This window comes from Bradyrhizobium sp. CCBAU 21365 (genome assembly GCF_015291305.1).
GTDB classification, from domain to species: domain Bacteria; phylum Pseudomonadota; class Alphaproteobacteria; order Rhizobiales; family Xanthobacteraceae; genus Bradyrhizobium; species Bradyrhizobium elkanii.
Genome location: NZ_CP030036.1, coordinates 2,961,159 through 3,191,844, shown reverse-complemented (window position 1 = coordinate 3,191,844; position 230,686 = coordinate 2,961,159). Strand labels below are relative to the sequence as shown.

The 230,686-nt window shown below is 63.8% G+C and carries 190 protein-coding genes and 1 pseudogene (2 of these 191 only partly in view); 105 read left to right on the top strand and 86 right to left on the bottom strand.

The window, feature by feature from the left end:
- The 4 genes from XI02_RS14600 to XI02_RS14585 all read right to left on the bottom strand — a co-directional run.
- Positions 1-708, bottom strand: partial view of an ABC transporter permease gene (locus XI02_RS14600; RefSeq protein WP_172648271.1) — the 5' portion only. Its footprint begins 165 nt before the window's first position; only the first 708 of its 873 coding nucleotides appear in the window; its start codon is at positions 706-708; the stop codon falls past the left edge of the window.
- On the bottom strand, positions 695-1,645 hold the full coding sequence (locus tag XI02_RS14595) for an ABC transporter permease (RefSeq protein WP_016846520.1): 951 nt from the start codon (positions 1,643-1,645) through the stop codon (positions 695-697). Before XI02_RS14595 ends, XI02_RS14600 begins: the two co-directional genes overlap by 14 nt.
- A 6-nt stretch (positions 1,646-1,651) precedes the next feature.
- Positions 1,652-3,127, bottom strand: coding sequence for an ABC transporter substrate-binding protein (locus XI02_RS14590; RefSeq protein WP_240537041.1), 1,476 nt, complete (start codon positions 3,125-3,127; stop codon positions 1,652-1,654).
- A 296-nt stretch (positions 3,128-3,423) separates the two neighbouring features.
- On the bottom strand, positions 3,424-4,656 hold the full coding sequence (locus XI02_RS14585; protein WP_069276971.1) for a CaiB/BaiF CoA-transferase family protein: 1,233 nt from the start codon (positions 4,654-4,656) through the stop codon (positions 3,424-3,426).
- A 153-nt stretch (positions 4,657-4,809) separates the two neighbouring features.
- Between XI02_RS14585 and glgA the strand changes: the two genes are divergently transcribed.
- The gene (glgA, locus tag XI02_RS14580) at positions 4,810-6,237 is read left to right on the top strand and encodes a glycogen synthase GlgA (RefSeq protein ID WP_069276985.1); all 1,428 of its coding nucleotides are present in this window, start codon (positions 4,810-4,812) and stop codon (positions 6,235-6,237) included.
- Between the two features lie 180 nt (positions 6,238-6,417).
- On the top strand, positions 6,418-7,476 hold the full coding sequence (locus XI02_RS14575; RefSeq protein WP_016846516.1) for a class I SAM-dependent methyltransferase: 1,059 nt from the start codon (positions 6,418-6,420) through the stop codon (positions 7,474-7,476).
- Between the two features lie 91 nt (positions 7,477-7,567).
- Here XI02_RS14575 and XI02_RS14570 read toward each other — a convergent pair whose 3' ends face one another.
- The 5 genes from XI02_RS14570 to XI02_RS14550 form a co-directional block, all read right to left on the bottom strand.
- Positions 7,568-9,106 (bottom strand): L,D-transpeptidase, encoded by a 1,539-nt coding sequence (locus tag XI02_RS14570; RefSeq protein ID WP_370143914.1) that lies wholly within the window; start codon positions 9,104-9,106, stop codon positions 7,568-7,570.
- Positions 9,107-9,450: 344 nt separating this feature from the next.
- On the bottom strand, positions 9,451-10,689 hold the full coding sequence (locus tag XI02_RS14565) for an MFS transporter (RefSeq protein ID WP_172648273.1): 1,239 nt from the start codon (positions 10,687-10,689) through the stop codon (positions 9,451-9,453).
- 88 nt (positions 10,690-10,777) lie between these two features.
- On the bottom strand, positions 10,778-11,347 hold the full coding sequence (locus XI02_RS14560; protein ID WP_172649204.1) for a PRC-barrel domain-containing protein: 570 nt from the start codon (positions 11,345-11,347) through the stop codon (positions 10,778-10,780).
- A 60-nt stretch (positions 11,348-11,407) separates the two neighbouring features.
- Positions 11,408-13,609: an amylo-alpha-1,6-glucosidase gene (locus XI02_RS14555; protein WP_172648274.1), complete on the bottom strand. Its 2,202-nt coding sequence runs from the start codon at positions 13,607-13,609 to the stop codon at positions 11,408-11,410.
- 83 nt (positions 13,610-13,692) lie between these two features.
- The gene (locus XI02_RS14550; RefSeq protein ID WP_016846512.1) at positions 13,693-15,456 is read right to left on the bottom strand and encodes an ABC transporter ATP-binding protein; all 1,764 of its coding nucleotides are present in this window, start codon (positions 15,454-15,456) and stop codon (positions 13,693-13,695) included.
- 313 nt (positions 15,457-15,769) lie between these two features.
- On the opposite strand from XI02_RS14550, the gene XI02_RS14545 reads away from it, so the two are divergent.
- The 6 genes from XI02_RS14545 to XI02_RS14520 all read left to right on the top strand — a co-directional run bounded on the left by XI02_RS14545 (position 15,770) and on the right by XI02_RS14520 (position 21,722).
- On the top strand, positions 15,770-16,837 hold the full coding sequence (locus XI02_RS14545; protein ID WP_016846511.1) for a glycosyltransferase family 4 protein: 1,068 nt from the start codon (positions 15,770-15,772) through the stop codon (positions 16,835-16,837).
- A gap of 302 nt (positions 16,838-17,139) precedes the next feature.
- Positions 17,140-18,393 (top strand): ABC transporter substrate-binding protein, encoded by a 1,254-nt coding sequence (locus tag XI02_RS14540; RefSeq protein ID WP_016846510.1) that lies wholly within the window; start codon positions 17,140-17,142, stop codon positions 18,391-18,393.
- Positions 18,394-18,409: 16 nt separating this feature from the next.
- Positions 18,410-19,279: a branched-chain amino acid ABC transporter permease gene (locus tag XI02_RS14535; protein WP_018270455.1), complete on the top strand. Its 870-nt coding sequence runs from the start codon at positions 18,410-18,412 to the stop codon at positions 19,277-19,279.
- Entirely contained in the window at positions 19,279-20,265 is a 987-nt protein-coding gene (locus XI02_RS14530) for a branched-chain amino acid ABC transporter permease (RefSeq protein WP_172648275.1), read from the top strand. Before XI02_RS14535 ends, XI02_RS14530 begins: the two co-directional genes overlap by 1 nt.
- Before the next feature lie 10 nt (positions 20,266-20,275).
- Positions 20,276-21,025: an ABC transporter ATP-binding protein gene (locus XI02_RS14525; protein ID WP_197971320.1), complete on the top strand. Its 750-nt coding sequence runs from the start codon at positions 20,276-20,278 to the stop codon at positions 21,023-21,025.
- Positions 21,018-21,722, top strand: coding sequence for an ABC transporter ATP-binding protein (locus XI02_RS14520; protein ID WP_172648277.1), 705 nt, complete (start codon positions 21,018-21,020; stop codon positions 21,720-21,722). Before XI02_RS14525 ends, XI02_RS14520 begins: the two co-directional genes overlap by 8 nt.
- Before the next feature lie 139 nt (positions 21,723-21,861).
- On the opposite strand, the gene XI02_RS14515 is transcribed toward XI02_RS14520, so the two are convergent.
- Both XI02_RS14515 and XI02_RS14510 read right to left on the bottom strand, forming a co-directional pair.
- Positions 21,862-23,805: an alkyl/aryl-sulfatase gene (locus XI02_RS14515; protein WP_172648278.1), complete on the bottom strand. Its 1,944-nt coding sequence runs from the start codon at positions 23,803-23,805 to the stop codon at positions 21,862-21,864.
- A gap of 49 nt (positions 23,806-23,854) precedes the next feature.
- Positions 23,855-25,675, bottom strand: a complete 1,821-nt coding sequence (locus tag XI02_RS14510; protein ID WP_081334530.1) for an NAD(P)/FAD-dependent oxidoreductase — start codon at positions 25,673-25,675, stop codon at positions 23,855-23,857.
- Positions 25,676-25,798: 123 nt separating this feature from the next.
- Here XI02_RS14510 and XI02_RS14505 point away from each other — a divergent pair, with 123 nt between their 5' ends.
- Positions 25,799-26,587, top strand: coding sequence for an IclR family transcriptional regulator (locus tag XI02_RS14505; RefSeq protein ID WP_172648279.1), 789 nt, complete (start codon positions 25,799-25,801; stop codon positions 26,585-26,587).
- A 62-nt stretch (positions 26,588-26,649) separates the two neighbouring features.
- Here XI02_RS14505 and XI02_RS14500 read toward each other — a convergent pair whose 3' ends face one another.
- The 4 genes from XI02_RS14500 to XI02_RS14485 form a co-directional block, all read right to left on the bottom strand.
- Positions 26,650-27,753: an ABC transporter ATP-binding protein gene (locus tag XI02_RS14500; RefSeq protein ID WP_172648280.1), complete on the bottom strand. Its 1,104-nt coding sequence runs from the start codon at positions 27,751-27,753 to the stop codon at positions 26,650-26,652.
- A gap of 15 nt (positions 27,754-27,768) precedes the next feature.
- On the bottom strand, positions 27,769-28,794 hold the full coding sequence (locus tag XI02_RS14495; protein ID WP_244980718.1) for an ABC transporter substrate-binding protein: 1,026 nt from the start codon (positions 28,792-28,794) through the stop codon (positions 27,769-27,771).
- Positions 28,795-28,817: 23 nt separating this feature from the next.
- Positions 28,818-30,560 (bottom strand): iron ABC transporter permease, encoded by a 1,743-nt coding sequence (locus tag XI02_RS14490; protein ID WP_172648281.1) that lies wholly within the window; start codon positions 30,558-30,560, stop codon positions 28,818-28,820.
- A gap of 555 nt (positions 30,561-31,115) precedes the next feature.
- Entirely contained in the window at positions 31,116-31,478 is a 363-nt protein-coding gene (locus XI02_RS14485; protein ID WP_016846500.1) for a darcynin family protein, read from the bottom strand.
- 76 nt (positions 31,479-31,554) lie between these two features.
- On the opposite strand from XI02_RS14485, the gene XI02_RS14480 reads away from it, so the two are divergent.
- From XI02_RS14480 to soxA, 9 genes are all read left to right on the top strand, one after another.
- A complete protein-coding gene (locus tag XI02_RS14480) occupies positions 31,555-32,178 on the top strand; it encodes a TetR/AcrR family transcriptional regulator (protein WP_016846499.1) in 624 nt (207 codons plus the stop codon).
- Between the two features lie 100 nt (positions 32,179-32,278).
- Positions 32,279-33,682: an MFS transporter gene (locus XI02_RS14475; protein WP_172648282.1), complete on the top strand. Its 1,404-nt coding sequence runs from the start codon at positions 32,279-32,281 to the stop codon at positions 33,680-33,682.
- A gap of 153 nt (positions 33,683-33,835) precedes the next feature.
- Complete coding sequence (locus tag XI02_RS14470) at positions 33,836-34,285, top strand: (2Fe-2S)-binding protein (protein WP_016846497.1); 450 nt, start codon at positions 33,836-33,838, stop codon at positions 34,283-34,285.
- Positions 34,286-34,295: 10 nt separating this feature from the next.
- A complete protein-coding gene (locus XI02_RS14465; RefSeq protein ID WP_172648283.1) occupies positions 34,296-36,482 on the top strand; it encodes a xanthine dehydrogenase family protein molybdopterin-binding subunit in 2,187 nt (728 codons plus the stop codon).
- A 58-nt stretch (positions 36,483-36,540) separates the two neighbouring features.
- Positions 36,541-37,812 carry an NAD(P)/FAD-dependent oxidoreductase gene (locus XI02_RS14460; protein ID WP_172648284.1) on the top strand — a complete coding sequence of 424 codons (1,272 nt, stop codon included), beginning with the start codon at positions 36,541-36,543 and terminating at the stop codon, positions 37,810-37,812.
- Between the two features lie 13 nt (positions 37,813-37,825).
- A complete protein-coding gene (soxX, locus tag XI02_RS14455; protein ID WP_172649206.1) occupies positions 37,826-38,254 on the top strand; it encodes a sulfur oxidation c-type cytochrome SoxX in 429 nt (142 codons plus the stop codon).
- 8 nt (positions 38,255-38,262) lie between these two features.
- Positions 38,263-38,727, top strand: coding sequence for a SoxY-related AACIE arm protein (locus tag XI02_RS14450; RefSeq protein ID WP_016842441.1), 465 nt, complete (start codon positions 38,263-38,265; stop codon positions 38,725-38,727).
- A complete protein-coding gene (soxZ, locus tag XI02_RS14445; protein ID WP_172648285.1) occupies positions 38,727-39,047 on the top strand; it encodes a thiosulfate oxidation carrier complex protein SoxZ in 321 nt (106 codons plus the stop codon). The genes XI02_RS14450 and soxZ overlap by 1 nt, the downstream gene beginning before the upstream one ends.
- Positions 39,044-39,817 carry a sulfur oxidation c-type cytochrome SoxA gene (soxA, locus tag XI02_RS14440; RefSeq protein ID WP_172648286.1) on the top strand — a complete coding sequence of 258 codons (774 nt, stop codon included), beginning with the start codon at positions 39,044-39,046 and terminating at the stop codon, positions 39,815-39,817. Before soxZ ends, soxA begins: the two co-directional genes overlap by 4 nt.
- A gap of 127 nt (positions 39,818-39,944) precedes the next feature.
- On the opposite strand, the gene XI02_RS14435 is transcribed toward soxA, so the two are convergent.
- Positions 39,945-40,718, bottom strand: coding sequence for a ferredoxin--NADP reductase (locus tag XI02_RS14435; protein WP_018270450.1), 774 nt, complete (start codon positions 40,716-40,718; stop codon positions 39,945-39,947).
- Positions 40,719-40,864: 146 nt separating this feature from the next.
- On the opposite strand from XI02_RS14435, the gene XI02_RS14430 reads away from it, so the two are divergent.
- The 3 genes from XI02_RS14430 to XI02_RS14420 all read left to right on the top strand — a co-directional run bounded on the left by XI02_RS14430 (position 40,865) and on the right by XI02_RS14420 (position 44,708).
- Positions 40,865-42,061, top strand: a complete 1,197-nt coding sequence (locus tag XI02_RS14430) for an amidohydrolase family protein (RefSeq protein WP_172648287.1) — start codon at positions 40,865-40,867, stop codon at positions 42,059-42,061.
- A 475-nt stretch (positions 42,062-42,536) separates the two neighbouring features.
- A complete protein-coding gene (locus XI02_RS14425) occupies positions 42,537-43,937 on the top strand; it encodes a selenium-binding protein SBP56-related protein (protein ID WP_172648288.1) in 1,401 nt (466 codons plus the stop codon).
- A 102-nt stretch (positions 43,938-44,039) separates the two neighbouring features.
- Positions 44,040-44,708 (top strand): hypothetical protein, encoded by a 669-nt coding sequence (locus tag XI02_RS14420; protein WP_172648289.1) that lies wholly within the window; start codon positions 44,040-44,042, stop codon positions 44,706-44,708.
- Positions 44,709-44,905: 197 nt separating this feature from the next.
- Here the strand turns inward: XI02_RS14420 and XI02_RS14415 are convergent, their stop codons facing one another.
- From XI02_RS14415 to XI02_RS14380, 8 genes are all read right to left on the bottom strand, one after another.
- The gene (locus XI02_RS14415) at positions 44,906-45,361 is read right to left on the bottom strand and encodes a MarR family winged helix-turn-helix transcriptional regulator (protein WP_016842448.1); all 456 of its coding nucleotides are present in this window, start codon (positions 45,359-45,361) and stop codon (positions 44,906-44,908) included.
- A gap of 15 nt (positions 45,362-45,376) precedes the next feature.
- Positions 45,377-46,081, bottom strand: coding sequence for an ABC transporter ATP-binding protein (locus tag XI02_RS14410; protein WP_172648290.1), 705 nt, complete (start codon positions 46,079-46,081; stop codon positions 45,377-45,379).
- Entirely contained in the window at positions 46,078-46,869 is a 792-nt protein-coding gene (locus XI02_RS14405; protein WP_016842451.1) for an ABC transporter ATP-binding protein, read from the bottom strand. Before XI02_RS14405 ends, XI02_RS14410 begins: the two co-directional genes overlap by 4 nt.
- Positions 46,866-48,755 (bottom strand): ABC transporter permease, encoded by a 1,890-nt coding sequence (locus XI02_RS14400; protein WP_018270448.1) that lies wholly within the window; start codon positions 48,753-48,755, stop codon positions 46,866-46,868. Before XI02_RS14400 ends, XI02_RS14405 begins: the two co-directional genes overlap by 4 nt.
- A 151-nt stretch (positions 48,756-48,906) precedes the next feature.
- Positions 48,907-50,121: an ABC transporter substrate-binding protein gene (locus tag XI02_RS14395; protein ID WP_172648291.1), complete on the bottom strand. Its 1,215-nt coding sequence runs from the start codon at positions 50,119-50,121 to the stop codon at positions 48,907-48,909.
- A gap of 28 nt (positions 50,122-50,149) precedes the next feature.
- On the bottom strand, positions 50,150-50,734 hold the full coding sequence (locus XI02_RS14390) for an amino acid synthesis family protein (protein WP_016842455.1): 585 nt from the start codon (positions 50,732-50,734) through the stop codon (positions 50,150-50,152).
- A gap of 16 nt (positions 50,735-50,750) precedes the next feature.
- Complete coding sequence (locus XI02_RS14385) at positions 50,751-51,761, bottom strand: UPF0280 family protein (RefSeq protein WP_172648292.1); 1,011 nt, start codon at positions 51,759-51,761, stop codon at positions 50,751-50,753.
- Positions 51,758-53,206, bottom strand: a complete 1,449-nt coding sequence (locus XI02_RS14380) for a 6-hydroxynicotinate reductase (protein WP_172648293.1) — start codon at positions 53,204-53,206, stop codon at positions 51,758-51,760. Before XI02_RS14380 ends, XI02_RS14385 begins: the two co-directional genes overlap by 4 nt.
- Positions 53,207-53,481: 275 nt before the next feature.
- On the opposite strand from XI02_RS14380, the gene XI02_RS14375 reads away from it, so the two are divergent.
- The 5 genes from XI02_RS14375 (at position 53,482) to XI02_RS14355 (ending at position 60,982) form a co-directional block, all read left to right on the top strand.
- The gene (locus XI02_RS14375) at positions 53,482-53,949 is read left to right on the top strand and encodes a (2Fe-2S)-binding protein (protein ID WP_016842458.1); all 468 of its coding nucleotides are present in this window, start codon (positions 53,482-53,484) and stop codon (positions 53,947-53,949) included.
- Positions 53,949-57,491 (top strand): molybdopterin cofactor-binding domain-containing protein, encoded by a 3,543-nt coding sequence (locus XI02_RS14370; protein WP_172648294.1) that lies wholly within the window; start codon positions 53,949-53,951, stop codon positions 57,489-57,491. The genes XI02_RS14375 and XI02_RS14370 overlap by 1 nt, the downstream gene beginning before the upstream one ends.
- A gap of 61 nt (positions 57,492-57,552) precedes the next feature.
- Positions 57,553-58,857 (top strand): nicotinate phosphoribosyltransferase, encoded by a 1,305-nt coding sequence (pncB, locus tag XI02_RS14365; RefSeq protein WP_016842460.1) that lies wholly within the window; start codon positions 57,553-57,555, stop codon positions 58,855-58,857.
- 45 nt (positions 58,858-58,902) lie between these two features.
- Positions 58,903-60,198: an O-acetylhomoserine aminocarboxypropyltransferase gene (locus XI02_RS14360; RefSeq protein WP_172648295.1), complete on the top strand. Its 1,296-nt coding sequence runs from the start codon at positions 58,903-58,905 to the stop codon at positions 60,196-60,198.
- Positions 60,199-60,202: 4 nt separating this feature from the next.
- On the top strand, positions 60,203-60,982 hold the full coding sequence (locus XI02_RS14355; RefSeq protein ID WP_172648296.1) for an alpha/beta fold hydrolase: 780 nt from the start codon (positions 60,203-60,205) through the stop codon (positions 60,980-60,982).
- Positions 60,983-61,835: 853 nt separating this feature from the next.
- Here the strand turns inward: XI02_RS14355 and XI02_RS14350 are convergent.
- Together XI02_RS14350 and XI02_RS14345 are read right to left on the bottom strand one after the other, a co-directional pair.
- Positions 61,836-61,997 carry a hypothetical protein gene (locus tag XI02_RS14350; RefSeq protein ID WP_016842468.1) on the bottom strand — a complete coding sequence of 54 codons (162 nt, stop codon included), beginning with the start codon at positions 61,995-61,997 and terminating at the stop codon, positions 61,836-61,838.
- Between the two features lie 1,098 nt (positions 61,998-63,095).
- On the bottom strand, positions 63,096-63,380 hold the full coding sequence (locus XI02_RS14345; RefSeq protein ID WP_069280623.1) for a hypothetical protein: 285 nt from the start codon (positions 63,378-63,380) through the stop codon (positions 63,096-63,098).
- A gap of 308 nt (positions 63,381-63,688) precedes the next feature.
- Between XI02_RS14345 and XI02_RS14340 the strand changes: the two genes are divergently transcribed.
- Positions 63,689-64,060 carry a hypothetical protein gene (locus XI02_RS14340; protein ID WP_016842472.1) on the top strand — a complete coding sequence of 124 codons (372 nt, stop codon included), beginning with the start codon at positions 63,689-63,691 and terminating at the stop codon, positions 64,058-64,060.
- A 925-nt stretch (positions 64,061-64,985) separates the two neighbouring features.
- Here XI02_RS14340 and XI02_RS14335 read toward each other — a convergent pair.
- The 6 genes from XI02_RS14335 to XI02_RS14310 all read right to left on the bottom strand — a co-directional run bounded on the left by XI02_RS14335 (position 64,986) and on the right by XI02_RS14310 (position 72,582).
- Entirely contained in the window at positions 64,986-65,198 is a 213-nt protein-coding gene (locus XI02_RS14335) for a hypothetical protein (protein ID WP_016842474.1), read from the bottom strand.
- Positions 65,199-65,943: 745 nt separating this feature from the next.
- Positions 65,944-67,452, bottom strand: coding sequence for a tetratricopeptide repeat protein (locus XI02_RS14330; RefSeq protein WP_069277741.1), 1,509 nt, complete (start codon positions 67,450-67,452; stop codon positions 65,944-65,946).
- A gap of 657 nt (positions 67,453-68,109) precedes the next feature.
- Entirely contained in the window at positions 68,110-69,132 is a 1,023-nt protein-coding gene (locus XI02_RS14325; RefSeq protein ID WP_069277702.1) for a S1C family serine protease, read from the bottom strand.
- Positions 69,133-69,223: 91 nt separating this feature from the next.
- Positions 69,224-69,673 (bottom strand): hypothetical protein, encoded by a 450-nt coding sequence (locus XI02_RS14320; protein ID WP_038379408.1) that lies wholly within the window; start codon positions 69,671-69,673, stop codon positions 69,224-69,226.
- Positions 69,674-69,690: 17 nt separating this feature from the next.
- Complete coding sequence (locus XI02_RS14315) at positions 69,691-71,292, bottom strand: GMC family oxidoreductase (protein ID WP_172648298.1); 1,602 nt, start codon at positions 71,290-71,292, stop codon at positions 69,691-69,693.
- A gap of 66 nt (positions 71,293-71,358) precedes the next feature.
- Positions 71,359-72,582, bottom strand: a complete 1,224-nt coding sequence (locus tag XI02_RS14310; RefSeq protein WP_018270433.1) for a cytochrome P450 — start codon at positions 72,580-72,582, stop codon at positions 71,359-71,361.
- A gap of 235 nt (positions 72,583-72,817) precedes the next feature.
- Between XI02_RS14310 and XI02_RS14305 the strand changes: the two genes are divergently transcribed.
- Positions 72,818-74,452: an NAD(P)/FAD-dependent oxidoreductase gene (locus tag XI02_RS14305; RefSeq protein WP_172648299.1), complete on the top strand. Its 1,635-nt coding sequence runs from the start codon at positions 72,818-72,820 to the stop codon at positions 74,450-74,452.
- Positions 74,453-74,540: 88 nt separating this feature from the next.
- On the opposite strand, the gene XI02_RS14300 is transcribed toward XI02_RS14305, so the two are convergent.
- The 11 genes from XI02_RS14300 to XI02_RS14250 all read right to left on the bottom strand — a co-directional run bounded on the left by XI02_RS14300 (position 74,541) and on the right by XI02_RS14250 (position 90,472).
- Positions 74,541-77,843 (bottom strand): carboxyl transferase domain-containing protein, encoded by a 3,303-nt coding sequence (locus tag XI02_RS14300; RefSeq protein ID WP_172648300.1) that lies wholly within the window; start codon positions 77,841-77,843, stop codon positions 74,541-74,543.
- Between the two features lie 101 nt (positions 77,844-77,944).
- Complete coding sequence (locus XI02_RS14295; protein WP_018270430.1) at positions 77,945-78,829, bottom strand: ABC transporter permease; 885 nt, start codon at positions 78,827-78,829, stop codon at positions 77,945-77,947.
- Entirely contained in the window at positions 78,826-79,782 is a 957-nt protein-coding gene (locus tag XI02_RS14290) for an ABC transporter permease (protein ID WP_018270429.1), read from the bottom strand. The genes XI02_RS14295 and XI02_RS14290 overlap by 4 nt, the downstream gene beginning before the upstream one ends.
- A 3-nt stretch (positions 79,783-79,785) precedes the next feature.
- A complete protein-coding gene (locus XI02_RS14285) occupies positions 79,786-81,333 on the bottom strand; it encodes an ABC transporter substrate-binding protein (protein WP_016842483.1) in 1,548 nt (515 codons plus the stop codon).
- Positions 81,334-81,463: 130 nt separating this feature from the next.
- Positions 81,464-82,468, bottom strand: coding sequence for an ABC transporter ATP-binding protein (locus XI02_RS14280; RefSeq protein ID WP_172648301.1), 1,005 nt, complete (start codon positions 82,466-82,468; stop codon positions 81,464-81,466).
- Complete coding sequence (locus XI02_RS14275; protein WP_172648302.1) at positions 82,465-83,541, bottom strand: ABC transporter ATP-binding protein; 1,077 nt, start codon at positions 83,539-83,541, stop codon at positions 82,465-82,467. Before XI02_RS14275 ends, XI02_RS14280 begins: the two co-directional genes overlap by 4 nt.
- Positions 83,541-85,964 carry a CaiB/BaiF CoA-transferase family protein gene (locus tag XI02_RS14270; RefSeq protein ID WP_172648303.1) on the bottom strand — a complete coding sequence of 808 codons (2,424 nt, stop codon included), beginning with the start codon at positions 85,962-85,964 and terminating at the stop codon, positions 83,541-83,543. Before XI02_RS14270 ends, XI02_RS14275 begins: the two co-directional genes overlap by 1 nt.
- Positions 85,965-86,137: 173 nt before the next feature.
- Positions 86,138-87,580: an amidohydrolase family protein gene (locus XI02_RS14265; protein ID WP_172648304.1), complete on the bottom strand. Its 1,443-nt coding sequence runs from the start codon at positions 87,578-87,580 to the stop codon at positions 86,138-86,140.
- A gap of 188 nt (positions 87,581-87,768) precedes the next feature.
- A complete protein-coding gene (locus XI02_RS14260) occupies positions 87,769-88,794 on the bottom strand; it encodes an ABC transporter substrate-binding protein (protein WP_026192455.1) in 1,026 nt (341 codons plus the stop codon).
- Between the two features lie 44 nt (positions 88,795-88,838).
- Positions 88,839-89,615 carry an ABC transporter permease gene (locus XI02_RS14255; protein ID WP_050425957.1) on the bottom strand — a complete coding sequence of 259 codons (777 nt, stop codon included), beginning with the start codon at positions 89,613-89,615 and terminating at the stop codon, positions 88,839-88,841.
- Positions 89,616-89,617: 2 nt separating this feature from the next.
- A complete protein-coding gene (locus tag XI02_RS14250; RefSeq protein WP_244980720.1) occupies positions 89,618-90,472 on the bottom strand; it encodes an ABC transporter ATP-binding protein in 855 nt (284 codons plus the stop codon).
- Positions 90,473-90,673: 201 nt separating this feature from the next.
- Between XI02_RS14250 and XI02_RS14245 the strand changes: the two genes are divergently transcribed.
- A complete protein-coding gene (locus XI02_RS14245; protein WP_172648306.1) occupies positions 90,674-91,432 on the top strand; it encodes a GntR family transcriptional regulator in 759 nt (252 codons plus the stop codon).
- 133 nt (positions 91,433-91,565) lie between these two features.
- On the opposite strand, the gene XI02_RS14240 is transcribed toward XI02_RS14245, so the two are convergent.
- Entirely contained in the window at positions 91,566-91,985 is a 420-nt protein-coding gene (locus tag XI02_RS14240) for a membrane protein (RefSeq protein ID WP_018270419.1), read from the bottom strand.
- Between the two features lie 152 nt (positions 91,986-92,137).
- On the opposite strand from XI02_RS14240, the gene XI02_RS14235 reads away from it, so the two are divergent.
- Positions 92,138-93,373 carry an amidohydrolase family protein gene (locus tag XI02_RS14235; RefSeq protein ID WP_172648307.1) on the top strand — a complete coding sequence of 412 codons (1,236 nt, stop codon included), beginning with the start codon at positions 92,138-92,140 and terminating at the stop codon, positions 93,371-93,373.
- 272 nt (positions 93,374-93,645) lie between these two features.
- Positions 93,646-94,860 (top strand): mandelate racemase/muconate lactonizing enzyme family protein, encoded by a 1,215-nt coding sequence (locus XI02_RS14230; RefSeq protein ID WP_038379391.1) that lies wholly within the window; start codon positions 93,646-93,648, stop codon positions 94,858-94,860.
- 144 nt (positions 94,861-95,004) lie between these two features.
- Here the strand turns inward: XI02_RS14230 and XI02_RS14225 are convergent, their stop codons facing one another.
- From XI02_RS14225 to XI02_RS14215, 3 genes are all read right to left on the bottom strand, one after another.
- Positions 95,005-96,237, bottom strand: a complete 1,233-nt coding sequence (locus XI02_RS14225) for an ABC transporter substrate-binding protein (protein ID WP_026192454.1) — start codon at positions 96,235-96,237, stop codon at positions 95,005-95,007.
- Positions 96,238-96,555: 318 nt separating this feature from the next.
- The gene (locus XI02_RS14220) at positions 96,556-98,595 is read right to left on the bottom strand and encodes a hydantoinase/oxoprolinase family protein (RefSeq protein ID WP_172648308.1); all 2,040 of its coding nucleotides are present in this window, start codon (positions 98,593-98,595) and stop codon (positions 96,556-96,558) included.
- Positions 98,596-98,602: 7 nt separating this feature from the next.
- Positions 98,603-100,255, bottom strand: coding sequence for a hydantoinase B/oxoprolinase family protein (locus tag XI02_RS14215; protein ID WP_172648309.1), 1,653 nt, complete (start codon positions 100,253-100,255; stop codon positions 98,603-98,605).
- Between the two features lie 277 nt (positions 100,256-100,532).
- Between XI02_RS14215 and XI02_RS14210 the strand changes: the two genes are divergently transcribed.
- The 4 genes from XI02_RS14210 to XI02_RS14195 are packed head-to-tail and all read left to right on the top strand — an operon-like array spanning position 100,533 to position 103,755.
- Positions 100,533-101,000 (top strand): DUF305 domain-containing protein, encoded by a 468-nt coding sequence (locus XI02_RS14210; RefSeq protein WP_018270414.1) that lies wholly within the window; start codon positions 100,533-100,535, stop codon positions 100,998-101,000.
- A gap of 12 nt (positions 101,001-101,012) precedes the next feature.
- Entirely contained in the window at positions 101,013-102,470 is a 1,458-nt protein-coding gene (locus tag XI02_RS14205) for a YncE family protein (RefSeq protein WP_172648310.1), read from the top strand.
- On the top strand, positions 102,467-102,994 hold the full coding sequence (locus tag XI02_RS14200; RefSeq protein WP_172648311.1) for an RNA polymerase sigma factor: 528 nt from the start codon (positions 102,467-102,469) through the stop codon (positions 102,992-102,994). Before XI02_RS14205 ends, XI02_RS14200 begins: the two co-directional genes overlap by 4 nt.
- A complete protein-coding gene (locus tag XI02_RS14195) occupies positions 102,991-103,755 on the top strand; it encodes an anti-sigma factor (RefSeq protein ID WP_172648312.1) in 765 nt (254 codons plus the stop codon). Before XI02_RS14200 ends, XI02_RS14195 begins: the two co-directional genes overlap by 4 nt.
- A gap of 114 nt (positions 103,756-103,869) precedes the next feature.
- Here XI02_RS14195 and XI02_RS14190 read toward each other — a convergent pair whose 3' ends face one another.
- The 8 genes from XI02_RS14190 to XI02_RS14155 form a co-directional block, all read right to left on the bottom strand.
- On the bottom strand, positions 103,870-105,105 hold the full coding sequence (locus XI02_RS14190; RefSeq protein WP_172649207.1) for an MFS transporter: 1,236 nt from the start codon (positions 105,103-105,105) through the stop codon (positions 103,870-103,872).
- 264 nt (positions 105,106-105,369) lie between these two features.
- Entirely contained in the window at positions 105,370-106,215 is an 846-nt protein-coding gene (locus XI02_RS14185) for a CmcJ/NvfI family oxidoreductase (RefSeq protein ID WP_016843130.1), read from the bottom strand.
- 378 nt (positions 106,216-106,593) lie between these two features.
- Positions 106,594-107,535 carry an ABC transporter substrate-binding protein gene (locus tag XI02_RS14180; RefSeq protein WP_172648313.1) on the bottom strand — a complete coding sequence of 314 codons (942 nt, stop codon included), beginning with the start codon at positions 107,533-107,535 and terminating at the stop codon, positions 106,594-106,596.
- Positions 107,532-108,626 carry an LLM class flavin-dependent oxidoreductase gene (locus XI02_RS14175; protein ID WP_172648314.1) on the bottom strand — a complete coding sequence of 365 codons (1,095 nt, stop codon included), beginning with the start codon at positions 108,624-108,626 and terminating at the stop codon, positions 107,532-107,534. The genes XI02_RS14180 and XI02_RS14175 overlap by 4 nt, the downstream gene beginning before the upstream one ends.
- Before the next feature lie 33 nt (positions 108,627-108,659).
- A complete protein-coding gene (locus XI02_RS14170) occupies positions 108,660-109,832 on the bottom strand; it encodes an acyl-CoA dehydrogenase family protein (RefSeq protein WP_172648315.1) in 1,173 nt (390 codons plus the stop codon).
- Positions 109,826-110,623 (bottom strand): ABC transporter ATP-binding protein, encoded by a 798-nt coding sequence (locus XI02_RS14165; protein WP_172648316.1) that lies wholly within the window; start codon positions 110,621-110,623, stop codon positions 109,826-109,828. Before XI02_RS14165 ends, XI02_RS14170 begins: the two co-directional genes overlap by 7 nt.
- Entirely contained in the window at positions 110,617-111,633 is a 1,017-nt protein-coding gene (locus tag XI02_RS14160; protein WP_069277727.1) for an ABC transporter permease, read from the bottom strand. Before XI02_RS14160 ends, XI02_RS14165 begins: the two co-directional genes overlap by 7 nt.
- A complete protein-coding gene (locus XI02_RS14155) occupies positions 111,611-112,705 on the bottom strand; it encodes an ABC transporter substrate-binding protein (RefSeq protein WP_172649208.1) in 1,095 nt (364 codons plus the stop codon). Before XI02_RS14155 ends, XI02_RS14160 begins: the two co-directional genes overlap by 23 nt.
- Before the next feature lie 471 nt (positions 112,706-113,176).
- On the opposite strand from XI02_RS14155, the gene XI02_RS14150 reads away from it, so the two are divergent.
- From XI02_RS14150 to XI02_RS14140, 3 genes are all read left to right on the top strand, one after another.
- Positions 113,177-114,163, top strand: a complete 987-nt coding sequence (locus XI02_RS14150) for an ABC transporter substrate-binding protein (protein ID WP_172648317.1) — start codon at positions 113,177-113,179, stop codon at positions 114,161-114,163.
- A 202-nt stretch (positions 114,164-114,365) separates the two neighbouring features.
- Positions 114,366-115,532 carry an integrase core domain-containing protein gene (locus tag XI02_RS14145; RefSeq protein ID WP_244620959.1) on the top strand — a complete coding sequence of 389 codons (1,167 nt, stop codon included), beginning with the start codon at positions 114,366-114,368 and terminating at the stop codon, positions 115,530-115,532.
- A gap of 286 nt (positions 115,533-115,818) precedes the next feature.
- Positions 115,819-116,088, top strand: a complete 270-nt coding sequence (locus tag XI02_RS14140; RefSeq protein WP_172648318.1) for a hypothetical protein — start codon at positions 115,819-115,821, stop codon at positions 116,086-116,088.
- Between the two features lie 53 nt (positions 116,089-116,141).
- Here the strand turns inward: XI02_RS14140 and XI02_RS14135 are convergent, their stop codons facing one another.
- On the bottom strand, positions 116,142-117,095 hold the full coding sequence (locus XI02_RS14135) for a sulfonate ABC transporter substrate-binding protein (RefSeq protein ID WP_244980721.1): 954 nt from the start codon (positions 117,093-117,095) through the stop codon (positions 116,142-116,144).
- A gap of 165 nt (positions 117,096-117,260) precedes the next feature.
- Here XI02_RS14135 and XI02_RS14130 point away from each other — a divergent pair, with 165 nt between their 5' ends.
- Positions 117,261-118,040 carry an SDR family oxidoreductase gene (locus tag XI02_RS14130; RefSeq protein ID WP_172648319.1) on the top strand — a complete coding sequence of 260 codons (780 nt, stop codon included), beginning with the start codon at positions 117,261-117,263 and terminating at the stop codon, positions 118,038-118,040.
- 165 nt (positions 118,041-118,205) lie between these two features.
- Here the strand turns inward: XI02_RS14130 and XI02_RS14125 are convergent, their stop codons facing one another.
- Positions 118,206-118,505, bottom strand: coding sequence for an HU family DNA-binding protein (locus XI02_RS14125; RefSeq protein WP_016843119.1), 300 nt, complete (start codon positions 118,503-118,505; stop codon positions 118,206-118,208).
- Between the two features lie 434 nt (positions 118,506-118,939).
- Here XI02_RS14125 and XI02_RS14120 point away from each other — a divergent pair, with 434 nt between their 5' ends.
- The 4 genes from XI02_RS14120 to XI02_RS14105 all read left to right on the top strand — a co-directional run bounded on the left by XI02_RS14120 (position 118,940) and on the right by XI02_RS14105 (position 124,204).
- Positions 118,940-120,553: an ABC transporter substrate-binding protein gene (locus tag XI02_RS14120; RefSeq protein WP_172648320.1), complete on the top strand. Its 1,614-nt coding sequence runs from the start codon at positions 118,940-118,942 to the stop codon at positions 120,551-120,553.
- 218 nt (positions 120,554-120,771) lie between these two features.
- Positions 120,772-121,749: an ABC transporter permease gene (locus XI02_RS14115; protein WP_038383993.1), complete on the top strand. Its 978-nt coding sequence runs from the start codon at positions 120,772-120,774 to the stop codon at positions 121,747-121,749.
- A 2-nt stretch (positions 121,750-121,751) separates the two neighbouring features.
- On the top strand, positions 121,752-122,582 hold the full coding sequence (locus XI02_RS14110) for an ABC transporter permease (protein WP_016843116.1): 831 nt from the start codon (positions 121,752-121,754) through the stop codon (positions 122,580-122,582).
- The gene (locus XI02_RS14105) at positions 122,579-124,204 is read left to right on the top strand and encodes an ABC transporter ATP-binding protein (protein WP_172648321.1); all 1,626 of its coding nucleotides are present in this window, start codon (positions 122,579-122,581) and stop codon (positions 124,202-124,204) included. Before XI02_RS14110 ends, XI02_RS14105 begins: the two co-directional genes overlap by 4 nt.
- A gap of 15 nt (positions 124,205-124,219) precedes the next feature.
- Here XI02_RS14105 and XI02_RS14100 read toward each other — a convergent pair whose 3' ends face one another.
- The 3 genes from XI02_RS14100 to XI02_RS14090 all read right to left on the bottom strand — a co-directional run bounded on the left by XI02_RS14100 (position 124,220) and on the right by XI02_RS14090 (position 128,354).
- A complete protein-coding gene (locus tag XI02_RS14100) occupies positions 124,220-125,365 on the bottom strand; it encodes a fructose-1,6-bisphosphatase (RefSeq protein WP_172648322.1) in 1,146 nt (381 codons plus the stop codon).
- A gap of 214 nt (positions 125,366-125,579) precedes the next feature.
- Positions 125,580-126,767 carry a 6-phosphofructokinase gene (locus tag XI02_RS14095; RefSeq protein ID WP_172648323.1) on the bottom strand — a complete coding sequence of 396 codons (1,188 nt, stop codon included), beginning with the start codon at positions 126,765-126,767 and terminating at the stop codon, positions 125,580-125,582.
- 219 nt (positions 126,768-126,986) lie between these two features.
- On the bottom strand, positions 126,987-128,354 hold the full coding sequence (locus XI02_RS14090; RefSeq protein ID WP_018270398.1) for an FAD-binding oxidoreductase: 1,368 nt from the start codon (positions 128,352-128,354) through the stop codon (positions 126,987-126,989).
- A gap of 77 nt (positions 128,355-128,431) precedes the next feature.
- On the opposite strand from XI02_RS14090, the gene XI02_RS14085 reads away from it, so the two are divergent.
- The 6 genes and pseudogenes from XI02_RS14085 to XI02_RS14060 all read left to right on the top strand — a co-directional run.
- The gene (locus XI02_RS14085) at positions 128,432-129,283 is read left to right on the top strand and encodes a VOC family protein (RefSeq protein ID WP_172648324.1); all 852 of its coding nucleotides are present in this window, start codon (positions 128,432-128,434) and stop codon (positions 129,281-129,283) included.
- A 115-nt stretch (positions 129,284-129,398) separates the two neighbouring features.
- Positions 129,399-130,721, top strand: coding sequence for a sugar ABC transporter substrate-binding protein (locus XI02_RS14080; protein WP_172648325.1), 1,323 nt, complete (start codon positions 129,399-129,401; stop codon positions 130,719-130,721).
- A 164-nt stretch (positions 130,722-130,885) separates the two neighbouring features.
- Complete coding sequence (locus XI02_RS14075) at positions 130,886-131,737, top strand: carbohydrate ABC transporter permease (RefSeq protein WP_240537034.1); 852 nt, start codon at positions 130,886-130,888, stop codon at positions 131,735-131,737.
- Positions 131,734-132,558 carry a carbohydrate ABC transporter permease gene (locus XI02_RS14070; RefSeq protein ID WP_069277735.1) on the top strand — a complete coding sequence of 275 codons (825 nt, stop codon included), beginning with the start codon at positions 131,734-131,736 and terminating at the stop codon, positions 132,556-132,558. The genes XI02_RS14075 and XI02_RS14070 overlap by 4 nt, the downstream gene beginning before the upstream one ends.
- Positions 132,559-133,089: 531 nt before the next feature.
- The gene (locus XI02_RS14065; RefSeq protein ID WP_240537032.1) at positions 133,090-134,598 is read left to right on the top strand and encodes a multicopper oxidase family protein; all 1,509 of its coding nucleotides are present in this window, start codon (positions 133,090-133,092) and stop codon (positions 134,596-134,598) included.
- A 106-nt stretch (positions 134,599-134,704) separates the two neighbouring features.
- Positions 134,705-134,977, top strand: a pseudogene (locus tag XI02_RS14060) (hypothetical protein); the annotation flags it as partial.
- A gap of 59 nt (positions 134,978-135,036) precedes the next feature.
- Here the strand turns inward: XI02_RS14060 and XI02_RS14055 are convergent.
- Positions 135,037-135,714: a cysteine hydrolase family protein gene (locus XI02_RS14055; protein ID WP_172648327.1), complete on the bottom strand. Its 678-nt coding sequence runs from the start codon at positions 135,712-135,714 to the stop codon at positions 135,037-135,039.
- Between the two features lie 236 nt (positions 135,715-135,950).
- Here XI02_RS14055 and XI02_RS14050 point away from each other — a divergent pair, with 236 nt between their 5' ends.
- Positions 135,951-136,964, top strand: coding sequence for a formamidase (locus tag XI02_RS14050; protein ID WP_172648328.1), 1,014 nt, complete (start codon positions 135,951-135,953; stop codon positions 136,962-136,964).
- Between the two features lie 63 nt (positions 136,965-137,027).
- On the opposite strand, the gene XI02_RS14045 is transcribed toward XI02_RS14050, so the two are convergent.
- Entirely contained in the window at positions 137,028-138,098 is a 1,071-nt protein-coding gene (locus XI02_RS14045; protein ID WP_172648329.1) for a YeiH family protein, read from the bottom strand.
- 86 nt (positions 138,099-138,184) lie between these two features.
- On the opposite strand from XI02_RS14045, the gene XI02_RS14040 reads away from it, so the two are divergent.
- Entirely contained in the window at positions 138,185-139,156 is a 972-nt protein-coding gene (locus XI02_RS14040) for a LysR family transcriptional regulator (RefSeq protein WP_069277740.1), read from the top strand.
- On the opposite strand, the gene XI02_RS14035 is transcribed toward XI02_RS14040, so the two are convergent.
- From XI02_RS14035 to XI02_RS14025, 3 genes are all read right to left on the bottom strand, one after another.
- Positions 139,104-139,325: a hypothetical protein gene (locus XI02_RS14035; RefSeq protein WP_038377517.1), complete on the bottom strand. Its 222-nt coding sequence runs from the start codon at positions 139,323-139,325 to the stop codon at positions 139,104-139,106. The genes XI02_RS14040 and XI02_RS14035 overlap by 53 nt on opposite strands.
- Before the next feature lie 449 nt (positions 139,326-139,774).
- Entirely contained in the window at positions 139,775-141,013 is a 1,239-nt protein-coding gene (locus XI02_RS14030) for an ATP-binding protein (protein WP_172648330.1), read from the bottom strand.
- A gap of 200 nt (positions 141,014-141,213) precedes the next feature.
- Complete coding sequence (locus XI02_RS14025) at positions 141,214-142,473, bottom strand: allantoate amidohydrolase (protein ID WP_172648331.1); 1,260 nt, start codon at positions 142,471-142,473, stop codon at positions 141,214-141,216.
- 373 nt (positions 142,474-142,846) lie between these two features.
- On the opposite strand from XI02_RS14025, the gene XI02_RS14020 reads away from it, so the two are divergent.
- Genes XI02_RS14020 through XI02_RS14000 form a run of 5 tightly spaced genes read left to right on the top strand, consistent with a single transcriptional unit; the run spans position 142,847 to position 148,222 of the window.
- On the top strand, positions 142,847-143,956 hold the full coding sequence (locus tag XI02_RS14020) for a BMP family ABC transporter substrate-binding protein (protein WP_137477186.1): 1,110 nt from the start codon (positions 142,847-142,849) through the stop codon (positions 143,954-143,956).
- Entirely contained in the window at positions 143,953-145,062 is a 1,110-nt protein-coding gene (locus XI02_RS14015; RefSeq protein ID WP_194483455.1) for an ABC transporter permease, read from the top strand. Before XI02_RS14020 ends, XI02_RS14015 begins: the two co-directional genes overlap by 4 nt.
- A gap of 1 nt (position 145,063) precedes the next feature.
- Positions 145,064-145,990 carry an ABC transporter permease gene (locus tag XI02_RS14010; protein WP_018270387.1) on the top strand — a complete coding sequence of 309 codons (927 nt, stop codon included), beginning with the start codon at positions 145,064-145,066 and terminating at the stop codon, positions 145,988-145,990.
- 19 nt (positions 145,991-146,009) lie between these two features.
- Positions 146,010-146,693: a cysteine hydrolase family protein gene (locus XI02_RS14005; RefSeq protein ID WP_172648332.1), complete on the top strand. Its 684-nt coding sequence runs from the start codon at positions 146,010-146,012 to the stop codon at positions 146,691-146,693.
- Entirely contained in the window at positions 146,690-148,222 is a 1,533-nt protein-coding gene (locus XI02_RS14000; protein ID WP_172648333.1) for an ABC transporter ATP-binding protein, read from the top strand. Before XI02_RS14005 ends, XI02_RS14000 begins: the two co-directional genes overlap by 4 nt.
- A gap of 182 nt (positions 148,223-148,404) precedes the next feature.
- Here XI02_RS14000 and puuE read toward each other — a convergent pair whose 3' ends face one another.
- Positions 148,405-149,343, bottom strand: coding sequence for an allantoinase PuuE (puuE, locus tag XI02_RS13995; RefSeq protein ID WP_018270385.1), 939 nt, complete (start codon positions 149,341-149,343; stop codon positions 148,405-148,407).
- Position 149,344: 1 nt separating this feature from the next.
- On the bottom strand, positions 149,345-149,758 hold the full coding sequence (locus tag XI02_RS13990) for a DUF3830 family protein (protein WP_016843084.1): 414 nt from the start codon (positions 149,756-149,758) through the stop codon (positions 149,345-149,347).
- A 205-nt stretch (positions 149,759-149,963) separates the two neighbouring features.
- Between XI02_RS13990 and XI02_RS13985 the strand changes: the two genes are divergently transcribed.
- The 4 genes from XI02_RS13985 to XI02_RS13970 all read left to right on the top strand — a co-directional run bounded on the left by XI02_RS13985 (position 149,964) and on the right by XI02_RS13970 (position 153,197).
- Complete coding sequence (locus tag XI02_RS13985) at positions 149,964-150,698, top strand: SDR family NAD(P)-dependent oxidoreductase (RefSeq protein ID WP_172648334.1); 735 nt, start codon at positions 149,964-149,966, stop codon at positions 150,696-150,698.
- Positions 150,699-150,763: 65 nt separating this feature from the next.
- Positions 150,764-151,078, top strand: coding sequence for a hypothetical protein (locus tag XI02_RS13980; protein WP_194483454.1), 315 nt, complete (start codon positions 150,764-150,766; stop codon positions 151,076-151,078).
- Positions 151,079-151,255: 177 nt separating this feature from the next.
- Positions 151,256-152,068, top strand: coding sequence for an aminoglycoside phosphotransferase family protein (locus XI02_RS13975; RefSeq protein WP_172648335.1), 813 nt, complete (start codon positions 151,256-151,258; stop codon positions 152,066-152,068).
- Between the two features lie 523 nt (positions 152,069-152,591).
- Complete coding sequence (locus tag XI02_RS13970) at positions 152,592-153,197, top strand: CarD family transcriptional regulator (RefSeq protein WP_172648336.1); 606 nt, start codon at positions 152,592-152,594, stop codon at positions 153,195-153,197.
- 180 nt (positions 153,198-153,377) lie between these two features.
- On the opposite strand, the gene XI02_RS13965 is transcribed toward XI02_RS13970, so the two are convergent.
- On the bottom strand, positions 153,378-154,064 hold the full coding sequence (locus XI02_RS13965; RefSeq protein ID WP_016843078.1) for a hypothetical protein: 687 nt from the start codon (positions 154,062-154,064) through the stop codon (positions 153,378-153,380).
- A 1,183-nt stretch (positions 154,065-155,247) separates the two neighbouring features.
- Between XI02_RS13965 and ftsZ the strand changes: the two genes are divergently transcribed.
- From ftsZ to XI02_RS13950, 3 genes are all read left to right on the top strand, one after another.
- The gene (gene ftsZ / locus XI02_RS13960) at positions 155,248-156,303 is read left to right on the top strand and encodes a cell division protein FtsZ (protein WP_016843076.1); all 1,056 of its coding nucleotides are present in this window, start codon (positions 155,248-155,250) and stop codon (positions 156,301-156,303) included.
- Between the two features lie 429 nt (positions 156,304-156,732).
- Entirely contained in the window at positions 156,733-157,734 is a 1,002-nt protein-coding gene (gene trpS, locus XI02_RS13955) for a tryptophan--tRNA ligase (RefSeq protein WP_172648337.1), read from the top strand.
- 83 nt (positions 157,735-157,817) lie between these two features.
- Positions 157,818-158,018 (top strand): hypothetical protein, encoded by a 201-nt coding sequence (locus tag XI02_RS13950; RefSeq protein ID WP_016843073.1) that lies wholly within the window; start codon positions 157,818-157,820, stop codon positions 158,016-158,018.
- Between the two features lie 11 nt (positions 158,019-158,029).
- Here the strand turns inward: XI02_RS13950 and XI02_RS13945 are convergent, their stop codons facing one another.
- The 3 genes from XI02_RS13945 to XI02_RS13935 form a co-directional block, all read right to left on the bottom strand.
- Complete coding sequence (locus XI02_RS13945; RefSeq protein ID WP_172648338.1) at positions 158,030-158,899, bottom strand: aldose 1-epimerase family protein; 870 nt, start codon at positions 158,897-158,899, stop codon at positions 158,030-158,032.
- A 111-nt stretch (positions 158,900-159,010) separates the two neighbouring features.
- Complete coding sequence (locus XI02_RS13940) at positions 159,011-159,778, bottom strand: enoyl-CoA hydratase-related protein (protein ID WP_018270381.1); 768 nt, start codon at positions 159,776-159,778, stop codon at positions 159,011-159,013.
- A 77-nt stretch (positions 159,779-159,855) separates the two neighbouring features.
- Complete coding sequence (locus tag XI02_RS13935; RefSeq protein ID WP_172648339.1) at positions 159,856-160,290, bottom strand: MarR family winged helix-turn-helix transcriptional regulator; 435 nt, start codon at positions 160,288-160,290, stop codon at positions 159,856-159,858.
- A 294-nt stretch (positions 160,291-160,584) separates the two neighbouring features.
- Between XI02_RS13935 and XI02_RS13930 the strand changes: the two genes are divergently transcribed.
- The 8 genes from XI02_RS13930 to XI02_RS13895 all read left to right on the top strand — a co-directional run bounded on the left by XI02_RS13930 (position 160,585) and on the right by XI02_RS13895 (position 169,066).
- Entirely contained in the window at positions 160,585-161,484 is a 900-nt protein-coding gene (locus XI02_RS13930) for a CHAD domain-containing protein (RefSeq protein ID WP_240537027.1), read from the top strand.
- Positions 161,485-161,651: 167 nt separating this feature from the next.
- Positions 161,652-161,924, top strand: a complete 273-nt coding sequence (locus tag XI02_RS13925; RefSeq protein ID WP_172648340.1) for a helix-turn-helix transcriptional regulator — start codon at positions 161,652-161,654, stop codon at positions 161,922-161,924.
- Positions 161,921-163,936, top strand: a complete 2,016-nt coding sequence (gene hyfB, locus XI02_RS13920) for a hydrogenase 4 subunit B (RefSeq protein WP_172648341.1) — start codon at positions 161,921-161,923, stop codon at positions 163,934-163,936. The genes XI02_RS13925 and hyfB overlap by 4 nt, the downstream gene beginning before the upstream one ends.
- Entirely contained in the window at positions 163,927-164,883 is a 957-nt protein-coding gene (locus XI02_RS13915) for a respiratory chain complex I subunit 1 family protein (protein WP_069278661.1), read from the top strand. The genes hyfB and XI02_RS13915 overlap by 10 nt, the downstream gene beginning before the upstream one ends.
- Positions 164,883-165,545 carry a hydrogenase-4 component E gene (locus XI02_RS13910; protein ID WP_016843065.1) on the top strand — a complete coding sequence of 221 codons (663 nt, stop codon included), beginning with the start codon at positions 164,883-164,885 and terminating at the stop codon, positions 165,543-165,545. Before XI02_RS13915 ends, XI02_RS13910 begins: the two co-directional genes overlap by 1 nt.
- A complete protein-coding gene (locus tag XI02_RS13905) occupies positions 165,542-166,990 on the top strand; it encodes a hydrogenase 4 subunit F (protein ID WP_069278660.1) in 1,449 nt (482 codons plus the stop codon). Before XI02_RS13910 ends, XI02_RS13905 begins: the two co-directional genes overlap by 4 nt.
- Before the next feature lie 18 nt (positions 166,991-167,008).
- Complete coding sequence (locus XI02_RS13900) at positions 167,009-168,520, top strand: NADH-quinone oxidoreductase subunit C (RefSeq protein WP_172648342.1); 1,512 nt, start codon at positions 167,009-167,011, stop codon at positions 168,518-168,520.
- 12 nt (positions 168,521-168,532) lie between these two features.
- Positions 168,533-169,066, top strand: a complete 534-nt coding sequence (locus XI02_RS13895) for an NADH-quinone oxidoreductase subunit B family protein (protein WP_069278658.1) — start codon at positions 168,533-168,535, stop codon at positions 169,064-169,066.
- A gap of 49 nt (positions 169,067-169,115) precedes the next feature.
- On the opposite strand, the gene XI02_RS13890 is transcribed toward XI02_RS13895, so the two are convergent.
- Entirely contained in the window at positions 169,116-170,126 is a 1,011-nt protein-coding gene (locus XI02_RS13890) for a LacI family DNA-binding transcriptional regulator (RefSeq protein WP_172648343.1), read from the bottom strand.
- Between the two features lie 98 nt (positions 170,127-170,224).
- On the opposite strand from XI02_RS13890, the gene XI02_RS13885 reads away from it, so the two are divergent.
- The 4 genes from XI02_RS13885 to XI02_RS13870 all read left to right on the top strand — a co-directional run bounded on the left by XI02_RS13885 (position 170,225) and on the right by XI02_RS13870 (position 174,995).
- Positions 170,225-171,097, top strand: a complete 873-nt coding sequence (locus XI02_RS13885) for a phytanoyl-CoA dioxygenase family protein (protein ID WP_069278656.1) — start codon at positions 170,225-170,227, stop codon at positions 171,095-171,097.
- Between the two features lie 124 nt (positions 171,098-171,221).
- Positions 171,222-172,568, top strand: a complete 1,347-nt coding sequence (locus XI02_RS13880) for an MFS transporter (protein WP_172648344.1) — start codon at positions 171,222-171,224, stop codon at positions 172,566-172,568.
- 3 nt (positions 172,569-172,571) lie between these two features.
- The gene (locus XI02_RS13875; protein WP_172648345.1) at positions 172,572-173,432 is read left to right on the top strand and encodes a sugar phosphate isomerase/epimerase; all 861 of its coding nucleotides are present in this window, start codon (positions 172,572-172,574) and stop codon (positions 173,430-173,432) included.
- A gap of 108 nt (positions 173,433-173,540) precedes the next feature.
- A complete protein-coding gene (locus XI02_RS13870) occupies positions 173,541-174,995 on the top strand; it encodes a hypothetical protein (protein ID WP_172648346.1) in 1,455 nt (484 codons plus the stop codon).
- Between the two features lie 15 nt (positions 174,996-175,010).
- Here XI02_RS13870 and XI02_RS13865 read toward each other — a convergent pair whose 3' ends face one another.
- Positions 175,011-175,796, bottom strand: a complete 786-nt coding sequence (locus tag XI02_RS13865; RefSeq protein ID WP_245164042.1) for a division plane positioning ATPase MipZ — start codon at positions 175,794-175,796, stop codon at positions 175,011-175,013.
- Here XI02_RS13865 and XI02_RS13860 point away from each other — a divergent pair.
- On the top strand, positions 175,795-176,034 hold the full coding sequence (locus XI02_RS13860) for a hypothetical protein (RefSeq protein ID WP_172645840.1): 240 nt from the start codon (positions 175,795-175,797) through the stop codon (positions 176,032-176,034). The two genes, XI02_RS13865 and XI02_RS13860, sit on opposite strands and share 2 nt — an antisense overlap.
- Before the next feature lie 6 nt (positions 176,035-176,040).
- Here XI02_RS13860 and XI02_RS45990 read toward each other — a convergent pair whose 3' ends face one another.
- Positions 176,041-176,550, bottom strand: a complete 510-nt coding sequence (locus tag XI02_RS45990; RefSeq protein WP_253601033.1) for an enoyl-CoA hydratase-related protein — start codon at positions 176,548-176,550, stop codon at positions 176,041-176,043.
- A complete protein-coding gene (locus XI02_RS45985) occupies positions 176,478-176,897 on the bottom strand; it encodes an enoyl-CoA hydratase-related protein (protein WP_256438836.1) in 420 nt (139 codons plus the stop codon). Before XI02_RS45985 ends, XI02_RS45990 begins: the two co-directional genes overlap by 73 nt.
- 35 nt (positions 176,898-176,932) lie before the next feature.
- Here XI02_RS45985 and XI02_RS13850 point away from each other — a divergent pair, with 35 nt between their 5' ends.
- The 4 genes from XI02_RS13850 to XI02_RS13835 all read left to right on the top strand — a co-directional run bounded on the left by XI02_RS13850 (position 176,933) and on the right by XI02_RS13835 (position 180,583).
- Positions 176,933-177,502, top strand: a complete 570-nt coding sequence (locus XI02_RS13850) for a TetR/AcrR family transcriptional regulator (protein ID WP_172648348.1) — start codon at positions 176,933-176,935, stop codon at positions 177,500-177,502.
- Between the two features lie 37 nt (positions 177,503-177,539).
- On the top strand, positions 177,540-178,298 hold the full coding sequence (locus XI02_RS13845) for an SDR family NAD(P)-dependent oxidoreductase (RefSeq protein ID WP_016844526.1): 759 nt from the start codon (positions 177,540-177,542) through the stop codon (positions 178,296-178,298).
- Positions 178,299-178,411: 113 nt separating this feature from the next.
- Positions 178,412-179,335 (top strand): glutathione S-transferase family protein, encoded by a 924-nt coding sequence (locus tag XI02_RS13840; RefSeq protein ID WP_172648349.1) that lies wholly within the window; start codon positions 178,412-178,414, stop codon positions 179,333-179,335.
- A 213-nt stretch (positions 179,336-179,548) separates the two neighbouring features.
- On the top strand, positions 179,549-180,583 hold the full coding sequence (locus tag XI02_RS13835; RefSeq protein ID WP_172648350.1) for an LLM class flavin-dependent oxidoreductase: 1,035 nt from the start codon (positions 179,549-179,551) through the stop codon (positions 180,581-180,583).
- Positions 180,584-180,667: 84 nt separating this feature from the next.
- Here the strand turns inward: XI02_RS13835 and XI02_RS13830 are convergent, their stop codons facing one another.
- Together XI02_RS13830 and XI02_RS13825 are read right to left on the bottom strand one after the other, a co-directional pair.
- Positions 180,668-182,239: a porin gene (locus XI02_RS13830; protein WP_172648351.1), complete on the bottom strand. Its 1,572-nt coding sequence runs from the start codon at positions 182,237-182,239 to the stop codon at positions 180,668-180,670.
- Positions 182,240-182,978: 739 nt separating this feature from the next.
- Entirely contained in the window at positions 182,979-186,083 is a 3,105-nt protein-coding gene (locus tag XI02_RS13825) for a helicase-related protein (protein ID WP_172649211.1), read from the bottom strand.
- Positions 186,084-187,360: 1,277 nt separating this feature from the next.
- Here XI02_RS13825 and XI02_RS13820 point away from each other — a divergent pair.
- Together XI02_RS13820 and XI02_RS13815 are read left to right on the top strand one after the other, a co-directional pair.
- Positions 187,361-188,377 (top strand): transporter, encoded by a 1,017-nt coding sequence (locus tag XI02_RS13820; RefSeq protein WP_172649212.1) that lies wholly within the window; start codon positions 187,361-187,363, stop codon positions 188,375-188,377.
- Positions 188,378-189,283: 906 nt separating this feature from the next.
- Entirely contained in the window at positions 189,284-190,090 is an 807-nt protein-coding gene (locus tag XI02_RS13815; protein ID WP_172648352.1) for an LssY C-terminal domain-containing protein, read from the top strand.
- A 547-nt stretch (positions 190,091-190,637) separates the two neighbouring features.
- Here XI02_RS13815 and XI02_RS13810 read toward each other — a convergent pair.
- From XI02_RS13810 to XI02_RS13790, 5 genes are all read right to left on the bottom strand, one after another.
- Positions 190,638-191,024 (bottom strand): response regulator transcription factor, encoded by a 387-nt coding sequence (locus XI02_RS13810; protein WP_028343994.1) that lies wholly within the window; start codon positions 191,022-191,024, stop codon positions 190,638-190,640.
- A gap of 65 nt (positions 191,025-191,089) precedes the next feature.
- Positions 191,090-191,701, bottom strand: a complete 612-nt coding sequence (locus tag XI02_RS13805) for a response regulator transcription factor (protein WP_172648353.1) — start codon at positions 191,699-191,701, stop codon at positions 191,090-191,092.
- A gap of 4 nt (positions 191,702-191,705) precedes the next feature.
- A complete protein-coding gene (locus XI02_RS13800) occupies positions 191,706-193,901 on the bottom strand; it encodes an ABC transporter substrate binding protein (protein ID WP_210339757.1) in 2,196 nt (731 codons plus the stop codon).
- Positions 193,902-194,206: 305 nt separating this feature from the next.
- Positions 194,207-194,635 carry a hypothetical protein gene (locus XI02_RS13795; RefSeq protein ID WP_197971321.1) on the bottom strand — a complete coding sequence of 143 codons (429 nt, stop codon included), beginning with the start codon at positions 194,633-194,635 and terminating at the stop codon, positions 194,207-194,209.
- Positions 194,636-194,836: 201 nt separating this feature from the next.
- Complete coding sequence (locus XI02_RS13790) at positions 194,837-195,322, bottom strand: hypothetical protein (RefSeq protein ID WP_172648355.1); 486 nt, start codon at positions 195,320-195,322, stop codon at positions 194,837-194,839.
- Positions 195,323-195,706: 384 nt separating this feature from the next.
- Between XI02_RS13790 and XI02_RS13785 the strand changes: the two genes are divergently transcribed.
- The 12 genes from XI02_RS13785 to terL all read left to right on the top strand — a co-directional run bounded on the left by XI02_RS13785 (position 195,707) and on the right by terL (position 211,844).
- Positions 195,707-196,633 carry a formylglycine-generating enzyme family protein gene (locus tag XI02_RS13785; protein WP_172649214.1) on the top strand — a complete coding sequence of 309 codons (927 nt, stop codon included), beginning with the start codon at positions 195,707-195,709 and terminating at the stop codon, positions 196,631-196,633.
- A gap of 124 nt (positions 196,634-196,757) precedes the next feature.
- Entirely contained in the window at positions 196,758-198,434 is a 1,677-nt protein-coding gene (locus tag XI02_RS13780) for an arylsulfatase (RefSeq protein ID WP_370143915.1), read from the top strand.
- A 157-nt stretch (positions 198,435-198,591) separates the two neighbouring features.
- A complete protein-coding gene (locus XI02_RS13775) occupies positions 198,592-199,362 on the top strand; it encodes a hypothetical protein (RefSeq protein ID WP_028343989.1) in 771 nt (256 codons plus the stop codon).
- A gap of 68 nt (positions 199,363-199,430) precedes the next feature.
- Complete coding sequence (locus XI02_RS13770) at positions 199,431-201,029, top strand: arylsulfatase (protein ID WP_172648356.1); 1,599 nt, start codon at positions 199,431-199,433, stop codon at positions 201,027-201,029.
- A gap of 90 nt (positions 201,030-201,119) precedes the next feature.
- Entirely contained in the window at positions 201,120-202,097 is a 978-nt protein-coding gene (locus XI02_RS13765; protein ID WP_370143916.1) for an HAD family hydrolase, read from the top strand.
- Between the two features lie 76 nt (positions 202,098-202,173).
- Positions 202,174-203,646 carry an arylsulfatase gene (locus XI02_RS13760; protein ID WP_244980725.1) on the top strand — a complete coding sequence of 491 codons (1,473 nt, stop codon included), beginning with the start codon at positions 202,174-202,176 and terminating at the stop codon, positions 203,644-203,646.
- A gap of 179 nt (positions 203,647-203,825) precedes the next feature.
- The gene (locus tag XI02_RS13755) at positions 203,826-207,056 is read left to right on the top strand and encodes an ABC transporter substrate-binding protein (RefSeq protein ID WP_172648357.1); all 3,231 of its coding nucleotides are present in this window, start codon (positions 203,826-203,828) and stop codon (positions 207,054-207,056) included.
- Positions 207,057-207,553: 497 nt separating this feature from the next.
- Complete coding sequence (locus XI02_RS46155) at positions 207,554-207,697, top strand: hypothetical protein (RefSeq protein ID WP_276513725.1); 144 nt, start codon at positions 207,554-207,556, stop codon at positions 207,695-207,697.
- A gap of 138 nt (positions 207,698-207,835) precedes the next feature.
- Positions 207,836-208,567: a hypothetical protein gene (locus XI02_RS13745; protein WP_194483500.1), complete on the top strand. Its 732-nt coding sequence runs from the start codon at positions 207,836-207,838 to the stop codon at positions 208,565-208,567.
- Positions 208,568-208,580: 13 nt separating this feature from the next.
- A complete protein-coding gene (locus XI02_RS13740; RefSeq protein WP_172648358.1) occupies positions 208,581-209,987 on the top strand; it encodes a DNA methyltransferase in 1,407 nt (468 codons plus the stop codon).
- A complete protein-coding gene (locus XI02_RS13735; protein ID WP_172648359.1) occupies positions 209,984-210,442 on the top strand; it encodes a DUF5681 domain-containing protein in 459 nt (152 codons plus the stop codon). Before XI02_RS13740 ends, XI02_RS13735 begins: the two co-directional genes overlap by 4 nt.
- The gene (gene terL, locus XI02_RS13730) at positions 210,435-211,844 is read left to right on the top strand and encodes a phage terminase large subunit (RefSeq protein ID WP_244980726.1); all 1,410 of its coding nucleotides are present in this window, start codon (positions 210,435-210,437) and stop codon (positions 211,842-211,844) included. Before XI02_RS13735 ends, terL begins: the two co-directional genes overlap by 8 nt.
- Positions 211,845-211,847: 3 nt before the next feature.
- Here terL and XI02_RS13725 read toward each other — a convergent pair whose 3' ends face one another.
- Both XI02_RS13725 and XI02_RS13720 read right to left on the bottom strand, forming a co-directional pair.
- A complete protein-coding gene (locus XI02_RS13725) occupies positions 211,848-212,432 on the bottom strand; it encodes a hypothetical protein (protein ID WP_172648361.1) in 585 nt (194 codons plus the stop codon).
- A complete protein-coding gene (locus XI02_RS13720) occupies positions 212,419-213,501 on the bottom strand; it encodes a nuclease (protein WP_172648362.1) in 1,083 nt (360 codons plus the stop codon). Before XI02_RS13720 ends, XI02_RS13725 begins: the two co-directional genes overlap by 14 nt.
- A 185-nt stretch (positions 213,502-213,686) precedes the next feature.
- Here XI02_RS13720 and XI02_RS13715 point away from each other — a divergent pair, with 185 nt between their 5' ends.
- The 6 genes from XI02_RS13715 (at position 213,687) to XI02_RS13690 (ending at position 218,066) form a co-directional block, all read left to right on the top strand.
- The gene (locus tag XI02_RS13715) at positions 213,687-213,980 is read left to right on the top strand and encodes a helix-turn-helix transcriptional regulator (protein WP_172648363.1); all 294 of its coding nucleotides are present in this window, start codon (positions 213,687-213,689) and stop codon (positions 213,978-213,980) included.
- Between the two features lie 160 nt (positions 213,981-214,140).
- Positions 214,141-214,362, top strand: a complete 222-nt coding sequence (locus XI02_RS13710; protein ID WP_172648364.1) for a hypothetical protein — start codon at positions 214,141-214,143, stop codon at positions 214,360-214,362.
- 88 nt (positions 214,363-214,450) lie between these two features.
- Complete coding sequence (locus XI02_RS13705) at positions 214,451-214,789, top strand: DUF3489 domain-containing protein (protein ID WP_172648365.1); 339 nt, start codon at positions 214,451-214,453, stop codon at positions 214,787-214,789.
- Positions 214,786-215,295: a DUF2924 domain-containing protein gene (locus XI02_RS13700; protein WP_244980727.1), complete on the top strand. Its 510-nt coding sequence runs from the start codon at positions 214,786-214,788 to the stop codon at positions 215,293-215,295. The genes XI02_RS13705 and XI02_RS13700 overlap by 4 nt, the downstream gene beginning before the upstream one ends.
- Entirely contained in the window at positions 215,285-216,832 is a 1,548-nt protein-coding gene (locus tag XI02_RS13695) for a recombinase family protein (protein ID WP_172648366.1), read from the top strand. Before XI02_RS13700 ends, XI02_RS13695 begins: the two co-directional genes overlap by 11 nt.
- A 685-nt stretch (positions 216,833-217,517) precedes the next feature.
- Positions 217,518-218,066: a thermonuclease family protein gene (locus XI02_RS13690; protein ID WP_172648367.1), complete on the top strand. Its 549-nt coding sequence runs from the start codon at positions 217,518-217,520 to the stop codon at positions 218,064-218,066.
- Positions 218,067-218,336: 270 nt separating this feature from the next.
- On the opposite strand, the gene XI02_RS13685 is transcribed toward XI02_RS13690, so the two are convergent.
- Both XI02_RS13685 and XI02_RS13680 read right to left on the bottom strand, forming a co-directional pair.
- A complete protein-coding gene (locus XI02_RS13685) occupies positions 218,337-219,281 on the bottom strand; it encodes a hypothetical protein (protein ID WP_172645841.1) in 945 nt (314 codons plus the stop codon).
- A gap of 847 nt (positions 219,282-220,128) precedes the next feature.
- A complete protein-coding gene (locus XI02_RS13680; protein WP_172648368.1) occupies positions 220,129-221,952 on the bottom strand; it encodes a DUF262 domain-containing protein in 1,824 nt (607 codons plus the stop codon).
- A 1,089-nt stretch (positions 221,953-223,041) separates the two neighbouring features.
- Here XI02_RS13680 and XI02_RS45365 point away from each other — a divergent pair.
- From XI02_RS45365 to XI02_RS13655, 5 genes are all read left to right on the top strand, one after another.
- Positions 223,042-223,266, top strand: a complete 225-nt coding sequence (locus XI02_RS45365) for a hypothetical protein (protein ID WP_244980728.1) — start codon at positions 223,042-223,044, stop codon at positions 223,264-223,266.
- Positions 223,267-223,711: 445 nt separating this feature from the next.
- Positions 223,712-225,511: a DEAD/DEAH box helicase gene (locus XI02_RS13670; RefSeq protein WP_172648369.1), complete on the top strand. Its 1,800-nt coding sequence runs from the start codon at positions 223,712-223,714 to the stop codon at positions 225,509-225,511.
- A 567-nt stretch (positions 225,512-226,078) separates the two neighbouring features.
- Positions 226,079-228,523 (top strand): EcoAI/FtnUII family type I restriction enzme subunit R, encoded by a 2,445-nt coding sequence (gene hsdR, locus XI02_RS13665; RefSeq protein WP_194483452.1) that lies wholly within the window; start codon positions 226,079-226,081, stop codon positions 228,521-228,523.
- Complete coding sequence (locus XI02_RS13660; RefSeq protein WP_172648370.1) at positions 228,523-229,386, top strand: DUF5677 domain-containing protein; 864 nt, start codon at positions 228,523-228,525, stop codon at positions 229,384-229,386. The genes hsdR and XI02_RS13660 overlap by 1 nt, the downstream gene beginning before the upstream one ends.
- On the top strand, positions 229,383-230,686 hold the 5' portion of the coding sequence (locus XI02_RS13655; RefSeq protein WP_172648371.1) for a class I SAM-dependent DNA methyltransferase. It continues 151 nt past the right edge of the window; the window shows 1,304 of its 1,455 coding nt (coding positions 1-1,304); the start codon lies at positions 229,383-229,385; the stop codon falls past the right edge of the window. Before XI02_RS13660 ends, XI02_RS13655 begins: the two co-directional genes overlap by 4 nt.

The following is a 230,686-nucleotide window of genomic DNA, read 5'->3' as shown; positions in this document are numbered from 1 at the left end:
CGGCGGCGGCACGCCGAGGCCGAGGAACGACAGCGACCCCTCGACCACGATGGTGACGGCGACGCCGAGCAGGAAGAAAGCGAGCAGCGGCAGCATCACATTGGGCAGCAGCTCGCGCAGCAGGATGCGCGCATGCGTGGCGCCGAGCGCCTGCGCCGCGATGACGAACTCGCGCCGCGCCAGCGACAAGGTCGCCGCCCGCGCCACCCGCATGAAGGCGGGAATGCCGAGCACGCCGAGGATGCAGGTCAGATTGAAGATCGACTGGCCGAGATAGGCGGTGACCGCAAGCGCCAGGATCAGCGGGGGGAACGCCAGCAGCACGTCCATGCTGCCGACCACGAAGGATTCGAACCGGCCGCGGAAATAGCCCGCGAGCATGCCGAGCGCGCCGCCGATGGTGACACCGATCATCGGTGCGCAGAGGCCGACGATCAGCGAGATGCGCGCGCCATAGATCAGCCGCGACAGCTCGTCACGGCCGAGACCGTCGGTGCCGAGCCAATGCTCGGCCGAAATCGGCGCCCGCCGCTCCAGCATGTCCATGTCGGTCGGGCTTGGCAGCGGCAGCAGGTCGGCAAAGATCGCGACCGCGAACACCAGCGCCATCCAGCCGACCGCGATCCAGAACAGCATGCCGAGCCCGCGGCGGCGCCGGACCGGCGTCGCACCGGCCTCTTCATCGAGGCTGAGCTCAAGCGTGGCCATGGCGGATCCTCGGATCGAGAAGGGCGTAGAGCATGTCGACGACGAAGTTCATGATCACGAAGCCCGCGGCAACCAGCAGCACCACGCCCTGCAGGATGATCAGATCGCGGGTATAGATCGCGCCGACCAGGAGGCGGCCGATCCCCGGCAAAGCGAAAATCGACTCGACGATGACGGCGCCGCCGATCAGGCGGCCGATATTGATGCCGGTGATGGTGACGAGCGTCAGCGACGACGGCTTCAGCGCGTGCACGAACAGGATGCGCGACGGCTTGAGGCCCTTCGCCTTGGCGAGCGCGATATAGTCCTCCTGCAGCGCCGCGATCATGTCTGAGCGCAGCACGCGCATGATGCCCGGCCATTCCGCAAGTCCGAGGGTCAGCGCCGGCAGCACCATGAAACGCAGATTGGCGACCGGGTCCTCGGTGAACGGCACATAGCCGGTCGCCGGCAGCAGGCGCAGCTCGACCGCAAACAGGTAGATCAGCAGGATCGCGGACAGGAAGGTCGGCACCGACAGCATACCGAACGCCGAGCCGGTCATGAAGCGGTCGAACGCGCTGCCGGCCTTGGCCGCGCAGGCGATCGCGAGCGGCACGCCGATCGCAAGCCCGATCAGCTCGGCCAGGATCATCAGCTCGAACGAGATCGGGACGCGTTCGCTGACCGCCTGCAACACGGTCTGCCCGGTGCGGAAGGACCGTCCGAAATCACCCTGCAAGATGTGCCACAGCCAGCCGAGATAGCGCAGCCAAATCGGCTGATCGAGCCCCATGTCGTGACGCAGCGCCGCGACGTTCTCGGGCGTCGCCTGGTCGCCGAGGATCACGTAGGCCAGATCGCCGGGCAACAGCGAGGCGATCACGAAGGTCAGCACCGAGACCGCGATCAGCACCGGTACAAGGTACAGGAGCCTGCGCGCGACGAAAAACAGCATGAAAGGCTATTCCTTCCAGGCGTAGGAGACGTCGAGCACCCCGTTGAACATCTTCGGCACGCCCTTCACCTTCGCGCTCGAGATCGCGTAGTAGGTATTCTGGAAGGTCCAGAACCAGATCGCCTCCTTGTTGATCAGTCGGCTGATCGCGCAGTAATCCTCGGTACGCTGGGCAACGTCGGCGGTGGTCCGCGCATGCTCCAGCAGCCGGTCCAGCTCCGGATTGGAGTAGTTCGCCAGCGCCACCGGGCTGCCGGTGTGGAAATTGGCGTACATCTGCGGATCCGGATCGGCGAGATCGACGATGCGCCAGGGCGTCAGCTGGAACTGGCGCATGAAGGCGCGCGGCGGAATGGTCGCCTGATCGACCTGCTCGATCTCCATATTGGCGCCGATGCGCTTCCAGAATTGCTGCAACACCTGACCACCGGTGCGGCCGCGCGGCGTCGCCGTGACCAGCATCTTGAACTCGACCGGCTTGCCGTAATCCTTGATCAACGCCTTGGCCTTTTCGACGTCGTAAGGCAACGCGCCGTCATCCTTGCACTTGACCCAGGACCCGTCGCCATAGGGATTGCTGGCCGGTCGCGCCAGGCCATTGGTGATCGCTTGCGACATCTTCGTGCGATCGAGCGCCATCACCAGTGCCTGGCGCACGCGCACGTCGTCGAACGGCGGGACCTTGGTGTTGAAGGCGGCAACTGCAGCCCCCGAGCCTTGATAGGTATGCACGGTTAGACTGGTGTCCTTGCGCGCCTTGATAATGTTGTCGGCGTCGGCCTCGTCGTCCCAGATGATGTCGGCCTCGCCCGATTGCAGCGAGGCAAAGCGCGACTGCGCATCCGGCAGCGGCTTTAAGATGATGCGATCGAGATAGGGCTTGCCCTTGTCCCAGTAGTCCGGATTCTTCTCCAGCAGCATGCGGTCGCCGGCGGTCCAGGATTTCAGGATGTAGGGTCCGGTGCCGACCGGGTTGCGGTTGTAGTCGTCGCCTTTGGTCTTCCATGCGGTCGGCGACTGCATGACGTTGTTGGAGCTCTGGATCGACTGGGTCGCCGGGAAGTTCACCGACGGGTCGCTGAAATTATAGCGCACCGTGAGGTCATCGATGACGTCCACGCTCTTGATGCTGGTGATGTAGAACGCGCATCGGCACTTGTTGGCCGGATCCTTCTGACGGTCGAAATTCTCCTTCACCGCCTGCGCATTGAACGGCGTGCCGTCGTGGAATTTGACGCCCGGCCGCAGCTTGATGGTCCAGGTCTTGAAGTCCTCGGCATGCTCCCAGGACAGCGCGAGCTTCGGTGCCGGCTCGCCCTTGTCGTCGAGCGTCATCAGCGTGTCGAAGATCGCGGCCGCGGCGGTGTTGGCCGACGTGTCGTAGACGCCGACCTTGAGCGGGTCGAAGCCCGGAATGTCCAGTTCCTGGCCGACGGTGAGCGTGCCGCCCTGCTTCTGCGCATGGGCCGGTGCAGCTGACATTGCCGCACCGAATCCCGCCACAAGAAATATGCACGCAACTGCGCGCGCGCGCCCGACCAGCTTCATCGATGCTCCCTCCCAGGTGGGCGACGTCCGGTGTTCCGGATCGTCGTCTGTTGGGCGGCAGATTGTCCGGAATCGCCGCGCGCGACAAGACCGTAATACGGATGAAAAGCCGCAGGGCGATCACGATGCGATCTCGTGAGCTCGCATCGTGATCTGGTCTACGTGTTTGAGCATGATCTTTTGGAAAACCGGCACCCACTTTGCGCGAACGTGGCCCTCCGGGTCCGGCTCTAACTACGCGCCGTCTTCGCCGGTTGCGCTGCGAAGCCTGCGATCTGATCCTCGGAGAGGCCGATCTCCTTCAGATAGGACAGCGTGTGCTCGCCGAGCGTCGACATCCGCTTGCGTGCGCCGACCGCAGCGCCGGACATGCGGAACGGCAGATTGAGCACCTTGAAGCTGCCGCCGCCGTCCGCAACCTCGGCCAGCGCGCCGCGATGGGCGATTTGCGGATCGGCAAGCGCCTCGCGTACGGTGCGATAGGCCGACGACGGCACGCCATATTCATTGAGCGCGGCAAGGCAGGCCTGCGTGCTGACCGAGCGCGACCACGCCTCCACGCCCTCCATCAGGCCCGCCCAGTTGTCCCGTCGATCGGAATATTTGGCGAAGCGCGGATCGGACACCCAATCGGGACGGCCGATCACCTGCATCAGGTTCTGGAACGTCTTCTCGCTGGCGATCGCCACCATCACGTAGCCGTCGGTGGTTTCGATCGGGCCGAACATCGGGCGCTGGGTTTGCTTCACCTCGAATTGCGACCATTGCAACTCGTTCAGAGTCAGGCTCAGCATCGATTCCAGCATCGAGACGTCGATGTGCTGGCCCTTGCCGCTGGCGGCGCGCTGGTAGAGCGCAGCCGAGATCGCACCGAAGGCGTAGACGCCGGTCAGCACGTCGGCGTGGTAGATGCCGCAATAGTCCGGCCGGCTGCGGCCCGGCTGATAGGCGAGATGCGCCATCTCGTAGCCTGAGGCGGCATGGATCACCGGCGCATAGGCCGGCAATTCCGCCGACGGGCCGGTCTGGCCGTAGCCGGAGATCGAGCAAAAGATCAGCTTCGGATTGATGTCGCGGACCGAGGCGTAATCGAGCTTCAGCCGCCGCATCACGCCGGGACGGAAATTCTCCACGAGCACGTCGGCGGTGGCGATCAGCCGGCGCACGGCTTCGACGCCGGCCGGCGACTTCAGGTCGAGCACCAGGCTGTTCTTGCCGATATTGAGCTGGCCGAACGCCGTCGAGCAATTGTTGCGCACCGGCGGCCGCGTCCGCATCGTCTCGCCTTCGGCGGGCTCGATCTTGATCACCTCGGCGCCCATGTCGGCGAGCATCCGCGTGCAATGAGGTCCGGCGATCGTGGTCGAAAAATCGAGCACGCGAAGGCCGTCGAAGCTCGGTGTCAAATTCCCCTCATCGTCAGCGGCTATGGTCGTCGGCAAGGCTTCCTCCACCTTCGTCATTGGTTGTTCGGCGTCGCGTGACCCTAAAGTGAGCCGCCCTGGCAGGAAAGCGTCTCGTCCAGACCGGGAGCGCGGGCCGTCTTGCATTTTACTCAAAGGCAGATTGGACCCGATCTTGCATAGCCATGTCACGGGCTGGAACGAGGGCGCTTGTTGAAGGTCTTATTCGTCACGACGGAGATGGACGATTTCGTCCGCGTGGGCGGGCTCGCCGCCGTTTCCGCTGCCCTTCCGCGGGCGCTCCGCCCGTGGAGCGACGTCAGGATCATGCTTCCCGGCTACCGGGATGTGGTCGAACAGTTCACGCATATTGAAATCGTTGGGCAATGCCGAGCGCTCGCCGAGATGCCGGCCTGCACGCTCGGGCGTGCGTCGACCCGGGACGGACTTCCGGTCTACGTGCTGCTGTGCCCGCAACTCTACGAGAGGCCGGGCAATCCCTATGGCGATGAGTCCGGCCGCGACTGGCCCGACAACGACGTCCGCTTCGGCCGCTTTGCCTCGGCCGCTGCCGAACTTGCAGCCGGGATGCTGGACAAGAATTGGGCAGCGGACCTCGTACACGCCAACGATTGGCAGGCCGCGCTCACACCGGCCTACCTCGCCTGGCGCGGCGCGCGGATTCCATCGATCCTGACCATCCACAATCTCGCCTATCAGGGCCTGTTTCCGAAGGACTCGCTGCGGCGGATCGGCGCACCGGAAAGCTCGTTCCACATCGACGGGCTGGAGTTCTACGACAAGCTCTCCTTCCTCAAGGGCGGCCTCGTCTACGCCTCGCATCTGACCACGGTCAGCGCGACCTATGCCAGGGAGATCACGACCGCGGAGCTCGGCTGCGGTCTGGAAGGCCTGCTCCGCGTGCGCTCCGATGCCGACCAGCTGACCGGCATCCTGAACGGCATCGACGAGAGTTGGGACCCGCGCCACTGCGCGCAGCTCGCGCAGCCGTTCGGCTCCGGCGACTGGAAGGGCAAGCAGGCCAACGCCGACTATGTCCGCCGTCAGTTCGGCCTTGCGGTCTCGCGCGGGCCGATCTTTGGCCTCGTCGCACGCCTCGTGCATCAGAAGGGCGTCGACCTCGTGCTGTCCGCCGCCGACGAGATCGTCAGGGACGGCGGACAGATCGTCGTCACCGGCAGCGGCGAGCCCGCCATCGAGGATGCGCTGGTGGCCGCGCATCGCCGCCGGCCCGATGCGATCGGCGTGATCATCGGCTTCAACGATGGGCAGGCGCGGCGGATCTTCGCCGGCAGCGATTTCACCCTGATGCCATCGCGCTTCGAGCCCTGCGGCCTCAGCCAGATGTATGCGCAGCGCTTCGGCTCGCTGCCGATCGGCCACCAGACCGGCGGGCTCGCGGAAACCATCGCCGACGGCGAGACCGGCTTCCTGTTTGCGCAGCCGTCGGCGGAATCCTTCCTTGGCGGCGTCAGGCGCGCCTTCGACGCCTACCGCGCCAAGGACCGGCTCAACGCCATGCGCTCCAGCGCGATGGCCAAGTCCTACAGCTGGGACCTGTCGGCCGCCTGCTATGGCGCGCTCTACAAAAGGCTGGTCATGCCGCGCGTGATGGCTTAGGCGGCCCGCCTCGCGGGCTTGTGAAGCCCGGCGGCTGTGGGATCCCACTGGCCCAGTAACAATCGGGTCATTGCACCGAACCTTTCAGGCGATCACGTCGCCCCACGGCTGGACGACGACGCATGCGTGAAATTGCGAATGATGACTTTTGGCCAAACGCGATTGCGATGGAGGAACATCATGGACGTCAACGAAGAGCGCCTCAATTCATTCATGGGAAAGATGATCGGCGATGTCGGCGCGGCGATGAATGCCTCGCTGATGCTGCTGGGCGACAAGCTCGGGCTCTACAGGGCTCTCGCGCAGGGCGGGCCGATGAATGCCGCAGCCCTGGCCAAGGCGACGGGAACGGCCGAGCGCTACATCCAGGAGTGGCTGTCGGCGCAGGCGGCTTCCGGCTACATCGAGTACGACAAGGCAACCGGAAAATTCTCGATGCTGCCCGAGCAGGCGCTCGCGCTTGCCGACGAGGACAGCCCGGTCTTCCTCGGCGCCGTCGGAAGCCTTGTCGGCGCGACCTTTCTCGATGAGCCAAAGATTACCGACGCGTTCAAGACCGGCAAGGGCGTCGGCTGGAACAGGCGCAGCGAGTGCCTGTTCTGCGGCACCGCCCGCTTCTTCCGCACCAGCTACAAGCACTATCTGGTCCAGGAATGGCTGCCGGCGCTCGAGGGCGTCGTCGACAGGCTGAAGAAAGGCGCTGTCGTCGCCGACGTCGGCTGCGGGCACGGCGTCTCGACGCGACTGATGGCGGAGGCGTTCCCGAAATCAACGTTCTACGGCTTCGACTATCACGACGGCTCGATCGAGGCGGCGCGGAAGTCCGCGCGGGAGGCGGGATTGTCGGACCGCGTTCATTTCGAAACGCACTCCGCCAAGACATTCCCGGCCAAGGGCTATGACCTCGTGTGCTTCTTCGACTGCCTGCACGACATGGGCGATCCGGTCGGTGCCCTCAAGCACACCCGCTCCACCCTCGCCGACGACGGCACCTGTATGCTGATCGAGCCGTTCGCGGGCGACCGGCTGGAGGACAACCTCAATCCGATCGGGCGCGTCTACTACGCGGCGTCGACGATGATCTGCACGCCGGCGTCGCTGGACCAGGAGGTAGGGCTCGCACTCGGCGCGCAGGCCGGAGAGGCAAGACTGCGCGAGGTGGCACGCCAAGGCGGCTTCTCGCGGTTCCGCCGCGCCGCGGAAACGCCGTTCAACCTGATCCTGGAAGCTCGCCCGTAAGGCAGTCCATAGCGCAGTGCGTTTCGACGGCGGCATCATGCCGCCGTCGGAGGCTCACCGTGATGGGCGGCCTGCCCCTGGCAGCGCCCCACTACCAGTCCTGTTGCGATTGCCAGTAGTACTGGCCGCCGCGCCGGCGCGGGTTGGCGGCTTGAGGATTGCCATAAATCTGAGGGCTACCGAACTGGGGAGCGCCGTATTGGGGGCTACCATAATTGGTCGGCGCCTGGGGATTCCAGCTGCGCTGATAGAAGAAGCCGAAACCGTCCTCATCCCTGCTCGCAACCATGTCGTCCGTCATCATGGGCCGGGTCGGCTTGCGCGTGATGAAACCGCCCTGGGGCTGGTTGCTCAGCACGGCCACGAACTCGGTGCGATAGTTGGTCTCGGCGCTCAGCGGCTCGTCCGAGATGATGATCGAGGAGCGCGCAACGGCGGTCGGCGCGATGCGGTCCAGCACATCCTGCGGGATGGTGATGCGGTCGAGCGCGTCCTTGGCGTTGTCTCCGTCGTCGATCGTCACCTGGGTCCAGCGCAGGCCGCCCGCGTCGTTGCGCGCCATCGCCGTGTAGATATGCGTGCCGATCGGCTTGTCCGGATCGCGGATCGTGACGGGGACCTCGATGCTTGAATCGAACACCTCGCCGCCGTCAGCCCATGGCTTGTGGGTGTTGCGCCGAACGTAAAGCTTCTGCGTCGCGCGGCTGATGTAGACGGACACCGGCTCGAGCGCGAGCTTCGCCTCGGTTGCCGCCTTCTGGGTATCCCCCTTCTTGGCCTCGGCCGCCTTGGCGGCATCCTTGGCGGCGGCCGCGGCGTCGAGCTTCGGCCTGGCGTCACCCTGGGCAGCCTCGAACTGCGTGGTCGCTTCCGCGGCCTTGGCCACGGCCTTCTGCTTCAAATCCTCGGCGCGCGCCTTGGCCTGATCGGTCTTGGCAGCGGCGAGCGTCTTGTCGGCCAACGCAACCGCAGCGTCGGCACGGGTCTTCATCTGTTGCAATTTGCGCAGCGACGCCGGCGTGAACAATGCAGCTTCCTTGGACGCTGCTATCGAAGCCTTCTTCGCCTCGTCGGCCGCCTTGGCGGCATCCGCGGCCTCGCGGGTAAGCTTTTCGGCACGCGCCGGCGCAGCCGCGATGGCTTGCGCGTTCGGCACGAACAGCGCCGGATGCGTAAAATCGACCGGCGCCGGATCGTTCGGCGCAATGATCACCCGCATCCCGATCCGGGTCTTGTCGAACAGCTTCTCGGCAAAATCGTAGGGCATCCGCACGCAGCCATGCGAAGCAGCATATCCCGGCAGCGGTCCGCCATGCAGCGCGATGCCGTTCCAGGTGATGCGCTGCATGTTGGGCATCCAGGCATCGTCATAGAGGGTCGAGTGGTGATCCTTGTCCTTCTCGATCAGCGCAAAGACGCCGGCCGGCGTCTCGCGTCCCTTGACGCCGCTCGACACCGGCGCGCGGTAGATCCAGCCCTCGGCGTCGTAGAAAGTGACCTTCTGGGCCTTGATCGACACGATCGCCATGATCGGCTCGCCAGCGGTGCGCGGCGCAGTCGCCTCGACGGCTGCCGAGGGACGCTGCTCTTTCGCCGCGACGCCACCGGTCAGTGACGCAACTGTGACCATCGCCGCGAAAGTCACAAAGGCGGGACGTCCCCAACGCCGCATCGCTCCGGTGATCTGCGCCGTCGTCGTTCGATTTACCATGCCGTTCCTCGGTCGAAATGCCTGCCCGCGCTGCGTCGATCCGTACCAGACCGCGATTTTGGATTGATTAATCGCCGCCACGGTTCAACGCGCGAACTCGCTCCTGGGGACCATCGGACTCGTTCCAGCAGCAAATCACTTATATATTCACTCATATATGACGGCACATGCAGGAGGAAGGGTGCCGCGCAGCAAAACGGACCCGTAGCCGCATCCCTGGTCCGGTCGGTGGCGGCCAATGATGCCGCGGTTGCGCCCTGCCATCATGCCGTCCGCCGCGTCTCCGGCATCACCAGCCAGACCACGAGCAGTCCGAACGCGGCGATCCCGGCGAGGCCCATAAAGGCGGTGCTGCTGCCGAGCTTGTCGCTGACATAGCCGGCCAGCACCGTGCTGAGCGACGCGCCAATGCCGACCGCGGTGCCGACAATGCCCTGCGCCAGGTTGAAATGGCCGCTGCCGAAGGCGACGTCGGCCACGATCAGCGGCACCATCACGCTGAAGATCGCCGCGGTAATGCCGTCGAAAATCTGCACCACGACCAGCACATAGGGGTCGCGCACCGTCGCGAACAACAGGCCGCGGATCGCCAGCGCGGCGAACGCGATCAACAGCAGCGGCCGCCGCCCCCAGGCCTGCGCCTTGCGACCGACCGACGGCGAGCACAGCGCGACGATCGCCTGCGGCACAATGATGCAGGCCGCGATCAGGACCGGCGCCCATTGGCTCGACCGTGTCGTCACCACGCCCGCCATCAAGGGCAGCATCGCGGCATTGGCGAGCTGGAACAGCATCATCGCGCCGGCGAAGATCAAGAGCGGCCGCTGCCGTACCAGGCCGACGACGCTGGTGGCGCGCTTGTCGGGGACCTCGCGTTTCACCTCGCCATGGGCCTGGGCGATGTCGATCTCGCGCTCGCGGATCCGCGCCAGCGACAACAGTGTCGGGATCGCCAGGATGAAGGTGACGAGGAACACCGAGCGGCTCGACAGCAGATAGCCGCAGGCGCCCATCAGTGCCGCGGCCGAGCCGCTGCCGAGCGAGGCGAAGCGCGCGTTGCGGCCGAGCCGCTCGCCGATCGCAAGCGGCCCGACCAGGCCGAGGCTGATCGCGGCGATCGCCGGACCGAGCACGCAGCTCGCGAGCGCGTGCAGCGTCGCGGCAAGCGTCACCACGGGAAAGATCGGCCAGAGCGCGTAGGCCAGCGCGCTGGCGCCGATCGCGGCCACCGCACAGCCCGCAACGACCCGCTCCGAGCGCGCCGCATCGACGATCGCCCCGCCGGGCATCTGGCCCAAGAGGCCGATGATGCCGCCGATCGAGAGCACGAAGCCGATCTCGACCTGGGTCCATTTCTGCGTCGTCAGATAGACCGCGACGAACGGGCCGAAGCCGGTCTGCACGTCGGCCAGGAAGAAGATGAACCAGTCGAGGCCGCGCTGGCTTTCCCGCGACGGCGTGCGCGGTTCCTCGGGACTGCGTTGATCGGGGGCAATTGACACAACGTTAGTGCTGCCGGCTGATCGCTTGCCACGACCGTCGCCAACCGTCTCTAAAGAAGAGTTCGGACGCGCGACCAGCTCTACCCCCCTAATGTTCGTAATCCCATGGATGCAGGCTTCCCGCCGCGCCCAGCACGATCAGCGGCGTATCTTCCTTGTACTCTGGCGCAGCGCTCACCTGCTGCTTGTTGAGGTCCAGCGTGATGCTGTCGCTCTTGCTGGAAACACCGGCGAAACGCAGCGCGTTCCAATCGACCACGATCTTGCGGCTGCCGACGCCGAGGAAGCCGCCGAAATCGATCACCGCGGCGCGGACCTTGCCGTCGCGGTCGACGATGACGTCGACGATACGGCCCATGTTCTCATTGGCGGAACTGCGAACGTCGCGCCCGAGAATGCCGTGCGCATCGCGCGCGCCGATCACGGTCACCGACGGCGGCGGCGACGGCTCCTTGGACGATTCCTTTGAGGGCTCCTTGGCCTGCTCCTTTGGTGCCGCAGAGGCTGCCGGTGGCGCGGAAGTTGCCGGCGGCGTGGAAGTTGCCGGCGGCGCCTGGGCGGCCGGCGGCGGCGATGGTGTCGGCGCCGGCGCTTCGTCGTCGGCGGCACGGACACCCGCGCATGTCAGCAGCGCCGCTGCGACCAGCATCGTCATCATCCTCGGACGCATGTTGCTCTCCCCGCGATTTCCCGGCGCACGCATGCCGCGCGACGACGCTCAATGCGTCAGCACGATCGACACCTGGATCTGGCCGCGCGTGCGCAACACTTCGAGCGACACCTCGTCGCCATGGCGGCGCAGCCTCAAATCGACGCTGGAGGCGCCGAGCCTGAGGTCGCGCAACACCACGTCGTTGAGGAATTCCGGCAGCCGCGGATCGCGCAAGCGAATCTCGCCGCGCGCGGTGTCGAACTCGAGGCCGAGCGCCGCCTCCAGCAGCGTGAACGGCGTCGCGCTCGCCCAGGCCTGCGGTGCACAGGCGACGGGATAGAGCACCGGGCCGCGCCGGCGTTCGCGGCGGAAGCCGCAGAACAGCTCCGGCAGTCGCCGCAGTTCCATATAGCTCGCGGCATCGAACAGCCCCTTGAACAGATGCGCGACCGAATGCTTGAGGCCGTAGCGGGCAAATCCGAGCGCGATCAGCGCATTGTCATGCGGCCAGATCGAGCCATCGTGATAGGACATCGGGTTGTAGCGCGCCTCGCCCGCAGCGACGGTGCGGATGCCCCAGCCCGAGAAGAACTTCTGGCTCATCAGATCGGCGGCGACCCGTCGCGCGCGGTCTTCCCGCACCATGCCGGAAAACAACGTCTGGCCGGCATTCGACGTGCGCACCTTGCACGGCTGCTTGGCGCCGTCGAGCGCGACCGCATAGGTGCCGAGCTCCTCGCACCAGAATGCTGCCTCGAACCGCTCGCGCAGCCGCTCGGCCTCGGCTTCCAGCTTCGCAGCCTTGTCGGCAAAGCCGAGTTTGCGCGCCGCGCGCGCGGCAAGCTGCTTGCCGGCAAACACATAGCCCTGCACTTCCGCCAGCGCGATATTGCCCTCGGCAAGCGTTCCGTCGGCGTGGAAGATGGCGTCGAACGAATCCTTCCAGCCTTGATTGCGCAGCCCCTGCTCGGTGGCGCGCTGGTATTCGACGAAGCCGTCGCGATCCGGATCGCCCGGGCCGTCGATCCATTGCAAGCCGGCCTCGACCGCGGGCCACAGCTCGCGCAGCGTCTCCAAATCGCCGGTGCGCTCCAGATAGAGCCCGGCGAGCAGCACGAACAGCGGAGTCGAATCGACGCTGCCGTAGTAATGCGCGAACGGCACTTCGCGCAGCGCGGCCATCTCGCCGCCGCGCATCTCGTGCAGGATCTTGCCCGGCGCGGCATCGGCCAGCGGATCGACCGCCTTGGCCTGGAACAGCGCGAGCCGCTTCAGCACGCCCTTGGCGATCCGCGGATCGACCCACAGCATCTGCAGCGCGGTGATCAGCCCGTCGCGGCCGAACGTCGTCGAATACCAGGGAATGCCGGCATAGGGATAACGGCCCTGCGGCGTCTCGGTCATCAGCATGTTGAGGTCGGCCATCGCCTGGCACAGCACCTCGTTGAAGATGTTGTTCGAGGTCTCGATGCTGGCCGCGCCGGCCGACGAGGTCCGCATCTCGCGGCGATGCGCCAGCAGGCCACGGAAGAACGGCACCGGCTTCTGCATGATCGGCTTGTTGCAGGAGACCGCGACGAACAGCGACGTGACCTGCCCGGGCTCGAGATCGAAATGATAGGTCGCCGCGTTGACCGACAGCCGCGTCGGCCGTGGATCGAAATGCAGCGCGGTGATCCGCGTCTGCTCGTCGAGGCCGCAATATTCCAGCACCACGTCGGTCGGGCCGAGCAGCTTGCTCGAGCCGATGCCACGCCGCGGCCGGCGCTCGCCGCGCACCTCGAACAGATCGGCAAAGTCGTTGTCGAACAGCAGCGTGAGATCGAAGCTCGCGGCATGATCGCCGTGATTCTGCAGGCCGATGCGCTGATAGGCCGTGCCGCGCCACAGGAAGATCGAGCGCACGATGTGCAGCGTGTCCTTCGGCAGGGTCAGACGGTCGTCGCGATAGACGTCGGAATTGGTGAGGTCGACCGTCAGCGCCGAATTGTCGTCGCGCATGTTGGAGCCGAGCAGGAGCGGCTGCACGTTCTCCAGCACCATTTCCAGCCGCGCCAGGTAGCGGGTGTCGGCGTTGAACAGGCCGTCCGGCCCGCCGGCCGAGGCGCCGATGTCGCCGTGGCTGTCGAGCACGATGAAGGTGTCGTCATGCTTGAGCGAGCGCCGCGGCCGTGCCGCGGGCCCGGTCATCGGAATGTAGAACGGCGATTCGGCGACGTGCTCAGTGATGCGAGCGGTGATGATCTGCGTAACGACGTCAGCTGCCATCTGAACCTCTGGCGACTTTGCTTGGCTCCACTTCGGCTCGAACGAACGCACCGGAACGCAAGAACACGCTTGAGAACGCGGGGTCAGGCCGCGCTGGTGGAGAGGCGGCCCATCTCGCGCGCGACCAGGTCGCGGTAGGGGCCCCTTCCCTTCACGAGAATATCGGGCGGACCGTCCTCGACGATGCGGCCGCCCTGCAGCACGATCACGCGGTCGAAGCTGCGCAGCGTCGCGAGTCGGTGCGCGATCGCGACCACGGTACGCCCGCGCATCAGCCGCGACAACGCCTCGCGGATCGCCTCCTCGGATTCCGCATCGAGCGCCGCGGTGGCCTCGTCGAGCAGCAGGATCGGCGCGTCCTTCAGGAAGGCGCGCGCGATCGCGATCCGCTGGCGCTGGCCGCCGGAGACCTTGACGCCGCGGTCGCCGACGATGGTGTTCATGCCCTCGGGCAAGGATTCGATGAAGTCGCATCGCGCTGCGATCGCCGCCCGCAGCACCTCGTCGTCGGTGGCGTCCGGCCGGCCGTAGCGGATGTTCTCCAGGATCGAACGGTGGAACAGCGAGATATCCTGCGGCACCACCGAGATTGCCGCGCGCAGGCTCTGCTGGGTGACGCGCGAGATGTCCTGGCCGTCGACGGTGATGTTGCCCTGCTCGACGTCGTAGAAGCGCTGCAGAAGGGTAAACAATGTTGACTTGCCGCCGCCGGACTGGCCGACCAGGCCGACCCGCTGGCCGGGTTGGATGCGCAGGCTGAAGCGCTCGAACACCTGCAGGCCGCCGGGATAGCGGAACGCGACATTGTTGAAGGCGATCGCGGCGCCGCTCTTCACCAGCGCCTCGGCCTCCGGATGGTCCTTCAGCTCGTGCGGCTGCAGCAGCGTCGCCAGCGCCTCGGTCAGCCGGGCGACATGCTGGGTGACGTCGACCAGCGCGACCGCGAGATCGCGGGTGGCGCTGAGGATCGAGATGCCGAGCGTGCACACCAGCACCACGTCGCCGGTGGTCGCCGCGCCCTGCTGCCAGAGACTGAGCGCCCAGGCCAGCATCGCGATCGTCAGAATGACGGTCACGCCGGCGTGAATGAGACGAAGCTTCTCGAGGTAGCGCAGGGAACGGCCGCGCGCGACGAGTTCCCGATTGACGGTCGCATCGAAGCGTTCGTGCTCATAGCCGAGGCCGCAGAACGCGCGCACCAGCGGGAGGTTGTTGATGACGTCGACCATTTCGCCGTCCACGGCGGCAGCCCTGTTGGCGAAATCGTCGTGCAGCGGCCGGCCGGCGGCGGCGATGCGGAACATGGCTACAACCATGGTTCCCGCGATCAGGATCAGCACTGCTGACATTGTCACGCTGACGGTTCCAACCAGGGTGATTGCCGCGAAGGTCGCGATGCAGGGCGGCAACACATTCCATACGAACATGTTCTCGACGGTGAACACGGCGTTCGACGTCGCCGTGATCCGGCTGGTCAGCATGCCCGGCAGCCGGTCCGTGAAATAGCTCGGCGCGTGGCCGGTGAGATGGCGGAACATGTCGCGGCGAAGATCGCCGGTGACGCTGACAAAGGTGTAGCTCGCGGTCCAGCTCGCGATCCGCCACAGGAAGTTGTCGGCTGCAATCAGCGACATGAGCAGAGCGAATGCCAGCCATACGCCGTTTGCGGCCGACGGCCCCGCCGACAACGCATCGACCAGATTCTTGACGCCGTATTGCGTGCCTACCGAACAGGCAACCGCCGCAACAACGGCTGACAGAATTACAACATGCGACGGCAGACGCCGGCGCAGATAGCGCAGCACAAAGGGAAACGGGCGATGCGCATATCCTGACAGATGGTCCATGACGTCCTGCAAAGCTGTTGAAGGTGAACGAGAAAATTTTAGTCGAAGCTCTCGCGCACGATGACGTGAAGGGCGGCGGTGGGATTCCTTGATGCAGCCATCACTGCGCAACAATTTTGCAACGCTGGCATAGGCAAAACCGTGTTGGAGCGTGATGGCATCAGCAAGACCACAGTGTGATGGAAGAAAGAAGCGGCAGATCTCCCACATCTAAGGAACCTCGCACGTGCGAGAACGTTCCCGTCTTTGGCATGTCGGTGCCATCTGAGGGCTGAGGGTAGTTCATTCCACATTACAAACAGGAGACGGAGAGATGCGCATCGCGCAGGTTGCCCCGCTGACGGAGGCTGTTCCCCCCAAGCTCTACGGCGGCACCGAACGGGTCGTGCACTGGCTGACCGAAGAACTTGTAACACTTGGACATGACGTGACGTTGTTCGCCAGTGGCGATTCTCAAACCTCCGCGAAGCTCGATGCGACCTGGCCGAAGGCACTGCGGCTCGACGGCTCGGTCCGCGATCCCAATGCGCTCCACATGGTGATGCTGGAACGCGTGCGGCAGAAGGCCGACGACGAGGAGTTCGACTTCCTGCACTGCCATCTCGACTATTATCCGTGGTCGCTGTTCGCGCGGCAGCCGACGCCGTTCGTCACCACGTTGCACGGACGGCTCGACCTGCCGGAGCATCAGCCGGTCTTCAACACCTTCTCCAAGATTCCGGTGATCTCGATCTCCAACGCGCAGCGGCGGCCGGTGCCGCAGGCGCATTGGGTGCGCACAATCCATCACGGCCTGCCGGAGAATCTGCTGATGCCGCAACCGGCGAAGCCGTCCTACCTCGCGGTGCTCGGCCGCATCGCGCCGGAGAAAGGCGTCGATCGCGCGATCAAGATCGCCACCCGCTGCGGCATTCCGCTGAAGATCGCGGCCAAGGTCGATCGTGCCGACCAGGAATATTACGATGAGTTGATCAAGCCGCTGATCACCAGCAATCCGCTGGTCGAGTTCATCGGCGAGATCAGCGACCGCGAGAAGCCGGATTTTCTCAGCGGCGCGATCGGGCTCCTGGTTCCGATCGACTGGCCGGAGCCGTTCGGCCTCGTGATGATCGAAGCGATGGCCTGCGGCACGCCCGTCATCGCCTATAACCGCGGCTCGGTGCCGGAGATCATCGAGGATGGCCTGACCGGCTTCATCGTCGAGGACGAGATCAGTGCGATCTCTTCCGTCGGCCGCCTCGGAACGCTCAATCGCGACGCGATCCGCAAGCAGTTCGAGACCCGCTTCACCGCGCGGCGCATGGCGCTCGACTATCTCGCCGCCTTCCGCAGCCTGATGGAAGCCGAGCCGCGCTTCAAGCTGGTGGCCAGCGCGGAGTAGCAGTTGCAGCGGCCGATCGAATGATCCGGCGGGCCGGCCGGCACCATCCGTGCCGGTCCGTCGGGTCATTCGATTGTCAATAATACCGCCGTGTGCGGCGGCAACTCTCAGACAGCCAAACAATCCGCATGCGCGCGTCGCGCGATTGCTGCGACGCACCAGCGATGACGCGTTTCCCCATGAGTTCGGCTGATATCGCCTTTGCGAATGCCGAATTACGTGCTCTTATGCGCCCCGCTTGAGCAAAAAATAATAAGCGAGCGGACGGAGCAACCGTGCCGTGATCGCGCAGGGGGAACGCCATGACAGGGGACCGCAAGCCGTCGGCCATTAATAATGCCGCAGCGACCAAAGCCTCACCAAAGAAGCTGAACCGCCGCAAATTCCTCGCCAAAACCGGCGGCGTGCTGGCGGCAGGCGCGTTCGGCGCCGTTCCGCTGCGCGGCTGGGCGGCCGATCCGATCAACATCGGCGCGCTCTATCCGACCACCGGCAGCATGGCGCAGATCGGCGTCGGCTGCGTGGCTGCGGCCAAGCTCGCGGTCGACATGGTCAACGAGGCCGGCGGCATCAAGTCGCTCGGCGGCGCCAAGCTCAACCTCATCGTCTCGGACGTGCAGAGCGACACCACGGTGACGCGCACCGAAACCGACCGCCTGATCACCGGCAACAAGCTGTCGGCGATCCATGGCTGCTATGCCAGCGCGCTGACCTTGATCGCGAGCGAAGTCTGCGAACGGGCAAAGGTTCCGATCATCACCGGATCGAGCTCAGATCAGCTCAACAAGGGGCGCACCTACACCTTCACGCCGTTCGCGCGCGCTTCGCAATTCGCCAAGGCACAGCTGCAGATGGCCAAGCTGGTCAGCGAGCAGGCCAAGGTCGCCGTGATTTTCGAGAACACCGCGTTCGGCACCTCGACCTCGAACGGGCTGAAGGAGCTCGCGTCGGGCGAAGGCGTCGAGATCGTGATGTTCGAGCCCTACTCGGCCGGCTTCACCGACGCGAGCCCGCTGATCAACAAGGTCAAGGCCTCCGGCGCCAACACGCTGTTCTCACTGTCCTATCTCAACGACCTCATCCTGATCGTGCGCACCGTGAAGCAGGTCGGACTCAACATCGCGATCAACGGCGGCTCCGGCGGCTTCGTGATGCCGGACTTCTACAAGAATGTCGGCAATGCCGCCGAGGGCCTGCAGGGTGTCGCGCACTGGAACCACGACGTCAGCGAAGACGCGCAGAAGGTGAATGTCGAATTCAAGAAACGCACCGGCGAGTTCGCGTTCGAATATGCCGGCGGCCTGGTCGCGCAGACCTTCATGCTGGCCGACGCGCTGGAGCGCGCCGCCTCCGCCGATCCCAAGAAGGTGCGCGAGGCGCTCTCGACGCTCGACGTCTCCTCGGGGTTTGCCGCGATGGCGCCGGGCGGCAAGGTGAAGTTCGGGCCGGACGGCAAGAACGTCTACGGCCGCCCGGTCGGCGTGCAGTGGCAGAACACCGATCTCGTCAGCGTCTTCCCGAAGGAAGACGCCCGCGCCCCGCTGATGAAGACCTGAGCCGCGGTCGCATCGCATGTGGGAGACACTGGCCCAGGCCGTGATCAACGGCCTGCTCATCGGCGGCATCTACGCGCTTGTCAGCATCGGCGTCACGCTGATCTTCGGCGTGGTCAAGATCGTCAACTTCGCCCAGGGCGAGTTCGTGATGATCGGGATGTATATCTCGTTCTTCCTCGCCACCCAGTTCGGCATCGATCCGCTGGTCTCGCTCGTGGTGTCGATGCCGGTGCTGTTCCTCGCCGGCGTCCTGATCCAGCATTTTCTGATCCGCAGGGTGCTGGGGCCGAACGACATGCCGCAAATCTTCCTGACCTTCGCGCTGTCGCTGTTGCTGCTCAATCTCTCGCTGATGTTGTTCAGCGCCAACTACCGCACCGTCCACACGTCCTATTCGGATGCGGCGTGGCACATCGGCGGGCTGTACATACCGGTGGCGAAACTGATCGCCTTCGCGGTCGCGATGGCGCTGAGCGGGCTGCTGTGGGTATTCCTGCACACCACCGATCTCGGCCGCGCCATGCGCGCCGCATCGCAGAACCGCGACGTCGCGATGCTGATGGGGATCAATCCGAACCGCGTGTTCGCGGTGGCGTTCGGCACTGCGCTGGCGCTCGCGGGCGCCGCCGGCTCGCTGCTGATGCCGTTCTATTCGGCCTATCCATTCGTCGGCCAGGTGTTCGTGCTGATGGCGTTCGTCGCCGTCGTGATGGGCACGCTCGGCAATGTGATGGGCGCGCTGATCGCAAGTCTGATGATGGGCGTCGCGGAATCGCTCGGCATCCAGTTCGTCGGCGCCGATTCCGGCCTGATCGTGGTGTTCGCGATGCTGCTGCTGACGCTTGCCTTCAGGCCGAGCGGGCTCGGCGCCAGGAGGGGCCGGTGATGCAGGCGTCCAGCAACATGAAATGGCTGTGGCTCGCGATCGGGGCCGTCGTCATGCTCGCCTTGCCGCAGCTCGTCACCTCGTCGTTCGCGATCGACATCTTCATCCGCATCCTGCTGTTCTCCTTCATCGGCGTCGCCTGGAACCTGATGGGCGGCTACGCCAAGCAGCTGTCGCTCGGGCACGCCGCCTATTTCGGGCTCGGCGCCTACACCTCGACCATCATGCAGGTGAACTACGGCATCTCGCCCTGGATCGGGATGATCGCGGGCGGCGTGGTCGCGATGCTCGCAAGCCTGCCGATCGGCTGGCTCTGCTTCCGCCTGCGCGGCCCCTACTTCACCATCGCCACCATCGCGACCGCCCAGGTGCTGATGCTGATCTTCCTCAAGTTCCGCGACTTTGCCTGGGGCGCCGAGGGCACCACGATCCCGAACCTCGGCAGCGCGCCGTTGATGATGCAGTTCGAGGAGAAGTCGTCTTACTATTACGTCGTGCTCGGCCTGCTCGTGGTCGGGCTGTGGATCACCCACAGAATCGAGAAATCCTGGATCGGGTACTATCTCGTCGCGATCGGCGAGGATGAGGACGCGGCCGAAGCGGTCGGAGTCAACGCGCCGAAGGTCAAGCGCGACATCTACATGATCAGCGCGTTCCTGACCGCACTCGCGGGGACGTTCTACACGCAGTACATCTACTTCATCGATCCGGCGACCGCGTTCAGCTTCAATGTCTCGATCGAGGCGGCGCTGGTGTCGATTGTCGGCGGCATCGGCACGCTGTGGGGACCGGTGATCGGCACCGTGCTGCTGGAGACCACGTCGGCGCTGCTGCAGAGCTGGCTCGGAAGCTCGGTGGGCGGCATCCAGCTCACGGTCTACAGCCTGATCCTGATGGCTGTGATCCTGTGGCGGCCGACCGGGCTGATCGGGTTCGCGACCGATATCTATCACCGCACCGCCCGGCGCAAGCCGGCGCGTGCCTGAGGTCGTCGCGATGGCAGAAGCACTGGTCATCAAGGGTCTCAGCAAGCGCTTCGGCGGCCTGCGCGCCGTGCAGGACGTCAGCTTCACAGTGCAGGAGAACGAGACGGTCGCGCTGATCGGGCCGAACGGCGCCGGCAAGACCACGAGCTTTCACCTGATCACCGGATTTCACCGGCCGGATTCCGGCTCGGTGGTCGCCTTCGGCCACGAGGTCGTGGGGCTCAGGCCGCACGATGTCTGCGCGCTCGGCCTTGCCCGCACCTTCCAGGTGGCCAAGCCGTTCGGCGCGATGACCGTGCTCGCCAATGTGATGACCGGCGCGTTCCTGCGCGACCGCCATATCGCGGCCGCGCGCAACAAGGCGCGCGAGGCGATCGAGTTTGTCGGCCTCGGCGCCAAAGAGCAGACGCCGGCCAAGGACCTCACCACCATCGACCAGCGCCGGCTGGAAATGGCCCGCGCGCTGGCAACGCAGCCCAGGATTCTGCTGCTCGATGAGGTGATGGCCGGACTCAACCCGGCCGAGATCGACCAGGCGGTCGCGCTGGTGAAGAAGCTCTCCGCCAGCGGCCTGACCATCGTGATCGTCGAGCATGTGATGCGCGCGATCATGGCGGTGGCCCGCCACATCGTGGTGCTCGACCACGGCCAGAAGATCGCCGAGGGCGCGCCGAAGGAGATCGTGGAGAATCCGGAAGTGATCCGCGCCTATCTCGGCTCCTACGTGCATCCGCCGGCGCCAGGAGACGCCCATGCTTGAGCTCTCCCGTATCAGCGCCAGCTACGGCTCGGTCCCCGCCATCACCGATGTCAGCATCTCCATTGGCGAAGGCGAGGCCGTCGGCCTGCTCGGGGCCAACGGCGCCGGCAAGAGCACGACGCTGCGCGCCGTCTCCGGCCTCGTCAAACTGTTCGCCGGCAAGGTCACCTTCGACGGCGTCGACCTCGCGACGCTGCCGCCCTACCGGATTCCCGAGCTCGGCATCGCACACGTCCCGGAGGGCCGTCAGGTGTTCCCGGAGATGACGGTGCAGGAGAATCTCGAGATCGGCGCCTATACGCCGAAAGCCAAGGCCGATCGCGCCCGCACGATGGAGCTCGTCTACAGCATCTTCCCACGGCTCGCCGACCGCAGGAAGCAGCTCGCCGGCACCATGAGCGGCGGCGAGCAGCAGATGGTCGCGGTCGGCCGCGGGCTGATGTTGAAGCCGCGCCTCTTGATGCTCGACGAGCCGTCGCTCGGCCTCGCCCCCGTGATGACCGACGTCACCTTCGAGAAGATCGGTGAAATCCACAAGATGGGCACCGCGATCCTGCTGGTCGAGCAGAATGTCAGCCGCGCGCTGTCGCTGGTGCAGCGCGCCTATGTGCTGGAGAGCGGCAACGTGATCATGCAGGGCTCGAGCGCGGAGCTCGCGGGCAACAAGCAGGTGCAGGCGGCATATCTCGGGATTTGAGGCATCGTCCGCCAACCCGTCATCCTGGGGAGCGCGAAGCGCGTCTCGAAGGATGCACGGCCACCAGCCGGGCCGTCGACCCTTCGAGACGCCGCTACGCGGCTCCTCAGGGTGACGGTTATCCGTTCTTCGTGTTTTGCTAGGTCACCACCGTCCGCTTCGGCTCGACGATCTCGAACATCCGCGGGAATTCGTCCATCAGCGCCATCAATTCGCCGAGCCGCAGCGGATCGCCCGACACCTTGATCTTGCCGGCGCCGACCGCGTCCGGGAACGTGGTCAGCTTGGCAATGACCTCGTCCAGCACACTGCGCGCCAGCGTGAAGCTGGCATGGGCATCGGTGGCCTGCGCGCCCTTGACATAGGTCAGCGCCGAATTCTCGAGGTTGAGCACGAAGGTCTCGTCCGTATCGGTAAAACTCCAGTTCAGCACGATGCGCTTGCCTTCGGCTTTCGGACCGTTGAGGCGGATGCCGAGCACATCCCAGAGCTGCTCGGTACGCAGCGCAGCCAGCGTCTCGCGCGGCATCGGCGAGCGCGGCGGCGTCTTCGGCATGCCCTGCCGCAGCTCCTGGGCGCCGAACAGATAGGCGTTGCGCCAGGTCGAGCTCTCGGCGGCATAGCCGAGCTGCTCGAACGTGTCGGCCAGCAATGCACGCGCCGCCTGGTTGTCGGGCTCGGCGAACACGAGATGGCTGACGGCCTGCGCCACGAAGCGGAATTCGCCCTTGGCGAAATCCGCCGCAGCGCGCTTCAGGATCGCATCGGCACCGCCCATATATTCGACATACTTCTTGCCGGCCGCAACCGGAGGCAAAGCATCGAGATTGACCGGATTGGCGTCGTACCAGCCGAGATACTTCTGGTAGATCGCTTTCACATTGTGCCTGATATGGCCGTAATAGCCGCGGCCGTGCCAGGCGCCCTCCAGACTCTGCGGCAGCCGGATCGTCTCGGCGATCTCGGCCGCGTTGAGCCCGTGGTTCATCAGACGGATGGTCTGGTCATGGGCGTATTTGTAGAGGTCGCGCTGCTCGCGGATCATGCTGTCGATCCGCGCCTGCCCCCACACCGGCCAGTGGTGCTGGCCGCACATCGCTTCCGCCTTGCCGCCCCACATCTGCAGCGCCTCGCCGAGATATTTCGACCACGCCAGCGCATCGCGCACATCGGCGCCGCGGAACGGCAGCAGATTGTGGAAATTATGCGTGCAGTTCTCCGCGAGATTCAACAGCTTGTAGCGCGGAATGAAGAAATGCATCTCCGCCGGCGCTTCGCTGTTCGGCGCCATCTGGAATTCGAACTCGACGCCGTCGATCACGCGCCTGTCGCCGGTCGCGATGATCAGATCGGTCGGCCGCAGCAGCGCGACGCCGCCCGCCGCCATGGTCTTGCCGAGGCCGCAATCAACGTGGCCGCGCACGCCCTTGGCGAGGAACGGCCCGAACTGGTATTGCGCACGGCGCAGCATCGCCGGCCCCGCGATGATGTTCTCGGAGACCGCGTGCTCCATGAAGAAGTTCGGCGCGAGGATCGGCACGCCCGCCGCCAGCATGGCGTCGTCGAGCACACCGCGCGCACCGCCCCAATGGTCGGTGTGGGTATGCGTGAAGATCACGGCGGCGACCGGCCGCTTGCCGCGATGCCGGAAGTACAATTCCATCGCGGCGCGCGCGCCCTCGATCGAGGTCAGCGTGTCGACCACGATGATGCCCTTGTCGCCCTCGATCAGCGTCATGTTGGCGATGTCCAGGCCGCGCACCTGGTAGACGCCTGGCACCACCTCGAACAGGCCGTGATGCATATTGAGCCGCGACTGCCGCCACAGGCTTGGATCGACGGTCGCGGGCGCCTTCTCCTCCGACAGGAATCCGTAAGGCTCCAGACTCCAGACCACCCTGCCCTGGGCCGAGGTGACGCGTGCGTTCTCGATGGTGCCGAGAAAGCCGCGCGCGGCGTCGTCGAAGTCCCTGGTGTCGGCGAAGGGCAGCGCCTTCAGCGTCGCCGCGTGCTGGGCGATGACCGGCGCGGACGCCGCCTTCGGTGCTTCGTGCGACGCTTCACCTGCGGTTGGCTGGGTCATTACTCAAGCACTCCTCGTTTGGCGAACATCAGTTTCGATCGCGCTTCCGTCAGCGGAATTGCACGCCCTCGAACTGGCCGCTGCGGCGCCAGCCGTCGATATATTTGAAGTAGGCCAGCGCGCCCGAGGGATGCCCGACATTGAGCTTGGCCGCGGGACCGGGCTCACGGCCCTCATTGTTGTAGTAGCCGGGCGTGCAATCCGGCCCGCCGATCATCCGGCCGACGCCGGTCAACAGCAGTTCGACCCAGCGATCCTCGGCTTCCTTGCTGACTTCGATTTCCTTGAAGCCGTTGTCCTGCGCATGGCCGACCATCAGCGCGATGGTGCGCGCCGCTTCGGTCAGGTTGTGCGGCACATTGGAGATCAGATTGGCGCCCTGGGTCGGCTGCACGAAGAACACGTTGGGGAAGCCGTGCACGTGGATGCCGTGCTTGGTGCGCATGCCCTCGGCCCAATGCTCCGACAGCTTGACGCCATCGCGGCCGGTGAGATCGAAGCCCGCGCGCCGCTTGTACTCGGTACCGACCTCGAATCCCGACGCATAGATGATGCAATCGAGCTGATATTCCTTGCCCGCGACGACGATCCCGTTCTCGGTGATCTCCTCGACGCCCTTGCCGTCGGTATCGACCAGATGGGTGCCAGGGGCGTTGAACGCCTGAAGATAGGCGTCGTGGAAGCACGGCCGCTTGCAGAGCTGGCCGTACCAGGCCTTGAGGTTCTTGGCGGTGTCGGCATCGCGGACGATGGTGTCGATCCGGTTGCGGATTTCCTCCATCTTCTCGAAGTCGGAATCCTCGAACGCCGCCCGCATGTTTTCCACGCTTCGCTGCTCGCGCGGCAGCAGCATGATCTTGGCGCGGATCCGCTTCGACAGGTCGGTCCAGCCGTCCTGCACCAGATCCTCCTCGGCCGATCCGCCGGCCTGGTTGGCAGTGAAATTCTCCAGCCAGCGCTGTTGCCAGCCCGGGGTCGCGATCTCGGCGAACCAGTCCGGATCGATCGGCCCGTTGCCGCGCACGTCGACCGACGACGGCGTGCGCTGGAATACGTAGAGCTCCTTGCAGGCGCGCGCGAGGTGCGGAATGCATTGCACCGAGGTCGCGCCGGTGCCGATGATGCCGACGCGCTTGTCGGCAAGCCTCTCCATCAGCACGCCCTTGGGATCGCCGCCGGTATAGTCGTAATCCCAGCGGCTGGTGTGGAACGAGTGGCCCTTGAAGCGCTCGATGCCGGGAATGCCGGGCAGCTTCGGCACGTGCAGCGGGCCAGTGCCGATGCCGACATATTGCGCGGTGAAGGCGTCGCCGCGCGTGGTGCGGATGATCCAGCGCGATCGCGCGGCGTCCCAATCGAGGCTCGTCACCTCGGTGTGGAACAGTGCGTTGTCGTAGAGATTGAACTGCCGGCCGATCCGCTGGCAATGCGCGAGGATCTCGGGCGCATGCGCGTATTTCTCGGACGGCATGTGGCCGGTCTCTTCGAGCAGCGGCATGTAGACCATCGACGCCGTGTCGCATTGCGCGCCGGGATATCGGTTCCAGTACCAGGTGCCGCCGAAATCGCCGCCCTTCTCGACAATGCGGACGTCCTTGATGCCGACCTCGGTCAGCCGCGCCGCGGTGGCGAGCCCGGCGAAGCCGCCGCCGATAAAGGCGAAGGTGACGTGATCGGTCTTCGGCGCGCGCTCAGCGACCGGCGTGTAGGGATCGTCGAGATAATGCGCGAGCTGGCCCTTGATCTGGAGATACTGGTCATTGCCATCGGGACGCAGCCGCTTGTTGCGCTCCTCCTGATACTTCAGGCGCAGCCGCTCCTTGTCGATCGCGGATGGTTTTGCGTCTCGGGCTTGCTCGGTCATCGTCATCGGAAGGCGCCTCGCTCCACCGGTTCCTTGTCCTTATTCCTTGCAGATAAACCGATATCGACACGATTTGCAAATTCATTCCGATATATTGACAAATCCGGCCACCTGAGACCAATATTCCGTATGACAGCATCTTCCCCTGCCGAGGTTCAGGCAGATCCGTCCTTCGCCACCACCCTGGCGCATGGGCTCGACGTGCTGACGGCGTTCCGCCGTCATCCCGGCTCGCTGTCGAATGCCGAACTCGCGTTGCATACCGGCCTGTCGCGGCCGACGGTGTCGCGGCTGACCTACACGCTCGAGCAGCTCGGCTATCTCAGGCGCGACACCAAGGGTCGCTTCGTGCTCGGGCTGGGCGCGCTCGCCGCCGCCTATCCTGTGTTGTCCGCGCTGAAGGTGCGTCAGCTGGCACGTCCGCTGATGCGCGACTTCGCGACCTATGCCGGCGGCACGGTGTCGATCGCGATGCCGTTCGGGATCGACTTCATCTATGTCGAGACGCTGCGCACGACGGATACGGCGCCGCATGTGCCCGACGTCGGCTTTGTCAGCACGCTGGCGCCGACCGCGGTCGGGCGCGCGCTGCTGTCGCTGTTCACCGAGGACGAGCTCGGCGCCTATGTCGCGCGCGTCAAGGCCGAGCGCCCCGACGAGTTCGATTACGTGCAGAAGCGCACCTTGCCCGATGTGGAATTGTGCCGCGAGCGCGGCTTTGCCGTCTCGCTCGGCGAATGGCGGCGCGAGATCTTCGGCGTCGCCGCCCCGCTCTATCGCACACCGAGCGGCGAATGCCTGTCGGTCAATTGCGGCGTCCCCTCCTTCCGCTTCAGCGCCGAGCAGATCGAGCGCGAATGCGGTCCGCGCATCCTCGGACTCGCCCGCAGCATCCGCGCGCTGGTGGAGGAAGGCTAACGGGCGAACCGGCGGCACGGGCTGCATCACCTCATTGCGAACCGACGACGGCCGCGGTCGTACTAGTCATGCGATGCCGGCCCGCTGTCGCGGTAGGCCCACAGGCATTCGCGCGGCAACGCGACCTGTGCCTCGACGCCGACCTGATGGCGCGCGGCGGTGCCGAGCTCGATCGCTTCCAGCCGTTTGCCGAACAGCTCGATGCCGTAGGCGGTCTGGGTGCCCTGATATCTGCGGTCGAGCACCTTTGCCGCGAACGTGTTGGCGCCGTCGGGGCGGCCGATCGCGATGTTCTCGGGCCGCAGCGCGATCCGCACTTTCTCGTCGGGATTAAGCGTCTGGCACAGCGTGACCTCGCCTTGCCGGCCGTCACCGAAATCGACCACGCCATAGCGGCCGTCGCATGTGACGAGCCTGCCCGCGAGCTCGTTGGTGGCGCCGGTGAAATTGGCGACGAACAGATCGGCCGGACGATTGTAGATCATGTCGGGCGTGTCCATCTGCAACAGCTTGCCGTCGCGCATCACGCCGATCCGGTCGCCAAGCACGACCGCCTCGGCCTGGTCATGGGTGACGTAGAGCGCGGTCATGCCGGTCTGCTTGAGGATGACGCGAAGGTCGTCCCGCAGCCGCAGGCGCAGTTTGGCATCGAGGTTCGACAACGGCTCGTCGAGCAGCAACAGTTGCGGCCGGTATACCATGCTGCGCGCCAGCGCGACGCGCTGCATCTGGCCGCCCGACAATGCCACCACCGGCCGGTCGGCATAGTCGGACAGTCCGACCAGCGCCAGCGCCTCCTCGACCATGCGGGCGGCATCGGTGCGCCCGATCTTGCGGTGCTTCAGCGGATAGATCACGTTCTGGCGCACCGTCATATGCGGCCACACCGCATAGGACTGGAACACCATGCCGAGATCGCGCGAACGCGGCGGCACGAGGATGCCGCTTGCCGGCGACGAGACCACCCGCCCGGAAATGCTGATCTCGCCACCGGTCGGATGCTCGAGCCCGGCGACGCAGCGCAGCGTCGTGGTCTTGCCGCAGCCGGACGGCCCCAGCAGCACCACGATCTCGCCGGCCGGCACGCCAAAGCTGACGCCGTCGATGGCCGGACGGCCGATCGAAAACTGCTTCCTGAGATCGGTGACTTCGAGCGTCGCCGTCATCGCCGCACCATCAGCCTATTGCCGGTAGCCAAACGTCTTGTCCCAGTCCGCGACCCACGCCGCATGCAGCTTCACATACTCGTCGAACTTCGGATACCAGAGCTTGACCACCTTTGGATCGAACCCCTCCGGATATGCCGGCGGCGCCTTCAGGGATGTGAGGTTGCCGAGCTCCTTGATCATGAAGGTCTGTCCTTCCTTGGACAGGCACCAGTTCAGGAACAGCTTTGCTGCGTTGGGGCGAGCCGCCGTCTTCGGAATCCCGGTCGCGTAGGGGTTGACCGGAGCACCTTCAGGCGGAAAGAAGATCTCGATCGGCGCGCCGTCCTTCTTCTTTTGGTAGATCACGTTGTAGAGCAGCGGCGCGATCGCGATCTCGCCGCGCACCAGCGCATCGGCCGTCGGCGCGCCGGAGGGATACAGCACCGGATGGGTCGCCGCCTGCCTGGCCCAGTAGTCCTCGCCGAGCACCTGGCGCTCGAACATGATCCGCGTCCAGGTGGTGCCGCCGGACTGCGCGAACACCTGCCCGATCAACTTGTCATATTGCGGCTTGGTCAGGTCCATCCAGGATTTCGGCGGGTCCTTCACCAGCTCGGTGTTGTAGGCGATCGACCAGGCGATCGTCGCGCGCGGCCAGTATTTCGGCGAGATCAGCGCGTGCGGATCGTAATCGGCCGCGTTCGGCGGCGCGTAATCCTGGAACAGGTCTTCCAGCGGCTGCATCAGCGCGCGGTCGGAATGGTCGACGACATCGGCGATCAGCTTGCCGGCCGCGGCCTCCGTCTTGACGCGGGTGATCAACTGGCCGCCGGGCGCGCGGACCATCTCGACCTTGATCTCGGGAAAGCGCTTGTTGAAGGCCTTGATCACCTGCTGCTCGATCTCGGCGAAGTTCGCGGTGTAAAAGACGAGCTTGCCTTCGGACTTGGCCGCCGCGATCAACTCCGCCGAGCCGAACTCCTGCGCCTGTGCAGCAGGCACCAATGCAAGCGCCGCCACGCTTGCCAAGGCCAGTGTGGTGAAGGTTCGTCTATCCATCGCAATCCTCCCCTTATTCGTTGTTATCCGGTCCGCGCCACGTTGCCCTGCGCCGATCCGCGCGACAGCCAGTTGGCGCCGCCGATCAGGACACCGAGCAGCACCGTCTGCACCAGGCTGAAGGCCGCGGTCTTGCCGATATTGCCGCCCTCGTAATAGTCGAGCAGCAGCACCGACATCACCATGGTGTTGCTGGTGTAGAGAAACAGCGACGAGCCGAGCTCGCGGATCGCCAGCACGAACAGCAGCGTCATCGACGCCAGCACGCCCGGCCGCGCCAGCGGCAGAACGATGGTCCTGATGGTGCCGAGCACGCCCTTGCCGCAGACCCAGGCGGCCTCCTCGAGCTCGCGGTGGATTTGCAGGAACGAGGTCGACAGCGCCTTCACGGTGTCCGGCATGAAGCGCGCAATGAAGGCCAGCGCGAGAATCCAGATCGTGCCGTAGAGCCCGCCCGGCACGCCGATCCAGGCCCAGAGATAGGCGACGCCCACCACCAGCCCGGGGATCGCGACCGGCAGGGTCGAGATCAGGTCGATGGCGCCGCGCCCGCTGACGCGGGTGCGATGGATGGTGTAGCCGATCGCAAAGGCGAGCGCGCCGCCGACCACAGCCGTGATGACGCCGACCTCGACCGCATTGTAGATCGACCGCATCGTCAACGGATTGTCGAAGATGCTCTCGAAATGCGTCAGCGAATATTGCCGCATGTCGAACAGGCTCGCGACGTCGCGGATGAACATGAACTTGCGGAACGCCGCGACGATCAGCGCCAGCGACGGCAGCACCACGACGATGAGGAGGTAGACGATCCCGATCGCGAAGGTGAGCCAGCGCCACGGCCCGAGATCGAGGCTGCGCGGCCGGAACGCCTTGCCCGCGACGGTGGTATAGCTGCGCCCGCTCAGCAATTTCTGCTGCAGATAGACCAGCAGCCCCGTGACCACCATCAGGATGATCGCGACCGCCGCCGCGGTGTTGTAAAGCGGCGGCGACCAGTTGGTGAGCTTGAAGATGTAGGTGGTGAGCACGTTCAGGTTGGTCGGCGCGCCGAGCACGGCCGGGATGCCGTAGATGCCGAGCATCACGATGAACGACAGCAGCATGCCCGAGACGATTGCCGGCATGATCAGCGGGAACGTCACCGTGAACAGGGTCGCGACCGGGCTCGCGCCGGAGATTTCCGCGGCCTCCTCCAGGCTCGGGTCCATGTTGCGCAGCGCCGACGAGGTGAACATGTAGACGTACGGCGCATAGTAGATGCCGAACACGAACACCAGGCCCCACATCGAGTAGAGATCGACGCGCAGGTCGGAGCCCATCCACTTGAACATCGTGTTGATCAAGCCGGTCTTCGGCGAACCGAGAATAGCCCAGGCCACGCCCGCGACCAGCGGCGGCGCGAACAGCGGCAGGATGCTGGCCGCGGCGATGAAGCCCTTGAATGGCGTGTTGGTGCGCACCACGATCCAGGAAAACAGGAGCCCGATCGCGACCGCGATCACCGTGCCGCCGCCGCAGGCAATCAGCGTGTTGAGCAGCGCTTCGGCGACATTCGGATTGGCCAGCACGGCGAGGAAATTGGCGATCGACAAATGGCTCAGGCTGAGACGGATGCCGTCGACCACCGGATTGGTGTCGGTGAGCGCGCCGAGCAGCAGCATCAAGACGGGATAGATGACCAGGAAGGTCAGGATCGCCAGCAAGGCCGCGACCCAGAGGCCGGTGAACGCGCGGCGGCGAGTTCCCTCGCTGGCGCTTCGCATAGCTTCGCTGCGCCGGTCGGCCTGTCCGTGCAATGCGCGTTCCCTCTTGCGGCCCGATCTGACGCCGGGCCTGCTTGTATACCAAGGGTAGTCGATCGCGACTGTGACGCAAGCTATCCGAAAGTCGCTTCGGCGCGATTCTGTGACGCACCGCGGGAACACGAAATCGATTGATCGCGCTCGCACGCTGCATCCACCGCCGTCGTCCCGGCAAAGGCCGGACCCATACTCCGCGGCGGATGTCTTGAACGGGACTCGTCGTTTCAGCATTGCCCGACAAGCAGCATCGGTGGTTATTGGTCCCGGCCCGCGCCGGGACGAGGATGTGGGTGGGGCGCAATTCGAGATGTCAAAACAGCCACTCGGTGTCATCACCCGCGAAAGCGAAAGCGGGTGATCCAGTATTCCAGAGACGCCAGTGCTTGAGCCGATGGGCCGCGGCGTAATGGATCGCCCGGTCGAGCCGGGCGATGACAGATGTGGATGGGAACGCAGTTGCGTCGCCACAGGCTGCCGGAACGCCGGCCCGGAACGATCCGGGCCGGCGTCGGCATTCTAGGCAAGGTAATTGCCTTCGAGCGCCGGCATGATGTCGAGCACTTCGAAGTAATGGTCCCAGAACCTCGTCTCGCGCAGGTGGTCGCAGAACCACGCCCAGGCCGAGAGGTCATCGGTCTCGCAGATCATGACGTCGGTCGCCCTGGTCGAGAAGGCCTCCGGCTCGAACCAGCGTACCTTCAGCTCCGGACGGCGCCGGAGCAAAGGAATGACCTCCTCATGCAGGAAGGCGAGGCGCTGCTCGGTCTTCAGATCGAGCCAGTGCCGCGTGGTCTTGACCATGACGAAGATATGAAACCTGTGCGGATCGTCCTCGTGTTCGGGAAGCACGGGGGACGAGGTCGTTTGCAGTGTCACCATTGATCGGTTCTCCTTTCACGGCCATAATGTGAGCAATTGCTCATATTCCACAACTCGCGTTTTGGGAGACGCCCTCATGCCGGCGAAGCGGCGTACAAAAGCCCGGAAACAGCCGCTTCAGCAGCGTTCGCGGGAAACCGTGGCGGTGATTCTGGAAGCGGCGGCTCGCGTTTTGGAGGCGCGCGGGCTCGAGGGCTACAACACCAACGCGGTGGCCGAGCGCGGCGGGATCAGCGTCGGATCGGTGTACCAGTACTTCCCCAACAAGGACGCGCTGACGCTGGCATTGATCGGCAGGTTCGAGGACGCGTTGCTGGCGAAAGTCCGGGATGCGGTCGCGGCATCCGAGGGCAAGAGCCTGACGGCGTCGCTCAACCTGATCGTTCGGGCCCAGTTCGAGGCACATGCCGAGCGGGCCGGGCTCAATCGCATTCTGGAGGCCGAGGAGGATCGGCTGCGCCCGGCGTCATCGGGCGCGTCAGCGGCCGGCGAACTGAAGGAACTGATCGCCGCCCTGCTGGCCCGGCATCGTCGTGAGATCGCAAGGCCAGTCGATCATGACGCCGTCGAGGATTTGATCGTGATCAGCCGCGCCATGGTCGACCACGCGCTTCAAAACGACCTCTCGCAGGCTTCGGCCAGCCGCCGGGTGCTGCGCGCCATCGAGGGATATCTGTTCTGTCCGCGGCGGGACTTTTGACGCTTCCGGCTAGGCCGCTTCGCATACGCATCATGCAATGCCGCGGCTGGGGAACGGGATGCCGGCGTAGTACATGGCGGTCCCGGAGACATTTTCAGGCATGCTCGAGAAGACCCCGACCACCGCGGCAGCGATCACCGACGGACTGCCAGATGGGTTGCCCTGGGAGCGGCGACGCTGGGCGGTGGCCGCGATCTTCACGGCGCTGGCGATGGCCTCGCTCGATACCGCGATCGCCAATATCGCGCTGCCGGCGATCGCGAGCGATCTGCATGTCAGCCCTGCGGAAGTGGTCTGGGTCGTCAACGTCTATCAGATCGCGCTGGTCGCGACGCTGCTGCCGCTCGGCGCGCTCGGCGAGATCGTCGGCCATCAGCGAATCTATCTCGGCGGCCTGCTGCTGTTCACATTGGCGTCACTCGGCTGTGCGCTGGCGTGGTCGCTGCCGAGCCTGCTGGTTGCGCGCACCCTGCAAGGGCTCGGCGCCAGCGGCCTGATGAGCGTCAACACCGCGCTGGTGCGCTTCGTCTATCCGAGCCGGATGCACGGCCGCGGCTTCGGCCACAATGCGCTGGTGGTCGCGACCGCCTTTACGCTGGGGCCGACCATCGCCTCCGGAATCCTCGCGCTCGGCCCATGGCCCTGGCTGTTCGCCGTCAACATTCCCTTCGGCGTCGTCGCGTTGCTGATCGGCATGAAGACGCTGCCGACGACGCCGCGCGCCACCCACGCTTTCGATTTCACCGGCGCAGCGCTGGCCTGCGCCTGTCTCGGCCTCTTCATCATCGGCATCGGCAGCGCCGCGCACAAGGCTGCGCCAGCGCTTGTCATCGCCGAGCTGGTCGGCGCGCTGGTGATCGGCTGGATCCTGACCCGGCGGCATGCCGATCATCCGGCGCCGATGCTGCCGATCGACCTGTTCCGGCGGCCAATCTTCGCGCTGTCCGCCGCGACCGCCGTCTGCTCATTCGCTGTGCAGGGCCTCGCCTTCGTATCGCTGCCGTTCTACTTCGAGGACATATTGCACCGCTCGCAGGTCGAGACCGGCTTCTTCATGACGCCCTGGCCGCTGGTGGTCGCCTTCATGGCGCCGATCGGCGGCCGGCTGTCGGACCGCTATCCGGCCGGCATCCTCGGCGGCATCGGCATGCTGCTGCTCGGACTTGGCATGGTGCTGCTCGCGACCCTGCCGGCCGAGCCCAGCGTTGCCAACATCGTCTGGCGCACGATGATCTGCGGCATCGGCTTCGGCTTCTTCCAGACCCCGAACATGAAAGCGATCATGTCGAGCGCGCCGTCGCATCGCAGCGGCAGCGCCAGTGGCATCGTCGCGACCGCGCGGCTGACCGGGCAGACCACCGGCGCCGCCCTCGCCGCGCTCTGCTTCGCGCTGGCCGATCGTGAGGGCGCGACCGTGGCGCTGGCGCTGGGTGCCGGATTTGCCGCGCTCGGCAGCGTCATGAGCTTCCTGCGCCTCGCGGTCGCTTCGCCACAAAAGTCATGACAGGTATGCGGCGCGCACAGTCCGCGGCCAAACACCACAGCATCAACTTTCTTTCGCGCTGCGAGCGCATTTTCTTGATTTGAACCGTTCCAGTTTCAAGGTCAACATCGCCCCGCAGTCCGGTCGGAGGATCGGACCATTCAGGGGATCGCGATGGCAAACCTCAAAATCAACGGCAAGACAATCACAGTAGACGTCGAGGACGACACGCCACTGTTGTGGGCTATCAGAGAGAACGTCGGACTGACAGGGACCAAATACGGCTGCGGCATCGCCCAATGCGGCGCCTGCACCGTGCATATCGACGGCGTCGCGATGCGCTCCTGCGGCGTGACGGTGAGCGAGGCAGCCGGCAAGGAGATCACCACGATCGAGGGTCTCGCGGCGGGCGGCGTGATGCACAAGGTGCAGCTCGCCTGGATCGCCAGCGACGTGCCGCAATGCGGCTATTGCCAGAGCGGCATGATCATGGCCGTCGCGGCGCTCTTGAAGGACAATCCGAAGCCGACCGACGACGACATCAACGACGCCATCACCAATATCTGCCGCTGCGGCACCTTCCAGCAGGTGCGCGAGGCGATCCATGCTGCCGCGAACGCATAAGGACGCCGCGATGAACCAGCACATCATGCCAAAACTGAATCGCCGCGCCTTCGTGATCGGCACCGCAACCGCCGGCGCCGGCCTCGCGCTCGGCCTCGACCTGCCGTTCGGCGGCCCCGCCGTGGTGCGCGCGGCCGACGGCGCGCCTGAAGTCAACGCTTGGGTCGTGATCCGGCCCGACGACACCGTGGTGATCCGCATCGCCCGCTCCGAAATGGGCCAGGGCACGCTGACCGGCCTCGCCCAGCTCGTCGCTGAAGAACTGGAATGCGACTGGTCGAAGGTCACGACAGAATATCCGACGCCCGGCCAGAGCGTCGCCCGCAAGCGCGCCTGGGGCGATTTCTCGACCGGTGGCAGCCGCGGCATCCGCACCTCGCAGGACTATGTCCGCAAGGGCGGCGCCACCGCGCGCGTGATGCTGATCCAGGCGGCAGCCAACGAGTGGAAGGTGCCGGCCTCGGAATGCAAGGCCGCCAACGGCGTCATCACCCACACGCCCTCGGGCAAGACGACGACCTACGGCAAGGTCGCGGAAGCCGCAGCCAAGCTCGAGCCGCCGGCCGACGTCAAGCTGAAGGACCCGAAGGACTGGACTATCGCCGGCAAGGGCCTGAAGCGGCTCGACACCGTCGACAAGACCACCGGCAAGATGGTCTACGGCATCGACGTCAAGCTGCCGGGCATGCTGAATGCCGCGATCAAGGATTGCCCGGTATTCGGCGGCAAGGTGAAGAGCTTTGACGAAGCCAAGATCGCCGGCATGAAGGGCGTCAGGAAGGTGGTGCAGGTCGGCGACAGCGCCGTTGCCGTCGTCGCCGACACCTGGTGGCACGCCAAGACCGCGCTGGATGCGCTGCCGATCGTCTGGGACGAAGGCCCCAACGCCAAGGTCTCCAGCGAGACGATCGCGACATGGCTCGCCGAAGGTCTCGACAATGCGCAGCCGGCCTACATCGGCAACCAGAACGGCGATGCCAAGGCGGCGATCGCTGCTGCTGCCAAGAAGGTCGAGGCGGTCTACAACTATCCTTACCAGAACCACGCCACGATGGAGCCGATGAACGCAACCGTGCTCTACACGCCTGACAAATGCGAGGTGTGGTGCGGCACGCAGAATGGCGAGGCGGCCTTCGCCGCGGCGCTCGAGGCCTCCGGCCTGCCGGCGGAGAAGGTCGACGTGCACAAGCTGATGCTTGGCGGCGGCTTCGGCCGGCGCGGCATGACCGACTATGTGCGGCAGGCGGTGGCGATCGCCAAGCAGATGCCGGGCACGCCGATCAAGCTGTTGTGGTCGCGCGAAGAGGACATGCAGCACGGCAAGTATCACCCGATCACGCAGTGCAAGCTGACCGGCGCGTTCGATGCCGACAACAATTTGGTCGCGCTGCATTACCGGCTGTCGGGCCAATCCATCCTGTTCTCGGTGCGCCCGGAAGCATTGCAGAACGGCATGGACCCCGCCGCGTTCCAGGGCGTCGCGCAAGCCGGCGAGGCCGCGATCGGCTACTCGGTACCGAACCTGCTGGTCGAGCATTCGATGCGCAACCCGCACGTCCCGCCGGGCTTCTGGCGCGGCGTCAACGTCAATCACAACGCGATCTACATGGAATGCTTCATGGACGAGCTGGCGCTATCCGTCGGCCAGGACCCACTCGAATTCCGCCGCAAGCTGATGGGCAAGCACCCCAAGCATCTCGCTGTGCTCAACGCCGTGGCCGAGAAGATCGGCTGGGGCACGCCGGCACCGCAGGGCGTCTATCGCGGCATCGCGCAGGTGATGGGCTATGGCAGCTATGTTGCCGGCGCCGCCGAGATCTCGGTGACCGACGGCAGCAAGATCAAGGTGCATCGCATCGTCGCCTCCACCGACCCCGGCTATGTCGTCAATCCGGCGCAGGTGGAACGGCAGATCGCGGGCTCCTTCGTCTACGGCCTCAGCGCGCTGTTCTACGGCGGCTGCACCGTGAAGGACGGCCGCATCGAGCAGACCAATTTCGACACCTACAACTCGATGCGCATCAACGAGATGCCGAAGGTGGAAGCGGTGATGGTACCGAGCGGCGGGTTCTGGGGCGGCGTCGGCGAGCCGACCATCGGCGTCGCGGCACCGGCGGTGCTGAACGCCTATTTCGCCGCGACGGGCAAGCGCATCCGCAGCTTCCCGCTGCGCAACCAGAACATCAGCTTCGCCTGATCAAACCCGAAGCGGCGGCCGCAACCGGCCGCCGCTTCCTTTTTTCGGATTCTCGTGCATGGCCGTCACGCGTCATCAGACGCGCAGGGATGTGATCCGTGGCGCCGCTGCCGTCGCAGCGGCCGCCCTGGCGCGTCCGGCGCTGGCGCAGGCGGCGCCGCGCATCGCGGTGATCGGCGGCGGCTTCGGCGGCGCGGCCTGCGCGCGGGCGCTGCGGCGGCTCGACACAAAGCTCCAGGTCACGCTGATCGAGCCGAACAGGACTTTCACCGCCTGCCCGTTCAGCAACGAGGTGATCGCGGGTCTGCGCGAGCTTGCCGCGCAGCAATTCACCTATGACAAGGTTGCGGCCGACGGCATCACGGTCGCCGCGCAGGCGGCGACGAAGGTCGATGCCCAGGCGCGCAGCATCGCGCTCGCTGACGGGACAACGCTGTCCTATGACCGGCTGGTGCTGGCCCCCGGCATCGACATGCGCTTCGACGCCCTCTCCGGCTATGACGAGGCGGCGGCCGAAAAGATGCCGCACGCCTGGAAGGCCGGCGAGCAAACCATGCTGCTGCGCAGGCAGCTTGAAGCCATGGACGATGGCGGCCTCGTCGTGATCGCGGTGCCGGCTGCGCCGCTGCGCTGTCCGCCCGCGCCTTACGAGCGCGCCAGCCTGATCGCGCATTATCTGAGGGCGAACAAGCCGAAGTCGAAAATCCTGGTGCTCGACGCCAAGGACAATTACTCGCAGCAGAAGCTGTTCGAGAAGGCCTGGACGGAGCTCTATCCCGGCATGATCGAACGGATTGCGCTGTCGCAGGGCGGACGAGTGACGTCGGTCGATCCGGCGACCAACGAGATCGTCACCGACTTCGGCAACTACGCCGCCGCGGTCGCCAATGTGATCCCGCCGCAAAGAGCCGGCCGCATTGCCGCGATCGCGGGCGCCGCGGACCACACCGGTTGGTGCCCGATCGATCCCGTTACCTTTGCTTCAAAGCTCGTTCCCAACATCCACGTCATCGGTGATGCCGCGATCGCCGGCGGCATCCCGAAATCCGCCTCCGCCGCGGCGGCCCAAGGCCGCGCCTGCGCGGCCGCGATCGTCAACTCCCTGGCGGCCAAGGCGCCGGAGACGCCGCGGCTCGATGGCGCCTGCTACAACACGGTCGCTCCCGGCTACGCCTTCTCGCTGAAGGGCATCTATCAGCCCAAGGAAGATCAGTACGCCGAGGCCGAGGTCACCACGAGCCCGGTCGACGCGCCGCGCGAGGCGCGCCAGCAAGAAGCTGACCAAGCGTTCGGCTGGTTCAAGAGGATCACGGGAGAGGCCTTTGGCTAGCCTCACCCGCACAATGCTTCTCGCCGCCGGACTGTTCGCCGCCTGCTGGCCCGCAAACGCCGAGGAGCTACGGCCCTACACCGTCGCGGGCGATACGATTCCAGCCTCGCTGACGGGAACCAAGGGCGATGTCGCGCGCGGCCGCGCGCTGATCGTCGAGCGTTCCTCCACTTGCATCCTCTGTCACAGCGGCCCATTTCCCGAGCAGGCGTTCCAGGGCGACCTTGCGCCAAACCTCGCCGGCAGCGGCAGCCGCTGGTCGGAGGGACAGTTGCGGCTCCGCCTGGTCGATGCGTCGCATCTCAATGCGGCGACGATCATGCCGTCCTACTATCGCGTCGACGGGCTCGCGCGGGTCGGCACCTCATGGCGCGGCAAGCCGATCCTGTCGGCGGAGCAGATCGAGGATATCGTGGCGTATCTGGTCACGCTAAGGAACTAGGACAAGCGATGGCGAATTCCGATAACACCACACGCCGCACATTCCTGACTCTCACTGGCGGCGCCGCCGCGCTGGTGATCGTGCACCCGGCCGACGCAACGCCGGCGATGCTGTCGGCCGCGATCCGCAATGTCGTCGGCGAGGCCAATGTGCATACCGGCAAGGTCAAGCTCGACATCCCGCCGCTGGTCGAGAACGGCAACACGGTGCCGATGACGGTCAGCGTCACGAGCCCGATGACGGCGGACGAGTATGTGAAGAGCATCCATGTCTTCAACGAGAAGAACCCGCAGCCGAACATCGGTAATTTCTATCTCGGACCGCGCGCTGGACGCGCCCAGGTGTCAACCCGCATCCGCCTCGCTGACAGCCAGAAGGTCACCGCCATAGCGCGGCTCTCCGACGACACGTTCTGGTCGGCCACCGCCGACGTCGTGGTGACGCTCGCCGCCTGCACCGAGGAGGCGATCTGATGCCCTCGGCCCTGATCAATGTTCCGGCCAAGGCCAAGCGCGGCAGTATCATCGAGATCAAGACGCTGATGTCGCATATCATGGAGACCGGCTATCGCCACACCGCTTCGGGCAACGTGGTGCCGCGCGACATCATCACGAGCTTCACTTGCCGCTTCAACGGCGAGGAGGTGTTCCGTGCCGATCTTTATCCTGCGATCGCGGCCAATCCGTTCATCGCCTTCTTCACCACGGTGACCGAGAGCGGCAAGTTCGAATTCGAGTGGATCGGCGACAAGGGATTTTCGGAGACCGCGCAGGCTTCGATCACGGTCGAATGAGGATTGCGGTCTGCATCGCGCTGCTGACGGCGATGGCGGGCGCGGCCCTCGCGACCGAGATCCCGCTGGTCCAGCGCCGCTCGGGCTACAGTTTCATGAGCCCGGACAGCAAGGTGATGCAGGACGAGGACACCGCCAATCCCGGCATGCTGTCCGTGCTCGACGGCGAGGCGCTGTGGACGCGCAAGGCCGGCAGCGCAAACATGGCCTGCGCCGACTGCCACAACGACGCGAGCGCCAGCATGAAGGGTGTCGCGGCGCACTATCCGGCCTTCGACAAGGCGCTGCAAAAGCCGGTCGACCTCGAGGGACGGATCAACCTCTGCCGGGCCAACCACCAGCAGGCCTCGCCCTTCGCCTATGAAAGCCGCGAGCTGCTGGCGCTGACCGCCTATGTCGCACGGCAATCGCGCGGCATGCCGATTACGGCCGGCGACGATCCGGAGCTCGCGCCGTTCGTCGAGCATGGCCACGCGTTGTTCATGCAACGGCAGGGCCAGCTCAATCTCGGCTGCACCAACTGCCACGATGATAACTGGGACAAGAAGCTCGCGGGCAGCGCGATCACGCAAGGCCAGCCGACCGGCTATCCGCTGTACCGGCTGGAATGGCAGGCGCTCGGATCGCTGCAGCGGCGGCTGCGCGCGTGCATCACCGGCATCCGCGCGCAGGCCTATGATTATGGTTCGCCCGAGCTGGTCGAGCTCGAGCTCTATCTGATGACGCGGGCGCGCGGCATGCCGGTCGAGACGCCGGCGGTCAGGCCCTAGCGCCAACCCTCATGGTGAGGAGCGCGAAAGCGCGTCTCGAACCATGAGGCCCCAGTCGGGCCTCGCCCTTCGAGACGCTTGCTGCGCAAGCTCCTCAGGGTGAGGAGACGGAGTTACTGCGTAGCGGTCAGCGCTCGGCGAACGCCTTCTCGACCACGAACTGCGCGGGCTCGCCGTGATTGCCTTCGACGAAGCCGCGGCCGTTCAGCAGCGTGCGGGTATCGGCGACCAGCGCGGGCGAGCCGCAGATCATGACGCGGTCATGCGCGGCATCGAGCGCCGGCAGGCCGATGTCGGTGAACAGCTTGCCCGAGGTGATGAGGTCGGTGATGCGGCCGCGGTTGCGGAACGGATCGCGCGTCACGGTCGGGTAGTAGATCAGCTGGTCGCGCACCAATTCGCCGATCAGTTCGTCCTGCGGCAGCTTCTCGGTGATCATCTCGCCATAGGCGAGCTCCTTGACGCGGCGGCAGCCGTGCAGCAGCACGACCTTCTCGAAGCGGTCGTAGGTCTCGGGATCCTTGATCACGCTGAGGAACGGCGCGAGGCCGGTGCCGGTGCCGACCAGATAGAGGTTGCGGCCGTCCTCGAGGTTGTCGATGACCAGCGTGCCGGTCGCCTTGCGGCTGACAATGATCTCGTCGCCTTCCTTGAGGTGCTGGAGGCGCGAGGTCAGCGGGCCGTCCGGAACCTTGATCGAGAAGAACTCCAGCGTGTCCTCGTAATTCGCGCTGGCGACGCTGTAGGCCCGCAGCAGCGGCTTCTCGCCGACCTTGAGCCCGATCATGGTGAACTCGCCGTTGCGGAAGCGGAACGACGGATTGCGCGTGGTTTTGAAGGAGAACAGCGTATCGGTCCAGTGGTGAACGCTGAGGACGCTTTCCTGGTTGAAATTGCTCATCGTCAGTTTCCTTGACGCGCGGGCCGGATTGGCGGCAAAATCATTTGTACACGATCGTTCGTATACAAATGAATAATCCAGCTTGATCCGGCCGTCAAGCCACGGGCACAATGGCCGGCGAAGGCGTTGAACCAAAAGGAAAAACCATGGCGCACGATGCACCCCAGGCGACCGGTCCGAGCAAGCTGGTGATCCGCAATGTCGGGCTGTTGCTGTCGGGGGCCCTGGAAAAGCCGATCCTGGATGCCGACACCATCGTCGCCGAGAACGGCAAGATCACCGCGATCGGCCGCCTCAAGGACGTCGACACCGAAGACGCCACCACCGTCGTCGACGCCAATGGCACGACGGTCGCGCCCGGCCTGATCGATAGCCACGTTCACCCGGTGGCCGGTGACTGGACGCCGAGGCAGAACCAGATCAACTGGATCGACAGCTATCTGCATGGCGGCGTCACCACCATGATCTCCGCCGGCGAGGTGCACATGCCCGGGCGTCCGCGCGACGTCGTCGGGTTGAAGGCGATGGCGATCTTCGCGCAACGCGCGTTCTGGACGCTGCGTCCGGGCGGCGTGAAGGTGCATGCCGGCGCGCCCGTGATCGAATGCGAGATGGTGGAGGACGATTTCAAGGAAATGGCCGCCGCCGGCGTCAAGCTGCTTGGCGAGGTCGGGCTCGGCGGCGTCAAGGATGGACCGACCGCGCGCAAGATGGTCGGCTGGGCGCGCAAATACGGCATTCAAAGCACGATCCACACCGGCGGCCCGTCGATCCCGGGCTCCGGCCTGATCGACAAGGACGTGGTGCTGGAAGCCGACACCGACGTCGTCGGCCACATCAATGGCGGCCACACCGCCCTGCCCGACGACCAGATCCGCTGCATCTGCGAGGGCTGCAAGCGCGGGCTCGAGCTGGTGCATAACGGCAACGAGCGCTCGGCGCTGTTCACGCTGCGCACCGCGCGCGAGATGGGCGATCTGCACCGCGTCATCCTCGGCACCGACGCACCCGCCGGCTCCGGCGTGCAGCCACTCGGCATCTTGCGGATGGTCTCGCTCTTGTCCTCGCTCGGCGAGCTCCCGGCCGAGCTGGCGTTCTGCCTTGCGACCGGCAACACCGCGCGGATGCGCGAGCTCGATTGCGGCCTGATCGAGGTCGGCCGCTCGGCCGATTTCGTGCTGATGGACAAGGCGCAGCATTCGCCGGGCAAGAACATCCTGGAGAGCGTTCAGCTCGGCGATCTCCCGGGCATCGGCATGACCATCATCGACGGCATCGTCCGCACCCAGCGCAGCCGCAACACGCCGCCCGCGGGCAAGGTGCCGGAGGTGGTGGCGAAGTGAGGTGCACCAAAGCCGTTGCGCGGGGGTGACGGGGTGAACAGCGGTGCAACATATCCGGTGTCGTCCCGGCGCAGGCCGCGACCCATGACCACAGGGTTGGATTGTTGAGAACGGCTGTGGGCTCCAGCGCTGCATAACAATGCCCTTCCGTGGTGATGGGTCCCGGCCTGCGCCGGGACGACACTGAGTGTCTGGTGCCGTACGTGAGTCAAGCTTGCTCCCAGGGTGATAGTGCTGGATCGGTTGCTCAACCCCTTGAGCGGGCTGCCAGATCGCGCGCAGGCGGCGCGCGGCTTTGCCGCGCCGCCTGCGTAACCGAACCTTGTTTTCACCTGTCGCCATTGCGGTGTATCCTGAGCGCAAGCGAACCTTAGCCGGCGGCACTCGCAAGAGGCATTTTTCAATCCGGAATAGTTCTTGCTGCTGCGTGCCGCCATGCCGTGTTGATCTGCACCAGGCAATCAGGAGGCAGCCGATGACGATGAGGCCAGATCCTACGTTCCACGCGTCGCCGAAGCTCGCGATGGAAGCGCCGGCCGAAAGCTTTGCCTACACCGTGCTGCTCAGTCCGGATTTTTCAAAGCCGGACGCGCTCGCGGTGATCGACGTCAAGCCCGGCTCGCCGACCTACAGCAAGATCGTCCATACGTTGACGATGCCCAACAAGGGCGACGAGTTCCACCATTTCGGCTGGAACGCCTGCTCGTCGGCGCTGTCGCCGCTGGCCGGACACGCCTTCCTCGAGCGTCGCTATCTCATCATCCCCGGCATGCGATCGTCCCGGATCTATATCGTCGACACCAAGCCGGACCCGACGCAAGCGAAGATCCACAAGATCATCGAACCCGAGGAGATCTTCAAGAAGACCGGCTACTCGCGACCGCACACCATCCATTGCGGGCCGGACGGCATCTATGTCAGCACGCTCGGCGGGAGCGGCAAGGACGGCACCGACGGGCCGCCCGGCATCTTCATCATGGACTGCGAGACATTCGAAGTGCTCGGCCGGTGGGAGATCGATCGTGGGCCGCAGACCAAGCATTATGACTTCTGGTGGAACCTGCCGCGCGACTACATGGTGAGCAGCGAGTGGGCCCTGCCGCCGCAGTTCGAGAACGGCATCGTGCCGGAAGACCTGCTGTCGAACAAATACGGCCATCGTCTGCATTTCTGGGACCTGCGCGCCCGACGCAACGTCCAGACCATCGACCTCGGCGCCAATCATCAAATGGCGCTGGAGGTGCGTCCGGCGCACGATCCGGTTCGCGAACACGGCTTCGTTGGCGTCGTGGTCGATACCACGAACCTCGAGGGTTCGATCTGGACCTGGTGGCGCGAGGGTGGCAAGTTTCACATCGAGAAGACGGTGACGATCCCACCCGAGCCTGCATCGAAAGACCAGCTGCCGCCGCTGCTGCAGGGCTTCGGCGCCGTACCTCCGCTGGTGACCGACATCGACTTGTCGATGGATGACAAGTTTCTCTACGTCGCCTGCTGGGGCACCGGCGAGATGCGCCAATACGATGTCAGCGATCCGCGCAAGCCGAAGCTCGCCGGATCGGTCCGCATCGGCGGCATCGTTCGTCGCGCGCCACACCCGAACGGGCAGGCTTTTGCCGGTGGGCCGCAGATGGTCGAGATCAGCCGCGACGGCAAGCGGGTCTACTGGACCAATTCGCTCTACTCGACCTGGGACAACCAGTTCTATCCGCAAGGCATTCCCGGCGCCGAGGTGATGGCGAATGCAAGCCCGGGCGGAGGCCTCGAACTGGCGAAGGACTACTGGGTCAGCTTCCCCGACGGCTACCGGGCGCACCAGATCCGGCTCGATGGCGGCGACTGCTCCACCGACTCCTTCTGCTATCCGTCGGTCTAGAGCGGTTTCGAGCGAAGTGGGTACCGGTTCGCGTGAAGAAAACGCGTCAAAACAGGAATCCAGAGCCCGTTCCGATTCGATCGGAACGGAAAAGGCCCTGACATGAGCCCGGCCGACTGGACTCCGGCCTGGCTCTGGCTGGCGGTGATTGCGAGCGGCCTCTACCACGGGATCAACCCGGGCATGGGCTGGCCGCTCGCCGTTTCTGCGGGATTGATGCAGCGGAGTTCGCGCGCGCTGCTCGCCGCGCTTGGCCCGCTGGCGATCGGTCATTTGCTGGCGATGCTGCTGGTGATCCTTCCCTTCGCGCTGCTGATCACGCTGGTCGAATGGCAGCGCACGATCCGGATCGGCGCCAGCCTGCTCGTCATCTTGTTCGGTCTCTATCGACTGATCGACCGGCGCCATCCGCGGGCCCTGGTGCGGATACCGCCGACGCAACTCGCTTTGTGGTCCTTTGCGGTCGCGATCGCCCATGGCGCGGCGCTGATGCTGGTGCCGATCTATCTCGGGCTGTGCCGCGCGGCTGAAGCGGACCAAGGCCATGCGGCTGCCAACAGCCTGATCGATACCAGCCTCACGATGGCCGTGCTGGTCTCGATCGTCCATGCCGGCGCGATGATCGCCGCCGGCGGATGCCTGGCGTGGCTGGTCTACCGCTATCTCGGCCTCAAATTCGTATCGCGGAGCTGGTTCAACCTGGACACGGTTTGGGCCCTCAGCCTGGTGCTGGTCGGCGCCGTCGCGCTGGTGCTTGGCCTGGAATCGTAGTGCGGACGCGGCACGCTGCCCAATCGGCAAGGTGGTGGTGATGGTGGCGACGCGAGGCGCAATAGAAGGCCCGTCATCCTGAGGTGCACGCGCAGCGTGCCTCGAAGGGTGAACGGCCCGCAGCGGACAGCCGGGCCGTCGACCCTTCGAGACGCCGCGCTCCGCGCGGCTCCTCAGGATGACGGCGATAGATTGTGTCAGCGAAGCTTGCCGAGCAGCGCGATCAGCGTCTCGCGCTCCTTGGCGTCCAGCGGCGCCAGCGTCTCCCTGGAGATCACCAGCGCGTTGGGCGCGGCCTTGTCGGCCATCTGCTGGCCGGCGCGCGTCAGGCTCACCAGCAGGCGGCGGCCGTCGTCGGGATCCGGCGCGGTCTCGGTCAGGCCGCGCGCGGTCAGGCGATCGATCACGCCCTTGATGGTCGCAACGTCCATCGACGTCAGCCGCCCGAGCTGGTTCTGCGAGCAGGCGCCGACCTCCGACAGCTTCGACAGCGCCGCCCACTGCGTCGGCGTCAGATTGATGCCGATCTCGCGGGCGAAGATCACGGCGTGGCGCTGCGACACCTGGCGCAGGATGAAGCCGATCTGCTCGTCCAGCACGTATCCCGGCTTGGTCGCCTTGACGCTTCGCTTCTGCGCAGCACTCCTCGCCATCGTCCACCCCGCCCTTTACAGCGACAGATGCGCGTCGCGGATATCCGGACGCGCATCGAGTTCCGCCATGGTGCCGCCAAAACAGATCCGGCCGCGCTCGATGATGTAGGCGCGATCCGAGATCAGCCGGGCGAAATGCAGATTCTGCTCGGAGACGACGATGCTGACGCCCTCTTTCTTCATCGCCAGGATCGCATCGACCATCTGCTCGACGATTTTCGGCGACAGCCCCTCCGAGGGCTCGTCGAGCAGCACCAGCGACGGATTGCCCATCAGCGTGCGCGCGATCGTCAGCATCTGCTGCTCGCCGCCGCTCATGCGCCCGCCGGGCCGGCTGCGCATCTCGCCGAGGTTCGGGAACAGCTTGAACAGTTTTTCGCGGTCCCATTGCGGCGCGCCCGGCCGCTTCGGCTGGCGGCCGACCTCGAGATTCTCCTCGACCGTCAGATCCGTGAAGATGCGCCGTTCCTCCGGCACATAGCCGAGACCGCCGCGCACGATCGCATGCGTCGGCAAATCGGAGACGTCCCGGCCTTCGAACATCACGCGGCCGGAGCGGTTCTCGACCAGGCCGACGATGGAGCGGAACGTGGTCGATTTGCCGGCGCCGTTGCGCCCGAGCAGTGCCACCACCTCGCCCTCGCCGACCTCGAGCGCGATGTCGAACAGGATATGCGCCGGGCCGTAGAAGCTGTTGAGATCCTTTACCGTCAGCTTCATGCCGATGCTCCCTCGCGGTGCCGGGCGTCATAGACGAGGCCTTCGCCGAGATAGATCGCGCGCACCTGGGCGTTGCCGCGGACCTCTTCGGGCGAACCTTCGGCGATCAGGCTACCGCGGTTCAGCACCAGGATGCGGTCGGCATGCTCGAACACCACGTCCATGTCGTGCTCGGTGAACAGCACGCCGATCGACTGCTCGCGCGCGATCCGCGCCGTCAGCCGCATCAGCTCGACGCGCTCGCGCGGCGCCATGCCGGCGGTCGGCTCGTCCATCAAGAGCAATTTTGGCTGGTTGGCGAGCGCGATCGCGAGCTCGAGCCGCTTGACGTCGCCATAGGCGAGCTCGCCGCACGGCCGCTCCGCATAAGCGCCCATGCCGACCAGATCGAGCAGCCGTCCGGCCTCGTCGCGGGCGTGCCGCGCGGTCGAGGCCCACAGGTTGAACAATTGCCCGCCATGCGAGACCAGCGCGACCTGCACGTTTTCGCGCACCGTCATGGTGGGAAATGTCGCCGCGATCTGGAAGGTGCGGCCGACGCCCATGCGCCAGATCACGCGCGGCTTCTTGCCGGTGGTCTCCGCGCCCAGCACGCGGATGCGGCCGCTGTCGGGAATGTTCTGGCCGTTGAGCATGTCGAAGCAGGTGCTTTTTCCCGCGCCGTTCGGCCCGATCAGCGCCAGAATCTCGCCGGCGCGCAGCTCGAAGGAGACGCCGCGCACGGCATGCACGCCGCCATAGGATTTGGTCAGCCCCTCGACCGACAGCAATGTGGGAACCATGCTCATTCGGCGCTCTCGATGCGGGAGGTCAGCAAGGGCGATACCGACGACGAGGACTTGCGCCGGCGATGCATGAAGGCTTCCAGCGTGCCGACAATGCCCTTCGGGAATGCGACCACGATCAGCACGACGAAGCCGCCGAGCACGAGTTTTGACCAATCGGTCTGGCTGACCAGCCAGATGTTGAGCGCCTTGTAGACGATGGCGCCGACCACCGCGCCCGACACCGTCTCGACGCCGCCGAGCAACACCATGACCAGCGCATCGACCGACAGCGAAATGCCCATATTGTCAGGAAACACACTGCCCTTGAGATAGGCGAACAGCGCGCCGGCAAGGCCGGCGACCGTGCCCGCGATCACGAAGGCGGTCCACTGGATGCGCTTGCCGTCGATGCCGATGGCTTCGCTGCGCAGCGGCGAATCGCGCGTCGCGCGCAGCGCGAAGCCGAACGGCGAGAACACGATGATGCGGAGGATCACGACCGCGAGCGCGGCGATGCCGAGCGACAGCCAGTAGAAATGCGACGGGCTCGCCGCCCACTTTTCCGGCCAGACGCCGAGGATGCCGTTGTCGCCGCCGGTGACCGACACCCATTGGAACGCGATCGACCAGACGATCTGGGCAAAGGCCAGGGTCAGCATCGCGAAATAGACCCCGGAGAGCTGCACGGCGAAGAAGCCGAATACGGCGGCGCCGGCGAGCCCGAGCAGCGGCCCGAGCAGCAGGCAGGCGATCATCGGCAAGCCGGCCATCTTGGCGAGCAGCGCCACGCCATAGGCGCCGAGGCCGAAATAGGCGGCGTGGCCGAACGAGGCGAGCCCGCCGACCGACATCAGGAAGTGCAGGCTGACCGCGAAGATCACGAAGATCGCGATTTCCGAGCCGACCGTGAGCACGTAATTGCCGGCGACGAAGGGCAGCGCGGCGGCGAAGACGAGCACGGCGATCGCGGCGAACCGCTCGTTCATCGTCAGCGGCCGCCACGGATTGACGGTGAGACCAGGCGTGCGCCGTGCCGGCGCCTCCGGCTTGCCGAACAGCCCCCACGGCCGGACGATCAGCACCACCGCCATCACCAGGAACACCAGGATGATGGAGATTTTCGGGAAGATCAGGATGCCGAAGGCGTTGAGCTCCGACACCAGCACCGCCGCGACGAACGCACCGATGATGCTGCCGAGGCCGCCGATCACGACCACGACGAAGACCTCGACGATGACGCGCAAATCCATCGCGTGGTTGACCGCATCGCGCGGAATCTGCAGCGCGCCGCCGAGTGCGGCGAGGAAGACGCCGAGCGCGAACACGCTGGTGAACAGCCATTTCTGATTGACGCCGAGCGCCGCGACCATGTCGCGGTCCTGCGTCGCCGCGCGCACCAGCACGCCCCAGCGGGTACGCTGGAACAGCAGCCAGAGCACGCCGAGCACGACCGGCCCGAGCACGATCAGGAACAGGTCGTAGCTTGGAATATTCTGGCCGAAGAAATCGATCGCGCCCTTGAAGCCCGGCGCGCGGCGGCCGACCAGATCGTCCGGCCCCCAGATCAGCACCACGAGGTCCTCGACCATCAGCGTCAGGCCGAAGGTGGCGAGCAACTGGAACAGCTCCGGCGAGTGATAGATCCGGCGCAGCAGCACCATCTCGACCAGCACGCCGATCGCGGCAACCGCCAGCGCGGCAACGACGATGCCGCCCCAGAAGCCGAGCGCGCCGGAAAAGCGCTCGGTCAGCGTGAACGCGACATAGGCGCCGAGCATGTAGAACGCGCCATGCGCGAAATTCACGATCCGCGTCACGCCGAAGATGATCGACAGACCTGAAGCGACCAGGAACAGCGACGCCGCGCTGGCAAGACCGGTCAGGAACTGGACGACATAGAAAGCCATGGGCGGTCCGCTTCAACGTGAACTTGCAACAGGGCCTCATCCTTCGAGACGGCGCTCCGCGCCTCCTCAGGATGAGGAGCGAGACCCTCATGGTGAGGAGCGCGGCAACGCCGCGCGTCTCGAACCACGAGGCCCCGCTATATTCGCAACCTCAATCCTTCGGCCGCAGCTTCTCGATCTCGGCATCGCTGGGCAGATAGTCCGAGCCCTTGCGATAGGCGGTGTCGACCATGATGCCCTTGCCGTCCTTCAGCGCGGTCTTGCCGGTGAAGGCGCCGAGCGTCGACTGGTGATCGATCTTGCGGAAGGTGATCTCGCCGAACGGCGACGGCATCGAGATGCCCTCCGCCGCCGCGATCAGCTTCTCCGGATCGCTCGAGCCGGCCTTGGCGAGGATCGCCGCCGCCGCCTTGATGGTCTGGTAGCCGACGATCGAGCCGAGCCGCGGATAGTCGTTGTACTTGCCCTGGTAGGCCTTCAGGAATGCGTCGTGCTCAGCCGTCTTGATCGCGTACCAGGGATAGCCGGTGACGATCCAGCCTTCCGGCGTCTCGTCCTTGAGCGGATCGAGATATTCCGGCTCGCCGGTCAGGAAGCTCACCACCGTGCGGCCCTTGAACAGGCCGCGGGTGTTGCCTTCGCGCACGAGCTTGACGAGGTCGGCGCCGAAGGTGACGTTGAGGATCGCTTCCGGGTTCGCCGCGGCAACCGCCTGCACCACCGGGCCGGCGTCGATCTTGCCCTGCGGCGGCCATTGCTCGTCGACCCACTGGATGTCCGGCCGCTTTGCCGACATCAACTTCTTGAACACCGCGACCGCCGACTGGCCGTATTCATAGTTCGGCGCGATCGTCGCCCAGCGCTTTGCGGGCAGTTTCGCGGCTTCTTCCACCAGCATCGCGGCCTGCATGTAGTTCGACGGCCGCAGGCGGAACGTGTAGCGGTTGCCCTTCGACCACGTGATCGCATCGGTCAAAGGTTCGGCCGCAAGGAAGAACACCTTCTTCTGGTTGGCGAAGTCGGAGACGGCAAGGCCGATATTGGAGAGGAACGTGCCGGTGAGCATCGCGACGTTCTCGCTCGACACCAGCTCGTTCGCCGCGGTCTGCGCATCCGCCGGCTTGCCGCCGTCGTCCTTGGAAACGACCACGAGCTTCTTGCCGTTGATGCCGCCCGCCGCGTTGATCTCTTCCACCGCGAGCTGCCAGCCCTTGCGATAGGGCTCGGTGAACGCCGGCAGCAAGGAATAAGAGTTGATCTCGCCGATCTTGATTTCGCTCTGCGCCAAGGCCTGCGTCGTCATGGCGCTCGTTGCCATGGTCGCGACCGCGATCGCCAATCCCGCCCCTACGAAATAACCACGCATCCCGTCCTCCAGTTTTTCTTCAAAGAGATTATCGCAATCCGTCTTCGCCCTTGATCTCGCCGACCGTCAGCCCGCCGACGCGCGGCAGCGGCCGCCCGCTGTCGGTTACCGCGACCGCGACCATGATCTCGTTGGCCCGCGGCGCGTCGTTGATCTGCACCTCCATGCCGTCGAAATGGCTGCGCACGAAAGCCGCGTCCTTGTGCCCGAGCGGAATATCCAGCGTGGTGCCGGGGCCCGAGCGCTTCTTCGACGACGGGATCAGCGCCGCGCCCTTCGACAGCACCTTGCGCACCGGCGCGCCCATCTTCGGATGCAGGATCGCCGCCGCATGCTCCAGCTCGCCATTCTCGCCGACCGCGGCGGCCTTGCCGTAGCTGTGCGCCTTGGCACCGTCGATGCCGAGCGCGGCGACGGCCCGCTTGGACAGCAATTCGCCGAGTTCCTCTCCGATCGCGATCAGCGGCGACAGATCCTCGACATAGCGACCGGCAAAGGGGTTCTCGATCACGGCGATCGCGGCGGCGCGCCGGGTCGGCGGTGCAATGGTCTTGCCCATCTCCAGATGGGTCTCCTCGACCACGGTGACGATCTTGCGAATGACGGCGCTCATCTTGCCTCGCTCCCGGTCATGCCCGCAGCATGTGTTCTGTCGTTTGTCCCTGCAACGCGTGCGACGCCGGCGCGCCCATCCCAGTTGCACCGACAATTCGCGTTTCGCCCAGTAGACGCAATGCCGCGCCCTCGATCAATCCCGACATCAGGAGGTCGCGTGCCCGCGCCGACCCCGCTTCGAGCGCCTGCTCGATCTCATGTTCCGCCAGCGGCCCGACATCGCGGGTCACCAGCCGTGCGCCGAGATCGCTGTCCGGCTGCAGCTCGCTCGCCGGAACACGCAGGATCGCGGGATGGTCGGGCAAATCGACCGCATTGGCGATCACGGTCGCGGCGGCATCCGCCTGCGACGCCGTCCGCGCCAGCACGGTGACGGCATCGGCAATGCCGAGCGAGAAGCTGCGGCCATGGCGGCCGCTGGTCGCGATGCCGCGGACCGGCATGTCGGCATCGACGGTCATGGCGCGCATCACGCCATGGCGGTCCGGCCGATCCATCAGGCCGACCGTGAACTGTTCGCCGTCGCTAAGATGCAGGGCAATGTCGCCACCATTGTTGACATAGGCGCGGTCGAGCGGCGCGGCCTCAAGCATCGCGTCCAAAATTTCCTCGGCGACCGAGCCCGCAACCGCTGCCATCGGCGTGATGAAGCAATCGGCGGCAAACGGCGCGACCGCCGCATGCATGCGCCGCGCGACCACGCCTTTCAGCGCGCAGCGCTCTGGATCGGCCGCAGTGCGCAGCTCGGCAAGTTCCGCGCAGAGCTCATCGAGCAATCCGGTGAAGCGTTCCGCCGCCGCCTGATAAGCGGCGCTCACGTCCTCGTCCCTGCCCTTGGCCTCGATGACCAGATCGATGGGACCGTCCTGCAAATGCAGCCGCTTGCCGTCAGGAAGAAGCGCGATTTGCGGGAGCCTCGAGCCCTTTCCGTTCCGATGGAATCGGAACGGGGCTCCAGATTCTTGTTTTGACGCCTTTTCTTTGCGCGAACCGGTATCCACTTCGCTGGAAAACGCTCTGATCATGCGCGCCGCCCGGGAAGAAATGGCATCGGCCGGACCTCTGCGCTGTCGCGCAGCGATGACAGCGGCCGGACGTAGTCCATGTGGCCGCCGAGCGCCGCATAGTCCGACAGCCGCATCGTGAACTCGATCGGCGCCACCAGTGCAGGCGTCGGCACATAGCCGAACGCGCCGGCCGGCATCTGCGTAACATCGACCATGAAGGTGATGCCGCCACCGGGCCAGACATAGACCGGCGCGCCGCCGCTGGTCACCCGCGTCAGTGCGTCCTTCACCGAGCGCGTCAGCCGCACCGGATTGTCGGTGACGCCGGCGCGCAGCGATCCGCCCGCGCCGCCCATGAACAGCACGGTGCACAGCGCCGGCTCGCAATTCTCCTGGATGCGCTCGACCGAGAATTTGAGATCCGCTGGCATCTCGGTCTCGACCGGCTTCAGCGCCTCGTCGAGCACGTAATAGGACGCATGCTCGCCGGTGGTGGAGACCATCAGCATGGTGAGCCCCGGCCGCGCCTCCTTGGCATTGAAGGGACCGAGGATCGACAGCGGATCGGAGATATTGGTGCCGCCCCATCCGGTGCCGGGATCGGCGACCTGGAAATAGCGGCCCGGCGTCGAGCGCCGCCCCTTCATCTTGATGCCGGTGTCGGCGATGTCGAGCAGCTTGCCGGCCTGGTGCTCGCTGAGCACGCCGGTGATGTGGTCGTCGACCACCACGACCTCATCGACCTTGCCGTGCCATTGCTTGGCGAACATACCGATGGTCGCCGAGCCGCAGCCGACCCGCATGCGCTCTTCTGCCACACCATTGACGATCGGCGGCCTGCCCGCCTGCACCACGACGGTGGCGCCGCCGTCGATCGTCAGTTCCACCGCCTTGCAGTTGGAGAGATCCATCAGCGTGTCGCAGGTGACGCGGCCCTCCTTCTTGGAGCCGCCGGTCAGATGATGCACCCCGCCGAGCGAGAGCATCTGCGAGCCATATTCGCTGGTCGTGACATGGCCGACCGCCTCGCCGTCCGCGCGCACGGTCGCGGTTTCCGGGCCGAGATAGCGGTCGGTGTCGATCTTCACCTTGACGCCGCAATACGAGAAAATGCCTTCGGTCACCACGGTGACCATGTCGACGCCGTCGACTTCCGACGACACGATGAAGGGCGCGGGCTTGTAGTCCGGATAGGTGGTTCCGGCGCCGATCGCGGTGACGAACAGTTCGGGCTGGCGGACGATCTTGCCGTCCCAGTCGCCGCTCACCTGGAACGGAACCAGCTTGCCGCCATGCGACACGGTGCGCTCCAGCACGACATGCGGATCGACGCGCACCAGCGTGCCGTCATGATTGGCATAGCGGTCGCAGGCGCCGGCCGCGCCCGGCTTGATGTAGCACATCACCGGACAGGCATCGCAGCGGATCTTGTCGCCGGCGGCGACGGTCATTGTGTCAGCCATCGTGACCAAGCCTGGACTTGTGGCGGCGGTCGATCATACTGCCCTTCCGCCTCCCATGCATATCGTTCGTATACGAATGATCCTGCGCGCAGGTCTCAAGCCTGTCAAGCGGGCTTTGCGATCAAACCCTGCCATTCGCTTGCGCACCCTGTTCATAAAGCGGGCACGCGCTGCAGCGCGGCATGCCGCCGCTTGCACGTTTGTATACAAACGTTATCCTCGTCGGCGATCTGACGCTGACGTTGCAGCGCAAACATCAGGGGAGAACCGGGGCAATGCGCCTGACCGTGAACGGCAGGAATCATGATGTCGACGCCGCTCCCGACACCGCATTGCTTTACGTGCTGCGCAACGACCTCGAATTGAACGGACCGAAATATGGCTGCGGGCTCGGCGAGTGCGGCGCCTGCGCGGTGCTGATCGACGGCGTCGCCGCGCGCGCCTGCGTGATTCCGATCGAGGGCTGCGCCGGCCGCAACATCGTCACGCTCGAAGGCCTCGGCAGCCGCGAGCATCCCGATCCGGTGCAGGATGCCTTCATCCGCGAACAGGCCGCGCAGTGCGGCTATTGCCTCAACGGCATGATCATCACCACCAAGGCCTTGCTGACGCGCAATCCAAATCCGTCCGAGCATGAGGTGATGGAAGCGCTGCGCTACAATCTCTGCCGCTGCGGCGCCCATATCGAGATCATCCGCGCGGCGATGCGCGCGGCCGGTCACGCGCTCGAGGCGCGCGATTGATGGTCGACGCACGGCCTCCCGAGCAACGCCAGCGCGGCTCGCTGTCGGTCGTCCGCCCTGCGGTGCTTGGCGCGGAAGGCGCGTTCGAGACCTTCATCACCGTCACGGCCGACGGCACGGTCAATGCCTATAACGGCCATGTCGATCTCGGCACCGGCATCCGCACCGCGCTCGGACAGATCGTTGCCGAGGAGCTCGACGTCTCCTTTGCCCGCGTCGTCGTGATCCTCGGCGACACCGCCGTGGTGCCGAACCAGGGCCCGACCATCGCGAGCGAGACCATCCAGATCACGGCCGTTCCGCTGCGCAAGGCCGCCGCCCAAGCGCGGCATTTTTTGCTCGCGCGGGCCGCCGAGCGATTGGAGCTAGCTGTCGACGAGCTCACGATCGAGGACGGCCTGATCCGCGGTCACGACAACCGCAGCATCACCTATGGCGAACTGATTGCGGACGAGACCGTCCGGCTCGATCTTGCCGATGAAGTTCCAGTCAAGGCCGTGAGCGCCTATTCGGTCGTCGGCAAGTCGGTGCCGCGCGTCGACGTGCCGGCGAAGGCGACCGGCGAGCTCGTCTATGTCCACGATGTGCGCCTGCCCGGCATGCTGCACGGCCGCGTCGTCCGGCCGCCTTACGCCGGCGTCGACGCCGGCCCATTCGTCGGCACCAGCCTGATCGCGGTCGATGAAGCCTCGGTGCACGATATTCCAGGGCTCGTCGCGGTGGTGCGGATCGGCGATTTCGTCGGCGTCGTTGCCGAGCGCGAGGAGAATGCGATCAAGGCTGCCGCGCAGCTCGCGGTGAGCTGGAAGCCGGGACCGGCACTGACCGATCTTGCCGACATCGAGAAGGCGCTGCGTGCCAATCCCGCGACGCCGCGCCAGCTGATCGACAAGGGCGACGTCGACGCCGCGCTCAAGGCGGCCGCCAAGCCGATGCAGCGGACCTATCTCTGGCCCTACCAGATGCACGGGTCGATCGGCCCGTCCTGCGCGGTCGCCGATTACAGCGAGGGCGCGATCCGGGTCTGGTCCGGCACGCAGAACCCGCACATCCTGCGCGGCGACCTCGCGCTGCTGATCCAGCGGCCCGAGTCCGAGATCGACGTGATCCGGATGGAGGCGGCCGGCTGCTACGGCCGCAACTGCGCCGACGATGTCTCCGCCGATGCGCTGCTGCTGTCGCGCGCGGTCGGCCGCCCGGTGCGCGTGCAGCTGACCCGCGAGCAGGAACATGCCTGGGAGCCGAAGGGCACCGCGCAGCTGATGGACGTCAATGGCGGGCTCAACGCCGACGGCAGCGTCGCCGGTTACGATTTTGCCACGCGCTATCCCTCGAACGGCGCGCCGACGCTGGCGCTGCTGCTCACCGGGCGGATCGCGCCTGAAGCCGCGGTGTTCGAGATGGGCGACCGCACCGCGATCCCGCCCTACGACTACGAGAATATGCGCGTGGTCGCCAACGACATGCCGCCGATCGTGCGCGCGTCCTGGTTTCGCGGCGTGTCGGCGCTGCCGAACACCTTTGCGCATGAATCCTACATCGACGAGCTTGCGGCGGAGGCCGGGGTCGATCCGATCGAATACCGGCTGCGCTATCTCAGGGACAAGCGCGCGATCGATCTCGTCAACGCCGTTGCCGAGCGCGCCGGCTGGACGCCGCGCCCGGTGTGGAAAGAGCCCGAGGCCGACGGCGACATCGTGCGCGGCCGCGGCTTTGCCTATGCGCTCTACGTGCACAGCAAGTTTCCCGGTTACGGCGCGGCATGGTCGGCGTGGATCGCCGACGTCGCCGTCAACAAGGCGACCGGCGATGTCAGCGTGACCCGCGTCGTCGCCGGCCAGGATTCCGGATTGATGATCAATCCGGAAGGCGTACGGCACCAGATCGAAGGCAACGTGATCCAGTCGACCAGCCGCGCGCTGATGGAGGAAGTGTCCTTCGAGCGCGGCGCGGTGACGGCGCGGGAATGGGGCGCCTACCCCATCATCAAATTCCCCGATCTGCCGAAGATCGATGTGCTGATGCTGCCGCGGCAGGACCAGCCGCCGCTCGGCGTCGGCGAGTCCGCTTCGGTGCCGAGTGCCGCCGCGATCGCCAACGCGATCTATGACGCGACCGGCGTCCGCTTCCGCGAATTGCCGTTCACGCCGGAGCGCATTTTGAAGGGACTGCGCGGCGAGCAACCGGTCGCGCCCGCCCCGCTCCCGCCGCCTGCGCAGACGGCCGACCTCAACAGATGGCAGAATCCGTTTGCAAAGCGCGGCGGCGTGCTCGCCGGCATCGCCGCACTCTGCGCAGCGGCGATCGGCATCGGCGCGGCCGTGCTGCCGTGGCGTGCGATCGCGCCGATCGCCCGGCCCGATGCCTCGGTCTATTCGGCCGCGACGATCGCGCGCGGCAAGGAGCTCGCGGCGCTCGGCGCCTGCGCCGTCTGCCACACGTCGGAGCTTGGCGTTCCGAATGCCGGCGGCCGGCCGCTCGAGACACCGTTCGGCACCATCCACACGACCAACATCACGCCCGATGTCGACACCGGCATCGGCGCCTGGTCCTATCCTGCCTTCGAGCGCGCGATGCGCGAGGGCATCCATCGCGACGGACACCACCTCTATCCGGCGTTCCCGTACACGCACTTCGCCAGGACCAGTGATGCCGACCTGCAGGCGCTCTATGCCTATCTGATGGCGCAGGCGCCGGTGCGCGCCGAAACGCCGGCGAATGCGCTGGCCTTTCCGTTCAACCTGCGGCCGCTGCTCGCCGGATGGAATGCGCTGTTCCATCAGGCGCAGGCATTCCAGCCCGATCCATCGAAGTCAACGATATGGAATCGCGGCGCCTATCTGATCGAGGGTCTCGGCCATTGCAGCGCCTGCCACTCGCCGCGCAATACGCTCGGCGCCGAGCGGCAAGCGGCCTATCTCGCCGGCGGCTTCGCCGAGGGCTGGGAGGCGCCGGCGCTGACGTCGCTGTCGAAGGCGCCGATCCCCTGGAGCGAGGACGAGCTCTACGCTTATCTGCGCACCGGTGAGTCCCGCCTGCACGGCGTCGCCGCAGGGCCGATGGCGCCGGTCGTGCAGGAGCTCGCCGCGCTGCCCGACCAGGACATCCGCGCGATGGCGATCTATCTCGCCTCGTTCAACCAGACCGCTGATCGGCCGGCCCACGATGCCTTGGCAGCGAAGCTCGAAGCCGGCACCGTCGTCACCACCGCGGCCTCCGCCGGGGCGCGGATCTATCAAGGCGCCTGCGCGGTCTGCCATGAGGTCGGCGGCCTGCCGCTGTTCGGCAGCCGGCCCTCGCTGGCGCTCAACAGCAATCTGCACAGCGACGCGCCCGACAATCTGATCCAGGTGATCCTGCACGGCATCGCCAAGCCGGCCGTGACCGATCTGGGCTACATGCCGGCCTTCAAGGACAGCATGAGCGACGGCCAGATCGCCGAGCTCGCCTCCTTCCTGCGGCGGCAATTCGCCCCGGACAAGCCGGCCTGGACCGATGTCGCCGCCACCGTCGGCCGTATACGGCAGACCATAGCGCGCTGACCTGCCATGTTCCGCCCGATACCCACTGGGCGGGCGGCGCCCGGCAGGCTAAGGTTCCCGCATGACCGTGACAGATATCGCGACCCGGACCTATAACCACGGCTGGCGGCTCGACCCGATCGTGCGCAGCCTGCTGGACACCGATTTCTACAAGCTGTTGATGCAGCAGATGATCCGGGAATGCTATCCGGACACCCGCACGACCTTTTCGGTGATCAACCGCTCGACCCATATCCGGCTCGCCGAGGTCATCGACGAGGCCGAGCTGCGCGCCCAGCTCGACCACGCACGCACCATCCGCTTCACCAAGAAAGAGCTGATCTGGCTCGCCGGCAACACGTTCTACGGCAAGACCCAGATGTTCTCGCCCGATTTCATCAACTGGCTCTCGACCTTCCGGCTGCCCGAATACGAGCTGAACAAGGTCGACGGGCAGTACGAATTGCACTTCCACGGACCGTGGACTCACACCACGATGTGGGAAATTCCGGCGCTCGCGATCCTCAACGAGCTGCGCTCGCGCGCGGCGACCAAGACCTACGGCCGCTTCGCGCTCGACGTGCTCTACGCCCGCGCCAAGGCCAAGCTGTGGGCCAAGGTCGAGCGGCTGCGCAAGCTGGACGGCTTGCGGCTGTCCGATTTCGGCACACGCCGCCGCCATGGCTTCCTCTGGCAGCGCTGGTGCGTCGAGGCGGTGAAGGAAGGCCTCGGCCCGTCCTTCACCGGAACGTCGAACGTGCTGCTCGCGATGGACAACGATCTCGAGGCAATCGGCACCAACGCGCACGAGCTGCCGATGGTCGCCGCCGCGCTCGCCAACGACGACGAGGCGCTGCGCTGGGCGCCCTATCGCATCCTCGATCAATGGCGCCACACCTATGGCGGCAACCTCTTGATCGCGCTGCCGGACGCCTTCGGCACCAAGCCGTTCCTGCGCGACGCGCCGGACTGGGTCGCCGACTGGACCGGCTTTCGACCCGACAGCGCGCCGCCGATCACGGCCGGCGAAGAGATCATCAAATGGTGGAAGCAGAAGGGCCGCGATCCCAAGGAGAAGCTGCTGGTGTTCTCCGACGCGATGGATGTCGGCTCGATCGAGGAGACATTCCATCACTTCAAGGGACGCGTCCGCGTCAGCTTCGGCTGGGGCACCAACCTCACCAACGATTTCGTCGGCTGCGCGCCGGACGGCACCGCCGAGCTCGACCCGATCTCGATCGTCTGCAAGGTGACGTCGGTCGACGGCCGACCGGCCGTCAAGCTCTCCGACAATCCGGAGAAGGCGACGGGCATCCCGTCCGAGGTCGAGCGCTATCTGCGCGTGTTCGGCAATGTCGGCCGCGTTCGCACCGCAGTTCACGTTTAAATCAACGCACCGATCACTCTGATCGACTGACCTGACGAGCTTCCCATGCCCGGACCCAAGCCGCCTGCCTTCGAAACCCTGAGCCTGCACGCCGGCCAGCGCCCCGATCCCGCGACCGGCGCGCGCGCGGTTCCGATCTATCAGACCACGTCCTACGTGTTCCAGGACGCCGACCACGCCGCGGCGCTGTTCAACCTCGAGCGCGCCGGCCACATCTATACCCGCATCTCGAACCCGACGACTGCGGTTCTGGAGGAACGGATCGCCGCGCTCGAATGCGGCGTCGGGGCGATCTGCACCGCCAGCGGCATGGCCGCGATGCATCTTGCGATCGCAACCCTGCTCAATGCCGGCGACCACATCGTCGCCTCCGCCTCGCTCTATGGCGGCACCATCAATTTGCTGGCGCACACGCTGCCGCGGTTCGGCATCACCACGACCTTCGTGAAGCCGCGTGCGCTCGACGAATTCCGTGCTGCGATCAAGCCGAACACCCGCCTTGTGATCGGCGAGACCATCGGCAATCCCGGCATCGAAGTGCTCGATATCCCTGCGGTTGCTCAAATCGCGCATGACGCGAAGATTCCGCTGCTGATCGACAACACCTTTGCGACGCCCTATCTCAGCCAGCCGATCGAGCTCGGCGCCGATATCGCGATGAACTCGGCGACCAAGTGGATGGGCGGCCACGGCATCGCGATCGGCGGCGTGATCGTCGACGGCGGACGGTTCGACTGGCGCGCCTCCGGCAAATTCCCGCAGCTCACCGAACCCTATGCCGGCTATCACGGCATCGTCTTCGACGAGCAGTTCGGCAAGGCCGCCTTCATCATGCGCGCCCGCACCGAGGGCCTGCGCGATTTCGGCGCCTGTCTGTCGCCGACCAACGCCTTCCAGCTGCTGCAGGGCATCGAGACGCTCGGCGTCCGCATGGACCGCCACGTCAGCAACACCCATGCGGTGCTGGACGCCCTCGCCGCGAACAAGGCGGTCGACTGGGTGCTGCATCCCTCGCTGGAGACGCATCCGGATTACGCGCTCGCCAAGAAGCTGTTGCCGCGCGGCGCCGGCTCGATCGTCAGCTTCGGCATCAAGGGCGGCCGCGCCGCCGGCAAGAAGTTCATCGAGTCCCTCAAGCTGATCAGCCATCTCGCCAATGTCGGCGATGCCAAGACGCTGGTGATCCATCCCGCCAGCACCACGCACCAGCAGATGGATGCCGAGCAACTCAAAGCGGCTGGCATCGGCGAGGAACTGGTGCGGCTGTCGGTCGGCATCGAAACCGCGCAGGACATCATCGACGATCTCGGCCAGGCGCTGCGCGCCTCGCAAAGGACTTAGGGCCATGCAGCTTTCCGTGAACGGATCAGACACCTTCATCGCGACCGGCGGCAAGCCGTTCGACCCGTCGCTGCCGGCGGTGGTGATGATCCACGGCGCCGGTTTCGATTCCTCGACCTGGGCGCTGCACAGCCGCTGGTTCGCCCATCACGGATTCTCCGTGCTGGCGCCGGACCTGCCGGGCCATGGCCGCTCCGCCGGCAAGCCACTCCCGACCATCGCCGAGATGGCCGACTGGATCGCGGCGCTGATCACGGCGGCCGGCGCATCGAAGGCGCGGCTGATCGGCCATTCGATGGGCTCGCTGATCGCGATCGAGGCCTCGGCGCGGCATCCTGACAAGGTCTCCGGCCTCGCGCTGATCGGCACCGCCGCGACCATGACGGTCGGCCCCGATCTCTTGAAGGCCGCCGAAGCCAATGATGTCGCGGCTATCGACATGGTCTCGATCTGGGGCCTCGGCTTCAAGGCCGAGCTCGGCGGCAGCCTCGCGCCGGGCCTGTGGATGCATCAGGGCGCGCAGCGGGTGCTGCAGGAGGCGAAGCCGGGCGTGCTGTACAACGACCTCAATGCCTGCAACGCCTACCAGAACGCGCTCACGGCGGCTGCCGCGGTCAAGGTGCCCGCGACCTTCATCCTCGGCGAGCGCGACATGATGACCCCGGCCAAGGCCGGCAAGACACTCGCCGCGGCGACGCCGAACGCCCGCACCGTGGTGCTGCCGGGCGCCGGCCATATGATGATGGTCGAGCAGCCCGACGAGCTGCTGGCGGCGCTGCAGTAGGGGCGCCGCGAACTCCTCCTTCCCTTCTCCCCTCATGTCCGCCGGAGCCTTGGCGAAGGCGGATGCGGGAGAAAGTGGCCGCAGGCGGCCCACGGGGCCGCCGTCCTTGCGGGACGCCGATGCCGCATCGGCTATGCGCAGTCCACGCCGGATGAGGGGTCTGTCTCCGCGGAGAGAGCCCCCTCAACCAGCTCCGATGCTTTCACATTCGAAGTGCCCGTTGCCGCCACCACCCAAAATATCGAAAACAACCCCATGCAAAGGAGCAGGGCCGCCGGCCCTCGGACAGGCAACTTGACATGTCGGGCAACTCAGCGATACCTTCTATTATTCAGAAATACCGCAAATGCTCAGCCCGACAGCGTAAGCGTCCGTCGCGAAGAGCGAATTGCCTTGCGTTGAGTCCTTTTGCACTCTCAGGCTAGGAGGCCGATGCATGATGAAGATGATGACCGTCGCATGCACTCTCGGAGCGGCCCTGGTGCTGTGTAACCTCGGGACATCAGGTGCTGAAGCCCGGACGCGGAAGGCACAAGTCGTTCATGAACGAACGAGGTCGTGATCCCGTGGCGGTGGCCATACTGGTGGTGAACGGCGATCACGCCAAATGGATCGCATTCCGGTGCCTCGGTAAGCAGCGGCAGATACCCGGACTGCGTATCGACGGGGGCGGCCAACTTATGCAACCGGCCATGGCCGGGCTAATTAATGATCATCCACCAAACGCCACCGGAACACTTCGGCGGCGTTGTTGCGTTTGCCGTACCAGACGACCGAAAAAAGAGCCGCCAAGGGGCTCCTTGGCGGCTCACTTGGGGATGCGTTTGGGTTTGGGGTAAACGCACGCCTCCATCTACCAGCGCCTTCCCCTCATTTGTTGACCGAGATCAAGCAAGAGCCTGCGTTTCGACACCAACAACTGCTCGCGAATGATAACGTGCGATTTCTCGCAGAATTGCTCAAACAGCAGGCGCTCGGAGCGGGCGATGTTCTGCTTCTCGACAAAGCGCTGCATGCTCAACTCTCTATCCAGAAAGCGGATTCGTCGCTTCGCCCAGCAACTTGCCAGTCGAGCTATCGAGAAGATGCAGTTTTGCACAGGCTGCGCACACCACTGATTGGTACATGCGCTCCGACGTATCGGCCGGAGCGGCGAGCCAATGCTGGACATTCATGCCGGTACTTGGACACTTGAACATGATCGGGCGAGCCATGCCATCAATATGTGACAGGCTGACGGCCCGTGGAACTACGTATGTATACGTAGGCTATGAGGACGCTCTGGCGAGGTCCGGCGATCGTCAGTGCGGGGAACACAGGGTTTGCCACGGGCTGGTGAACAGGCAAGAAGCTGGCACAGGCGAATCGGTTTCGCTCCGGGAAATTCCCTACGCAAACGAGCCGAATTTTCTGATCGGGTTGCCCCAGCTATAAATCGAACCGTCATTGTTTTGCGGCGTTGGCGTGAGAGTAACCGCGCGCCGATGGAGTAAAATCGACCGTGGATATCGCGGCGACGGCTCAGACCAGCCCAAGACTTACGAAAACCCCGATCTCGATCAGCATGACCACAGCTGTGATCATCGTCACAAGAAACACATCACCTATCGTTGGAACTTGCATGGCTCGCCTCCAGTTCTCGCGATGACGTGAAAGGCTACGGCCGAGCACGCGCGGAGGTTCTGACTTGGATCAATCTAAGACGGCTGCTCGAACGACGCGATCATGGAGCAGCGTGTCAGCCCTTCGGAGGAGTCGGCTCGACGATCGTATCCACATAGACCAAATGCGGTCCCGTAATCCTACGGCATTTGATGTAGCGCAACGAATGAGGTGGAAGGGATCATTAGGGTTCGTTCGGTTGCGGAATGAGTTGCCGCGCGGGGCGGGCGCAACAAGGGCGGCTGTTGGGATAACCCCCTTACTAGCAGTCGCCCGAAAGAGGCCGCCTCGCCGGCGGCCTCTTCCTTCTCTGGTCTCAGCAATGGCTTGGCCGCCGTGCAGTTGCAGACCGATCTCACCTGCAGCATTTTTCAGTTTTGTTTGCGCTAGCGCAACGAAGTCGAGCAAGGAGGTTCGCTAGTTTCTCCACAAAACTAGCAATTATGTTGCGTCAGGTAGCGTGATGGACAGGTACATAGCTCGCGCGAATATCGATCATTTTCTTGATCTCTTGGCCGACAGCGATGTCGATCCTGTAAGGCGAACCGTTATCGTCAGACTGCTGCGCTTTCAACTCGACAAGCAGAGCCACCATCCGGACCAACTGAAGTTTGTCGAGAGCAGAACAGCGGATGGTCAGGTTCATTTCAACAAGATCAAATGTTTGCGAAATGGTCTTGCCGACCCGACGGCTCGCGCCGAGGCGGATGCCCTTGCGGCACAAGAGGCGGTCCAAAAATTACTCCAGTTCTGTTGCGAGCGGCTGCGTGCCGACGCGCCTCACCAGGCCTTTGGAGAACCGCGATGCTAATCTTCTTACCGGAGAGGCTGCAACAATTGGGTCCGCCTAGATGCGTGGCGTGCGAGGTAGAACGAGAACTGATTGCCGCCGGGCCAACCGACAACACGTATCAATGCCCGGCTTGCAGGGCGGTCCTGCGGTTTGCGCGAGAAGCTCGCGAATCCGACTGGAATATCTCGGGCATACTTGTCGCGTGACCGCTGCGTTGCGCTGTCAATCCGCCACTTAATGTTAAGGCCAATATGGTCATCACCGATCTCAAAAGGCATTTCCTGAAGTTGTGCGCCGACGAAGAGGTCGATGTCCAATGGTGCGACAATCCATTGCAGGCGCTTGCGCTGAGCGGTGAGCTGGAGTTCATTCGAACGCCGCGCATTGCGTCGGAGATTACCTATGCGGTCGCGATGCATGAGCTGGGCCACATCAAGAGCGGTGACCGATCCACCGACCAGATCGCGCGTGAACGCGCCGCGTGGGACTGGGCGCGATGCAACGCGTTGAAGTGGACTCCGCACATGGAAGGTTATGCGGCCGCCTCGTTGCGGTGGTACGAAGAGCACTTGCCAGAACCCGCAGGCAAAACCCGGCAGCCGCTGAAGAGGCCGCTGGATTGAACGCAAGTAACGTCTCGGGGATGAAATGTGGCTCCCTTCTGCCCGGTTTTGCCGGGCGGGCTATCCCGGGCGACCACGTTAGGGAAACCTGCGTAGGTCGCTGGGTCCAGCCGGCGAACTACGGGAGCGATCGAGTTACCGAGCGACCCGTGAAGGCGTAGTCGCAATTGCCCTCGCTTGCTTGATGACCTCCAGCGCAGGAACGATAACCCGCCGCGCCGAGATGTCGACCCCGCCATTCTCGCGATTGACTTCGTCGCGGTGGATCGGCAGCAGCTTTCAGGATCCGGGAGCATCGTGACCAGGGCGAACCGCCGTCATGGCAGGGCAATCCGAACCTGTGGCGAAAGCGGCCGAGCTGCGTGCGGCGCTGGTGCTAGTCGCCATGCGCAGCCTGACTTCGTGACTTCTCCTCCTTCAGAGTGCGCGCGGCACCCTTGATCGCCTCAGCAAGCGTAGCCCGCATGAGCGAAGCGACATCCGGGGTCGACATGCAACGCGCAAGATCAATCCCGCATATCGCTTCGCTCATGCGGGCTACTTGCTATCTCTTGATCATGACGGATCGCGACTAGTGCTTTGCAACGCAGGATTGGACACGGCTTTAGCACCGGCTGGCTTTTCCTCTGCCGCTTGTGCGAGTTTCCTCCATTCCCTCGGCAGCCTGCAGCCAAGCTTCCTTCGCGCTCGCGGACGTGGCCTTGGCCGCCTCGTCTTCACATTCGGCAGCTTTCTGCCGGTATCGTTCAATGTCCTGCGAAGGCATGTGCTTGGGCAACTACCTTGACGGAAGAGGTTCCAAGGTTAGCGCTGCGGCGCGCCGGAGCGCAGCCGTATGACTACGGTGCCAGAGAGCAGACCAAGCCACCAACCGTGTGGCCGGGGGGGGGACAGCCCGGCAAGTCCTGAAGCTCTGCGCCCCGCTCTACGACGGAAAGTCAGCAGACTTGACCTGAATACGGTCGGCATGCAGCGACCATTCGCAAAGCCTTTCCGCTTCGCAGAATCTCTTCTTGGCGATCTCCTCGGCCTCCCCCTCAGTCGGAGCATCGATCTCAAGGATCCTCTGGCAAATCTCGGCCTGCCGACCGTTCTCGCCGAGCACATCTTTCATGAAGCAAATGACAAAGTGCGACATCGGGACCTCCCGCAACTTCTGTGAAGTTCGCCTCTTCTAAGCTCATCTGACGTGAGCATTTTTGACGGGGATCAAGCTTCTAGCGGGATGTCGGTTTTTGGTCAAAAGCCGCCTCATGGCAGCCAAACGGGGCGGCGTCCGCTCTGCCCAAATGAGCTGACCTGCTGACGGACGACCTTCAGCTTCGAGCCGAATGGAGACATCCCGGTGCGCGAACCACTACGGATCCCCCCATCCAGCTGCGGAAAATAGATCCCCGCGGAGCCCGGTCTGCTGAGAACCAAAAGCCGCCCTCAGCGCGCTCTGCGACTTCGCACCGAACTGACAATTTCCGATGCAGCAAGCGTAGCCCGGATGAGCGAAGCGACATCCGGGGTCGACATGCAACGCGCAAGATCAATCCCGCATATCGCTTCGCTCATGCGAACTACTTGCTTCGCGGCACACGTCGCCTTCTGTCCCGATTGCACGACGACCCGGGATGACAGCGACGTCAGCGACAAGCCTATCCGCATCCTCCATGGCAGCTTGGACGCGGGTCCGGAGGACATGGAGATAATCGACGATCTTGAGCCAGGGCCTGTACTCATAAATCGAGGCGGCTGGGATCACGCACGTTGGATGTCTGCTATGGCCCCGACAGGAGCGCGAAGGCTGACATTGCCGTATGCCCGAGAGGCTGGGCCAATAGGTGACATTCGAGATGGAAGAGGCCGTCAGCGTCAGCAAGCGAACGGTCTTCACCTTAGTGCTCCCGGGCGCCCCCCTTCCTCAGCCCGTCGACAATATCATCGAACTCCCGACGAAACTGCGGATTGCTTGAGATTGAGTAACCAAGATCGCGGTACCACTGGACCGTAAAGTCTGGTCGGAGCTTGTTCAATTCGGTCAAGCTCTGCTGTGCCTGTTCCAATTGCCCCGTAGCTCCATAAGCCGATGTCAGATCTACATAGGCGTAAAAGTACAAGTTGTTCAGATTGACCGAGCGCCTGCATTCCTCGATGGATTCTCCATATTGGTGCAGGTGCAAGTGTGCATGGCAGAGCCAGTAGCGCCAAAGGTGAGCAAGAGGATCTCTGGGACTAAGACGGAGAGCCAACTGGAGCGGCGAGAAGGCTTCGCGCGCCCGCCCGGTTACGATAAGCGTAATTGTTTTAGCAGCGTAGACAGCTGGATTATTTGGATCGATTTCGAGCGCTGCATCGTATTCAGCCATTGCCTCCTCAGGGTGTCCAAATAGAAGAATGGCTCCCTTGGTCCTATGGGCACTCGCGCTTGCCGGGTTTTTGGACAGAACTCTGTCGACGAGGTCGAGCGCTTGTTTCTTGTCTTCCACAACGGAAGCAGACCATCGATTGTTCGCACCAGTGGCCAAACACTGCGCTTTCCCGACCATGGCCTCTAAGTTGTCCGGATCGAGGCGCAGCGCACTATCGAATAGGTCCTTCGCCTGATCATTTTGGATCTTCGACTGCGGCCCGTAGAGCTTTGCCCAGCCGCGCATCGTGAAGTCCATGGCGTCTGGATTCCTCGACCGGTCCACTTCACTGCGACGGCTTTCGGCTTGGATCAGTTCAATGTTCAGCGAGCGGGCGAGCCGCGCTGTAATCTCGTCCTGCAAGGCGGCGAGGTTCGTACGATCGCCGTCGAAACGATCGGACCATACGTCCCGACCGCTCGCGATATCCGTAAGTGATACGTTGGCCCGGACATGGTCCCCGTTGCGTCGCACCGCGCCCTGGACTGCCCAGCGGATGCCGAGGTCTTTGCCGAGCGTCCTGAAGTCGATCTGCTTGTTCTTGTATGTAAAGGCCGTTCCGCGTCCGATAACGAACGCGCCGGGCATTTGCGCGAGGTCGGTCGTCAGATCGGTCGTAATGCCATCGGCGAAATAGTCCTGCTCCGGATCGTGGTTGAGGTTTGCGAACGGCAGGACGACGAGTGACAAGCGGGGAGCAATGTCGGGCCGCGCGGCAGCCTCCCTCTGCGTCTGCTGCTTGTCCGGAAACACGTCGGTGCGGAGCGTTTTCCACACAGTCCAGTAGCCCACGAGGCCACCCGCGATCGCGCCTATTGCGGCAATCGAAGCGAGCGCCCCGCCGATCAACTGCAGTCGCGCCCGGAGGCGACCCTTAAAGTTGAGAGTCGACGCCCATTTGTCCGTTGGCTCGTTATCAGATGCCGTTTCGTTCAGTGGGCCGTCATCGGATGCCGGTTTGTCCGGCAGCTCGTTGGAGAATTCCGAGTTCGTCACCATAGCCTCCCGCAGGGGCCAAACGTCCGGATAATCAAGCCTAGCAGATTTGTTGCGGCTTCACTTGGTCAACGCTGCTGACTAAGTTTTCACGCCTCCTTTACAAGTCGTTGCAGGACGGTGGTCGCTTACGACGTTGGATAGATTTCCGGTTAGGGTCCACAACCGATAAAGCTCAGGACGAGCACAAGATTTCCGTTACGCCTCCAAGACCCGAGTACACGTCCTGGCTTGGTCGGTCCACACGGATCGCGTAGTCAAAGACGCTTACGAGCACGACCACTCAGGCGGTCGGAAGCAATTTCCACGCGGCTGCTGGCGGCACGCGTCGGGATGGCGAAGGCGCGGTTTAGCGGACGATGCCGCGACGCCGAACGCCTGCATTGTGGTGCTGCGAAGTGCCGGTCACATGATGATGGTCGAGCAGCCCGACGATTGGCGATGGCGGAGCCGCGAGCTCCACGTCCCTTCTCGCCCCGTGGGAGAAGGTGGCGCGGACGCAGTCCGCGACGGATGAGGGGTCTGTCTCCGCGGAGAGAACCCCTCACCCGGTTTCGCTGCTTCCGCAGCGAAACCACCCTCTCCCACGTCCGCCTTCGAAGGCTACGGCGGACATGAGGGGAGAGGGCGCAGCTCGCGCGCGGATAGCGCGCACGCTCACTGCTTCGCGGGCTTCCTTTCGATCGGGTGGATCTCGATCGCGCGGAGACGGCCGAGGCGGAGCACGTCCATCGACAGGGTCCGGTCGATCCGGCTGTGATCGAGCGCGCGGATCAGGTCGTCGACACCGTTGATCTCGATGCCGTCGAGCCTGATCACGACGTCGCCCGGCAGCAGCGCGGCGCGCGCGGCCGGGCTGTCCGGCTCGATCTGCATCAGGAGCGCGCCCATCTTGTTCTCGACGCCGGCCAGCACCGCATGCCGCCGCGGCACCGGCGCGGTCTGGCCGGCGACGCCGATATAGGCGCGGCGGACATAGCCGTGGCGGATGATCTCCGACAGCACGAACTGCGCGGTGTTGCTGGCGACCGCAAAGCAGATGCCCTGCGCGCCGTTGATGATCGCGGTGTTGATGCCGATCACCTCGCCCTTCGACGACACCAGCGGCCCGCCGGAATTGCCGGGGTTGAGCGCGGCGTCGGTCTGGATCACGTCCTCGATGGTCCGCCCGCTGACCGAGCGGATCGAGCGTCCCAGCGCCGACACCACGCCGGCGGTGACCGTCGATTCGAAGCCGAGCGGATTGCCGATCGCAACCACGAGCTGGCCGCGCCGCAGCGTCTTGGAGTTGCCGAGCGAGGCGTAAGGCAGATCGCGCGCGCCGTCGGCGCGCAGCAAGGCGAGATCGGTGTCGGGATCGACGCCGAGCACATGGGCGTCGGTGACGAAGCCCTCGGTGTCGCGCAGGCGGATCTCCTTCGACGATCCGACCACATGGCTGTTGGTCAGCACGAAGCCGTCGGGCGAGATCACGATGCCCGAGCCGAGCCCGCCGCGCTCGCGCGCGTTGCGCACTTTCGGCCCGGTTTCGACCCGGACCACGGCGGGGCCGACACGGTCGGTGACGTCGATCACGGCATTGGAATAGGCATCCAGCAAAGCCCGGTCGTTATCCCGGGCAGCATCGGCCGTCGCCGCTGACGGCACGTCAGCGGCGGAATCTGAGGTAAAATCCAGCATGGCGAGAGTCCTTTGGTCCCCTCAGATGGTGACCGGTTCCCGCCGCCGCAAGTGGTTACGCCCCCGGCCCCGCCCATACCTGCCCAATCGGCTAGGTCGCCCGCCGCAACACCCCGCCACGCTCCCTGACCGGATCGAGCAGCGACCAGTCGCCCTCCGGCAGCACATGGCCTTTCGGGAACGGCGCGCGCAGCTCGAGGCCGAGCGAGCGCAGCACGCGGTCATCGCGGTAGTAGCACTGCAGCACCACGCGGACGAGCGTCGCCGCGGCAGCGCCGCCATGGCTACGAAACTCCCGCGCCACTGCATCGCGCCTGGCATCGTCGAGCTCGGCGAGCGGCTTGCCCGCGAGATCAGCCAGACGATCCAGCGCCTGCGCGACCAGCGCGGTGTCGCGGCCGAGCGTCGCCAGCATGTCGGCCTGGATCGCGGCATCGTCCGCCCCCGGCACCTTGTACTCGTCGCTTGCGGGAACGATCATCGCGGCGACCGTGCGGAGATCGGCGCGCTGGGCTGCGGTCAGTTGATTGCTATCGGACATGTCGGTCTCTGGCGGTCTCAGTCGAACAGATTGGCGAGGCGCTGCTTCATCTGGTCGGCGATGTAGAGCGCAAGGGCCTGGATGGTGGAGGTCGGGTTTACCCCGCCCGAGGTGACGAAGATGCTGCCGTCGACGATGAAGAGGTTCTTCACGTCGTGCGAGCGGCCCCATTCGTTGACCACGGAGCGCGCCGGATCGGTGCCCATCCGCGCGGTGCCGAGCAGATGCCAGCCGCCCCACGGGATCGGATCGTTGATGCAGATGTCGCTGGCGCCGGCGGCCTCGAGAATCTCCCGGCCACGCGCCAGCCCGTGATCCATCATCTTCCGGCTGTTCGCGCTGATCGTGTAGTCGATCTTCGGCGCGGGGATGCCGTGGCTGTCCTTCAGCACGGGATCGAGCGTGACGCGGTTGTGCTCCTCCGGCAGATCCTCGCAGATCGCCGATACCGCGAGACGATGGCCGTTGAGCTTGCGGAACACGCGGTGATGATCCTTGCCCCAGGGCAGGATGCCCTTCTGCTCGCTCGCGACCGCCTCGAACACCGGCCCGGCGCCGCGGCCGAACTGGATGCCGTAGCCGCGGACGAAGCCGCGCGACAGATCGGTGTCGTAGAACTCCTTGCTCCACAGGCAGGTCGGCGGCGCGCGGTTGCTGTCGGTCGGCTCCTTCACGAAGCCGTAGATCTGCGCATAGGGGTGGAACATCAGGTTCTTGCCGACCAGGCCCGACGAATTGGCGAGGCCATTCGGGAATTTGCCTGACGCCGAATTGAGCAGCAGCCGCGGCGTGCCGACACCGTTGCAGGCGATGATGACGACTTCGGCCGGCTGAAACTGCTCGACGCCGTCCTTGTCGTAATAGACGGCGCCGGAGGCCATGCCGTGCTCGTTGGTCAGGATCTCGCGCACCCGGCAATGGGTCTTGAGCTCGACCCCGGCGCGGACCGCGTGCGGCCAGTAGGTGATGTCGGTCGAGGCCTTGGCACCCTGCGCGCAGGCCGGCGTGCAGTGGCCGAGATTGATGCAGCGCGCCCTGCCCTCGTAGTCCATCGTCGCCACCGTCGTGTCCGACGGCCACCAGTGCCAGCCGAGCTTGTTCATGGCCTTGCCGATCAAGGGGCCCGATAGCCCGAGCGGCTGCTGCGGCATCGGCGGGTGGCTCAGCGGCGACAGCGGATCGCCCGACAGGCCGGAGACGCCCATCATCCAATCGTTCTCCTCGAAGAACGGGGTGAGCGCGTCGTAGTCGATCGGCCAGTCGTCGGCGACGCCGTCGAGCGTCTTCACCTTGAAATCGGACGGATGCAGCCGCGGCCAGTGCGCGGTGTACATCACCGTCGAGCCGCCGACGGCGTTGAAGTTGACGACCTTGATCGGCGAATTGTCGTCGTTGATCGGGTAGTCCTCGGGCCGGCGGCGGACGTTCGGGCTGGACGACCACTCGCCGTAGAACTTCGCCTCCCAGTCGCGCCCGGTGCTCGGATATTCGGCCGGATTCATCCAGCCGCCCTGATCGAGGCAGAGGATATGCATCTTGGTATCGGCGAGGCTCCAGGCCACCGCGGCGCCGGAGGCGCCGGCGCCGATGATCAGGACGTCAACGGGATCGTTCTTCATTCTTGTTCCTTGAAGTCTCTTCTTTCGTCATTGCGAGGAGCGATAACAATGACGGGGTAATGCAGCTCAATTGACGATTCTCACCGGCAAGCTTCGTATACCGCGAATGAAATTGGAATAGAGCCTTTGCGGCGGGCCCATCATCTCAAAACGCAGATCGCGCGCCAGAACCTCCTCCCAGAGGATGCGCAGCTGCTGCTCGGCGAGGCGGTCGCCGACGCAGCGGTGGACGCCGGCGCCGAAGGCGAGATGCTGGCGCGGCTTGGCGCGGTCGATGATGAATTCGTCGGCGCGCTCGATCTTGTCCTCGTCGCGGTTGCCGGAGATGTACCACATCACGACCTTGTCGCCCTTCTTGATCCGGCGGCCGGCAAGCTCGACATCATTGCGTGCGGTGCGGCGCATGTGCAGCACCGGCGTGTGGTAGCGGATGGTCTCGGAGACCAGGTTCGGGATCAGCTCCGGCCTGGCGCGGACCAGCTCGAACTGCTCCGGGTTCTCGCACAGCGCCATCAGCCCGGCCGACATCGAATTGCGCGTGGTGTCGTTGCCGCCGACGATCAGGAGCCCGATCGTGCCGATGAACTCGCGCGGCTCCAGATTCCGCGTCGCGTCCGAATGCGCCAGCATCGAGATCAAATCGAAAGTCGGCGGCGCATCGATCCGCGCGTCCCACAGCTTGCGGAAATATTCTCCCATCTTGACCAGTTCGGCGGTGCGTTCAGCCTCCGAATGCACCACCGCGTCGGGGGATTCGACGTTGGCGATCGCGACATCCGACCACCAGGTCAGCTTGGCGCGGTCTTCGGAGGGGAAATCGAACAGCGTCGCCAGCATCATGTTGGTGAGGTCGACCGAGACCCGCTCGGCCCAGTCGAAGGTCTCGTTGCGCGGCAACGCGTCGAGCACGGCCGAGGTGCGCTTGCGGATCAGGGTGTCGAAATTGGCAAGGTTCGACGGCGCCACGATCGGCGCCACCGTGCGACGCTGCGCGGTGTGGCCGGGCGGGTCCATGCGGATGAAGCTCGGCCGCTCCTGCCCCTTCGGCTGGTCCGCGACCTGGATACCGCCGAGCTCGGAGGCCGACGAATAGTTCTGGTGATCCAGCTCGACCGCGAAGATGTCGTCGTAGCGCGTCACCGACCAGTACGGGCCGTAGGCCGACGCCTCGCAATAATGCACGGGATTGTCGCGGCGGAGCTGCGCGAACAGCGGCCGCCAGGTGTCGTCCTGATAAAGCCGGGGATTGCTGACGTCTGTCGACGTCGGCCTGCGCAGCGCCTCTCCCATCGCTTCACTCCCGTTAGGTTCCGTCGCCGCTTGGCGGGCGATCGTTGTGTCGGGCCGACGATAGAGGGAATCCCGCGGCCGAGTAAAGCCACGGGGCGGACAGTCCGCCGCGCGGAATGCGCGCGGGCCCACGCACCCGGCAAATCCCGATAGCTGCCCCGCTGTTCGATGTTTGTCGGCAGCGGGAAGACCGGCTAGCCTTGCCGGCAATCGATCCATCAGGGAGCAACGACAGGTGGCCGAATTGCGCCAGGACAACACCGCCCAGACGGCTGCGCTGGACTACGACGTCATCATCATCGGCGCCGGCCTGTCCGGCATGTACCAGCTCTACCGGCTGCGCGAGCTCGGTCTTAGCGCGCGCGTGTTCGAGGCCGGCACCGGCGTCGGCGGCACCTGGTACTGGAACCGCTATCCCGGCGCGCGCTTCGATTCCGAAAGCTATTCCTACGGCTACTCGTTCTCGAAGGAGCTGCTCGAGGAATGGGAGTGGTCGGAGCATTTCGCCGGCCAGCCCGAGACCTTGCGCTACTGCAATTATGTCGCCGACAAGTTCGACCTGCGCCGCGACATCCAGTTCGAGAGCCGCGTCACATCAGCGATCTACCAGGACGACACGCGTAGCTGGCGGATCACGCTGGAGAGCGGCGCGCGGCACGCCTGCCGCTTCCTGATCACCGCGATCGGTCCGTTGTCGACCCCTACCCTGCCGCGCATCGAGGGCCGCGACGATTTCAGGGGCCAATCGTTTCACACCGCGCGCTGGCCGAAGCAGAAAGTGGATTTCACCGGCAAGCGCGTCGCCGTGATCGGCACCGGCGCGACCGGCATCCAGACCATCCAGACCATTGCCGGCGAGGTCGGGCATCTCACCGTGTTCCAGCGCACCGCCAACTGGGCGGCGCCGCTGCACAACGGCAAGATCGACGCCGAGACGCAAGCCAGGATCAAGGCCGGCTATCCCGAGATCTTCGCGCGCTGCAAGGAGACCTTCGCCTGCTTCGTTCATACGCCCGATCCCCGCGGCGCGTTCGAGGTGAGCGAGGAGGAGCGCGAGGCGTTCTACGAGAAGCTCTATGGCGAGCGCGGATTCGGCATCTGGCAGGGCAATTTCAAGGATATCCTGATCGACCGCGCGGCGAATGCCACGATCAGCGATTTCGTCGCGCGCAAGATCCGCGAGCGCGTCAGGGATCCCAAGGTCGCGGAGATGCTGATCCCGAAGAACCACGGCTTCGGCACGCGGCGGCTGCCGCTCGAGACCTTCTATTACGAGGTCTACAACCGCGACAATGTCGAGCTCGTCGACATCAAGGAGACGCCGATCGAGCGGATCACGCCCGAGGGCATCCGGACGACCGACAAGGACTACGCCTTCGACATCATCATCTACGCCACCGGCTTCGATGCCATCACAGGCAGCTTCGACAAGATCGATTTCCGCGGCGCGCACGGTGCGCGGCTGAAGCAGAAATGGACGCACGGCCCCGCGACCTATCTCGGGCTGATGGTCGACGGCTTCCCCAACATGATGATGCTGATGGGCCCGCACACCGCGCTCGGCAACATCCCGCGCAGCATCGAATACAGCGTCGACTGGGTCACCGGGCTGATCCGCTTCGCGCAAGCGAAAGGCCTGACCTTCCTCGATGCCACGCCCGAGGGCACCGCCGACTGGACCGAGCATGTCAAGGCGCTCGGTACAGGCCTGCTCTCCAACGAGGTCGATTCCTGGATGACCGGCATCAACCGCAACGTCGAAGGCAAGCAGACCCGCATCGTCGCCCGCTACAGCGGCAGCGCCCCGGCGTATCGCGCGCGATGCGACGAGGTGGCGGCGAAGGGCTATGTGGAGTTGCGGTTGGGCTAACGTGCGTATTGAGGCGAAGCGCGAGCCACACCCACCGCCGTCGTCCCGGCTTTCGCCGGGACGACACAGAGTGTGTTGCGCCGTCACCTTACCACGCATCGATGCACGGCCGCTTGCGGTGGGTCCGCGGCTCGGGCTTCGGCACCGAGCGGAGGCCGGCCATGATCCAGTGCCTGGTGTCGGCGGGATCGATCACCTCGTCGATCTCGAGCACCGAGGCGATCGAGACCGCCTTGCCGTTGGCGTAGAGCTCGGCGACCTTGGTCTGGAAATACTTCTCGCGCTCGACCGGATCCTCGATCGCCTCCATCTCCTTGCGGAAGCCGAGCCGGACATAGCCTTCGAGGCCCATGCCGCCGAACTCGCCGGTCGGCCACGCCACCGTGAAGAACGAGGCGTGGAAGCCGCCGCCGATCATCGATTGCGCGCCAAGGCCGTAGCCCTTGCGCAGCACGACGCCGAACAGCGGCACCGTGATGCTCGCGCCGGTGACGAACATCCGCGCGACGTGGCGCACGATCGCGGTCTTCTCGGCCTCGGGGCCGACCATGAAGCCCGGCGTGTCGCACAGCGAGACGATCGGGATGTCGAAGGCGTCGCACAGCTGCATGAAACGCGCGGCCTTGTCGCCGGCCGGCGCGTCGATCGCGCCGCCGAGATGCTTTGGATTGTTGGCGATCAGGCCGAACGGCTTGCCCTCGATGCGGATGAAGGCCGTGATCATGCCGACGCCGAAATCCCTGCGGATCTCCAGCACCGAGCCCTCGTCGGCGATCAGGTCGATGACGTTGCGGATGTCATAGACCCGCAGGCGATTTTCCGGGATCGCGCGGCGCAGCAGCCGCTGGTCCGGCGCCTTCCAGTCCTGCACGGCGCCCTGGAAGTAGGACAGATATTTCTGCGCCACCGTGGTCGCCTCTTCCTCGTCCTCGACCAGGATGTCGATTACGCCGTTCGGCGACTGGAACGAGACCGGGCCGACCTCGGCCGGATGGTAGACGCCGAGCCCGCCGCCCTCGATCATCGCCGGGCCGCCCATGCCGATCGAGGCGTTCTTGGTCGCGATGATCACGTCGCAGACGCCGAGCATCGCGGCATTGCCGGCGAAGCAATAGCCGGCGACCACGCCGACCACGGGCACCAGCCCCGAGAGCTTTGCGAACTGCACGAAGGACGGGCCGTCGAGGCCGGTCATGCCGAGCCGGTCGGTATCGCCGGGACGGCCGCCGCCGCCCTCGGCATAGAACACCAGCGGCATGCGCCACTGCTCGGCGAGGCCGAGCATGCGGTCGATCTTCTTGTGGTTCATATGGCCCTGGGTGCCGGCGAGCACGGTGTAGTCGTAGGAGATCACCATGCAGCGCGCGCCGTCGGCGCCGAAATCCCTGGCGTTGACGGTGGCGACGCCGGCGATCAGCCCGTCGGCCGGCGTGTTCTTGACGAGGTCCTCGACCTTGCGGCGGCGGCGCTGCGCCGCGATCGCCAGCGAGCCGTATTCGACGAACGAGCCCTCATCGACCAGCTGCGCGATGTTCTCGCGCGCGGTGCGCTGGTTGGTCTTGCGGCGACGCTCGACCGAGGCCGGGCGGTTCTCGTCCAGCGTGATCGCCTTGCGCGCGATCAGCTCGGCGAGATCAGGCCGGATGTGATCGAGATCGATCGCTGCCTCCTCCGCCGCGTGGTGGCCGTCGACCTCGGCAGGCTCAAAGAACAGGATCGGCTCGCCATGCATCAACGTGACGCCGATGCCGCCCGCGATCCTGGTCACCCGGCCGCCATGCGGCGCGGTGACGAGATGCTCCATCTTCATCGATTCCAGCACCGCGATCTGCTGGCCGGGCCGAACCAGATCGCCCTCCGCGACCTCGATCGCCACGATGGTGCCCTGCAGCGGCGCGGGCACCGGAAGCGATCCTTCGGGTGCAGCTTCGATAGTGGCAGGTTTGGCCGCAGCCGCCTCGCTCACCTCGAGCAGCGGCGCGGCATGCTCCTGCGCCGCGCCGACCAGCGCCGCCACATGGGTATCGATGAAGTTGGTGCTGATCTTGTTCCGTCCAAAACTCTGATGCGTCAGGATCGCGCCGAGGAACGGGATGTTGGTGGCGACGCCGCCGATGCGGAATTCACGCAAGGCGCGCGATGCCTTGTGCACCACGTCGGTCCATTTTGGGCTCGGCGAATGCACGATGACTTTTGCCAGCAGCGAGTCGAACGCGGCAGAGGTCCGGTAGCCGGAATAGCCGAAGGTATCGACGCGAACGCCGGGGCCGGACGGCAGGTCGAACACACTGAGCGTGCCGCCGGTCGGTTTTGTCACCCCCTTCTCGTCCATCACCTCCATGTTGACGCGAAGCTGCATCGCATAGCCGCGCGGCAGCGGCACCGCCGATTGGGCGAGGCCGAGCGAGACCAGCGTGGCGCCGGCGGCGACCGCGAGCTGCGAACGCACGAGGTCGATGCCGAGCACTTCCTCGGTGACGGTGTGCTCGACCTGGAGCCGCGGATTGGCCTCGATGAAGGCAAACGCCCCCTCGCTCTCCCCGGCTTCGTCATCGACCAGGAATTCGAAGGTGCCGAGATTGTCGTAGCGTGCGGCGGACGCGAGCTGCTTCGCCGCCTCGATGATGCGCGCGCGCATTCCCTCGCTCAGCGACGGGCTCGGCGCCACCTCGATGAGCTTCTGGTTGCGGCGCTGGATGGTGCATTCGCGCTCCCAGAGATGGCTGATCGCGCCATGGCGGTCACCGATGATCTGCACCTCGATATGGCGCGCCTTGCGGATCAGCCGCTCGACATAGACCGCATCGCTGCCGAACGCCGCCTTGGCCTCCGACTGGCAGCGCGCATAGGCCTCGTCGAGCCTGGCGGCATCCTCGACCAGGCGCATGCCGCGCCCGCCGCCGCCGGCGATCGCCTTGATCATCACGGCGGCGCCGGCGCCGAGCGCGGCGAAGAACGCCTTTGCCTCGTCGAGACTGGTCGCGCCCGAAGTGCCGGCAATGATCGGGACGCCGCATTTCTTCGCCAGCGCCTTTGCCTTGGCCTTGTCGCCGAACAGATCGAGCGCCTCCGGCGATGGGCCGACGAAGGTGATCCTCTCCTCGGCACAGCGCCGCGCGAGCTGCGTGTTCTCGCTGAGGAAGCCGTAGCCCGGATGCAGCGCATCGCAACCCGTGGCCTTGGCCGCCGCGATGACGGCCTCGATGTCGAGATAGGCCCGCGCGCCGCGGCCCGGAATCTCGTGGCTTGCGTCGGCGGATCGGACATGCAGCGAGGCGGCATCGTCGGCGGGATGGATCGCGACGGTCGCGATGCCGCTGTCGGCAGCGGCGCGGGCAATCCGGATCGCGATCTCACCGCGATTGGCAATCAGCAATTTCTTGAACGACATCACAATTTCACCAAAGGCTCTTTTGTTTGAGCATGATCTCCGCGCAAACGCTTCGCGTTTGTCGCGCGGGAGAACCGGTACCCACTTTTCCGGATCATGCTCTAGCGATCCTTCATGGTCGGATCGAGCACGACACGCAAGGACTCCCCGAGCGCATTGAACGCCAGGGAGACGACGAGAATGGCAAGGCCCGGCGCATACATCTGCTCCGGGGCGATTTCCATGTATTGATAGGCGCGCGCCAGCATGGCGCCCCAGCTCGGGTCCGGCGGCTGGATGCCGAGGCCGAGGAACGACAGGCTGGCCTCTGCCAGCAGCGCGGCGGCGAGCAAGAGCGTCACCTGCACGATGACCGGTTGCAGCGTGTTCGGCAGCACGTGGCGCCACAGCACATGCCAGGTCGGCGCGCCGAAGCCTCTGGAGGCATCGACATAGAGCTCCTGCCGCACGATCAGCGTGCGGGCGCGGACGATGCGCGCCAGCGCCGGAAACATCGTGATGCCGACCGCGATCATGCCGTTGGTGAGCCCGATGCCGAGCGCGCCGGTGACCGCGATCGCCAGCACGATGGCGGGGAACGACAGGAAGGTGTCGATGATGCGGCTGATGATGTCGTCGATCCAACCGCCGAAATAGCCGGCGATGAGGCCGACCGGCAGCCCGATCAGGACCGCGACGCCGACCGCAAGCAGGCTGGCATAGACGGTGGCCGGCGCGCCGTAGATCAAACGCGAGAAGATGTCGCGGCCGAGATCGTCGGTGCCGAGCAGATGGGCCGGCCCCGGCGGCGCCAGCATGTTGTTGACGTCCTGCGCGGTCGGCGCATAGGGCGCGATCCAGGGCGCGCCGATTGCGACCACGACGAGCACCACAAGCACCAGGATCGACAGCCCGGCCCTGAGGTCGCCGGCGAGCCAGCGCGCAAATCGCCGCAGCCGCGTCGGCCGCGCCGGTGCCTTCAGGGGAGCGAGCGCCACCTCGGTCATTGCTCGATCCTCGGATCGACCGCGGCGCACAGCAAATCGGTGACCAGGTTCACCGCGATGACAACCACCACCATGGTGAAGACGACGCCCTGCACGATCGGGAAATCGCGCTGGATCGCGCCGCGCACGATCAGGCTGCCCAGGCCGGGAATCGCGAACACCGCCTCGATCACCACGGTCGCCGCCAGCATGCGGTTGACCAACAGGCTGACGATGGTGAGCAGATTGACGCCCACATTCTTCAGGCCGTGCTGCCAGAGGATGCGCGACATCGACAGCCCCTTGGCATGCAGGGTGCGGACATATTGCGACGACAACACCTCCAGCAGCGCGCCGCGCAGCTGGCGCGCGACCTCGGCCATGCCGTAGGCCGCGATCGCGATGCCCGGCAGCAGCGCATGCCTGATCGCATCGACCGGCGAGGCGCTGAAGGATTTCGCGCCGGTCGCCGGCAGCCAGTTCAGCTTCAACGAGAATTCCGCCACCAGGATCATCGCGAGCCAGAAGCCGGGCACCGCGACGCCGAGCGACGCCAGCATGCTGATCAGCTTGTCGACCCAGCCGTTCGGCTGGATCGCGGCCATCACGCCCATCGGGATGCCCGTGACCAGCGCCAGCGCCAGCGCGATCACGACGATCAGCAGCGTGTTCGGAAACGCACGCCCGATCGAGTCCGCGACCTTCTCGCCGGTGAGTAGCGATTGCGAGAGATCGCCCTGCGCGACATTGCCCAGCCAGGCGCCGTATTGCACCAGGAACGGGCGGTCGAGGCCGTAGATCTTCCTGATCTCGGTGATCCGCGCGTCGGTCGCGTTGTCGCCCGCCAGTGTCACGGCGATGTCGCCGGGCACCAGCTTGAGCAGCGCGAACACCATGAAGGTCGCGAGCAGGACCACGGGCAGCGCCTGCACGAGGCGGCTGCCGACGACCTTGACCGGTGACCGTCGCGCCATCGCCTAACTCCCGAGCCAGACGTCGTCGTATTTCGGCTTGCCGAGCAGGTTCGGCCGATAGCCCTGCACCTTCTTGTTCATCGCGACCAGCTCGAACTGGAACGCGAGCGGCACCACGAAGGCATTCTCCATCACCAGCCGCTGCACGGTGGAGAACGCCTTGCGCCTGACCTCGATATCCTCAGACGCACGCGATTCCTTGATCGCGGCCTCGAGTTCGCCCGGCACTGGCGCGCGGCCGGCATTGTAGTAGGCGTCCTTGGTGAACATCAGCGAGTAGGTCAGGCTCGGATCGGGCCGCCCGGTCCAGGCCGAGAGCAGGCCGGCGCCCTTCTTCTCCGCGCCGAAGAAGGCGGCGGAAGCCTCCGCGATCGGGGCGTTGACGAACCGCACGCCGATGCCGGCCTTGCGCAATTGCTCGATCAGGATCTCCTGCCGCTGCACCGAATCCTGGTCCGGATAGCCGCCGAGCTCGATTGGGGTGCCCTCCTTGAAGCCGGCCTCGGCGAGCAGCTTGCGCGCTCGGTCGGGATCATAGGGATAGAGCTTTGCGACCTCGGCGTCATAGGCCCAATGCGCCTTCGGCAAATTCATGTAGGCCGGCTCGGCGAGACCGGCGAGCGCGGCCTTGACGAAGGATTCGCGGTCGATCGCGAAGTTCAGCGCCTGGCGGACCTTGAGATTGTCGAACGGCGGCTTGGCCCAGTTGAGGAAGATCTGAAGCACATAGAGCGTCGGGCCGTGCACCACCTTGACGCTGGAGGCGCGCTCGATGATCACCTTCTGCCGCGGCGGCAGCTGATAGATCAGATCGTTCTGCCCGGCGGTGACCGAGCGGGCGCCGGTGGTGAGCTCGGGAATGATCGAGATCTCGATGGCGTCGGGAAGCGGCCGCTCCGGCTTCCAGTATTTCTCGTTGCGCTTGACCACGATCTTCTCGCCGTCGGCCCAGCTGACGAACGAATAGGCGCCGGCGCCGACCGGCTTGCGCGTCACGACGCCGCCCTCGGCCGCCTTCAGCGCCGTCGGCGACACCATCATGCCGGCGCGGTCGGAAAGAATCCCGGGCAGCGCGGTATCGGGTGTCTTCAGCTTCAACGTCACCTGCTGCGGGCCGGTGACCTCGACCGCGGCGACCGAGAGCAGATCGGCCTTGATGTTCGACTTCGCATCGCTGCGGTTGCGCTCGAGATTGAACCTGACGGCTTCCGCATCGAGCGGCGTGCCGTCATGGAAGGTGATGCCGGCGCGAATGTTGAGCACCAGCGTAGTGGGGTCGGTGAACTTCCAGCTTTCGGCAAGGCCGGGCTTCGGCTTCAGCGTATCGAACTCCCATTCGGTCAGCGTGTCGTACATCGTGAACAGGAAGGCGTGGTCGGAGCCGGCGCCGCCGGTTGCAGGATCGAGGCTCGACGGATTGGCCGGCGCCGAGATGCGCAAGGTGCCGCCCTTCTTCGGCGGGCCTTCCGCGAAGGCGCGGCCGCCGAGCGTGGTGCTGGCCAGTGCGCCCGAGATCAGCGCCATAACCTCGCGTCGTGTCGTCATCGTCATGGCAGGTCCTCCATTATCCCAGGGCGTCAATTTGAATCGGCTTGGCGGCAGACTGGCTGCACCTCTCCCGCTTGCGGGGGAGGGAGTGCAGTTCCTTCGGGGTCGCTATTCGAACTGATCTCATCGCGCGCTAACTCGGCGAAAAATTCGGGCGATCAGCGAAATGGCAGGCCACCCAGTGATCGGGCTTCAGCTCGCGCCACTCCGGCACGCGGTCGGTGCAGAGCGGCTGCGCATGCGGGCAGCGGGTGCGGAAGCGGCAGCCCGACGGCGGATCGATCGGGCTCGGCACCTCGCCCTGCAAGACGATGCGGCTCTCCTGGCGCATCGTGGACGGCAGCGGCCGCGGCTCGGCCGACAGCAGCGCGATCGTGTAGGGATGCAGCGGCCGCTCGGCGACCTCCTCGGTCGGCCCGAGCTCGACGAACTGGCCGAGATACATCACCGCGACGCGCTCGCTGATATGCGAGACCACGGCGAGATCATGGGTGATGAAGACATAGGTCAGCCCGAGGTCGCGCTGCAGATCGGCAAACAAATTGAGCACGTCGCCGCGGATCGACATGTCGAGCGCGGCCACCACCTCGTCGCAGACGATCAGTTTGGGTTTCAGCGTCAGCGCGCGGGCGATCACGACGCGCTGCTTCTGGCCGCCGGACAGCTGGTGCGGGTAGCGCGCGCCGAATTCCTGCGGCAGGCCGACGCGCTCCAGCGCTTCCCGCGCCTGCCGCTCGCGCTCGGCACGGCTGCCGACACCTGCGAGTTCCAGCGGCTCCAGCACCGAGGCCAGAATGGTCATGCGCGGATTCAGCGCGGCGTTCGGGTCCTGGAAGATGATCTGGTAGTCGCGGCGATGGCTTTGAAACTCGCGGCGCGGCAGTGCCGTTGGATCGATGCCGTCATGCAGGATGGCGCCGGCGCTGGGATTGAGCAGGAACACCAGCGCCCGGCCGATCGTGGTCTTGCCCGATCCAGACTCCCCGATGATGCCGAAGGTCTCGCCGCGGCGGACGTCGAAATTGACGCCGTCGACCGCCTTCACGGTGGCGCGGCGATCCGAGGTCTGAAAGCGGACCTGAAGGTCACGCACCGAGACGATGGGCGCGCGGCGCTGTTCGGCGGATGCCGCGGTCATTGCGTCGCGACCTTTGCAGCAGCCGGCGCGCCGGGCGGATGCAGCGCGCCCGGCAGATTGAGCTCGGCAAAGCGCCAGCAGCGCACTCTTCTGCCGCCGCCGGCGTCCTGCAGCTTCTGCTCGGCCTCGCAGCCTTTCGCCGCATGCGCACAGCGGGCCCGAAAGCGGCAGCCGGCCGGCATCTCCGCGATCGACGGCACCCGGCCCGGGATCGACGGCAACCGGCCGTGGCGCGGGCTCAAATGCGGCAGCGAGCGCAAAAGTCCCGACGTATAGGGATGCAGCGGCCGCACCAGCGCCTCGTCGACGGTGGCGTCCTCGATCACCTCGCCGGCATACATCGTGATCATCCGCGTGCAGGTCTCGGCGACGACGCCGAGATCGTGGGTGATCAGCATCAGCGCGGTCTTCGAGGTCGCGCTGATGTCGCGCAACAGCTCGAGGATCTGCGCCTGCACGGTGACGTCGAGCGCGGTGGTCGGCTCGTCCGCGATCAGGAGTTGAGGCCCGCAGATCAGGCTGGCGGCGATCATCACGCGCTGGCGCATGCCGCCGGAGAGCTGGTGCGGATAATCGTCGATCCGACGCTCCGGCGAGGCGATGCCGACGCGGCGCAGCATCTCCAGCGTTTTGGCGCGCGCCTCCTCATGGGAAACATCGGTGTGGACGCGCAGCGTCTCGGCGATCTGGTGGCCGACGGTGAACACCGGGTCGAGCGCGCTCATCGGCTCCTGGAAGATCATCGCGATCCGCTTGCCCCGGATCGCGCGCATCTGCCGCGCGCTGCACGAGGCGAGATCGATACCGTCGAACAGGATCTTGCCGTCGAGGCCGGCAAAATTGCCCGGCAACAGGCGCAGGATCGACAGGCCGGTGATGGTCTTGCCGCAGCCGCTCTCGCCGACGATGCCGACGCGCTCGCCGGGTGCGATGTCGAAGTCGATGCGGCGCGTCGCCTGCCAGACGCCCTGCGCGGTCTTGAAGCGGATGCCGAGCCCGCGCACGGACAGCAGCGGCCGCGCGCCGTCGCGCGCACCCTCCGCCCTGCGCTGTGCCGGCTGGCCTGCCTCCATCAGCCCGCCGCCCGCTTCTTTTCTTTCACCAGTTGCTCCTCCATCAGCATCTCGGTGCCGATAATACCCTCGCGGCTGAGCTCATCGAGCTCGGCGTCGGAGAGCCCGAGCATGCCGCCAAGAATCGCGCGGTTGTGCTCGCCGAGCGTCGGCGGCACTGAACGAATGGCAAATGGTGCATCGCTCTCGCGAAAGGGCATCGACGGCTGCGGATGTCGTCCGATGAACGCGCGGTCGACCTGCTGGATGAAGCCGCGGGCGTGGAGCTGCGGGTCCTCCAGGAGATCGATCGGCAGCCGCGCCACGCCGGAGGCAACGCCGGCAGATTGCAGCGCGGCCATCGCAGCATCGGCATCGCGCGCCGCGGTCCAGGCCATGATCGCAGCCTCGATCTCGGCCTCGATGGCGCGGCGGCCCGCGGCCGTCTTGAGCGTCTCGTCCGCCGCCCAATCCTCGCGGCCGAGCAGCCGCGCGAGCTTTGGCCACATCGCGTCGTCGGAGACCGCGACGACGATCCAGTTGTCCTCTCCGGCGCAGCGAAAGCAGCCATGGGGCACGAAATCGGGATGGCGGTTGCCGTATTTGGTCGGCGGCTTGCCACTGGTCGAATGCGCGACGATCCAGGGCGCGGCGAACGGCATCATGCATTCGATCTGCGCCAGATCGATGAACTGCCCCTGCCCCGTCAGTTTGGCGTGGATCAGCGCGGTCAGCACCGCAGCCGCGCCGTTGAGGCCGCCGACGGCGTCGCCGAACGCGGTATGGCTCATGACGGGCGGACCATCGGGATCGCCGACAACGCTCGGCAGGCCGGAGCCCTGCTCCAGGGTCGAGCCATAGGCACGGCAGTCGCGATGCACGCTGCCGGCGCCGAATGCCGACATCGACATCATCACCAGCTTTGGATTGATCTTGCTGAGCACGTCGTAGCCGAGGCCGAGCTTGGGCAGCACCTCGACCGAATAATTGTCGACCACGAGATCGGCATCGGCGAGCAGGCGCTTCGCCAGTTCAAGCCCCTTCGGCCGGGTCAGATCGAGCGTGATGCCGCGCTTGTTGCGGTTCATGATGCAGTAGCGCACCGACTTCTCGTACATCTGCTCCAGCACATAGGCCGGACGGCGGTCGACGCCGCGCCACCAGTCCGGATACTGGGTCGCCTCGATCTTGATGACGTCGGCGCCGAGATCGGCGAGCGTGCGGGTGCAGATCGGCCCGGCCCAGCCCATCGAAAAGTCGACGACACGGATTCCCTCGAGCGGCAAGCGATCGGTTGCAGCGGGCCTGGGCGCCGGCACGCGCGGCGCAGCCTCGCGCCTCGGCTGCTGCTCGCCGAGATCAGGCACCCGGCCGCCGCGCAACGGCGGCGTTGCGGTCAACCGCTGCATCGTGCCGGCGGAAAAGCCGGTCTCGTCGCCGATGGTGATCGGGACGATGGCGCCACGCGCACGCTTCTCCTCATCGGCGATGAGATCCGCCACCTCCGGCACCGGCACGATCGGAATCCTGCGCTTGAGCCCTTCAGCGAACCACTCCTGCGCGGTCCGCTGCTTCAGCTTCGGCAATATCCTGCCTTCGATCTCGGCGACCTGGCGCAGCCGGTCGACACCCATGACCAGCGTCGGATCGTCGCGCAAATCGTTGAGCCCGAGCATCTCGCAGAACGCGCGCCATTGCGCCGGGGTCACCGTGGTGACGCCGAGCCAGCCCTGCCTGGTCTCGTAGATGCCGACCGGAAAGGTCGGCCAGAACCGGTTGACTCCGATCCGCCGCATGATGTCGCCGCGCTGAAACGCCTCGAACATGATGTATTCGGTGACGGCGATAGACGCCTCGAACAGGCTGAGATGGTTTGCGCGGCCGCGCCCGTCCTGCATGCGCCCGAGCACCGACGATGCGGCGGCGATGAAACCCCACAGCCCGCCCAGAATGCCGATCTGGAAATCCGGCGCATGCATCGGCGGCCCCTGCTCCGGACCGACCAGCTTCACCAGTCCGGTCAGCGCGCGGATCGTGGAGTCCGTCGCCGCGAAATTCGCGTAAGGACCGCGATCGCCGAACCAGGCGAGGTCGAGATGGATCAGGCCGGGATTATCCCGCTTGATCGCGTCGAAATCGATCTCGGGACAATCCGCCGCAGCAATGCCGCGCCCGTCGAGCAGGATGTCGCAGCCGGCGATCAGCTCGCGCAGGCGCGAGACGTCGCGCTTGTCGAGCACGACACTCGACTTGTTGAAGTTGAGGAACGCAAACCACGCGCTCTGGCCTTTGGGCGTCAGCGGCGCGGTGCGGCGAAGGGGATCGCCGTGCGGCGGCTCGACCTTCCGCACATCGGCGCCGAAATCGGCAAACAGCCGCGCACAATAGCTCGTCGCCGCAGCACTTCCGATCTCGACAATCCGCAGATGCGACAACGCGCCCATCAGGCTTCCTCGCGACACATAACCAGCCGGTGACAGCGGCTGATTCAGTTTTCTTGTTGGGTGAACTTGAAGCCGCGCGACGAGTGTGATGCAAGTGGAATTTTCTTCCGCTTGACGGAATTAGCGAGCGTATGACCGAAATTGCTGCTCAGCGCGAAGCGAGGCTTGTGCAGCTAATTGCAGGTGAGTTGCGCTTCGAACCAGTGTTGCACTGAGTTCGACAATCGCGGCCATGCGCGCAAGACATGCGCGTATGTGGCCGCGCTCGCACGGGCGATGTTACGCAGTTCCTGCTCAATGGCGGGAAAGTCAACACCGAGGCACCGGCCGGCCTTGGCGACGGTGCGACCATCGACCACAAGCTCTGAGATCAGCGACGCATTGCCGCGTGCGAACAGGAGGTCGAGCGGATCGGCATCGAGAATCTGATCACGCTCGAGGCGGTCGAGATCGATGCCGACGAAATCGGCCGGCGCACCGACCGCGAGCTCGCCGGCTCCGGGCGCGCCGGTGGCACGGCGGCCGTTGCGGATCGCGAGCGCGAAGAACTCCTGAGCTGTCCAGGTGCGCTTGAAGCCGAGGCCGCCGTGCATCATCTGCACCAGCCGCATCTCGCGCAGCACGTCGTCATCCTCATCGAGCGCCAGGCCATCGACGCCGACCGCAATCCCGCAACCGCAGGCGTGCGCCGCGGCGATCGGCGCGAGCCCGGAGCGCAGATGCAGGTTGGAGGAAAAATTGGTGACGATGCGCGCGCCCGACGCCGCGATCATCTCGAGCTCGTCGGGCCGAGCGTGGATGCAATGCGCGAGCGTCAGCCGCTCCGAGAGGAAGCCGATGTCGCGGAGATAGCGGACGATGCCGCCGGGAAAATGCCGATCGGCCCAGGCGCGCTGGTAGATGGTCTCGAGCAGATGCATGTGAATGCGGCGGCCGGTCTGCGCCGAGTTCTCCGCGACCGCCTGCAGCAGCGGCTTCGAGCACCACTGCACCCCGGCCGGCCCGAGCTGCACATCAATCTTCGGCCCGCCGATCGCCGCCGCGATGGCGTCGGTCAGCTCGATATAGGCCTGCGGCGACATCGGGGCGCGAACGAAGAGATCCTCGATCGTCTTGCGGTCGTGGGCCGGAAGACCTGACAGCACCGCTTCGCTGTCGCCATAGACGATCGGGTTCTGGTCGCGCACGGCGATCGCAAAGGCGATGCGGATGCCGACATCGGCGGCGGCGCGCGCGATCGCCCTGGCCTCCTCGACCAGCGGCATGGTGCCGCTCGGGCGGGTGTAGTGCACCATCATCGCGGCGCAGCCGGCCTGCGCTGCGCGGGCAAACGCCGAAGCCGCGGAGAGATAGGGATCGACCGGCGTGCCGACCACCGTGCGCAGGAGCCAGCTCTCCAGCGGCATGCCGATCGCGCCGAAGCTCGACGCGCGCGGACGGGCGTGGTCGTGGGCGTTGACGAAAGCGGGGAGGACGAAGGAACGCGAGCCTTTCGCCGGGCTCGCGGCTTCGGAGATATCGGTGATGACGCCGTCGGCGTGACGGAGCACGGCGTGGTTGCGGATGCCGTGGTCAGCACCGCAGAACAGACGGGTTGCCGTGACGTCTGCTGTCATGGTCATCCTCTCATTACGGCCTGCTTCACCTCTCCCGCTTGCGGGGGAGGTCGGATCGCATCGGAGATGCGATCCGGGTGGGGGCTCTCACCACAATACGACTCGTGGATAGAGCCCCACCCCGGCCCTCCCCCGCAAGCGGGAGAGGGAGCAAACCTCCGATGCGGCCGGAGCTCGGCCTCGCTCAATCAATTCGCCGTATACACCAACTCCCTCTCTGCGCGCGGCGGCAGGAATTCCCGCGAGAACACTTCGGCCGGGGCCGGCGTGCGGGCGAGCTGGTAGCCTTCGACGATGAAGCCGATGGCGCGGGCCATGCGGTCGTCCCTGACGTCGCCGATGCCGATGTCCTTCATCTCCGGCGAGACGATCAGCTTCTCGAAGGAATATTGCAGCCGGCGCTTCTCGACATCGACATTGATCAGATTGTCATAGTTCAGCGCCGCCTTCATGGCCGCGTTCTGGTCCTTGGCGACCGCGATCGCGCCCCTGTTGATAGCGCGGACGAGGCCGGCCACCGCCTTCGGGTTCGACGCGATCAGCTTGCGCGAGACCATCACGCCGTTGGAATAGAGGTCGAGCCCGTAATCGCCGAACGAGAACCATTTGAAGTCCTTGTCGGGATCCTGGCGGTTCAGCACCAAATTGAAATAGCTCGTGATGTTGAACACCAGCGCGGCGTCGATGTCGCCCTTGATCAGCATCGGCTCCTGCAGATTCGGCGCCATGTTGGAGACCTTGATCTTCTCGCCGTCGAGCCCGTTCTTGTGCACGAACACCGGCAATAGCCGCGTGGTCGGCGTGCCCTGCGCGCCGCCGAGCGTGTGGCCCTCGAAATCCTTGATCGTCTTGATGCCGCTCGAGTTCTTGGCGACGATCGCGAATGGCGGCTGGTTCCACATCATGTAGACCATGACCGGCGCATCCTGCGGCTTGGTCGCGGCGTTCTGGATGATCGCGTTGACGTCGCCGAAGCCGGCGTCATAGGCGCCCGACATGATGCGCGTCACGGTCGCGCCGGAGCCCTCGCCCTGGTCGATCACGACGTTGAGGCCCTCCTCTTTGAAGTAGCCGTTGTCCTTGGCGTAGAAGAACGCGGCGTCCGAGCCTTGCGTCTTCCAGCCCAGCGTGAACTTGATGGTGGTGTCCTCGGCGCGCGCAGGACCGGCGATCAGGGCCAATCCCAACAGCGCGGCGCTTACTTTTCTCAGCATCGAGATCTCCTTAAGCTTCATTGCTTGACGGTCGACGAAGTGTCTCAAGTGGCGATGACATTGTCCTTGCGTGTCGCCCAGCCGGTGACCTGACCCTCGATCAGCGAGAACAGGACGTAGAGTGCGACGCCGAGGCCGGCGAGCACGAACAGCCCGGCGAACACCAGCGGCACGTTGAAATTGGAGGACGCGGTCATCATGACGTTGCCGATGCCGCGGTTCGAGGCGACGGTTTCCGACAGCACCGCGCCCACGAAGGCGTAGGAGACCGCGACCTTCAGCGAGGCGAAGAAGAACGGCATCGTTCGCGGCAGGCCGACATTCCACAGGATGTCGAACTTGCTGGCGCCGAGCGCCTTCAGCACATCCTCGAGCTCGGGCTCGGTGGTGGCGAGGCCGGTGGCGATGTTGACGACGATCGGGAAGAAGCAGATCGACAGCGAGGTCAACACCGCCGGCACGGTGCCGGAGCCGAACCACAACACGAAGATCGGCACCACGGCGACCTTCGGGATCGACGAGAAGCCGACCAGCAGCGGATAACAGGTGTCGTAGGCGGTTTTTGACACCCCGATCACGGCACCGAGCGCGACGCCGAGCGCCACGCCGAGCACGAAGCCGATCATGGTGGTGACCAGGGTCTGCACGATGTGCGGCCACAGGATCGGGAATTTCTCGAACAGCGTGACGAAGATCTGCGACGGCCGCGGCAACACGAGGTCCGACATCCCCGTCATCAGGCAGAACAGCTCCCAGGCGACGAAGAACAGCACGATCAGCGCCGCGGACCAGGCCTTCTGCCTGATATCTGACACGGACATGGTCAGACTCCCTCTCGCGCGGCGGTGCGCGCATCGACAATGAAGGCGCGCAGCTTCTGGTTAAGCGCGACGAAATCCGGCTCGAAGGTCATCGCCACGGTACGCGGACGGGCGAAATCGACCCTGGAGTCGTCGAGGATGCGGCCGGGCCGCGCGCTCATCACGCAGATGCGGCTGGCGAGGAAGCCGGCCTCGCGCAGATCATGGGTGACCAGCAGCACGGTCGGCCTGTGGGTCATCCAGAGCTGCTGAAGGATTCCCCACAGCTCCTCGCGGGTGAACTGGTCGAGCGCGCCGAACGGCTCGTCGAGCAGCAGCATGCGCGGCTCGTGAATCAGCGCGCGGCACAGATTGGCGCGCTGGAGCATGCCGCCGGAGAGCTGCCAGGGATAGCGGCCGCCAAAGCCCTTCAGCCCGACCTGCTCGAGCAGCGCATTGGCCTTGTCGCGGAACTCGGTCTTGCGCAGCTTGCGGAATTGCGAGCGGAACGGCTTGACGATCTTCAGCGGCAGCATGATGTTCTTTTCGATCGTCATCCACGGCAGCATGGTCGGGTTCTGGAACGCCATGCCGACCCGCATCGCGCGCGCCGCAACCTCGCGGCCGCCGACGATGACGACGCCGGTGGTCGGCCGCGCCAGGCCGGAAACCAGCCGCAGGATGGTGGACTTGCCGCAGCCGGACGGGCCGACCAGCGCGACGAACTCGCCGTCGGCGATCCGCAGCGTGGTTGTCGACAGCGCCGGCACGGCGCGGGCGCCGCGGCCGAAGGTCACAGAGGCGTCCGACAGCTCGATCGCGGTCGGCGCGGATCCGGCGGCCATCGGCTCGCCGGCAAATTCGGAGTTTGGTTGCATGCGCATCACGAGCAAAGTGCATGCAAGCCAGATGCCAGCGGCGGCCGCGTTGAAAATCAAGGGGATCACGCGCTCCGCGCCTCAGAGGCCGGATTCCTTTTGGGCAATCCGCGGCTCAAACTGCATGCAATTCGAGCGCCCGATTGCTTTGGCGGTATGATAAAGAGGCGTTCGAAGCACCTTCGAGAGGGATTCGCGGCAATGGCGGGGCGGGCCGACAGCAGCAAGACGGCTGAATCGTCAGACAAGGTCAGCGTGATCTGCCGCGCGCTGCGGCGCGCGATCATCGAGCAGGCGCTGGAGCCCGGCGCCAAGCTGCCCGAGGATTCGCTCGGCGAGCGCTTCGGCGTCAGCCGCACCATCGCACGGCATGCGCTCGGGCAATTGGCGGCGGAAGGCCTCGTCGAGCTGCGCCGCAACCGCATTGCCGTGGTGGCGACGCCGAGCTGGCAGGAGGCGCGCGACGCCTTCGATGTCCGCATCGAGCTCGAGCGGCTGGTGGTGCGGCAGCTCGCGGGCAAGCTGACCAAGGCGCAGATCGCCGAGCTCACCGCCCATGTCGACGCCGAGGATCGGGCCCGCGACGGCACCGACGCGGTGTCGATCCGGCTCGCCACCGAATTCCACATCCTGCTTGCCCACATGACCAGCAGCCCTATCCTGGTGCGCTATGTCAGCGAGGTCGCCTACCGCTGCTGCCTGACGCTGTCGCTCTACAGCCGGCCGCATTCGTCGGAATGCGCGATCAACGAGCACCGCGCGATCATCGCCGCGCTGGCGAAAGGCGACGTCGACAAGGTGATGGGGCTGATGCACAGCCATCTGGATTCCGTGGCGAACCGTGCGCTGGTCGCGCCGAGCCCGCAGCGCGGGCGCGACCTGCTGGACATTCTGGCCCCCTATGCCGACGAGGCAACCGGCGAAAAGGTGGTGAAGCTGCCGAAGGCGGCGCGGCGCTGACGCTCCATCACCGTCATCCTGAGGAGGCCGCAACGCGGCCGTCTCGAAGGATCGACGGCCACCGGTCGGGCCGTGCATCCTTCGAGACGCGCTACGCGCTCCTCATGATGACGGGGATACAAGGTTGCTTCCCCTACGCCTCGATCCCCCGCCGCACCAAAATCCGCTCGGCGCTGTCGTTCCAGACGTCCATCTTGACGATCTGCCCGCCCCGCACCACGAAGCGGTCGACATAGCGGTTGCCTTCGAACGGCGTGCCGTCGGTCCATTCGCCGTAGAGCGTGCCGACGCTGTAGACGACGGTCTCGTCCGTGCCAGGGCAGACATCGAAGCGGTCCATCTTCTTCTTCACCCAGCGATAGCGCTTCGCATTGAAGGCAGTCGGCCCGCGCGGATGGTCGAATTCGCGCCCGCCGGTGAAGGTGATCACCGTGCCCGGCTTCATATAGGCCGCGGCCGCATCCGGATCGGGAATCATCGACGCCGTCAAATAGGCCTCGACGATCTCTGCGTCGGACATGGGGCGGGCATCGGCTTTGGCTGGTGCGGACATGGGGCCTCCGGAGATAATCAGGACTCTACAATCTGGCCGCCAAAGTGTATGCATATTTTTTAGACAATCGAACCATAAAACTGCACACAATCTGGTGCTGCCGGATCCCCACCCCTCCGCTAGGCTGAAACCATCCTGATGTTTGCTCGCCGATGATCGCGAAACCTGCCTTTGACCTCGTCTTCCGCAATGCCGTGACGCGCAGCTCCGCCGCCGCGGTCGATATCGGCATCGCCGGCGGCAGGATCGCCGCGATCGCGCCGCGCCTCGTGTGCGAGGCGGTCGAAGTCGACCTCAACGGCCGGCTGGCGTTGCCCGGCTTCGTCGACACCCATATCCATCTCGACAAGGCCTGCCTGCTCGGCCGCTGCGGCCACGATCACGCCAGCCTCAGCGAGGCGATCCGCGCGGTGTCGGCGATGAAGCGCGACTTCACGGTCGAGGATGTCTATGCGCGCGGCTCAAAAGTGATCGAGCGCGCGATCACGGCGGGCACCACGCGGATGCGGACGCATGTCGAGATCGACCCGCGGATCGGGCTGCGCGGCTTCGAGGCGGTAAAGGCCTTGAAACGCGACTATGCCTGGGCGCTCGACCTCTCGCTTTGTGTCTTCCCGCAGGAGGGCCTGATCAACGATCCCGGCGCCGACGCGCTCTTGGTCGCGGCGCTCAACGACGGTGCAGAGGCGGTCGGCGGCTGCCCCTATGTCGACAGCGACCCGAACGCGCATATCGCGCGCATCTTCGACCTCGCGCAGGAGTTCGACGTCGATGTCGACCTGCATCTCGATTTCGACCTCGATCCCTCCTGGTGGCACATGGAGGAGGTCTGCCGGCAGACCGAGCGGCGCAACTATCACGGGCGCGTCGCCATCGGGCACGCGACCAAGCTCTCCGCGCTGCCACCCGAGCGTCTGAAGGCAGCGAGCACACGCCTCGCCGAGGCCGGTGTCGCGGTCACCGTGCTGCCCGCGACCGACCTCTATCTGATGGGACGCGACGCCACCCATAACGCGCCGCGCGGGCTGACCGCCGCGCACCGGCTCGTCGCCGATCGCGTGCTGTGCTCGGTCGCGACCAACAATGTGCAAAATCCCTTCACGCCGTTCGGCGATGCGTCGCTGCTGCGGATGGCCAATCTCTACGCCAATGCGGCGCATGCCGGGATCGGCGAGTTCGACGCCTGCCTCGATCTCGTCACCGACCTGCCGGCGCGGCTGATGAACCTCAAGGATTACGGCATCGCGGTCGGCAATCCCGCCGACATCGTCGTGCTCGATACCGACAGCGGAACCAACGCGATCGCCGAGCTGCCCGACGTGCTGATGGGCTTCAAGCGCGGCCGCAAGACCTTCGAACGCCAGCGCCCGACGCTGTTCCGGCCGTAGACCCGAACACTCCCTCCCCGTCATCCTGAGGTGCGAGCTCTTGCGAGCCTCGAAGGATGCACGGCCCCATGAGATCCGCGCGGAAGGAGCCGGGCCGTCGCCCTTCGAGACGCGCGCGAGAGCGCGCTCCTCAGGGTGACGGTCGAGCACTGGCGCCGATGTGCCACAGCACCAACCTGCGCGCATTGTCGCCTTGCCCTGGCGCGAATTGACGCCCTCGCCGATCCGTTGTTGAACGTCCCCAATACCAACAAACAGCCGGGCAGGAAACCATGAGCAAATCCACCATAATCAAAAGCGTCGAAACGCTCGCCTGCGATGCCGGCTGGCGGAATTATCACTTCGTCAAGGTGACGACGACGGACGGGCTGGTCGGCTGGAGCGAATATGACGAGGGCTTCGGCGCGCCCGGCGTGACGGCGGCGATCGAGCGGCTGTCGGCGCGGGTTGTCGGCAAGAACGCGTTTGAGCACGAGCGGATCTATGCCGAGCTGTTCGCCGCGACGCGCCCTGCCGCCGGCGGCGTGGTGGCGCTGGCGCTAGGCGCGATCGAGAACGCGCTGCTCGACGTCAAGGCCAAGGCGCTCGGCGTGCCCTGCTACGACCTGCTCGGCGGCAAGATCCGCGACCGGGTGCGGGTGTACTGGTCGCATTGCGCGACCTGGCGCATCAATCATCCCGACTGGTACAAGCCGGCCATCACCGATCTCGACGGCGTCAAGGCGATCGGGGCCGAGGTGCGCGAGAAGAAATTCACGGCGATGAAGACCAACATCTTCGTCTACACCGACGGCAAGCCGCAAGGCTGGCGCCCCGGCTTCGGCTCGCCGTTCCAGCCCGAGATCAACATCGACCGCACTGTGCTGCGCAATCTGTGCATGCATCTGGAGGCGATCCGCGACGGCGCAGGGCCGGATGTTGATCTTTTGCTCGACCTCAACTTCAACGCCAAGACCGAGGGCTATCTGAAAATCCTGCGCGCCATCGAGAAGATGGACATGTTCTGGGTCGAGATCGACACCTTCAACCCGCAGGCGCTCGGCTATATCCGCCGCCAGAGCCCGCACCCGATCTCGTCCTGCGAGACGCTGCTGGGCCTGCGCGAGTTCCTGCCCTATTTCACCGAGCAGGCGATGGACGTCGCGATCATCGACACGCCGTGGAACGGGGTCTGGCAGTCGATGAAGATCGCCGCCGCCGCCGAGCATTTCGAGGTCAACGTCGCGCCGCATAATTTCTACGGCCACCTCTGCACCATGATGAACGCGCATTTCTGCGCCGCGGTGCCGAACCTGCGCATCATGGAGACCGACATCGATCGGCTGGCCTGGGACCACGAGCTGTTCACCCACGTGCCTGAATTCGTCGACGGCCATCTCGTGATCCCGGATCGGCCGGGCTGGGGCACCGAGCCGAACGAGGAAGGCCTGCGCGCGCATCCGCCGAAGAACAAGGGCGGGCTGTTGAATTATGGATTGAAGAAGTAGGCCGTCAAACTGCCAGACCCGTCATCCTGAGGAGCGGCGCCTTCGCCGCGTCTCGAAGGATGCACGGCCACAGTCGGGCCGTTCGCCCTTCGAGACGGCCGCTGCGCGGCCTCCTCAGGGTGACGGTCGTAGAGTAGGGTGCCCTCAATTATCCTCGCGCACCGCCGTGAACGCGCTGTCGATCACGTCGCCGATCGGCTGCCAGGCATTGCCGTCGAACTGCACCAGCCGCATCTGCTTGATCGGGCGGAAGTCCTTCGGTCCGGTGTTGATCACGATCCCGGGCAGCGCGATCGGGCTCTGGTAGTCCTTCAGCGACGCGGCCTGCCGCATGATGTTCTCGCGCGACAAATCGTCGCCGCACTGACGCAGCACCTGCATCAGCGTATCCGCAGCGGCGTAGCCGAACACGGCGTAGATGTCGTCCTTGTCGCCGTCAGGATAATACTTGTCCATGAAGGCGAGCCACGCCTTGATCTGCGGATCGTCCTTCCAGGACGCATCGCCGGCATCCTTGAGGAACGAGGTCGAGATCACGCCCAGCGAATTCTGCAGGCCTGCCGGCCGCAGCGCGCTGGCGATCGAGGCCGACGCGTTGTCGAGGATGAACACCGGATGCCAGTCGAGGTCGGCGGCGACGCGGATCGCGCGCGCCGCGATCGCCGGCGCGCCGTCGAACACCAGGATGTCAGCGCCGGAGTTCTTCAAAATTCCGATCTGGTTCTGGATCGCGGTCTCCGACGCATCGAAGGCGAGATCGGCGACGATCATGCCGGCGGTGTCGCCGAGCCCTTCCTGCAATCCCTTGAACAGGTCGCGGCCGAACTGATCGTTCTGCCAGAGCACTGCGATCTTGCGCGAGGGATAGGCCGCCTGGATGTAATTGGCGTAGATCCGCCCCTCGGCGCGGAAGGTCGGCTGCCAGCCCATGGTCCAGGGAAAGGTCACAGGATGCGCCCACGCCTCGTCGCCGGAGGCGACGAACAGCTGCGGCACCTTGTTCTCGTTGAGGTACTTCCGGACCGCGAGATTGCTCGGTGTGCCGAACGAGCCGAACATCAACAGCACGTCCTGCTTCTCGACGAGATCGCGGGTCTGCTCCATCGCGGTCTTCGGATTGGAGCTGTCATCGACCGAGACGAACCTGACCTTGCGGCCGTTGATGCCGCCATGCTCGTTGACCATGTCGAAATAGGCCGCCTCCGCCCGCCCGATGGTCGCGAACGCGGCCAGCGGCCCGGTGTAGGGCATGACGTTGCCGATGCGGATCTCGTTGCCGGCCGCCGTCTGCGCCTGCTGCGCGCGCAACGGCGCCGCCGCGAGGACAGCTGCGAGGACGAGGGATATCGAAAGCGCAGTTTGTCTTTTTGTTTGCATCAACATCGCCACAAACGCCGGCGGCTGGCCGGCGCTCCTCCCGAGCGAGCGGAGTTTATCGCCCAAGCCAATGCCGGAAAAATGAAATGTTGATGGCGAAGGCAGGCCTTCTTTCACCTCCCCCCGCAAGCGCAGGGCAATCGCATATGGCAGCGAAAAGCTTGGCGGCGCTATTTCCACATCGTCATGGCCGGGCTTGTCCCGGCCATCCACGTCTTTTTCGCGCGGAAACCAAGACGTGGATGCCCGGCACAAGGCCGCGCACATGCGATAGCTCTGCCCGCAAGCGGGAGAGGGAGCGCAGTTCCGACTTGGCGATCAGCGCAATGTTATGTCGAGCCAGCCGAGCGGGTTGACGGCGACGCGGTCGCCGCTGTCGACCAGGACGGTCGTGGTTTCGGCCTCAATGATCGCAGGACCGGCCAGCGCTTGGCCTGGCTTGAGATCGTCGAGCGCGTAGACCGGCACCTCGCGCCATGCACCGAACCAGGCCTGCCGCTTGCCGCGCGGCGCGCAGGGCGCAGCCGAGCTGGCCTTTCCGGCATCACTGCTGCCGCGCGCCACCTTGCCGACCGCGGCGACGCGGGCGTTGACGAACACCACCTCCTGGCCGCGCGAGGCATAGGTGTAGAGCTCCTCGTGGCGGCGATGGAAGCGCTCCTCGATCTGCGCCACCAGGTCGGCGGCGCCGAGATCGAGCTCGCCGAGCGGGACGTCGATCTCGAACACCTGCTCGCCGTAGCGCATCTCGGCCGAGCGCTCGATGGCGATGTCGCCCTTGAACCAGTCGCGCAGCCGGCCGGCGGCCTGCGCCTCCAGCCCGGCGAACAGCGCCCTCACCTCATCGGCGGAAATCCGGCCCGTGCCGTAATGGGTGCGGCTGACCTCGTAGCGCAGATCGCTGGTCAGCATGCCCCAGGCCGATAGGACGGATGCGACCGTCGGCACGATGATGCGCTTGATCTCGAGTTCGCGCGCGACTTCGGCGGCGTGCATGCCGGCGGCGCCGCCGAAGCTGAGCAGCGCGAATTTGCGGGGATCGACGCCGCGGCGCAGCGTCATCAGACGGATGCCGTCGGCCATCTTCAGATTGATCATCTTGTAGATGCCGGCGGCAGCCTCGATCCGCGACAGCTCGAGCGCTGCGGCGATCCGGTCCACCGCCGCTTCCGACGCCGCACGGTCGAGCGGCCGCGCACCGCCCATGAAGGCCGCGGCATCGAGATAGCCGAGCACGACATTGGCATCGGTGACGGTGGCGGCCGTGCCGCCATTGCCGTAGCAGGCCGGCCCCGGCACCGAGCCCGCGCTCTCCGGCCCGACCCGCAGCGTGCGGCCGCCGTCGACGCTCGCAATCGAGCCGCCGCCGGCGGCGATGCTGGCGATATCGAGGCTGCGCAGCGCAATGCGCTGGCCGGCGAGCATGCCGTCGGCCGACAGCGAGGCCTGGCCATCTGCGATCAGCGAGATGTCGGTCGAGGTTCCGCCCATGTCGAACGGCACGAGATCGGGAATTCCGAGAAGATCCGCGCAGCGGCGGCTGCCGGAGATGCCGCCGGCCGGCCCCGACAGCACGGTGCCCGCGGCGAGCCGCGAGGCTTCCTCCACCGGCGCCATGCCGCCATGCGACAGCACGACGAACAGCGAGCCCGCAAAGCCGGCTTCCGCGAGGCTGCGCTCCAGATTGGTGAGATAGCGCCGCACCGTCGGCGCGACATAGGCGTTCACGATGGTGGTCGAGACGCGCTCATATTCCTTGATCTGCGGCAGCACATCGCTCGAACGCGACACGCTGACGTCGGGCAGCTCCTTCGCCAGCCGCTCGACGGCGGCGAGCTCATGCGCCGGGTTGAGATAGGCGTGCAGGAAGCAGACCGCGACCGAATTCGCACCCGAACGTTTCACCTCGGCGAGGACATCGCCGAGCGCTGCGGCATCGAGCGCAACCGCGGCGCTGCCGTCGGCCTTCAGCCGCTCGCGCACGCCAAAGCGGCGCTCGCGCGGCACCAGCGGCTCCGGCGGCGGCGTGCGCAGATCGTAGCGGTCCGGCTTCAGCCCTTCGCGCATCTCGACGACATCGCGGTGGCCTTCGGTGGTCAGCAGCGCAACTTTGGCGCCCTTGCGCTCGAGCAGCGCATTGGTCGCGACCGTCGTGCCGTGCACCAGGCGATCGGTCGCGGCGAGCATCGCCGCACGCGTCACGCCGAGGCGGCGCGCCAGCTCTTCCAATCCCGCCATGACGCCGATCGACTGATCGGCCGGCGTGGACGGCGATTTCGCAAAAACCGTGCGCCCGGTTTTGTCAGTTGCAACCAGGTCGGTATAAGTGCCGCCGACGTCGACCCCAATCGTATACATCGCTGCCCTACACCGCTTTCGAAACCAAACCTTGCGCAAGGTCGCGCGCCCGCGCTTCCGCCGAGCGCTTCTCGGGTGGCCCCCAGCCGCCGCCGCCGGAGGAGCGGATCTCGAGGCAGTCGCCGGGGCGCAGCTCGATGCCGACTTCTTTCGTCTTCAGGACGCGCGGCTCGCGTCCTTCCGAGAGCAGCCGGTAGTGGTGCGGCTTGCCGTCTTTGCCGCCGAGCATGCCGCAGGGGCCGTGGCGCGCACCGTCGCCGGCGGTGTTGCCCTTGGCCGGCTTTTGCGTCTCCAGCACCATGTCGAGCGCCACGCCGAGCCCGCCGCGATGCTGGCCGTCGCCGCCGGAGTCCGGCCGGAATTCGTGCTGGCGGAAATGCAGGGGGAAGCGCACTTCGGCAACCTCGATGCTGCCGAATTTGAGCCCGCCGACCGAGTGCCATTCGCCGATCGACGAATAGCCGTCGCCGCCCGGCGATGCGCCGCCGCCGGGCCGCGCCTGGAACATGTGCCAGATGAAATTCCGTCCGTTGCGCGGGTCCTCGCCCTGGATCGCGATGCGGAAGCGGCGGCCCCACCCGCCCATCACGCGATCCGGACAGGACGCCGACATCGCCTTGATGATGGCTTCGACGATCTCGTTGGAGGGATGGCTGGTGCACAAAGTGACGGGACGGCCGGGATCGGCCCAGACAATCGTGCCCTGCTTCGCCACCACTTTCAGCGGCCGCAGCGCGCCGGTGTTCTTGGGAATGTCGGCGTCGATCAGATAGGCGAAGGCCATCGCGACCGCGGCCTGCATGTTGGCATGTGAGGAATTGACGAAGCTGGTCGACTGCGGATCGGAACCGGTGAGATCGACCTCGATGTCACTGCCCTTCTTCGTCACCTTGGCGGCGATCTTGATGTCGGTGCGGCCGTGGCCGTCATCGTCGAGCAGCGCCTCGCCGTAGAATACGCCGTCCTTCCAGGCGGACACCACGGCGCGGGTCTGCTGCTCGGTCGCGTCCAAGATCGCCTCGATCGCGGCTTCGACCGTCTCCGCGCCGAACTCGCTGAACAGTTTGGAGACGCGGCGTTCACCGAGATGCGCGGCTCCGAGCATCGCCGCGAGGTCGCCGCGGAATTCACGGGGGTTGCGGATGTTCAAAGCCAGCAGATCGAGCAGGTCCTCGCGCGGCTTGCCGGCCTCGTAGAGCTTGATCGGCGGAATGCGAATGCCTTCCTGATAGATCTCGGTGGCGGCCGGATTGTAGGCGCCGTGGGTGGCGCCGCCGATGTCGCTCTGATGCGCGCGCACGATGGTCCAGAGCAGCCTTTTTCCCCCGTCGAATACCGGCACGAAGGCGGTGAGATCGGGCAGATGGCTGCCGCCCTGATAGGGATCGTTGAGCAGGATGACGTCGCCGGGCGCGACATCCTTGAAGCGCTCCTCGACCGCGAGCGTCGCCCAGGGCAAGGCGCCGACATGAACCGGAATGTGGTCGGCCTGCGCGATCAGCCGCCCGTTGGTGTCGCAAATCGCCAGCGAAAAATCGCGGCTGGAATTGAGGATCTGCGAATAGGAAGTGCGAAGCATCGCTTCGCCCATCTCCTTCACGATCGACGACAGGCGGTGCTGGACGACGGAGCGGGTGATCGGATCGATCTTGGCGGACATTTTTGCCCTTGTGGGCGCATGGGATTGCGCAGAGAGGACCGGGAACCGGTCGATCGGGACCGGATTTCCTCTTATAGCCAGCGGCTCGCCGTTCGCAAATCGGGCCGGTTCGGCCGGACCGGACCATTCCGTCGATCAGCAAGTCGTGATCGACAGGAAGCGACCTGGCGACGGAATAGAACTCGCGCTGCTGCGTCCCACCCATGCAAGCCGGCCCCGAGGCCCAATGCCGAGGCCGGACCGCTCGGGCTTCCCCGACAACTCCCAGGGTGACGCAATGCTTCCTCGATTCCTCAGACCCGGCCTCGCGCCGCTCGCCGCGGCTGCGCTGCTCGCCGTCGCCGCCGCGGCTGCGTTCGCGCATGACGACCATCATCCGGCCCAGAGCGCACAGACGGCCGAAGAGAGCGCCTTCCTCGCCGAAAACGATGCGGCGATGACCAAGATGATGAACGACATGGCGGCCAAGCCGAGCGGCGATATCGATCGCGACTTCGTCGCGATGATGGCGCCGCATCATCAAGGCGCGATCGACATGGCGGTGATCGAACTCCGCTACGGCAAGAACGAGCAGCTGCGCCGGATCGCGCAGGAAATCATCGTCGAGCAACGGCAGGAGATCGACGCCATGAAGCTCGCGATCGGCGATCCGGTCACGGCGTCCGCGCCCGCCCCGACGCAGCCGGGCCCGGCGCCCGCCGCCGCTCACGATCATATGAACATGTCCCACGGAATGAAGAACTAGGAGTTTGGAGCGATGAACCGTCATATCCTGAAAAGCCTGCTGGCCACGACCGTGCTGGCGATGTCGAGTTCCGCCTTCGCCGGCCAGGCGCCGGGCGCTGCATCTGCGCCCGACATTCCGATCAGCCATCACGACCGCGTCTACGCCGCCGAGCAGTTCTCGAACACGGTGTCGGTCACCGACCCGGTCGACAACAAGTTGCTCGGCGTGATCCGGCTCGGCGACCCGCAGCCGGGCAATTTCAGTCCGCTCTACAAGGGCCAGGTGCTGGTCCACGGCATGGGCTATTCGCCCGACCACCGCACGCTCGCCGTGGTCTCGATCGGCTCGAACTCGGTGAGCTTCATCGACACGGCGACCAACTCGGTCAAGCACGTCACCTATATCGGGCGGTCGCCGCACGAGGCGTTCTTCACGCCCGACGGCAAGGAAGTCTGGGTCACCGTGCGCGGCGAGAACTACATCTCGGTCATCGACGCGCAGAGCTTCAAGGAAACGACACGCATCGAGGTTCCCGCGGGACCCGGCATGCAGATCTTCTCGCCCGACGGCAAGTACGGCTACATCTGTTCGTCGTTCAATCCGGAGACTGACGTGGTCTCGGTCGCAGACCATCAGATCGTCGCGAAAGTGAAGCAGGAGAGCCCGTTCTGCCCGAACATCGCGGCGACCCCGGATGGCGACCAAGTGTGGTTCACGCTGAAGGATGTCGGCCGGACGCAGGTGTTCAACGCCAAGCCGCCGTTCAACCCGATCAAGACCATCGACACCGGCCCGATCACCAACCACGTCAATTTCGCCAGGACCTCAAAGGGGACCTTCGCCTATGTGACCATCGGCGGCACCAACGAGGTCAAGGTGTTTCGAACCGATGATTTCTCGCAAGTCGCGACCATCCCCGTCGGCAATCTGCCGCACGGCGTCTGGCCGTCCGGCGACGGCACGCGGATCTATGTCGGTCTCGAAAATGCCGACGCGCTGGCCGCGATCGACACCGCGACCAACAAGGTGATCGCCAACATCCCGATCGGCCAGGCGCCGCAGGCTATTGCGTATGTGCCGAACGCCGCGCCAAATCCGGATGACCGCCAGAACCTGCAAGGTCTCGGCGTCGCCGGCCAGGCCGCTCACCTCGCGCTCGCACCGAAAAAGGAAGCCAAGGGCGAGAAGCCGCCGACCAGCGTCTCGCTGTTCGATCAGGGGCTGATCCAGGTGCTGCAGGCTTCCGTGACCGGGCTCGAGCCGAAGCAGCGCTACGTGCTGGGATTGGCCGAACACGCCGACGGCGGCGGCATGGTGGAGCCGCTGGCAGCCTTCATGACCAATCCGGCCGGCTCCGCGATCGTCAACGCGGCCGGCCCGATCCGGCAGATCGTGCAGAGCGCGGCCAGGACCGAGCGGCGTTACCTCGTCATCGCATCCGGCGAACCGGCGAAACTCGGCGCGGTCGTGCAGGTACAAGCGCCATGAGCGACATGCTGCACCTGGTCGAGCCGCTGATACCCGCCTTGCGGCGGTATGCGCGGGCCCTGGTCCGCGACCACGCGGCGGCCGACGACCTGGTGCAGGATTGCCTGGAACGCGCCGTCATCCACTGGGAGCAGCGGCGGTCGGACAATCCGCGCCCGTGGCTGTTCGCGATCCTGCATAATCTCGCCATCAACCAGTTTCGCCGCGCAACGGTGCGCGGCGTTCATGTCGCGATCGACGAAACCAACGAGGATTCGTTCGGTCAGGAAGCGGCGCAGGAGCACAAGGTCATGTATCGCGACGTCATGGCGAAGCTTGCCAAGCTTCCGCATGACCAGCGTGCAGTGCTGCTGCTCATCGGCGTCGAGGATTTGTCCTACGCCGATGCCGCGAAGGTGCTTGGCGTGCCCATTGGCACGGTGATGTCACGCCTCGCGCGCGCCCGCGAGCGGCTGCATCACGAACTGGAAGGGACGCCCGGCGACCTGGATCATAATGTCGTGCAATTGCGGAACAAGACATGAGCAACCGACCCATTACAGAAGACGATCTGCACGCCTATGTCGATCGCGCGCTCGAACCGGAACGCGAGGCCGAAGTCCGAGCCTATCTGGACAAGCATCCGGACGTGGCCAAACGCATCGCCGCCTACTCCGATGAGCGTAATCTTTTGCGATCGGCGCTGCTGCCGATCGCCGAGGAGCCGCTGCCGCCGCGGCTCAACCTCGCCAGGATGATCGAGAGCCCGCGCCGTCGTCCTTCGTCGTTGCGCTGGGCCATCGCGGCGATGCTGATGCTCTCGATCGGTGGCCTCGGCGGATGGATGATCCGTGGCGCAACGCTTGCGCCAGCCGGCGGGCTCGCAGCGCTCGCTGAGGAGGCAAGCGATTCCTACAAGGTGTACGCCTCCGATCACACAAGGCCGGTGGAGCTGCGTGACAGCACCGAGCTTGTGCAATGGGTCTCCAGCAGGTTGCGTCAACCGGTCAAGCTGCCGGATCTCACCAAGTCGGGATATCGTTTGATGGGCGGACGGGTAGTGCCGACCGCACATGGTCCTGCGGCCATGTTCATGTACGACGACGATCGCGGCGAGCGGCTTGTGGTTCTCACCCGCCCGATGACGTCAGACCGGAACGCGCCGATGGCCGCTCATTCGGGGGACGATATCGCGGGTTTCTCCTGGGCCGACGGCGGCACGGGCTATAGCCTCGTAGGGCCACGCGGAGTGGATTCCCTGCGGCCGCTTGCCAACGAGATTCGCAAGCAGGCGCAGACGATCTGATCGGAACGGCGCGCTAAAGCATGATCCGGAAAAGTGCGAAGCGGTTTTCCGAAAAGATCATGCTCAAACAAAGAGCTAAGGCGCGATGACGATTCAACCCAATCTCATCGCGCTTTAGGGCCTGGTGTAAATCAGGAACAGCACGATCCCGATCACCAGCGCGCCGGCGATGAACAGCAGCACCGCGGGCAACCCGAACAGCGCGGCGACGCCGGCGGTACTCGATTGCAGCAGCGCCGCGCCGAGGAAGAACGCGAGGTTCACCGACGACAGCGCCTTGCCGGTGTTCTGGGCCGCGACGAGCTGCCGCGTCATGCCATAGATCAGCGGCTGCGCCGACGTCGCGAGCCCGATCAGGATCAACAGCACCAGGTCATATTGCGTCGGCATCACGGCGACGCCGAACAGGTTCGAGACCGGGAAATGCGGTGCACCGGCCGCCATCAGGACGAGCAGCAGCGCGGCGATGGCGTGCGTCACCGCCACCATGGCGCGGCGGTGCCCGAACTTGCGATCGAACGCGCCGATGCAAGCCGGGCCGACGATCATCGCCAGCGTGAACAGGCCGAGCACATTGCCGGCCTCGATCCGGCTCAGCCCTTTCTCGTCCATCAGCCACGGCCCGCCCCACAAGCCGCGCAAGGTCAGCGAGGCGCCGAGCGACACCAGCGACAGCGCGATCAGGCCGCGCAGGCCACGCGACAGGCCGAGCCGGAGCACCTCGGCCATCTGGTGCAGCGGCGAGGAATCATCCGCATGCGCGGCGGGCTGCCGCGGCACCAGCGCGAACACCGCGATCAGCACCACAATGCCGAAGCCGGCCGAAACCCAGAAACCGGCGCGCCAGCCGAACTGATCGACCACGAAGGCCAGCGGGCTTGCCGACAGCAGCATCCCGATATTGCCGATCGAGAGGATCAGGCCGGACCACAGGCCGAACTTCGCCGCCGACATCTGCTTGGCCGCGAGCGTCATCGGGCACATCAGCATGCCCGATGTGGCGACGCCGAGCATCAGCTGGCCTAGCACGAAGCTCGCGGGCCCCGTGGCGAGCGCCGAGACCAGCGTTCCGATCACGGTCCCGGCGAGCAGGCTCAGCGACACCGGCCGCACCCCGAAACGATCCATCGCGGCGCCGACCGGGATTTGCGAGGCGGCGAAGGAGAAATGATAGATCGAGGTGAGGCTCGCCAGCGCCTGCGGCGAGGTGCCGAAATCCGACGCCATCAGATCGAGGCTGATCGCCGGGATGGTCCGCAGCAGCGTCGACAGCATGTGGCCGGAGGCCAATGCCAGAAGTGCAAGCACCAGGGCGCGGAACCCGATCCCCGCCTCTTCCTTCGTCACCACGCCGTCCACGAATCGCCTCTTCCCCGAGCGGTTTGGCGACGGGCGTAACATTATTGGGCGGATGGTGCCAAGTTTGAGGGGCAGCGCGATTTCGCGCCCATCGTCTTCGCCTCTCCCGCTTGCGGGGGAGGCCGGATCGCATCGAATGATGCGATCCGGGTGGGGGCTCTCTCCACGATACGACTCGCGGCGAGAGCCCCCACCCCGACCCTCCCCCGCAAGCGGGAGAGGGAGCGCACCTATGACGCGGTAACGTTCTTCGTCCTACTGCCTATGGAACACCAGCGTGCGCAGCTCGATGCTCTCGCGCGGCGCGGCGTCCGCGGGCGTGGTGGGATCGACAAACGCCGTGTGCGGCCCGAACCGCGTGCGGCCGTCGGTCGCCGAGTCGTAGCATTTCAGCAGGATCGCCTCGTCCGGCGTCATCTCGGGAATGTAGAACCAGCGGTGGTTCGGATTGTACTTCACCGAATAGGTCTCGCCGCTGCGGTTCGGATAGATCAGGTCGGAGGCAATCAGATCCTCCGGCGCCACTGTCGTGCCGTCGGCCATCGCAAGCGGTGAGTCGCGCAACGGACCGCGGATCGGGCGCCACAGATTGATCACCTGGACGCGGCCCTTGACGAGTTGCTCGGCCTCGTCGGGCAGGTGCTCGAATACCCGGTTGCGGCCCGAGGCGGCAGTCTGGTCGACATGGACGCGGGTCGCGGGCTGGCGCGGTCCGCCGCCGCGAATATCCGCTGCACCCTCGACGCGCTTGCGCACGGTGTGATCGAAGATGAAAACACGATCCGCCTTCAGCGTCGCCTTCAGGAAGGCTTCGACGGCGGGGTAGTAGACGTTGCGGACTTCGTTGTCGTCGTAATAGTCCTTGACGCTGGTCGGATGCTTGACCAGCGCAAAGCCCTCGCGGTCGAGCGAGAAGCTGTCTGATATCAGCCGCCCGTCAAAGATCGGAACGTTGTGGGCTTCGGGCAGCGCGGTGGATTTGGGCTCGCCGGGCGGCGGATCGAAGGCGTAGGTCCGGGGCTTGCCCGGCGTCGGCGCGAGATAATTCAGTTCAGCGGTCACAAACGGCAGCGACTCGATGCGAGTTTGTTGAAGGCCCATGGTGATCTCCCGGACTCGATTGTTCGTGCTTTAGATCTTGGCGGCGCCGGGCGCAGTGGCAAGGCCGCGGCGAAAATAGCAACGTTGCGGTTTTGGAATGTGCCAAACGGGGAAAATCCTTGCCGCGCGGCAGCCCGCGGACGAATGGATGTTTTTGAGATCACGGGTTCGTTAGCGGAGGCATCTGCTCACGGGGAGTGGGTGCGTAGCGAAACGGCGGAAGACATTGCTCCACGTCATCCTGAGGTGCGAGCGCAGCGAGCCTCAAAGGATGCGTGGCCCCGCTCGTGGCCGTCGCCCCTTCGAGACGCCGCTTCGCGGCTCCTCAGGGTGACGGGAAAGGGTCCGTCGCATGTTGCGCGTGATCACGCGCAATGCCTAGAGCCCCGCGCCCTTCTCCACGGCCGCGCCAAACGACCGGTCGACGATGTCGGCGGCGTTGATCTTCTGCCTGATCAGGCCCCAGCGGTCGTAGAGGTCGATGGTTTTCTGCTCGTCGGCCACCACGCTGTCGTCAATCGGCGCGATGCGGATCTTGGCCCGCGTCAGCCAATTGAGCGGCACCACGGGCGGGATGTTCATCAGCCTGCCCCAGGTCGCGGCGTAGCCCTCGACATTGTTCTGCGACCAGGCGCGCGCGGCCGCCAACCGTCGCACGAAATCCTCGAGCTCGGCGCGCTTGCCCTTGATCGCATCGGGCGTTGCGACCTGGAAGCCGAGGCCGGGCGTGATGCCGTCCGCCGTGATGACGCGGCGCGACTTGAACAGCACCTCTTCCTGGCTGACATAGGGTTCCCAGGTCGACCAGGCGTCGACCGCGCCTTGCGTGTAGGCGACCTTCGCGTCCGACGGCGCGAGAAACACGATCTGCACGTCGCTCGCCTGCCAGCCCTTCGATTCCAGCGCCGCCAGGATCAGCTGATGGCCGATCGAGCCGCGGCCGGTCGCGATCTTCTTGCCGCGCAAATCGTCGAAGCTCTTGATCGCGGAATTCTCCGGCACCACGACCGCGAGCCCGTCGCGCGACTGCCGCACCGCCGCGATCGCCTTGACCGGAATTTTGGCGGCGGCCGCAAAGGTGAACGGGGCGTCGCCGACCAGGCCGGTGTCGATCGCGCCCGCCCCGAGCGCCTCCAGCAGCGGCGCCGCCGCGGCGAACTCCTTCCACTCGATCCTGTAGGGGACGTCCTTGAGCACACCGGCCGCTTCCATCACGGCCTGCGAATTGCCCTTCTGGTCGCCGACGCGCAATGTGGTCTGCGCGGCGGCGCCATCGACGGCGGCGAGCGCGAGCGCTGCCGCAACAATGAGACGGATCATTCGGCGGCAATCCCCCGCTGCTGGTCGCGCGCGTCGATCAGCTTGCGGGTCAGCGGTATCAACGCCCGGCCATAATCGATCGCATCGACCAGCGGATCGAAGCCGCGGATCAGGAAGTGGCTGACGCCGAGATCGTAATAATCGCCGAATACCTCGGCGACCTGCTCCGGTGTGCCGACCAGCGCCGTGGTGTTGCTGTTGGCGCCCGTCAGTTTGGCGATCTCGGTCCACAGCCGCTTGTCGATGCGCGTGCCCTGATCGGCGAGTGCCAGCAGCCGCTTGGCGCCGTCGGTCGCGTGGTTGGGACGGCGATAGCCGGTCTGGTCCTGCAGCGCGGTGGCGCGCTCGAGGATGTGCTCCGCCTTCGCCCACGCCTTCTCCTCGGTGTCGGCGAGGATCGGCCGCACCGACAGGCTGAAGCGCGGCGTCGGCCTTCCGTGCCTGGCCGCTGCCGCGCGCACCCGCGCGGTGACGTCGCGCACCTGCGCGTAGGACTCGCCCCACAGCGCGAAAGTATCGGCGTGCTTGCCGGCGACCTCGACCGCGGCGTCCGAGCCGCCGCCGACGAAGGTGTAGATGCCGCCCTTCTGCAACGGCTTCACCTGCGAGAAGCCGTTCTCGACGTTGTAATACTTGCCGCTGTAGTTGAACGGCTTCTCGCTGGTCCATTCCAGCCGCACCACGTCGAGGAATTCGCTGCTGCGGGCGTAGCGCTCGTCCTTGTCGTCGAGCGTGTTGCCGTCCTGGCGCAGCTCGATGGCATTGCCGCCGGTGATGACGTGCAGCGAGACGCGGCCGCCATAGAATTGATCCAGCGTCGCGAGCTGGCGCGCCAGCAGCGTCGGCGCGGTAAAGCCCGGGCGCTGCGCGATCATCACCTTGAGCTGCTTGGTGATGGTCAGGACATGCTGCGCGACCTGCAACGCATCCGGCGTGGTGGAGTGGAACGCCAGCAGCGCGCGATCGAAGCCGGCGAGCTCATGGGCCTTGGCCACCGTCTCGATATAGGGCGGATCGAGTACCGGGCCGGCGCGGACGATGGTCTCGGAGGCATTGTTGTTGGTGATGAAGCCGATGAACTCGACCGGCATGACTGACTACTCCGTTGTTGTTGGCTGTTGTTTTCAGACGCCCAGCGCGGAGCGTCCGGCGGAGACACGGGTGGCATCGTCTTGCGGGGTATGGACGCGGCCGCACAGCACGTCACGGTAATACCGCTCCAGCGGATTGGTGCGCGACAGGCCGTGATTGCTGGTCAGCGACAAGGCATCCTCCACCACTGCCGCGGCGTTATTGGTCACCGTCAGCTTGATGATGTTAGACTCGATCGCGGACAGCTGGAAGCCGTTATCGAAATCGGCGGCGAAGCTGTCGATCAGGCGGGCATTGACCGCGAGCCGCGCCTCGATCGCGCCGACGACCTCCTGCATCCGCGGCAAGGTCGCGAGCGGCGCGCCGAGATTGGCGGGCACCCGCTTCTTCAGGAATGTGACCAGCCAGTCGCGGGCGGCGCGGGCGATGCCGTCATAGATCGCGGCGACGAAGATCGCATGCACGGTCGCCTGGGTGACGTCAGGAACCTTCCAGTCGTCGGGCCTGCGCACGTCGATCTCGTAATCCAGCGGAAACACCACGTCGTCGAAGATCACGGTGTGGCTGCCGCTGGCGCGCAGGCCGAGATGATCCCAGGTTTCCTCGATCCGCGTTCCCGGCAACCCTGCCGGAACCAGAAACAAGCCGACACGGGTCTCCGGCTCGTCGGTCTTCGCCCAGACCGAATACCATTTCAGGATCGGCGCGCCGGTCGAATAGATCTTCTTGCCGGTCAGCCGCCAGCCGGTCTCGGTGCGGCGCGCCGTCGTGGCCGGCAGGCCGCCGCGCGCCGGCGAGCCGAGTTCGGGCTCGACGCGCAATGCGTTGATCAGCGCCACGCCCTCGACCGTTTCCTTGGCGAGCTTGCGCGACAGACGTGCCGGCCACCGCGTGCTGCGCGCCATCACCAGATGCTGGATGTAATGCATCGACAGCACCAGCGCGGTCGACGGATCGGCCTTGCCGATGATGCCGAGCACGCGCGTGGCGTCGCGGGCGCCCGCTCCGCCGCCGCCGAGCGCCGCCGGCACGGTCAGCGCCAGCAGGCCTTCGCCCGACAGATCGGCGAAATTCTCGAACGGAAAGCTGGCGTCGCGATCATGCGCCGGCGCACGCGCGGCAAGCACCTCGGCGAGCCGCAGCGCGCGCGCGATGTGCTCCGGCGCATTTGCCGGCGGCAGCTCCCTCGCCGCAGATGTCACCATGTCGCCTCCAGTCCGAGCAGGCCGAGGATCTGCTTGCGCAGTTCGGCGAGATAAGGATCGCCGCGATGCCGCGGATACGGCCGGGCGACGGCGATATCGGCCTTAATCCGCGCCGGCCGATCGGAGAGCACGATGACGCGGTTGGCAAGCACCAGCGCCTCCTCGACGTCGTGGGTGACCAATAGCGTGGTGAAGCCCTTGCGCTGCCACAGCGCGACGAGCTCGGCCTGCATCGCTATCCGCGTCAGCGAGTCGAGCTTGCCGAGCGGCTCGTCGAGCACCAAGATCTTCGGATCATTGACCAGCGCGCGCGCCAGCGCCACGCGCTGCGCCATGCCGCCGGACAGCTGGTGCGGATAGGCATTGCGGAACGAGAACAGGCCGACCAGCTCGATGACGTCATCGACGCGGTGGCGCTGCGCCTTCAGGATGCCCTGCGCTTCGAGGCCAAGCGCGACATTGTCCCACACCGTGCGCCACGGAAACAGCGTCGGATCCTGGAACACGACCACGCGCGACGGATGCGGGCCGGCGATGCGGACTTCATCCTCGCGCAGCGTGCCCGCGCGCGGCTTTTCCAGCCCCGCGACCAGCCGCAGCAGGGTCGACTTGCCGCAGCCGGACGGGCCGAGCAGCGCCACGAACTCGCCCGGCGCGATCGAGAGATTGACATTGTCGAGCACCGGCAGCGTGGCGCCATCGATATCGAAAGCGTGGCTGACGCCTTCGACATCGAGCTCGGCGCCGACCGCAGGATAGGTGATTGCCTCAGTTGCGGACTGCACTACCATTTGACGACGCCCTTCTGCCAGACGAGCAGGCGGTCGCGGGTGCGGAACAAAAGCGTGATCGCACCGGAGCAGAGCAGCGACATCACGATCAGCGCCGCATACATGTTGGCATAGGCCGCCCAGCCCTGCGCCCATTGCAGGTACCAGCCGAGCCCGGCCTTGACGCCGATCATCTCGGCGACGACGAGCACCGCAAAGGACGAGCCGAGCCCCATGAACAGGCCGACGAACACATGCGGCAGCGCGGCGGGGATTGCGACCTTCAGCACCAGGAACGATGGCTTCGCGCCGAGCGTGCGCGCAACGTCGTAATAGGCGCTGCTGACGCTCGCCACCCCCGACCAGGTCAGCACCGTCACCGGAAAGCCCGTGGCGAGCGCGATCAGAAAGGTCGAGGCGCTCCAGCTCGACGGAAAGGTGAAGAAGGCGATCGGCAGCCAGGCGGTGGCCGGCAGCGGACCGATGAAGCGCAGCACCGGATGCACCCAGTAACCGATCTTCTGCGACCAGCCGATCGAGACGCCGGTGATAAAGCCGACGGTTGCGCCGATGAGGTAGCCGCCGAGCTGCAGCTTGATCGAGGCGAACACGCTGTCGAGCAGTTTTGGCAGATCGTCGGTATAGACTTCGAGGATCGACTGCGGCGGCGGGAAGAACGGCAGCGGCAGCCAGGCAAATTTCGCGGTGGCGACCTCCCACAACGTCACGAAGGCGCCGAACGCCACCAACCACGGCGCGCGCTTGCGCAACGCCTGTCCGGCGCCGCCGAGATAATCCGCGCTGAATGTGCCGAACAGGATGAAGGCGGCGATGACGATCGCGCCGATGCCGAGCGATCCGGTTCGCGACCAGTCGCCGACATCGGGCCAATAGAGGCATGAGAGGCCAAAGGCGAGCCAGACGAGGCTCGCCGCAAGGCCGACACCGTAACTGCCGGAAAGGTCCGAGAACGTGACCGCCGCGCGTGGCGCGGCCGCGGCCGTCGTGTCAGACACTGAATACGTCGACATAGATCCGCTCCGCGAATTTGGCCGTGTCGGTGCTCTGCTTGAACACCTGCACCGTCTTGAGGTCGTCGGCGTAGCCCTTCAGCTCGCGCTTGAGCACCTCGCCGGTCGGATGATGGTGATGCGTGTGGTAGCGTGCCATTGCCTCGAGATCAGCGAGGCTCGCCGCCTTCGGCGCATAGGGCTGAAACGATTTCGCCGCCTTGTCCGGGTTCTGCGAGGTGAACATCGCCGCATCGAGCAGCGCCTGGGTGATGGCGCGCGCGACTTGCGGCTCTTCCCGTACCAAACTGCCGCGCAGGCCGACGATGCAGCAGCTCTTGTCGCGGTATTCGCCGTCGAGGTTGGAGGCGACCTCCTTGTATTGCGCATCCTTCAGCCAGAGATAGGCCAGCGGGTCCGACGACAGGAAGGCCTGCACCTCGCCCTTCTCGACCGCGACGTTGAGCAGATTGCCGGGATAGGCGCGCCAGTCGACGTCCTTGATCGGGTCGATGCCGAGCTTGGCCAACTGGATCGAGAAGAAGTTCTTGTCGGGACCGGCGAGATCGCCGACCGCGACGATCTTGCCCTTGAGATCGGCGAGCTTGTCGACCCCGGAATTGGTGCGGGTCAGGACGCGCATGCAGCCGCCATGGGTGCCGGCGGCGATCTTGACGTCAAAGCCCTGTTCCAGCGGCTTCAGCCAGCGCAGCGCCATGCCGAGACCGGCGTCGCTCTTGCCGGTGGCGATCGCCTCCAGCAGCTGGTCGGTCGAGCCCGAATAGTTGACCAGCTCGACGTCGAGATTCTGCTTCTGGAAGAAGCCGTGGTCGATCGCGACCGGCAGCGGCGCAAGGCAGACCGCGCCGGCGTTCCAGGACAGCTTCAGCTTGCGCGGCGCGCCGGTCAAAACCGGCGCATCGGACGCGGTCTTGCAGATCGGAAATTCGGAGAAGTCGATCGCCGGCGCGATCGGACGCGGCGCGAAGGCCTGCGCACTATACGCCCCGATCGGCGCGGCAAGGGCCGCGGCGGCGCCGGCACGCAGCAATGTGCGGCGATCCATCACCGTCTTCTTGTTATCTCTCGACATCATCACTCCTGCATTTCGGCAAGGCTCCGCCCCGCGCGCAAAGCGTGTCTGCGCGCCCCGTCGTTCGAAGCTCATGGTTTCAGAAAAAAGCGGATTTCTCCGGCTATTGCACTCAAAGCAACATGCAAATGATGCGGCGCGACAAGTTCATCGTCAATGAAATGGAATTTCGAATGTTGTCGGCGCCACAGCCGAACTCTCCACGATCGCATCGCGCGGCGATGAAAGGATTTTCATGATCATCCCACACGGAGATGCGACGCGATCACCGCTACTGCATCAAATTTGAGCGTTTTGCGGTCCCATGTACGATGTCTTCTACGCGCGGCCTGCTTGACGAGATCATCCTTGCCGCGCAGCCGGCGAATTCAGATTTCCGTTTCGTTGACGGCGAACGGCTTGCTCATAGACTTGATCGAACGCTGCCGCGCGTTCCGCCGCGCAGCGAATGAATCAGAAAGAAAAATTCAAATGCGTAAACTGACCCGCTCGGGCTCTGCCTATTCTCTCACCCGCCGCACGGCGGCCGCGCTGATCACCGCCGTGATCACGCTGTCGACGTCGGCTGCGGCACTCGCGGCTGACGCGATCGTGCTGCGCGTCGGCGACCAGAAGGGCGGCAACCGCTCGCTGCTGGAGATTTCCGGCCTCGCCAGGGATCTGCCCTACAAGATCGAGTGGTCGGAATTTCCGGCCGCGGCCCCGATCCTGGAGGCGATCAACGCCGGCGCGCTCGACGTCGGCTACACCGGCGACCTGTCCTTCCTCACCGTCTATGCGTCGGGCGCGCCGATCAAGGCGATCGGCGGCACGCGCTCCGATGCGCAGACCCAGGCGATCCTGGTGCGCGGAGATTCGCCGATCAAGACGGCGGCCGATCTGAAGGGCAAGCGCCTTGCCGGCACGCGGGGCGGCTGGGGCCAGTTCCTGATCAATGCGACGCTGGAAAAGGCCGGCAGCAGAATCGAGGACGCGACCTTCGCCCCGCTCGGCCCGGTCGACGCCAAGATCGCGCTGCTCGCCGGCTCGATCGACGCCTGGGCGGTGTGGGAGCCTTACATCTCCTACGCCACACTGAAGGACAAGGCGCGCGTCGTCGCCGACGGCGAAGGGCTGACGCCGACCATCACCTTCATCGTCGCTTCCGACAACGCCATCGCGACCAAGCGCGCCGCGGTGCAGGACCTGGTACAGCGGCTCAACAAGGCGCGGCTGTGGTCGCTCGACCATCTCGCCGAGTATGCCAGGAACACGGCCGAGCTGACCAAGCTGCCGGAAGACGTGCTGCTCGCCGCCTACACCGCGCAGAAGACGAGCCCGATCGCGATCGACGAGGCCGTGGTCAAGGAGGTGCAGGCCGCCTCCGATCGCGCCACGCGCTACGGCATTCTCGGCAAGACGCTCGACGTCGGCAAAGCCGTCGATCGCAGCTTTACGGCAAGCGCGAGCTTGAACTAGCGGCGGTTCTTCACCTCCCCTTGCAAAGGGGAGGTCGGCTTGCGCAGCAAACCGGGCGGGGATCCTGCCTCCGCGAACGCCAGCATCCGTGGAGGGTACAGACCGGATAGATACCCGACAGTTTAGACCGGCATGATTGCCGACAGGTTTCTAGAAGCATCGGCGGGAGGGCCCGACGATGCCGTTCAGAGAGACCAGTCGGATGGAAGAGCGTATCCGGATGTTTATGGAGTACGAGAGCGGGAACTGGAACGTGTCGGAGTTGTGCCGCCGTCACGGTATCTGCCGCGACACGTTTTACGCATGGCGCCAGCGGAAGCAGAGCGGCGATCCGGAGTGGTTCAGGGACCGTTCGCACGCGCCGCAGCAATGCCGACAAACGACCGATGCAGCGATTGCAGAGAAGGTGATCGCGGCTCGGCAGCGCTTTCCCTATCTGGGACCGCGCAAGCTGCTCGCCTTGCTCGACCGCCAGGCGCCGGAGATCGATTGGCCGGCGGCGTCGACGATTGGGAGCATTCTCAAGCGCGCGGGGCTGATCTCGCCGGTGAAGCGCCGTCGCCGTCCGCTCGACCAGCGGCGTCCCTGCACGCCGGTGCAGGAGCCGAACGACGAGTGGAGCGTGGACTTCAAGGGCTGGTTTCGCACCCGCGACCAGTGCCGGGTCGATCCCCTGACGGTGGCCGACAGCCACAGCCGCTTCCTGATCGAACTGCAGATCGTCGCACCGACGACCGAGGGCGTCCGCCCCCGCTTCGAAAGAGCTTTCCGCGAGCATGGCCTGCCGCGGGCAATCCGCTGCGACAATGGTTCGCCGTTCGGCTCGCGCGGCGCCGGCGGTCTCACCACATTGTCGGTCTGGTGGCTGAAGCTCGGCATTACGCCGCGCTTCATCCGTCCGGCCTCGCCGCAGGAGAACGGTCGCCATGAGCGCATGCATCGCACCTTGAAGGCGCAAACATCGAGCCCACCGGCAGATAATGCGTCGGAGCAACAGGCCCGCTTTGACGCCTTCCGAGAGCATTACAATAGGGAACGTCCTCACGAAGCGCTGGGCCAACGGCCGCCGGAAGACGCCTATCGAGCATCTCAACGCACCATGCCGGATCGCGAGCAAGACCCCTGGTATGACGCCAATCACCAGGCCCGCCGTGTTCGCGGCAACGGAGAGATCAAATGGAAAGGCAAGTTCGTCTTTATCGGTCAGGCGCTGGTGAACGAACTTGTCGGCATCGCCGAACTCGATACCGGTGACCACGTCGTCCGCTTCTGCGACCTCGACGTCGGTCTCATCGACCGCCGCGGTCTGTTCACCCGGTTCGCTCCGCCGCGTGAGGGGCTGCGCGAACCGGGTGAACAGACCGCTTAACCCAAACTGTCGGGGATCATGCCGGTCCAAAATGTCGGGAATCATGCCGGTTGAACAGAGGGCAAACCCCCACCCCGCCTCCCCCTTTCAGGGGGAGGGAGCCTAGGCGGGCAGTGCCCACCTAACGAGCATCAAGCCGCTCACCACAATGGAGACATCCGATGTCCGGTCCGCTCCATCTCGCACTGATTGTCGCAGCGCATCTTGCCTGCATGACGCTGCTGGTGATGCTTTCGCTCTAGAGCTCCCGATACGCATAATGGCAATCAGGCAACGAACGGTTTTTGTGATCGAGACCCGCCAGCATGCGGCGTTCGCGTTTGAGGCTGCGAGCCTTGCGCAGGCCCGGCAATTGCTGCGGACGCCATGGCTCGCCGCGGCCTTCGAGGCGTTTCATCGTCGACACGGCCGGCCATCGCAGGCATGCGAGCCCGCCGATATCCGTGCGGCCACCCCCGAGGAAGCCATGCTGTATCGCGACGTCGCCGATGAATTTGCCGATGGCTCTGATCGCTTCCTGGTCGCCGAGTTGCCCGATGAGACTGGCGTTTCCTAGCAAGCGCCCTTGCTGGGGAGCGCGCTGGGGTCCCTGCTCAAGGAATGCCCCCCTTACTCCGTCTTCCATTCGGCATCGAATACGTTGATCGCCTTCGGGATCAGCTTGAGGCGGGTGAAGACATCGGCAATCTTCTGCTGCTCCGCAAGCACCGAAGCGTCCACGCGCCGGGCGCCGAGCTCGGCGCGATTGACCGAGCGCTCAATGATGTCGGCGGGCAGGCCGATCTTCGGACTGAGTTCGGCCGCGTACTGCTTGCGATTGTCCCTGATCCATAGATCGATCTCGTCGATCGCCGTCAGCACGGTCGTCAGCACCTTCGGATTCTCTTCGGCGATCGGCCGCGATGCGATGTAGAAGGATACATTGGCTGCCAGGCCGCTCGCGTCCGCAATGCTGCGCGCGCCGAGGCCGATTTCCGCCGCGGCATAGTAGGGATCCCAGATCACCCAGGCGTCCACCGCGCCGCGTTCGAACGCCGCGCGTGCATCCGCCGGGGCAAGGTAGACCGGCTCGATATCCTGATAGGTCAAACCGTTGGCTTCCAGCGCGCGCACCAGAAAATAATTGACGTTCGATCCCTTGTTCAACGCGACGCGCTTCTTCCGCAGATCGGGAATCGTCTTGATCGGGCTGTCCTTCGGCACGATGATCGCCTCGTTTCGAGGCGACGCGGGCTCGTAGCCGGCATAGACGATGTTGGCGCCGGCGGCCTGTGCGAAGATCGGCGGCGCCTCGCCCACCGGACCGAAGTCGGCCGCGCCGATATTCAGGGATTCGAGCAGCTGCGGGCCGGCCTGAAATTCGTTCCAGCTCACCGTCCAGCCCAGCGGCGCCAGTTTCTGCTCAAGGATACCGCGTTCCTTGAGGAAGATCAGATTGCCGCCGCCCTTCTGGAACGCGATGCGAAAGACCTTGTCTCTTGCGTGCGCGGACGGAAGCGCGCTCCAGCCCAGAAGCAAGCCGGCCATCGCCAGCGCAAGACTTCGACCCAGCCAGTTTCGCATGCTCGCTTTCCCCCTCGAAAGACAGTATTGGAGAGGGCAAGCGTGTTTGATTTTGCTGACCGCAGCAATTTCAAAGATGGGCGATTTCCGGTTCAAGCCTTTCACGCAGCATCGGCGCGGCAGAATTTCTTTGACGCCGTCCGCAACGACAACAGGGAGTGCAGCATGCAACTATCAATGAAGGACCGCGTCGCGGTGGTCACCGGCGGCAGCAAGGGCATCGGGATCGCGGTGGCGCGGCGATTTGCCGAATCCGGCGCCAAGGTCGCGATCCTCGCCCGCGGCGCCGCCGATCTCACAGCCGCGCGCGAGGCGCTCGCCAGGGACGGCCTTGCGGTGCGCGATTACGTCTGCGACGTCGCGAAGGCCGCCGACATCACCAAGGCCCACGACCAGATCGTCGCCGATCTCGGCAAGATCGACATTCTCGTCAACAACGCCGGCACCGCGCGCACGCTGGCGTTCGAGAGCATCAGCGACGAGGCCTGGCAGGAGGACCTCGACCTGAAACTGTTCGCCGCGATCCGCTTCAGCCGGCTGGTGTGGCCGGGCATGAAGCAGCGCAGATGGGGCCGCATCATCAACGTGCTCAACACCTTCGCCAAGGCGCCGGCCGGCAATTCCGCGCCGACCTCGGTGTCGCGCGCGGCCGGCATGGCGCTGACCAAGGTGATGGCCAATGAAGGCGGCGAGCACAACATCCTGGTCAATGCGCTCTTGGTCGGCCTGATCATGAGCGATCAATGGGTCAAGCGGCATGCTGCCCAGGCGCCGAGCACGGATTTCGGGGAATTCGCCAAGGGCCTTGCCAAGGGCACGCCGCTCGGCCGCATCGGCACGGCGGAGGAGTTCGCCAACCTCGCCTGCTTCCTGGCCTCGGAGCAAGGCTCCTACATCACCGGCACCGCCATCAATGTCGATGGTGGCCGGTCGCCGGTTGTCTAGAGCTCCGGATTTGGTTCGACCAGACCGGAGCTCCAGATTCTGCTTTGGCGCGTTTTCTTCACGCGAACCGGTGTCCACTGCGCTCGAAAACGCTCAAGCGGGCAACCAACGGCAGGAAGCGACGGCTCAAAAGCAAAAGGCCTCCGTCACCGGAGGCCTTTCATCTTAAACCGCGTCCTTGGCGGCCTTGACCGGCCGTGCGCGGACGATCTTCCGGGCCGGCTTGGCCTTGAACATCATCTCTTCGCCGGTGAAGGGGTTGGTGCCCTTGCGCGCCTTGGTCGCAGGCTTCTTGACCACAACGAACTTCGCGAAGCCGGGGACGAGGAACACCCCGTTCTTCTTCAGCTCCTTGTGGCCGACATCGACGAGCGAGTCCAAAACGTTCTTGACGTCGCGCTTGGAGAGTTCGGTGGTGGTCGCGATCTTCTCGATCACTTGCGACTTCGACAGTTGGGTAGCCATGGTTGCTCCATTGATTCTGGAGTGGGCACGATATGGCGGAAAACGCCGAGAAAAACAGTGTTTTCTGCACTCCCCACCACAATATCGCTGTGGACAGCCCCCGAATCAGGGGTTTTTCCAGTGTTTTTTCCAGTCAAGGCGCTTCCGACCCCTGAATTTACAGGGTTTGCGCGGCTTCGGCGCTCCCGAAAACGCCTCCTTGAGAGAATCACCAGGCGCATCCCGCGCGGCCCAAGTGCGACAATGCAGCGCGCAATCCGGGTTGCGAAGCGCTGCGGCAGGCCACTTCAGGTTTTGGAAACGATCCTCCAAAAGACCGAGGCATTAGAAAATGACTCGGGTTCCCAATCCAAGGTAACATCGGCGAAGCGTGGCCACGACCGATCGGCTGGCCGCCGGATGCAAGCCTTTATGTATGTGCTGGAGACCCGCGTATGGATTTGAGCCGCCTCGAGATCAACCGCCGCACGGCCCTTCTGACCTCGGCCGCGATTGCGGCCAATGTCATCAATCCGATGCGGGCCTTCGCGCAGGAAACCCCGCGCAAGGGCGGCGTGTTCAACGTCCATTACGGCGCCGAGCAGCGCCAGCTCAATCCCAGCATCCAGGCCTCGACCGGCGTCTACATCATCGGCGGCAAGATCCAGGAGAACCTGGTCGACCTCGACGCCAACGGCCAGCCGGTCGGCGTGCTCGCCGAGAGCTGGGAGGCGACGCCGGACGGCAAGACCGTCACCTTCAAGCTGCGCAAGGGCGTCACCTGGCACGACGGCAAGCCGTTCACCTCGGAGGACGTCGCCTTCACCGCGATGAACATGTGGAAGAAGATCCTCAACTACGGGTCGACCCTGCAGCTGTTCCTCACATCGGTCGATACGCCCGATCCGCAGACCGCGATCTTCCGCTACGAGCGGCCGATGCCGCTGAACCTGTTGCTCCGGGCCCTGCCCGACCTCGGCTATGTCTCCGCCAAGCATCTCTATGAGAGCGGCGACATCAGGCAGAACCCGACCAATCTGGCGCCGGTCGGCACCGGTCCGTTCAAATTCGTCAAATACGAGCGCGGGCAATACATCATCGCCGACCGCAACCCGGACTATTGGCGGCCGAACGCGCCCTATCTCGACCGCATCGTCTGGAAGGTGATCACCGACCGCGCCGCCGCGGCCGCCCAGATGGAGGCCGGCGAGCTGCACTACAGCCCGTTCTCGGGCCTGACGATCTCGGACATGGCGCGGCTCGGCAAGGACAAGCGCTTCATCGTCCAGACCAAGGGCAATGAGGGCAACGCCCGCACCAACACCATCGAGTTCAACTTCCGCCGCAAGGAACTGGCCGACATCAGGGTCCGCCGTGCCATCGCGCACGCGATCAACGTGCCGTTCTTCATCGAGAATTTTTTGGGCGATTTCGCCAAGCTCGGTACCGGCCCGATCCCCTCGACCTCGACCGACTTCTACCCCGGGCCGAACACGCCACAATACCCCTATGACAAGGCCAAGGCGATCGCGCTGCTGGATGAGGCCGGCTTCAAGGCCTCCGGCGGCAACCGCTTCTCGCTGAGGCTCCTGCCGGCGCCGTGGGGCGAGGACATCTCGCTGTGGTCGACTTTCATCCAGCAGTCGCTGGGCGAAGTCGGCATCCAGGTCGACATCGTGCGCAACGACGGCGGCGGCTTCCTCAAGCAGGTCTATGACGAGCACGCCTTCGATCTCGCGACCGGCTGGCACCAGTATCGCAACGACCCCGCAGTCTCGACCACGGTATGGTACCGCTCCGGCCAGCCCAAGGGCGCGCCGTGGACCAACCAGTGGGGCTGGGAGGACAAGACTGTCGACAAGACCATCGACGATGCCGCCACCGAAGTCGATCCTGCCAAGCGCAAGGCGCTCTATGCCGATTTCGTCAAGGAGGTGAACACCGAGCTGCCGGTCTGGATGCCGATCGAGCAGATCTTCGTCACCGTGATCACGGCCAAGGCGCGCAACCACTCCAACACGCCGCGCTGGGGATCGACGAGCTGGCATGATCTTTGGCTGAGTGCATGAGGCGTGGCTCAACCTCATGGTGAGGAGCGCGAAGCGCGTCTCGAACCATGAGGCCCCGGTGGTGGCCTCATCCTTCGAGACGCTTGCTCCGCAAGCTCCTCAGGATGAGGAATTGGCCGGCGCGGACTGGCGCGTTGAAAATCAGTGTCTTGACGAACAGATCGAAATGGCGCGACGAAAGTCGTCGCGCTCCAACTCCTTATCGGCCACAATAAGGCATGCGTATCCTGAGCCTTGCGGGGCGGCGGCTCGCCGCCTCGATCCCGACCCTGTTCCTGATCCTGATCGGCGTGTTCCTGCTGCTGCAGCTCGCGCCGGGCGACACCGTCGATGCGCTGATGGCGCAGATGGGCGGCGGCGACGCCGCGACCGCCGAGGCGCTGCGCAAATTCTACGGGCTGAACCTCTCGGTTCCGGCGCAGCTCGGCAACTATCTGTGGCACCTGGTCCGGCTCGACCTCGGCTTCTCCTCGATCTACGGCAAGCCGGTGGCGACCGTGATCCTGGAACGGCTGCCGCCGACCATCCTGCTGATGACGGCGTCGCTGTCATTTGCGTTCTTCTTTGGCCTGGTGTTCGGCGTGATCGCCGCGCGCGGCGTCAACCGCTGGCCGGACACGATGATCTCCACCCTCGGCCTGATCTTCTACGCCACGCCCTCGTTCTGGTTCGGGCTGATGGCGATCGTGGTGTTCTCGGTCTATCTGCAATGGCTGCCGCCGGGCGGCTTCGAGGATATCGGCAACGTCCAGACCGGAATCTGGCGCGTGCTGGATATCGCGGCCCATCTGGTGCTGCCGACGCTGACGCTGGGGCTGATCTTCCTCGCGATCTATCTGCGCATCATGCGCGCCTCGATGCTGGAGGTCTTGAACCTCGATTTCGTCCGCACCGCCCGCGCCAAGGGGCTGGACGAGACCCACGTCATCACCCGCCATGTGCTGCGCAACGCGCTTCTGCCGATGGTGACGCTGATCGGATTGCAGGCCGGCACCATGCTCGGCGGCTCGGTCGTGGTGGAGAGCGTGTTCTCACTGCCCGGCCTTGGCCGCCTTGCCTATGAATCCGTGGTGCAGCGCGACCTCAACACCCTGCTCGGCATCGTCTTCGTGTCCGCGCTGCTTGTCATATCCGTGAACTTCGTCGTCGATCTGCTCTACGCGCGGCTCGATCCGCGCATCGCGGCGGAGGGCTGACGATGGATGCCGTGAAACGCTATTTCCGTAGCCCGGCCGCGGTGATCGGCCTGATCCTGCTGCTGCTTGTCATCGCGATGGCGATCAGCGCGGGTCTCCTCTATCCGCGCGATCCGCTCGCCCTTGCCGGCCGGCCGCTGATCTGGCCGTTCTCCAACCCGCGCTTCCTGCTCGGCACCGACAATTCCGGACGCGACATCGCCGCCCAGATCTTCTACGGCGCGCGGATCTCGCTCCTGATCGGCGGCGTCGCCACCGTGATCGCGATCCTGATCGGCATCCTGGTCGGCGCCTTCGCCGGCTATTATGGCGGCTGGGTCGACAATGTGCTGATGCGGATCACCGAGGCATTTCAGACGCTGCCGAACTTCGTGCTGCTGCTGGTCCTGGTCGCGGTGTTCGGCTCGACCCTGACCACGGTGACCATTGCAGTTGGAGTGGTGTCGTGGCCGGCGCCGGCGCGGCTGACCCGCGCCGAGTTCCTGTCGCTGCGCAACCGCGAATTCGTCCAGGCCGGCAAGACGCTCGGCATGAAGGACGTCCAGCTCATCCTCGGCGAGATCCTGCCCAACGCGCTGCCGCCCGTGATCGTCTACGCCAGCGTGGTGATGGCGGTCGCGATCCTGCTGGAAAGCGCGCTCGCCTTCCTGAGGCTGTCCGATCCCAACGTCGCCTCCTGGGGCAATCTGATCGGGCTCGGCCGCGACGTGCTCCGGGTGCAGTGGTACGTCTCGGCGATCCCCGGCATTGCGATCCTCGTCACCGTGCTCGCGGTGTCGCTGGTCGGCCAGGGCCTCAACGATGCGCTCAATCCGAGGCTGAAGAGCCGATGAGCGAGACGGTCCTTTCGCTCGATGGGCTGACGGTGCGCCTGCCCAAAGGCGCCGACCGGCCGCATGCGCTGTCCGACGTCTCGTTGTCGATTGCGTCGAACGAAATTCTTTGCGTGGTCGGCGAGTCCGGCTCCGGCAAGTCGATGATGGCGAACGCCATCATGCGGCTGCTGCCGAACGAGGTGACGATCGAACGGGGCCCGATGATGTTCGACGGCCGCGACCTCTGCGCCGCCGACAGCGCCGAAATGCGCGATGTGCGCGGCGCCGGGATTGCGATGATCTTCCAGGAGCCGATGACCGCGCTCAATCCGCTGCGCACCATCGGCGATCAGATCGGCGAGATGTTTGCGATCCACACCGGCCTGTCGAAGTCCGAGATCAATGCGCGGGTGCTGGCGCTGCTCGAGGACGTCCGCATCCCCGATCCCAGGGCTGCCGCAAAGGCCTACCCGCACGAGCTGTCCGGCGGCCAGCGCCAGCGCGCGATGATCGCGATGGCGCTGGCGCTCGACCCGAAGCTCTTGATCGCGGACGAGCCGACCACCGCGCTCGACGTCACAACGCAGGCACAGATCCTGAAGCTGATCCGCGACTTGCAGCAGCGCAAGAAGACCGCGGTGCTGTTCATCACGCATGATTTCGGCGTGGTCGCCGAGATCGCCGACCGCGTCGTGGTGATGCAGCACGGCGCGATCGTCGAGCAAGGCGCGGCCGACAAGGTGCTGAACGATCCGCAGCATGCCTACACGAAACAACTGATTGCGGCCGTACCCCCGCTGAAGGCGCCGCCGCCGCGCATCCTGTCCGGCAAGGACATCCTGACCATCGACGGCGTCTCCAAGACCTACCGCACCGGCGGCTTCCTCGGCCGCGGCGCGCGGATCACGGAAGCCGTCAGGAACGTCTCGCTGCACCTGCCGCGCGGCGCGACGCTCGGCATCGTCGGCGAATCCGGTTCGGGCAAATCAACCCTCGCGCGCTGCATCGTGCGGCTGATCGATCCCGACACCGGCTCGATCGTGCTCGACGGCAAGGACTGGGCAAAGCTCGGCCGCGACGATATCAGGCGCGAGACCCGCCACATCCAGATGGTGTTCCAGGATCCGTTCGCCTCGCTCAATCCGCGCCGCAAGGCGGCCGAGCTGGTGGCGCAGGGACCGATCGTGCACGGCACCGACCGCGCCACCGCGATTGCGGAAGCGCGAAAGCTGTTCGAGCTGGTCGGGCTCGATCCGTCCGCCGGGGATCGCTATCCGCACGAATTCTCCGGCGGCCAACGGCAGCGCATCGGGCTCGCCCGGGCACTGGCGTTGAAGCCGGACGTGCTGGTCGCCGACGAGCCGGTCTCGGCGCTCGACGTCTCGGTGCAGGCGCAGGTCTTGAAGCTGCTCGCCGGGCTGCGCCAGCAGCTTGGCCTCTCGATCATCTTCATCACCCACGATCTGCGCGTCGCCGCCCAGATCTGCGATCTCGTCGCTGTGATGAAGGACGGCGCCGTGGTCGAGCAGGGGCTGACCGCCGAGGTGTTCGGCAAGCCGCAGCACCCCTACACGCAGGACCTGCTGTCGGCGATCCCCGGCGGCGCGTTCGCGCGCGAGCACGGCACCGCAACTATGTAGCCGGGCACGCGCGGCCTACTCCGCCGCTTGTGGCTTGGGCTCCTCGCGCAGCCGGAAGCGCTTCAGCAATCCGGATACCGTGTCGCGGAAGCCGCCATATTCCAGCTCTGAATAGGGCAGCATCGCAGCGCCGGACCAGCCCTGGCTGCGCATCTCGATCGCCTTGCGCTGCGCGCGCTGGCGGACCTCGTCCCACGCAAGGTTGTCAAAGAAATCGGTGTAGGACTCCGAGAACTTCCCGTCCCGGTCGATCGAGAAGCCGACGCAGGACACGATCGGCAGGCAGTACATCCCCGTCACCGGGGTGTTGAGCGGCACCGGCATGAGCGGCATCACATGCGAGCCGCGCGCGTCGCCGCCCACGAAGTGCGCCTTGGCGAAGGGCGAGATGATTTCTTCGGGCGCCGCGAAAATGCCCTGGTTCCTGACGACTGCGACCGGATCATCCTTGCCGGTGTACTTGCCTGCGATGGAGTGAAGGCGCTGCGCCGAAACGGCGACGGCGACCTCGCCATAGGTTTTCGAGACGATGCGATCAATGCCGAAGCGCTCGTTGTCGCGAAGCAGCGCCGCAATGTGGTAGCCGTCCGCGGGCGCATCGAGTTCTATCACGCTGTCGCCGGCCGTGTTGTCCATATCGATGATATGGAAACGGAAGCCCTTGATCATCGGGGGCAGCATCAGCCCGGCGCAATACATGGGATCGGCAAAAGCCAGATAGAGCGGCAGGTTGTAGGCGCCGGGGCCGCATTTGTCCGCGGCGAACACCATGAAGGACTCCGCGGGTCTCGCGCCCGAGAGGCTGTGGTCGAAGCTGAGTTCGGCGACGGCCGGGCCCGCGCCGCGAACGTTTCCGGAAGGGGCGTCGACGAGAAGATCCTGGCCGGCGCCGTAGAGCCCGGAGGTCTTCGCAACCGCAGTGGCCGCGAGAAACGTCTTCCAGGCGAATTGGTGGACTTCGGAGCTCCCTTCGCCCCGCGTGTGCGTCATGATGATCGCAATATCGTCGCCGGTATGGCGCACGAAACCGTCGATCAGGAGACCGTTGTCGATCGCTTTCGCGGCCTCCCCTTCGACCGCCGCCATCATGCGCGCAGATGGTTTCGTGTGGCCCCCAACGGAGCCAATGTCAGCCTTGATGACCGAAATGGTGAGTTTCATGAGCATCCCTCCGACCGCAGCGCGGCGCCTTCGCCTCGGCGCTCGCTGCGCCGGGGGCGACGGCGCGCTCATTTGCGAAAAGAACGTCGTGTGGTGCGACAGGTTCCCTGCGCAAATTTCTTGCGGAACTATGGCCCCTCCGTCACCGCGTGTCGATACGGGCTATCGACGCATCTGGAATAACTCGTGATGCTCGATGGGGTTACCACCCGCCCTATGAAGCGCGGTTGAGAAAGATCGGCAGGCCCCGCTTGTTGGAATAGAGAGGACGGTAGCGCTCGGTGTTGTAAGCGCTTGCGACGTCCAATTTGCGTGGCCCGAGCTTGGCGTCGGGGATCGGAACGAGGTCGTAGCGGCCCTCGACCAGCGCCGACATGAGGCCGGTTTTGCCTTCCAGGATCGCATCGTAAGCCATGTTGCCGAACGTCAGCGCCACAAGCTTGTCGATGAAGTCCGGATCGCCTGACCGCAGGTCGTAGGTGAGGTCAGAGACGATGGTCTCCTCGCCGGTGCGCCGCTTGATCTCGTCCGCGAACGCTTCGGCCACGCTTGCCTTCTTGCGGTGACCGTAGGCGTCAGGCTCGCCGAATTCCTGCACCTTGTAGCCTTCCCACTCGGCGCCCTCGCTGAGCGCGATCAGCGCGTAGTTGCTCGGGTTGCCGTGCTTGTCATCGAGGAGAAGCTGGATCAGCTTGTCGAGATCGACCTTGTACTCCGGTATGGCGCATCGGATCGAGGTTGCGTATGCGGTATAGAGTGCCGTAAAGCCGGCATCGCGACCAAAGACGCGGAAAATGCCGATTCGCTCGTGCGAGCCGACGGTGGTGCGCTGGCGCTGGATGGCATCGCTGGCACGGGTGATCGCGGTCGAGAAGCCGATGCAGTATTCGGTGTTGCGCACGTCGTTGTCCATCGTCTTCGGGATGGCAATGATCTTGACGCCTCGCCTGTTGAGCTTGTCCGCGTAGCTGAGAGTATCGTCGCCGCCGATGGCGATCAGATGTTCGATACCGAGCCCCGCGAGGTTCGCGAGCACCTCGTTGGTGAGGTCCCACGTCGTGGTTGCGATGCCACCCTTGGTGCTCTGCGAAACCGGAAAGTCGCGGCCCGCGAGATGATCGGGCAACTTCTTCATTTTGGAGGGATTGGTGCGGCTTGAGTGCAGCACGGTGCCGCCGCGCCGGTCGATGACGCGCGTGTTTTCGCGGTTCAGCGGGATGATGTAATGGGACTTGCTCGACGGGTCGTCGAGGTTCAGGTGCGTGAGGGCCTCCCAGCCTCGGCGGAGACCGACAACCTCGATGTCGTCCTCGCTGCCGCGATAAGTCACGCTCTTGATCACCGCGTTAAGGCCGGGGACGTCACCGCCTCCCGTGAGAATACCAATGCGCTTCCTCGCCATGCCCACCTCCCAGGGTTGCTATCTGGCAATAACGCCTGCGTCGCGTCGGGGTTTCCACAACGCTATCCGCCAACGGCGGAATCCTCGTGATCGCGGCACCCGGCCGAACCTGCTTGCGCCCCCACTCTTCCAGCGACGTTCTCCGACCAGTCCCCACCTCGGGCGGCTTGCCCCTCCATGCCCCTTATCTCGCGTGCGTGGCGCGACGTTGCTCCGCGCTTATCGTGAACGGCGCGAGGCGAGGAAATACTCGGCCCATCGCAGCAACTCGAAACGATCGCCCTTGACCAGCTCCTGCGCGTCGCGGCGCCGATAGAGCACCAGCATCCAGGGCGCGAGCTTGCGCAGCAATCCGTGGGCCATGTACTGCACCGGCTCGGAGAACGGCAGCGCCAGTTCGCTTTCCGGCACGCCCTGGACCGCGCGTGCCAATTCGCGGCCGAGCGGGATCGTCAACGCGACCGCGCGGCCATTGCAGCCGGTCCAGCCATAGGCGTTGGGACCCAGCCGGTGCATGCGCGGCAGGAAATCCGCGGTCATCCCGACATAGCCGTTCCAGACATAGTCGAAGGAGACGTCGCCGATCTGCGGCCACAGGCGCTGCAACCGCTCGGTCACCCGTGCCTTCAGCCGCCCGGTCTTGTCGCCCGGACCGAGCACGGCACCGCCGGTGACGAGGCGGTTGCGGGCGTCGTAGCGCGCAAAATACAGCTCGCCATGGGTGTCCGACATCGCCTGCCGGGCGGGAATGATGGTCTTGCGCACGTTGTCCGAGAGCGGCTGCGTCGCCATCTGCCACGACAGCACCGGCATCACCTCGGTTGCGATGTCAGGCACCAGCGACTTCGCGAACTCGCCGCTATAGGCGTTGGTCGCGACCACCAGCGCGCGACCGGAGATCTCACCCTTTTCCGTCCTCACCACCCAGCGATCGCCGCGGCGCTCGAAACTCGTCGCAGGCGAGCGGGCATAGATCCGCGCACCGAGGCCGAGCACGGTGCGCGCAAGGCCGCGCGCCAGCGCCAGCGGATTGACGTGACCGCCGGTCCTGTTCCAGAAGCCGCCGTACCAGGCGTCCGAGCCGAGCATGTCCCGGGTCTGATCGCGCGACAGCAATTCGACCGGCGCGCCGAATTTCGACCATTGCTGCACCCGCCGTTCCGCGATCTTGATGCGGCCCGGCGAGTGCACCGGTTGCACCCAGCCGGCCTGCTCCTGCTCGGCCTCGATGTTGTAGCGCCTGACGACGTCGAACAGATCAGCGGCACTGTCGCGCAGCATCGCGACAAAGCGCTCGCCGGCCGCGCCGTGCCTCGCGATGATGTCATCGGGATCGGGACGCGACAGCGTCGGGATCACCTGGCCGTTGTTGCGCCCCGAGGCGCCCCAGCCCGGCTCGGCGGCCTCGACGATCGCGACGTCGACATTGGCCTCGCGCAGATGCAGTGCGGTCGATAGACCCGTGAAGCCGCCGCCGATGATCACGACATCGGCCTGCTGCGCGCCGGTCAGTTCAGGACAATCAGGGCCGGACGGCGTCACTGCCGCCCAGAGCGAATTGGGCCAGCGCACGGCATTGCTGTTCATCATGATCCTTCCTTGCGGGCGCCCGGTCATTCTGGTTAGCTAATTCTACTCTCCTATTCCAGCCGGGAAGACAACAAGTGGCACTCAAGAACGTCATCGGAATCGATCACGCCGTGGTCATGGTGAAGGACCTCGACAAGGCCGCCGAGAACTACAAGCGGCTCGGCTTCACCGTGTCGCCGCGCGGCACCCATAGCGCGCATATGGGATCGGGCAATTACACCATCATGTTCGACCCCGACTACATGGAATTGCTCGGCGTGCTGACGCCGACCGAACACAACGCGCCGGCGCGCGCCTTCCTCGAGAAGCGCGGCGAAGGCATCGAACGCATCGCGTTCACCGCCGTGGATTCCGCCGCCGGCGCCGAGGAGATTCGCGCGCGCGGCTATGCGCCGATCGGGCCGACCGATTTCGAGCGCCCGGTGACCTTGCCTGATGGCACGGTCTCCGCGGCGAAATTCCGCACCTTCCAGTGGCCGACCGCGGAGGCGCCCGGCGGCGTCCGCATCTTCGCCTGCCAGCACAAGACTCGCGAGACGGTGTGGATTCCCGAATTGATGGCGCACGCCAATGGGGCAAAACGCCTCAAGCAGGTGCTGATCGTCTCGCCCGATCCCGCGGCCGATGCCACACACCTCTCCAAGATGATCGACGTCGCCGTCAGGAACGACGCCGACGGTGCGGTTGCAGTACCGTCCGGCGGCGACCGCGCCGACTTCGTGTTCCTGACCAGGGATCAGCTCGGCAAGCGCTATCCCGGCGTCTCGCTGGACGGCCTGCCCGATCGCGGCGGCGCCGGCCTCGTGATCGCGGCCGATCTTGCCGCGACCGAGAAGGCGCTGGGCTCAGCCGGCGTGAAGAGCGGCAACAGCATCGTGCCGCCCGCTTCCGGCAACGGGACCCTGCTCGCTTTCGTCAAGGCATAGCTGCCATACCATGCGCGGCGCAGCGTTATGCAACGGCGCCGCGCATGTGGGACTAGGCACAGAAAGTTGAGGCGCTAGTATCTCTCCCAAACAAGAACCGTCCAGGGAGAGAAACATGTCGCATCACCTGATCTCGCGCCGGCAGATGCTGGCCGGCACCGCCGCCGCCGGCGCGGTTGGATTGACCGGATTTCCGGCCCGCGCCGACGTCAACTGGAAGAAATATTCCGGCACCACGCTCGAGGTGATCCTCGCCAAGGGGCCGCGCGGCGACAATCTGCAAAAATACATCAAGGAGTTTACCGAGCTCACCGGCATCAAGGTCGAGTCGGAGCAGATCCCCGAGCAGCAGCAGCGCCAGAAATGCGTGATCGAGCTGTCCTCGGGCAAGCCGAGCTTCGACGTCGTGCACCTGAGCTATCACGTGCAGAAGCGGCAGTTCGAGAAGGCCGGCTGGCTCGCCGACATGTCGGGCTATCTGAAGGATCCGAGCATGACGCCGCCGGACCTCGTCGAGAGCGATTTCTCGGCGGCCGGGCTGCAATATGCCCGCAACGACAAGGGCCAGATGCTGTCGCTGCCGTGGTCGGTGGACTATTTCATCCTCTACTACAACAAGGAGCTGTTCCAGAAGAAGGGCGTCGAGGTCCCGAAGACGCTGGAGGAGATGGCAATCGCGGCCGAGAAGCTGACCGATCCGAAGGAAGGCATCTACGGCTTCGTCGGCCGCGGCCTGCGCAACGCCAACATGGCGATGTGGACCAACTTCTATCTGAACTATGGCGGCGAATTCCTCGATGCCAAGGGCAACATCCTGACCGACGGCCCCGAGGCGATCGAGGCCACCAAGCTCTATCAGCGGCTGCTGACGAAATGCGCGCCTCCCGGCGTCGCCGGCTTCAACTGGATGGAGTCGATGGCGTCCTTCACGCAAGGCAGGTCCGCGATGTGGATCGACGCCGACGGCTGGGCGCCGCCGCTGGAAGATCCCGCCGCCTCGCGCGTCGTCGGCAAGGTCGGCTACACGCTGGTGCCCGCCGGCCCCAAGGGCAAGTTCTCCTCGACCTATGGCGACGGCGTCGGCATCGCCGCGGCGAGCAAGAACAAGGAAGCCGCCTATTTGCTCTGCCAATGGGTGGTCTCGCGGGGCCAGGGCGCGCGCCTGCTGCAGGCCGGCGGCGGCGTGCCGTTCCGCAACTCCATCGTCGACGATGCCGAGGTCGCCAAAGGCGTGAAGACCAAGGAATGGCTGCAGTCGGTGGTTGATTCCGCCAAGATCTCGAAGCTCGGCCTGCCCGTCATCATCCCGGTCGCCGAATTCCGCGACATCGTCGGCGCGGCGCTGACCGCGACGCTGTCCGGCGCCGATCCCGCCACCGAGCTGAAGAAGGCGCACGAGCAATTCCGCCCCATCCTGGAGCGTAGCGAAAAAGCGTGAGCCTGGTGACACAGACCGAGCCGGCGGCGGCCAGCAAAGCGTTTTCAAGCGAAGTGGGTACCGGTTCGCGTGAAGAAAACGCGTCAAAGCAAGAGTTCAGAGCCGCAGGCTCTGGAGACGTTGCGCCGGCGCGCGAATGGCGTCCGCCGTCCTACTGGCCGTTCGTGATCCCGGCGCTCGTCGTGGTGCTGGCGGTGATCATCTTTCCGTGGGTGTTCACGATCTGGATGAGCCTGCAGGAATGGAAGGTCGGCTCGCCGACCGTCTTCGTCGGGCTCGCCAACTATTTGCGGCTGCCGACCGATCCGCGCTTCGTCGAGGCGGTCGGGCACACGCTGTCCTACACCGCGCTGTCGGTCGTGCTGCCGCTGGTGTTCGGCACACTGGCGGCGGTGGTGTTCCACCAGAAATTTGCTGCGCGTGGCTTCCTGCGCGGCATCTTCATCATGCCGATGATGGCGACCCCGGTGGCGATCGCGCTGGTGTGGACCATGATGTTCCACCCGCAGCTTGGCGTGCTCAACTATGTGCTGTCGCTGGTGGGCCTGCCGCCGCAGCTCTGGGTGTTCAACCCCGCGACGGTGATCCCATCGCTGGTGCTGGTCGAGACCTGGCAATGGACGCCGCTGGTGATGCTGATCGTGCTCGGCGGGCTCGCCGCGATCCCGACCGAACCCTATGAGAGCGCGCAGATCGACGGTGCCAATTTCTGGCAGGTGTTCCGCTTCATCACGTTGCCCTTGATCATGCCGTTCCTGTTCATCGCCGGCATGATCCGCATGATCGACGCGGTGAAAAGCTTCGACATCATCTTCGCGATTACGCAAGGAGGCCCGGGATCGGCGTCGGAGACCATCAACGTCTATCTCTACAGCGTTGCCTTCGTCTATTACGACCTCGGCTACGGCTCGGCGATCGCGGTGGTGTTCTTCCTCCTGATCGTGGCGCTGGCCGCGCTGCTGCTCTACCTGCGCAAGCGCCTGCTGTGGACATCTGAGCTCGGGGGCGAGGCATGAATCCGCGTCAGATTCTCGGGCGGATCGGGCTTTGGCTGTCGGTGTTCGTCATCGTCTCGCCGGCGATCCTGTTCTTCCTCTGGATGGCCTCGCTGTCACTCAAATTCGAGATCGACAACGCCTCCTATCCGCCGGTGTTCTTTCCGGAGCACATCGCCTGGAAGAACTATGCCGACGTGTTCGCCTCCAACCGCTTCCTGACCTATTTCAGCAACAGCCTGATCGTCACCGGCTGCGCCACGGGCCTTGCGATGCTGGTCGGCGTGCCCGCCGGCTACGGCATCGCGCGGATGGCCGCGCATAAATCGGCGATCGTGATCCTGATCGCCCGCATCACGCCCGGCCTGTCGTATCTGATCCCGCTGTTCCTGCTGTTCCAGTGGCTCGGCCTGCTCGGCACGCTGGTGCCGCAGATCATCATACACCTCGTCGTCACGGTGCCGATCGTGATCTGGATCATGATCGGCTATTTCGAGACCACGCCGCTGGAGCTGGAGGAAGCCGCGCTGATCGACGGCGCCACGCGCTGGCAGGTGTTCCGCCATGTCGCGCTGCCGATCGCCAAGCCCGGGCTCGCGGTCGCCTTCATCCTCGCGGTGATCTTCTCCTGGAACAATTTCGTGTTCGGCATCGTGCTGGCCGGGCGCGAGACCCGCACGCTGCCGGTCGCGGTCTACAACATGATCTCGTTCGACCAGCTGAGCTGGGGCCCGCTCGCCGCCGCCGCATTGATCGTGACCGCGCCGGTGCTGCTGCTCACCGTGATGGCGCAGCGGCAGATCGTCGCCGGGTTGACGGCGGGCGCGGTGAAAGGCGGCTAAGGCGATATGGATTCACGGGCCGTTGCAGGGGCGTACCCAAAATATCGAAAACAACCCCATGCAAAGGAGCCGGCGGCGGCCCGCGTTCGACCAAACAGCTTGACACGTCGGGCAACTCAGAGATATTCTTCTAATATTCCGAAATTGCGCAAGCATCCCTGTCACCCCAAGGCTGTCGCATATGGCATTTGTAGGCGTCTGAAACTGACGCTTCCACGTCGCAGGGGGATGAGCGAACGCGCCTTCTTCGCGACTGCAGCTCAGGCATGTGCTCATTAAACTGCCGGCCGACTGATGTCCGGTCACCCACCGACAGCGGCTAAAGAGCGGACATCCCCCGAGGTGGGCCATGAGCAGAAGTCCGAGCTATCGGCCTGGGACGTACTTTGGGGCTCATCGCGGTGGGCCGCCGGTGCAAAAGGCTGAAACAAGTAGTAGCGTGGGCATCCCACCCGCAAATCCGGCTCGGTCGCGGCTCCAGGGTTTTTAATATCGCCTGCCGGTAACCGAGCGCCTGTGATGGAGGATGCAATGCGCCAGTCCTCAACGCTAGACCGCCGCTCGTTCATCAAGGCCGCAAGTCGCTTCGTCGGCGGGACGGCCGCCGCCGGAAGTTTGCCGTCGCTTGGCCCATCGACGACGACGGCCCGAGCGCGCTCGCAGCCCAATGCGCCAACGCCCGAGCCGCTGATCCAGCCGCCTGAAACGCGCAGCGCTAACGGCATGCTTGATTTGACGATGACGGCGGCTCCCGGACCGGTGCAGCTCGCCGATCGCGCGTTTACCGGCCTGCTCTACAATGGCGCTTATGTGCCGCCGACATTGCGAGCGCGGCTGGGCGATACGTTACGCATCACTCTCCGCAACAATCTGACCTCCGGGCTCGATCGTCCCGGCTATGTCGGCCCTGTCTGTACCGGGGCCGGCACCCCGTCGAACTTACATTTTCACGGAATGAGCGTGTCGCCACAAGGCAACAGCGACAACGTATTCGTCCACGTTCAGCCCGATGACACCTTCCAATACCAGGTGCGTATCCCGGCGTCCGGCAGGCAAGGTCCGGGCATGTTCTGGTATCACCCCCATGCGCACGGCTTCGTCAATGATCAAATCCTTGGCGGTCTGTCGGGCGCTCTGATCGTCGACGGGATCGAGCAGCTTTTCCCGCTGTTGCGCGGATTGCCGGAACGGCTTTTCCTGATCAAGCACGTCAAGCTTGACGACGAAAGCGAACTGGTTTCGATCAATGGTCAGATCAATCCGGCCGTCGCCATGCGCTCCGGTGAAATTCAATTCTGGCGTATCGCGCACATAGGAGCCTCGGAGTTCTTCAAATTCCGCGTCGAGGGCATGCCGCTCTACGTCGTGGCGACCGACGGCCACGCGTTATCGCAGCCGCACAAGACGACTGAATTTTTCATTGGTCCCGGCGAGCGGATCGACGCCATTGCGGTCGGACCGCCGGCAGGCGAATATCCGATGCGAACCATTGCTTTCCAAAACGAGGCCTGGCGGCCGCCCGAACCGGTACTGCAATTGGCAGTCATAAGCTCAAGTGGTTCGTCATCGAGTGCGAAGCTCGAAGATGAAATCTTGCGTCAGCGAGTCACCGGGCCGCAATGGATCGAGGAGGTTCGCGCCGCGCCGATCGCACGACGCCGGACGCTGGTTTATTCGCGAACCGCAGACCGCAAGCTGTTCATGATCGACGACCGCGTCGTCGACGAGGCGCGCACCGACCAAACCGTCAAGCTCGGCGAGACAGAAGAGTGGACGGTAGTCAACACGGATCAACAGTATCACAGCTTCCACATTCACCAGACAGCCTTCCTGGTGACGGAGGTTGGCGGCGTTTCCTGGAGCGATGATAGTTTGCGCGACACCTTTTCGGTCCCGCCTGCAACGGATCAGCGGCCCGGCGTGCTCAAGGTCGTCATACCGTTCACCGACCCCGTGATCGTCGGTCGGTTCGTCTACCACTGTCATGCTGTCGATCACGAAGACAAAGGCATGATGGGAGTCATCGAAGTCGTCGCCTGAACATGGCTGTGCTCTGCGCCGGCGGATTATTTCGGGCCTTTCCGCGGCTACTCCGCCTGCGGTCCCTGATCTCTTCGGTCTGCGGAACCACTTGCACTTCACCGCCGGCAACGAGGCAATTGATCAAAAGCTGCATGATATCGGCAGCTCCGGTCCCGTCGTGCTCGAGCCGGATTATTCGAAGCTCAAGGTTGTCGGCCTTACGCGCGACGTCGCCGAGTCCTACGTGCCGATGAACATCACGGTCTCTTATGCGGGACAGGATGGAACGGCCAAGCCGTTTCTAATGATCATCAATTGGCTTCGCGTCGGAAAGGACTGGAAGATCGCGTCCGAAATCATTCTGCCGGTGCCGCCCGTACCCGCCGCGAAGGGCTAGGCGCTTCGATCCGGCTATGGCTGCGCGTTGATGAGTCCGCGTCCCAATCTCATCTCACTCTACGCAGCGAGCGCCTCCAGCACCGCGGCTGCATCGGTGACCCAGCCGAAAATGCCGCCCTGGGCCTTGATCATCTTCAGGCCCATCTCGTGGAATTCCGGGAAGTAGGACGCGCAGCCGTCGGAGATCACGACGCAGCGGTAGCCGCGGTCGTTGGCCTCGCGCACCGTGGTGTTGACGCAGACTTCGGTAGTGACGCCGCAGACCAGGAGATTCTCGATGCCGTATTTCTGCAGAATGTCGCCGAATTCGGTGGCGTAGAACGCGCCCTTACCGGGCTTGTCGATCACGATCTCGCTGCCCTGCGGATAGAGCTCGGGAATGATGTCGTGCCCCGCCTCGCCGCGGATCAGGATCCGTCCCATCGGTCCGGGATCGCCGATCCGCAAGCGAGGCGCGCCGCGCTCGAGCTTCGCGGGCGGCGCGTCGGAGAGGTCGGGCAGATGGCCCTCCCGGGTATGGACCACGAGCAAGCCGGCGTCGCGCGCGGCCGCGAGCACCGCTGCGATCGGCTTCACCGCGCGGGCAAGCCGGCTGACGTCATTGCCGAGCGTCTCGCCGAAGCCCCCTCGCTCCATGAAGTCGCGCTGCATGTCGATGATGACGAGCGCGGTCTTGCTCCAGTCGAGCGTGATCGGCGCCGGCTCCGCCGCGATCGTCCCGCTTGAATTCGCCATGACGCATGCCCCGAATGCGAGAAAACCCGCGTTTGATTAAGCAAACCGCGTGCCATTGCGCAATGATGCGGCGCATCGCGGCGATCCCGATCAGCATGTGACCGTACGCTGCATTTGCGCATTCTGCGATCTTGCTGGCATGATCGTTGCTAGCTGAGAGCCAGACGGGAGCCCGACCGAACGAAGATCATCGTTCACGACATGACAGCCCATTTCAAACAGGCGGGAGGACAGGCATGAATGGACTTGGCGGTCTCAACAAATCACCCAACGGCGTGGTGATCGGACTGGTGCAGCTGCAGTTGCCTGTGGTTGCGACAAGGTCCGACCTGGCACGGCAGACGGAGCGCATCGTATGGATGGTCGGCAAGGCGCGGCGCAACCTCGGAACCATGGACCTCGTCGTGTTCCCCGAATATTCGCTGCACGGCCTCTCGATGGATACCAATCCGGAGATCATGTGCCGGCTCGACGGGCCTGAAATCGCGGCTTTCAAGCGGGCCTGCATCGAGAACAAGATCTGGGGCTGCTTCTCCATCATGGAGTTCAACCCGCATGGCAACCCCTATAATTCAGGGCTGATCATCGACGATCACGGCGATATCAAGCTGTACTACCGCAAATTCCATCCCTGGATTCCGGTCGAGCCGTGGGAGCCCGGCAACATCGGCATTCCCGTGATCGACGGACCGAAAGGCGCCAGGATCGCGCTGATCATCTGCCATGACGGCATGTTCCCGGAAATGGCGCGGGAATGCGCCTACAAGGGCGCGGAGATCATGATCCGCACCGCAGGCTACACCGCGCCGATCCGCGACAGCTGGCGCTTCACCAACCAGGCCAACGCGTTCCAGAACCTGATGGTGACGGCCAATGTCTGCATGTGCGGCTCAGACGGGTCGTTCGACTCGATGGGCGAAGGCATGATCGTCAATTTCGACGGCAGCATCATCGCGCACGGCACCACGGGACGGGCCGACGAGATCATCACCGCCGAGGTGCGGCCCGACCTCGTGCGCGAGGCGCGGATCAACTGGGGCGTCGAGAACAACATCTATCAGCTCTGGCACCGCGGCTATGTCGCGGTGAAGGGCGGCGCGATGGATTGCCCCTACACGTTCATGCAGGACATGGTGTCCGGCCGCTTCCGCCTGCCCTGGGAAGATCAGGTCAAGGTCACCGACGGCACATCCTGCGGCTTTGCTGCACCGACACGGATGTTCGGCAAGACCGCGAAGGCCGCCGAGTAGCCGGCCCTTTGATGTGAGCATGATCTCTTCGGAAAACCGCTCCACACTTTTCCGGATCATGCTCTACTTGAAGAAGTGCACGAGGCCGATGCTCAAGGCCAGCAGCAGCATCAGCGACAGCGTGACGGCCGCAGTCACCCGGCCGCCGACGGTCGAGAGCACGCGGACATCGACGCCGAGCCCGAGCGCGGCCATCGAGACGACGGTGAGGATCGCCGCCGTCTTGGTCACCGGCGCGATCGCGATGTCGGGCACGAGCTGGAACGAGCGCAGCGCGGCCAGCACCAGGAAGCCGATGATGAACCAGGGCACCAGCTTGAACGGGCTGATCGAGGCGGCCTTTGAAGTGCCCTCCTTCGCGGCGCCGGCCTTGCGCCGCCGCGCCACCAGCAGCGAGAGGCCGATCACGATCGGGCCCAGCATCAACACCCGCACCAGCTTGACCAGCGTGCCGATCTGGGTCGAGACGATGCCGGCCGGCACGGTCGCGGCCAGCACCTGCGGCACGGCGTAGACCGTGAGCCCGGCGAGGATGCCGTATTGCGTCGCCGTCAGCTTGAGCAGCGGAATCAGCAGCGGCAGGCCGAGCACCATCAGCACGCCGAGAATGGCGGTGAACGAGATCGACGAGGCGATGTCGTCGCCGTCGGCCTCGATCACCGGCGCCACCGCCGCGATCGCCGAGTTGCCGCAGATCGAGTTGCCGCAGGCGATCAGGATCGCGAGTTTGGTCTTGAGCCCGAGCACCCGGCTGAGGCCATAGCTCACCGCCAGCATGATCACGACGGTCACGGCGATGGCACCGATCAGCAGCCCGCCCGAGGCCACGATCGCGGCAAAGCTGATAGAGGCGCCGAGCAGCATCACCGCGACCTCGAGCAGCTGCTTGGCGCTGAAGGCAATGCCCGAGCGCCAGCGCTCCGACGGCTCCCAGGCGGTGCGCACCGCCATGCCGAGCAGGATCGCGACGACGAGAGCCTCGATATAGGGGTGGTCGAAAACGCGCTCCTCGGCGGCCTGGACGCCGAGCGAGATGACGGTGACGACCCCGCAGAGCAGAATCCCCGGAATGAGCTGGAATATGCGCCTCAGCGCCCCCTGCTTCTGCCCCTGGTCTTGTTCTTGTTCCGGCACAAAATCCTCTTTTCGGAGAAGATTTTATGCGCCAGGGCGCACCTCTTGGCTAATATATTTTCGGACTGCCCCGATAGAGAGAAGTTATGTCCCTCAACCTGCATCTGCTCCGCTTGTTCGCGGCCGTGGCGAGAACCGGAAGTTTCTCCCGCGCCGCCGACCTCCTGCACATCAGCCAGCCGGCGATCTCGAAGGGCGTGCGGGATTTCGAGCTGCAGGTCGGCTGCCGGCTGCTCGACCGCACGCCGAAGGGGGTGCGGCCGACCCGGGAGGGCGCGGCGCTGGCGCGGCATGCCGAGACGCTGTTCGCGGCCGAGCGCGCCGCCGAGGACGAATTGCAGGCGCTGCGCAACCTCGACAGCGGCTCGCTGCGGATCGGCGCCAGCACCACGATCGCGACCTACATGATCCCGGAATATCTCGGCGTGTTCCACCGTGCCTTTCCCGGCATCGATCTGCATGTCGTGAGCGCCAACACCAGCGATATCGCCGCGCTGATGCTGGGACACGAGATCGAGATCGCCCTCGTCGAGGGGCCGGTCGAGGACGAGAATTTGATCAGCGAAGCCTGGCGTACCGATGTGATGGCGCTGATCGCCGGTCCGGATCATCGCTTCGCAGCGGTCCAGGGGCCGATCGACATCCGGTCGCTGAATGACGAGATCCTGATCGTGCGGGAACCCGGCTCAGGCACGCGCGAGGTGGTGGCGCAGGCGCTGGCCGCGCACCACGTCGAGCCGCAGCGGACGCTCGAGATCGGCAGCACCGAGGCGATCAAGCAGGCGGTGGCATCAGGTGTCGGCGTCGCCATCGTGTCGATCGCGACGATCGACGATCAGGTGAAGCTCGGAAAGCTGAAGGTGATCCCGATCAAGGGCGTCCATATCGAGCGCACGCTCTGGCAACTGAAATCGCCCGGCCGGCTGGACGTGCCGGCGGCGGTGGCGTTCGAGGGGATCATTCGGGAGACGCGGGCGGCGAAGACGGCGCCGCGGATGCCGGCGGCTAGAGCGCGGCGAACAGACCCTGCGCCCAGGCAACGGCATGCTCGAAGCTGAACACGCCTGGCTCGAAATAGACGGCCCTTGCCAGCACGATGCCGACCACCAGCACCCAGAACACGCTGGTGCCCGCGGTCTTCAGCCATTTCGACACGCCCTCGCTCGCGATCGAAGGATCGACCGCGGGGACCGGCTCGCCGAAGGGATCGAATGCGGATTGGCTCATCGTCGTAACCATCAGGAATACCCTGAGAATGTCGCGACGACGGGGGCGGAAGCAAGGGTCGTGGAATGCCTTTTGCGGCGGTTACTTGGAAGGACGTTTTCCGGCTCGAAAGCGAGGGAGCATTTCCTTCTCAACGCGCCAAAAGCGCGATGAGATCGGGTTGAATCGTCATCGCGCGCTTCAATGCCTGCTGAGACTAGGTTCAGCTGGAACAGCGTCGAAGGTTCACCTCTCCCTTGGGAGAGGTCGATTTGCGCAGCAAATCGGGTGAGGGGTTACGGTCTATCGAGAGAACAAGAGCCCTCACCCGGATTGCACTGGACGATGCTTCGCATCGCCAGGCGCAATCCGACCTCTCCCCGGCGGGGAGAGGTGAACCAAGACCGCGCCAAGCCGCTTCAACCAAACCAAAACCGCTTCGCACTTTTCCGGACCATGCTGTGCGGGCATCAACTGTCGGTCACACGCTGCGGCGCCACGCGTGGCAGCGTGATCCGCATGCGTGTCCCCATGCCCGGCGCGCTGTCGAGATGGAGCTCTCCGCCCAGCCGGTTGGTGACGATGTTATGAACGATGTGGAGACCGAGCCCGATGCGGCCGATGTCGCGGCGCGTGGTGAAGAAGGGATCGAAGGCCTGCCGCAGCACGTCGTCGTCCATCCCGCAACCGTTGTCGGCGAACAGGATCTCGACCTGGTCCGCGCCTGACGCGCGCAGCCGGATCGTGATGATGCCGCCCTTGCCATCCGGAAACGCGTGCGCCACCGAATTGACGAACAGGTTGGTCAGCACCTGGCCGTAGGGGCCGGGATAGCTGTTCATGGCAAGACCGGGCGGGCAATCGACCTCGAGCGCCAGGTTGTTCTTCGGCAAGGCCGGACGCAGGTTCGAGAGAACCTGCTCGGTCGCCGCGCCGAGATCGAACTGGCTGCGGTCGAAATAGCTGCGATCCACCGCCACCTGCTTGAACGATTGCACCAGGTCCGCCGCGCGCTTGAGGTTGCCGACGAGCAGCGACGAGGCGCTTTCGACGACCTCGATGAAATCGCTCAGGCTGGAGCGCTTCAGCTTGCCGCGCGCGGCCTCGGCAGCGAAGTCGGCGCATTTCTGCTCCAGCACCGAGGCGACGGTGAGACTGGTGCCGACCGGACTGTTGATCTCGTGCGCGACGCCGGCCACAAGCCGGCCCAGCGCCGCGAGCTTTTCCGCCTCGATCAGCGACGCCTGGGTCTCCTGCAGATGGTGCAAGGCCTTCTCGGCTGCATCGCGCGCGGCGCGGATCTCGCGTTCGCTCCGCTTGCGATCGGTGATCTCTTCGGCCGCAACGTTGACGCCGACGATGCTCCCGTTCGGTTCGCGCTGCGGATGCCAATGCGTGATCCAGCATCGCTCGTCATTGTGGCCGGGGCGCTGGCCGTAAACCTCCACGCCCGTGACGGGCTCTCCGGTCTCCATGATCGACCGAACGATACCTTCGACCGCCGAAGCCAGTGCGGGCACGCAATCGTGCACCGTGCGCCCGAGGTGGCCTTCGACCGAAATGCCGCAGATCTCGGTGAGACGCTGGTTGATCTGAAGGTAACGGCAATCGGGAGAGAGGTAGGCAAGACCGATCGGCGCAGTGTCGTAGATCAGCTGCAGCGCCGGTTGCTTTGGGAACTGAACGTCCTGGACGACGGACGACCTCATGTCCACTACCCCCCGTTGCACCAAGTCTAGCGCTTCACGCCCGGCCCGCAATAGGCCAGCTGAGGCGGAAACGGCGGTCTGATCTGTCTGGACTCGGCACGGGTCGGGGCCGGCAGCGGCCCCTGGACCGGTGCCTGCGGCGTGCTGACGCAACGTGGACAGCAAGCGCTCCTCAGCGAAGGCCTGCGAAGCGCGCAATTTTAGCTATTCACTGCAGCGTGCGGACGAAAATTCTCGACGAAGCGCAGCAGCACCCGCGCGCCGGTGTCGGCATCGGCGAGCTCGACATGCTCGGCCGGATTGTGGCTGATCCCGCCGCGGCAGCGCACGAAGATCATGCCGATATCGGCGACATCCACCATCGCCATGCCGTCATGCCCCGCCCCGCTCGGCAGCTCGAACGCGGCATGCCCCTCGGCCGCGACCGCCTCGGCGATCTGCGTCTTGAGCCACGGCGCGCAGGGCACGCTGCGGTTCTCGTGGGTGACGTCGATCTGCAAGGCGAGGTCGCGGCGGTTTGCGATCGCCTCGATCTGCCGCACGATGTCGGCGACGGCGCGCTTGCGATGCATGTCGCTCTGCGAGCGGATGTCCATGGTGAAGGACACCTTGCCCGGGATCACATTGGTGGCGCCCGGCATCGCGTTGACATAGCCGACGGTGCCGACGAGGCCTTGTTCGTCGGACCTGCAAAACTGTTCGATCGCAACGATGCATTCGGCAGCGCCCGCCAGCGCATCGCGCCGCAGCTTCATCGGCACCGTGCCGGCATGGCCGGCGACGCCGGTGAGACTGGCGGCCAGCCGGGTCGCGCCCGAAATCGCGGTGACGACGCCGACCGGCAGCGCCTTCTCCTCCAGCACGGGACCCTGCTCGATGTGCAGCTCGACATAGCCGAGCAGCTCGCGGCGGGCGCGCGCCGCCTTGCCGATATGATCGGGCTTGAGCCCGAACTGGATTAGCGCGTCGCGCATCGACGTGCCGGCGCGGTCGCGCGTGTTGAGCACGCTCTCGTCGAAGGTGCCGGCGACCGCGCGGCTGCCGAGCAGGGTCGAGGCGAAGCGCACGCCCTCCTCGTCCGCAAAGCCCACGACCTCGATCGCGAACGGCAGCCGCTTGCCGCGCCGGTTCAGATCGGCGACGCAGGCGATCGCGGTGATGACGCCGAGCGGGCCGTCCCATCTGCCGGCGTCGCGCACCGTGTCGTAATGCGAGCCGAGCATCAGCGCCGGCAGGCCCGGCCGCTCGCCCTCATAGCGGCCGCAGACATTGCCGATGGCATCGAGATGCGCGGTCATGCCGGCCTCGCGCATCCAGGACAGGATGAGATCGGCCGCCTTGCGATGCTCGTCGGTGAGGAAGACTCGCGCCAGATGCTCCGGCGTCTCGGAGATCGTCGCGAGCTGACCGATCCGCGCCACGATCTCGCCGCCAAGGGGGGACGGTTTTGTCTCGCTCATGCTGTTTCCCATCAGTCCAACCCGGCACCCGAGCCGGTCTCACTCGTAGCAGGCCCGATCCGATTCACCAGCCGGCAAATGACGCTCCGGGCGCCGACCCCGGACGACGCTCGCATCGGCCCGCCACCGGTTAGCGACTGCTTAACGGCATTGCATACAACGACGATCGATCGCTCATAAAATAGGCAGAACGATCCCGATCGACTTCCGAAGCCTATCAGGTCGTTCACCGTTTCCGTTCGAATTCAATCGCTTACGGCGCAATGATCGCCAAACATGCTCTGGCATGAAGCTTGCGACACTTCCCTCAAGCTCCGCCGTCGGGCGGCTGCGACAAGGACAGGCGGGCCTGACCCGCCGGAGGGAGCAGGCGATGGATTTTGGCAGGATTTCAAGAAGGCATTTGTTGCAGGGAAGCGCCGCATTGGCGCTTGGCAGCACGCTCGGCATTCGCGGCGCGGCGGCAGCGGAAACCACGGTCGGCTTCATCTATGTCGGGTCGCGCGACGACTACGGCTACAACCAGGCGCACGCGCAAGGAGCCGCGGCGGTGAAGAAGCTTCCCGGCATCAAGGTCGTCGAGGAAGAAAAGGTGCCGGAGACCGATGCCGTCGAGAAGACCATCGAGTCCATGATCAATCTCGACGGCGCCACGCTCATGTTCCCGACCTCGTTCGGTTACTACAACCCGCACGTCCTCAAGATGGCGGGCAAGTTTCCAAAACTGCATTTCGAGCATTGCGGCGGCCTGTGGTCCGACAAGGACCCGAAGAACGCCGGCAGCTATTTCGGCTATATCGACGAGGCGCAGTACATCTCCGGCATCGTCGCCGGCTATTCGACCAAGAGCGGCAAGCTCGGCTTCGTCGCCGCCAAGCCGATCCCGCAGGTGCTGCGCAACATCAACGCGTTCACGCTCGGCGCCCGGCTCGCCAATCCGAAGGCGACCACGCAGGTGATCTTCACCGGCGACTGGTCGATGCCGGTCAAGGAAGCCGAGGCGACCAACAGCCTGATCGACCAGGGCGTCGACGTGCTGACCTGCCATGTCGACGGACCGAAGACGATGGTCGAGAACGCCGCGCGCCGCGGCGCCTTCGTATGCGGCTATCACGTCAACCAGTCGCCGCTGGCGCCGAAGGCCTATCTCACCGGCGCCGAGTGGAATTGGGAGGCGCTCTACCCGAAATTCGTCAAGATGATCACCGCGGGCGAAGCGATCCCGAACTTCTATCGCGGCGGTCTCAAGGAAGAGATTGTCAAGGTGTCGCCCTATGGCGAGATGGTCTCGGCCGAGGCGCGCAAGCATGCCGACGACGTCAAGGCCAAGATCATCGCCGGCGAATACACCATCTTCAAGGGCCCGCTCGTCGACAACAAGGGCAAGACGGTGATCGCTTCCGGCACCGATCGCGGCCAGCAGGATCCCGAACTCGAGAAGATGGACTATCTCGTCGAGGGCGTGATCGGAGCCACCGCGTGACGACCGAGGCGGCGGAATCGGTGGAGGCGGCCGGCATCGCTCCGGCCGCCGATCCCGGATTCCTCCAGCGCCACGGCGCGAGCATCGAATATATCCTGATCCCGGGCGCGGCGCTGGTCGGCGCGCTCGCGGTGTTCGGCGGTTTTGTCGCGCTGTACGGCAAGAACCCGCTCGATCTGTATTTCTACATGTATTACGGCGCGTTCGGCACCGCCTTCTCCTGGCAGAACACGCTGACCCGCGCCGCGCCACTGATCCTGACCGCGCTGTGCACGGCGCTGCCGGCACAGCTCGGCATGGTGATCATCGGCGGCGAAGGCGCGCTGTTGATCGGCGCGCTGTCGGCGACCGCGGCGGCGCTGGCGCTGCAGGGCGCGGCGCCGATCGTGGTGCAGATCGCGATGGTGATCGCGGGCATGATCGGCGGCGGCCTCTGGATCACGCTGTCGGGCGGCCTGCGGCAATATCGTGGGGTCAACGAGACGATCTCGAGCCTGCTGCTGGTCTATATCGCGCTTGCAATCCTCAATCATCTGGTCGAGGGCCCGATGCGCGATCCGGCGAGCCTCAACAAGCCGTCGACGCGCGAGATCGGCGCCGCCAACATGATCGGCACCATTCCCGGCACCGACGTGCATTGGGGCCTGGTGTTCGGCCTCGTCGCGGCCGTTGCCGCCTACATCCTGATCTATCACACCACCTTCGGCTTCGCCGCGCGCGTCGCCGGCGGCAACATCCGCGCCGCCAAGATCGTCGGCCTCAGTGTCGGCAAGCTGATCCTGACCGTCTGCTTCCTCGCCGGCAGCTGCGCCGGGCTGGCCGGCATGATCGAGGTCGCGGCGGTGCAGGGCCGCACCAACGCCAATCTCGCAGCGGGCTACGGCTTCACCGGCATCCTGGTCGCGTTCCTGGCGCGGCAGAATCCGCTGGCGATCATTCCGGTGGCGATCCTGCTCGGCGGCATCTCGGCCTCCGGCGGCCTGCTGCAGCGGCGGCTAGACCTGCCCGATGCGTCCGTGCTGGTACTGCAAGGCATCATCTTCGTGTTCGTGCTGGCGAGCGATGCGCTCTACGGGCGCCTCGGCTTCCTGAAGGGAAAGGCCTGACATGGCGGATGCATCGCTCGGGCTGTGGACCGTCCCGCTCGCCGTGTTCGGCGGCGCCATCCGCGTCTCGACGCCGTTCCTGTTCGTCAGCCTCGGCGAATGCATCACCGAGCGAAGCGGCCGCATCAATCTCGGCCTCGAGGGCACGCTGGTGATGGGCGCGATGAGCGCCTACGGCATCTCCTATCTCTCCGGCTCGCCGTGGTTAGGGGTGCTCGCGGCCGGCATCACCGGCGCCCTGTTCGGCGCGCTGCATGCCGGGATCTGCTCGCTGCCGCGGGTCAACGACATCGCGGTCGGCATCGCCTTGATGCTGCTCGGCACCGGCCTCGCGTTCTTCCTCGGCAAGCCGCTGATCGAGCCGACGGCGGCACGGTTGCCGGCGATCGATTTCGGCTGGTGGAGCGACATCCCGCAGGTGCGCGCCGCGCTGCGCATCAACGTGCTGTTCCTGATCGGCGTCGCGATCGCGCCGCTGCTCTACTGGGCGTTCAGGACGACGCGCTGGGGCCTGTTGATCCGCACCGCCGGCGAGAGCGCCGATGCGGCGCGCGCGATGGGTCATTCGGTGCTGCTGATCCGGCTGCGCGCCACCATGGTCGGCGGTTTCCTCGCCGGCATCGGCGGCTCATTCCTGTCGCTGTTCTATCCCGGCAGCTGGAACGAAGGCCTCTCCTCCGGCCAAGGCATCACTGCGGTCGCACTTGTCATCTTCGCGCGCTGGGACCCGATGCTGTGCCTGTGGGCCTCGCTCGCCTTCGGCGGCGCCGCCGCGCTCGGGCCCGCGCTGCAATCGGTCGGCATCACCTCCGGCTATCACCTCTTCAACGCCGCGCCCTACATCCTGACCTTGGCGATCATGATCATCACCTGCTCGCCGAAGCGCACGCTGACCGGCGCGCCCGCCGAATTGTCCATCACCCGATAGCATCTCGAAAGATCATTCCATGCCCGAGCGCTTCATCAAGTCCGAGCCCTACGCCTGGCCCTACAACGGCGATCTGCGGCCAGAGAATACCGCGCTCATCATCATCGACATGCAGACGGATTTCTGCGGCGTCGGCGGCTATGTCGACAAGATGGGCTACGACCTCTCGCTGACCCGGGCGCCGATCGAGCCGATCAGGAAGCTGCTCGCGGTGATGCGCGCGCAGGGCTTTCACATCATCCACACCCGCGAGGGGCACCGCCCTGATCTGGCCGACCTGCCCGCCAACAAGCGCTGGCGCTCGCGCCAGATCGGCGCCGGCATCGGCGATCCCGGCCCCTGCGGCCGGATCCTGGTGCGCGGCGAGCCCGGCTGGGAGATCATTCCGGACCTCGCGCCGCTGCCGGGCGAGCCTGTTATCGACAAGCCCGGCAAAGGCTCGTTCTGTGCCACCGACCTCGAGCTGATGCTGCGGCTGCGCGGCATCGAGAACATCGTGCTGACCGGCATCACCACCGATGTCTGCGTGCACACCACGATGCGCGAGGCCAACGACCGCGGCTTCGAATGCGTGCTGGTCGAGGACTGCTGCGGCGCGACCGACAAGGGCAATCACGATCACGCGGTGAAGATGATCAAGATGCAGGGCGGCGTGTTCGGCGCAGTGGCCAGATCCGCCGACCTGATCGGGGCGCTGTCGTGATCATCGGCGAGCCGCCCGCACCATCAGGCGCGTTCGGCGTCGACGCCATCGCGATGACGATGCGGTTCGGCGATTTCACCGCGCTCGACAATGTCGAGCTCAAGGTGCGTCCCGGCTCGTTCCACGCGCTGCTCGGCGAGAACGGCGCGGGCAAGAGCACGCTCGTGAAATGCATCATGGGCTATTACCACGCGACCGAAGGCGACATCCTGGTCGGTGGCCGCCAGCAGGCCATCGCCAATCCGAAGGACGCGCATGCGCTCGGGCTCGGCATGGTCTACCAGCATTTCACGCTGGTGCCGGCGATGACGGTCGCCGAGAATCTGGTGCTGGCGCGCGACGACGTGCCTGCGATGGTCGACTGGCGCAAGGAGAAGAAGGAGCTCGAGGCCTTCCTGGCGCGGATGCCGTTCAAGGTGCCGCTCGACGCAAAGGTCGCCGACATCTCGGCCGGCGAACGGCAGAAATGCGAGATCCTCAAGCAGCTGTACCTGAAGCGGCGCTTCCTGATCCTGGACGAGCCGACCTCGGTGCTGACGCCGGGCGAAGCCGATGAGGTGCTCGGCATGCTGCGCGCGATGGTGGTCGCGGGCGAGCTCACCATCCTGATGATCACGCACAAATTCCGCGAGGTGATGGCCTTTGCCGACGAGGTGACCATCCTGCGCCGCGGCAAGCTTGCCGGTAGCGGCCGGGTCGCCGACCTGACGCCGGACGAGATGGCCCGCACCATGATCGGCGCCGAACAGCTGACGGTGCAACCGCCGCGCACCGGCGAGACCGGCGCGCCGCGGCTCGAGCTCGACAAGCTCACCGCGCTTGACGATGCCGGCGCGATCGCCGTGCACGGCGTGTCGCTGACCGTGAAGAGCGGCGAGATCGTCGGCATCGCCGGCGTGTCCGGCAACGGCCAGCGCCAGCTCGTCGAGGTTTTGGCCGGCCAGCGCGAGGCCGAGAGCGGCGTGATCCGCGTCCAGGGCGAGACCTATGCGGCGAGCCGCGCGGAGATGCGCCGCCACAGGATGTCGCTGTTGCCGGAAGAGCCGCTGAAGAACGCCTGCGTCGGCGGCATGAGCGTCGCCGACAACATCGCATTCCGCGAGTTCGATCGCGCCCCGTTCGCGCGCGGCGGCTGGTGGCTGAACCGTGCCGCCTTCCGCAACGACGCCGAGCGCAAGATCAACCGCTACAAGATCAAGACCCGCACGCCGGAGACGCCGATCGCGGCACTGTCGGGCGGCAATGTGCAGCGCGCGGTGCTGGCGCGCGAGCTCTCGGGCGACGTCGAGGTGCTGATCGCCGCCAACCCCTGCTTCGGACTCGACTTCGCGGCGGTGGCGCAGATCCACGCCGAAATCATGGCCGCCCGCAACCGCGGCGCGGCAGTGCTGTTGGTCAGCGAGGACCTCGATGAGCTCCTGGAGCTGTCGGATCGGCTGGTCGTGATGTTCCACGGCACGTTCGTGCATGATATCAGCGCCAGCGAGGCCGACCTCACCGAGATCGGCCGGCACATGGCGGGACACTGACCATCCGCGTCATCGCTTCGCTCGCAATGACAAACAGCTCTGGCCACACAAAGATGTCGTCCCTGCGAAAGCAGGCTTTCGCAGGGACGACACCGGAGTTTGTGGCGCGCGATCCCGGCAAAAGCCCGCCATTGCAACGACGAGGCCGGTTTATCAGCGCTCCGCGTCATATCAACGCCAAACTAGGCGATCTCGAACGCTTCCGCGGCGAGATGCTTCAGATTGGCATGCCAATGCTCGGCGATCGCAAGCCGCGTCGGCACCCAGACGTGCTCGTGCTTCTGGATGTAGTCGAGAAAGCGCATCAGCGCGGCGGCGCGGCCGGGACGCCCGACCACACGGCAATGCAGGCCGATCGACATCATCTTCGGTGATGTCGCTCCTTCGGCGTAGAGCACGTCGAAACTGTCCTTCAGATAGGTGTAGAACTCCTCGCCGCCGCCAAAACCCTGCGCGTTGATGAAGCGCATGTCGTTGGCATCCAGCGTATAGGGGATCACGAGATGCGGCTCGGTGCCGGCTGCCTTGATCCAATAGGGCAGATCGTCGGCATAGGAATCGCAGAGATAGCGCAAGCCGCCCGCCTCCATCAAAAGCCGCATCGTGTTGATCGAGGAGCGGCCGGTGTACCAGCCGAGCGGCCGCGCGCCGGTGGCTTCGGTGTGGACGGCGATGGCGCGGGCGATCTCCTCACGCTCCTCGTCCTCCGACATATCCTTGTGCTCGACCCAGCGCAGGCTGTGGCTCGCGATGTCCCAGCCCGCCTCCTGCATCGCGGCGACGACGTCCGGATTGCGCTTCAGCGCCATCGCGACGCCGAACACCGTGGCCGGCAGCTTCCGCGCGGTGAAGATCCGCCACAGCCGCCAGAAGCCGGCGCGCGAGCCATATTCGAACATCGTTTCGATATTGGCGTGACGCTGGCCGACCCAGGGCTGCGCGCCGAGTACGTCGGACAGAAACGCTTCCGAGGCGCGATCACCGTGCAGGACGTTGTTCTCGCCGCCCTCCTCGAAATTGACCACGAATTGCACGGCGATGCGCGCCGCGTCGGGCCATTTCGGATCGGGCGGATTGCGGCCGTAGCCGCGGAGGTCGCGCGGATAGCGGGCCTCGGTCACATCAGATTTCCTCGAAGCGGATGTTCTGCGCGCCCTTCCACAACACGGTCTTGCCGAACGCGGTGAGGTTCTCCAGCCCCGAGGTCAGCGTGATGAAATGATTGCCGGCGAGCTGGCCCATCTTGCTGGCGAAATGCACGCCGCCATAGGCGAGCAGGATCTCGGTCTCACTGATGCCGCCGGGATAGAGGATGATCTGGCCCGGCGCCGGATAGCTGGTGTGGTTCTCGTAGGACACGCCGAAGTCGAGATCGCCGAGCGGCATCCAGACGCCCTCGCCGCTCCAGCGCACGTGGATCGCCTGGCTCTCGAACGGCATCGCCTTGCGGAACGCGGCGACCGTCTTCGGTGCCAGCTGCTCCTCGAAACGGGCGTCAAAGGTGAACTCGCCGGCGCGGACAATCAGTTTGCTCATCGATCTCTCGTGGGTGGGCCAAGAAGTGATGCCCCAACCATTGCCGCCGGCCCCGGCCGGACGCAAGGCCGATTCCAGCCCCGGAAGTCGGTTTTTCGCCGCTCGGCGCCCCCCCTCCCCCCGCAACGCAGATTTGAGCGGAGTTGCGTTGCGCGCCGCCTCCCCGTTTGCGAGCCTGCGAGCATACGTCGAACAGGGTGACCAGATGACAACAAGCAGTCTGCACGGACATGTGGCGCTGGTGACCGGCGGATCGCGCGGCATTGGTGCGGCGATCGTCAAGATGCTGGCGGATGCCGGCGCCGCCGTCGCCATCAATTATCGCGAGCGCTCGGCCGCGGCGGAGACGCTGGCGAAGGGCATCATTGCCGCCGGCGGCCGCGCCGTCGCGATCGCCGCCGACGTCTCGGAAGCGGCCGCCGTCGCCACGCTGGTCGAGCGCGCCAAATCCGAGCTCGGCCCGGTCGACATCCTCGTCAACAATGCCGGCATCGCCATCGTCAGGGGTGTCGACGACCTCACCGAAGAGGATTTCGACCGCACCATCACGGTCAATCTCAAATCGGCGTTCCTGTGCACGCAGGCGGTGCTGCCGATGATGCGCACCCGCAAATGGGGCCGCATCGTCAACATCTCCTCCGGCGCCGCGCGCGGCGCCGGCTCGATCGGGCCGCACTACAACGCATCCAAGGCGGCCGTGGAGGGCATGACCCGCGGCTATGCCGCACGCCTCGTCAAGGAGGGCATCACGGTCAACGCCGTCGCGCCCTCGCTGATCGAGACCGACATGATGAGGGGACAGAGCGAGCTGGTCAGCCGCATTCCGATGGGGCGTTTCGGCACCGCCGAGGAGGTCGCGCAGGCCGTGATGCTGCTGGTCAACAATCCCTACATGACCGGACAGACCATCGCGATGAGCGGCGGCATGGCGTTCAACTAGGCGGACTCATGAATCCGCCATGCCTGCTCTACCCCTAAAACCGGACATCGCTGGGTGACTACGACATGTCGGTTTTGGGCCGCAACCGGACTTGGCAGCATTTAGCGGAGTGGACGAAAGTCTACGAAATTGCACACTGCCATGTCCTGATTGCCGAGCTTGATCCGGAACACGCCGACGATCCGGAGCGGGCCACGGTCAATTCGGTTCTGCAGGCGGAGTATGCGCGGCTGGCCGGCATAGCCCCTGCGGCGCTGACGGCGGCGATGCAGCCCTATTTGCCGATCGTCCGCGTCTTCCTCCTGCTCGGCGGGGCCATGCCTGACGTGCGGGAGCGGCTGATCCAGCGCGTCGAGGCGGCCCTGCGCGCAGCGGGGTGATTGCTCTCGGTCATCCCGTTTACGCAAAGGCTACGCAGGGCCAACATCCTCGCTCGGCCGCCGAAGCTTCGACGAAGGCGGCATGCCCGGCCATAGCCGTTCCAAGAACGGCGTCGCTTCGCACCGCCTATGACGAGTGACCATAGGGTGAGGGTCACAGCAACACGGGGGCTAAAGATGCAGGGATCGCTGGGGGAAAAGATCGGTGAAGGCGCCTACTCCGAAGCCTACGCCTGGGCACCGGGGCAAGTCGTCAAACTGTTCAAGCCCGGCTTGCCGCGGCGGATGCCCTGGTTCGAGGTGCGCATGATCCGCGCCGTCCACGCCGTCGGCGTTCCGGTGCCGGAGGTGTTCGGCGAGGTGACCCTGGACGGGCGCTTCGGCATCGTGCTGCAGCGCCTCGATGGACCGACCCTGCTGCAGCTAACCCGAACCGGCGCGGTGACGTTCGAACAGGCCGGCGCGATCGTCGCGGCTCTTGCCATGTCCATTCACAAGACGCCCCTGCCGCCGGAGGTCCTCTCCATGCGCGAGTATATGGAGGTTCAGTTGGGGCACGACGACGGCAAGCTCCCGAAGCACATCGCCACTGAAATCCTCGCGCTGATCGATCGCTTGCCGCCGGGCGACGGGCTTTGCCATACCGACCTGAGCCCCGGTAACGTGATCATGACAGCGGAAGGCCCAAAGCTGGTCGACTGGGTCAGCGCGATGCGCGGGCCCGCCGTCCTCGAGCTTGGGTTCTTGCACGTGATCCTGTCGGAGCTCGGACCGGAAGTCGCCGACAATCCGGAGCGGCCGCGCGCGATCAATGCGGCGGCGCAATCCGAATATGCTCGGCTGGCCGGCATGCCTCTCGCGGAGCTAACGGCGGCAATGGAGCCGTATTTGCCGATCGTCCGCACCTTCGCCGTTCTCGGCAACGCGGTGCCTTCGCTGCGGGAGCGGCTGATCCAGCGCATCGAAGCGGCCCTGCGCTCGGAAGACTGAGTTGTTTTGGTCGCACGCGCGAGCCGGAGTCACCCGTCGAAGCGAGCCTTCAGTGTCTCCATTGGTCATTCTCGACCGATTTCAACGTGGCTTCGCGATGTCCGCTTATTCTCCGGAAGCGGACATCGGAGCGCGCAGCCATAGCCTGATCGATGCGCCATGAACGAGGGCAAGGTAGCTCGCGGCGAGCTTGTCATCGCGCGTCGCAGACGTGTGCATCCCTGCCGGTTCCATCGATTGCTCCGGTGTCCCGTCGCCTGGGTTTGGCAAATGTTCGTTTCATCGGCACGGAACGATTGATTTCGCCGAGTGGGAACACGTTGCCAAGAAGCCACAGCGATCGAAGGGAATGGAAATTGGAGGCGTCATTCTCGTGGCGGCCCACGCGCTCGCGGCTTATTTGTTGGGGATCAGATCGGGCAACATGAATCATTTCCAGCCCGGCAGTTTGTTTCAGACGCGTGATTGATCAGAGCTGGAATTGCCATGAGCCAATTCCAGAAGCCATGGAGCTTGTCGCGAAATGAATTTCTATAATCAGACCAGATCGAGTTATTCGAACCGCCCACATTCAGCATCAGTGACCTCCGCCGACAAAACGAATGAGGGCCAGGACGGCGAGACACGCTTTGGATTTAGGGCAACGGATTTGATCGTATACCCTGCGCACGGCGTCGGCCAAATTGTAGCGATTGAGGAACAGACAGTGGCGGGGGCTTGCCTCGAGTTCTTTGTCGTCTATTTCGCGAAGAGCAAGATGACGCTACGCGTTCCGACGAGGAAGGCGGCAAACGCCGGAATGCGTCGACTGTCCGATCCCGTTTCCATCGAGCACATGCGACGAATCCTGGGGCAGGCGCCGCACAAGGCGCGGGGTAATTGGTCGCGGCTTGCTCAAGAATACGAAAGCAAGATCAATTCGGGCAATATTGTCGCTATCGCGGAGGTCATGCGCGATCTCTATCGGCCCGCGGTCAATTCCGAGCAGAGCTACAGCGAACGACAGCTGTACGCTGCGGCAGTCGAACGCCTGTCCGGAGAAGTGGCGCTCGTTAGCGGCGTTACTGAAGAAGAAGCCGTCAAGGAGCTTGAAAGCCTCATCATTGCTGAGGTCAGGCGGAGCGCATAGAGACTGGTCGCACATTATCGGAACGTCTGCGTCCGGGTCCTGACCGACGTTCCGGCGCCGCCGGCCGGATATGATTTCCTAGAGCTTTTCCCGTTCCGATGGACTCGGAACGGGGCTCTAGATTCTTGTTTTGACGCGTTTTCTTCACGCGAACCGGTGTCCACTTCGCTCGAAAACGCTCTAGGATGGCCGTTCGACGAAGGCGACGGCCTTATTGCTGTAGGTCCATATCGCGCCGTCGCGTTTGCTGATCCCGAGAAAGGCGGTCTTTGTACCGGCGTATTTCATGTCCCGATTGCCCCCGTCGATGCCATAGGCCCATGGGTCGAGGCACAGAAACTCGATGATCTTGCCGTCGGCTCCCGATGTACGGTGGCCGACGATGCCCACATAATGGGCGCCGCCGAGGGAGGCCCGCACCGGCACCTTGTTTTCGAGATTCTTGATTGTCCAGTCCACCGCTTTGCCGGGATCGCGGCCCGCGCTCACCTGGTCGCGCGCGGTCGGTTCGGCCATTTTCCAGCCCATATAGCGGACAAACACGATCTTGATGATCGAACCGCACCAATATTCATTGTTCACTGCCTTGAGGAAACCGTCATTGTTCTGGTTCCACGGCAGCTTGCTCTTCTTGTAGTTTTGCATCGACGCGTCAGCGGTCGCCGCCAGGGTGGGAAGGGTGTGCAGCTGTTCATCCACCAGCATTTCATAGACGCGATGGCGGCTGTCCAATTCGTCGCCGGCGTCCTGATTGCTGTAGAACTTGCGATAGGCGGCGGGTGCCTTGGCCGCCGTCGTGACGGTGTGGAAATAGTGCCAGATTAAATCGGTTTTCCACGAGGGATCGCGGACATGGGTGTCGGACATGGAGAGGGTCCATATAAGGCATTCGGCTGCGGCGGCTTCGCGGTCTTGTCCCGCTTGCGGTTGGACCAGCCGCGCTGAATGGTTAGTCCCCGCTGGATTGATGACGGTTCAACGCGGACTTGGTGACGCCCAATCGCGTCCTGGCAGCAACATGATCAAACAGACCGCCTCGGAAGCACCCGCCGCATGAACGAATCCCCGTCTCCTGTTGTGTGCATCGCATGAGCCGGGGCTTGGCCCGCAGCCGAAGATCGCTTTAACCAGCACAATGTCGGCTCAAATGGTACGGAGCGGACCTGGCCTATTCTGGCCACCATGGACGCCTTTTGACCCAGGACTTCGCTGACGAGTTTGGAATAGTGCCCCGATACAGCTGTTTGTTCGCTATCTCCTTAAGGTTGAGACAATCAATCCACGCTATTGTCCCGCCTGTGTCCTTCAAGATGGTAACGGTTGGCACCAAGGGTAATGTCTGGTTACTTCCTCACTGCCTGTCTGATCGTGGTCGTCTTGAGTTTCGAGGTGTCGTTTCGCCGCTCCTGGAATCTATCACGGAACTCTGAGCTGCTTGGCCCGGCCCAGCGGCTCGCAGTTCGGCAGCGTGCGATGTGGCCGGCAGGCTGCGGGCTAATTTGCATGCTGCTGGGGTGGATCGTACTTCATTTTGTTCAAGATAAGCTTGTTCTCTCCGTGACGGGCAGTCTAATCATGCTTAGTGCTTCTTTTTTCACCGGATCGTTTATTGGCTTTATGGCCGGGACAGTGAATCGGGTTTGAAGCGCCGCGATCAAGGCAAAGCGAAAAAGTGCATCGGGCTATGGCCGCCGACAAGCGACCATGACTTTGCCATCGTCCTGTTGATGTCCAGTTTCGGGCCCAAATCGGACACTGCGGCGGCGCGGAATTATGACCGCTGCTCGCCCGTTAGGAATTCGTTAACCATCGCGGCCTAGCCTAACCTCATAGCCTGGTCATCATCAGCCGATTGCCGCTCGGTTCGTTCCAGGAACAGCCAGTGTCCGCCAAGACGCTGACATATGCCGCGCCAGGTGCGCGCCTGAAAATCTCGCCAGTGGCCGCTCGTCGCTTGCTAAGCGACTGCGCTTGCCGCGCTCACTTTAGGAGCAAAATCCTGGTGTATAGCTCTCATTCCCCAGCTCGGTAGAGCAATTGTGAGGCAAGAATGACCGATATTTGCGAGATGAAGGCGCGCATTACCGTGTTTGGGGTCGGCGGTGCCGGTGGCAATGCAGTCAACAACATGATCGCCGCCGGGCTGCAAGGCGTCGACTTCATCGTCGCCAATACCGATGCACAGGCGCTTACCATGTCGAAGGCCGAGCGACTCATCCAGATGGGCACGCGGGTGACGGAAGGTCTCGGCGCTGGCTCGCATCCTGAAGTGGGGCGCGCCGCAGCCGAAGAGACGATCGACGCGATCCGCGATTCTTTGACCGGCGCACACATGGTGTTCGTTACTGCCGGCATGGGCGGCGGTACGGGCACCGGCGCAGCGCCGATTATCGCCAAGACCGCGCGAGAGCTTGGCATTCTCACCATCGGTGTAGTCACCAAGCCGTTCCACTTCGAGGGCCAGCGCCGCATGCGCCTTGCCGAGGCCGGCATCGCGGAACTACTGAAGGTGGTAGATACTCTGCTGATCATCCCAAACCAGAACCTATTCCGGGTGGCTAACGAAAAGACCACGTTCTCCAATGCTTTCGTGTTGGCCGATCAGGTGCTTTATTCGGGTGTGGCCTGCATCAGCGACCTCATAGTCAAGGAAGGTCTGATCAACCTCGATTTTGCCGACGTTCTCGCCGTCATGCGGGAGAAGGGCAAGGCCATGATGGGCAGAGGCGAGGCTTCCGGCGCAAACCGCGTGGTCACCGCCGCCGTAGCCGCGATTTCAAATCCATTGATCGAGGACCCCTCGATCAAGCGTGCCAGCGGCCTCATCATTTCCATCACTGGCGGCAAGGACCTGATGTTATTCGAGGTCGACGAAGCTGCTACCCGCATTCGCGACGAGGCCGACCAGGACGCCAACATCATCATTGGCGCATCGTTTGATGAAAGCCTGGAGGGTATCGTCCGCGTCTCGGTAGTGGCGACCGGTATCGATAATCTTGACCCGGCACCCCACGCGCAACCAGCGGAAAGCTCACTTACAGAGCTCGCCGGCAGGCTGCGCAACGACAGCCGTCAGGTCGCCGAATCGAGCGCAGTACACCGCTGACCGACGCGCACCGCATCGGCGCGTCGGTCCAGTGCGCGCAATAAAGGAGCGTTTCGGTATCGACCTTGGCTACTCCGAATCCATGAACGCCGGGCACTCGGCTATTTCCGCTCCTGGCCCGAAGGCGAGGTGCCGCGATGTCCGCTCCCACACCGCTGTTGGGGAGAAGCAGACATCAGGTGGCCGGCTCGCAGCAACCGACTCTAAGAGTACGCACCTTGGCTACGCCGTCTTGACCGGATCGCTGGATTGCCTTAGGCCTCACGCCATGAACCACTCGATCCTGATCGCCAATCTCTGGTGGCTCGCCGACTGACAGGCGGGCCGAACGCGTTCATGCATTTCGGGGCCGCCGCATAGGGCGGCCTTTTTCTTTCACCTTATCCGGCCCGCATGCGGTGTCCCCATTCAACCGAATGGAGACAAGCCGTGACCAAACCGATCATCCTCACCGGCGACCGCACCACCGGGCCGCTGCATCTCGGCCATTACGTCGGCTCGCTTCGAAGCCGCCTCGCGTTTCAGGACAGTCACGAGCAGTTCCTGCTGCTCGCCGACATGCAGGCGCTGACCGACAACGCGCACGACATCGGCAAGGTCCGCGGCAACGTCATCGAGGTCGCGCTGGATTATCTCGCCGTCGGCATCGATCCCGAACGAACCTCGATCTGCCTGCAGTCGCAGCTGCCGGCGCTCGCGGAATTGTCGATGCTCTATCTCAACCTCGTCACCGTCGCGCGGCTGGAGCGCAATCCCACCATCAAGGACGAGATCCGTGCCCGCGGATTCGGACGCGACATCCCGGCGGGCTTCCTGTGCTACCCGGTGGCGCAGGCCGCCGACATCACCGCGTTTCGGGCCACCGTCGTGCCGGTCGGCGAGGACCAGGCTCCCCTGATCGAGCAGACCAACGAGATCATCAGGCGCGTCAACGCACTCGCCGGCCGTGCGATCCTGCAGGAGGCGGTGGCCGTCATACCGCGCGCGGGACGGCTGCCGGGCGTCGACGGGCGCGCCAAGATGAGCAAATCCGCCGGCAATGCGATTGCTCTCTCGGCCTCGCCCGGTGACATCACGGCCGCGGTGCGTGCGATGTTCACCGATCCCGATCATCTGCGCGTCGCCGACCCCGGCAAGATCGAGGGCAATGTCGTCTTCAGCTATCTCGACGCGTTCGATGACGATCAGCACGCCGTCGAGGAATTGAAGGCGCGCTATCGGCGCGGCGGTCTCGGCGACGCAGCCGTCAAGCGGCGGCTGGAGGACATCCTGCAAGCCCTGATCGCACCGATCCGGACCCGGCGCGCCGAGCTGGCGGCCAATCGCGACCATGTCGCTGACGTGATCAGGCGCGGAACCTTGAAAGCCCGGGAGATCACCGAGCGCACCAGGCGCGATGTGATGGCGGGACTCGGCGTGTTCCAGCTCTGAATGCGCCGTCATCAAACCATGCCAGGAACTGTGCTTGCCTGTAGCAGTTGTCCGCTTGGCGAAAACCGGATTTGGAGCCTGCCGTGATCGATCCGAAAACGCTTCTCGAACGCGCCGCACAATTGACCGATCAGGCCAAGGGCGAGGAAGATGCCGGCATCCGCGAGCGGCTGCTGCGCATGGCCGAGCATTACCGCGACCTGGCCGCGCATGAGGCCTGGGCGAACGAGAACCCGCCATCGGTCGGCGCGATCACCAGTGCGCTCAGCCCCCGCGCCCATTGACCCGTGCTTCGTCAGCTCACGCGAATGCGATAGCCCAGTGACCGCCGCGCGCCCGGCGCGATGTGCATGAGGCCGGGCTTGCCGGCGAACTCGCCGTCGAATTCGACCGGGCTGGCAAAGCCGTGCCACGGCTCGATGCAGAGGAACGCCGCGCCGCCGAGCTTCGACCAGATGCCAAGTTCGCGAAAGCCGCGCCACGACACCTCGATCGCAGGCCCCTGCGCAGCAGCAAAGCGAACCGATGCGCTCGCAACCTGATCGAGGATCATGGCGTCGTCGTCGAACAACTGCTCCGACAATGCGAGCACCCTGCCCTTGATCGGACTCGGCGCGGCCTGCGGCCGCATCAGTCCTCCCGTCAGCCGCCGGATCGGCGCCGGCTCATCCTTCTCGAAGGTCAGCGTGTAGGCCTCCTTCCGCAGCCGCGGAAGCAGCGGCCAGTTGAAGGAGGGATGACCGCCGAGCGAGGCCGGCAGCGTCTCGGCGCCGGTGTTGACGATGTCGAAGGCGACATCGAGATCGGCGCCATCAACGCTATAGGTGACCTCGAGCCTGAACGCGAAGGGATAGCGCGCACGTGTCTCAGCATCGTCGGTGAGCGCGAGCTTGCAGGATCGCGGCCCCTGCTCCACCCAGGCAAAGCGGCGATCGCGCGCGAAGCCGTGCTGCGTCATCGGATAGGTCTTGCCGTTGTGGCGCAGCGCATCGTTCTTCAATCGGCCGACGATCGGGAACAGGATGGGCGCATGGCGCGCCCATTGCGGGCCGGCCTGCCACAACAGTTCGGTCCCGTCGGCATTTCCGAGCGACGACAATTCGGCGCCCTGCGCCAAAATGGTCGCGGCGATTCCGTCGCCGCGCAGCGTGTGACTGTCGCTCATGCCTCGCCTCGCCGGGTTGCGCCATGCCCCGACAGCAGATGTTCGAAGCCGGCGAAGCCGTCAACCCCAAAGCAAGGGGGCCGCCCTTGCGTGGCGGCCCACGCTCCGGGCCTAGCCGGCAATCTTGGAGAAATCGGGCTGGCGGCGCTCGGCAAAGGCGGCAAAGGCCTCGCGTGCTTCCGCGCTCATCAGCCGTTCCTGGAAGATTTCACCCTCGCGCGCCATTTGCGCGCTGATCCTGGCGGGGTCGCGCATCAGTGCCTTGGTGTGCTGAAGCGAGCCGAACGGCCGCTTTGCCAGCGCGTCCGCCGCCGCGCGCGCCTTGGCGCGCAGCTCCGCAAGCGGCACGACCGCGTTGGCGAGGCCGATCGAGACCGCAGTCTCCGCCTCGACCGGTTCGCCGAGCGCGAACATCGCATAGGCCCGCGCATAGCCGATGCGCTGCGGCAGCAGATAGGTCGACGCCGCCTCCGGCACCAGCGCCAGATTGACGAACGGCGTGATCAGCCGCGCGGTCGGCGCGAGGTAGACGAGGTCGCAATGCAGCAGCATGGTGGTGCCGATGCCGACCGCATTGCCCTGCACGGCGGCAACCAGCGGCCGCGTCGCCTTGGCCAGGGCGGCGAGGAAGCGCGTCACGTGGCGCTCGCCCTGCACGCCGCGCGACACTGCCGCGAAGTCGGCGAGATCGTTGCCTGCGGTAAAGCTGTCGCCGTCGCCCTGCAGCAGCACGGCGCGGATCGCGGAATCGCCCTCCGCGCGCTCGAGCGCGTCGGCCATCGCGCCATACATCGCATTGGTGATCGCATTCTTCTTGTCCGGGCGCGCCATCGTCACGGTGAGCACACCGCCGTCCAGCGCTACGACCACTTCACTCATGCTGCACTCCTGTTGCTTGCTTTCTGTTTGACGCGCCTTCTTCACGCGAACCGGTACCCACTTCGCTTGAAGACGCTCTAGCTGTCCTTGTCTTTCGGAAACTTGTCTTGCAGGCTGGTCAGCCAACGCGCCACCACGTCGATTTCAGCGTCCGAGAACCCGTCCATCAGGCGGTTGTTGATCACCCTCGTCCGCGTTGCGGCGCGTTTGCCGAGCTCCTGCCCCGCCGCGGTCAGATAGAGCCGCTGGCTGCGCCCATCCTCGCCATCGCGCCGGCGCTTCACGAGGCCTGCACGTTCCATCCGGTCGGCGAGCCCGCTCATCGCCGACGGCACGATGTCGAGCGCCTGCGAGACGTCGCCGATCAGCGCGCCGTCGTTGCGCCCGAGAGAGAACAGCACGCCGGCCTGAGCCGAGGTCAGATCGTGGGCGGCCGTCTCCTGATCGATGGCGCGCTGCAACCGGCGATAGGCCACGGTCAGAAGAAAGATCAGCCGATGTTCCGTTTTCATAACGCCGTTATATATTTCGTACGCGAAATATCAAGATATTTCGTGCACGAAATATCCGGCCATTGGCGGGGAGCCGTCATTTGCGTTCGGCGGCCTCAGAACCCCGCCCTCACCCAAACAGCACGCGCTCGCGCCGGAACAAGCCCTTCCCATCGGCGCAACTGCGACATTTTGATCCCGCCGCCCGATCGTTGCGCTGCAGCTCGGCAGAAAACCCTTGATCGACGTCGATCAAACGGGAAGTCTTTGCATCCGGGAGCCGCGTTGCGGCCCTAGCGGGGTCACGAGAGTGTCATGACGTTAGCGGCAAGTCCGGACAGGGAGCGCGTTGTCCGCCCGAAGCGGGCACGCCATCTCAGCGAAGCCATGCGTTGCGAGACCGCCTTTCGCCTGATCCTGTCCGAATGCCTCGAAGAAGTCGCGACCAATCACGAGGCCTTGAGTTCCGGCGATCCGGCCGCGCTCCATCAGACCCGCATTGCACTGACACGGCTGAAAGCCGCGATCGCGTTCTACGGCCCGATGGTGGCGGATAGCGAGTGGACGCGACTGAAGTCCGAACTGAAATGGCTGAGCGCACATCTCGGCGCAACGCGCGACCTCGACGTCGCGATCGAGAACAGCAAGGGCTTGCCCGAAGAACGCATGCTCCAGACGGCGCGAACCGATGCGTTCGACGCCCTCAGGGAGGCGTTGCAAAGCGACCGCTACTGGCAGTGGTTCGATGGCATGTGGGACTGGGTCGGCAGCGGCCCCTGGACCACGCGGCAGGATCCCCGTGCCGCGCAACGGCGCGCGGTGCCGGTGTCGGTCTTTCACGCGCGCCGGCTGGCGCGGTGGCATGGCAAGCTGTGCCAGAAGAGCCGCGGGCTGCAGGGGATGGGCAAGAACAAGCGGCACCGCGTCCGTCTCGCCAGCAAGCGGCTGCGCTACGCCATCGAGTTCTCGGAGGGCGGCTTGCCCCCGGACGAATACGCGTCATGGCGGATCATCCTGAAGCACCTGCGCAAGGGACAGCAACTGCTCGGCGAATTGAACGATGACGAGGTCCGTCGCGGGCTGCTCGAGAGCGTCGATGCACCCGCGCAGCGCGCCCACGAGCGCAAGGCCAAGCACCAGCGCGTCCACGAGCGGAAGCGCAAGAGCCGGCTGCTGCGCCACGCCGCGGCGGTCTATCGAAAAATCTCCAGCTGAGCGCGCGTCAGCGCAACTTCGTCGGCGCGGCGGAATGCGGCTCGCGTCGATGACCACGCCTATGGATGATGTATAAAACATCACTTATTGCCCTTGTGCCATCATTACTTGATGTGCATAAATGACATTCAAATAGGCGCGACTCTCAAATCGACAGCCATCAATCGATGATCACCGCGGCGCAGCTACGAGCGGCCAGAGCCTTGCTCGGCATCGACCAACGGCAGCTCGCAGAGCTGTCCGGACTTTCGGTGCCAACCATCCAGCGGATGGAGGCGAGCGAAGGAACCATTCGCGGCAACGTCGACTCGCTCGTGAAACTGATCGACGCGCTCGGCACGGCCGGCGTCGAGGTCATCAATGAGGGCGCCATCAGCAGCGGCGGCGGCCGCGGGGTGCGATTGAAGGCCGGCTCAGGCTCACCGAAGGTGCGGACATGATCCCGGCGGTCACCCAGCAGATCTGGTGTGTGGCCGCGCTGCTGGGAACGACCGCTCTCGCGATTGCAACGCGCCGATCGCGCCTATCGACAGCCATCGTCTACGGCACGACCTTTGCGATTTCGCTGGTCGCACTGGCCGGAGCCCTGTTCGCGCTGATCGCCCGCACCGGCGCGACGGAACTGGTACTGCCGGTCGGCTTGCCATGGCTGGGATCGCATTTCCGCCTCGATGCGCTCGCCGCATTCTTTCTCGTCGTGGTCAATCTCGGCGGTGCGGCCGCAAGTCTTTATGGCCTCGGCTACGGCAGCCACGAATCCGCGCCGCAGCGCATCCTTCCGTTTTTCCCGGCGTTCCTGGCAGGGATGAATCTCGTCGTGCTCGCCGACGATGCGTTCACCTACCTCTTGTGCTGGGAATTCATGTCGCTCGTCTCGTGGGCGCTCGTCATGGCGCATCACCGTGACGCAGACAATGCCCGCGCAGGCTACGTCTATCTCGTGATGGCAAGCTTCGGGACGCTGGCTCTGTTGCTTGCCTTCGGCCTGCTGGCGGGAGCCGGTGGCAGCTACAGCTTTGCGGCCATCCGCGCCGCCCGGCACACCCCGTCCGAGGCCGCATTGGTGCTCGCGCTGATGCTGCTCGGCGCCGGGTCGAAAGCCGGCCTGATCCCGTTGCACGTGTGGCTGCCGCTGGCTCATCCCGCCGCGCCGAGCCATGTCTCGGCGCTGATGAGCGGCGTGATGACCAAGGTCGCGATCTACGGATTCATCCGGGTCGTGTTCGATCTGCTCGGGCCGCCAGGCTGGTCGGCGGGTGTCGTGGTTCTCATCCTTGGCGGCGCGACCGCCGTCATGGGGATCCTCTACGCGCTGATGGAGAAGGATCTCAAGCGCCTGCTCGCCTACAGCACGATCGAGAACATCGGCGTCATCTTCGCAAGCCTCGGCCTTGCGCTGGCATTTCAGGCGAACGGCCTTGGCCTCGCGGCGGCCCTCGCCTTCACGGCCGCATTGTTCCACGTGCTGAACCATTCGTTCTTCAAGAGCCTGCTGTTCTTCGGAGCCGGCGCGGTGCTGACGTCGACCGGCGAACGCGACATGGAGAAGCTGGGCGGCCTGATCCACCGCATGCCGCTCACGAGCTTCGTCTTTCTGGTCGGCTGCGTCGCGATCTCGGCGCTGCCGCCGTTCAACGGGTTCGTGTCGGAATGGCTGATGTTCCAGGCCGTCCTGCAGAGCCCCGACCTGCCGCAATGGCTGCTGAAGATCATGGTGCCCGCGGTCGGCGCCTTGCTGGCGCTGGCCGCGGCGCTTGCCGCCGCATGCTTCGTCAAGGCTTTCGGAATCACATTTCTCGGCCGCGCGCGGAGCCCGGCCGCGGAAGCCGCCGCCGAGGTCGATCGCTATTCGCTCGCCGCGATGTTCAGCCTCGCCGTGCTCTGCTTCCTCGCCGGCATCCTGCCCGGCCTGGTGATCGACGCGCTCTCGCCGGTTGCGCAGGCCGTGATCGGCCACCGGATGCCGGTTCAGATGGACGATACCTGGCTCTCGATCGTGCCGATCGAGGAGAGCCGCAGTTCCTACAACGGATTGCTGGTCTTTGTTTTCATCACCGCCGCGGCGTCGCTCGCGGTGTACTTCATCCATCGCTTTGCGTCGCGCGCGATCCGGCGCGGACCGGCCTGGGGTTGCGGCTTCGCCGATCCGACGCCGGCGGCGCAGTATTCCGGTGTAAGCTTCGTGCAGCCGATCCGCCGCGTCTTCGGCACGCTGGTTTTCCAGGCCCGCGAGCATGTCGACATGCCCGCGCCGGGCGAACTGCGGCCGGCCCGCCTCAGGGTCGATATGCATGACCTGGTCTGGGAGCGGCTCTACACACCCGTGGCTGAAGTGGTTTGGTTCTTCGCCGATCGGCTGAACCAGCTCCAGTTCCTGACCATCCGCCGTTACCTCAGCCTGGTGTTCGCAACCCTCGTCACATTGCTGCTGGCGCTCGCGATATGGTCGTGATCTCGGACATTCTCGTTCAGCTCGGCCAGATGGCGCTTGTGCTGCTGCTCGCGCCGCTCCTGACCGGCGTCGTGCGCAAGATCAAGGCGCGGCTGTTGCGCCGGAAAGGGCCGTCGATCTTCCAGCCCTACCGCGATCTGCTGCGGCTGCTGCGCAAGGAGGTCGTGCTCGCCGAAAACGCGTCCTGGCTGTTCCGTGTCACGCCCTATGTGACGTTCGCGGCCATCTGGGTCGCGGCGGCGCTGGTCCCGACATTCGCGACCGGGCTGCAATTCAACTGGAGCGCCGACCTGATCGCGATCGTCGCCCTGCTCGGCAGCGCGCGCTTCTTCCTCGCGCTTGCCGGCATGGATGTGGGCACCAGCTTCGGCGGCATCGGCTCCAGCCGCGAGGTGATGATCGCCGCACTCGCCGAACCGGCCATGCTGTTGATGGTGTTCTGCGTCGCGCTGATTGCCGGCTCGACGCAGCTGTCGACGGTCGCGACCTTCATGGCGTCGTCGGAAGTCGGACTGCGCGTCTCGCTCGGCATGGCGATGATCGCCCTCATCATGGTGGCGCTCGCCGAAAACGCGCGCATCCCGGTCGACAACCCGGCGACGCATCTGGAGCTGACCATGGTGCACGAGGCGATGATCCTCGAATATTCCGGGCGTCACCTCGCCATGATCGAGTTCGGCGCCTCCCTCAAGCTGCTGCTCTACATCTCCCTGATCATCTGCGTGTTCTTCCCGTGGCAGATCACCACGGAAGGCGCGGGGCCGCTGTCCTATCTGGTGAGCGTTGCCGCCTACATCCTCAAGCTTGCGGTCGCGAGCTTCCTGCTTGCCGTGTTCGAGACCGCGACGGCCAAGATGCGGGTGTTCCGCGTCCCCGAATTTCTCGGCGCAGCGCTGATGCTCGGCCTGCTCGGCACGCTGCTTCGGTTCGTGTCACGGGGCTTCTGATGCACAACCTCGCCTTCGACATCGCCCATCTGCTCGCCGGCGGGCTGGTGCTGATCAGCTTCATGATGCTGTACCAGGACCGCCTGTATGCGCTGCTGAACATCTTCGCACTTCATGCCGTGGTGCTCGCAGCTTCGGTCGCCTGGCAGGCCTTCATCCAGAATGCGCCGCATCTCTACGTGACCGCGGCCATCGCACTGGTCTTCAAGGCAATCGTAATCCCGGTGGCGTTGCATCGGATCATCAAGCAGCTCGGCATTCATCGCGATATCGAGACCGCGGTGAGCATCGGCCCGACCATGCTTGCGGGCATGGGGCTCGTCGCGCTGTCCATGGTGCTGATGCTGCGCGTCACCGGCGCGGCCGATCCGCTGGCGCGGGAAGACCTCGCCTTCGCGCTGTCGGTGGTGCTGCTGGGATTGCTCGTCATGGTGACGCGGCGCAACGCCGTCAGCCAGGTCGTCGGATTCATGTCGCTGGAAAACGGCCTGGTGCTGGCCGCGACCGGCGCCAAGGGCATGCCGCTCGTCGTGGAGATCAGCGTCGCCTTCTCGATCCTGATCGCATTCATCGTGATCGGCGTGTTCCTGTTCCGCATTCGCGAGCGGTTCGACACCGTCGACGTCGGCGCGCTCGATGAATTCAGGGGGGAGCGCCGATGACTGCCGCGTCGGATGCCGTCACCTGGGTTCTGTTGATACCGATCACCGCCGCGGCGGTGCTGGCCGCGCTGCCCGGCTACCGCTTGACCGCGGGTCTCAATATCGTGGCCAGTCTCGGCACCTTGCTGGCCGCGCTTTCGCTGCTCGTGGTCGAGCGCCCGCAGCCCGGCCAGTACCTGCTGATCGACGATCTCAACATCGTCTTCATCGTGCTCAACACCTTCGTGGGATTCACCACGAGCGTGTTCAGCGCAAGCTATATCGCCCATGAACTCGAGACCGGGCGGCTGACGCCGGGCTATCTGCGATTCTACCATGCCATGTATCAGGTGATGATGTTCGGCATGAACCTCGCATTCGTGTCGAACAATATCGGCCTGATCTGGGTCGCGGTCGAGGTCGCCACGCTCACCACCGTGCTGATGGTCGGCATCTACCGGACCCATGCGGCGCTGGAAGCGGCCTGGAAGTACTTCATCCTCGGCAGCGTCGGCATCGCGCTGGCGCTGTTCGGCACGATCCTGGTGTACATGGCCGCGCTGCCGGTGATCGGCGAGGGGCAGGACGCCATGGTGTGGACGGTGCTGATCAGCCGTGCGGCGACGTTCGATCCGGCATTGCTCAACGTCGCCTTCATCTTCCTGCTGCTCGGATACGGCACCAAGGTCGGCCTGGCGCCGCTGCACGCCTGGCTTCCGGATGCGCATGCCGAGGGCCCGACCCCGATCTCCGCCGTGCTCTCCGGCCTGCTGCTCAACGTCGCGCTCTACGCGGTGCTCCGCTTCAAGATCCTGCTCGCCGCCAATCCGGATGCGATATCGCCCGGACCGCTGATGGTGACGATGGGGCTGACCTCGCTGCTGTTCGCGGCTTTCATGCTCTACCGCCGCCGCGACATCAAGCGGCTGTTCGCCTACTCGTCGATCGAGCATATGGGCATCATCGTGTTTGCGTTCGGCATGGGTGGCCCGCTCGCCAACTTTGCCGGCCTGCTCCACATGGTGATGCACAGCCTCACCAAGTCGGGAATCTTCTACGCGGTCGGCCACATTGCGCAGGTGAAGGGCACGCAGCGGATCGCCAACATTCGCGGCCTGACCGAGTCGCATCCGGCACTCGGCTGGAGTCTCGTGATCGGCGTGGTCGCGATCGCCGGCCTGCCGCCGCTCGGTATCTTCATGAGCGAATTTCTCATCGTCAGCTCCACCTTCGCGCGGCAGCCGCTGCTCGCCATCCCGCTGGTGTTCGGCCTGCTGCTCGCCTTCGGCGCGCTGATCCTGCGCCTGACCAGCCTTGCGTTCGGCGAGCCGCGCGGCAATGCCGCGCCGGCGGATGCGTCCTATTTGCCGATGTTCGCGCATTTCGCGCTGGTGCTGACTGCGGGCATCTACCTTCCGGGACCGCTGGTCGTCTGGTTCCAGCACGTCGCCCACCTGCTGGGTTAGCGCGAGGGAGAACAGGATATGCCGAGGTTGATCGATCTGATCCGGGCGGGCCACAGGATCGAACGGCATCATCCATGGCCGCGCGCCGTGGTGGACGGCGATACCTGGCGCAGCGCCGCTCACGCATTTGCGGATGGCGGCCTCAGCCTGCTCGGGCTGTGGGGTGAGCCGTCGCGCGTGCACATGGCCATCCTCGACGATCGCACGTCCGATATCGGCGTGATCAGCCTGGATTGTCCCGATCGCCAATTCCCTTCGGTTGCGACCTATCATCTGCCGGCGCTTCGATTGGAGCGCACCCTCCACGACCTGTTCGGATTGCAGGCCACAGGCACACCGGATCCCCGCCCCTGGCTCGATCACGGCCGTTGGCAAACGCGCTTCCCGCTCGGCGAACGTCGCGATGCATCGGCGGATGCAGCGCCCTATCAATTCCTCCCGGCCGAGGGGGACAGCCTGCATCAGATCGCAGTCGGTCCGGTGCATGCCGGCATCATCGAGCCCGGGCATTTCCGCTTTGCCGCGAGCGGAGAGACGGTGGTCCGCCTCGAGCAGCGGCTCGGCTACACCCACAAAGGTGTCGAAGGGCTGATGACAGGCAGCACGATCGAGCAGGCCGCGCGGCTTGCCGGCCGGGTCTCCGGCGACAGCACGGTCGCCTATGGGCTGGCATTCGCGCAAGCCGTCGAGGCCGCGCAGCGGATTGCCGTGCCGCCGCGCGCGCTGTTGCTGCGCGCGCTGATGGCCGAGCTTGAGCGGCTGGCCAACCATCTCGGCGATATCGGCGCGATCTGCAACGATGCGTCATTTGCGCTGATGCAGGCGCATTGCGCCGTGCTGCGCGAATCCGTGCTGCGCGCGGCCGACGCAGCATTCGGCCACCGCCTGATGCGCGACCTTGTCGTGCCCGGCGGCGTCGCGCGCGATATCGCCGGCGATGGAGCCGACGCAATCCGGGCCGTACTCGACCGGATCCGCCGGCATTTCCCTGCGCTGGTCGAGCTCTATGACAACACCGCCTCGTTGCAGGACCGCACCGTCAGCACCGGCATCGTTGCTCCAACGCTCGCCCGACAATTCGCCGCCGGGGGCTATGTCGGGCGCGCGAGCGGCCGCGATCATGACGCCCGACGCAAGCCCGGCTATCTCCCCTATGATGGCCTCCGCTTCGAAGTGCCCGTCCTCAGCGACGGCGACGTCAACGCCCGGGTCTGGATCCGGATCCGCGAGGTTGAGCAGAGTCTCGCGCTGGCGTACCAGATCCTCATCGGCCTCGAGGCCGGCCCGGTGAAAGTGCCACTGCACAATACGGCAGAGACTTGCGAAGGCATGGCCCTCGTCGAAGGTTTTCGCGGCGACATCCTGGCCTGGCTGCGCCTGAACGGCGATCGGATCGAGCGATGCCATCTGCGCGATCCGTCGTGGTTTCAGTGGCCGCTGCTCGAGGCGGCCATCGAAGGCAACATCGTGGCGGACTTCCCGCTCTGCAATAAGTCGTTCAACTGCTCCTATTCCGGGCAGGATCTCTGAGGGCTTGAGGCGATGCGCAAACTTCTGTTCCAGAGCCTGTTTCGCCAGCCATTGACGGAACAGGCGCCGCGCCCGGACGACGCTGCGCTCGCGGAGCTCGCGGCCATGGTCGGCCGCACCGCACGACGACGCCTCGGCCGCAGCCTCTCGATCCGCGAGGTCGATGCAGGCTCGTGCAACGGATGCGAGCTGGAAATTCACGCGTTGAGCAATGCGTATTACGACGTCGAACGGTTTGGAATCCGGTTCGTCGCCTCGCCCCGCCACGCCGACGTGCTGCTGGTCACGGGTCCGGTCACGAAGAACATGCGCGAGGCGCTGGAGCGCACATACCTTGCGACGCCGGATCCCAAATGGGTTGTCGCTGCGGGCGACTGCGCAAGGGATGGCGGATGCTTCGCCGGCAGCTACGCCGTGGTTGGCGGGGTCTCCGCGGTTGTTCCGGTCGATCTCCACATTCCGGGTTGCCCGCCTTCGCCGATCGCCATCTTGCGGGGCCTCGTGACCTTGCTCGAGGCGGTCGACGCCGGGGTCGCGACAAGATGAAGGCACGGAAAGAAACGAGCACCTCCGCGCGCACCGTGGGCGAGCCGCGCTAACCGCTGTCGCGCAGCACCAGTTCGAAGCCGAGATCGACGCGGCGCTCGCCGCCGCGCTCCAGCGTCAGCGTCGCCGCGGTGCGGCCGATCGCGTCGCCATGCACGCTGATCGTACTCAGGGTTGGCGAGATCAACTGGCCCATTTCGAGATCGCCAAGCCCGATCACGGCGACCGGTTGCACCGATGCAGGCCCGTCGCGCAGCAGCCCGGCCTTGCGCAGCCCGGACATGAAGCCGATCGCATGCGCATCGTTGGCGGCGAACACCGCGTCGACATCGGGCAGCCGTGCATGCGCCGCCACGCTGCCGGAATCCTTGCGGTCCAGGATCAACCGGCGCGGCTCGGCAAGGCCGCTGGCCAGTGCCTCGTCCCTGAAGCCGAACCAGCGGCGCGTTCCGCGCGGATCGTCGCCGCCGATGAAGGCGAGTTGCTTGCGGCCCTGCGCGACCAGATGCTTCGCGACGGCGACACCAGCCTTGTAATTGTCGAAGCCCGCAACCGCGTCGATCGGGTTTGCCGGCAGATCCCAGGTCTCGACGATCGGAATGCGCGCATTGCGCAGCAGGCGGCTGCCCTCCTCGGTCGCGGGCGAGCCGACCATGATGATCGCCTCGGGCCGCCGCGACAGCAGCGCCGCCAGCATGCGGTCCTCGCGCGCCGCATCATAGCGCGACTGCGCCAGGATCACGGAGAAGCCGAGCGGCTCGAGCTTGTCGGACAGGCCCTGCACAGTGTCGGCGAAGATCGCGTTGGCGATGGTCGGCACCAGCACGCCGACCGAATTGGTCCGCGCGCTCGCCAGCGCGCCCGCCACCAGGTTCGGGACATAGCCGAGGTCGCGCATCGCCCGCTCGACCCGCGCCCGGGTCTCCGGGGCAACCAGGTCGGGCATCCGCACCACCCGGCTCACCGTGATCGAGGAGACGCCGGCGCGCTTGGCCACCTCTGAAAGGGTGGGCGCGGCACCGGCCGGGCCGGTCCCGGGGGCGGTCAGTTCGGAGCTCATGGGTCGGAGCCTGCCCGATTCCGGGTTGCCAAGCCATGATGTTAGCGCTAGCATCGGTCAATGTTAGCGCTAACATGGAACAAAAAGGGAGAAACGGGATGATTTCGGACGAACAGGCCCAGGCTTACAAGCGCGACGGGGTGATCGTGGTCCCCGAGGTGCTCAACCAGGAGACCCTCGCGAAGGTGCGCACGGTCCTCGCGGAGCTGGTGGCCGGCGCCGCCGCTGTGAGCGAGCACACCGACGTCTACGACCTCGAGCCGGGCCATTCGCCTGACAATCCGCGCGTCCGCCGCATCAAGGCGCCGCACAAGGTGCACCCGATCTTCGACGAAATCGTGCGCAGCCCGGCCGTGATCTCGATCCTCACCAAGCTGATCGGCCCCGGGCTTCGCCTGCACGGCTCCAAGCTCAACATGAAGTCGGCGCAATACGGCTCGCCGGTCGAGTGGCATCAAGACTGGGCGTTCTATCCGCACACCAATGACGACATCCTCGCGATCGGCGTGCTGCTCGACGATTGCGATATCGAGAACGGTCCGATGCTGGTGACGCCCGGGTCGCACACCGGCGCCACGATGTGGGACCATCACGGCGAGGACGGCCACTTCGCCGGCCTGATCGATCCGGACCAGATCGCGGACGATATCAAGCGCGCGGTGCCATGCATGGGCAAGGCCGGCAGCATGTCGTTCCATCACGTGCGCGCGCTGCACGGCTCGGCGACCAACACGTCGAACCGGCCGCGCAACCTCCTGCTCTATGAAGTCGCCGCCAGCGACGCCTGGCCGCTGACGGGCGTGAAGGATTTCGACGAGTTCAACAGCCGCCTGCTGGCGGGCCCGCCGGTGGTCGCACCGCGGCTCACCGATGTACCGGTGCGCATGCCACTGCCGCCGGCGAAACGGCAGGGATCGATCTACGAGACACAATCGGCGTCGAAGAAATCCTACTTCACGCGCGCCGCCTGAGAACTGAGACAATGCCCGCGGCCAGGCCGCGGGCATTGCTGCTTTCACGAGCGTGATCCCTCGCGACAAACGTGGAGATCATGCCCGATCAAACGACCATAAAAATCAAAATACGGGGAAACGAATGACCGAGATGGCAAGAGATGGCGCTCGCACATCGCGCCTGCGTGTGATCCTGGCCGCAAGCATCGGCTCCGCGCTCGAATGGTACGACTTCTTCCTCTACGGCACCGCCGCGGCGCTGGTGTTCGGCGAGCTGTTCTTTCCGAAGAGCGATCCGGTGGTCGGCACGCTGTTGTCGTTCCTGACCTTCGGCGTCGGCTTCGTGGTGCGGCCGTTCGGCGGCCTCTTATTCGGCATCCTCGGCGATCGCTATGGCCGCAAGCCGGTGCTGGTCTCCACACTCCTGATGATCGGCATCGGCACCACCGCGATCGGCTTCCTGCCGACTTATGGGCAGATCGGGATCTGGGCGCCGATCCTCCTGGTCGCGATGCGCGTGATCCAGGGCCTTGGCGCCGGCGCCGAATATGGCGGCGCAGTGATCTACCTGGTCGAGAACGCGCCGCCGAAACATCGCGGCTTCTGGGGCGGCTTCGCGCCACTCGGCGTCTCCGTCGGCAATCTGCTCGCCGCCGGCGCCTTCGCGCTGGTGACCATGCTGCCGCGCGAGGATTTGATGAGCTGGGGCTGGCGGCTGCCCTTCCTGGCGAGCTTCCTCCTGATCGTGGTCGGCATCTTCGTCCGCATGCGCATCACCGAGACGCCGGTCTACACCGAGGCGGTGGTCGCGCGCGGCAAGGTCGAGAGCAATCCGGCGATGGAAGCGTTGCGCCGGCACCCGCGCAACTTCTTCGTCGTGCTCGGCGCCCGCATGGCCGAGAACGGGCTCGGCTATTTCTTTCCGGTGTTTGGCCTCAGCTACGTGATCACCACGCTCGGCGTGCCGAAGGCGGAGGCGCTCAGCGCCTTGATGCTGGCATTCACGGTCGAGCTGTTCGCGATTCTCGGCTTTGCGGCCTTGTCCGACCGGATCGGACGGCGGCCGGTCTACATGTTCGGCGCGCTCGCCGGCGTGGCGCTCGCCTTCCCGTTCTTCTGGATGGTCGGCACCAGGGAATGGATCATGATCGCGCTCGCCTTCATTCTGGCGCGCGCCGGGGTGACGGCGGCGATGTTCGGGCCGCAGGCGGCGTATTTCGCCGAGCTGTTCCCGCCGCAACGCCGCTTCGCCGGCTTTGCCTTCGCGCGCGAGCTCGGCTCGCTGCTGTCGGGCGGTCCGGCGCCGTTCGTCGCCACCGCCCTGGTGGCAGCCTATGGCACCTGGTGGCCGGTCGCCTGCTACGCGATGTTCCTGTCGGCCTGCACCGTGATTGCGATCTGGATCGGGCCCGAGACCTACCAGGAGAACATCGCCGCCGACGCGAGCGAACAGGCCGAGCTGTCCATCGCGATCCCGGCGCGGGCCTGATCGGTGGCGCAGCAGCTGCGTGTCCTGCAGTCGCTCTGGGCGATGGAGCGGCGGCTGGCCGATGAGGGCGAATGGCCGCTGCATACCCAGCTCGCGATGATCCGCGATGCCGGGTTTGACGGCGCCGGCGTGCGCTTCATCGATCCCGCCTTCGCGCGCGAGGTGACGAGCTTCCTTCGCGCGCATGGCATGATCTGGCAGGCGCAATGCTACCCGAGAACGGTCGACGACCTGAAACCGGTGCTCGAGCTGGTCGCCCGGCTCGGCGCCGATCATGTCAATTTGCAGCCGGACGTTCGACCGCGCCGGCTCGCAGATTGCATTCCCCTGCTCGAAGGCTGGCGGCAGCTTGCCGCGGAGGCCGGCGTCGCCGTGCATGTCGAGACCCATCGCGACCGCATGACGACCGACCTGTTCTTCATGCTCGATTTGCTCGACTGCTTTCCCGATCTGCGGCTCACCGCCGATCTCTCGCATTACCTGGTCGGCCGCGAATTCGCCTGGCCGGTCGACGACGTCAACCACGCGATGATCCATCGCATCCTCGACAATGCCTGGGGCCTCCATGGCCGCATCGCGAGCCGCGAGCAGGTGCAGATCTCGCTCGGCTTTCCGCAGCACCAGGGCTGGGTGTCGCTGTTCATGGGCTGGTGGGACTACGCCATCCGTTCATGGCGCAAGCGCGCCGGACCGGACGCGACCCTGACCTTCCTGTGCGAGCTCGGTCCCCCGCCCTATGCCATCACCGGGTCCGACGGCAGGGAACTGTCCGACCGCTGGCAGGACGCGCTGGTCATGAAGGACATGATCCGCGCGCTGTGGGATCGCATCGCGAACGAGCCGCAACATCCGCTCCAGCATTGATTCAAACACGCCGCGTCGGCATCCTGAACGCCACAATCCGGAACGCCGCGAGGACCCGTGCGCGACCGCTGGGCTTGTCCGCTTCGATGTCTCATCGCCGTCTCGGCCATGGCAACCTTCGCGCATACGAGGGCGGCCGCGGCAGAGCCGGCCCTCAATGTCGCGACCATGCCGCGCGTCGCGACCATCGACCCGCGCTTTCAGTCCTACAACATCGAGATGGTCGAGGTGACCGGCGGTCGGTTCTGGAAGCCTTATGCAGCCGCCGCCGCGCGTCGGCGTGCAGAAACGGAGCGGTTCGCAGCTCGCGCCCAGATCGACCTGCACGATGGCAGACTGCGCAAGCTCGCCGCCGCGCTCTCACCCGCCTATCTGCGCGTCAGCGGGACCCGGGCCAACAGCACGTTCTTTACGGATCTCGACCCGCCGCCGTCAGCGCCGCCGGCCGGCTTCAACGGCATCCTGACGCGACAGCGGTGGCGGGACGTGATCGAGTTCTCGCGCGCCGTCGACGCTCCGATCGTCACGTCCCTTGCGATCAGCGCGGGCGCGCGTGACGCGGCGGGGCAATGGAGCCCCGAACAGGCCCGGCAACTTCTCGCTTTCACGCGATCCGCAGGCGGACGTATCGCCGCAGCCGAGTTCATGAACGAGCCCGATCTGCCGGCCATCGGCCGTGCCCCTGACGGCTACGATGCCGCGGCCTACGGCCGGGATTTTGCAGCGTTCCGCGCCTTCATGAAGGACACCGCGCCCGACGTGACGATCCTCGGCCCGGGCACGGCCGGCACTGGCGCCGATGCGCAAGCGCTCTTCGCCGCATCGGCAGCCGGCGTCGACGCGGTCTCCTATCATCATTATGGCGCGCTGTCGGCGCGGTGCGGCGGCGTTCGCACGCCGAAACAGGCGCTGTCGGACGAATGGCTGGCGCGAACCGGCAAGAGCCTCGCCCTCTACGAGACGCTGCGCGACCAGCTTGCACCGGGCAAGCCGATCTGGCTGACCGAGACGGCCGAGACCGCGTGCGGTGGTAATCGCCTGGCCGCAACCTTCGCCGACACGTTCCGTTACCTCGATCAACTCGGACGGCTGGCCAAGGCCGGCGTTCAGGTGGTGATGCACAACACGCTTGCCGCGAGCGACTATGGCCTGCTGGACGAACGAACCCATCTGCCGCGGCCGAATTATTGGGCGGCGCTGCTGTGGCGACGGCTGATGGGGACCATTGTGCTCGATGCCGGCGTTGCCGAGCAATCCGGCTTCCATGTTTATGCGCATTGCGCGCGTGACTTGCCTGACGGAGTGGCCATGCTCGTCATCAACAATGATCGGCGAAAACAGCGCAAGCTCATGCTGCCAGCCACCTCGTGGCGCTTCACGCTGACGAGCGCCAGGCCTGCCGACGGCAACGTTCAGCTCAATGGCGCGACGCTTTTGCTTGGAGCCTCTGACAGGATCCCAGCCCTGGACGGCGACGCAGCCGCTGCCGGAACGATCGTCTTCGCACCTAGAACGATCACGTTCCTGACCGTCGCCGACGCCGGCAACGCCAATTGCCGTTAGCGGCCTGACGTCGCCTTACGCCGCGTCGCGGCTGGCGTCGGAGGATTCCGGCGGGCGCGCCACAAGATGGCCGAGCATGATGGCGGTCATCAGCCGCTCCATCTCGAGCCGTGCGGTGACATGCGACATGGTCGGCCGACCACCGAGTGCGAGCTGGCTGACGTCGTCGATCGCGGTCAGTCCGCGCGGATAGAATTCGCGGAAGATCACGCGTTCGGCCAGGCCGTCGACCATGCGGAAATTCAGCGTCTTGGCCAATTCGCTCAAGGCTTCGCCGACCAGGCGCTTGTTGCGTGAACCGAGCATGGAGAGACGGTTGCGCAGCACCACCCACTCGAATGCCGGCTGGTCGTGTGCGCTGCGCTCGCGCCGCGCCTCCTCCACCATTTTCGAATAATGGCTGATGCCGGTCACCTTGAAGTCGTTCGGATCGACGGTGCCGAGCACGTCGAAATCGAGGAAGCTGTCGTTCAGCGGCGTGATCAGCGTGTTCGCCAGCGAATGCGTGAACGTCGTCAGATAGGTGTCGTGGCCGGGACAGTCGATGACGACGAAATCGTACGACCGGCCGAGCCGCTCGACGATCTCGGCGAGCGCGCTGCGCCCGAGCGTCTCGACCTCGCTGCTCCTGCCGCTCACCGTCTCGAAGCACATATGCGCGGGAATGCCGAGATCCAGCGAGGTTTCCCGCGCCCAGTCGCGTCGGTTCTCGACATAGTGCGTCAGCGACTTCTGTTTGTTGTCGAGATCGATGGTGGCGACACGCTGACCCGCCTTGATCAGCGCGACGGCGACGTGCATGGCAATTGTCGACTTGCCGGAGCCGCCCTTGTTATTTCCGACAACTATTACTCGTGCGTTTGTCATGGGAATCCATGCCGGACGCTTGAGTGAAAGCAGGACGAAACAGAATTTAATGAATGGCTCGAATCTCCCTGATTCGACGAATCTCGACAAGAGTCGTCGCACGATCGTCGTGATTGAAATTGATGCGGCTGCGACAACATTGTCACAACCGCAATCCGGGCACGTATCGTGAACGCAACTAGCGTCCCTGAAACACAGCCGCGCGGCGCTCCACGAACGACTTGATGCCCTCGGCCGCATCTGATGTGTTGAGCACGCGTTCGCGGATCTGCGGAATGATCGCGATTGCCGCCTGCTCGCCGGCTTCGATGAACTTGCGGCCCGCCTCCTTGGTCACCTGGATTCCCAGCGGCGCATTGCGCGCGATGATCTCCGCGAGCGCCATCGCGCGCTCGACCTGCTGGCCCGCCGGCACGACTTCCTGCACGAGGCCGATCCGATGCGCCTCGGCGGCGGTGAACTCGTCGCACAGCAACAGGTGATACATCGCATCGCCCCACCCGGCGCGGCTGATATAGCGGAAATGCGCGCCCGCCAGCGGCGCGATGCCGCGCCTGGCTTCCATCTGGCAGAAGCGGCTGTCGTCCGCGGCGATCACGATATCGCCTGCCAGCATCATCTCGATGCCGACGGTGAACACGATACCCTGCACCGCCGTGACGATCGGCTTCCGGCAGCGCTTCGACAATCCGAAGGGATCGACGTTGCCCTCCGGCAGCGGCTTGCGCGTCGCCGTCGGACCGAAGATTTCGGCATGTCGAGACCCGCGGTGAAACTGCCGCCGGCGGCGCAGAGCACGCCGACCCAGAGGCCGTCGTCATTGTCGAGCAGCGTCAGCGCGTCGGACAGCTCAGTCATCATCTCCGGACTGAAGGCGTTCTTCTTCGCGGGATTGTCGATGACGATCTTGAGGATGCGGTCGTGCCGCTCGTGGCGGACCCGCCCTTCGCTCGCGCTGCCGGACATCTGTTCCTCCCTGCTTTGTGACTGGATAATTTCTGGATGATGGTTGTCATTCATATGCATGATGGTCATAATCCAGAAAGAGAGTCAAACAGGGGCTAACCGAGATGGGCCATTCCCAGGCCGACAAGGCCAGGAGCCGTGAGCGTATTCTGAACGAGGCTGCGACACAGATCCGCGGCAAGGGCCTCGACGCGCTCAGCATCGGCGGCCTGATGCAGCAGGTGAAGCTGACCCATGGCGGTTTCTATGGGCACTTCGCCTCACGTTCCGACCTGATCGCCGCGGCGCTCGAACAGGCGCTGAATGCGGGCGAAGCATCGGCTCACGCGGCGCGCGATCCCGACAAGCCGGTCAACATCAACACACTGGCGCGGAGCTATCTCAGCCGCGCCCATCGCGACGCGCCCAAGTCGGGCTGCGCGATCGGCGCGCTGATCTCGGATGTCGGCCGCGCCGACGCACAGTGCCGCGCGGTGATGGAACCGCACATCGAATCCTTCATCGCCAAGGTCGCCGAGACGTTCGGCGACGATGACGACAGCCGGGCAATCGTCGCCGTGAGTGCGATGGTCGGGGCGCTGGCGATCTCGCGTGTCCTCACCGACCAGAAGCGGTCCGATGCCGTTCTGCGCACGGTGCGCGACAGCATCGTCGCGATGGCATCCGACGAATGATTTCGCCCGCGCCGCGGGCACCTTGATGGAGTGAGCCATGAACGACCGATCCGCCCTCGAGCCGACCGCCGTGCAAGGAAGCGTGCTCATCGCCGGCGTCGGCGCGTCGAACGGCCTCGGCGCCGCGATTGCGCGTCGCTTTGCCGCCGGCGGCTATCCCGTCGCGATCGCCGGACGCAACGCCGACAAGCTCGCCGCGACGGCGGCCGAGCTGGCCGCAAGCGGCGCGACGGTCGCGCACGTGGTCGGCGACGCCTCCAGGGCGGCCGATGTCGCGCGCTTCGTCGAGGCGGCCGAGAGGCTCGCACCGCTCGCGATGGCCGTGCACAATGCAGGCTCCAACCGGCCGGCGCCGTTTCTGAAGGTCAGCGAGCAGCGCTTCGAGGAACACTGGCGCGAACATGCGCTCGGCGGTTTCCAGCTCGCACAGGCCGCGATCCCCGCCTTGCTTGCGCGCGGCGGCGGCACGCTGGTGTTCACCGGTGCCAGCGGCTCGCTGCGCGGCAAGGCCAACTACTCGCCGTTCGCCGCCGCCAAGGCCGCGCTGCGCGCGCTGGCGCAGAGCGTGGCACGGGAATTCGGGCCGCAGGGCATCCATGTCGGCCACGTCGTGGTCGATGGCGGTATCGAGGGCGACCGCCTGCTGAGCATGCGTCCGCAATTGAAGGATGAGCGCGGACCGGATGGCATGCTCAACATCGCGGCCATCGCCGACGCCTATTGGGTGCTGCATCACCAGCATCGCAGCGCCTGGACGCTGGAGCTCGACCTCCGGCCGTGGGCGGAGCAGTTCTGAACGCGCTGCGCCGCCGCCCTTCTCGCGCGCGGATATAGGTTGCGATCGGCTGGATTCTTGTCAGCTTATGCGACAAGGTCCGTCGAGATCGCACCCTGTCCCGGGAGAAGGCCATGTCGCAGCCCACGCCGATCCTGCATCATTTCGATCAATCGCCGTTCTCGGAGAAGATCCGCATCATCTTCGGATTCAAGAAGCTCGCCTGGAACTCGGTGCGGATCTCCCGGATCATGCCGCGGCCGGACCTGATGCCGATGACCGGCGGCTATCGCCGCACGCCGACGATGCAGATCGGCGCGGACATCTATTGTGACACCCAGATCATCATCCGCGAGCTGGAGCGGCGCTATCCGACGCCGACGCTGTTTCGGGCGGGCAATGCCGGCATGCCCTGGGCGCTCGGCATGTGGACCGACCGGCCGTTCTTTCAGAACACGGTCAGCCTCGTGTTCGGCTTCATCGGCGACAAGGTCCCGCGGGATTTCATCGAGGACCGCGAGAAGTTGCGCGGCGGCAAGTTCGACGTCGCCGCCATGACTGCGGCGCTGCCGCAGATGCGCGACCAGTTCCGCGCCAATGTCGACTGGATCGAGGCGCAACTCGGCGACGGCCGGCCGTGGCTGTTCGGCGAGTTCAGCCTCGCGGACGTCAGCGCCTACATGAACGTGTGGTACGCGCGGCAGAGCCTCGCAACGATGGACGAGATCATGAAGTCCTTTCCGCGCGTTGCGGCATGGGAGGAGCGCGTCCGCGCCATCGGCCACGGCACGCGCACCGAGATGTCGTCGGCCGACGCGCTCGAGATCGCGGCGAAGGCGCGACCGGAGTCGCCTGTGTTCGGCGACCCCACGGACCCCAACGGTCGCAAGCCCGGCGACGTCGTTGCCGTGATGCCGGATGACTACGGCAAGATCCCGGTGCACGGCGAGATCGTCTCGCTGTCGGCGCAACACATTGCGATCCGCCGGTCGGATGAGCGCGTCGGCGAGGTGGTGGTGCATTTCCCGCGCGCCGGCTTCCTGGTGGTCCCGGGCTGATTGCCGCAGGCTGCTCCCAAGCGGACCTGGAAACGCTGCGTTTCGCAGCGTGACCTTGCCGGCGCCCTGAACCGGCAATAGCTCGAAGGTATCTCCAACCCAAGGCTCCACAGCGCAGGCTTGCGGATCGATCCGCAGCAACCCGACCTTTCGGCCTGCGTGCGATGGGTGGCCCGTGGCGGATGCTCCGCCACGCCGACAACTGGACTGACTATGACGACCTCCGTCGAATTCGGGCTTGATACGTTTGGCGACGTCACCAACGACGCCGCCGGCGTGCCGCTGCCGCATGCCCAGGTGATCCGCAACGTCGTTAACGAAGCGGTGCTGGCCGATCAGCTCGGGATCGATTTCATCGGGCTCGGCGAGCACCACCGCGCCGATTTTGCGATCTCCACGCCCGAGACCGTGCTGGCGGCAATCGCCGCGCGCACCGAAAACATCCGCCTCGGCTCGGCGGTAACCGTGCTGAGCTCGGACGACCCGATCCGCGTCTTCCAGCGCTTCGCCACGGTCGACGCGGTCTCGAACGGCCGCGCCGAGGTGATCCTCGGCCGCGGCTCCTTCACCGAGTCGTTCCCGCTGTTCGGCTTCGACCTCAGGCAATACAACGAGCTGTTCGAGGAGAAGCTCGACCTGTTCACCGAACTGCTGAAGCAGGAGCCGGTGACCTGGCAGGGCAAGCTGCGGCCACCGCTCAAGAGCCAGTCGGTCTATCCGCCGGTCGAGCATGGCCGGCTGAAGACCTGGATCGGCGTCGGCGGCAGTCCCGAATCGGTGGTTCGCGCGGCGCATTACGACCTGCCGCTGATGCTTGCCATCATCGGCGGCGATCCCAAACGCTTCGCACCCTATGTCGACCTGCACCAGCGCGCCTACCAGCAGTTCGGCCGCGAACCGAAGCCGATCGGCGTGCACTCGCCGGGCTATGTCGCCGAGACCGACGCGCAGGCACGCGAGGAGCTGTGGCCGGACTACAAGGTCATGCGCGACCGTATAGGCAAGGAGCGCGGCTGGCCGCCGATGGGCCGCGACGAGTTCGTGGCCGAGGCCGAGCACGGCTCGCTTTATGTCGGCGCGCCGGAAACCGTTGCCCGCAAGATCGCGGCGACCGTCAAGGCGCTCGGCGCGGCGCGCTTCCAGCTGAAATACTCGGCGGGCCCGCTGCCGCACGACAAGCTGATGAAGAGCATCGAGCTCTATGGCAGCAAGGTGGTGCCGATGGTGCGCGACATGCTCGCCGCGTGACGCGCCAGAACCGGCATGACAAAGCAAAACCCCCGGCGTTTTGGCGCCGGGGGCCCTGTTAGATCGCAATCAGATCAACCGGTATTACCAGTTGCGCTGAGCGCGGAGCAGCAACATGTAGGTGTTCTGGTCCTTCAGCTCGTACACAGCGGCCGGCTTGCCGATCCCTGCAGCGCCGGGGAAAGTGAGCGTACCGGCAAAGCTCTGGTCCAGACGGGTGTAGGTGAAGTCGGCCGAGAAGGTCAGGTTCTTCACCGGGGTCCACTGGGTCTGCGTACCGATCTGCGCGATGCTGTAGTCGGGGTTGCAGGACGTCAGGTTGGAAGCGGCACTAAAGAAGTTGCTGAGCGAACCACCCACGCCAGTGCCGGTCGGGCCGCAGAGGTAGCTCTTGGCCGTACCGTTGTAGTTAACCTGGGCCCAGGCACCGTAGATGCTGGTGTTCCAGTTCGGGTTCCAGTTGTGCACGTAGGCACCGCGGAAGCCGTAGGTCGTGATCAGCTGCTGCTGACCGCCGGTCACGAAAATCGAGTCCGGCGCGAGGCCGAAGCCGATGCTCTGGTAGGCACCCGGAACGTTGGTGCCGCCGAAGATGGTGTTCGCACCCGCCGAGCCGGCGAGGTCCTGGATGTTGTAGCGCGTCGCACCGTTGGTGTAAACGCCCTGCAAGTTGATGGTGTCGCCAGGTCCGGTCGGGATGTTCTTGATCGACAGAGCCAACTGACCAGCCCAGCCCCACTTGTCGTCCGGATGACCGGTCACCTCGGTGCCGCCGTAGTAGGCCGCGTGGTTGTTATGCGCGGCGAACGATGCCTGGAACAGACCCCAGGCCTGGTCGACGCGCAGCATCGCGACGAGATCCGGAGCGATCGTGCCAGCGTAGTCGCTGAGGCCGAACGTGTTGGTGTTACCGACAACGCCGAAGGTTGTGGGAGCACCGAGGTTGGCCACACCAGCCTGATAATACTGGGTCTGATCCTGAGCCGACAGAGACAGCGACACGCCGTTGCCGAACTGTGCGGTGTAGGTGAACTGGTTCACACCAGTGATCGTGCCGCCGCCGCCGACGAGACCGTCGTAGCTGTTGCCCGGGTAGTTGGCCCACGGAGCCGAGAACTGCGAGACCGCCTTACCGATGGTGAAGCCCGCGAACTGGATGAAGGCGTAGTAGACGCCGACCGTACCGCCAGCAACTGCGCCAGAGCTGGCGTTGTTCGGAGCCTGAACAGTGCCGATCGGCGAATAGACGGTCGCGCCGTTGCCCTGACCAGCGTAGTTGTCCGTCGTCCAGGAGAACGTCGCATCGAAGAAGGTGCGGACCACGCCGTATTCGGTCGCGGTGCGCGTATCGATGTTCAGGTCTTCACGCGAACGCCAGGTGTAGCCGTTGGTGAAGCGGTTGTTCGCACCACCAGCACCCGAGGTGTTGCCGGTGTGGTCCGAGTTGGTGTTCGCCAGAACGTCGACGCGCAGGTAGCCGCCCAGCTTGATACAGGTGTCGGTGCCCGGGATGTAGTAGAATCCGGGACCATACAGGGAGCAAACCTTCACGTACTCGACCGCTTTGGCCTTGACGGGAAGATCGGCCGCCTGAGCTCCGCCGACCGCGACGAGAGCCGCCGCCGAGCCGAGGATAAGGCTCTTAACCATCTTCATGTTAAACCTCCAAGTTGCTCTATCTCAGGGAAGGTTCCGGATCCGCCGGGTAGAACACCCTCAGGTTGGTTCCCTTGTCCCTTAAATCCCCGCTTAGTCGCTTCGCGCCTTCGGACACACCCGCATGAACGCGAGGGACTTAAGCGAACCACCTAGAACGGGACGACCTCGGGATGCCCCCCTCCGTCGTAGTTCCATATGAGACAGAAGGCCCCCGATCACGCAACAAAAGACCGCTCGGTTTGCGGCGAGTTGCGGCTGTTTTCGGGCAAATGTTGCACAAATATCACGGGCATTTGAACTGCGACGCTTCGGCAAGTTATTGAAATACAATATGAATATTCCAGTTACCGTTATCGGGCACAAGGTTGGGCAACACCGCGCGGAACGGTGCGCAAAACGGGTAGTCCTACGGAGAAAGCGAAAGCTGAAGCCGGCTTCGGCAGCGCTGATTCCGGTATCCGGGCACAGCATTTCGGCCCAAAACGCCGCGATTTGAACAACATAACCCGCCCCAAATACCGTCGACTCGCGCCTGGAAGGGGGCTTTCCGATGGCTCGGAGCAGGCCGAATGACGGCAGGCGGTTTGCCACGGATGTGCAGTAACGATGCTACATGTCACTGGGATGTCAGCGCACAGAATCGGTCGATTTGTTCTCCGCAGCCCCGACGCGCTGAAATATCTCTGCTGTGCGCGGCGCACCCACATGGCTCGTCTCCGACGGAGTCACGTCGCGCTCACTCGTCCAGAATGTCCAGGAGATCCTCGATCCGCTCGAAAGGCGGCTCGTGTATGTTGTCCGAATAGAAAACGCGATCGCCGTCGCGCTCGAGCGATCGTGCCCTGGATTTGGGCAGCCGTCCGGGGAGGAACGTCGCCGCGACCGCCTCCGGCCCGACGTCAAGCCTCACGATCCCGCGCCGCTTGCAATCGATCCTGAGCCTCGCCGCGGCGAAGAAATCCCGACCCGCCGACGGCAGCCTGCCGAAGCGGCGCGAGGTCTCTTCCTCGAGATCTTCCAGATCGTCCTCGCTCCGGCACCTCGCGGCACGGCCATAGATTTCAAGCCGCACGGATTCCGATTGCACATAGCTCCTGGGCAGCAAATCCGCGAGCGGAAGGTTGAGATCGGGCACCCACAGATCGGCGGACCGGTCGTTGGTCTTCTCCGAGGCTTGTTTCAGAAGGTGGCTGTACAGCACCGGCCCGAAGACCTGCACGTGGCCGGATTGTCGTTCCGAAAGCAGATCCCCGGCGCCTCTGAGGTCGAGATCCCGCTCGCTGATCGCGAAACCGGCGCCCGGTCTGCTGAACTCCTCCAGAACGGCCAAACGCTTTCCGGATTGTTCCGAACTGGATTCGGTCAGCATGTATGCGAAGGCGCGTGTCCCGCCGCGTCCCACCCGGCCTCTCAGTTGATGGAGCTGTGCCAGACCGAACTTTTCCGGCCAGCAGACCACGATGGTGTTCGCCCTCGGGATGTCGAGACCGCTTTCCACGATGTTGGTCGCCAGCAGAACGTCCGCCTCGCCTTCGACGAAACTCATCATTCGATCGTCCAGTTCGTCGGCGGGTAGCTTGCCGTGCAAGCAGACGATGCGGAGCTCCGGGGCCATCGACTGCACGCGCGCCAGCATCGGATCCAGATCCTGGATGCGCGGACAGATCAGGAAGCTTTGCCCGTGACGTCGCTGCTCGCGCAGCAATGCGGCGGCAATGGCAGCGTCCGAGAGCGGAGCGATCTTGGTCGCGACCGGAAGCCGATGAACGGGCGGGGATGCGATCACGCTAAGCTCCCTGAATCCTGCAAGGCCCGCCGCAAGCGTGCGCGGGATCGGCGTGGCACTCATCCACAGCGTATGGGCGCCCTTCGCCAGCCCTGAAAGCCTCGCCTTCTCGGCTGCGCCGTAGTGCTGCTCCTCGTCGACAATGACCAGGCTCAGCTTGGCGAATTTCACGTCCTTCGATGCGATGGCCTGCGTGCCGACCACGACCTTCATTTTTCCGCTTCGCAGGCCCTCCTTGGTCTCCTTGATCTCCGGCGACGACGTCGCCCGCGACAGGCTTCCCACTTCGATCCCGAGCGGAGCAAACCGCTTGCGGAAGGTTGCGACGTGCTGTCTTGCCAGAACAGTCGTCGGCACGACGACGGCAACCTGCTTGCCCGACAACGCAACGGCCGCCGCCGCGCGCAAGGCCACCTCGGTCTTGCCAAATCCGACGTCGCCGCAGACGACCCGATCCATCGGATGACCGGACGCAAGATCATCCAGGACGTCGCGAATTGCCTTCGCCTGGTCGACTGTCGTGAAATAGGGAAAGCGCGCGACGAACCGCTCATATGCGGGACCGGGAGCGACCAGCTTGGGCGCGCGCCGGCGGCGCCGTTGCGCGATGTGTTTGGCAAGCGCCTTGGCGGCCGTTTGAATTTCCTGCTCCGCCTTGGTACGGCGCGTCCACCACGTACTGCCATCGGCCCTGTCCAGTGCCAGCTTGCCGAGCTCCGCGGCATACGGCCAGATCAGCGCAAGATCGGCCGGCGGAACGAGGACGGCATCATCCCCCGCAAAGGCCAGCCTGATCATCTCGCGCGACGATCCCTTCCCCATATCGAGGGTCTGCAAGCCATCGAGCACGGCCAGCCCGCGCTGCAGATGCACGACGACCGCGCCGCGCTCCGGCACGTCGGGATGATCGAAAGCCGAACTCCAGGCTCTGGCCATGGGCTGCGGATGATGCGCCCTGCTGCCGAGCACGTCGGTCGCCGTCACGACGACGAGCGGCTTGCGTCCTGAGCCGATGAAGCCTGTGTCGAAGTCGGCCAACAGCGCGCCTTCGCCGCCCCGCCCTTTCGCCGCCTCGTTCCAGTCGGCGAAGCGCTCCGCCTTGATCCCGCTCATTCGCTCCATCGCGCGCAGATCGTCCTCGACCGCCGCGACAAAGAGCAGCCGCGATCCGCTGCGCTGCGTGTCGGCGACAAATGCGCGAAGAGCTTTCCGCGACGAAGCGACCTTCGAGAAGTCGGGCGTGGCGATGAAGGCCGCCTTTCGAGGCAGCGAGCTCATCCGTTTGGCCAGCCGTTTCCAGTCACTGGGCCCCAGATACTCGCGCTCCGCCTCCCTGCGGCCGGCCGCCTCCTTGATCGTGCTCAGCCAACTATCGGCGTGGCCCGAAACCCCTGCGTCCGCGATCCAGTGCGCGCGCTGGCAATAATCCGGCAGCGCCGCCCGCTGGACCCGCTTGCCTTCCAACGCGATCCGTTCGGACATCGGGTCGATGTGCAGTTCCTCCGCGTCGAACACGACGTCGTGCTCGTCCGGATCGACACCTGCGATTCTGCGGATCACGCCACCGGAATGCTCAATTCTGAACGGCCCCAGCGCGCCCGCCGGAAATACCTCGAACGTCATTCCGTGGAAGAGAGCGCTGCCGGGATAATCCGCCTCTTCGTCGAGATCGTATCCCAGAGCTTCCAGACGATGCTTGAGTTCCTGCTCGGAGTAGTCCGCGCCCACCTTCAAGCTGATGCTGAGGCGCGCTGAGCTCGCGGGCAACGGCAACCGCTCCATGATCGCCTCCGCCGTCGACACCAGGAAGACCGGCTTCTTGCTCCTGGCGAGGCGCCTCAACACCGAACTGCGCCTGCCGGCGATCTCTCGTGACGGCTCCAGCCCGTCAAAGGGCAAGGTGTTCAGCCGCGGGAATACCAGCACCTCGAGCGAGGGATCGAGCGAATACAGCACGCTGCCGAGGCGCTCGGCCCTGTTCTCGCTTTCCGCAAGGAAAACGACGCCGTCCCGCCCGGACTTCTTCCATTGCTCGAGAAGATGGAGCGCCAGCATGCCGAGCGGTGAGGAAGACGAGATTGGGGAACGCGCCGATCCCTTGCTTTTCTTCTTCGCGCCAGCAGCAGCGCGGGCCTTCTTGGTATTCGCCACGTCAGATCCGTCGTTGTGTCGTGAGTCATCGCCCGTTGACCTGGATCTCCGGGCGACTCGGGGCTTGTCGCCCGCCGCCATGGAAACGAAAGCGGCACCGATTTCCAGCTGGCCGGCCCAATCCGCCCGACATGGCGGCGGGGGCTGGCTGGAAAAATCGATTCGTCTATCGAAATCAATGGCTTGTTCATTGGCTGGCGACGCAGTCCCGATCGCACCAGTCTCCGGCCCAATTCCCTGCAAACTGGGAATTTTTCAGGGAATTTTGCATTTTGGGAGCTTCCATAGGTGCCTCCTCGTCAAGAAAACCCATGGTGTTGCGTGTGTCTGTGCCGAATTCCCTAATCGACTTAACAGGGAATGAGCTTCGAAGAGCAGGGGATTCTTTGCATTAACAGGAGTGCTATAGGCCACTTGCGGACTTTGATGATTATGTCCGCGGTGGCCGCTCGCAGCCGTCATTCCGGCATTCCTACGCCACGCAATCCATCAATCAGCAGGTCGAGCATCCAGGATACCTGAGTGATCGAAGGGTACGCGATCGCCTCAGCGATGAGTTGGGTTGGCGCTGCATCGGGGATCCACACTCCAGTCTCGCTTCGTCGCGCTCGCCGGCGTGCCAGAGCGCGGCGACCAGGAAGCGCCGAGGGGCGGTCGCCTCCGGAGTCGTGGCGATCGAACGGCGCGCACTTCGACGGAAACGGCGGCCCACCAGCAGAGCCACGCTGCGCGCCGAATGGACATCCGACTGCAGGGCGAAAGCGGATCCAACCGCTCGGCTTCGATCAGTCGCTGCAGCGAGCGCTCGGTGTCGCCGTTCCACGCTCACACCCAGTCACCCAGCCGCCACGCTTCAGCGCTGTTGGGATTGATCTGCAGGGAAAGATCCAGCAGCGCGCCACCTTCGGCATGTTCTCCGCCGACCACCGCTAGCAGATGTAGCCCCTGTGGCTCTTTGGTCGCAGTATACTTCTTTTTCCTGGAAAATGAATGCTGGCTGAATCTACATGGTGAGCCCTGCTCGCTCCAGGGTTACGCTGTCCCCGAGTTGTATTCGGAGGCGACACACTTGGGGGCACAATATGACAGTGAGAATCGCACTGGCCGCGGCGAAAAGCGGGCAGAAAAGCTCAGCACATCGACGCAGACTTGCCGCTGCAATCGTCTTGGCGCCCGCGATCATGTTTTTTTCCGATGGTGCGTTGGCCGATGAAGGCGGCGTAAGCTTCTGGGTGCCCGGCTTCTTTGGAAGCCTCGCGGCCACGCCGCAGCAGCCGGGTTGGTCGCTGGCGACGATCTACTACCACACTTCCGTATCCGCTGGCGCCGACGTCGCCCGCGCGCGTGAATTTACGCTTGGCAGGGTTCCGACCAACGTTACCTTAAACGCAAATTTGAATTTGAACGTCAAGGCCACTGGCGACCTCGGCTTTGTAATCCCGTCGTATGTATTCGAGACGCCAGTGCTCGGCGGCCAGGCGTCGGTGTCCCTCATCGGAGCCTATGGCGTCGTCGGCACAAGCCTGGCGGGGACCTTGTCCGGCGTGGTCACGGCGCCGCCGTTCGGCAGCATTCCTTTCGCGCGGTCCGACACCATCAGCGACACGACATGGGGCTTTGGGGATCTGATACCACAATTCGCATTGCGCTGGAACGCCGGCGTCCACAACTACATGACCTATATCACCGGCGACATCCCGGTTGGCGCTTACCAATCCACGCGCCTGTCGAATATCGGCATCGGACACGGCGCAATCGACGCCGGCGGCGGCTACACTTATTTCAATCCGCAGACCGGCCATGAGTTTTCGGGCGTGCTCGGCTTCACCTATAATTTCAAGAACACTGCGACGCAGTATCAGAACGGCGTCGACATGCACTTCGACTGGGGTGCATCGCAGTTCCTCTCGAAGCAGGTCATGGTTGGGCTCGTGGGCTACGTCTACAAAGAACTCGGCTGCGACAGCGGTTCAGGCGACCGTGTCGGCTGCTTCCAGTCCCAGGTGGTTGGCGTCGGTCCACAAATCGGGTTCCTATTTCCGGTCGGCGACATGCAGGGCTATCTCAACTTAAAAGCTTACGGGGAGTTTGCCGCGGAAAGCCGGCCAGCCGGCTGGAATACCTGGGTCACCTTCTCTATCTCGCCGCCTGCACCCGGAGCGCCTCCGACGACAAAGCCCATCGTCAGAAAATATTAGAGCGAAGCTGCCGAGGATGCTGGACGAATCCCTCTCGCTGATCTGCTCAACCGTGTCGGTGAAGAGATCAGCTTTTCGGAAAATGTCCGGCGGGGCATTAGTTGCTGCACCGTACGCAGCAGCTCTAACGGCACCCGCATAAATGCACCGCGCTGGCTAGCTAGTGATCAATTTCGCACCGCGGCGAAATGACACGATGTGCCAAACGGACATGGCCCTTTATTCGATCACTTCATCGGCGCGATGAGCAGAAGCGGCGGGATGGCGAGGCCGAGCGCTAGCTCGCTGACGCGGCAAAAGGCGCGTCGGTCGTCGGTCATGTCCAGACAGCATTGCAAGTGAAGCGGTTGCAATCCCGGTAAACGTCCCGACACTCGAAGGATGGTACTGGCTGCAAGGACAGGCAGTTGCGATATCGCGCAGGACCGACGTTTATGCATTGGAGTTTAGTGGTTCGGGCCGCTGCCAAGGTGAAAGAGGCGAGATCGGCGTTGCGGGCATCTAGTGTTCCCGCACTCAAAGATAGAAGCATTGCAGAAAGTACAGAAACGATCGCAATCGACCGCTTGCTATCCTCGCAAACGCGCCTGCTCGTCAGCACACGCTTTTCCCTAAAGGGCAATATCGCACGGACACCGTGCCGTGGTGTCGTGCGCTCGCTGATGTTGTTTGGTTGGGATCCCGACGAGGGAGGGTTGCGATGAGCATCCATTGCTGGATCGAATCTGTGGCGGAAATGGCTCGGCAGACGGTATCGAGACCGCCTCGCTCGGCGAGCGCCACGACTCGCTCCCTTCAGAGAGAGAGCACTGGTCGATCAATTGACCATGGGCCGAATCTACATAGCGACGCCCTACCAATGCAACTTTGAAGCCTCGTCACAGTCAACCATGCGAGGTTAGATTCATGCTATTGCCGTTCGGAAAGCACCGACACCGATATCTGAGGTTTCTCGCCACCGTGATCGCGGGCTATGTCGTCGTCAGCTATCTGATTTTGCCCGCGACCTGGTCCCGGATCGAGCATGAGCCCGGACTGTCAAAGCAAACGATGGTCACGTCAACGGCCCAGGGCATACCAGGAGACGCGATCAACGTCGGTCTCGTCGGAACGCGCGAAGACGTCGTTTCCGCATTTCATGCCGCTGGCTGGTTTCCTGCCGACCCGATCACGCTGCGGACCAGCCTGGAGATCATCGGCAGCGTGGTGTTCGACCGGTCCTACAAGGATGCCCCTGTCAGCCCACTCTATTTTGATGGACGGCGTGAGGATCTCGCTTTCGAAAAGCCGGAGGGGGTAAGCGCGGACCGCCGTCAACACGTCCGGCTTTGGTTGGTGCTACAGAGCGGCGCCGAAGCGAGTCCCGTATGGCTCGGATCGGCGAGCTTTGATAGCGGGGTTACCCTGAGCCGCGATACCGGTCAGGTCACGCACAAGATCGCACCAAATATCGACGATGAGCGTGACCGCCTGATTACCGGGCTGGACCGGGCCCGGATGGTAACAAGCATATACCAGATCAACGGGATTGGCCCCACTCTGAATGGCCATAATGGCGAGGGGGATCCTTATTATACCGACGGCGAGATCTGGATGGCGAAACTCGTTGCGCGGGGCGAGAAAGCCACCACACCTGCGAAACTTCTGCCAGCCCCGGCATTGATTCAGCTGAAGGACAAGATGTTTTCGCTGGCCTCTAACGTGGGAGGTTAGTGCTTTCACCAGGGACGACTTTCAACCGCCAGCGCTAATCTTGCCCCTGCGGTGCCCCATCAGATCATGAGGCTGTGCGCGGCCAGAGCGGCGCCGAATCAACCGCCGGGACGGCTAGCGAGCCCATTGACCGAGCTGTAGGCACGTCAGCAGACTGACGTAACTTGGTGCCCGATGCTCTCGTGCGGGATGCACTGCGCCTTGCTCGAGGCCGGAAATTTGGATCATTGGGTCGCGAGCAGCTGCCGCGCCCTCTTTTATCATTTATGCAGGTCTTGGTTGTCTGATCAATGGTGAGCCCGGCCGTCGCAGCGACGCCGAGTTTACAGCTCCGAACAATGTCGAATGCCGGCACCCGATCGGCCATGGCGACCACGAGTTGCGAACTAAGAGCAATCATTGAGATTAAAGAGGCTATCTGTACTCCCGCTCGTATTTTCCTCCGCTCCCCAGCGAATGTTTGGAACCATTTTAATTTGCGAAAACCGACCGGTGCTGGCGATGTCTCCCGCAAGCAGCTGGTTTCTCGCGGTGGTCCGTTTGGAGGTTACCCGCCGCTGCGTGAGCCGCCGATCGCATTTTCGATGGCGGCAAATAAGGAACTGTCCTGTAAGGGTTTCAGTAGGAAGGCAACCAGACCAGCATCCTCGTAACGCTCGCGCAAGGCAGAGTCGCCATGAGCTGTAATCATGATCGTCGAGATTCGAATGCCGTTACGCACCAAGTGCTGGTGAAGCTCCAAACCGTTCATCACGGGCATCTGGAGATCGACGATCACGCATTCGGGAAGGCCATGCGGCAAGGCCGCAAGGAAATCCTGCCCCGATTCATATGTCTTTACATCGAAGGCGCGGGACCGTAGCAACCGGGCCAAAGCTTTGAGCACGGCAGGATCATCATCGACCACGGCAATTCGGGGGGCAATTTGCGCCATAAACGATTATGGCTGCGGCGTTGGTCACCCGTCGAGTTGACCGTTGGGCCAATAAGCCCGGTTTCCTATTTCGAGATTTGGGCCTTCTCCGCCAGGCGGACGAGATCCGCCACGGTGCGCACGCCCAGTTTCTCCATCATCCGGCTGCGATGAACCTTGATGGTTTTTTCGACCGTACCCAGATCGCCGGCAATTTGCTTGTTGAGCCGCCCCGCGACAACATGCGAGAGCACTTCCCGCTCGCGTGGGGTCAACGTTCTGATTTTCGCCTCGATCGATTCCAATTCGGAGCTATGCTGACGCACCTCGGCCTCGCGGTTTTGGGCGCGTCGTATGGCTTCGAGCAGATCAGTGTCCTTCATCGGTTTCGTGAGGAAATCTACGGCGCCTGCCTTCATGGCACGCACACTCGTGGGAACGTCACCCTTGCCAGTAATGAAAATGATCGGCCTATAAGAGCCTCCGGCGGTCAGCGCCTGCTGGAGTTCGAGGCCGTCGAGACTTGGCATCGCAACATCCAGTACGGCACAGCCGGGGATTGCCGGATCGTGCTGATCGAGAAATTCCTGCGGACGCGCATACGATTTGACCTCATAACCCCCGGCGCGGAGCAATCGTGACAGCGCCTTGAGTACGCCAACATCATCATCGACGAGATAGACAGTAAATTTATCCATCACATCACCTCGTTGTCTCCAGACCTGGCACTGAGAAGCCCGCAATTGCACCGTCGTTCTGGTCGTTGACCAGAGTCAGCTTGCCGCCATGCGCTTGTATGATCGTCGAACAGATCGTCAGTCCCAGACCGAGACCATGCTGCTTGGTCGTGTAGAATGGCTCGAACAGGTGTCCATTTGCCGATAACGGTATGCCGTGGCCTCGATCTTTCACCCGCACTTCAACGCTTCCGGTCGGCTTCTCGTGGGTCGAAATCAAAACAGACCGCTTAGCCGTCGGGGTCGAGGCCATCGCATCCATCGCGTTCATGACGAGATTGAGCAAGACCTGTTGCAATTGGATGGGATCGCCCGACGTCATGGGCAAGTTGTCTGCCAGTTCGAGCTTCACGTTGACATCGCGCCTGATCAACTCACTGTTGAGCAAGCCGATAGTGGAATTGATAAGATCATTGAGTTTGACGCTTTCCGCTTTCCGTTCGCCTTTCCTTAACAGGCTGCGGAGTCGTCGAATGACTTCCCCGGCCCGGTTGTCTTCGTGAACAATCTCCTCGAGTGCGTCACGTACCTCGGCGAGGTCCGGGGCTTTTTGTGCCATCAGATGGAGCGCCGCCTGCGCATTCGAAAGTATCGCAGTAAGTGGTTGATTGATCTCGTGGGCAATCGAACCGGAGAGCTCGCCGAGCACAGATACGCGCATCAGATGCTCCACCTCCTGACGCTGCAGGGCAGCCTCAGCCTCCGCAAATTTCCGATCGGTGACGTCGATGAAAATGCCGCCGAGCTGATGAGATTCGCCGCCATGTTCTGCATAGTAGCGGGCTCGCATGCGTACCCAACGCACCTCGTCGCGCGGCAGCAGGATACGGATGTCGCTGATTTCAGCTTGTTTCGCGTCGAACGCCCCTCGCAGCGCAGAGGTTGCAATGCCAAGATCATCCGCGTGCACCGCTGCCAGAAACGCTTTGCGCGTCAGCGGCATGCCGGGCACTATCCCGAACAGCGTCCTGCAATGCTCGGACGCCCAAAACTCATCGGTGTTTCGGTCAAACTGCCAGAGCCCGATGTTCGCGGCAGCCGCCGCAAACGTCATTCGCTCCTCGCTCTCCTTAAGCAGATTTTCGACGCGCAGCCTTTTGCGCCGCTGAATCAGCAAGGCGCCCACGAACAGGGATTGCAGGCCGAAGATGAACAGCGTCGAAAGAACCGTGCCGCGATGCTCATCCCAGATTGTAGGACTTTTGAACAGAACGCTGGTGCCGGGAGGCAAGTTGTGCTCGCGCAGGCTCCACCGCTCCATCGCACGATAATCGACCCGGTATTGCCCTGGGTTTGTTCTGGGAGCGAGCGCGGTCGGATCCCTGCCCTCCATGATTTCGATCGCCATGTCCGCCGCGGCAACGCCCACTGACTCGAACGGCTCGACGAACCCGCCAACGGCACCGTTTCCAAGGAACGTGTCGTAAGGCGCGTAAACCGGCGCAGGCGAAACGGCCGACAAGGCGGTTGCCACTTCGGCGGGGATAAAGGCCCCGCCGTCGCCGTCGGCAAATACCGTAAGGAGGATCACGATCGCGTCTTGGGGTATCTTTGACACCTCCCCGACCAGCTTCGCATACGGAAGCTCGAACAGGTATGTCACGTCGAACTTGCGCTCGCGGCTTTCGAGCGTCGTTCGAGCAATCGCTTGCCACCGGCGATCAGTATCCCCACTTCCGGCGATAACAAACAGGCGGCTGGCTTCCGGTTGGAGCCGTTCCGCGAGCTCTACCGTCCTGTCGAGATTGAAGTCGCTAACGATCCCCGTCACCTGAGGCGGCGGTCGCACGGCAGCATAGGTCTGTGGCGAGATGGACGTAAACACCACAGGCACATTCGGCGCGATCTCGTCGCGGTGCTTCATGATAAACGGTAACGCAGCGCTGCCGAGCGTCATCACCAGGTCGGGTGGCCGTTGCGCATATTTATGTCGGAGAAACGTCACCGTTCGAAGTTCGTTTGCCGGGTCCTTGTTGCGCGCCAGATCAAGAAATTCTGCATCTATTTCGACTTTTTGCGGGGAGCGCTCCAGCAACCGCTTTCGTGCGGCCTCCGCGATCGCAGTGGTAGCGGGAAATGTATAGTTGAAGGCGTGCAGCATCAGAACGCGCCGGGGCTCCGCGGCGCGCCCGTCCACCGCGAACAAGAAAAGGAGCACCATGCTCCACAAAACTGGGTGCGCCCTACTCATTCCGTCATTCCGGAAACGGCCGCCATTTCAAAATACTACAGTACGAAATTCACAACCGGCTCGCCTGGTAAGCGAGGATGCGCGATCGCCAAGTGCAATCTTAGCACGCTTTCGTGATCGTTGTCGCTTCAAACGAGTGGAATTTTGTTAACAAAATCAATCGGTAGAAGTTTTTTATTCGGATCGCCCCCGTGCTGTTGACCGCGCCTGGCACACGCATTCCGAGCCGAAAGTACTTCATTTGCGTTTAAATCAATCTGCGGCAACAAGCGATGTCACGATTTGTCGCGAACGAATATGACCTCGAACTTCTGCTTTACGACGACCTGGTCGTAGATGCCCGTTAGCCGATCTTTTGCCACATCATAGCTGAGTGTGTAGGTAGAACCGTTATAGCCGGCGGCGCGTAGCTCAAAAAACAATTTGATACTGTTGCCATCGCTCGTAGCCACGGCCGTGTGAAAAGGCAGTGGCCTCGGGTTGGCATAACTCGCATCAAGTTTGCCGTCGACGCTTACGGCATTGATGGTGATCACGTAGCCTCCCTGCAGGCGCACCCAACAGCCGGGCAGCACACTAAATGCCGCTTTCGTCGTGGATTCAGTCGGCGGGCGGGACGTCTCTGGCGAAGGCCGCTGCGCTTGCGCCAATGCAGAATTTACAATCATCGACAGGCCAAGGACTGCGAGCGGTATTGAGTTCATGTGTTTCGTCCGATCCGGCTTCATAGTTGCGTTGTTCGATTCTAGCCAAATGTTCGAGTTTACTTATCGCTCAAGGCGCCAGGAGCCATCCCAATTTTCAGTGGGAGGATCCACGGTCAATTTATTGAGGCGATTGACGAAAGCTGCGGACGGGCCATCATTAGGGCGATCGCGAGCGCCGCCTCAAATACACGACGCGATTCATCCCATCGCCGACCCCTGTAGCTGGCGAGCCCGTCCGAGTGTGCTCACCCTTGCGCCCCATGAGGGCAACAAGCGCCCGATCTCCTCGTTTAGATGTCGTCGCGAATCTTCAACCGTCGCATCGAGTCGGGTTTGAAGCCGGGCCAGGGCAACCGTGTCGCCGGACTGGGCCTTCTTTTCTATCAGGCCGCTGATACGCTTGCGGGCTCCGCGGATTTCGCTCGCGAATTCATCACTCTTTGCTTCAAGCTTGGCGCGAATAGCGGCGACGTCACCGGATTGCGATCGCGTCTTGCTAATAATGACGCGTCGCAGCTCGAGCCCCCGCTCAACCGAACGAATGTTGGCTCGTGCGAGATTTCGATAGGCAGGAATGTAGCTCTCAGTAAGTTCGTCAAGTTGGTCGCCAACCTGAACTATTGAGGCCATGGACAAAACGGCTGTGATGGTCATGAGCGCAATCAATACTACAGCCATCTCCATGATCTTCCGCCGGCTCGAGAGGCTAATCAATGTTCTGGCCTCCTCCAAGGTATACCGTCCCCTTGGCGTGGACGGCGAGAGTGGAGGCCGTCCAAACGACGTGCGGTAACTTACAGCACACTCAACGGATAAACATTGGACCTGAGACCAAGATCGTCTTTGCCGTCATCCGCGCGGCGGCGGCGGCGGCAAGTGTGCGATATGAGAGCTCGATGTTGGACCACGGTCCAATAGCCTGCGCGTGCCACTTTTTCCTAGAGTGCCACCGGTCTGCTCACGTGTCGATCGATTGGTTGGAGGCAACGCTTGATGACAGCCCCTTTTCCTGCAGCCGCGCTCAAGTCAGAAGTCGGCATTTGTGACAGTCCATCGCACATCGATAAGATGATCTGGATACCCGGCGGCACTTTTCGCATGGGATCGGACAAGCATTATCCGGAAGAAGCGCCGGTACATCGCGTCACCGTGGACGGCTTCTGGATTGATCGCCATCCAGTGACGAACCGGCAATTCAAGGCGTTCGTCAAGGCTACCAACCACGTCACCCTCGCCGAGATTGCGCCCGATCCGAAGGACTATCCCGGGATCCTACCGCACATGGTCTACGCGGGCTCCCTGATGTTCTCCCCGCCCGCGCATCCGGTCAGTCTCCGGGACTTCAGCCAGTGGTGGACCTTCGCCCAGGGCGCGGATTGGCGGCATCCCTCTGGACCCGGGAGCAACATCCGCGGGCTGGACGATCATCCAGTCGTGCATGTGGCCTTCAGCGATGCGCTCGCCTACGCGAAATGGGCTGGCCAGGATTTACCAACCGAAGCGGAATGGGAATTTGCAGCGCGCGGCGGGCTCGACGGCGCCGAATTTGCGTGGGGCGATGAATTCACGCCGGCCGGCCGTCACATGGCCAATACCTGGCAGGGTGAATTTCCCCGCCAGAACGCCGCAGACGACGGCTTCGAGCGCACTTCGCCGGTCACGGCGTTTCCACCGAACGGCTACGGGCTGTTCGACATGATCGGCAATGTCTGGGAGTGGACAGCCGACTGGTATTCCCCCAGGCATGAGGCGGATGTGACGAAGGCCTGCTGCATCCCGGAGAATCCGCGCGGCGGGCGTGAGGCCGACAGCTATGACCCAAGAACAACCAACGTGAAGATTCCACGGAAGGTCATCAAAGGCGGCTCGCATTTGTGCGCGCCGAATTACTGCCGACGCTACCGGCCGGCAGCGCGTCACGCGGAGCCGGTTGATACTTCCACGAGTCATCTTGGCTTTCGATGCATCAGTCGGGGAGTTCCCAATGCATCATAAACAGGAGAGCGTAGCCATGTTGAGTTCTATATTGCCCGACGAGCCGTCGCCCCCTACTGGAACGCCACCCCGCAAGACATCTGGCTGGCTCAAGGGGACCTGCGCCTCGCTGCTCAGCACGACGATGCTGATGGCGTTGTCCGGGCCGGTCAGCACGCCGGCCTTGGCGCAAAACCAGCAAAAACCAAACATTCTCTTCATCATGGGTGACGACATCGGCTGGATGCAGCCGAGCATCTACCACCGCGGATTGATGGTCGGGGAGACGCCCAACATCGATCGCATCGGCAACGAAGGCGCGATGTTCACGCACTATTACGCCGAGCAGAGCTGCACGGCCGGGCGTACGGCCTTCTTAACCGGCATGCAGCCCGTTCGCGTCGGCATGGTCTTGCCGGAAATTCCCGGTAGCCCATCCTATCTGCGGACGGGGACGCCGACGCTTGCCAAGTTCCTGCTCGATCTCGGCTACACCACCGGCGAGTTCGGCAAGAACCATCTCGGCGACCACACCGAGTCGCTGCCGGCTGCGCAAGGCTTCCAGGAATACTGGGGCTATCTCTATCACCTCGACGCCATGCAAGGGGTGAGCTTCCCCGACATCAACAAAACCGCGACCCAGCAGACCCTTGCGCCGCCATGCAAGAACACGCCGATCCCCGGCGTGGCTGAGGTCCCCGGCGCTGTAGATCCCAGGACCACGGTTTGCCTGACGCCGCCGCGTCCGATGCTCGCCTGCAAGTCCTCGGACGGCACCGCAAAGAACATGACCTGCAAGGATGAGGGCCCGCTGACTCTCGAGCGATCCAAGACCGTGGACGAAGAAATCTCGGCCAAGGTCGTTGACTTCCTCGATCGCAACGACCCGAAGAAGACCAACAAGCCGTTCTTCGCCTGGTACAACCCGGCGCGCATGCACATCACGACGGTGTTGCCGGACAAGTATCTGAACATGGTGGGCGAGCCCGGCGGCAAGGATTGGGGCGTCAACGAAGCCGGCATGAAGCAGATGGATGACAACATCGGCGTGGTGCTCAAGAAGCTCGAAGACATGGGCCAACTCGACAACACGATCGTCGTCTTCACCACCGACAACGGCGCCGAGACCATCACCTTCCCGGACGGCGGCGTCACACCGTTCAAAGGCGGCAAGCTGAGCACCTGGGAGGGCGGCATGCGCGCCCCGATGGTGATTCGCTGGCCCGGCGTCATTAAGCCCGGCACGGTCAAGAACGAAATGTTTTCCGCCCTCGACTGGCTCCCGACCCTCGTCGAGATCGCCGGCGGGCCCAAGGGCGACGCACTGAAGCAACAGGTCGAGGCCGGCTATCCTAATATGGTCAAGACCACCCTCGACGGTGTTAATCAGATCGACTATCTGAGCGGCAAGTCCGACAAGTCGGCCCGCGACCACTTCCTGTATTACTCCGGCAAGGAGCCGTCGGCGGTCCGCTACAAGAACTGGAAGATGTACTTCGCGATGGTGTCGGACTCACCAGCTGGCTTCATTGCCGGTGTGCAGCCCTACTCCTGGACCCAGGTCGTCAACATCAAGCGCGATCCTTTCGAAACCTCCGTTGGTACACAGCTGAAGACGTTGTTCGGCATGGCCGGGGCTATTGCTTCTCCGTCTACTGCCTACGTCTATGATTGGAACATGCTGCCGATCGGCCAGCAGCTGTGGCTCAGGCACCTGGAGACCTTCATCAAATTCCCGCCGCTGCAGGACCCGGCCAGCTACAACCTGGAACAGGTCATGCAGCGAGTGAAGGACATGAAGACGGCCGGCCGAAGCGACTAGCTGCGAACGTCGGGCCGCGATCGCAGAACAAGAATAAAAGCGGCCGGTCCAAAAGGACCGGCCAATTCCCAGAAATTTCGATGAATCCGCCTTCCGTGCAATCAAGAGACCATGAACCCGTCCCATGCGTTTGGGCGGCGAAAGTATGGAGTTGCTCATGACCAGGAAGAATCGAACCGGCTGCATGATCATCGCCCTCCTGCTCAGCGGAGCGGCACCGGCCCTGGCCCAGACCACGCCGCCTTCGACGCCGCAGCACGAGCCGCTGCAGAAGACGATCGGTCAAGCAAAGCCGGAGATTGTGCCGTCGTTGATCGTAATGAACGCCCGCGGCGCCAGCCTGCAGGGTGGACAGCTCACACTCAACGGCGTGGCACCGAATTCGATCGTGTTCGCGGACCGGCCGGTGCGGGCAGCGGGTCATTCGCTCACGACCGACTTGCTGGAGGAATGGTCGAAGGGCAATGACAGCGATGAAAGCTTTGCCAACGATCCGCCGAACGCCACCGTCTCGGTGTTCAGCAAGGATGGATCGAAAATCCGCGACGCTGTGGTGGTGCTGAAGACGGCGAAGCTCGAGGGCGACCGGCTGACCTTCGACGTGGATGTGCTCGAAGGCGAACTGACCGGCGGCGACGGGTCGGCAGCACTCTTCATCGACCGCTTCGGCTTTGGCGGCTTTCACGCTGGTGGATTCCACGCCGGCGGCGTGGGCGGCTTCCACGCTGCGGGCTTCCGCGGCGGCTACGCGCGGGTCGGAAGTGTCGGCGTCTGGCGTCGTCCCTACGTTGCTCGCGGCGCTTGGTATCGCGGCGGTTATGGTGCGGCAGCGGTCGGCGCCGCAGCGGTGGGTGGGGCTGCGCTGGGTGCGGCGGCAGCCAGCACCTATCCCTACTGCGGCTATTACCCCTACCCGCCCTGCTACTGAGGACTGCGGCCCCGAGTAGCGCACATCGGTGCGATCGGGATGGAGAGTAAATCAGAAGGTTACTTGTCATGAGCGTCGTCAGGAACGCATGTGTCGGTCTTCTCACGTCGCTCGCCGCCGCGACGGCGCTGGTCTCGCCGCTTTGTGCGCAGCAACAACAAAAGCCCAACATCCTCGTCATCATGGGCGACGACATTGGGTACTGGAATATCAGCGCCTACAATCGCGGCATGATGGGCTATCGCACGCCAAACATCGACCGCATCGCCGACGAGGGCGCAATCTTCACCGACTACTACGGCCAGCAATCCTGCACTGCTGGCCGCGCCGCGTTCATCACCGGACAGTCCCCGCTGCGGACGGGACTCTTGAAGGTAGGCTTGCCAGGAGCGAAGGAGGGCCTGTCAGGAAAGGATCCGACCATTGCCGACCTGCTGAAGCCACAGGGCTATGCGACTGGGCAGTTCGGCAAGAACCATCTCGGGGATCGCAATGAGTTTCTGCCCACGGTTCACGGCTTCGACGAATTCTTCGGCAACCTTTATCACCTGAATGCCGAAGATGAGCCCGAACATCCGGACTATCCAAAAAATCCCGCGTTCCGAGCGCAGTTTGGTCCGCGTGGCGTCATGAAATGCGTTGCAACCACCGTCGACACACCGGGCGACGATCCACGGTTCGGCCCATGGGGCAAGCAAAAGTGTGAGGATACCGGACCACTCACCAAGAAGCGGATGGAGACAGTCGACGAGGAATTCCTCACCGCCTCGGTGAACTTCATCGACCGCGCAAATCGAGACGGGAAGCCCTTCTTTTTGTGGTTCAATTCGAGCCGTATGCATATCTGGACGCGTCTCAAGCCTGAGTCACAGGGGAAGACCGACCTCGGCATCTACCCTGACGGCATGGTGGAGCATGACGGGCAAGTCGGACAACTGCTGAAAAAGCTCGACGATCTCGGCATCGCCAACAACACGATCGTGATCTATACGACCGATAACGGCGCGGAGACATTCTCCTGGCCCGACGGCGGCACAACGCCCTTTCGAGGAGAGAAGAACACCAACTGGGAGGGGGGCTATCGCGTCCCGGCGATGGTGCGCTGGCCGGGGTTGGTGACGGCGCGGACCGAAATCAACGACGTCTTTTCAGCGGAGGATTGGGCGACAACGCTGGTCGCGGCGGCCGGCGAGCCCGACATCAAGAACAAATTGCTGTCCGGCTATGATGCCGACGGAAAGCACTTCAACGTTCACCTCGACGGGTACGACCAGCGCGATCTTCTGGCCCGCAAGGGTCCCAACAAGCGCCGCGAATTCTTTTACTGGACTGACGACGGCAACCTGGCCGGGCTTCGCTACGACCAATGGAAGGCCGTCTTCCTGGAACAGAAGGCGCATGGGCTCGATGTCTGGGCGCAACCAATGGCTCAACTTCGGCTACCGTCGCTGTTCAACCTCCGCTCAGACCCGTTCGAGCGGGCCCAGCACGAAGCTGGCGACTACGTAAAGTGGTTCGTCGAGCATGCCTTTTTGCTGGTTCCGGCTCAGAGTATCGTTGGGCAGCACCTGATGAGTTTTCGGGAGTTTCCACCGCGGCAGAAGCCTGGCTCCTTCTCGGTCGAACAGGCCATGGAGAAACTGCGGAATCCACCGACGAGCAACTAATCGACGCTATCCGCAAAAAGGGAGACGACCATGAAACCGATCGTGCGATTTCCCCCAGTGGACCGCCGCGCCCTGCTCTCGTCCCTGGCGATGCTTCCGTTGTTCTCTGCCTCACTTCGCTCCACCTCGGCGGAGGCGCAAGCGCAACTTGACCCGCTGCCGTCCTGGAACGAGGGGGCGACCAAGGCTTCGATCCTCGACTTTGTCGGGCGCGTCACGACGCAAGGCGGGCCCTTCTTCGTGCCGGTCGATCAGCGCATCGCGACCTTTGACAATGACGGCACGCTCTGGGTCGAACAGCCGATGTACGTACAACTCGCCTTCGCACTCGACCGCGTGAAGGTCATGGCGCCGATGCATCCGGAATGGAAGACCAAGCAGCCGTTCGCGGCGGTGTTGGACGGCGATCTAAGGGCCCTGGCGGAGTCCGGGGAAAGCGGATTGGTCGAAATCATCGCAGTGACACATGCCGGCATGACCACATCAGAATTTGAGAAAATCGTCACCGACTGGCTCGTAACCGCGCGTGATCACCGCTTCAAGCGACCCTATACCGAACTGGTCTACCAGCCGATGCTGGAATTGCTGGCCTACCTGCGCGCCAATGGCTTCAAGACCTTCATTGCGTCAGGCGGCGGCATCGAATTCATGCGGCCCTGGACCGAGCGAATCTACGAAATACCTCCCGAGCAGGTGATCGGATCGTCGATCAAGACCCGATTTGAAATGAAGGACGGCGCGCCAACACTCTTCCGCCTATCCGACATCAATTTCATCGACGACAAGACAGGCAAGCCCATCGGCATCAACGAGCACATCGGCCGCCGCCCGATTGCGGCCTTCGGCAATTCCGATGGCGATCTCGAAATGCTTCAATGGACGACGCTCGGCGCCAGCGGCGCGCGGCTCGGCCTGATTGTCCACCATACGGACGCGGAGCGCGAGTATGCCTACGACCGCCAATCGCATTTCGGGAAGCTTGATGTAGCGCTGGATGCCGCAGCGGTGAACAAGTGGACCGTGGTCGACATGAAGAAGGACTGGAAGCGTATTTTTGCCTTCGACTAACGTCCGAGTTCACGAGGAGACCCAAGGGACCGAAAACCCGAGAGCACACGCGACAATACGGTCAAGGAGAATACACGTGAACAACGCCATCTGGCTCGGTTCGTTGGCTATGCTCGTCGCCGTGACGGTCGCGGGTGTGCCCACCGCCGCGCAGCAGCCGAAGAAGCCCAACATTGTCGTTATCCTCGCGGACAATCTGGGCTATGGCGAGTTGGGCGTCTATGGCGGCGGCATCCTTCGCGGTGCGCCCACCCCGCGCATTGACTCGCTCGCAGCTGAGGGCATGCGCCTGCTCAACTTCAATGTCGAAGCGGAATGCACACCATCCCGGTCGGCTCTCCTGACCGGCCGCTTCGCCATCCGCTCCGGCACCTATGCAGTTCCTATCGGGGGAGAACCGGATGGACTGACCCAGTGGGAGATCACCACCGCCGAGCTGTTGTCTGCGCAGGGTTACGCTACCGGCATTTGGGGCAAATGGCATCTTGGCAGCGCCGAAGACCGGATGCCGACAAATCAGGGGTTCGATGAGTGGTATGGCATCCCGCGTACTTACGACGAGGCCATGTGGCCGTCGCTGGACGAGACGAAAAGCATGTGGCCGTCGGTCGGAACCAAGCAGGGTTGGAATGCGAAGGTCGTGCACCCCCAGCATATTTACGAAGCCCGCAAGGGCGAAAAACCCCGACAGGTCGCAGTGCTGGATGTGGATCGCCGCCGCACCATGGATGCGGAAATCACAAGCCGTGCGGTGGAGTTCATCAAGCGCAACGCGAGCGCAGGCAAGCCGTTCTACGCCTATGTTCCATTCGCGCAAGTTCACATGCCGACGCTTCCAAATCTGGAGTTTGCGGGCAGAACGGGCAACGGCGATTGGGCCGATTGCCTGGCCGAAATGGATTACCGCACCGGACAAATCCTTGACGCCATTAAGCAAGTGGGCATCGAGAGCGATACGCTTGTAGTATTCGCCAGCGACAATGGCCCCGAGGCGACCCATCCCTGGGAGGGTGACAATGGACCTTGGCGGGGAACTTACTTCACGGCGATGGAAGGCTCGCTGCGTGCACCATTTATCATCCGTTGGCCAGGCAAGGTGCCCTCAGGCCGCGTCAGCAACGAGATTGTTCACATCGTTGATCTCTTCACGACCCTCGCGCGTGTTGGCGAGGCGGAAGTCCCTAAGGATCGTGCGATTGACGGCGTGGATCAGCTAGATTTCTTTCTCGGCAAACAGGAAGCCTCCAACCGCGAGGGATTCCCGGCCTACGTTGCCGATCGTCTCTCAGCCGTCAAATGGCGAAACTGGAAAGTGCATTTGATCTGGCAGGAAAGCATGTACGCTTCGCCGCAGAAGTTGCCCTTGCCGAAGATCATCAATCTGCTCACCGACCGAAAGGAAGAGCACGATGTCGCCGCGTACAACTCCTGGGTCGCCGATCCCGCGGTGAGGATCATCGGCGAGTTGGAAGCGAGCTTTAAGACGTACCCGCTGATCAAACTCGGTACTCCTGACCCCTATACCCCGCCAAAGCCAGCTACCCGGTAGTTCTTGGAGCCTCAAGAAAGCTGATCCTTGTCCGATTTGGGTCTTGGCTGTGCGAAACCCGCTCTACAGTCCGTTCCCTCGAGCCGGATTGGCATAGCTAAGAGAGAGTTGAGCCTTCTAACTCGGCCTTCAGGGGATTACAGTTCGCTCAAAAGGCTTCGCCTACTTGGAAGGCGCGCATGATCAAAGAGGTAGAGCCACCACCAATCAGCTTTAAACTGACCCTGCTGAGATGGCTGACCATGGTCGCTTCGCTGGCGCTGGCGGCATCGCATCCTGCCACGGCACTCGATGCCGTATCGATGCAGCTCAAATGGAAGCATCAATTTCAGTTTGCGGGCTACTATCAGGCGCTTGAGCAGGGCTTCTACCGCGACGCAGGTCTCGACGTTACCATCAGAGAAGGCGGCCCTGATATCGATGTCTCCGAGGCCGTAGCCCGCGGCAAGGCGGATTTCGGGGTCTGCAGCGCCGGCATCCTGCGTGACTGGGGGGCGGGCCGCCGGCTGGTCGTGCTGGCCGCCATATTCCAGCGTTCGGCGGCCGTCATCCTGGTCGCGCGTCGGGCAGATATCAGCAGCGTGGCAGATCTGCGCGGCCGTACGCTCATGGACACGCCGGGAAGCGACGAGATCGCCGCGATGCTCAAGCGCGAAGGGATCGACTACCAGTCGATGCTGCGCGTCCCGCACGAGGGAAACCCGCGCGACCTCTTGGCCGGCCGGGCCGACGCGATGGTCGCCTACAGCACCAACGAGCCGTTCGTCCTTGAACGGCTGGGCGCGGCTTACCGCACCTTCGCGCCCGCAGCATCCGGCATCGATTTTTACGGCGACAATTTGTGCGCCTCCGAAGCGGAAGTGAAAGCCCGTCCCGACCGAGTCGCATCATTCCGGGCGGCGAGCGTGAAAGGCTGGGCCTATGCTCTCGCTCATAAAGAAGCGACGGTCGATCTGATCCTGCGGAAGTACTCGGCGAAAAAGAGCCGGGAGGCCCTACTGTTTGAGGCGGAGCAGACGGCGACGTTGGTCGGGCGGGACATCGACCGGATCGGCGAACAGGATCCCGCACGCTGGCGAGGCATCGCCGCGGTCTATCGGCAACTTGGGCTGCTGACCGACGATACGTTACCCGCGGCACTGATCTGGGATGGAAATGACGACAGCCTGCAGCGTTGGCTGATTTCTCTTGTGCTCGTGCCGGTCGGATTGGCGATTGCGGCTCTGGTCGCGTATCGAAATCGTCGCAGCTTGCGCGTCGCAATCGCACGGTTGGGCGCGCTTCCGCCGTTTGCCACGATGGGGCGGCCAAGACTGAGCCTGATCATGTCGCTGCTCTTCATCGGCCTCAGCATTCCTGTCCTAATTTTCATCATGATCTACAATTACAACAAGAATTCGGCCGGCATCGTGTCGATCCTGAACGACGCAGTCGCGCAGACCAGCCAGGCCGGCGTTGAACGCACCCAGGATCTGATCGAGAACACGGAAAGCCCGCTGCGCTTTCTCGCCGAAGTGGCCGCCAGCGATCCCGGCTATTTCCGTATCGAGCAAAGCCGCGATCTGATGTATCGCGCGCTGACCTCGGCCGCCCATATCGACGCCGCCTACGTCAGTTTCGAGGATGGTTATCATCGGGTCGTCACCCGTATCGACGAGGACCGCCGCCGCGCCGATCCCCGGATTCCCGCGATCGCGAATTGGCACTCCAGCTACGTCGATGCAATCACTAATTCCCTGCTCCGCGTACGCCATCGGACATTTTTCGACATTTGGCCCAATCAGGTCGGCAAATATGATGTCGCCACCGAGATCGACATTCGCACCTTGCCCGGTTATCAGTCCGCCAAGACGACGCGCACGCTTGCCGTGACTGAACCTTCTATCAATCCCGATACCGGCTTTCCCATCATCTCGTTGCGCATTCCGATCTTCCGCGGCGTTGAATTCATTGGTTGCGCATCGGCCAACATAACCATGGACGTCCTGTCACGCTTTCTCGACAGGCATCGCGCCAGCGCAGGGAGCACCACATTCGTCGCAGACCGCAACAACGGGAAGATCATTGCCTTTCCGGACAAACAAAAAGGCGTTCGTATTGAGAACGGAGTGCTCAAGATCGCGACCCTGGCTGACATCGACGATCCCGTGGTGCGCGAGGCTCATCGCGAGCATGCTCGCACGGGCGCCGACAGATTTGTCTTCCGATCGCCGATCAACGGAGAAGATTTGATAGCAGCGTTCGCCAATTTTCCGGGCGGCTTCGGTCAAGCCTGGCAGGTAATCACGTTGACTCCGATCGACGATTTCGTGGGGACGTTGAAGAGGACCAATCGATTGATGATGGTCGTGATCATTGCGCTCACCACGGTCGAGTTGTTCTTCATTTACTTCGCTTCCAGTCGGCTATCGCGCCCGGTCGAAAACGTGTCCCGGCAATTGCAGTCCATCGAAAGCCTCAACTTTGATACGCCCGCGCGTCCACCATCGAACATCCACGAGATCGCGAAGCTGGAATCGGCGGCTTCGCTGCTGCGAACCTCGCTAAAATCCTTTTCGTCGTTCGTCCCGCTCGATGTGGTCCGCCAACTGATCAAGTCCGGCATCCCGCTGACCCTCGGTGTCGAGCCGCGATTCCTCACCGTGTTCTTTTCCGATCTGGAGAATTTCTCTACCCACTCAGAGACGCTCGCGCCTGATGATCTCTTGATCCAGATCTCGACCTACCTAGAGGAAGTCTCGTCTGCGATCGCGGAGGAAGGCGGCACCGTCGACAAGTTCATCGGCGATGGCGTTATGGCGTTCTGGAATGCACCGGCTGAACGCTCTGACCACGTCCTACGCGCCTGCACTGCCGCATTGCGGGCGGCGCGCCGCATGGAACGCGTCAACGATGTCTGGGAGGCGGAAGGACGGCCGCGAATTCACCTGAGGATCGGGCTCAATTGCGCCAAGGTCCTTGTCGGCAATGTCGGTTCTTCGAACCGGCTGAGCTACACGGCCTTGGGGGACGGCGTGAACGTTGCCGCCCGTCTTGAAGGCATCAACAAGCTGTTTGGCACCACGATCTGCATCAGCGACAGCGTTTACGACCAGACGAAGAACGAAATACTCGCGCGGCCGATCAAGCGAGTTCAGGTCAAAGGCCGCAAGACAAAGTTCATGATCTATGAATTGCTCGCCCTTCGCATGAGTGACGATCCGGAGCTAAGGATTCGCCATCGGGATGAGCAGTTGAGCGCGATGACCCAGCAAGCCTCGCAAGAGTTCGAGGCCGGAGATTTACCGGCCGCAGAGCACGCCTATCGTGACCTGCTGAAGGAATTCCCCGAAGATTCTCTTGCCAGGTTCATGGTCGCGGAATGCACGGGAAAACAAGGATCCGGCCTTGCCAAGGTGCCGCCAGCGTGAGGAGGAACGAAAAAACGTGGCCGTCTGAATTCGGGCCAGCAGTGAACCGAGTTAGCAGCGGGGCAGATCGCCAAGCAAGTGCGCTCGAAGTGCCCGGCCGTGATGCCTTCCATTAGCCCCACCGGCATTGCCAGTTTGGTTGAATGTCCGTTTTGCGCGGCGGATTCAACTGTCCATTCGTAATCGCTGAGTTCGTAGCGCATGATTTGCCTCCGGTTTCGGAGCTTGAATCACGGCTAGGGCCGCGCCATCAATCGACAACATCTGCGGCCGTGCTGCTAATGCTCTGAATTTACTTCCGCTTTCGGTGGCATAGCGGACTTGGTCGAAACGGTTGATTGCCGGCTCGATCAATCGTCATCGGCACCTCACGCTTATGTGTCCGGCGACGCCGCCGCGCCGCGAGAAAGGCTATTGAATTACGAACGTAATGTTATATTCGTAACGGCATGCAACTGCGGAGGATGCCGCGTCACACAGCTCTTTGCGAGGATTTCGTGAACGACACCACCGCCATTTCGCGCCACATCGCATCGCGAGAAATCACGAATCTCTCCATGGGGCTCGCAGCCGCTGCAGCAGCGGTTCGCAACGGCGATATCACGTCGGAAGCCTACACTGCGGCGCTTCTGCAGCGCTGAACACTTGCCGAGCTTAACGCCTTCATCACCATCGATGAGGCCGCCGTATTGGCGGCCGCGAGGGACGCGGACAGAGCACGTGCGGCCGGATCGGCGGCTCTGCTACTGGGCGTGCCGCTCGGGGTGAAGGACAGTTATTTGACGAACATGCCAAACCAGCTCGGTGCGAAATCCTCTTACACCCGCCCCTTGACCCGCGCAATTGAAACCTTTATGCAAGCTACAATGAATGGTTACAAGAGAAACCAGGTCGAAGAGGCAATCTCCCGATTAAATGGAGAGAGTACTGCAGCGCCCAGTCAAGGGCTGCGAACTCAGCTGAAACGACTGCTCGATACCGATCGTGCAGCGACGCAAGAGGCTCGGGCGACCGGCTCCAAGATAGTGAACCACGCTTTTTACAGCATCGATTCACCTGGCAAGGGAACGGAAGTGTTCTTTTCAGATTATGAGGCTTTCGCCTTGGATACCGGATTGCGGCTCTCGAGCCATGGCTGGCCCCAAGGCTTCGTTGTCCGCGCACTGCGGCATGTGAGAAGAGATTTCGAGAAGCATCATGCGCGAATACTAAGACAGGATCCTGCTGAGCTTTTCGATGCGAAGATAATCAAAGAAAACGCTCGCCCGGGCGATTTGGGTGTCGATAACACTGATCCGGTGTTCCTGACGATCGCCACACGCAAGGCCTCGTTCGCCGACGGGAAAGATGATTTGACCACGACTACGATTTGCCGAGGCATAGAAGAGGTTTCCAAGTTCGTTAAGCAAAATCAGGCCCATTCATGGAGCCTCTTTGAGCTCGCCACTCGTGCCCATCAGCTGACGCGAGAACTCTCCCACACCCTGCCCCGATCGCGCGGGAGGAGTTAAAGGAAAACCACCAATGCAGAACAGTAAGCATACGCGCATATTTGAAACCCACATCGAGGTTACAAATCGAGCGCCTTCGCAGCGCGCTGCCCGGCACCTGCAAGTCAAGCTTGTTCCTTTGCTGTCAGTGACACCTTCGCAACGTAACACGCGAACGCATTCAAAGAAGCAGATTAGGCAAATCGCAAGTTCGATTCAGGCTGTCGGATGGACGTATCCAATCCTTGTCGATGAAGGGGGAGATATTATCGCGGGCAACGGCCGCTATCAGGCTGCATTGCAGCTCGGCCTCCAAGAAGTTCCAGTAATGACGGTGAGCGGGTTAAATCAAGCGCAAAAACGTGCCCTCGCGATCGCTGACAATAAGATCGCCGCGAACGCAGGCTGGGACAGGTCCGTATTGTCGGCGGAGCTAGGTGAGCTCGCTACCCTGCTGCCGGAGATCGATCTTGATATTTCAATACTAGGCTTCGAACCGGCTGAGATTGACGCTCTTGCGGTCGATTTGGCGGACAGCGAGCGAGACCCCCTCGATGAGGCGCCGCCCATTGATGACAGCAAGCCCGTCACTCAGGCTGACGACGTGTGGATGCTGGGGGAGCATCGCCTACTTTGTGGCGATGCATGTGAAGAAAGCGCCCTGCAGAAGCTGATGGGCTCCGACAGAGCTTCAATGCTGTTCGCTGACGGCCCCTATAACGTACGAATAGCGAACATGGTTGGCCGCGGCAGGGTCAAGCATCGAGAGTTCGCATTCGCTTCTGGCGAAATGTCTCCCGCGCAGTTCACCGACTTTTTAAGACGATGGATGTCGCTAGCAACGCGTTACTCTAGGCCTGGATCAATACATTTTTCCTGCATTGATTGGCGGCATGTCGGCGAGATGCTCGCTGCCGGACGAGACATCTACAGCGAACTGAAGAACATAGTCGTCTGGGTCAAGACAAACGCCGGCCAGGGCTCTCTTTACCGCGCCCAACACGAGTTCATAATCGTGTTCAAGCACGGTAACGCACCGCATCAGAACAATGTGGAGCTAGGAAAGCATGGCCGCAATCGAAGCAACGTGTGGAGCTATCCTGGTATCAATACCTTCAGAGCCGGGCGCTTGGACGAATTGGCGTCTCATCCTACGGTCAAGCCGATCGCCCTCGTCGCGGATGCGATGCGCGATTGCTCACGTCGCGGTGAGATCGTGCTGGATCCATTCATGGGTAGCGGCACCACGATCTTAGCAGCCGAGCGGATCGGCCGCCGCGGATACGGCCTGGAAATTGATCCGCTGTACGTCGATGTCGCGGTGCGACGCTGGCAATCATTCACCGGTCGCGATGCCACCCTTAAGGCCACAGGTCAGACCTTCGACGAGGTGGCGGACGAGGGGCGGGATAATGAGCGCAAAGGCGGGCGATCCAGATGAGCAAGGACAAGCAAAGGAATGGGACCAAGCCAAAGCCGAAAATCAAGCGACTTCGGCTGTCTTCTAGGGAAGAGAGCGTGAGCGATCCAGTTGGCTACGGCAGGCCTCCTCGCGCTCATCAGTTCAAACCCGGACAGAGCGGCAACCCAAAGGGCAGGCCGAAGGGCAAAAAGAACGAAGCCACGATGCTGGATGAGTTGCTGTTTCAACGGATCCCGGTCCGGCAAGGTGGCCGCGACTTACGCATGACGGTCCTTGAAGCAATCTTTCGCCGTCTTGCCGAAGATGCCTTGAAAGGCAACATCAAGGCCGCGGGATTTCTGTTCAATCGGCTCAGCTCAATTTCCTCGGATCAGCCTCAGCAAACCGAGCTCATGGACGACGATCAGGCGGTGCTGAAGGCTTACCTGAACGAGTATCTGTCCAAGACGGAAAAGGATGCCAAGCGTGGATAGACTTGAACAAGATGCTTTTAATGCCATTCTCCGCAGCGATTCCTATGCTTTCTTGCATCGCTGTTTCTTGACGCTAAATCCCGGAACGCCATTCCTGCGCAATTGGCATATTGCGGCAATCCTCTACCGGTTAGAGCAAATCCGGAGTGGAAAGATCAACCGGCTTATCATTAATATGCCACCACGATATCTCAAATCAATCATTTGCTCGGTCGCATTCCCGGCCTTGCTGCTGGGTCACGATCCGTCTTATCGCGTCATCTGTTTGAGCTACGGCGCCGACCTTTCGACCAAGCACGCGGCCGACTTTCGCGCCATCGTACTGTCTTCTTGGTATCGAGGAGCATTTCCGAAACTCAAGATCGCGCGTACTGCCGACTCCGACGTATTCACAACCAAGCGCGGCTACCGCAGGACTACCTCGGTCGGTGGGGCGCTCACGGGGTTAGGTGGCAATCTGTTTATCATCGACGACCCGCAGAAGCCGGTCGATGCGCAATCGCAGCCGTTGCGCGATAGCCTCAATGCATGGTTCTCCAACACATTGATGTCACGTCTCGACAACAAGCAATCAGGGGCCATCATTGTCGTGATGCAGCGCGTTCAGCTCAACGACTTGACCGGATATCTGACGGAGAACTCCGCCGGCTGGACCGTACTCAATCTGGCAGCAATTGCCGAAGAAGACGAAGACATTCCGACCGGCGACGGACAAACTCATCGCCGAGAAACGGGCCACGCCTTGCATCCCGAGCGAGATTCTTTGGCCGATTGGGAAACAGTCCGCAAGGAGGTTGGTTCGGAGGTCTTTGCGGCTCAATACCAGCAAAATCCGGTCCCTCCGGGTGGCGCCATGATCCGCCGTTCGTGGCTCCGCTATTACGACACACAGCCGGCGCAGACATACCGGACCAAGATAATTCAAAGCTGGGACTGTGCAGCAAAAGAGGGAGCGCAGAATAGCTGGTCGGTCTGCACAACTTGGCTGATTGTCGACAGGAACGACTACTACCTGCTGGATGTCACGCGCGGACGCTACGAATACCCTCGCCTACGCCAAACTGCGCTCGCGCTTGCCGAGAAATACAATCCCGCCGCCATTGTGATCGAAGAGGCGTCCACTGGAATCGCGCTCGGCCAGGACTTAAGGGATATGGGACGGTTTCGCGTCCGTTCAGTGCCGGTCGACCGCGACAAGGCCACGCGCCTTTACGTGCAAGCGGCAAAGTTCGAAGCTGGCCGGGTCTACTTTCCCAAGAACGCGCTCTTTTTGCCAGACCTGGAGACGGAGCTGCTCACTTTTCCGCAAGGCAAGCACGATGATCAAGTCGATAGCATAACTCAGGCTCTTGCCTTCAAGGCTTTTGGTTATGACGCCACCTTGCAATGGGTCATGGGCTAATAGTTAGCCATCGATCTCGACGTTTTGTTCGTAGCGCCGCAGCTTGATTCGGCCATGCCGGGTTAAGTCAATGATACGCTCAGCACTACGGATCTGGCGTAGAACAATAGGTACCAGATCGGTCTCGATTCGACCATGATCGGGTATTGCCGCGGCAAAGTCGAACGCCTCGTTGTGGGTCATGAAGCGCCGGCCAAGCGCTTCAAGCCCGACCACTGCAAAACCATATCGCAGATAGGGATAGACCTGCTTGTGACGTTGCGCCTTCCAGGAGTAGGTGATGACGTCATGGGACGAGAAGAATCCCGCCTTTAGCTCCACGACCACAAGGGGCGTTTTGGCGCGCGTGACCAAGATATCCGTCTGAAACGCGTACTGGCCTCGCCGCGGCGCATCTTGTCCGTCATGGCTGGCTTTGCCCGAGCTGTCGATCTCAATCCGGTAAAGGAGGCTGGCGCCCCGATGAACCTGATAATCGCCAGACAGGGCCGCGGCGAGCACCTCTTCTGTATGGACAGCAGCAGCGTGTTCGCGGTGCCCATTTGGCAAAGCCTGAGTTGCCGCTGGACCTTGCTCAGACCGCGTCATAGCGAGGAAACGCTGTCTTGAGTCGTTCAACCGTGGCGCGCCACTTCGGTACCCTAGGTGCGCACACGGTGTTGCGGTTGCCGAAAAGGCCGGGTTCACTGACGGCATTTTCGAGAGGAACAGTTTGCGCCCATTCCACCGCAACGAAAAATTCGCCTTTCTCACCGTCTCTCGGGTTCTTGTAGTTGTCAGCCACCAAGACCTCCGAGGCCGGCTTCTGCGTTCCATTGGTCCGCACCCGAAACTCGCCCGCAGGCGTGGAAAAACCTTTGACCCGCCCGACGCCCACAAAACCGTAGCCGGGAGCTTTTACCCATATCCGATCGCCGGGTTTGAGCAGCTTCAGCGTGTTGGAATACCAGCTCCCGCCCCCGGCACTGACAAAACCATGCTTCACGGCTTCGTCCCAAGAGCGGCCCTTGGTCCCGAAGGACATGTAGAATTCGCCGTTCCAAGCAGCGTGAGGTGAATTGGATTCGATTGCGCTGGTCGCGAGCTGGGATTCTGCGGGGTCTTGCAGCCAAGCCCGGCTGATGAACTTGTCGCTGCCGTTCTCGAAAACCTCAAAGCAGAGGACGTTGATCGCCACCGAACGCTTGCTGAGGTAGGAAACGATCCGTTCCGAGCTCGCATCGAGAGACGCCGCGACAATCACGATTTGATGGTGATTTGGAAACTCTTCGGTATCGATCGCCGTTCCAAATCGCGCTTCGAAATCCCGTCCAAGATCCCCACCCTTGCTAAATCGCGAATAGATCCGGAATACCGTTTCCGCATCGAGTGCTTCCACCCAGGTTGCATAATCGATAGCTTGCGCCACGACCTCGCGGGGAGAGCGACCGCGCTTGATCTCGATGAGGATGAGCGAGCTATCGGGTGCGATTGCGAGAAGATCGATGCGACCGCCGAAGCCCGTGTCCTCTTGCTGGCCTATGACCATCCATTCATCGGAGACGATCTCCGGTGCGGCAACGATCATTTCTTCCAGCGACTTCTCCGAAGCGAGCGTGCTCTCGCGCAGCCGTTGAGGCGGCTGCCCAATCCGCCATATTCTCTGACCGACCGGCATATCAGCTCCTTGCCCAGGGTAGGTCGTATTGCTGCCTAAGCTGACCTCTCGACCCCGCCATAGGCTTCGCTCGACTGACGCCTCACATCCAGTGCAAAGCGCCAACGGGTAACCACAAGAGCAGATCAGAGTTAATTTTATCCTGTTTTGGGATAATCCGATGCTGGGATCAGCCTGTCCAGGCAATGACCCCTACCGCCCGCGGCATCGGCAAAACCATCCATTCGCCGGACCAGGCGGCCTTTCGTGCCGTTATGGTTGCGGCGCGCAAAGCTGCAGGGCTTACCCAGCATGCCTTGGCTCGCCGCCTCAAGAAGCCTCAGTCGTTCGTCGCCAAATACGAAGGCGGTGAGCGGCGGCTCGATGTCATCGAATTCGTTGCGGTCGTCCGCGCTATCGGCGACGACCCGGTCAAACTGTTTCGCGATTTTGTGAGCGGAAGATCGCCGGCGAAAGCGCCAGTCAGAGGCGCCAAATAGCTCAACAGCGGATCTGGCGTACCCGCGGTATCGCGCCCGAGATTCGTCGAGCATCTTGTGATCGAGATTCCAAGAAAAGAGCCACAAGATTGCTCACGAATCCGCTCGACTTCACAACCGATCGGAGCGGTAGTGTCGTCGTCAACAACGGGCCGTGCATATGGATACGACAGCCGTCAACGAAGCTATCAAGCTCTTTTTGGGCGAAATCACCATGAAGCTCAACGAAGCCGTCCGCATAGCACGCGCGGCGGAAGCCTGCGTTTTGGCAGGCAGCGTGGCCGAGGGGATCGAGGTGTCGATGGAGATCGAGCAACTCCTCTACGACAGTGGACGGCTGCACGACGCCGTCACGATGATGCATCGGCTCACCCGAAGCTAACGCCCGGCCTTCTTAGCATCTTTTGCCCCGGATGCGGGGCTTGTGTCAGTGGCAGCGCATGATGCTGTAGTTGACACAGGAGCGCAAAATGACGACTCGCAAGTCCGGACCGCGGTCAAAGAAATCTTCCAGACCTCACCCGGGCACCAAGACCGTCGGAAAAGCCGCCAAGCGCAAGGCAGCCACACAGAGCAAGACTGTCGTCGGATCAGGCAGCTCGTCCAAACAGGAGGCTGTACTTAGGCTCCTACGCCAGCCGAAGGGGACGACGGTCGCCGCAATCATGAAAGCGACGGGCTGGCAGCCGCATTCCGTGCGTGGCTTCTTTGCCGGCGTTGTCAGAAAGAAGCTCCGGCTAAAGCTTGGCTCCGAGAAAACTGGCAAAGAGCGCGTCTACCGGATCGCGGCGCAGGGGCTCGCATCATGAACATGAGCACCGCTTCCGACGCAACGGAGCGGGCTGTTGATCCAAAGGTCGAGGCCGAACTAGACCGACTGCCCGCGATGCCGATCGTCCAGCTTCGTGCCCGCTACCGTGGGCTGTTTCGGACCGAGCCGCCGAAGGCGTTCGGTCCGGACCTGCTTCGGCGCAGCATCGCACACCAGATCCAGGAGCAAACATATGGCGGTCTGTCGCGGGAGCACCAACGCATGCTGAATCAGCTGGTAAAAGCTGCCCGAACCAAACCCAACGGCCGGATCGCAGTCCCCCGGCGGATCAAGCCGGGCTCCGAACTGGTGCGGACCTGGAATCGTTGCACGTACCGCGTGATGGTCATGGAGGACGGGTTCGCCTACGAAGGCAGAACCTTCGCCAGCCTCTCCGAAATCGCCACCGCGATCACAGGCACGAAGTGGAGCGGGCCGCGATTCTTCGGGCTGCGGCCGTCCGCCGCCCAGGCCGATGCCGCGAAGGTGGTCGATGGCAGCTGAAGCTCGAAATGCGCTGCGCTGCGCCGTCTACACCCGCAAATCCACCGAACACGGCCTGGATCAGGAGTTCAACTCGCTCGACGCGCAGCGCGAGGCCTGTGAGGCCTATATCAAGAGCCAGGCTTCGCAGGGCTGGAAAGCCTTGCCTCAGCACTATGATGATCCCGCCTACTCCGGCGGCAATCTCGACCGCCCCGCCCTGAAGCAACTGCTGGCCGATATCGAGGCTGACAGAGTCGACGTCGTGGTGGTCTACAAGATCGACCGCCTCACCCGCTCGCTCGCCGATTTTGCCAAACTGGTCGAGACCTTCGATGCGAGGTCGATCTCCTTTGTGGCGGTCACCCAGCAGTTCAACACGACCACCTCGATGGGCCGGCTGACCCTGAACGTGCTGCTGTCGTTTGCTCAGTTCGAACGCGAGCTAGCTTCGGAACGCGTCCGCGACAAAGTCGCGGCTTCCCGCAAAAAGGGAAAATGGACCGGCGGGACGGTGCCACTCGGTTATGAAGCCAAGAACCGGAAGCTTGTCATCGACAAGGCCGAGGCCGAAACCGTCCGCACCATCTTCCGGCTCTACCTCGAGTTAAGGTCGTTCGGCAAGTTGGTGGCAGAACTTGATCGGCGCAAGATCGTCACCAAGCGGCGAGACACCAAGGTCCCCAAATACCGGGGCGGCATTCCTTTTACCTATGGCCCGCTTTCCCATCTCCTGAGAAACCGGATCTACCTTGGGCAAATCCATCATGGCGGCAAGTGGTTCAAAGGCGAGCACGACGCAATCCTCGATCAGAAGATGTTCGACGAGGTCCAATCGCTCCTCAAGGCCAACGTGATTGATCGCAAGGCGAGCTCCTTCAAGAGTGGTAGCCTGCTCCAGGGCAAACTGTTCGACGATCGCGGCAACCGCATGGGTCCGAGCTTTTCCAGCAAGAATGGCGTCCGATATCGGTTTTATGTCAGCAGGGCCCTGCGCGGACGGAAACACAAGGCGGGCACCGTCGCGCGGGTCTCGGCACCTGAGATCGAAGGCCTCGTCGAAACCGCGATCCAGGCACGGATCAATGATCCGGACGTCCCAAGGGAGGAGACGCTCAATCGCGTCGAACGCATCGTCGTGACCGAGCGAACACTCCGAATCGCACTCGGCTCCGGCGATGACGGGAAGAGCTCGATTGAGATTCCATGGGTTCCAAAAACCTTAAGCAACCCCGAAACTCAGCCGGTTTTATCGGAAGGCAAGACCGATCCAAAACTTCTGCAGGCGATGATTCGCGCACGAGTCTGGTTGAACGATCTTCGTGACGGGCGGTACGCCACAATCGAGGATCTTGCCGCAGCCAATAAGGTGCATCCCAAAGTCGTTCGGCAGGGCTTAAGGCTCGCATTTCTTTCGCCTGCCTCAACGTCAGCCATCTTGGACGGCGATCGCGCCATCAAATTAAAGCAAATTCCGAAGTCGCTCCCCTTGCGGTGGCGCGAGCATCGCTTGGCCGAGCCGGTCGGCGAGCGTCGAGCGGCCGAGACCAAAATCTAGAAGGAGATGACTCCAGTCAGGGGGCCAAATTCATCATTTCCTCGGGAAAGGCATAACTCTGATTCGGGGTTGCGTTTGGCGGCGTCTTGCGCGCCCGCTGCCGAAAAATTACGCCGTCGGGCTCGAAATATCGTGTCCCGGCGGCGCCTGAAACTGGGCCCCTGAAATCCCCCAGCCCGGGTCACCTACCAGACATCGCGCCGCACAAGTGTGAACCAGTTCACAATCTCGGTTGGTTCTTTTGTGAGGATCTTGGCCGGAACCAACTGAAGTAGCGCGCGTTGTTGAGCCGCACTGTCATCCGGAGAAGGCCTCGACGCACCCAGCCCCGCGTCGGGGCCTTCTGCTTATTCAGAGCATTTGCAGGCGCTCCGCCGCAGGAACCAAACGGGTCCTGCCAAGCTGCACGGTGCGGATCGAATCCGCAATTCTCCGGTATTGAAGCAGGACCGGTGACCGTTAGGATCATTTTCCGAGCCTTGGGTCCGCCAAGTCCATTTGGTTGAGGGGCGATCTTGTCGAAGGAAGGGTTAGCCAAGGACGCGGCGGAAATATTCCGACTGCTACGCGCATTTCGCTCTATCAAGGACCGAACGGTGCGACTGGACGTGGTCGAGGTGGTGGAAGCGATGGCACGAAACCCCATACCCGCTGACGTCAAAACCGGTATCAAACGACCGGATTGATGCCCCAGCGCTGGCTGCTCGATGTTGCTTTTCGCTCGCTCATCGCCGCGGCGGCGGCGATCACCGCTACACCAGCGGTCGCCGAAGATATCGTCGGTCGCGTCAGCGTCGTCGACGGCGACACCCTCGAAATTCACGGCACACGCGTCCGCCTTTGGGGCATCGACGCGCCCGAGAGCACCCAGCTCTGCCGAGGCGACGACAGCCTGCAATATCGCTGCGGCACGAAAGCCGCCAACAATCTCGACGCCTTCATCGCCCGACGACCTGTCACGTGCATCCCGGTGTCCCTGGATCAGTATGGGCGGATCGTGGCGACTTGTTCGGTCGACGGTGCCGATCTCGGGGAATGGCTGGTCCGAAGAGGACTCGCGCTCGATTGGCCGCAGTATTCTAAACGCAAGTACAGCGCTGCCCAGCGTGAAGCCGAGCACGCCCAGCGCGGCATGTGGGAGGGCAGCTATGTCGAGCCGTGGCGTTATCGCATCTGCATCAGGCTCGGCGGATCACCGGGAGTCTGCTCAGACGACACGAATGCTCATCCCTGAGATTGCTAAGGCCGCTGACCGCACAAAGCGATCAGGGCCTTTTCAGACAGCGCGCCGTGGGCTGGCAACGGCACATTAGCTGAGCTCGGTCCACCGATACCGGTTCTACGGAACGACAGCAGTTTCGACCGCCCTCTCCCGGCGTTCGCTGGACATCTGGACCAGGTCGAGGGCGACCGACGCACCAAGTCAAAGCCAGGACGGCAGCCTGAGCTGTCCGTTGGAGACCATGCGCTTGCGAATTCGCGTCTTCCGAGCTGAAATCGTCGCTTAGCTGCAAGATTGAAATAGTGCTTGAATATTCGCATCGAAGATCGGGATCTTTACAATGACATTTCCTCGATCCGTTTTGAGTTCGGTCATGATCCGCCAAGTCTCTGATGTCCTTGCAAAGACGTTCGCACCCAATAGAGCTCCCATCAGTCTGACGCTATCCTCAAATGTCTCTGACTTTCTGCTTGGATTTGCAAATACAACCAGCTGAAGCTTGTTGATGAACTCAAGCTCCGGAATGATGACATTCGACGGTTGCCTGTCATTCACGCGATAAAGCGCTGGAACGCCGAATCCAATTGATCCGTCGCCAATCGCGGTGCGACCGACTAGATTCACATTTGGCTTGCCGTCGTCGCCAACGACCAGACCTGAGAATCTCACCTCCCCATTCTTGCAAGTACCTTCGACCTCTACCACCAGCCCCTGATTGTTTTTCTGAATCGACTTAACGATGATGTCGACCTTGTCGGTCATCTCGTTCGGCGTTCGGGTGATGTTCCAGATTGTCTCAGACAAAATTGCATAGTCGCTGCCCCTTCGACGAATTTCATTTCGCCGAGCGAGTTCTGCCTCAGCCTGCTGCGCTGCTTTATCAGCCGCTGCTTGCGCAGCTGCGGCTTGTTCCGCTGCCGCCTTTTCGGCGGCGGCTTTTTCAGCGGCGACGAGGTCGGCCGCTTTCTTGTCGGCCGCAGCTTTGTCTGCCGCAGCCTTCTCGGCAACGAGACGACTTTCCTCCGCTTTTTGCTCCTCGGTTTTTTCAGCAGGTCTCGTGTTTGATCCAGAGCCATCGACGATCTGCGAACCCCGGATTGAACCGCCGTCAAACGCCGATGCGTCAACGGTAAGGACTTGCAGTGTACCGACACCACTCTGGTTCCAGCTCGCTGCCCATACGTAGCCGAGGATTCGAAGCTGAAGAATGAGAGGGAAGCGCAACACGTTGCATCGCTGACTAGCGCCGGCTACAAGCCAATCTCAATCCGAGACTTAAAGATCGACGCGTGCTCCCTTCACGGCAAGAAGGTCGCTGTCAGTGGTCTAATTGTGCTCATCGACAACAATACCGCTGCCCTGCTGCAGAACCAACAGGATACCAACCCTGTCGGAGTTCTGCTCGGGCAGGCGTCTACAGAGACAAGAGAACAGACTATTGGCCGATGCACTAGTTCGCGTGGATGTCAGATTGAAATCAAGGGAACAGTAGTGGGCGACCGCAACTCCGCATTGATCGCGGCGGACTAATCGACGCCGCTGGACCGGTTGCCCCTTATTCGTGCTACGGAGATCGAGCCAAGGGGCGAGATTCGCAAATGAGATGTTATGGAAGTCGGCCAAGGGCCGATCATGAACCGAGGCCCGCCTGAGCCTTGAGACATCGTCGCCAACGGCGATCTGCGAACCCTCAGTTATTTGGTGGCCATCTACTCATCGCGGATGATTCTGATCTCTGATGCCGCGATCAGATTGACTTGCTTCGTCGTCTCGCCGCGCATGCGGAGAAGATATCCGAGCTCTAGATACCCAACGATCTCAGTGAGCTCGACGGAGAGCTGGTTTGCCGAATGGTGCTTTCTACGTCCTAGCGCAGGGTTGGCCATTCGATACCGCCCATCGTTGAATCGGTGGGCAACGTAGCGTTCCCCGTCCTGACCGATTCGCTCAAATCGCGGAAACAGCTCTCCAGACTTCGTCGAGCAATCGCCATTAGCCGCTTGGTCGTGGACGGACGTTTCGTGGCGGCCGGCAGCGGCATCTGGGTTTGCGCCACGTACGCCGCTGCCGGTAATCAGTTTCCCAGGGCGCCCTCCGCTTCGCGGGTGCTTTGTCCGGTAGCGTCGAAAACGGCAGTATCTAAGCTCAGGCGCCGGAGCTGCTGCCGTATCAGCCGCTCTCGGGCTCTCACGAAATCAGGCAGCGCCTCGACCTCCCAAAGGACTGGCTCATCTGGAATCAGATGCCGATGGAGAAAGTCTCGATCACGGGTCTGGATCCACTCAGAAAAAGGAATGTTGCTTTTCTCTAGATTCTCGCGGCTCAACAGCAGTTGCAAATTTCCCAGGCGATTTACGCTCTCCAAGATTTTCTCGATCAACGCTTCCGGCAGATTCTTCGCCATCAACGCCTTCCGATCAGCCAGTGACCTAGGGATGATATGATCGATGTGGTATTTTACCGCTCCCCAATTGTTGGTGTCGTAGAGGAGCGACAACGCGAGAAAACATCCGCGCTGTCCATAGTTGACGTCGAGCAATCCATCGACATTGTTGTCGTCGAAGTTAACTAGGCGACCGCGTCGCGCCAACCCTTCCACGAGACCGCGGTACGGGAAATCGCGGCTATGGACGAGCGATTGCTGGATGATGCTTCTCGACGCTCCAATGGTTTGGTCTGAACTGCCGCCGAACACGCCGTTGAGCATGCTTCCGGCGAGCCATCGACGGATCGCCATCGCGTTCGAGGACTCAAACTGGGTTGATCCATCCAAACTCCCACATCTTGTTTTGTAGACATAATACGCGATAGGGAGCAACGCATTGGTCGACGTCAACGTCTCGCGATCGATTCCAAAGCGATTGACCAGGCGCAGCGTGGCTTCAAGGCTTTGCTTTATGCCCTTCCAGTTCGCCTCGATAATCCGAAGATTGGCGTTCGTGAAATTGCCGACCTTGTAACGCTGATCAAGATCGGAAAGGACTAAACAGGACTTCATTACGAAGTCCTTATCCAGATCGTTCCTGCCATCTAGGCCATCATTCAGAAGATCGACGAAGTCAAATATCTCCTGGCGCGCACTGATACCCGCCCATTTCGACGTTATCATAGACAGCAGGAGGTCGGACTTGCTGAGCTTCGTGCCGCCATCGTTTGCCCGGATGAATATATCGAGAACCCTGTCGTACGATTGGTCCTTTTCGGTGTAGTAAGAGATAACACCGTCCTTCCAGATCGTTCGGTAAAGCCGGTCCAAGTTCTTCTCGACGATCCGCTGCTCGCCTCTTGTCGCCGTGTCCGGCAAAGCATCGATGATGCTATCCTTTAGGCCGTCGAACGCGTCGTCGCTCGTACAATCCAAGATCGCACCAATCTTTAGCCAGAGCTTTTCCGGCGAACTCTTCGGATCAGTTTCAAAGAAGCGGAGGCCATAGGTCACGCCTAGGTCCTCACGATCGTCCTCGTCGCCGTTCTCTGTTGCTGGATCTTTAAGCAGGTCAATGTAAAGACGCTGTCTGCTCCAGGCATCCGGATTGTTTCGGCGTGCGTATTTTGTACGGGTCGTGAAGCTGCCGCGCAAACCGATCAGCAATGACGTCAGCCGCTGTTGTCCGTCGAGAACAAGAACGACGTCCCGGCCATCGGGCTCTGCAAGTTCATTGTGCGTGTCCCCAAACCGGAAGTTTTCAATGAACTTGTAGATCTCCCAGTCGTTTCGACGTTCCGGCTTAATCTCCCACAGGAGAAAGGAACTGATCGGATATCCCTTCAACAAGGAGTCGAATAGGGCGACGATCTGATCCGGCTGCCAAACAAAGGGCCTTTGAATTGCAGGCAGAAAGTAGGATCGATTGATCCGATCGACCACGTTCGCGATATTCGTGGAAATGTAAGACAACGCCCGCCCCCAAAGTGCCCATAGCGCAGGATAAGATGCGCACCTCTCATCAACGCGCTTACGTGTACGTTATGAGGACAGCCGGGGCGCAATTCAACTTTAGATCTACCGCGGGCGCACGATAGCGTCCGCTTCGGCTCAGCCGCAACAGTTGTGTCGCGGAGTTCCGCAGTCGCACGAAAAGCCACACAACTGCACACCGCTAACCGTGCTGGGCGCAGAAAATAAACGGGTGTTTTGGACAATCTGAACGGTCTCAGTTTGCTTCGAATTTCCCTCCAATTAATTGGAATGGCGCCTCTTTATTTCATACCAACGGCCAGGTTATTTCACCCGTGAGAACGGAATTCTCTGATCACCGAAAAAATCCCTGAATGGGAGTGAGCCCGGTCCGCGAGCGGCGGGATAACGCGGGTTCGTCCCGGCCGAACGCTGGGACGACCAACACGCCGGCTACTTGGACCTGGTCGAGCCACCCGATTTGATTCCGGTGCTGGACCCTGTCGTCTGACCAGGAGCATATCCCGATGCGCCGGGGCTGCCAGACTTCGAGCCCTTTGCCTGCATTTCCTGTCCGGGCGCACCTGAGGCGCCGGGGCTACCCTTCTTGGAGCCCCTGTCCTGCATCTCGTGGCCGGGAGATTTGCTCGAAACGCCTTGCGCGAACAAGGCGGTGCTCGAAGCCATAAGGCAGGCGGGAGAAAGTGCGATAATTGTGCGCTTCATTTGTCCTCCAGAGTGGGCCTCGGCAACCAACCGCGCGATCCGAACGACGTTCCATGAACATGGCTCATCAGATTCCAATAGACCCCAGAGGGGTCTAGGCAGCGCCGAAGCGCGGCATCGATGAACCGTAGGTGAATGCACCGTTCAGCGAGCATTGCAATGCGCGACTGATAGTCTGCTGGGTTAGCGCTCAAAACGGGAGGACCATCTTAATGAAAAGGCTCTTGGCAATCGCAGTTATCGGTTGTGCTTTTTCTCTCACGCCAATGCTGTCGGCATCTGCCATGCCGATGGCAACGCCACATGCAATGGGTAGCACCGCGGGTGAAGTCATTCAGGTCAGAGGCGGCCACGGACACGGGCATGGACACGGTTGGGGTCATCATGGCGGTCGCGGCCATCGCTACGGTTGGGGACGCGGCCATCATTATGGCTGGTACCGGGGCCATCACTACGGTTGGCGCCATCATCACCGCCACTGGTGGTGACGTCCTGATCGAAAAAAGAGAGGCCGCAGCAATCTGTGACCCCTTTCATGTCCGCGACCTCGTTACGACCGCCAGCCACCCGCGGCGGCATGCGAATTGAATTGCCCGAGAGCACGGGCCGTCGTCGGCGCAGAATTCGCCCATCGGTCATTACATTATTGAACTCCGCGAACGTCTGCCAGCCAGCATCGGATTTCGATTCCGAGGGTCGGGAGTTCGAATCTCTCCGAGCGCGCCAATGATTTAAATGGCTTAGCTGAAACAAGCAGCGAAAATCGTGGTGTAGGCGCGTTTGGAAAAGCCTAATGATTTCAACGCGTGTTATCGCGCGCTAGAAAATACTTACACCACGAAAACCACCGACGTTGCCGGGTTGTTCGCGCCTGGCATGCCAGTCATTGCCGCCCTCGCTAAGCCACAACTGTAGCTAGTGATCGGACCGAATTTCTTTCGGAGGTGCCCTATGCGACTCGGCAGAGAATAAGCATAACTGCTCTGTTCGCCACTGAATCCCCCGCATAGGGCTATTTTAGCCAGAGAGCATAATGCCTTCCACATTTCAGAACCGCACGCCGAACGTCGATGGCAACCAAGAACTGCGCGAGCCACAGCGACAGGCGTATCGGCACCTTGCCGACTTCGCCCAAGAGATCACGAACGAGCGCGAGGTCGGCATCGTTCTGCCGGTTGGCTGCGGCAAGTCGGGGACCATTGCCATCACACCCTTCGCTTTCCGCTCTGCTCGGACGCTCGTGGTGGCACCGAACGTCGCTATTGCAAAACAACTGCTACGAGATGTCGACCCTTCCGCAAGCAATCATTTCTACTCGGCGAGACGGATCCTCGCCGGCTCTCCCTATCCGGAGCCCGTCGAGATCCGCGGCACGACAGTGAACCGATCTGACTTGGACGATTCCGAAATCGTCGTCACGAACATTCAGCAGCTGCAGGGAGCCGACAACCGCTGGCTCCAAGACCTCCCCGCGGATTTCTTCGACCTTATCCTATTTGATGAAGGGCACCATAACGTCGCAGCGACATGGACAGCACTTAAGGAGAAGTTTCCCGCCGCGAAGATCGTCAACTTCTCTGCGACGCCCTTACGGGCTGATGGCGAACTGATGGCCGGGCGCATTCTTTACTCGTACCCGATCTCATCTGCTATCCAGGCCGGCTACGTGAAACGCCTGAAGGCGGTGGTGCTCAACCCGCGCACGCTCCGCTACGTGCGCAATGAGGATGGGCAGGAGATTGAGGTCAGCCTCGACGAGGTCCGTCGGTTAGGTGAGGAGGATGCTGACTTCCGCCGAAGTATCGTCACTTCCGCCGAGACGCTGAACACAATCGTCGATGCTTCTATCCGCGAGCTAGACCGGCTTCGTGCGGAAAGCGGTGACCGCACCCTCAAGATTATCGCGTCCGCGCTCAATTTTGCCCATTGCCATCAGATTGTCGAGGCCTATAGGGCGCGTGCCCGGCGCGCCGACTACGTCCACTCACGTGAGGACGGCGCAGCAAACCTGCGCGTCATGCAGCGGCTTGAGAACGATCAGCTTGATGTCATCGTCCAGGTCAGAAAGCTCGGCGAGGGTTTCGATCACCAAAAGCTCGCTGTCGCAGCCGTATTCAGCGTTTTCGGCAATCTGTCACCATTTGTGCAATTCGTCGGCCGCATCATGCGCGTAGTTGACCAGAATGCTCCAGACAGTCTGCGCAATCGCGGGGTGGTCGTATTCCACGCAGGCGCAAACGTGGCCCGCCGATGGGAAGACTTCCAACGTTACTCCCATGCCGACCAAGAGTTCTTCGACCAACTGCTGCCCATCGAAGGGTTGGACTTCAGCGTTGGTGACGAGATCGAAGTCGAACCATTGCCACGCGACATCCGGGAAGGAATGGAGGTCCGCGGGCAGACCGGCGTCCATATCGAAGAGATCCCGCTCCTGGAGGACCAAGCCGCGTTGGAAGCACTGCGACTGCTTCAGGGCCGCGGCTACTCTCCGGATCAGGTCCGGGATGCTATGCAGGAGCTTCAGCCCGTTCCGGTGACGCGGCAGCGGCAGCGGCAGGCCGCTCGTGGTGGGCTTGACGCTCGGATCACGACCGCAACGGGACGGGTCCTGGCCGAGAGAGGAGTCAATCCCGAAGGCCGGACGCTTGACCGCTCCCGCCGAGGCCTTAGCAACTATGTTGTTCTAAAGTCGGCCATCGACCGGCAGGCAAATGCGCTCGTTGGTCGCGGGTCAGGCCAGCGACACGAATTCTCGCGCGACGAATTGGATCGGATCGAGGCTGATTTCGATGGCGTTGTCGCCCGCGCGGTCGCGGAGGTGTTCGGTGGGTAAGCTCCGGTCGCTCCTCATCAGAGTCGAACTCGACGCAGCCAAGCGCAGCCACAGGTGCCAAGCTAACTCTCGTCACGAGATCAAGCAGGGCGACCAACGGCTCAATGTCCGGGCCGGGCGAGGTTGGGACAGGTACTGCATGGACTGCGCGCGGAAGATCGTCGACGGTAGCATAGCGTCCCTCACCGGCGTGTCGAAGGCAATGGAATCTGGCAAGACCGCGACTCTGAGCGATAACGGGGACCAAACTCTCTCAGAGCCTCGACTGCTCTGAGGAGCTGGATCCGCTGCCCTAACTCGCGCAGCAAATAGACGCGGCTGATCTTCGGCTGGCGCAAACACGGAGAGACCGTCGGACGCGGTGCTTCACTCAATCCGGTCTACCTGTTCGCCTAACGTCGTGCGTTCTCGGTAAAATCACGGACATTGCGTCGCGATGTTCTCCCGTAGATCCACGGCCACCCCTGCTTGATTTTTCCACGTCCTCAAAGCATACGGGTTACCTAAGCCACAGCTGACGGCTATAATCGCTCCGATTGTAGAAGATGGGGGCTTCGCGCGGGGGCAATGGACAAGAGAAGTCTCACCGAACGCGACATTTGCACCAAGTTCATCCTGCCAGCCATCAAGCGTGCTGGCTGGGATGAGATGTTGCAGGTGTGCGAAGAGGTCTATTTTACCAAGGGCCGCATCATTGTTCGCGGCAAGCTGGTCACGCGGGGCAAGGCGAAGAAGGCCGACTTCGTTCTCTACTACAAGCCGAACATCCCGATCGCGCTGATCGAAGCCAAGGACAACAATCACAGTGTCGGCCAGGGCATCCAGCAGGGCCTAGATTATGCTGCGACGCTGGATATTCCCTTCGTGTTTTCCTCCAACGGTGATGGCTTTGTGTTCCACGACCGCACCGGCCAGAGCGTTCCGGTCGAAGCGAATCTTGGCCTTGACGCCTTTCCGTCGCCCACCGATTTGTGGGCGCGATATCGCGCCTGGAAGGGCCTCGATGCCGACGCCGAACAGATCGTGCTCCAAGACTATTTCGATGACGGCAGTGGCAAGACCCCCCGCTACTATCAGGTAAACGCGGTCAACGCCGCGATTGAAGCAATCGCAAAAGGCCGTGACCGCGTGCTGCTCGTGATGGCAACTGGCACGGGTAAGACTTACACAGCGTTTCAAATCATCTGGCGCCTCTGGAAGGCGGGCCGCAAGAAACGCATTCTGTTCCTCGCCGACCGCAACGTGCTAATCGACCAGACGATGGTGAACGATTTCCGCCCGTTTGGCCCTGCAATGGCGAAGCTTTCGACGAGCGCTAAGACTATCGAACGGCAGGATGGCTCTACTGTCGATTTGACGCTGGCGCTCGACAAGAAACGACGCATCGATACCGCGTTCGAGATCTATCTCGGGCTCTATCAGGCGATCACCGGGCCAGAAGACCGGCAGAAGCTCTATCGCGAGTTCTCGTCGAATTTCTTCGATTTAATCGTAATCGACGAGTGCCATCGTGGCAGCGCGGTCGCAGATTCGGCGTGGCGGGAAATTCTCGACCATTTCTCCGACGCGACGCAGATTGGCCTCACCGCCACACCGAAGGAAACGGAGTACGTTTCCAACACAGAATATTTTGGTGAGCCGGTTTTCACTTATTCACTAAAACAGGGGATTAGCGACGGCTTTCTCGCCCCTTACAAAGTCGTCAAGGTTCACATCGACCGCGACGTGGAAGGCTATCGACCAGAAATCGGGCAGCTCGATCGCGACGGCAACGAGATCGAGGACCGAATCTACAACAGCAAGGATTTTGACCGCAGCATCGTGCTCGATGACCGCACAAAGCTGACGGCAAAAAAGATTACCGAGTTTCTCAAGGAAAGCGGCGACCATTACCAAAAAACTATCGTGTTCTGCGTCGACGAAGAACACGCGGCGCGAATGCGACAGGCCCTGATCAACGAGAACGCCGATCTGGTCGCTGAGAACCCACGTTACGTCATGCGTATCACCGGTGGCGACAAGGAAGGTCAGGATCAGCTCGGCAATTTCATCGACCCGGAATCAAAATATCCGGTGCTGGTTACCACGTCGCGACTCTTGTCCACTGGTGTGGATGCGCAGACCTGTCGCCTGATCGTTCTCGATCGTGCAGTTGGTTCGATGACGGAGTTCAAGCAAATCGTTGGACGCGGCACGCGCGTTCATGAGGACACGAAGAAATTTTACTTCACGTTGATAGACTTTCGTGGAGCGACCAGCCATTTTGCCGACCCTGAATTCGACGGCGATCCTGTGCAGATTTACGCGCCGAACGGAGAGGATCCGATTGCGCCGCCCGACGATGAGCCGGCCACAGCCGAGGGCTACGATGCGATCCCGCCGACGCCGGGCGAGGACGAAACCATCGTCGATCAGCCGGGCCTGCCGTTACCGCCCGGTGACCCGATCCGCAAGATTTACGTCGATGGCGTCGGCGCCCGCATCCTCACCGAGCGCATCGAATATCTCGACGAGAACGGCAAGCTCGTCACCGAATCCCTACGCGATTTTACCAAGACAGCGCTGAAGAAGCGCTTCGCCAGCCTCGACGATTTCCTCAAGCGCTGGAAGTCGGCCGAGCGCAAGCAGGCGATCATCGAGGAACTGGAGGCAGAGGGCCTGCCGCTCGATCCCATCGCCGAGGAACTTGGCAAGGACCTAGACCCCTTCGATCTGATTTGCCACGTCGCGTTCGACAAGAAGCCGCTGACACGGCGCGAGCGGGCCGAGAATGTGCGGAAGCGGGACGTGTTCACCAAATATGGCCCGCAGGCCCGCGCCGTGCTCGATGCGCTGCTCGACAAGTATCACGACGAAGGCGTGCTCAATCTCGACGACGCCAACGTGCTGAAGGTGACGCCCTTCACCGCGATGGGGAGCGTCGTCCAACTTATCAAGGCGTTCGGCGGCAAGGAGGGCTTTGAGAAGGCCGTTCACGAGCTGCAGACTGCACTTTACCAGGAAACGGCTTGATGGCGAGCGGCGACAAAGACGGATCAATTTTACGCAGGGTTGACGCGCTCATTAGTCGATTTGAGCCTATAGTAGAACCGATAAAGAGCTTTACATGGGAAGGTCCTGACGGCGAACAATACTGGGAATTTCTTCGCCGAAGCATTGTAGTGAGGCAAATGCAGGCCCTGCGCGCGGCCTTGATAATGGCAAAGGCTGACCAAGGAGCGTTTGGAGTTACGTTCTTGCGGCCCGCGTATGAAGAGTTGGTTTGGGTCGAGTACCTGACTGCTCACAAGGCGATTGCGAGTGAGCTAGTTCGATTACTTGGCGCGCACGAAATCGCCGCCAACCTCGATACGCAAAATCAATTCATTGGCGCAAAAGGAATGCTCAACGTCGGATTTACACAGTCGTTCGTGAAGCGAAGACTGGCAGCAACCCGAGAGTCTGACGTACGGCTCCGCGCACTTGGGCGCAAGCTAGGCTGGCGCGATGGTCAGATGTCTCCATCACTGGCCTTTTTAGCAAGGAAGATTGGCCGCGAGAAGGAGTACAACTTTATCTATCACGCGACTTCTAGGTTTGTGCATTTTTCTACCGTTGAGACGTTTAGGCGTGTGTGGGGAAATAGCGGGCAAGTGACGATTTCCACCGAGAATTTCTCGCGTTACGGGACTGACTTTTCTCTTTACTGGGGTCTTCGCGTATTCGTCGAAACCGTGTCGGCTGCGCAAATCTCGGATTTCGCTGATCGCCGGACAAATGATGGAGTGGGTGAAGAAATTTTGCAGTTGGTCGAGGGGCTGCATCCAGTCGAGATTGTGACAGCGGCCGAGCTAGAATCTTGGCCTTCTCGTCGCGAGTATGGGAAAAAACAATGATCGTTCGGACTACCGTCAAATCAATTCAGGACATCATGCGCCAGGACGTCGGCGTCGATGGCGACGCGCAGCGCATCAGCCAACTCACCTGGATGTTCTTCCTCAAGATCATCGACGATCAGGATCAGGAACTCGAGCTGACCAGGGACGAGTACCGCTCGCCGATCCCGAAGCAATATCAGTGGCGCAGCTGGGCGGCGGACCCCGAGGGCATCACGGGCGAGCCGCTGGTGAATTTCCTTAATGACGAGCTGTTCCCAGCATTGAAAGAGCTCAAGCTCACCGGCAAACCTGGCGACCGGCGGCGCGTTGTGCGCGATGTGTTTGAGGACGCCTACAACTACATGAAATCCGGGCATCTCATCCGGCAGGTGGTCAATAAGATCAATCAGATCGACTTCAATGATCTCGACGAGCGACGGCATTTCGGCGAATTCTACGAACAACTGCTCAATGATCTACAATCGGCCGGCAATGCTGGCGAATACTACACGCCGCGAGCCGTCACCGCCTTCATGGCGGACCGCATCGACCCGCACCCAGGCGAAATCCTTTTCGATCCCGCCTGCGGCACGGGTGGCTTTCTCACTTGTGCCATCCGCCACATGGAGAAGAACTACGTCAAAACGCCCAAGCAGCGCGAAAAGATGCACGGCGCCTTGCGTGCGGTAGAGAAGAAGCAGCTTCCTCATATGCTATGCGTCACCAATATGCTGCTGCACGGCGTTGAAGACCCAAGCTTCGTGCGGCACGACAACACACTCGCCCGCCCGCTCATCAGCTGGTCGAAGGACGAGCGTGTCGACATCGTACTGACTAATCCACCGTTCGGTGGACGCGAGGAAGATGGCATTGAGGACAACTTTCCGACGTTCCGCACCAAGGAAACTGCTGACCTCTTTCTCGCGCTGATCGTGCGCCTACTAAAAGCGGACGGCCGTGCCGCCGTAGTGCTGCCTGACGGCACGCTGTTCGGAGAGGGCATCAAAACTCGGCTGAAGGAACATTTGATGGAGGAATGCAACCTCCACACCATCGTCCGCTTGCCCAATTCGGTGTTCAAGCCTTATGCCTCGATCGGCACAAACCTGATGTTTTTCGAGAAGGGCACCCCCACGAAGGATATATGGTTCTACGAGCACCGCGTGCCGGAAGGTCAGAAGGCCTATTCCATGACCAAGCCGATCCGACTTGAGCATTTCCAGGGCTGCATCGACTGGTGGGGCGGCAGGGACCGGAAGGGCCGCAAGGAAACCCCGCAGGCGTGGCACGTCTCCGCCGAGGAGGTTAAGGCGCGCGG

Bases quoted from the DNA above. Each gene is read 5' to 3' on its own strand.
- XI02_RS13880 (WP_172648344.1), top strand. From the start codon at position 171,222: ATGACCGAGATGGCAAGAGATGGCGCTCGCACATCGCGCCTGCGTGTG.
- XI02_RS14155 (WP_172649208.1), bottom strand. From the start codon at position 112,705: ATGTCGAGAGATAACAAGAAGACGGTGATGGATCGCCGCACATTGCTG.
- XI02_RS13835 (WP_172648350.1), top strand. From the start codon at position 179,549: ATGACGACCTCCGTCGAATTCGGGCTTGATACGTTTGGCGACGTCACC.
- XI02_RS13850 (WP_172648348.1), top strand. From the start codon at position 176,933: ATGGGCCATTCCCAGGCCGACAAGGCCAGGAGCCGTGAGCGTATTCTG.
- XI02_RS13940 (WP_018270381.1), bottom strand. From the start codon at position 159,778: ATGAGTGAAGTGGTCGTAGCGCTGGACGGCGGTGTGCTCACCGTGACG.
- soxZ (WP_172648285.1), top strand. From the start codon at position 38,727: ATGCCCTCGGCCCTGATCAATGTTCCGGCCAAGGCCAAGCGCGGCAGT.
- XI02_RS13930 (WP_240537027.1), top strand. From the start codon at position 160,585: ATGACGTTAGCGGCAAGTCCGGACAGGGAGCGCGTTGTCCGCCCGAAG.
- XI02_RS14165 (WP_172648316.1), bottom strand. From the start codon at position 110,623: ATGGTAGTGCAGTCCGCAACTGAGGCAATCACCTATCCTGCGGTCGGC.
- XI02_RS13885 (WP_069278656.1), top strand. From the start codon at position 170,225: ATGATTTCGGACGAACAGGCCCAGGCTTACAAGCGCGACGGGGTGATC.
- XI02_RS14120 (WP_172648320.1), top strand. From the start codon at position 118,940: ATGGATTTGAGCCGCCTCGAGATCAACCGCCGCACGGCCCTTCTGACC.
- XI02_RS13795 (WP_197971321.1), bottom strand. From the start codon at position 194,635: ATGAACTCAATACCGCTCGCAGTCCTTGGCCTGTCGATGATTGTAAAT.
- XI02_RS13905 (WP_069278660.1), top strand. From the start codon at position 165,542: ATGACTGCCGCGTCGGATGCCGTCACCTGGGTTCTGTTGATACCGATC.
- XI02_RS14390 (WP_016842455.1), bottom strand. From the start codon at position 50,734: ATGAGCGCCGTCATTCGCAAGATCGTCACCGTGGTCGAGGAGACCCAT.
- XI02_RS13990 (WP_016843084.1), bottom strand. From the start codon at position 149,758: ATGAGCAAACTGATTGTCCGCGCCGGCGAGTTCACCTTTGACGCCCGT.
- XI02_RS13740 (WP_172648358.1), top strand. From the start codon at position 208,581: ATGCAGAACAGTAAGCATACGCGCATATTTGAAACCCACATCGAGGTT.
- hyfB (WP_172648341.1), top strand. From the start codon at position 161,921: ATGATCCCGGCGGTCACCCAGCAGATCTGGTGTGTGGCCGCGCTGCTG.
- XI02_RS14310 (WP_018270433.1), bottom strand. From the start codon at position 72,582: ATGGGAGAGGCGCTGCGCAGGCCGACGTCGACAGACGTCAGCAATCCC.
- XI02_RS14025 (WP_172648331.1), bottom strand. From the start codon at position 142,473: ATGAGCGAGACAAAACCGTCCCCCCTTGGCGGCGAGATCGTGGCGCGG.
- XI02_RS14080 (WP_172648325.1), top strand. From the start codon at position 129,399: ATGTCGCATCACCTGATCTCGCGCCGGCAGATGCTGGCCGGCACCGCC.
- XI02_RS13845 (WP_016844526.1), top strand. From the start codon at position 177,540: ATGAACGACCGATCCGCCCTCGAGCCGACCGCCGTGCAAGGAAGCGTG.
- XI02_RS14030 (WP_172648330.1), bottom strand. From the start codon at position 141,013: ATGAGGTCGTCCGTCGTCCAGGACGTTCAGTTCCCAAAGCAACCGGCG.
- XI02_RS13700 (WP_244980727.1), top strand. From the start codon at position 214,786: ATGAACATGAGCACCGCTTCCGACGCAACGGAGCGGGCTGTTGATCCA.
- pncB (WP_016842460.1), top strand. From the start codon at position 57,553: ATGACCGTGACAGATATCGCGACCCGGACCTATAACCACGGCTGGCGG.
- XI02_RS14515 (WP_172648278.1), bottom strand. From the start codon at position 23,805: ATGACCCAGCCAACCGCAGGTGAAGCGTCGCACGAAGCACCGAAGGCG.
- XI02_RS14395 (WP_172648291.1), bottom strand. From the start codon at position 50,121: ATGCGTGGTTATTTCGTAGGGGCGGGATTGGCGATCGCGGTCGCGACC.
- XI02_RS14465 (WP_172648283.1), top strand. From the start codon at position 34,296: ATGAACCAGCACATCATGCCAAAACTGAATCGCCGCGCCTTCGTGATC.
- XI02_RS14570 (WP_370143914.1), bottom strand. From the start codon at position 9,106: ATGGTCACAGTTGCGTCACTGACCGGTGGCGTCGCGGCGAAAGAGCAG.
- XI02_RS14420 (WP_172648289.1), top strand. From the start codon at position 44,040: ATGAGCCCGGCCGACTGGACTCCGGCCTGGCTCTGGCTGGCGGTGATT.
- XI02_RS13710 (WP_172648364.1), top strand. From the start codon at position 214,141: ATGGATACGACAGCCGTCAACGAAGCTATCAAGCTCTTTTTGGGCGAA.
- XI02_RS14585 (WP_069276971.1), bottom strand. From the start codon at position 4,656: ATGACGAAGGTGGAGGAAGCCTTGCCGACGACCATAGCCGCTGACGAT.
- XI02_RS14095 (WP_172648323.1), bottom strand. From the start codon at position 126,767: ATGGCGAGGAAGCGCATTGGTATTCTCACGGGAGGCGGTGACGTCCCC.
- XI02_RS14590 (WP_240537041.1), bottom strand. From the start codon at position 3,127: ATGTCAGCTGCACCGGCCCATGCGCAGAAGCAGGGCGGCACGCTCACC.
- XI02_RS14380 (WP_172648293.1), bottom strand. From the start codon at position 53,206: ATGGCTGACACAATGACCGTCGCCGCCGGCGACAAGATCCGCTGCGAT.
- XI02_RS14145 (WP_244620959.1), top strand. From the start codon at position 114,366: ATGGAAGAGCGTATCCGGATGTTTATGGAGTACGAGAGCGGGAACTGG.
- XI02_RS13790 (WP_172648355.1), bottom strand. From the start codon at position 195,322: ATGGAGATGGCTGTAGTATTGATTGCGCTCATGACCATCACAGCCGTT.
- XI02_RS14220 (WP_172648308.1), bottom strand. From the start codon at position 98,595: ATGTATACGATTGGGGTCGACGTCGGCGGCACTTATACCGACCTGGTT.
- XI02_RS13765 (WP_370143916.1), top strand. From the start codon at position 201,120: ATGCTTCCGTTGTTCTCTGCCTCACTTCGCTCCACCTCGGCGGAGGCG.
- XI02_RS14335 (WP_016842474.1), bottom strand. From the start codon at position 65,198: ATGTCGCACTTTGTCATTTGCTTCATGAAAGATGTGCTCGGCGAGAAC.
- ftsZ (WP_016843076.1), top strand. From the start codon at position 155,248: ATGACCGATATTTGCGAGATGAAGGCGCGCATTACCGTGTTTGGGGTC.
- XI02_RS14300 (WP_172648300.1), bottom strand. From the start codon at position 77,843: ATGTCGTTCAAGAAATTGCTGATTGCCAATCGCGGTGAGATCGCGATC.
- XI02_RS14285 (WP_016842483.1), bottom strand. From the start codon at position 81,333: ATGACGATGACGACACGACGCGAGGTTATGGCGCTGATCTCGGGCGCA.
- XI02_RS13980 (WP_194483454.1), top strand. From the start codon at position 150,764: ATGTCGGTTTTGGGCCGCAACCGGACTTGGCAGCATTTAGCGGAGTGG.
- XI02_RS13860 (WP_172645840.1), top strand. From the start codon at position 175,795: ATGGCAATTGTCGACTTGCCGGAGCCGCCCTTGTTATTTCCGACAACT.
- XI02_RS14530 (WP_172648275.1), top strand. From the start codon at position 19,279: ATGCAGGCGTCCAGCAACATGAAATGGCTGTGGCTCGCGATCGGGGCC.
- XI02_RS13985 (WP_172648334.1), top strand. From the start codon at position 149,964: ATGACAACAAGCAGTCTGCACGGACATGTGGCGCTGGTGACCGGCGGA.
- XI02_RS13890 (WP_172648343.1), bottom strand. From the start codon at position 170,126: ATGAGCTCCGAACTGACCGCCCCCGGGACCGGCCCGGCCGGTGCCGCG.
- XI02_RS14460 (WP_172648284.1), top strand. From the start codon at position 36,541: ATGGCCGTCACGCGTCATCAGACGCGCAGGGATGTGATCCGTGGCGCC.
- XI02_RS14110 (WP_016843116.1), top strand. From the start codon at position 121,752: ATGGATGCCGTGAAACGCTATTTCCGTAGCCCGGCCGCGGTGATCGGC.
- XI02_RS14595 (WP_016846520.1), bottom strand. From the start codon at position 1,645: ATGCTGTTTTTCGTCGCGCGCAGGCTCCTGTACCTTGTACCGGTGCTG.
- XI02_RS14195 (WP_172648312.1), top strand. From the start codon at position 102,991: ATGAGCAACCGACCCATTACAGAAGACGATCTGCACGCCTATGTCGAT.
- XI02_RS14425 (WP_172648288.1), top strand. From the start codon at position 42,537: ATGACGATGAGGCCAGATCCTACGTTCCACGCGTCGCCGAAGCTCGCG.
- XI02_RS45985 (WP_256438836.1), bottom strand. From the start codon at position 176,897: ATGACCATCATGCATATGAATGACAACCATCATCCAGAAATTATCCAG.
- XI02_RS13965 (WP_016843078.1), bottom strand. From the start codon at position 154,064: ATGTCCGACACCCATGTCCGCGATCCCTCGTGGAAAACCGATTTAATC.
- XI02_RS14090 (WP_018270398.1), bottom strand. From the start codon at position 128,354: ATGAACAGCAATGCCGTGCGCTGGCCCAATTCGCTCTGGGCGGCAGTG.
- XI02_RS13785 (WP_172649214.1), top strand. From the start codon at position 195,707: ATGATCTGGATACCCGGCGGCACTTTTCGCATGGGATCGGACAAGCAT.
- XI02_RS13830 (WP_172648351.1), bottom strand. From the start codon at position 182,239: ATGAAGATGGTTAAGAGCCTTATCCTCGGCTCGGCGGCGGCTCTCGTC.
- XI02_RS14065 (WP_240537032.1), top strand. From the start codon at position 133,090: ATGCGCCAGTCCTCAACGCTAGACCGCCGCTCGTTCATCAAGGCCGCA.
- XI02_RS14340 (WP_016842472.1), top strand. From the start codon at position 63,689: ATGGTCATCACCGATCTCAAAAGGCATTTCCTGAAGTTGTGCGCCGAC.
- XI02_RS13910 (WP_016843065.1), top strand. From the start codon at position 164,883: ATGCACAACCTCGCCTTCGACATCGCCCATCTGCTCGCCGGCGGGCTG.
- XI02_RS14005 (WP_172648332.1), top strand. From the start codon at position 146,010: ATGCCCGAGCGCTTCATCAAGTCCGAGCCCTACGCCTGGCCCTACAAC.
- XI02_RS14500 (WP_172648280.1), bottom strand. From the start codon at position 27,753: ATGACGGCGACGCTCGAAGTCACCGATCTCAGGAAGCAGTTTTCGATC.
- soxA (WP_172648286.1), top strand. From the start codon at position 39,044: ATGAGGATTGCGGTCTGCATCGCGCTGCTGACGGCGATGGCGGGCGCG.
- XI02_RS13900 (WP_172648342.1), top strand. From the start codon at position 167,009: ATGCCGAGGTTGATCGATCTGATCCGGGCGGGCCACAGGATCGAACGG.
- XI02_RS14070 (WP_069277735.1), top strand. From the start codon at position 131,734: ATGAATCCGCGTCAGATTCTCGGGCGGATCGGGCTTTGGCTGTCGGTG.
- soxX (WP_172649206.1), top strand. From the start codon at position 37,826: ATGCTTCTCGCCGCCGGACTGTTCGCCGCCTGCTGGCCCGCAAACGCC.
- XI02_RS14115 (WP_038383993.1), top strand. From the start codon at position 120,772: ATGCGTATCCTGAGCCTTGCGGGGCGGCGGCTCGCCGCCTCGATCCCG.
- XI02_RS14375 (WP_016842458.1), top strand. From the start codon at position 53,482: ATGCGCCTGACCGTGAACGGCAGGAATCATGATGTCGACGCCGCTCCC.
- XI02_RS14545 (WP_016846511.1), top strand. From the start codon at position 15,770: ATGCGCATCGCGCAGGTTGCCCCGCTGACGGAGGCTGTTCCCCCCAAG.
- XI02_RS14290 (WP_018270429.1), bottom strand. From the start codon at position 79,782: ATGGCGCGACGGTCACCGGTCAAGGTCGTCGGCAGCCGCCTCGTGCAG.
- XI02_RS14490 (WP_172648281.1), bottom strand. From the start codon at position 30,560: ATGCGAAGCGCCAGCGAGGGAACTCGCCGCCGCGCGTTCACCGGCCTC.
- XI02_RS13945 (WP_172648338.1), bottom strand. From the start codon at position 158,899: ATGAGCGACAGTCACACGCTGCGCGGCGACGGAATCGCCGCGACCATT.
- XI02_RS14210 (WP_018270414.1), top strand. From the start codon at position 100,533: ATGCTTCCTCGATTCCTCAGACCCGGCCTCGCGCCGCTCGCCGCGGCT.
- XI02_RS14410 (WP_172648290.1), bottom strand. From the start codon at position 46,081: ATGAAGCTGACGGTAAAGGATCTCAACAGCTTCTACGGCCCGGCGCAT.
- XI02_RS13935 (WP_172648339.1), bottom strand. From the start codon at position 160,290: ATGAAAACGGAACATCGGCTGATCTTTCTTCTGACCGTGGCCTATCGC.
- XI02_RS13720 (WP_172648362.1), bottom strand. From the start codon at position 213,501: ATGCCGGTCGGTCAGAGAATATGGCGGATTGGGCAGCCGCCTCAACGG.
- XI02_RS13715 (WP_172648363.1), top strand. From the start codon at position 213,687: ATGACCCCTACCGCCCGCGGCATCGGCAAAACCATCCATTCGCCGGAC.
- XI02_RS14180 (WP_172648313.1), bottom strand. From the start codon at position 107,535: ATGATCCGTCTCATTGTTGCGGCAGCGCTCGCGCTCGCCGCCGTCGAT.
- XI02_RS13865 (WP_245164042.1), bottom strand. From the start codon at position 175,796: ATGCACGTCGCCGTCGCGCTGATCAAGGCGGGTCAGCGTGTCGCCACC.
- XI02_RS14435 (WP_018270450.1), bottom strand. From the start codon at position 40,718: ATGAGCAATTTCAACCAGGAAAGCGTCCTCAGCGTTCACCACTGGACC.
- XI02_RS13815 (WP_172648352.1), top strand. From the start codon at position 189,284: ATGCTATTGCCGTTCGGAAAGCACCGACACCGATATCTGAGGTTTCTC.
- XI02_RS14265 (WP_172648304.1), bottom strand. From the start codon at position 87,580: ATGACAGCAGACGTCACGGCAACCCGTCTGTTCTGCGGTGCTGACCAC.
- XI02_RS14525 (WP_197971320.1), top strand. From the start codon at position 20,276: ATGGCAGAAGCACTGGTCATCAAGGGTCTCAGCAAGCGCTTCGGCGGC.
- XI02_RS13925 (WP_172648340.1), top strand. From the start codon at position 161,652: ATGATCACCGCGGCGCAGCTACGAGCGGCCAGAGCCTTGCTCGGCATC.
- XI02_RS14200 (WP_172648311.1), top strand. From the start codon at position 102,467: ATGAGCGACATGCTGCACCTGGTCGAGCCGCTGATACCCGCCTTGCGG.
- XI02_RS14535 (WP_018270455.1), top strand. From the start codon at position 18,410: ATGTGGGAGACACTGGCCCAGGCCGTGATCAACGGCCTGCTCATCGGC.
- XI02_RS14130 (WP_172648319.1), top strand. From the start codon at position 117,261: ATGCAACTATCAATGAAGGACCGCGTCGCGGTGGTCACCGGCGGCAGC.
- XI02_RS14430 (WP_172648287.1), top strand. From the start codon at position 40,865: ATGGCGCACGATGCACCCCAGGCGACCGGTCCGAGCAAGCTGGTGATC.
- XI02_RS13770 (WP_172648356.1), top strand. From the start codon at position 199,431: ATGAGCGTCGTCAGGAACGCATGTGTCGGTCTTCTCACGTCGCTCGCC.
- XI02_RS14400 (WP_018270448.1), bottom strand. From the start codon at position 48,755: ATGGCTTTCTATGTCGTCCAGTTCCTGACCGGTCTTGCCAGCGCGGCG.
- XI02_RS14100 (WP_172648322.1), bottom strand. From the start codon at position 125,365: ATGAAACTCACCATTTCGGTCATCAAGGCTGACATTGGCTCCGTTGGG.
- XI02_RS14495 (WP_244980718.1), bottom strand. From the start codon at position 28,794: ATGGATAGACGAACCTTCACCACACTGGCCTTGGCAAGCGTGGCGGCG.
- XI02_RS14275 (WP_172648302.1), bottom strand. From the start codon at position 83,541: ATGGAGGCAGGCCAGCCGGCACAGCGCAGGGCGGAGGGTGCGCGCGAC.
- XI02_RS14575 (WP_016846516.1), top strand. From the start codon at position 6,418: ATGGACGTCAACGAAGAGCGCCTCAATTCATTCATGGGAAAGATGATC.
- XI02_RS13735 (WP_172648359.1), top strand. From the start codon at position 209,984: ATGAGCAAGGACAAGCAAAGGAATGGGACCAAGCCAAAGCCGAAAATC.
- XI02_RS14185 (WP_016843130.1), bottom strand. From the start codon at position 106,215: ATGGGCCTTCAACAAACTCGCATCGAGTCGCTGCCGTTTGTGACCGCT.
- XI02_RS14450 (WP_016842441.1), top strand. From the start codon at position 38,263: ATGGCGAATTCCGATAACACCACACGCCGCACATTCCTGACTCTCACT.
- XI02_RS14050 (WP_172648328.1), top strand. From the start codon at position 135,951: ATGAATGGACTTGGCGGTCTCAACAAATCACCCAACGGCGTGGTGATC.
- XI02_RS14255 (WP_050425957.1), bottom strand. From the start codon at position 89,615: ATGTCCGTGTCAGATATCAGGCAGAAGGCCTGGTCCGCGGCGCTGATC.
- XI02_RS14010 (WP_018270387.1), top strand. From the start codon at position 145,064: ATGGCGGATGCATCGCTCGGGCTGTGGACCGTCCCGCTCGCCGTGTTC.
- XI02_RS13870 (WP_172648346.1), top strand. From the start codon at position 173,541: ATGGCAACCTTCGCGCATACGAGGGCGGCCGCGGCAGAGCCGGCCCTC.
- XI02_RS14415 (WP_016842448.1), bottom strand. From the start codon at position 45,361: ATGGCGAGGAGTGCTGCGCAGAAGCGAAGCGTCAAGGCGACCAAGCCG.
- XI02_RS14510 (WP_081334530.1), bottom strand. From the start codon at position 25,675: ATGACGATGACCGAGCAAGCCCGAGACGCAAAACCATCCGCGATCGAC.
- XI02_RS13780 (WP_370143915.1), top strand. From the start codon at position 196,758: ATGCTGATGGCGTTGTCCGGGCCGGTCAGCACGCCGGCCTTGGCGCAA.
- XI02_RS13725 (WP_172648361.1), bottom strand. From the start codon at position 212,432: ATGACGCGGTCTGAGCAAGGTCCAGCGGCAACTCAGGCTTTGCCAAAT.
- XI02_RS14215 (WP_172648309.1), bottom strand. From the start codon at position 100,255: ATGTCCGCCAAGATCGATCCGATCACCCGCTCCGTCGTCCAGCACCGC.
- XI02_RS14245 (WP_172648306.1), top strand. From the start codon at position 90,674: ATGGCGGGGCGGGCCGACAGCAGCAAGACGGCTGAATCGTCAGACAAG.
- XI02_RS14205 (WP_172648310.1), top strand. From the start codon at position 101,013: ATGAACCGTCATATCCTGAAAAGCCTGCTGGCCACGACCGTGCTGGCG.
- XI02_RS13800 (WP_210339757.1), bottom strand. From the start codon at position 193,901: ATGGTGCTCCTTTTCTTGTTCGCGGTGGACGGGCGCGCCGCGGAGCCC.
- XI02_RS14505 (WP_172648279.1), top strand. From the start codon at position 25,799: ATGACAGCATCTTCCCCTGCCGAGGTTCAGGCAGATCCGTCCTTCGCC.
- XI02_RS13660 (WP_172648370.1), top strand. From the start codon at position 228,523: ATGGCGAGCGGCGACAAAGACGGATCAATTTTACGCAGGGTTGACGCG.
- XI02_RS14175 (WP_172648314.1), bottom strand. From the start codon at position 108,626: ATGCCGGTCGAGTTCATCGGCTTCATCACCAACAACAATGCCTCCGAG.
- XI02_RS13690 (WP_172648367.1), top strand. From the start codon at position 217,518: ATGCCCCAGCGCTGGCTGCTCGATGTTGCTTTTCGCTCGCTCATCGCC.
- XI02_RS14405 (WP_016842451.1), bottom strand. From the start codon at position 46,869: ATGAGCATGGTTCCCACATTGCTGTCGGTCGAGGGGCTGACCAAATCC.
- XI02_RS14055 (WP_172648327.1), bottom strand. From the start codon at position 135,714: ATGGCGAATTCAAGCGGGACGATCGCGGCGGAGCCGGCGCCGATCACG.
- XI02_RS14485 (WP_016846500.1), bottom strand. From the start codon at position 31,478: ATGGTGACACTGCAAACGACCTCGTCCCCCGTGCTTCCCGAACACGAG.
- XI02_RS14355 (WP_172648296.1), top strand. From the start codon at position 60,203: ATGCAGCTTTCCGTGAACGGATCAGACACCTTCATCGCGACCGGCGGC.
- XI02_RS14150 (WP_172648317.1), top strand. From the start codon at position 113,177: ATGCGTAAACTGACCCGCTCGGGCTCTGCCTATTCTCTCACCCGCCGC.
- XI02_RS14230 (WP_038379391.1), top strand. From the start codon at position 93,646: ATGAGCAAATCCACCATAATCAAAAGCGTCGAAACGCTCGCCTGCGAT.
- XI02_RS13975 (WP_172648335.1), top strand. From the start codon at position 151,256: ATGCAGGGATCGCTGGGGGAAAAGATCGGTGAAGGCGCCTACTCCGAA.
- XI02_RS13775 (WP_028343989.1), top strand. From the start codon at position 198,592: ATGACCAGGAAGAATCGAACCGGCTGCATGATCATCGCCCTCCTGCTC.
- XI02_RS14260 (WP_026192455.1), bottom strand. From the start codon at position 88,794: ATGCTGAGAAAAGTAAGCGCCGCGCTGTTGGGATTGGCCCTGATCGCC.
- XI02_RS13705 (WP_172648365.1), top strand. From the start codon at position 214,451: ATGACGACTCGCAAGTCCGGACCGCGGTCAAAGAAATCTTCCAGACCT.
- XI02_RS14020 (WP_137477186.1), top strand. From the start codon at position 142,847: ATGGATTTTGGCAGGATTTCAAGAAGGCATTTGTTGCAGGGAAGCGCC.
- XI02_RS14125 (WP_016843119.1), bottom strand. From the start codon at position 118,505: ATGGCTACCCAACTGTCGAAGTCGCAAGTGATCGAGAAGATCGCGACC.
- XI02_RS14240 (WP_018270419.1), bottom strand. From the start codon at position 91,985: ATGTCCGCACCAGCCAAAGCCGATGCCCGCCCCATGTCCGACGCAGAG.
- hsdR (WP_194483452.1), top strand. From the start codon at position 226,079: ATGGACAAGAGAAGTCTCACCGAACGCGACATTTGCACCAAGTTCATC.
- XI02_RS13695 (WP_172648366.1), top strand. From the start codon at position 215,285: ATGGCAGCTGAAGCTCGAAATGCGCTGCGCTGCGCCGTCTACACCCGC.
- XI02_RS14470 (WP_016846497.1), top strand. From the start codon at position 33,836: ATGGCAAACCTCAAAATCAACGGCAAGACAATCACAGTAGACGTCGAG.
- XI02_RS14040 (WP_069277740.1), top strand. From the start codon at position 138,185: ATGTCCCTCAACCTGCATCTGCTCCGCTTGTTCGCGGCCGTGGCGAGA.
- XI02_RS14035 (WP_038377517.1), bottom strand. From the start codon at position 139,325: ATGAGCCAATCCGCATTCGATCCCTTCGGCGAGCCGGTCCCCGCGGTC.
- XI02_RS14320 (WP_038379408.1), bottom strand. From the start codon at position 69,673: ATGTCCGATAGCAATCAACTGACCGCAGCCCAGCGCGCCGATCTCCGC.
- XI02_RS14280 (WP_172648301.1), bottom strand. From the start codon at position 82,468: ATGACCGCGGCATCCGCCGAACAGCGCCGCGCGCCCATCGTCTCGGTG.
- XI02_RS14550 (WP_016846512.1), bottom strand. From the start codon at position 15,456: ATGGACCATCTGTCAGGATATGCGCATCGCCCGTTTCCCTTTGTGCTG.
- XI02_RS13970 (WP_172648336.1), top strand. From the start codon at position 152,592: ATGAATTTCTATAATCAGACCAGATCGAGTTATTCGAACCGCCCACAT.
- XI02_RS13670 (WP_172648369.1), top strand. From the start codon at position 223,712: ATGCCTTCCACATTTCAGAACCGCACGCCGAACGTCGATGGCAACCAA.
- XI02_RS14225 (WP_026192454.1), bottom strand. From the start codon at position 96,237: ATGCAAACAAAAAGACAAACTGCGCTTTCGATATCCCTCGTCCTCGCA.
- XI02_RS14315 (WP_172648298.1), bottom strand. From the start codon at position 71,292: ATGAAGAACGATCCCGTTGACGTCCTGATCATCGGCGCCGGCGCCTCC.
- XI02_RS45365 (WP_244980728.1), top strand. From the start codon at position 223,042: ATGGACACGGTTGGGGTCATCATGGCGGTCGCGGCCATCGCTACGGTT.
- XI02_RS13825 (WP_172649211.1), bottom strand. From the start codon at position 186,083: ATGCTGGCGCTCCATCTTCTCGAGCAATGGAAGAAGTCCGGGCGGGAC.
- XI02_RS14480 (WP_016846499.1), top strand. From the start codon at position 31,555: ATGCCGGCGAAGCGGCGTACAAAAGCCCGGAAACAGCCGCTTCAGCAG.
- XI02_RS14370 (WP_172648294.1), top strand. From the start codon at position 53,949: ATGGTCGACGCACGGCCTCCCGAGCAACGCCAGCGCGGCTCGCTGTCG.
- XI02_RS13915 (WP_069278661.1), top strand. From the start codon at position 163,927: ATGGTCGTGATCTCGGACATTCTCGTTCAGCTCGGCCAGATGGCGCTT.
- XI02_RS13895 (WP_069278658.1), top strand. From the start codon at position 168,533: ATGCGCAAACTTCTGTTCCAGAGCCTGTTTCGCCAGCCATTGACGGAA.
- XI02_RS14250 (WP_244980720.1), bottom strand. From the start codon at position 90,472: ATGCAACCAAACTCCGAATTTGCCGGCGAGCCGATGGCCGCCGGATCC.
- XI02_RS13820 (WP_172649212.1), top strand. From the start codon at position 187,361: ATGTTTTTTTCCGATGGTGCGTTGGCCGATGAAGGCGGCGTAAGCTTC.
- XI02_RS14475 (WP_172648282.1), top strand. From the start codon at position 32,279: ATGCTCGAGAAGACCCCGACCACCGCGGCAGCGATCACCGACGGACTG.
- XI02_RS14105 (WP_172648321.1), top strand. From the start codon at position 122,579: ATGAGCGAGACGGTCCTTTCGCTCGATGGGCTGACGGTGCGCCTGCCC.
- XI02_RS13810 (WP_028343994.1), bottom strand. From the start codon at position 191,024: ATGGCGCAAATTGCCCCCCGAATTGCCGTGGTCGATGATGATCCTGCC.
- XI02_RS14560 (WP_172649204.1), bottom strand. From the start codon at position 11,347: ATGATGACGATGCTGGTCGCAGCGGCGCTGCTGACATGCGCGGGTGTC.
- XI02_RS13755 (WP_172648357.1), top strand. From the start codon at position 203,826: ATGATCAAAGAGGTAGAGCCACCACCAATCAGCTTTAAACTGACCCTG.
- XI02_RS13840 (WP_172648349.1), top strand. From the start codon at position 178,412: ATGTCGCAGCCCACGCCGATCCTGCATCATTTCGATCAATCGCCGTTC.
- XI02_RS14350 (WP_016842468.1), bottom strand. From the start codon at position 61,997: ATGCAGCGCTTTGTCGAGAAGCAGAACATCGCCCGCTCCGAGCGCCTG.
- XI02_RS14235 (WP_172648307.1), top strand. From the start codon at position 92,138: ATGATCGCGAAACCTGCCTTTGACCTCGTCTTCCGCAATGCCGTGACG.
- XI02_RS14270 (WP_172648303.1), bottom strand. From the start codon at position 85,964: ATGGGCGCGTTGTCGCATCTGCGGATTGTCGAGATCGGAAGTGCTGCG.
- XI02_RS14385 (WP_172648292.1), bottom strand. From the start codon at position 51,761: ATGATCAGAGCGTTTTCCAGCGAAGTGGATACCGGTTCGCGCAAAGAA.
- XI02_RS14295 (WP_018270430.1), bottom strand. From the start codon at position 78,829: ATGACCGAGGTGGCGCTCGCTCCCCTGAAGGCACCGGCGCGGCCGACG.
- XI02_RS14360 (WP_172648295.1), top strand. From the start codon at position 58,903: ATGCCCGGACCCAAGCCGCCTGCCTTCGAAACCCTGAGCCTGCACGCC.
- XI02_RS14325 (WP_069277702.1), bottom strand. From the start codon at position 69,132: ATGCTGGATTTTACCTCAGATTCCGCCGCTGACGTGCCGTCAGCGGCG.
- XI02_RS14540 (WP_016846510.1), top strand. From the start codon at position 17,140: ATGACAGGGGACCGCAAGCCGTCGGCCATTAATAATGCCGCAGCGACC.
- XI02_RS14170 (WP_172648315.1), bottom strand. From the start codon at position 109,832: ATGGTGACATCTGCGGCGAGGGAGCTGCCGCCGGCAAATGCGCCGGAG.
- XI02_RS14160 (WP_069277727.1), bottom strand. From the start codon at position 111,633: ATGTCGACGTATTCAGTGTCTGACACGACGGCCGCGGCCGCGCCACGC.
- XI02_RS14135 (WP_244980721.1), bottom strand. From the start codon at position 117,095: ATGCGAAACTGGCTGGGTCGAAGTCTTGCGCTGGCGATGGCCGGCTTG.
- XI02_RS13805 (WP_172648353.1), bottom strand. From the start codon at position 191,701: ATGGATAAATTTACTGTCTATCTCGTCGATGATGATGTTGGCGTACTC.
- XI02_RS14520 (WP_172648277.1), top strand. From the start codon at position 21,018: ATGCTTGAGCTCTCCCGTATCAGCGCCAGCTACGGCTCGGTCCCCGCC.
- XI02_RS14555 (WP_172648274.1), bottom strand. From the start codon at position 13,609: ATGGCAGCTGACGTCGTTACGCAGATCATCACCGCTCGCATCACTGAG.